Annotated in this window: 161 protein-coding genes, 2 tRNA genes, 1 other RNA gene and 2 pseudogenes (1 of these 166 cut by a window edge); 70 read left to right on the forward strand and 96 right to left on the reverse strand. The window is 59.9% G+C overall.

All coding sequences use genetic code 11. From position 1 onward, the window contains the following. Together V6R85_RS11995 and tlpA are read right to left on the reverse strand one after the other, a co-directional pair. Positions 1-1,086: the 5' portion of an MgtC/SapB family protein gene (locus V6R85_RS11995; RefSeq protein ID WP_087745919.1), read on the reverse strand. 162 nt of this gene lie to the left of the window's left edge; only the first 1,086 of its 1,248 coding nucleotides appear in the window; its start codon is at positions 1,084-1,086; its stop codon lies off the left edge, out of view. 133 nt (positions 1,087-1,219) lie between these two features. Continuing rightward, complete coding sequence (gene tlpA, locus V6R85_RS12000) at positions 1,220-1,888, reverse strand: thiol:disulfide interchange protein TlpA (protein ID WP_087745921.1); 669 nt, start codon at positions 1,886-1,888, stop codon at positions 1,220-1,222. Positions 1,889-1,910: 22 nt separating this feature from the next. Between tlpA and argH the strand changes: the two genes are divergently transcribed. From argH to V6R85_RS12020, 4 genes are all read left to right on the forward strand, one after another. Beyond that, complete coding sequence (gene argH, locus V6R85_RS12005; RefSeq protein WP_087745924.1) at positions 1,911-3,311, forward strand: argininosuccinate lyase; 1,401 nt, start codon at positions 1,911-1,913, stop codon at positions 3,309-3,311. Positions 3,312-3,405: 94 nt separating this feature from the next. Further along, a complete protein-coding gene (lptM, locus tag V6R85_RS12010; RefSeq protein WP_020012158.1) occupies positions 3,406-3,609 on the forward strand; it encodes an LPS translocon maturation chaperone LptM in 204 nt (67 codons plus the stop codon). 13 nt (positions 3,610-3,622) lie between these two features. Further along, positions 3,623-4,891 (forward strand): diaminopimelate decarboxylase, encoded by a 1,269-nt coding sequence (gene lysA, locus V6R85_RS12015; protein ID WP_111833916.1) that lies wholly within the window; start codon positions 3,623-3,625, stop codon positions 4,889-4,891. A gap of 179 nt (positions 4,892-5,070) precedes the next feature. Next, positions 5,071-7,770: a TIGR02302 family protein gene (locus tag V6R85_RS12020; RefSeq protein ID WP_111833917.1), complete on the forward strand. Its 2,700-nt coding sequence runs from the start codon at positions 5,071-5,073 to the stop codon at positions 7,768-7,770. Between the two features lie 264 nt (positions 7,771-8,034). Here the strand turns inward: V6R85_RS12020 and V6R85_RS12025 are convergent, their stop codons facing one another. The 3 genes from V6R85_RS12025 to V6R85_RS12035 form a co-directional block, all read right to left on the reverse strand. Next, a complete protein-coding gene (locus V6R85_RS12025; RefSeq protein ID WP_003509924.1) occupies positions 8,035-8,394 on the reverse strand; it encodes a response regulator in 360 nt (119 codons plus the stop codon). A gap of 142 nt (positions 8,395-8,536) precedes the next feature. Next, positions 8,537-9,079: a hypoxanthine phosphoribosyltransferase gene (gene hpt / locus V6R85_RS12030; RefSeq protein WP_080864771.1), complete on the reverse strand. Its 543-nt coding sequence runs from the start codon at positions 9,077-9,079 to the stop codon at positions 8,537-8,539. Between the two features lie 68 nt (positions 9,080-9,147). After that, positions 9,148-9,819, reverse strand: a complete 672-nt coding sequence (locus V6R85_RS12035; RefSeq protein WP_065695115.1) for a DUF3426 domain-containing protein — start codon at positions 9,817-9,819, stop codon at positions 9,148-9,150. A gap of 199 nt (positions 9,820-10,018) precedes the next feature. Between V6R85_RS12035 and ftsE the strand changes: the two genes are divergently transcribed. From ftsE to V6R85_RS12055, 4 genes are all read left to right on the forward strand, one after another. Further along, the gene (gene ftsE, locus V6R85_RS12040) at positions 10,019-10,678 is read left to right on the forward strand and encodes a cell division ATP-binding protein FtsE (protein WP_003497447.1); all 660 of its coding nucleotides are present in this window, start codon (positions 10,019-10,021) and stop codon (positions 10,676-10,678) included. After that, positions 10,671-11,678 (forward strand): cell division protein FtsX, encoded by a 1,008-nt coding sequence (locus V6R85_RS12045; protein ID WP_003509918.1) that lies wholly within the window; start codon positions 10,671-10,673, stop codon positions 11,676-11,678. Before ftsE ends, V6R85_RS12045 begins: the two co-directional genes overlap by 8 nt. Before the next feature lie 127 nt (positions 11,679-11,805). Continuing rightward, complete coding sequence (locus V6R85_RS12050; RefSeq protein WP_003509916.1) at positions 11,806-12,522, forward strand: YdcF family protein; 717 nt, start codon at positions 11,806-11,808, stop codon at positions 12,520-12,522. A 113-nt stretch (positions 12,523-12,635) separates the two neighbouring features. Then, positions 12,636-13,433, forward strand: coding sequence for a lysophospholipid acyltransferase family protein (locus V6R85_RS12055; RefSeq protein ID WP_003509902.1), 798 nt, complete (start codon positions 12,636-12,638; stop codon positions 13,431-13,433). Here V6R85_RS12055 and V6R85_RS12060 read toward each other — a convergent pair. Continuing rightward, a complete protein-coding gene (locus tag V6R85_RS12060) occupies positions 13,406-13,957 on the reverse strand; it encodes a gamma-glutamylcyclotransferase (protein WP_003509900.1) in 552 nt (183 codons plus the stop codon). The two genes, V6R85_RS12055 and V6R85_RS12060, sit on opposite strands and share 28 nt — an antisense overlap. A 49-nt stretch (positions 13,958-14,006) precedes the next feature. Between V6R85_RS12060 and V6R85_RS12065 the strand changes: the two genes are divergently transcribed. Next, positions 14,007-15,008, forward strand: a complete 1,002-nt coding sequence (locus V6R85_RS12065) for a DUF2125 domain-containing protein (protein WP_080866936.1) — start codon at positions 14,007-14,009, stop codon at positions 15,006-15,008. 171 nt (positions 15,009-15,179) lie between these two features. On the opposite strand, the gene V6R85_RS12070 is transcribed toward V6R85_RS12065, so the two are convergent. From V6R85_RS12070 to V6R85_RS12085, 4 genes are all read right to left on the reverse strand, one after another. Further along, a complete protein-coding gene (locus tag V6R85_RS12070) occupies positions 15,180-16,109 on the reverse strand; it encodes a prephenate/arogenate dehydrogenase family protein (protein WP_111833918.1) in 930 nt (309 codons plus the stop codon). After that, positions 16,109-17,215: a histidinol-phosphate transaminase gene (gene hisC, locus V6R85_RS12075; RefSeq protein ID WP_003509893.1), complete on the reverse strand. Its 1,107-nt coding sequence runs from the start codon at positions 17,213-17,215 to the stop codon at positions 16,109-16,111. Before hisC (V6R85_RS12075) ends, V6R85_RS12070 begins: the two co-directional genes overlap by 1 nt. Positions 17,216-17,364: 149 nt before the next feature. Next, positions 17,365-18,471: a histidinol-phosphate transaminase gene (hisC, locus tag V6R85_RS12080; RefSeq protein WP_111833919.1), complete on the reverse strand. Its 1,107-nt coding sequence runs from the start codon at positions 18,469-18,471 to the stop codon at positions 17,365-17,367. Positions 18,472-18,554: 83 nt separating this feature from the next. Continuing rightward, positions 18,555-19,316 carry a class I SAM-dependent methyltransferase gene (locus tag V6R85_RS12085; protein ID WP_003509892.1) on the reverse strand — a complete coding sequence of 254 codons (762 nt, stop codon included), beginning with the start codon at positions 19,314-19,316 and terminating at the stop codon, positions 18,555-18,557. Between the two features lie 105 nt (positions 19,317-19,421). On the opposite strand from V6R85_RS12085, the gene gloB reads away from it, so the two are divergent. Both gloB and V6R85_RS12095 read left to right on the forward strand, forming a co-directional pair. Then, positions 19,422-20,192, forward strand: coding sequence for a hydroxyacylglutathione hydrolase (gene gloB / locus V6R85_RS12090; protein WP_003509891.1), 771 nt, complete (start codon positions 19,422-19,424; stop codon positions 20,190-20,192). Next, positions 20,192-20,632 (forward strand): cupin domain-containing protein, encoded by a 441-nt coding sequence (locus tag V6R85_RS12095; RefSeq protein ID WP_020012174.1) that lies wholly within the window; start codon positions 20,192-20,194, stop codon positions 20,630-20,632. Before gloB ends, V6R85_RS12095 begins: the two co-directional genes overlap by 1 nt. Before the next feature lie 207 nt (positions 20,633-20,839). Here the strand turns inward: V6R85_RS12095 and V6R85_RS12100 are convergent, their stop codons facing one another. Together V6R85_RS12100 and V6R85_RS12105 are read right to left on the reverse strand one after the other, a co-directional pair. Then, positions 20,840-21,613: a DUF3108 domain-containing protein gene (locus V6R85_RS12100; RefSeq protein ID WP_003509889.1), complete on the reverse strand. Its 774-nt coding sequence runs from the start codon at positions 21,611-21,613 to the stop codon at positions 20,840-20,842. 35 nt (positions 21,614-21,648) lie between these two features. Continuing rightward, on the reverse strand, positions 21,649-21,867 hold the full coding sequence (locus V6R85_RS12105) for a hypothetical protein (protein ID WP_162695482.1): 219 nt from the start codon (positions 21,865-21,867) through the stop codon (positions 21,649-21,651). Between V6R85_RS12105 and rpmB the strand changes: the two genes are divergently transcribed. The 3 genes from rpmB (at position 21,866) to V6R85_RS12120 (ending at position 23,408) form a co-directional block, all read left to right on the forward strand. Further along, positions 21,866-22,156, forward strand: coding sequence for a 50S ribosomal protein L28 (gene rpmB, locus V6R85_RS12110; RefSeq protein ID WP_003509888.1), 291 nt, complete (start codon positions 21,866-21,868; stop codon positions 22,154-22,156). The two genes, V6R85_RS12105 and rpmB, sit on opposite strands and share 2 nt — an antisense overlap. A gap of 164 nt (positions 22,157-22,320) precedes the next feature. Then, positions 22,321-22,959 (forward strand): queuosine precursor transporter, encoded by a 639-nt coding sequence (locus V6R85_RS12115; RefSeq protein ID WP_003509887.1) that lies wholly within the window; start codon positions 22,321-22,323, stop codon positions 22,957-22,959. A 113-nt stretch (positions 22,960-23,072) separates the two neighbouring features. Next, complete coding sequence (locus V6R85_RS12120) at positions 23,073-23,408, forward strand: pentapeptide repeat-containing protein (protein ID WP_020811446.1); 336 nt, start codon at positions 23,073-23,075, stop codon at positions 23,406-23,408. Between the two features lie 3 nt (positions 23,409-23,411). On the opposite strand, the gene V6R85_RS12125 is transcribed toward V6R85_RS12120, so the two are convergent. The 4 genes from V6R85_RS12125 to V6R85_RS12140 all read right to left on the reverse strand — a co-directional run bounded on the left by V6R85_RS12125 (position 23,412) and on the right by V6R85_RS12140 (position 28,131). After that, positions 23,412-24,389, reverse strand: a complete 978-nt coding sequence (locus V6R85_RS12125) for an esterase-like activity of phytase family protein (RefSeq protein WP_031234115.1) — start codon at positions 24,387-24,389, stop codon at positions 23,412-23,414. A gap of 37 nt (positions 24,390-24,426) precedes the next feature. Further along, positions 24,427-26,331, reverse strand: coding sequence for a cobaltochelatase subunit CobT (gene cobT, locus V6R85_RS12130; protein WP_003509876.1), 1,905 nt, complete (start codon positions 26,329-26,331; stop codon positions 24,427-24,429). Positions 26,332-26,437: 106 nt separating this feature from the next. Continuing rightward, positions 26,438-27,427 carry a cobaltochelatase subunit CobS gene (gene cobS, locus V6R85_RS12135; RefSeq protein WP_003509875.1) on the reverse strand — a complete coding sequence of 330 codons (990 nt, stop codon included), beginning with the start codon at positions 27,425-27,427 and terminating at the stop codon, positions 26,438-26,440. Positions 27,428-27,495: 68 nt separating this feature from the next. Further along, the gene (locus tag V6R85_RS12140) at positions 27,496-28,131 is read right to left on the reverse strand and encodes a J domain-containing protein (protein ID WP_020012181.1); all 636 of its coding nucleotides are present in this window, start codon (positions 28,129-28,131) and stop codon (positions 27,496-27,498) included. A gap of 114 nt (positions 28,132-28,245) precedes the next feature. Here V6R85_RS12140 and V6R85_RS12145 point away from each other — a divergent pair, with 114 nt between their 5' ends. Together V6R85_RS12145 and V6R85_RS12150 are read left to right on the forward strand one after the other, a co-directional pair. Next, the gene (locus tag V6R85_RS12145; RefSeq protein ID WP_003509873.1) at positions 28,246-28,527 is read left to right on the forward strand and encodes a BolA family protein; all 282 of its coding nucleotides are present in this window, start codon (positions 28,246-28,248) and stop codon (positions 28,525-28,527) included. A 102-nt stretch (positions 28,528-28,629) separates the two neighbouring features. Continuing rightward, on the forward strand, positions 28,630-29,163 hold the full coding sequence (locus tag V6R85_RS12150; protein ID WP_003509872.1) for a hypothetical protein: 534 nt from the start codon (positions 28,630-28,632) through the stop codon (positions 29,161-29,163). 21 nt (positions 29,164-29,184) lie between these two features. Here V6R85_RS12150 and aroB read toward each other — a convergent pair whose 3' ends face one another. Both aroB and V6R85_RS12160 read right to left on the reverse strand, forming a co-directional pair. Further along, positions 29,185-30,318, reverse strand: a complete 1,134-nt coding sequence (aroB, locus tag V6R85_RS12155; RefSeq protein ID WP_003509871.1) for a 3-dehydroquinate synthase — start codon at positions 30,316-30,318, stop codon at positions 29,185-29,187. A gap of 4 nt (positions 30,319-30,322) precedes the next feature. Next, complete coding sequence (locus tag V6R85_RS12160) at positions 30,323-30,904, reverse strand: shikimate kinase (RefSeq protein WP_003509869.1); 582 nt, start codon at positions 30,902-30,904, stop codon at positions 30,323-30,325. Between the two features lie 188 nt (positions 30,905-31,092). Between V6R85_RS12160 and V6R85_RS12165 the strand changes: the two genes are divergently transcribed. The 5 genes from V6R85_RS12165 to V6R85_RS12185 all read left to right on the forward strand — a co-directional run bounded on the left by V6R85_RS12165 (position 31,093) and on the right by V6R85_RS12185 (position 35,001). After that, positions 31,093-31,266, forward strand: coding sequence for a histidine kinase (locus V6R85_RS12165; protein WP_111833920.1), 174 nt, complete (start codon positions 31,093-31,095; stop codon positions 31,264-31,266). Continuing rightward, a complete protein-coding gene (xerD, locus tag V6R85_RS12170) occupies positions 31,263-32,249 on the forward strand; it encodes a site-specific tyrosine recombinase XerD (RefSeq protein ID WP_111833921.1) in 987 nt (328 codons plus the stop codon). Before V6R85_RS12165 ends, xerD begins: the two co-directional genes overlap by 4 nt. Before the next feature lie 62 nt (positions 32,250-32,311). Beyond that, entirely contained in the window at positions 32,312-33,265 is a 954-nt protein-coding gene (locus tag V6R85_RS12175) for an acetyl-CoA carboxylase carboxyltransferase subunit alpha (protein WP_080864766.1), read from the forward strand. Between the two features lie 192 nt (positions 33,266-33,457). After that, the gene (locus V6R85_RS12180) at positions 33,458-34,756 is read left to right on the forward strand and encodes a L,D-transpeptidase family protein (protein ID WP_111784693.1); all 1,299 of its coding nucleotides are present in this window, start codon (positions 33,458-33,460) and stop codon (positions 34,754-34,756) included. After that, positions 34,753-35,001 carry a sulfurtransferase TusA family protein gene (locus V6R85_RS12185; RefSeq protein ID WP_003509859.1) on the forward strand — a complete coding sequence of 83 codons (249 nt, stop codon included), beginning with the start codon at positions 34,753-34,755 and terminating at the stop codon, positions 34,999-35,001. Before V6R85_RS12180 ends, V6R85_RS12185 begins: the two co-directional genes overlap by 4 nt. Positions 35,002-35,210: 209 nt before the next feature. On the opposite strand, the gene V6R85_RS12190 is transcribed toward V6R85_RS12185, so the two are convergent. Further along, positions 35,211-36,341 carry a CobW family GTP-binding protein gene (locus V6R85_RS12190; protein ID WP_111833922.1) on the reverse strand — a complete coding sequence of 377 codons (1,131 nt, stop codon included), beginning with the start codon at positions 36,339-36,341 and terminating at the stop codon, positions 35,211-35,213. Positions 36,342-36,534: 193 nt separating this feature from the next. After that, a complete protein-coding gene (locus V6R85_RS12195) occupies positions 36,535-37,590 on the reverse strand; it encodes a D-alanyl-D-alanine carboxypeptidase family protein (RefSeq protein WP_162695483.1) in 1,056 nt (351 codons plus the stop codon). 224 nt (positions 37,591-37,814) lie between these two features. Between V6R85_RS12195 and V6R85_RS12200 the strand changes: the two genes are divergently transcribed. Then, positions 37,815-38,978, forward strand: a complete 1,164-nt coding sequence (locus V6R85_RS12200; RefSeq protein WP_111833924.1) for a M20 aminoacylase family protein — start codon at positions 37,815-37,817, stop codon at positions 38,976-38,978. Positions 38,979-39,624: 646 nt separating this feature from the next. After that, entirely contained in the window at positions 39,625-39,924 is a 300-nt protein-coding gene (locus V6R85_RS12205) for a hypothetical protein (protein WP_112356468.1), read from the forward strand. 90 nt (positions 39,925-40,014) lie between these two features. Here V6R85_RS12205 and pbpC read toward each other — a convergent pair whose 3' ends face one another. The 6 genes from pbpC to V6R85_RS12235 all read right to left on the reverse strand — a co-directional run bounded on the left by pbpC (position 40,015) and on the right by V6R85_RS12235 (position 50,135). Continuing rightward, positions 40,015-42,093: a penicillin-binding protein 1C gene (gene pbpC, locus V6R85_RS12210; protein WP_336377057.1), complete on the reverse strand. Its 2,079-nt coding sequence runs from the start codon at positions 42,091-42,093 to the stop codon at positions 40,015-40,017. Further along, positions 42,090-47,546, reverse strand: a complete 5,457-nt coding sequence (locus tag V6R85_RS12215; protein WP_111833925.1) for an alpha-2-macroglobulin family protein — start codon at positions 47,544-47,546, stop codon at positions 42,090-42,092. The genes pbpC and V6R85_RS12215 overlap by 4 nt, the downstream gene beginning before the upstream one ends. 117 nt (positions 47,547-47,663) lie before the next feature. Beyond that, positions 47,664-47,852, reverse strand: a complete 189-nt coding sequence (locus tag V6R85_RS12220; RefSeq protein ID WP_003506270.1) for a Trm112 family protein — start codon at positions 47,850-47,852, stop codon at positions 47,664-47,666. Positions 47,853-47,862: 10 nt separating this feature from the next. Continuing rightward, a complete protein-coding gene (locus V6R85_RS12225) occupies positions 47,863-48,534 on the reverse strand; it encodes an LON peptidase substrate-binding domain-containing protein (RefSeq protein ID WP_003506267.1) in 672 nt (223 codons plus the stop codon). 68 nt (positions 48,535-48,602) lie between these two features. Then, a complete protein-coding gene (gene trxA, locus V6R85_RS12230) occupies positions 48,603-49,571 on the reverse strand; it encodes a thioredoxin (RefSeq protein WP_111781992.1) in 969 nt (322 codons plus the stop codon). Positions 49,572-49,625: 54 nt separating this feature from the next. Beyond that, on the reverse strand, positions 49,626-50,135 hold the full coding sequence (locus V6R85_RS12235; RefSeq protein ID WP_111833926.1) for a prolyl-tRNA synthetase associated domain-containing protein: 510 nt from the start codon (positions 50,133-50,135) through the stop codon (positions 49,626-49,628). A gap of 253 nt (positions 50,136-50,388) precedes the next feature. Between V6R85_RS12235 and V6R85_RS12240 the strand changes: the two genes are divergently transcribed. Continuing rightward, positions 50,389-50,463: transfer RNA gene (locus V6R85_RS12240), tRNA-Gly, on the forward strand. Between the two features lie 507 nt (positions 50,464-50,970). Here V6R85_RS12240 and V6R85_RS12245 read toward each other — a convergent pair. The 25 genes from V6R85_RS12245 to ruvC all read right to left on the reverse strand — a co-directional run bounded on the left by V6R85_RS12245 (position 50,971) and on the right by ruvC (position 75,628). Then, the gene (locus V6R85_RS12245; RefSeq protein WP_111834182.1) at positions 50,971-51,204 is read right to left on the reverse strand and encodes a hypothetical protein; all 234 of its coding nucleotides are present in this window, start codon (positions 51,202-51,204) and stop codon (positions 50,971-50,973) included. 75 nt (positions 51,205-51,279) lie between these two features. Further along, a tRNA-Met gene (locus tag V6R85_RS12250) sits at positions 51,280-51,356 on the reverse strand. 135 nt (positions 51,357-51,491) lie between these two features. Beyond that, positions 51,492-52,688 carry a tRNA 2-thiouridine(34) synthase MnmA gene (gene mnmA, locus V6R85_RS12255; RefSeq protein ID WP_080864759.1) on the reverse strand — a complete coding sequence of 399 codons (1,197 nt, stop codon included), beginning with the start codon at positions 52,686-52,688 and terminating at the stop codon, positions 51,492-51,494. 207 nt (positions 52,689-52,895) lie between these two features. Further along, complete coding sequence (locus V6R85_RS12260; protein WP_003506259.1) at positions 52,896-54,086, reverse strand: OpgC family protein; 1,191 nt, start codon at positions 54,084-54,086, stop codon at positions 52,896-52,898. Between the two features lie 489 nt (positions 54,087-54,575). Next, positions 54,576-55,652, reverse strand: a complete 1,077-nt coding sequence (locus V6R85_RS12265) for a Tim44 domain-containing protein (protein ID WP_003506258.1) — start codon at positions 55,650-55,652, stop codon at positions 54,576-54,578. 222 nt (positions 55,653-55,874) lie between these two features. Further along, positions 55,875-57,470 (reverse strand): phosphoglycerate dehydrogenase, encoded by a 1,596-nt coding sequence (serA, locus tag V6R85_RS12270; RefSeq protein ID WP_003506257.1) that lies wholly within the window; start codon positions 57,468-57,470, stop codon positions 55,875-55,877. 83 nt (positions 57,471-57,553) lie between these two features. Beyond that, the gene (locus V6R85_RS12275; RefSeq protein ID WP_060723156.1) at positions 57,554-58,732 is read right to left on the reverse strand and encodes a phosphoserine transaminase; all 1,179 of its coding nucleotides are present in this window, start codon (positions 58,730-58,732) and stop codon (positions 57,554-57,556) included. A gap of 212 nt (positions 58,733-58,944) precedes the next feature. Next, entirely contained in the window at positions 58,945-59,790 is an 846-nt protein-coding gene (locus tag V6R85_RS12280) for an outer membrane protein (protein ID WP_020810728.1), read from the reverse strand. A 188-nt stretch (positions 59,791-59,978) separates the two neighbouring features. Then, on the reverse strand, positions 59,979-61,331 hold the full coding sequence (glmM, locus tag V6R85_RS12285) for a phosphoglucosamine mutase (RefSeq protein WP_003506251.1): 1,353 nt from the start codon (positions 61,329-61,331) through the stop codon (positions 59,979-59,981). Between the two features lie 189 nt (positions 61,332-61,520). Next, entirely contained in the window at positions 61,521-63,467 is a 1,947-nt protein-coding gene (gene ftsH / locus V6R85_RS12290) for an ATP-dependent zinc metalloprotease FtsH (protein ID WP_003506249.1), read from the reverse strand. A gap of 154 nt (positions 63,468-63,621) precedes the next feature. Continuing rightward, complete coding sequence (tilS, locus tag V6R85_RS12295) at positions 63,622-64,959, reverse strand: tRNA lysidine(34) synthetase TilS (protein ID WP_336377058.1); 1,338 nt, start codon at positions 64,957-64,959, stop codon at positions 63,622-63,624. 27 nt (positions 64,960-64,986) lie between these two features. Then, a complete protein-coding gene (ybgF, locus tag V6R85_RS12300; RefSeq protein ID WP_003506245.1) occupies positions 64,987-66,006 on the reverse strand; it encodes a tol-pal system protein YbgF in 1,020 nt (339 codons plus the stop codon). Between the two features lie 158 nt (positions 66,007-66,164). Then, on the reverse strand, positions 66,165-66,698 hold the full coding sequence (gene pal / locus V6R85_RS12305; protein WP_026364038.1) for a peptidoglycan-associated lipoprotein Pal: 534 nt from the start codon (positions 66,696-66,698) through the stop codon (positions 66,165-66,167). Between the two features lie 210 nt (positions 66,699-66,908). Then, entirely contained in the window at positions 66,909-68,216 is a 1,308-nt protein-coding gene (gene tolB, locus V6R85_RS12310; RefSeq protein ID WP_003506242.1) for a Tol-Pal system beta propeller repeat protein TolB, read from the reverse strand. Between the two features lie 20 nt (positions 68,217-68,236). After that, complete coding sequence (locus V6R85_RS12315; RefSeq protein ID WP_060723155.1) at positions 68,237-69,406, reverse strand: hypothetical protein; 1,170 nt, start codon at positions 69,404-69,406, stop codon at positions 68,237-68,239. 9 nt (positions 69,407-69,415) lie between these two features. Then, positions 69,416-69,877: a protein TolR gene (gene tolR, locus V6R85_RS12320; RefSeq protein ID WP_003506238.1), complete on the reverse strand. Its 462-nt coding sequence runs from the start codon at positions 69,875-69,877 to the stop codon at positions 69,416-69,418. Positions 69,878-69,938: 61 nt separating this feature from the next. Then, the gene (gene tolQ, locus V6R85_RS12325) at positions 69,939-70,658 is read right to left on the reverse strand and encodes a protein TolQ (RefSeq protein WP_003497570.1); all 720 of its coding nucleotides are present in this window, start codon (positions 70,656-70,658) and stop codon (positions 69,939-69,941) included. Between the two features lie 261 nt (positions 70,659-70,919). Further along, complete coding sequence (ybgC, locus tag V6R85_RS12330; protein WP_065656478.1) at positions 70,920-71,360, reverse strand: tol-pal system-associated acyl-CoA thioesterase; 441 nt, start codon at positions 71,358-71,360, stop codon at positions 70,920-70,922. Next, a complete protein-coding gene (locus V6R85_RS12335; RefSeq protein WP_099087326.1) occupies positions 71,357-71,893 on the reverse strand; it encodes an NUDIX hydrolase in 537 nt (178 codons plus the stop codon). The genes ybgC and V6R85_RS12335 overlap by 4 nt, the downstream gene beginning before the upstream one ends. Beyond that, the gene (locus V6R85_RS12340; RefSeq protein ID WP_003506231.1) at positions 71,890-72,414 is read right to left on the reverse strand and encodes an NUDIX hydrolase; all 525 of its coding nucleotides are present in this window, start codon (positions 72,412-72,414) and stop codon (positions 71,890-71,892) included. The genes V6R85_RS12335 and V6R85_RS12340 overlap by 4 nt, the downstream gene beginning before the upstream one ends. Continuing rightward, complete coding sequence (locus V6R85_RS12345) at positions 72,411-72,992, reverse strand: DinB family protein (RefSeq protein ID WP_336377059.1); 582 nt, start codon at positions 72,990-72,992, stop codon at positions 72,411-72,413. The genes V6R85_RS12340 and V6R85_RS12345 overlap by 4 nt, the downstream gene beginning before the upstream one ends. A gap of 36 nt (positions 72,993-73,028) precedes the next feature. Further along, positions 73,029-73,247, reverse strand: a complete 219-nt coding sequence (locus V6R85_RS12350) for a DUF2945 domain-containing protein (protein WP_077998660.1) — start codon at positions 73,245-73,247, stop codon at positions 73,029-73,031. 51 nt (positions 73,248-73,298) lie between these two features. Beyond that, positions 73,299-74,339, reverse strand: coding sequence for a Holliday junction branch migration DNA helicase RuvB (ruvB, locus tag V6R85_RS12355; RefSeq protein ID WP_060723151.1), 1,041 nt, complete (start codon positions 74,337-74,339; stop codon positions 73,299-73,301). A gap of 126 nt (positions 74,340-74,465) precedes the next feature. After that, entirely contained in the window at positions 74,466-75,083 is a 618-nt protein-coding gene (gene ruvA, locus V6R85_RS12360; RefSeq protein WP_003506224.1) for a Holliday junction branch migration protein RuvA, read from the reverse strand. Between the two features lie 32 nt (positions 75,084-75,115). Further along, positions 75,116-75,628 carry a crossover junction endodeoxyribonuclease RuvC gene (gene ruvC, locus V6R85_RS12365; protein WP_003506222.1) on the reverse strand — a complete coding sequence of 171 codons (513 nt, stop codon included), beginning with the start codon at positions 75,626-75,628 and terminating at the stop codon, positions 75,116-75,118. A 247-nt stretch (positions 75,629-75,875) separates the two neighbouring features. Between ruvC and V6R85_RS12370 the strand changes: the two genes are divergently transcribed. Together V6R85_RS12370 and V6R85_RS12375 are read left to right on the forward strand one after the other, a co-directional pair. Further along, on the forward strand, positions 75,876-78,185 hold the full coding sequence (locus V6R85_RS12370) for a methyl-accepting chemotaxis protein (protein WP_175280950.1): 2,310 nt from the start codon (positions 75,876-75,878) through the stop codon (positions 78,183-78,185). A 144-nt stretch (positions 78,186-78,329) separates the two neighbouring features. Beyond that, on the forward strand, positions 78,330-79,331 hold the full coding sequence (locus V6R85_RS12375; RefSeq protein WP_031233679.1) for an LLM class flavin-dependent oxidoreductase: 1,002 nt from the start codon (positions 78,330-78,332) through the stop codon (positions 79,329-79,331). A gap of 52 nt (positions 79,332-79,383) precedes the next feature. On the opposite strand, the gene V6R85_RS12380 is transcribed toward V6R85_RS12375, so the two are convergent. Further along, a complete protein-coding gene (locus V6R85_RS12380) occupies positions 79,384-80,130 on the reverse strand; it encodes a YebC/PmpR family DNA-binding transcriptional regulator (RefSeq protein WP_003497595.1) in 747 nt (248 codons plus the stop codon). A gap of 196 nt (positions 80,131-80,326) precedes the next feature. Here V6R85_RS12380 and V6R85_RS12385 point away from each other — a divergent pair, with 196 nt between their 5' ends. Beyond that, positions 80,327-80,830: a pyridoxamine 5'-phosphate oxidase family protein gene (locus V6R85_RS12385; RefSeq protein ID WP_003506216.1), complete on the forward strand. Its 504-nt coding sequence runs from the start codon at positions 80,327-80,329 to the stop codon at positions 80,828-80,830. A 38-nt stretch (positions 80,831-80,868) separates the two neighbouring features. On the opposite strand, the gene V6R85_RS12390 is transcribed toward V6R85_RS12385, so the two are convergent. The 7 genes from V6R85_RS12390 to V6R85_RS12420 form a co-directional block, all read right to left on the reverse strand. Continuing rightward, the gene (locus V6R85_RS12390) at positions 80,869-81,711 is read right to left on the reverse strand and encodes an MBL fold metallo-hydrolase (protein WP_336377060.1); all 843 of its coding nucleotides are present in this window, start codon (positions 81,709-81,711) and stop codon (positions 80,869-80,871) included. Between the two features lie 114 nt (positions 81,712-81,825). Next, a complete protein-coding gene (locus V6R85_RS12395; RefSeq protein WP_003506212.1) occupies positions 81,826-82,650 on the reverse strand; it encodes a TIGR00282 family metallophosphoesterase in 825 nt (274 codons plus the stop codon). Between the two features lie 72 nt (positions 82,651-82,722). Beyond that, the gene (locus V6R85_RS12400) at positions 82,723-83,340 is read right to left on the reverse strand and encodes a 5-formyltetrahydrofolate cyclo-ligase (protein ID WP_336377061.1); all 618 of its coding nucleotides are present in this window, start codon (positions 83,338-83,340) and stop codon (positions 82,723-82,725) included. Continuing rightward, the gene (locus tag V6R85_RS12405; protein WP_003506208.1) at positions 83,340-84,602 is read right to left on the reverse strand and encodes a hemolysin family protein; all 1,263 of its coding nucleotides are present in this window, start codon (positions 84,600-84,602) and stop codon (positions 83,340-83,342) included. Before V6R85_RS12405 ends, V6R85_RS12400 begins: the two co-directional genes overlap by 1 nt. A gap of 229 nt (positions 84,603-84,831) precedes the next feature. Further along, positions 84,832-84,990, reverse strand: a non-coding RNA gene (gene ssrS, locus V6R85_RS12410) — 6S RNA. A 79-nt stretch (positions 84,991-85,069) separates the two neighbouring features. After that, positions 85,070-85,447 carry a cell division protein ZapA gene (locus V6R85_RS12415; RefSeq protein ID WP_003506206.1) on the reverse strand — a complete coding sequence of 126 codons (378 nt, stop codon included), beginning with the start codon at positions 85,445-85,447 and terminating at the stop codon, positions 85,070-85,072. 10 nt (positions 85,448-85,457) lie between these two features. Beyond that, on the reverse strand, positions 85,458-85,730 hold the full coding sequence (locus tag V6R85_RS12420) for a DUF4164 domain-containing protein (protein WP_003506205.1): 273 nt from the start codon (positions 85,728-85,730) through the stop codon (positions 85,458-85,460). 325 nt (positions 85,731-86,055) lie between these two features. On the opposite strand from V6R85_RS12420, the gene tkt reads away from it, so the two are divergent. Together tkt and gap are read left to right on the forward strand one after the other, a co-directional pair. Continuing rightward, a complete protein-coding gene (gene tkt / locus V6R85_RS12425) occupies positions 86,056-88,038 on the forward strand; it encodes a transketolase (RefSeq protein WP_336377062.1) in 1,983 nt (660 codons plus the stop codon). Positions 88,039-88,101: 63 nt separating this feature from the next. Next, complete coding sequence (gene gap, locus V6R85_RS12430; RefSeq protein ID WP_003506200.1) at positions 88,102-89,112, forward strand: type I glyceraldehyde-3-phosphate dehydrogenase; 1,011 nt, start codon at positions 88,102-88,104, stop codon at positions 89,110-89,112. 181 nt (positions 89,113-89,293) lie between these two features. On the opposite strand, the gene V6R85_RS12435 is transcribed toward gap, so the two are convergent. Further along, positions 89,294-89,470: a hypothetical protein gene (locus tag V6R85_RS12435; RefSeq protein ID WP_020810341.1), complete on the reverse strand. Its 177-nt coding sequence runs from the start codon at positions 89,468-89,470 to the stop codon at positions 89,294-89,296. Positions 89,471-89,945: 475 nt separating this feature from the next. Between V6R85_RS12435 and V6R85_RS12440 the strand changes: the two genes are divergently transcribed. From V6R85_RS12440 to V6R85_RS12450, 3 genes are all read left to right on the forward strand, one after another. Further along, entirely contained in the window at positions 89,946-91,817 is a 1,872-nt protein-coding gene (locus tag V6R85_RS12440; protein ID WP_336377063.1) for a potassium/proton antiporter, read from the forward strand. 67 nt (positions 91,818-91,884) lie between these two features. Then, positions 91,885-93,087: a phosphoglycerate kinase gene (locus V6R85_RS12445; RefSeq protein WP_099087330.1), complete on the forward strand. Its 1,203-nt coding sequence runs from the start codon at positions 91,885-91,887 to the stop codon at positions 93,085-93,087. Positions 93,088-93,278: 191 nt separating this feature from the next. Continuing rightward, complete coding sequence (locus V6R85_RS12450; protein ID WP_003506191.1) at positions 93,279-94,304, forward strand: class I fructose-bisphosphate aldolase; 1,026 nt, start codon at positions 93,279-93,281, stop codon at positions 94,302-94,304. 58 nt (positions 94,305-94,362) lie between these two features. On the opposite strand, the gene V6R85_RS12455 is transcribed toward V6R85_RS12450, so the two are convergent. Continuing rightward, a complete protein-coding gene (locus tag V6R85_RS12455; RefSeq protein WP_003506189.1) occupies positions 94,363-94,518 on the reverse strand; it encodes a hypothetical protein in 156 nt (51 codons plus the stop codon). A gap of 136 nt (positions 94,519-94,654) precedes the next feature. On the opposite strand from V6R85_RS12455, the gene V6R85_RS12460 reads away from it, so the two are divergent. The 3 genes from V6R85_RS12460 (at position 94,655) to rcdA (ending at position 97,052) form a co-directional block, all read left to right on the forward strand. Further along, positions 94,655-95,944 carry an MFS transporter gene (locus V6R85_RS12460; protein ID WP_060723145.1) on the forward strand — a complete coding sequence of 430 codons (1,290 nt, stop codon included), beginning with the start codon at positions 94,655-94,657 and terminating at the stop codon, positions 95,942-95,944. Further along, complete coding sequence (locus V6R85_RS12465; RefSeq protein ID WP_003506186.1) at positions 95,941-96,132, forward strand: DUF1192 domain-containing protein; 192 nt, start codon at positions 95,941-95,943, stop codon at positions 96,130-96,132. The genes V6R85_RS12460 and V6R85_RS12465 overlap by 4 nt, the downstream gene beginning before the upstream one ends. A 404-nt stretch (positions 96,133-96,536) precedes the next feature. Then, positions 96,537-97,052, forward strand: coding sequence for a protease adaptor protein RcdA (gene rcdA, locus V6R85_RS12470; protein ID WP_003506184.1), 516 nt, complete (start codon positions 96,537-96,539; stop codon positions 97,050-97,052). A 154-nt stretch (positions 97,053-97,206) separates the two neighbouring features. Here rcdA and rpmE read toward each other — a convergent pair whose 3' ends face one another. Further along, on the reverse strand, positions 97,207-97,428 hold the full coding sequence (rpmE, locus tag V6R85_RS12475; protein WP_003506183.1) for a 50S ribosomal protein L31: 222 nt from the start codon (positions 97,426-97,428) through the stop codon (positions 97,207-97,209). Between the two features lie 261 nt (positions 97,429-97,689). On the opposite strand from rpmE, the gene V6R85_RS12480 reads away from it, so the two are divergent. Further along, the gene (locus tag V6R85_RS12480; protein ID WP_112293160.1) at positions 97,690-99,489 is read left to right on the forward strand and encodes an ABC transporter transmembrane domain-containing protein; all 1,800 of its coding nucleotides are present in this window, start codon (positions 97,690-97,692) and stop codon (positions 99,487-99,489) included. Positions 99,490-99,554: 65 nt separating this feature from the next. Here V6R85_RS12480 and V6R85_RS12485 read toward each other — a convergent pair. The 6 genes and pseudogenes from V6R85_RS12485 to V6R85_RS12510 all read right to left on the reverse strand — a co-directional run bounded on the left by V6R85_RS12485 (position 99,555) and on the right by V6R85_RS12510 (position 106,208). Then, positions 99,555-101,136: pseudogene (locus V6R85_RS12485) on the reverse strand (FAD-binding dehydrogenase). 89 nt (positions 101,137-101,225) lie between these two features. Beyond that, entirely contained in the window at positions 101,226-102,257 is a 1,032-nt protein-coding gene (locus V6R85_RS12490) for a peptidoglycan -binding protein (protein WP_003506175.1), read from the reverse strand. A gap of 2 nt (positions 102,258-102,259) precedes the next feature. Further along, on the reverse strand, positions 102,260-103,279 hold the full coding sequence (locus V6R85_RS12495) for a hypothetical protein (RefSeq protein ID WP_060726961.1): 1,020 nt from the start codon (positions 103,277-103,279) through the stop codon (positions 102,260-102,262). A 201-nt stretch (positions 103,280-103,480) separates the two neighbouring features. Further along, on the reverse strand, positions 103,481-104,281 hold the full coding sequence (locus V6R85_RS12500; RefSeq protein ID WP_003506172.1) for an inositol monophosphatase family protein: 801 nt from the start codon (positions 104,279-104,281) through the stop codon (positions 103,481-103,483). Between the two features lie 164 nt (positions 104,282-104,445). Beyond that, a complete protein-coding gene (locus V6R85_RS12505; RefSeq protein ID WP_003506169.1) occupies positions 104,446-105,546 on the reverse strand; it encodes a tetratricopeptide repeat protein in 1,101 nt (366 codons plus the stop codon). Positions 105,547-105,554: 8 nt separating this feature from the next. Beyond that, positions 105,555-106,208, reverse strand: coding sequence for a thiamine phosphate synthase (locus V6R85_RS12510; protein ID WP_003506168.1), 654 nt, complete (start codon positions 106,206-106,208; stop codon positions 105,555-105,557). Between the two features lie 104 nt (positions 106,209-106,312). Here V6R85_RS12510 and V6R85_RS12515 point away from each other — a divergent pair, with 104 nt between their 5' ends. Then, positions 106,313-107,077, forward strand: coding sequence for a sulfite exporter TauE/SafE family protein (locus V6R85_RS12515; RefSeq protein WP_003506166.1), 765 nt, complete (start codon positions 106,313-106,315; stop codon positions 107,075-107,077). 99 nt (positions 107,078-107,176) lie between these two features. On the opposite strand, the gene V6R85_RS12520 is transcribed toward V6R85_RS12515, so the two are convergent. Further along, positions 107,177-107,353: a YdcH family protein gene (locus tag V6R85_RS12520; protein ID WP_003506164.1), complete on the reverse strand. Its 177-nt coding sequence runs from the start codon at positions 107,351-107,353 to the stop codon at positions 107,177-107,179. Between the two features lie 235 nt (positions 107,354-107,588). Between V6R85_RS12520 and V6R85_RS12525 the strand changes: the two genes are divergently transcribed. The 5 genes from V6R85_RS12525 (at position 107,589) to V6R85_RS12545 (ending at position 110,382) form a co-directional block, all read left to right on the forward strand. Further along, the gene (locus V6R85_RS12525) at positions 107,589-107,792 is read left to right on the forward strand and encodes a YdcH family protein (RefSeq protein WP_003497661.1); all 204 of its coding nucleotides are present in this window, start codon (positions 107,589-107,591) and stop codon (positions 107,790-107,792) included. Between the two features lie 47 nt (positions 107,793-107,839). Beyond that, on the forward strand, positions 107,840-108,307 hold the full coding sequence (gene purE / locus V6R85_RS12530; protein WP_035212960.1) for a 5-(carboxyamino)imidazole ribonucleotide mutase: 468 nt from the start codon (positions 107,840-107,842) through the stop codon (positions 108,305-108,307). A gap of 11 nt (positions 108,308-108,318) precedes the next feature. Next, entirely contained in the window at positions 108,319-109,395 is a 1,077-nt protein-coding gene (locus V6R85_RS12535; protein WP_175280973.1) for a 5-(carboxyamino)imidazole ribonucleotide synthase, read from the forward strand. A 146-nt stretch (positions 109,396-109,541) separates the two neighbouring features. Then, positions 109,542-109,667, forward strand: a complete 126-nt coding sequence (ykgO, locus tag V6R85_RS12540; protein ID WP_003497670.1) for a type B 50S ribosomal protein L36 — start codon at positions 109,542-109,544, stop codon at positions 109,665-109,667. 94 nt (positions 109,668-109,761) lie between these two features. Next, the gene (locus V6R85_RS12545) at positions 109,762-110,382 is read left to right on the forward strand and encodes a tetratricopeptide repeat protein (RefSeq protein ID WP_060723140.1); all 621 of its coding nucleotides are present in this window, start codon (positions 109,762-109,764) and stop codon (positions 110,380-110,382) included. A gap of 68 nt (positions 110,383-110,450) precedes the next feature. Here the strand turns inward: V6R85_RS12545 and V6R85_RS12550 are convergent, their stop codons facing one another. From V6R85_RS12550 to V6R85_RS12560, 3 genes are all read right to left on the reverse strand, one after another. Next, positions 110,451-110,708: a DUF2312 domain-containing protein gene (locus V6R85_RS12550; RefSeq protein WP_020812069.1), complete on the reverse strand. Its 258-nt coding sequence runs from the start codon at positions 110,706-110,708 to the stop codon at positions 110,451-110,453. Positions 110,709-110,855: 147 nt separating this feature from the next. Then, a complete protein-coding gene (locus tag V6R85_RS12555; protein WP_111792243.1) occupies positions 110,856-111,161 on the reverse strand; it encodes a DUF1244 domain-containing protein in 306 nt (101 codons plus the stop codon). Positions 111,162-111,176: 15 nt separating this feature from the next. Further along, positions 111,177-111,965 carry an N-formylglutamate amidohydrolase gene (locus V6R85_RS12560; RefSeq protein ID WP_111792242.1) on the reverse strand — a complete coding sequence of 263 codons (789 nt, stop codon included), beginning with the start codon at positions 111,963-111,965 and terminating at the stop codon, positions 111,177-111,179. A 291-nt stretch (positions 111,966-112,256) separates the two neighbouring features. On the opposite strand from V6R85_RS12560, the gene V6R85_RS12565 reads away from it, so the two are divergent. Both V6R85_RS12565 and pyk read left to right on the forward strand, forming a co-directional pair. Continuing rightward, entirely contained in the window at positions 112,257-112,643 is a 387-nt protein-coding gene (locus V6R85_RS12565; protein ID WP_020012242.1) for a DUF1036 domain-containing protein, read from the forward strand. Then, a complete protein-coding gene (gene pyk / locus V6R85_RS12570; RefSeq protein ID WP_003506145.1) occupies positions 112,643-114,082 on the forward strand; it encodes a pyruvate kinase in 1,440 nt (479 codons plus the stop codon). The genes V6R85_RS12565 and pyk overlap by 1 nt, the downstream gene beginning before the upstream one ends. 82 nt (positions 114,083-114,164) lie before the next feature. Here pyk and V6R85_RS12575 read toward each other — a convergent pair whose 3' ends face one another. Continuing rightward, positions 114,165-116,069 (reverse strand): DUF882 domain-containing protein, encoded by a 1,905-nt coding sequence (locus V6R85_RS12575; protein WP_336377064.1) that lies wholly within the window; start codon positions 116,067-116,069, stop codon positions 114,165-114,167. Positions 116,070-116,244: 175 nt separating this feature from the next. Further along, the gene (locus V6R85_RS12580) at positions 116,245-117,792 is read right to left on the reverse strand and encodes a sigma-54-dependent transcriptional regulator (protein ID WP_060726963.1); all 1,548 of its coding nucleotides are present in this window, start codon (positions 117,790-117,792) and stop codon (positions 116,245-116,247) included. Between the two features lie 169 nt (positions 117,793-117,961). Between V6R85_RS12580 and V6R85_RS12585 the strand changes: the two genes are divergently transcribed. After that, on the forward strand, positions 117,962-119,812 hold the full coding sequence (locus tag V6R85_RS12585; protein ID WP_175280955.1) for a M3 family oligoendopeptidase: 1,851 nt from the start codon (positions 117,962-117,964) through the stop codon (positions 119,810-119,812). Between the two features lie 100 nt (positions 119,813-119,912). Beyond that, positions 119,913-120,548: an aminotransferase class IV family protein gene (locus tag V6R85_RS12590; protein ID WP_020809348.1), complete on the forward strand. Its 636-nt coding sequence runs from the start codon at positions 119,913-119,915 to the stop codon at positions 120,546-120,548. Here V6R85_RS12590 and V6R85_RS12595 read toward each other — a convergent pair. After that, positions 120,545-121,453, reverse strand: coding sequence for a sensor domain-containing diguanylate cyclase (locus tag V6R85_RS12595; protein ID WP_107676612.1), 909 nt, complete (start codon positions 121,451-121,453; stop codon positions 120,545-120,547). The two genes, V6R85_RS12590 and V6R85_RS12595, sit on opposite strands and share 4 nt — an antisense overlap. Before the next feature lie 259 nt (positions 121,454-121,712). Between V6R85_RS12595 and V6R85_RS12600 the strand changes: the two genes are divergently transcribed. The 6 genes from V6R85_RS12600 to V6R85_RS12625 all read left to right on the forward strand — a co-directional run bounded on the left by V6R85_RS12600 (position 121,713) and on the right by V6R85_RS12625 (position 128,794). Continuing rightward, the gene (locus V6R85_RS12600) at positions 121,713-123,158 is read left to right on the forward strand and encodes a saccharopine dehydrogenase C-terminal domain-containing protein (protein WP_111797603.1); all 1,446 of its coding nucleotides are present in this window, start codon (positions 121,713-121,715) and stop codon (positions 123,156-123,158) included. A gap of 149 nt (positions 123,159-123,307) precedes the next feature. Continuing rightward, positions 123,308-123,682: an outer membrane lipoprotein Omp10 gene (omp10, locus tag V6R85_RS12605; RefSeq protein WP_003506132.1), complete on the forward strand. Its 375-nt coding sequence runs from the start codon at positions 123,308-123,310 to the stop codon at positions 123,680-123,682. Between the two features lie 217 nt (positions 123,683-123,899). Continuing rightward, positions 123,900-125,834, forward strand: a complete 1,935-nt coding sequence (locus tag V6R85_RS12610; protein WP_112278434.1) for a 5'-nucleotidase C-terminal domain-containing protein — start codon at positions 123,900-123,902, stop codon at positions 125,832-125,834. Positions 125,835-126,185: 351 nt separating this feature from the next. Continuing rightward, a complete protein-coding gene (hemH, locus tag V6R85_RS12615) occupies positions 126,186-127,220 on the forward strand; it encodes a ferrochelatase (RefSeq protein WP_336377065.1) in 1,035 nt (344 codons plus the stop codon). Between the two features lie 57 nt (positions 127,221-127,277). Beyond that, complete coding sequence (locus V6R85_RS12620; RefSeq protein ID WP_175280974.1) at positions 127,278-128,327, forward strand: SPFH domain-containing protein; 1,050 nt, start codon at positions 127,278-127,280, stop codon at positions 128,325-128,327. Between the two features lie 2 nt (positions 128,328-128,329). Beyond that, the gene (locus V6R85_RS12625) at positions 128,330-128,794 is read left to right on the forward strand and encodes an NfeD family protein (protein WP_003506125.1); all 465 of its coding nucleotides are present in this window, start codon (positions 128,330-128,332) and stop codon (positions 128,792-128,794) included. Between the two features lie 22 nt (positions 128,795-128,816). Here the strand turns inward: V6R85_RS12625 and V6R85_RS12630 are convergent, their stop codons facing one another. Both V6R85_RS12630 and V6R85_RS12635 read right to left on the reverse strand, forming a co-directional pair. Further along, a complete protein-coding gene (locus V6R85_RS12630) occupies positions 128,817-129,812 on the reverse strand; it encodes a KpsF/GutQ family sugar-phosphate isomerase (RefSeq protein ID WP_003506123.1) in 996 nt (331 codons plus the stop codon). 112 nt (positions 129,813-129,924) lie between these two features. Then, a complete protein-coding gene (locus V6R85_RS12635; RefSeq protein ID WP_020809342.1) occupies positions 129,925-130,290 on the reverse strand; it encodes a PAS domain-containing protein in 366 nt (121 codons plus the stop codon). Between the two features lie 92 nt (positions 130,291-130,382). Between V6R85_RS12635 and V6R85_RS12640 the strand changes: the two genes are divergently transcribed. Together V6R85_RS12640 and uppP are read left to right on the forward strand one after the other, a co-directional pair. Continuing rightward, complete coding sequence (locus V6R85_RS12640; RefSeq protein WP_175280958.1) at positions 130,383-130,703, forward strand: hypothetical protein; 321 nt, start codon at positions 130,383-130,385, stop codon at positions 130,701-130,703. A 6-nt stretch (positions 130,704-130,709) separates the two neighbouring features. Beyond that, entirely contained in the window at positions 130,710-132,203 is a 1,494-nt protein-coding gene (gene uppP, locus V6R85_RS12645) for a polysaccharide biosynthesis protein UppP (protein ID WP_336377066.1), read from the forward strand. A 57-nt stretch (positions 132,204-132,260) separates the two neighbouring features. On the opposite strand, the gene galU is transcribed toward uppP, so the two are convergent. Next, complete coding sequence (gene galU / locus V6R85_RS12650; RefSeq protein WP_003506117.1) at positions 132,261-133,148, reverse strand: UTP--glucose-1-phosphate uridylyltransferase GalU; 888 nt, start codon at positions 133,146-133,148, stop codon at positions 132,261-132,263. Positions 133,149-133,343: 195 nt separating this feature from the next. Here galU and V6R85_RS12655 point away from each other — a divergent pair, with 195 nt between their 5' ends. The 4 genes from V6R85_RS12655 (at position 133,344) to V6R85_RS12670 (ending at position 138,143) form a co-directional block, all read left to right on the forward strand. Next, positions 133,344-134,567 carry a lytic murein transglycosylase gene (locus V6R85_RS12655; RefSeq protein ID WP_003506115.1) on the forward strand — a complete coding sequence of 408 codons (1,224 nt, stop codon included), beginning with the start codon at positions 133,344-133,346 and terminating at the stop codon, positions 134,565-134,567. Positions 134,568-134,630: 63 nt separating this feature from the next. After that, positions 134,631-135,866: an SGNH/GDSL hydrolase family protein gene (locus V6R85_RS12660; RefSeq protein ID WP_111780745.1), complete on the forward strand. Its 1,236-nt coding sequence runs from the start codon at positions 134,631-134,633 to the stop codon at positions 135,864-135,866. A 250-nt stretch (positions 135,867-136,116) separates the two neighbouring features. After that, positions 136,117-136,791, forward strand: a complete 675-nt coding sequence (locus V6R85_RS12665; protein ID WP_003506112.1) for a response regulator transcription factor — start codon at positions 136,117-136,119, stop codon at positions 136,789-136,791. Then, complete coding sequence (locus tag V6R85_RS12670; RefSeq protein ID WP_175280960.1) at positions 136,788-138,143, forward strand: ATP-binding protein; 1,356 nt, start codon at positions 136,788-136,790, stop codon at positions 138,141-138,143. Before V6R85_RS12665 ends, V6R85_RS12670 begins: the two co-directional genes overlap by 4 nt. An 84-nt stretch (positions 138,144-138,227) precedes the next feature. Here the strand turns inward: V6R85_RS12670 and V6R85_RS12675 are convergent, their stop codons facing one another. The 3 genes from V6R85_RS12675 to gltB are packed head-to-tail and all read right to left on the reverse strand — an operon-like array spanning position 138,228 to position 144,610. Then, positions 138,228-139,682, reverse strand: coding sequence for a glutamate synthase subunit beta (locus V6R85_RS12675; RefSeq protein WP_080864730.1), 1,455 nt, complete (start codon positions 139,680-139,682; stop codon positions 138,228-138,230). Positions 139,683-139,697: 15 nt separating this feature from the next. Further along, entirely contained in the window at positions 139,698-139,856 is a 159-nt protein-coding gene (locus V6R85_RS12680; RefSeq protein ID WP_162695503.1) for a hypothetical protein, read from the reverse strand. A gap of 8 nt (positions 139,857-139,864) precedes the next feature. Then, a complete protein-coding gene (gltB, locus tag V6R85_RS12685; protein WP_174054855.1) occupies positions 139,865-144,610 on the reverse strand; it encodes a glutamate synthase large subunit in 4,746 nt (1,581 codons plus the stop codon). Positions 144,611-144,979: 369 nt separating this feature from the next. Here gltB and V6R85_RS12690 point away from each other — a divergent pair, with 369 nt between their 5' ends. Further along, entirely contained in the window at positions 144,980-146,032 is a 1,053-nt protein-coding gene (locus tag V6R85_RS12690) for a threonine aldolase family protein (RefSeq protein ID WP_003506102.1), read from the forward strand. Between the two features lie 31 nt (positions 146,033-146,063). Here the strand turns inward: V6R85_RS12690 and V6R85_RS12695 are convergent, their stop codons facing one another. From V6R85_RS12695 to V6R85_RS12735, 9 genes are all read right to left on the reverse strand, one after another. Next, a complete protein-coding gene (locus V6R85_RS12695) occupies positions 146,064-146,753 on the reverse strand; it encodes a response regulator transcription factor (protein ID WP_107676642.1) in 690 nt (229 codons plus the stop codon). Positions 146,754-146,801: 48 nt separating this feature from the next. Next, positions 146,802-149,504, reverse strand: coding sequence for a sensor histidine kinase KdpD (locus V6R85_RS12700; protein WP_336377067.1), 2,703 nt, complete (start codon positions 149,502-149,504; stop codon positions 146,802-146,804). Between the two features lie 55 nt (positions 149,505-149,559). After that, complete coding sequence (kdpC, locus tag V6R85_RS12705; RefSeq protein ID WP_003506097.1) at positions 149,560-150,126, reverse strand: potassium-transporting ATPase subunit KdpC; 567 nt, start codon at positions 150,124-150,126, stop codon at positions 149,560-149,562. 12 nt (positions 150,127-150,138) lie between these two features. Further along, positions 150,139-152,223: a potassium-transporting ATPase subunit KdpB gene (gene kdpB / locus V6R85_RS12710; protein ID WP_153315090.1), complete on the reverse strand. Its 2,085-nt coding sequence runs from the start codon at positions 152,221-152,223 to the stop codon at positions 150,139-150,141. Next, positions 152,220-152,432, reverse strand: coding sequence for a hypothetical protein (locus tag V6R85_RS12715; protein WP_153315088.1), 213 nt, complete (start codon positions 152,430-152,432; stop codon positions 152,220-152,222). The genes kdpB and V6R85_RS12715 overlap by 4 nt, the downstream gene beginning before the upstream one ends. A gap of 9 nt (positions 152,433-152,441) precedes the next feature. Next, positions 152,442-154,145 carry a potassium-transporting ATPase subunit KdpA gene (kdpA, locus tag V6R85_RS12720; protein ID WP_336377068.1) on the reverse strand — a complete coding sequence of 568 codons (1,704 nt, stop codon included), beginning with the start codon at positions 154,143-154,145 and terminating at the stop codon, positions 152,442-152,444. 33 nt (positions 154,146-154,178) lie between these two features. After that, a complete protein-coding gene (kdpF, locus tag V6R85_RS12725) occupies positions 154,179-154,268 on the reverse strand; it encodes a K(+)-transporting ATPase subunit F (protein ID WP_003506089.1) in 90 nt (29 codons plus the stop codon). Positions 154,269-154,586: 318 nt separating this feature from the next. Further along, entirely contained in the window at positions 154,587-155,540 is a 954-nt protein-coding gene (locus V6R85_RS12730) for an asparaginase (protein WP_003506085.1), read from the reverse strand. Continuing rightward, positions 155,537-156,994 (reverse strand): amino acid permease, encoded by a 1,458-nt coding sequence (locus V6R85_RS12735; RefSeq protein ID WP_003506083.1) that lies wholly within the window; start codon positions 156,992-156,994, stop codon positions 155,537-155,539. Before V6R85_RS12735 ends, V6R85_RS12730 begins: the two co-directional genes overlap by 4 nt. A gap of 270 nt (positions 156,995-157,264) precedes the next feature. On the opposite strand from V6R85_RS12735, the gene V6R85_RS12740 reads away from it, so the two are divergent. Beyond that, positions 157,265-158,692, forward strand: a complete 1,428-nt coding sequence (locus tag V6R85_RS12740; protein WP_223567300.1) for an aspartate ammonia-lyase — start codon at positions 157,265-157,267, stop codon at positions 158,690-158,692. On the opposite strand, the gene V6R85_RS12745 is transcribed toward V6R85_RS12740, so the two are convergent. The 4 genes from V6R85_RS12745 to V6R85_RS12760 form a co-directional block, all read right to left on the reverse strand. Continuing rightward, on the reverse strand, positions 158,661-159,377 hold the full coding sequence (locus V6R85_RS12745) for a FadR/GntR family transcriptional regulator (RefSeq protein ID WP_003506080.1): 717 nt from the start codon (positions 159,375-159,377) through the stop codon (positions 158,661-158,663). The two genes, V6R85_RS12740 and V6R85_RS12745, sit on opposite strands and share 32 nt — an antisense overlap. 197 nt (positions 159,378-159,574) lie before the next feature. Continuing rightward, a complete protein-coding gene (locus V6R85_RS12750; RefSeq protein ID WP_020808555.1) occupies positions 159,575-162,646 on the reverse strand; it encodes an efflux RND transporter permease subunit in 3,072 nt (1,023 codons plus the stop codon). Further along, entirely contained in the window at positions 162,643-163,728 is a 1,086-nt protein-coding gene (locus tag V6R85_RS12755) for an efflux RND transporter periplasmic adaptor subunit (protein WP_087746083.1), read from the reverse strand. Before V6R85_RS12755 ends, V6R85_RS12750 begins: the two co-directional genes overlap by 4 nt. Beyond that, positions 163,728-164,804 (reverse strand): efflux RND transporter periplasmic adaptor subunit, encoded by a 1,077-nt coding sequence (locus V6R85_RS12760; RefSeq protein WP_112293150.1) that lies wholly within the window; start codon positions 164,802-164,804, stop codon positions 163,728-163,730. The genes V6R85_RS12755 and V6R85_RS12760 overlap by 1 nt, the downstream gene beginning before the upstream one ends. 304 nt (positions 164,805-165,108) lie before the next feature. On the opposite strand from V6R85_RS12760, the gene V6R85_RS12765 reads away from it, so the two are divergent. Then, positions 165,109-165,723, forward strand: coding sequence for a TetR/AcrR family transcriptional regulator (locus tag V6R85_RS12765; protein ID WP_003506076.1), 615 nt, complete (start codon positions 165,109-165,111; stop codon positions 165,721-165,723). A 26-nt stretch (positions 165,724-165,749) separates the two neighbouring features. Here V6R85_RS12765 and hutC read toward each other — a convergent pair whose 3' ends face one another. Next, the gene (hutC, locus tag V6R85_RS12770; protein ID WP_020012277.1) at positions 165,750-166,490 is read right to left on the reverse strand and encodes a histidine utilization repressor; all 741 of its coding nucleotides are present in this window, start codon (positions 166,488-166,490) and stop codon (positions 165,750-165,752) included. 130 nt (positions 166,491-166,620) lie between these two features. Between hutC and V6R85_RS12775 the strand changes: the two genes are divergently transcribed. The 5 genes from V6R85_RS12775 (at position 166,621) to V6R85_RS12795 (ending at position 171,368) form a co-directional block, all read left to right on the forward strand. Continuing rightward, entirely contained in the window at positions 166,621-166,962 is a 342-nt protein-coding gene (locus tag V6R85_RS12775) for a hypothetical protein (protein ID WP_262576982.1), read from the forward strand. 91 nt (positions 166,963-167,053) lie between these two features. Continuing rightward, positions 167,054-168,091 (forward strand): ABC transporter substrate-binding protein, encoded by a 1,038-nt coding sequence (locus tag V6R85_RS12780; RefSeq protein ID WP_336377069.1) that lies wholly within the window; start codon positions 167,054-167,056, stop codon positions 168,089-168,091. Between the two features lie 95 nt (positions 168,092-168,186). Then, positions 168,187-169,044: an ABC transporter permease gene (locus V6R85_RS12785; protein ID WP_003506072.1), complete on the forward strand. Its 858-nt coding sequence runs from the start codon at positions 168,187-168,189 to the stop codon at positions 169,042-169,044. Continuing rightward, entirely contained in the window at positions 169,037-169,867 is an 831-nt protein-coding gene (locus tag V6R85_RS12790; protein ID WP_060723118.1) for a quaternary amine ABC transporter ATP-binding protein, read from the forward strand. The genes V6R85_RS12785 and V6R85_RS12790 overlap by 8 nt, the downstream gene beginning before the upstream one ends. After that, the gene (locus V6R85_RS12795; RefSeq protein WP_111792225.1) at positions 169,860-171,368 is read left to right on the forward strand and encodes an HAL/PAL/TAL family ammonia-lyase; all 1,509 of its coding nucleotides are present in this window, start codon (positions 169,860-169,862) and stop codon (positions 171,366-171,368) included. The genes V6R85_RS12790 and V6R85_RS12795 overlap by 8 nt, the downstream gene beginning before the upstream one ends. A gap of 216 nt (positions 171,369-171,584) precedes the next feature. Here the strand turns inward: V6R85_RS12795 and V6R85_RS12800 are convergent, their stop codons facing one another. After that, positions 171,585-172,625, reverse strand: coding sequence for a LacI family DNA-binding transcriptional regulator (locus V6R85_RS12800; RefSeq protein WP_003506068.1), 1,041 nt, complete (start codon positions 172,623-172,625; stop codon positions 171,585-171,587). A 148-nt stretch (positions 172,626-172,773) separates the two neighbouring features. Between V6R85_RS12800 and V6R85_RS12805 the strand changes: the two genes are divergently transcribed. The 4 genes and pseudogenes from V6R85_RS12805 to V6R85_RS12820 form a co-directional block, all read left to right on the forward strand. Further along, a complete protein-coding gene (locus tag V6R85_RS12805) occupies positions 172,774-173,739 on the forward strand; it encodes a substrate-binding domain-containing protein (RefSeq protein WP_111794510.1) in 966 nt (321 codons plus the stop codon). A gap of 104 nt (positions 173,740-173,843) precedes the next feature. Beyond that, positions 173,844-174,848, forward strand: a complete 1,005-nt coding sequence (locus V6R85_RS12810) for an ABC transporter permease (protein ID WP_165000599.1) — start codon at positions 173,844-173,846, stop codon at positions 174,846-174,848. Between the two features lie 9 nt (positions 174,849-174,857). Then, positions 174,858-175,676, forward strand: a complete 819-nt coding sequence (locus V6R85_RS12815) for an ATP-binding cassette domain-containing protein (protein ID WP_111792222.1) — start codon at positions 174,858-174,860, stop codon at positions 175,674-175,676. Positions 175,677-175,699: 23 nt separating this feature from the next. Then, positions 175,700-175,842: pseudogene (locus tag V6R85_RS12820) on the forward strand (sugar phosphate isomerase/epimerase); the annotation flags it as partial.

Raw genomic sequence — 175,842 nt, forward strand, 5'->3', positions numbered from 1 at the left:
AGGCGAAAGATTCTGCGCGTTGGCTCGCAACGCACTGAGAACGGCGACATCGGCATCGAATATGGCCGACAAAGCCGTGAGGGCGATGAAACCACCCGTGCCGATCCAGACGAGAAGAACGGCATTCAGCGTTCGCGTTGCAGCAAAGAGCGCGGCGAAGATGGCAAGGGGCACCAAGTCGAACGGATTTTTTGCGTCGATTTCCTGTCCGGGCTGCGTGTCCTGCAGTCTTATCAGGCCGGCGCCGCTCAATCCGAGAACCAGTGCAGCGGTCAGCGTTGCCGGTGCGATGAGGGAAAACGTCGTCAGCGAGAGGGCGAGGACGATAGCGAGAACCCGAAGCAGCGATACAGCCGCGGCCAGCGCCGCCACACCGGCAAGAGGCCAGACGTTTTCGCCGCTTTTCGCCTTCTGCCCGAAGCTGGCGGTTACGGCGGTCGATGAAACCAGAGCACCCGCCAGCCCGGTCACCAGCAGGCCGCGGGTTGAGCCGAGCAACCGCACGGCAATATAGCCGCAATAGGAAATCGTGGCGCTGAGCACGGTGAACAGCCATATTTCCCAGGGGTTGAAACCGCCCCACGGATCGATTGTCCGGTTTGGAAGGATCGACAGGCCGACGGCGGTCATCACTGCAAGCACCAGTGCGGAGCGCAGCTCGATCCATGTCAGCCGTTTCAGCAGACGGTGGAGAACTTCCCTGCCCGCAAGCAATGCCGCAAGGGCCGCGCCACCAGCAGCCGCCGCCTGATATTGCTCCGTTACCGCAAGCCCGCCGAGGGCAAAGACGCAGAGCGCCGCAACCACGCCGGTGACACTGAAATCATTGTCATGGCGCGCCTCACGCAGCTTGAACCACGAAAAACTGAATGCGAAACCCAAAAAACCCGCCGCAAAGGCGAAGGCATTGCCCTGCTCATCGGCCAAGATGCCGAAGATGCCACCGAGCAAGCCGGCAATGCCATAGGTCCTGATCCCGGCGGTACGGCTGCCCGACGGCGCATCACGCTCCCGCCAGCCGCGCTCAAGGCCGACGAGCAGGCCGATGGCAAGGGCAAGACCAAGCCGGGGGATAAGCAACTCCATGTCGGCACCTATTCCATGGCGGAAGCAGGATCATTATACGGGGCGGACGCTGGCTTGTCTGCACCGGCCCATCCTGGACAGGCCTGTCTTGAGGGCGGTTGCGGCTCTCAACTCATGGATCCAGCCACCGGCATCATTTTCCCGTCGCGGCGGTCACCAGCGCCTTGGCATCCTCGCTGTCCCACGCCGCCGGGCCGTTCATGGCCGCGAGCAGGCAGCCATTTTCATCCAGCAGCAGGGTGGCCGGCAGGCCAAAAGCGAGGCCTTCCTTTTTCAAAACGTTGAAGACGTCCATGGAACTGTCGCGGTAGTGTTTCAGGGCGTCGATCTTGTATTCATCCATGAAGGCTTTCGGTTTTTCATCCGCGCCGACATCGATATTGACGGCAACGACCTCAAAATTCTCGCCGCCCTTTTCCTTCTCCAGCGCGTTCAGAGCCGGCATCTCTTCCCGGCAGGGCACGCACCATGTGGCCCAGAGGTTGAGAAGGACCGCCTTGCCCTTGAGGTCGGCAAGCGTCATGTCCTTAGCCTCCGGTCCCTTGAAGGACAGCGGGATGACGCGCGGCTTGTCCGCCGCCGACATGGCCGCCACCTGCCCTTTCAGAAACGGCTTCAGCGAAGCGATGCGGTTTGCCGCACCTTCACATAAACCGCCCTCGGCCACCGCTGCCCCTTGAACCGGGCTCTCAGACCCAATATGCCTGAACCAGACCGCGCCAGCACCGGCGAGCACACCGGCCACGGCAGCAATTGCAACCAATTTGGCGGAAGGAAGCCTGAACGGCCTTTTTTCTGTCATCGAATACTCCAGGGCACTTAACATGGCTGACGGCACAGATCAGAAATCCTCCAACCAGATGTGGGGCGGACGTTTCGCTTCCGGGCCATCTGCCATCATGGAAGAGATAAATGCCTCCATCGGCTTCGACAAGAAGCTTTACGCCCAGGATATCCGCGGCTCTATGGCGCATGCCGCCATGCTGGCATCTAAAGGCATTATTTCGCCGGAAGATAAAGACAAGATCACCGATGGCCTGAACACGATCCTGTCAGAGATCGAAACCGGCAGCTTCGAGTTTTCGCGCAAGCTCGAAGATATTCATATGAACATCGAAGCGCGGCTCGCAACGCTCATCGGCACGGCAGCCGGCCGCCTGCACACCGCCCGCTCGCGCAACGACCAGGTGGCGCTCGATTTCCGCCTGTGGGTGAAGGAAGAATTGCAGAAGACCGAGGGCATGCTGACCGCGCTCATCGCCGCCTTCCTCGATCGCGCCGAAGAAAATGCCGATACGGTCATGCCCGGCTTCACCCATCTGCAGACAGCCCAGCCCGTCACCTTCGGCCATCATTGCATGGCCTATGTGGAAATGTTCGGCCGTGACCGCGCCCGCGTGCGCCACGCCATCGAGCATCTGGATGAAAGCCCGATCGGTGCTGCCGCTCTTGCCGGCACCGGCTACCCCATTGACCGCCACATGACGGCGAAGGCGCTCGGCTTCCGCGAGCCGACCCGCAACTCCATCGACACCGTCTCCGACCGCGATTTCGCGCTGGAATTCCTGTCGATCGCCTCGATCTGCGCCACGCATCTGTCGCGTCTCGCCGAAGAAATCGTTATCTGGTCGACGCCGCAATTCGGCTTCATCCGCCTGTCGGACGCTTTTTCCACCGGCTCGTCGATCATGCCGCAGAAGAAGAACCCTGACGCAGCCGAACTGGTGCGCGCCAAGACCGGCCGCATTAACGGCTCGCTGGTGGCGCTTCTGACGGTCATGAAGGGCCTGCCGCTCGCCTATTCCAAGGACATGCAGGAAGACAAGGAACAGGTTTTCGATGCTGCCGAAAGCCTGGAACTGGCGATTGCCGCCATGACCGGCATGATCCGCGATCTCGAAGTGCGCAAGGACCGCATGCGCGCGGCCGCCGGTTCGGGATATTCCACCGCCACCGATCTCGCCGACTGGCTGGTGCGCGAGGCGGGCCTGCCCTTCCGCGATGCCCACCATGTGACCGGCAATGCCGTGGCTCTGGCCGAAAAGAAGGGCTGCGATCTGGCCGATCTTTCGCTGGAAGACCTGCAGGCGATCCATCCGGCCATTACCAGCGGCGTTTTCGACGTTCTTTCGGTCGAGGCATCGGTCGCCAGCCGCACCAGTTTCGGCGGCACGGCCCCTTCGGAAGTGCGAAAGCAGATCGCCTGGTGGCGTGGACGCAACTGATAAATCTGCGTTACGCTGCGATCACAAGAAACAGGGTGCACAAGCGCCCTGTTTTTCGTTATCAGAGAGGCACATATTTCCTTTGGACAGGCTCATGCTTTCAAAAACCGCGCGCAAAATCATCGTTCCCATCGGCATGACGCTCGCCGTCAGCCTTGCTCTCAGCGCCTGCGGGCGTAAGGGCGATATCGATCCACCGAGCACGCCGGTCGAAATGCGCAACAAACGCGCCGCCGATGGAAGCGAGCCGAAGCCGGCAACGGCTGAGCGTCCGTTCATTCTCGACAAGCTCCTCTGACGGGTAAAAAGCCGTGAACCATTTTGGCTATATCGACGGCGTGTTGCACGCCGAAAACGTGCCCGTGCCTGAGATCGCCAAGGCGGTGGGCACGCCCTTCTACGTCTATTCGACCGCGACGCTGGAGCGCCACTACAAGGTGTTCTCAGGCGCTTTTGCCGATGTGGACGCCATGGTCTGTTACGCCATGAAGGCCAATTCCAATCAGGCGGTGCTGAAGACGCTGGCGAAGCTCGGCGCGGGCATCGACGTCGTCTCCGGTGGCGAATTGCGCCGCGCGCTTGCAGCCGGCGTGCCGGCAAGCCGCATCATGTTTTCCGGCGTCGGCAAGACCGTGGCGGAAATGGATTACGCGCTGGATGCCGGCATCTACTGCTTCAACATCGAATCCGAGCCGGAGCTGGAAGTCCTCAACCTGCGCGCCGTCAAGGCCGGCAAAAGGGCGCATGTCTCCTTCCGCATCAATCCTGACGTGGATGCGCGCACCCACGCCAAGATTTCCACCGGCAAGAAAGAAAACAAGTTCGGCATCTCCTATGAACGCGCCCGCGCGGTCTATGCCCATGCCGCCACCCTGCCCGGCATCGAAGTCACCGGCATCGACATGCATATCGGCAGCCAGATCACCGAATTGCAGCCTTTCGAGGATGCCTTCCGGCTGCTGCGCGAACTGGTCGAGGCGCTGCGCACCGACGGACACACGATCAGTCATGTCGACATCGGCGGCGGTCTCGGCATTCCCTACCGCGACGACAACAACCCGCCGCCGCTGCCGGATGCCTATGCACATATCGTCAAGAATGAACTGAAGAGCCTCAACTGCAAGATCATCACCGAACCTGGACGCCTGATTGTCGGCAATGCCGGCATTCTGGTGACGGAAGTGATCTATGTGAAGGATGGCGGCGAAAAGACCTTCGTGATCGTCGACGGCGCGATGAACGATCTCATCCGCCCCACGCTTTACGAAGCCTATCACGGCATTCGCCCGGTGGTGCAGCCTGCGCTGGATGCCCCTCGCATCAAGGCCGATATCGTCGGTCCCGTCTGCGAGACGGGTGACTACCTGGCGCTGGACCGCGAGATGGCCGCACCGCAGCCGGGCGATCTCATCGCCGTCAGCTCCGCCGGCGCCTATGGCGCGGTGCAGGCCGGCACGTATAATTCGCGCCTGCTGGTGCCGGAAGTGCTGGTGAAGGGTGACAAGTTCCACGTCATCCGCCCGCGCGGCACCTATGAAGAGCTGATCGCTCTCGATTCCGTACCCGTCTGGCTCGATTGATTTCGCCTGTCGCACCGCGTGACCGATCACAATCAAGCGAAGTTGCCTAAAAAATGGGGGTGAGCATCCGCTTGCCCTCGTCTTCGCCACAAAGAATGTTATCCTTGCGCCTCAGGATACAAGCAGCTCGCCGTTCCGGGAATGGCGTTTGACGTGGCCAGAACCGGGAGAACGGATTGATGACCACAACCGGAGAGGACAGGACAGGCAGAAAGCGCCCGACCGGCGCATTCGCACAGCGGCCGGACCTTGCCCGTCTGGTTGCCGCCAAGCGCTTCTTCGCGAAAATCGTGCTGCTCTGCGAGAAAATCGCACCGAAAACCCTGTGGCCGCTCTCCATCGCCGCCGTGTTTCTGGCGCTCGCCTGGTTCGGCCTTTACCGGCACATGCCGGATTTCCTACGGCTTGGCATCGTTTTTGTGCTGGTTTTCAGTTTTATCGCCACGCTTCTGCCGATCCTCAGGCTGAAATGGCCGACGGATAATGATGCGTCGCGCCTCCTCGAGGATCGGAACGGTCTCGCGCACCAGCCAGTCGGCGTGCAGGAAGACGAACCTGCCTTTGACACACCATTTTCCCGCACACTCTGGAAAGAACACCAGATTCGCATGGCGGAGCGCATCGCCGCGCTCAATGCCGGCCTGCCGAAACCCGATATCGCCCGTTATGACCGACTGGCGCTGCGCGCCATTCCGGCACTGCTTCTGGTCACTGCTTTCGGTTTTTCCTATTCCAACGGCGCGGGCACCGTTGCCGATGCTTTCCGCAGCCGGCCGGTCGTCGGTCCGCTCAATCCGGATATTCGTCTCGATGCCTGGGTCACGCCGCCCGCTTATACCGGCCGCGCACCGATTTTCCTGACCGGGCGTGACGCAACCAACCGCGACGCGGTTTCCGTGCCGCAATCCTCCAAGCTGACGATCCGCATGACCGGCGGCGATGGCGGCGAGGAGGTGACCTTCGAACCGGAAATGGCAGGCGCATTGCAGAAGCTTGCACCGGAAGCGGCGCGCGCCGACAGTGCAAGCGGCGAGGTCGCCGTTCAGGCGCCGGTGCGTTCGGCGGATCAGCCCGTCGCGCCGCGCACCTTCGCTATGGATGTCACCGAAAGCGGCATGATTACCGCCAATGGCGAGCAATGGGTCTTCAACGTCATTCCCGACCAGCCGCCCAGCATCGCCTTCGACAACATGCCGCGCCGGGCCGTCAACGGCGCGCTGGAAGTGGGCTTCACGGCCAAAGACGATTACGGCCTGAAGGAAGCCCATGCGATCATCGAGCCGCTTGGCGTAGCGGAAGGCGCAACCGCACTTTACCCGGCGCCGGAATTCAAGCTCGATCTGCCGCGGCAGAACAATCGCGAAATCAAGGGCCTGACCAGCCGCAACCTGACCGAACATCCGATGGCGGGCAAGCGCGTGCGCATCACGCTGGTGGCGACCGACGGCGCCGGCCAGACCGGCCGCAGCCCCGCGCATGAAATGGTGCTGCCGGGCCGTAACTTCTCCGAACCGCTGGCGGCCTCCATCGCCGAACAGCGGCAGATTTTCTCACTGGACACGCGCCAGATGCCGAAGGCCATCGCCTATAACGAGGCGGTGGGCCTGCGCCCGGAAGAGACCATTCCCAACACCACGCATTATCTCCTGCTGCAATCGGCGCAGACCCGCATGCGGCTCGCCTATAATGAGGAGATGCTGAAGGATACAGCGGATTACCTCTGGGAAATTGCGCTCGGCATCGAGGATGGCGACCTTTCGCAGGCAGAAAAACGCCTGCGCGATGCGCAGACCGCGCTTTCGGAAGCGTTGCAGCGCAATGCCTCCGACGAGGAGGTCGCCAAGCTGATGCAGGAACTGCGGGAAGCGATGCAACAATTCATGAACGAGCTTGCGCAGCGCATGCAGAACGCGCCGCAAGCCAACATGAACCAGCAGGCGCAGAACGTGCTGCGCCAGCGCGATCTGGAAAACATGATGAACCAGATCGAGAACCTCGCCCGCTCCGGCAACCGCGACGCGGCGCAGGAAATGCTTTCGCAGCTGCAGCGCATGATGAACAATCTGCAGGCAGGCAGGCCGCAGCGTCAGGGCCAGCAGGGGCAGCAGCAGAGCAGCAAGATGCGCCAGCAGATCGACAAGCTGGGCGAAATCCTGCAGCAGCAGCAGAAGCTGATGGACGAGACCTTCAAGCTCGATCAGGCGCTGCGCGACCGCATGCAGCGCGGCGACCCGCAGCAGGGCGGCGAAAGCGAAGACGAGCAGCAGATGGGCGAAAACGGCCAGCCGCCGCAACAGGGACAGCAGGGCCAACAGGGCGAAAATGGCCAGCAGGGTGGGCAGCAACAGTCTGACCAGATGACTGCGGAGCAATTGCGCGAAGCACTGAAAAACCTGCGGGCGCAGCAGGATGCACTCGGAAAGCAGCTCGGAGAATTGCAGCAGGGTCTTCGTGATCTCGGCATGGAACCGGGCGAAAACTTCGGCAAGGCGCAGCAGGAAATGCAGGGCGCCGGTGAAGCGCTGGGCAAGGGCCAGGGCGAACAGGCCGTCGAAGGCCAGGGCAATGCGCTGAACGCTCTGCGACAGGGCGCGCAGGACATGATGGGCCAGATCATGCAGGCCATGCGCCAGCAGGGTCAGCAGCCCGGGCAAGGTCAGGAAGGCATGGCCGGACAGGGTGGCCAGAACGGTCGCGACCCGCTCGGCCGTCCGCGCAGCACCACCGGCCCGGATTTCGGCGATCAGGTGAAGGTGCCTGACGAGATCGACGTGCAGCGTGCCCGCGAAATTCTCGAGGCTATCCGTGAAAAGCTCGGCAACAACCCGCCGGGGGAAATCGAGCGGCGTTATCTGGAGCGGTTGCTGGATATCAAGTGAGGCGCATGCCCGGTTTACTCCGTGCGCTCCAGTACAGCCAGTTTTAAAGGGTAAAGTTTCTCGGTCATGCCGGACTTGATCCGGCATCCAGCAGACGCGCGTCTGCGCGGCGAGACGACTCTTTTCAGCCCAAGTCCTTGGGCTGGCTGGATCCCGGCTCAAGGCCGGGATGACGGAAGTGGAAGCGGAAAGACCATCGGGTAAGTCTGGTCAACAAAAAAGGCGGCCCGACGGCCGCCCTTTTTAAATTTCTATGACCTTCGCTCAGGCCGCGAGCGCACGGGCGACAGCCTTGCGGATATCGGGAAGCGCGAAGGGTTTGGAAACCACATCGACAATCTTTTCGGCCAGATCGTCGGCGCGTTCGCGCTGTTCGGCATAACCGGTCATCAACAAAATGCGCATGGCCGGGAAGCTTTCGGCGGCGCGGTGCGCCAGCTCGATGCCATCCATGACCGGCATGCGGATATCCGAAAGAAGAAGATCGAAACTGGTTTCCTGGAGCTTCTCCAGCCCCTGCTCGCCGTCTGCCGCCTCATGGGTCTCGTGACCGTCGAGACGCAGGGCGCGGGCGACAAAAGCCCGCAATGCATCCTCATCTTCGGTAATCAGAATCTTCGCCATCAATCATTGCTCCTGGGCATCATTTCCAGCCGTGAGCAACATCGCAGGCTCCTCTTTTCAAGAGGTAAACACCCAGGCTTTGGCTGGGTGAATGGTTAATGAGGCGTCTCCGCCCTGTGCCGTTCCGGCACGGGAGAAGTAGTCAGGCGTCGCCGGTCACGACGCCGACGAAAGGCAGTTCGCGGAAGGCATAGGCCACGTCCATGCCGTAACCCACGACGAAATAATCTGGACATTCGAAACCGACATAGTCGGCCTCCAGATCTTCCTTGCGCTTCACCTTCTTGTCGAGCAGCACGGCGATGGTGACGTGGCGCGCGCCGCGCTCATAGAGCAGTTCCTTGGCGAAACGCAGCGTGCGGCCGGATTCGAGAATATCGTCGATCAGGAGCACATCACGGTCTTTCACGTCGCTGTCGATATCCTTGACGATCTTCACGCCCTGCGAAACCGTGCCGGTGCCGTAGCTCGACAGCGTGATGAATTCGACTTCGGGCGCAAGGCCGCTGTCATGCAGCGCGCGGATAAGATCGGCCGCGAAAATGAACGATCCCTTGAGCACGGCAATGACCAGCAAATCCTTGGTCGGGCCGCTGGCAATGTGCTTGGCCATGTCGCGATTGCGCTCGGCGATCTGCTCGGCGGTATAAAGCGGCTCGATATTTTTTCCACGGACGACGGGCATTCTTACTCCTGTGCTGCGCCTTGCCGATTTTACCTTTCAGTAAAAATAGAAGACAGGCGTTAGCACAGTCAGCGTTCGGACGCACCCGCCTCGACGAAGGAAAGCTTGATCTCTGGCGTTTTTCCACCGGGATGGCGCAGTTTTGCCGAAAAACCGTGGCTGAAACCGGGCTGCATCTCTTTCACCGGCGGCTCGATGACCATGCTGGCCACCAGCTGCCCCTTGGCGGCGAAGAGATCGGCGCGAAGGGCCGGCACCTCTTCCAGATTGCCGCCATTGTTTTCCACGATGCCGTTGATGAGCAGAATATCCATGCCGCCCGCTTCCTGCGGGGTCACGGTAACATGGGAAATGGCGAGCGGGCTGACCGGGGCCGCGGCGGCCGTCTTTTCCGGTACTACGACCGAGAGACCACCCGAGCATACGAAGACAAAAATAGCGAGGCCGGCCACCAGTGCCGAATAGGCATCCGCCGAAAGGCGCGACAATCTGCGATCCACCCAGCCGATGAAGGCGAGGCCCAGCATGGGGAGGGTAATGGGCGGCTTTACCGCCTGCCGGCGCGCTGCGCCACGATTGTCATTTCCGGGCTGGCGCGCACGGTTTTCCTTGATGGTGACAAATTCAGCGTCTACCACGTCGCGGTCGGGATTTGCCGCCCGCGCCGAACGACGCACCGGCGTTTCCGGCATCAGGAGGTCAAAATCGAATGCCGCTTGCCGGCGAGATGAACGGAACATAGCCATAGAATTCCCCGGTCAGGTTTTCCGGCCCGCAAAACTGGGCATTGCAACGAATCCTGCCAAGTTTTAAATTTAATTGGTTAATGCTTCGCAAAAACGGCTCGCACGGGTCACCGGATCCGGGTTAACCCCCGACACCGAACCCAACGCGCCAGCGGCTTGCGAACCACCACGAAACGAAGAGACTGGAAGTCCGTTGATCCATTTCGAAAATGTCGGGTTGCGTTACGGCATGGGACCCGAGATCCTGAGGGATATGACCTTCGACATTCCCAAGGGGTCATTCCAGTTTCTGACCGGCCCGTCGGGCGCAGGCAAGACGACGCTTCTGCGCCTGCTTTTGATGTCGCTGCAGCCGACGCGCGGCAATATCCGCATGTTCAACCGCGACGTGTCGCGCATTCCGCGCAGCGAACTGCCCATGCTGCGCCGCCGTGTCGGCATCGTGTTTCAGGATTTCCGGCTGCTGGATCATCTGACGACCTATGAGAATGTCGCCCTGCCGCTGCGTGTGCGCGGCAAGGAAGAGAGCGCCTATCGCAACGACGTGATCGAGCTTCTGAAATGGGTCGGGCTCGGCGAGCGCATCAATGTGCTGCCGGCCATTCTTTCCGGCGGGGAAAAGCAGCGCGCCGCCATTGCCCGCGCGCTGATGGACCAGCCGGAAATATTGCTGGCCGACGAACCGACCGGCAACGTCGATCCGCCCATGGCCAAACGCCTGCTCAACCTCTTCCTGGAGCTCAACCGGCTGGGCACGGCCGTCGTCATCGCCACCCATGATTTTGGCCTGATGGACCAGATCGATGCGCGCCGGATGATCCTCACCGAAGGGCGGCTCGATATCTATGAATGAGATCAACCGCAAACAGCTGAAACCGGAAGCCGCGCAGCCGAAGCGCCCGCCCATGCGCATCCGCCCCATGGCGCCCATCCTGCCGCCCTCCAACATTCAGGGCAATGCGCTGATGGTGGTGATCGCCATCATGGCCTTCCTTGCCTGTCTGACGCTCGGCGCGGTCTCCATGGTGCGCGCCACCGCCGCCACCTGGCAGAGCCAGATTTCCCGCGAGATTACCATTCAGATCAAGCCCGAGGACGGGCTGGACATGAATGCGGCACTGAACAAGGCGCGTAATCTGGCGCTCACCTTTGTCGGCACGCGGGATGGCACGATCCTCGACGATGCAGCGACATCGCGCCTGCTGGAACCATGGCTCGGCAGCGGTCTCGACCTTTCCGAACTTCCCATTCCGCGTCTCGTCGTCATCACCATCGATGAAAGCAATCCGCCCGATTTCCAGGCCATGCGGGATATGCTGAAAGCGGAAATCCCGCAGGCTTTTCTCGATGATCACCGCACCTGGGTCGACAGGCTGGTCTCCATGGCCAGAACTACAGTCATGATCGGCGTCGGCGTCCTCATCCTCGTTTTCACGGCCATGGTGCTGACGGTGGTGTTCGCCACGCGCGGCGCGCTTTCCGGCAACCGGCATATTGTCGAGGTGCTGCATTTCGTCGGTGCCGAAAGCAGCTTCGTGGCGCGCGAATTCCAGAAGCACTTCCTGAAGATCAGCCTCAAGGGGGCAGCGGCAGGCAGCGCACTGGCAGCCGCCGTGTTCCTGGTCGCCGGCTTCTGGCAATCGAGCACGGTCGCCACACCGCAAAGCGATCAGGCAAGCGCGCTTTTTGGCTCGTTTTCGGTCGGACTCGGCGGTTATCTCGGCATCGCCATGACGATGATCATCATCGCGCTTCTCACCACCATCACGGCGCGCATGACCGTTATCCGCACCATCGATGATATTGACCGCGTCCGCTCCGATCCATCGAAAAGTGACGGCCTCGCGTCGTGAGGATACCACCGGACTCCTGCGGTAAAACTGAAACGTCACAGGCCGGATGTAACCTGCAGACGGTGGACAAAAATGCCTGTCCCTTGCCTTAATCGGCGAGTATTCAGGAGGAATGTTTGTGAGTCGGATGGACCAGGATCAGACGACGGCGCGGCCGGCCAGAAAGGGCCTGTTGTCGCGGCGTGGTCCTTTGCGCCGTTTTATTCGCGGCTTCATCCTGCTCTGCGTCGTTCTTCTTGGTGTTTTTTCAGGCGGCTTCCTGTGGTTTGCCGATTCCGTCGCCTCCATGCGCCCGCCGGAAGGGGCGAGAGGCGACGCCATCATTGTGCTCACCGGCGGCTATCAGCGTATCGAACAGGCGGTCGGCCTGCTCAGGGACGGCGTGGGCAAGCGGCTTTTGATATCAGGCGTCAACCCCGCCACCACCCGCTCGCAGATTCGCAAGATGACTCAAGGGTCATCCGACATGTTCTCCTGCTGTGTGGATATGGGCTACAAGGCCATCGACACGATCGGCAACGCCAATGAGGCGGCAAGCTGGATACGTGACCACAACTATTCCTCCATCGTCGTCGTCACCAACAATTATCATATGCATCGCAGCCTGCATGAATTGCGCAGCGCCAGCCCGCAGACGGAATTCATCGCCTATCCCGTCATCAGCGCCGATCTCGCCCGCACCAACTGGTTCGTGGAGCCGGATGTGGTGAGAACCATGCTCTACGAATATCTGAAGTTCGTGGCTGCGGCCGGGCGCGACCTCACCGGCTTCGGCAAGGGCGACGGGCTGCGCAAGGCAGCCGCCGACCACTCCACCCCGAAGGTGGCGACCGCTTCGCCCTGACCCGCGAGAACACCCTTGCTGCGGCCCCTTGTTTTCGTGTAGGCGTCTGGCATCGGCATCCGGCATCGAGGCGCTCAAAGTTTCGGAACGGCTGCATCCCGGGAAGGCTGTTGATGCTCAAGCTGCGCTCTTTTCTTTTCAATACGCTGTTTTATCTCAACCTGATTGTCCGCATGATCGTGCTGACGCCGATCTATTTCATCCTGCCCCGCAAGATCGCATTCGAAATTCCCAAGAATTGGGCGCGGTCCAACCATTGGCTGATGAAAACCATCGTCGGCACCACCTTCGAGATCGAGGGGCTGGAGAACATTCCCGAGACCGGCTGCATCTTTGCGCCGAAGCACCAGTCCTTCTGGGATACCTATGCGCTGCTACCCAATCTGCCGGACCCCGTTTACATTCTGAAGCGGGAGTTGATGTGGATTCCGCTGTTCGGCTGGTATGTGATGAAACAGCGCATGATACCGGTCAACCGCGCCGCACGCGGCAAGGTGATGCTGAAGGTCATGGAGCGGGCGAAAGAGGAAATGGCCGCCGGCCGCGAACTCATCATCTATCCCGAAGGCACGCGCCGCCCGCCGGGCGCCGAGCCTGAATACCGTTACGGTATCGCCCGGCTTTACCGCGATCTGCAGGTGCCGGTCATTCCCGTTGCCATGCATCCCGGCCTGTTCTGGCCGCGCCGTTCCACGATGCGCTATCCCGGCCATTTCAAGGTGCGTATCCTGCCGGCCATCGAGCCGGGGCTGGACCCCGATGTGTTCTTCAAGCGTCTGATCGATGTGACGGAAAAGGCGAGCGACGAATTGCTGCTGGAAACCGTGCGCAACAATCCCCACCTGCCGCTGCCGCCGACTGCCGTAAAGCGGATCGCTGAACTTCAGGGCAAGGAAACCACGGCCGGCTGAGCGGCGAGCGTGCCGACATTTTTGGCAATGCTTTCCAGCAGTGAGTCGCGAATGCCCATCTCCTGCAGATGCTGCACGGTGTTGAAGACATAATCCGTATTCGGCCCGGACCGGCCCGTTGCCGCCGCGACGATGGTCGCCGATTCGGCAACGCCGAGACCGCCGATATATTGCTCATGCGCGGGGTCGGCCACATAGGTCACGGCGCTGCCGCGCCTGCCATCTGACAGTGCGATGGAAACCATCCGCTCCTTGTAGACATTGGTCACCAGTTCGCGCTCGCGCAGATAGACCATCACGGGGTCGCGGTCTTGTCCGCGCACGCGGAAGGCGACGCCGAGGCAGGAGCCGCCGCGCTCCAGACCGAGAACGAGACCGGGCTTTTCTTCCGTACCTCTATAGAAGTTGGAACTGATGCAGAGCGAGCGCCGATAACCGTGCAGCCGCGCCTGCTGCCTCTCCTCGAAGGCAAAGCCGGGGTTCCACATCAACGAACCGTAGCCAAAGACCCAAAAATCGTCCATATCCCAAGCCAAATCAAAATTCCCTGAAGTCTGTTCATCGGAGATCAATATGGCAGCGTCAAGCCAATCCGGCACGACCAAAAAATTCCTCTGGCTCGCCATCGCCATTGTGGTGGTCATCGGACTTTACACTGCCGGATGGTTTTATGCCGCCGACAGGCTGAAACAGACGGTGCTGAACGTCATTTCTCCTTCGCAGGCCCGCAGCGTCAGCGGGGAATGCGGCGATATCGCCTTCAAGGGTTATCCCTTCCGCATCGGCCTCTTCTGCTCGAAGGTGACGGTGGATGACAGCCAGAACGGCGTTTCCGCTTCCTTCGGCGAACTTCGCTCGGCGGCGCAGGTCTATAATCCCGGCCATATCGTCTGGGAACTCGATTCGCCCGCGGAAATCCGTTCCGCCCACGGCCTGACGATTTCGGCTGCCTGGAAGAACATGCAGTCCAGCATCGTCACCAAACTGAAGGGCATTGACCGCAGCTCGCTCGTCATCGACGGACTGAAGGCGCAGGCGGTTTCCTCGGTCACCGGCCAGACCATCGATTTTGATGCCGTCAAGACGGAAATGCATCTGCGCCAGAACGGGGCCGATCTCGACGGCGCAATCACGCTCACCGATTCGGCGACCGTCATCAAGGACTGGCCGCAGGTTCTTCCCCGCCTCGATGCCATCGTTGATGTCACGCTCGCGGGCAAGGCAGGCATGGTGGATGGCAGCGACAAGTCGGGTCTCTATGGCGCAAGCGGCGAGCTTCGCCGCCTGGTGGCCGATATTGGCGAGGGCCGCACCATGCGCATCAGCGGCCCCTTCTCTTTCGACAATGAGGGCTATCTCTCCGGCCAGTTCAAGCTTGAGATCGAAAAGCTCGGCTCATGGTCTGATAATGCCAAGCAGGCCTTTCCGCAGCTGCAATCCACCATCGATACGGCCCGCAAGCTGCTCGGCGCGCTCGCCGGAGGTGGTGACCGGGCGTCCGTCGATCTCGTGGTGGACCGCGGCCGCGCCACGGTCAGCGGCTTTATCCCGCTTGGAAAGATTCCGCCGATCTGAGGGATTGATTTATACTCGACGTCATCCTCGGGCTTGACCCGAGGATCCATGCGCGTCGGATCGTGGATCCTCGGGTCAAGCCCGAGGATGACGACGGGGAGGCTTTGGCACTTTGCCGGCGGGCGTTATGGGCCGGATCAAATCCCACCACGACTATAAGCGAAATGCGCCTTACTTCTTCTGATCCAGCGCATGACGCCCGAAGTCCGGCGCATCGACATCCTGACCGGCCTGCACGATAGAGCGGCGGATGGCGCGAGTGCGGGAAAACAACTCGAACAGCTTGTCGCCCTCTCCCCAGCGGATCGCCCTTTGCAGGGAGGCGAGGTCTTCGGAAAACCGCGCCAGCATTTCAAGGATGGCATCCTTGTTGTGCAGGCAGACATCGCGCCACATGGTGGGATCGGAGGCGGCCAGACGGGTGAAGTCACGGAAACCAGAGGCGGAATATTTGATGACTTCCGATTCGGTCACCGTCTCCAGATCATCCGCCGTGCCGACGATATTGTAAGCGATGATGTGCGGCAGATGCGAAACGATCGCCAGAACCTTGTCATGGTGTTCGGCATCCATTTCATCGACACGGGAGCCGAGCGCGCGCCAGAAATCCTTGAGCTTTTCCAGCGCCGCCGCATCCGTGCCCGGCAGCGGCGTGAAGATGCACCAGCGGTCGCGGAAGAGGCCGGCAAAACCGGCATCCGGGCCGGATTTTTCCGTACCCGCCAGCGGGTGGCCGGGAATGAAATGCACGTTATCAGGCATATGCGGAGCCATCTGCGCGATAACCGAGGCCTTGGTGGAGCCGACATCGGTAACGATAGCGCCCGGTTTCAGATGCGGCGCGATCTGCTGCGCCACGCTTTCCGACGCGCCAACCGGCACCGAGACGATGACGAGATCGGCGTCCTTGACCGCCTCCGCCGCCGAAACGCTGTAATCCGTGCCGAGCGCCAGTTCTTCCGCCCGTTTCAGCGTCTCTTCGCTGCGCGTGGAAATCGTCACATGGCGGGCAAGACCCAGTTCCCTGATATCGCGGGCAATAGACGAGCCAATCAGGCCGATGCCAATCAGCGCGATGCGTTCAAACATGATCTCAGCCATCACGCCTGCCCCATGAACTCGGTAAGAGCAGCGATGACGCCGAGATTGGCCTCTTCAGAACCGACGGTCATTCTCAGCGCATTCGGGAAGCCGTAACCGCGCACTGCACGCAGAATATAACCGCGGCGGCTCAGGAACTCGTCGGCATCCGTTGCCCGCTTGCCGTCCTGATCCGGGAAATGGATGAGGATGAAGTTGGTGACGGATGGTGTGACGGTGAGACCAAGGCCGGTAAAGGTCGTGACCAGCTTTTCCATCCACAGCGCGTTATGCGCCACGGCCTTCTCTACGAAGGCCTGATCGCGGATCGCAGCGGCACCGGCAGCAATGGCCGGCGCGCTCATGTTGAATGGGCCGCGCACGCGGTTCAGCGCATCGATGATGGCGGCGGGACCATACATCCAGCCGACGCGCAGGGCGGCGAGACCATAGACCTTCGAGAAGGTGCGGGTCATCACCACGTTGCGGTTGCCGGATACCAGCTCAAGCCCGGCCTCGTAGTCGTTCTTGCGGACATATTCGGCATAGGCCGCATCCAGCACCAGCACGACATGTTTCGGCAGGCTGGCCTGCAGGCGGCGGATTTCCGCAACGGGAACATAGGTGCCGGTGGGATTGCCGGGATTGGCGACGAAAACCATCTTCGTCTTCGGCGTCACGGCGGCGAGGATCGCATCCACGTCCACCGCGCAGTCCTTTTCCTTCACCGTCACCGGGGTCGCGCCCGCGCCCATGATCTGGATCTTGTAGACGAGGAAACCATGTTCGGTGATGATCGCCTCATCGCCCGCGCCCAGATAGACGTGGCAAAGCATGCCGAGCAGCTCGTCCGAACCGTTGCCGCACATGATATTCGCAATGTTGAGACCATGCACGTCGGCAATCGCCTGGCGCAGCGCAATCGCCTGTCCGTCCGGATAGATTTCCAGATGGCTGGCCGCGGTGCCGAAGGCCTCTATGGCTTTCGGGCTGGGCCCAAGCGGCGTTTCATTGGAGGAGAGCTTATAAACCTTCGCAACACCGTCCACATGTTCCTTGCCGGGAACATAAGCAGCGATATCCAGAATACCCGGACGCGGAACAGGTTGGCTAAGCTCTGCACTCATTTGATCGACCTTTGGAAAAACGCCGGAGAACCCGGCAAAAGCAATGCCGGAGGCATTAGACCGGAATGGGTGTTTTGTCGAGGGTCAGAGGCTTTCCCTGTTTCGCGACAATGCCAAACAGTGCGATCCGCTCGAACGGGATCTGTTCGTCAGGCCTGCCCCATGAACTCTGCAAGGGTCGCCATGACGCCGAGATTGGCCTCTTCCGAACCGACGGTCATTCTGAGAGCATTGGGGAAACCGTAGCTGCGCACCGCACGCAGAATATAACCGCGGCGGCTCAGAAACTCATCCGCATCCGCCGCACGCTTGCCGTCCCGGTCGGGGAAATGGATTAGCAGGAAATTGGCGACGGACGGCGTGACGGTCAGGCCGAGCGCGGTGAACGCATGGGTCAGCTTATCGCGCCAGAAAAGATTATGCTCGATGGTCGTTTCCACAAAAGCCTGATCGCGCAAGGCAGCAGTGCCGGCGGCAATCGCGGGTGCATTCAGGTTGAACGGGCCACGCACACGGTTAAGCGCATCAACGATGTCCGCCGGGCCGTACATCCAGCCGATACGCAGTGCGGCAAGACCGTAAGCTTTGGAAAGCGTGCGGGTCATAACGACGTTGGGCCTGTCCGACACCAGCTCAAGGCCGGTTTCATAGTCGTTCTTGCGCACATATTCGGCATAGGCCGCATCGATCACCAGAAGAACATGCTTCGGCAGGCTGGCCTGCAGGCGGCGAATTTCCGCGACAGGAACATAGGTGCCGGTGGGATTGCCTGGATTGGCGACGAACACCATCTTCGTCTTCGGCGTCACCGCCGATAAAATAGCGTCCACGTCGACGGTGCAATCCTTCTCCTTGACCGTAACAGGTGTTGCTCCCGCTGCAATGATCTGGATTTTGTAGAGGAGAAAGCCGTGCTCGGTAACGATCGCCTCGTCACCCGCGCCAAGATAGACCCTGCAAAGCAGTTCCAGCAACTCGCCCGAACCATTGCCGCAGATAATATTGGCGAGGTTGAGACCATGAACCTCAGCGATGGCGCAGCGCAGCGCAGCCGCGTGACCGTCCGGATAAAGTTCCAAATGGGCGGAAGCCGTGCCGAAAGCCTGTATCGCCCTGGGGCTCGGCCCAAACGGCGTTTCGTTGGCGGAAAGCTTATAAACCTTGGCGACGCCATCGACATGTTCCTTTCCGGGAACATAAGCGGCGATATCGAGAATACCCGGACGCGGAACAGGTTGGCTTAGCTCTGCGCTCATTTTTATCGGCCTTAAAAAAAGTCGGAGAACCCGGCAAAAGCAATGCCGGAGGCATTAGACCGGAATGTGCGTTTTGTCGAGGGTTAGCGCGGCTTTCCCTGCTGCACGGCGGCGCGGGTGGTGGGCACCCCCTGCGGCGCCAGAACCGGCACGAAAACCCGACGCGAAGCACGCTGCGTGACAGGCAATCCCTGATAGAGGCGTTTTTGCGCTTCCACCACGATGACACCGGAAAATAGCGGCCACAGCCGGCGACCGGTATGCTCGAGATAACGACGGAATTTCAGCACCGGCCGGCTTGTGGTCGGCGGGAAGAACAGCGCCTCGGCGGAGGCGCCCGGTGTGAAATTGGTTTCTCGCAAAAGAGCCGTCAGCTGCCCGCGCGAATAGGGCCTTCCGGAACCGAAGGGCGTATGTTCCATGCGCGCCCAGACGCCGCGGCGGTTCGGCACCACGATGACGAGGCGGCCACCCGGCGCCAGCACCCGCCACAGTTCCTTGAGGCTTTCGCGCGGATTTTCGGCAAATTCCAGCGCATGCACCATCAGGACACGGTCTATCGACGAATCAGGCAGCGGCAGTTCCTCATCGAACACCAGCGCGGTGGAAGAAAGCTCGCCCGCCGGCCAGTTCACCGCCCCCTGCCCCGCCGGCATGAAGGCGAAGGTGCGCTCCGTATCGTGGCGGAACCGCTCCAGAAACGGCACGGCATAACCCAGCCCGACCAGACGCTCTTCCGGCAAAGGCGGCCAGAGCGTCGAAAGCGCCATGGTGATCGCCTGCTCGGCCGAACGGCCAAGCGGAGAATGATAGAATTCGCGCAGATCGACGATATCGGTATTCATGGCGAGAATGTAGCATCAGGCGGTTGGACTTCAAGGCGTCTGCCCTTACATTGAAGGTCAGGCGGGCGAATGCGCCGGTTTTGGCCGGCAAATGGAGAGGATAAGATGAAACCTTTGGAAATAGACGTCTTTCTTTGCCGCAGCGACAATTTCGGGGTTCTCCTGCATGACCCCGAAAGCGGGGCGACCGCCGCCATCGACGCCCCGGAAGAAAGTCCTATCCTGCATGCTCTCGACGGCCACGGCTGGAAGCTCACGCATATTTTCACCACCCACCACCATCAGGACCACGTGGAAGCCAATCTGGCGCTGAAGGACAAGTTTCAGTGCGAAATTCACGGTCCCTATGATGAGGCTGTTGCAATACCCGGGCTCGACCGCTCGCAGGCCGATGGCGACGAATTCGAATTCGCCGGTCGCCGCGTTCAGATCATCGCCACACCCGGTCATACGGCGGGACATATCTGTTATTATATGCCGGATGACGGGCTGCTGTTTGCCGCCGATACGCTGTTCGCCATGGGCTGCGGTCGCCTGTTCGAACGCCCGGCGGCGGATATGTGGCACTCCTTCCAGAAACTCATTGCCCTGCCGGATGAGACCAAGGTCTATTTCGGCCATGAATATACGCTGACGAATGCCCGTTTCGCCTTGACCGTCGATCCCGACAATACCGTGCTGCGCGACCGCGCGGAGCAGGTGGAAAAGGCGCGGCAGGCGAATGAATTTACCATTCCCACCAGTATCGGGCTCGAAAAACAGACCAATCCCTATATGCGGGTGGCCGATCCCGGCATCCGCAAATATCTTGGCCTGGAAAGCGCCACCGATGCCGACGTCTTCGCGGAAATCCGCACGCGCAAGGACAATTTCTGATGGGAACGGATATATCCGCGCAGGCGATCATTCGTGAACTGGGGCTGGAGCCGCATCCCGAGGGCGGTTTTTACCACCAGACTTTCCGTGACAAGGCCGGCGGCGAGCGCGGCCACTCCACGGCGATCTATTATCTCCTGGAAAAAGGCGACCGCTCGCACTGGCATCGGGTCACCGATGCGGTCGAGGTCTGGCACTATTATGCCGGCGCGCCGATTGCGCTGCATCTTTCGCAGGACGGCCGGGAGGTGCAGACCTTCACGCTCGGCCCCGCCATTCTGGAAGGCGAGCGCCCGCAGGTGATCGTTCCCGCCAATTGCTGGCAATCGGCCGAAAGCCTCGGCGATTTCACCCTCGTCGGCTGCACCGTCTCGCCGGGCTTTGCCTTTTCGAGCTTCGTCATGGCGGAACCCGGCTGGTCGCCGGGTGATGCGGCGTAACCCTGAGAGCAATCAAAAGCCCGGTCGTGCTCCGCTTGTTTCTTCTCCCCGCCGGGGAGAAGTCCGCGGCAGCGGGATGAGGGGGAAACGGTAGCGATATTCGGAGAGGGTGCCCCCTCATCCGACCCTTCGGGCCACCTTCTCCCCGAACGGGGAGAAGAAATACGCGGCAACGCCTGCTTTCAATTGCCCTGCCATCAATCTTGGTCAGCCGCCGTATTTCGTGGCGGTAATATAGACCTGTCCCACCCGCGTCGGAATGATGGCGTAGACCGGCGCATAGACATCCATGTTGTTGGATTTCGCAAACCAGATCTCCATCGAAATGGATTTCAGATATTCGATATCCTTGCGTCCCTGCCGATAGCCCGACTTCGGCACATAACGCGCCTTGCAGACGATGGCGTCGCCATTAAAACCATTGGTCTTGAACGGCTTGGTGCCGCTGGAGCTCAAAACGAGATCCAGCCGCGATTCGCCGTCATAGATCGGCAGGCGAGTCGGGCAGATGCGGCCGCCCGCGGGAATGATGAGACCGGAAATCGGATCGAGAACCGAGCGCAGATCGCGGTCCTTCACGTCAACCCAGTTGTCCGGCCGCGCCTTAGGCTCGGGTTTCACTGTCGTCGATGTGACGTTGCCGTTGCGATAGACGACGTCATAGGTGCGCACCCGCTTGCCGTCCTTGTAGACCAGCGAATATTCATTGGCCTGCAGCCGGTGGCCGCGCTTGGCGCCGGAAACCGTCGTTTTGCCGGAAATATCCTTGAGGATGCTGGCAAGGCCGGCGGCGCTGAAGGAACCGGAGATCGAATAATTCGGCCCATCCATGCGAGTCGAAAAACTTGCCCGCGCAATCGGCAAAATGCCGAGATTGATGCTGTATTCGCTTGTGTGGCGCGCTTCGGCGGCGAGCGAGGGGGAGACACCCGCAAGCGCCATGGTAGCGGCCATGAAAATGCTTTTTCCTCTGGCAATCATTTCGATATCACCTTAAAAGAGGCGCGGAAGCGGCCTTATCGGGCGACCATATACGCTGACTTGTGGCAATAAAAAAGCGGACGACGGTTGAAAACGCCGGAATTTCCTTTGATTTGCTCGCGGGCGGCTTGACTGTTAAGTCCCGTCTGACTATAGAACCGCAACTTTCCAATCATGGCCAGTTGGATTGCCACCCCGGTTTTGCCGGTGGCGAGCCAGTGGTGAAACAGACGAAACGAAATAGGTGTACCCATGTCCCGTGTATGCGAATTGACCGGCAAGGGCGTCCAGACGGGCAACAACGTCAGCCACGCCAACAACAAGACCAAGCGCCGGTTCCTTCCGAACCTCTGCCAGGTCACGTTGATCTCCGATGCTCTCGGCCAGCGCTTCCGCCTGCGTGTTTCCGCAGCCGCTCTGCGCTCCGTTGAACACCGTGGCGGCCTCGATGCCTTCCTTCTGAAGTCCGGCGAAAACGAACTGAGCATGCGCGCTCGTCTCCTGCGCCGCCAGATCGCCAAGAAGACTGCTGAAGCTGCTTAATAGCGGTTTCGATATCATCTGATATTCAGAGGGCTTGAATGGCTTTTGCCGCTCAAGCCTTTTGTTTGTTTTAGATTTTCGTTGCATCGAGTTTTGCGGAAACCGTTTGAGACGTTTCGCGCCGATGCTTGGCTCCAACTGGTGGCATCACCCAGGATAAAAAAATGCCCTATCTGCGCTATACGCTTATCTATGTTCTGCTGATGACGCTCGTCGTCGTCGCGTCCAATATTCTGGTGCAATACCCGCTCTCCGGCTCGCTGTTCGGCGTCAATCTCGGCGACCTCCTGACCTGGGGCGCCTTCACCTATCCGATCGCGTTCCTTGTTACAGACCTGACCAACCGCCAGTTCGGCCCGTCCATCGCGCGTCGCGTCGTGCTTGCGGGCTTCGTCGTCGGCGTCACGCTGTCCTTCTGGACATCCATCCCGCGCATCGCTGTTGCTTCCGGCACCGCCTATCTCATCGGCCAACTGCTGGATATTTCCGTGTTCAACCGCCTGCGCCGCCAGCGCTGGTGGCATGCGCCGCTGGCCGGCTCGATGCTGGGCTCGGTGCTGGATACGGCTCTGTTCTTCTCCATCGCCTTTGCAGCAAGCTTCTCCTTTGTCGGCCCCAATGATGCCTTCGCCATCGAAAACGCGCCGCTGCTCGGCATCTTCGCTCTGGAAGCCCCCCGGTGGATTTCCTGGGCGCTGGGCGATCTTTCGGTGAAGGTCCTTGTCGGCCTCGTCATGCTGCTGCCTTATGGCGCGCTGATGAACACGCTGAAGCCCATGCCAGGCACCGCCAAACCGAGCTGATACTTTCCGTCAGCGAGATTTGAGGCCGGGGGATGCATGATCAGATCACGCTTGCAAACCCACGGGTGGCGTTGCAATCTGCCGTCCGTGGCAAAGCTCGGAGGCGGATCGGCATGCAGATCAAGGACGTTATCGACATTGTGGATGCGACGAGCGCCACGCTTTCGGGCTCCAGCTTCGATAACGTCAATCTGTCGGGGACGGTCTTCAACAATGTCAATCTGGCCGGCACACGCTTCAATGACATCAACTTTTCCGGTGCGTCGTTTACGGACAGCAACATGTCCGGCTGGTCGATCGATGACGTCAATTTTACCGGACTGAAGCTGAGCAACACGAACCTCTCCGGCGCGCAGATAACCGCGTGCCGAATGACCGGCATGAAGATCGACGGCATTCCGGTCGAGGATCTCCTGGCTGCCTACAAGGCGGCACAGGAGCAGGCCTGATATTCACTCCACCAGCTTGAATTCCAGCATCAGATTGCGCTGGAGAAACGAGTGGTTGTCATCGGAAACGATGATGAGGCGCGTGGAACCGTCCGGCCCCTTCACCACATCCATGCCTTCCATATTGTCGATCTGGTAGGCCATGCCCGCTTCCATGAGGATTTCGCCATCCACCACCGCGCCCGGCCGGATATCCGCCCCGCGGATGCGGCGGATGCGCATGCCCACACCTTCGGCGAAGTTGAAGCGCCGCTCGAGAAGCAGCAGATCGCCGTTTGGCAGGAAAGCGCCATCAGTCACGTCGAATGAGGGGTGATGGGTAACGGCAAATGTGCCCTTGAGCGGGCCTTCCAATATGGCGGCAAGAAGATTGCCGTCGGTATCGATGCTCTTTTCGGCCACCACGACGAGAGCGCCGGCGAGCGGCGAATCGGCCGGCGATACAGCAAGCGCCTCCATGCCGCCATTATGGCGCAACTCGTTATTGGGGATGAGATGCGGCAGGCGGTCGAGCGGTTTCGAGGTAGCGAAGCCTGGATCGGGATAGATATCGATCCTGTGACGTTGCTCGTAACTGACCAAAACCTTGCCGTCGCGTAGCGCCAGCCCTTCGGCATCCATCTCCATCTTGCGCGGCGGTTCGCGGCCGCTCATATCCAGCATGGGGGTGATACGGACTTCAGCAAGGCCAGACAGCGCCCCGACAGCGTCACGCGTGACTCTGCCCGTCAGCCAATGGCCGGTATCCAGCACCGCAATAAAATCCTCACCGTTTGGGCGGAAGCGGATGGAGGATATGGCCCCGAACAGTTTTTCCGGCGCGCTCATCACCATGCCGCCGACAAATTCCAGCTTGCCGAAACGTTTCTCGCTGGTGCCGACTTCGAAAGAAGACAGAAGACGCGCACTCACCGGCACATCGATGGTCGAAGCGCCGATGGAAACCGGGAACAGCGATGCGGCCGCCAGAATGGCGGCCATTGAGAGCGTTTTACAGGCGGAGAAAACCCGGCCCCGCTTATCCCGCACGGCGAACCCTGCGGGACGAACCGGAAGCGTTGCTCGTATCCTCGAAGAGCGCTGCGAGCTGCTCGGTCATCGCGCCCGCCAGTTCGTCGGCATCCACGATGGTCACGGCGCGACGATAATAACGTGTCACGTCATGGCCGATACCGATTGCCAGCAGTTCCACCGGCGACCGTGTCTCGATCTGCTCGATGACGGCGCGCAGGTGCCGTTCCAGATAATTGCCCGGATTGACCGACAGGGTCGAATCGTCGACCGGCGCACCGTCCGAGATCATCATCATGATCTTGCGCTGCTCGGGGCGACCGATCAGACGGTTATGCGCCCACATCAACGCCTCACCGTCGATGTTTTCCTTCAGCAGGCCTTCGCGCATCATCAGGCCGAGATTGCGTCGCGCGCGCCGCCACGGGGCATCCGCCGATTTGTAGATGATGTGCCGCAGATCATTGAGACGGCCGGGCGAAGCCGGCTTGCCGCTGGCCAGCCATTGCTCACGCGATTGCCCGCCCTTCCACGCCTTGGTGGTGAAGCCCAGAATTTCCACCTTCACGCCCGAGCGCTCCAGCGTGCGCGCCAGAATATCCGCGCAGGTGGCCGCAACAGTGATGGGCCGGCCGCGCATCGAACCGGAATTGTCGATGACGAGCGACACGACGGTATCGCGGAACTTGGTGTCGCGTTCCTTCTTGAAGGAGAGCGGCTGCATGGGATCGATGATGAGCCTGACGAGGCGAGCCGGATCGAGATAACCCTCTTCCAGATCGAAGTCCCAGGAACGGTTCTGCTGCGCCATCAGGCGGCGCTGAAGCCGGTTCGCTAAGCGCCCGACCGCACCCTGAAGATGGGCGAGCTGCTTGTCGAGGAAGGCGCGCAGACGGTCCAGTTCGGCCTCGTCACACAATTCCTCGGCGTGGATTTCCTCGTCGAATTCCTGCGTGAAGATGCGATAATCGACCTTTTCATTAAAGTCGTCGAAGGGGCTGTTGGGGCGGCGGGTCTCGCCGGGCGTTTCGGAATCCTCGTCGAGATCGTCGGACATTTCTTCGTCCGACATCTCGGCGCCGTCCATCTCGCCTTCTTCCATTTCCTCCTGCGAGGCCTCGTTTTCATCGGCGGGCGTCGCGTCCGAGCCGGCCTCTTCCTCGACCTGCTCTTCTTCCGTCTCGTTGGTGCGCGGCTGGTCCTCGTTGGACTCCGCTTCCTGACTGTCAGGCTCGTTATCCTCGTCGCCGAAATCTTCCGCCATCTGCATGGAGGTCAGCATCTTGCGCACCAGCCGCGAAAACGCCTTCTGGTCGGTGATGACGCTGGAGAGATCCTTGAGGTCGCCGGCGGCCTTGTCCTCGATGAAATCGCGCCACAGATCGACAACCTTGCCGGCGCTTTCCGGCGGCTTTTCGCCCGTCAGCTTCTCGCGCACCAGAAGCGCCACGGCTTCGGCGAGCGGCGCGTCGTCCTTGTTGGTGATGCCGGCGAAGTTGGCCTTGGCGTATTTTTCCGTGTTCATGGCCTGGATGTTGGAGGCCATGCCCGGCATGCGCAGCGCGCCGATCGATTCCACGCGCGCCTGTTCAACCGCGTCGAAGATCAGCCGCGCTTCGGCGCCCTGCGGCGACATCACCGCATGCGTGTCGGCGTCATGGCAGGCGAGGCGCAGCGCCATGGAATCACCGAGGCCGCGGGTGATCGCGATTTCCTGCGCGGTCGGTTTCTTGGAGATTTCCGGCAGGCGCATGCGCTCACCGGCAAGGCCCGGCCGCTCATTGGCGAAAACGACCTCGACTTCGGCATCGCCGGCAACGGATCGCACGCATCCGGCAATCGCCTGACGCAACGGCTCCGTATCAACAGCCGTACCCGGTTTTGCTCTGGAATTGTCGCCGCGCGCTGCCATTGTCTTTCCTGTCATTTGCCGACGCGTGGAGACCGCCCATCGATATGTGCGCGGTCTGCCGGCGTCTTCAAGTCATCGAAATCGTCTCCGGACAAGCCGGGGACGATCAGGCGCTGAGAACGATGTTCGCAGCGCTTTCCTTCAGCTCGACGCCAAAGGCCCGCTGATATTGTTCGGCCACCAGCGTGCGCTCAAGCTCGTCGCACTTGTTGAGGAAGGTCACACGGAAGGCAAAGGCGAGATCGCCGAAGATTTCCGCATTTTCCGCCCAGGTGATGACGGTACGCGGGCTCATGACGGTGGAAAGATCGCCATTGACGAAGGCCGAACGGGTGAGATCGGCCACGCGCACCATCTTGGAAACGGTTTCGCGTCCCTTCGGATTGTCGAGGCTCTTCACCTTGGCGGCGATGATGTTCACTTCCTGCTCATGCGGCAGGTAGTTCAGCGTCGTGACGATGGACCAGCGGTCCATCTGCGCCTGGTTGATCTGCTGCGTGCCGTGGTAAAGACCCGTCGTATCGCCAAGGCCGACCGTGTTGGCGGTCGCGAAAATGCGGAAGGCCGGGTGAGGACGGATGACGCGGCTCTGGTCGAGCAGGGTCAGGCGGCCCGAGGATTCCAGCACGCGCTGGATAACGAACATGACATCCGGACGGCCGGCATCATATTCGTCGAAGACGAGCGCGACATTGTGCTGGTAGGCCCAGGGCAGAATGCCGTCCTTGAATTCGGTAACCTGCTTGCCGTCTTTCAGGACGATGGCGTCTTTGCCGACGAGGTCGATACGGCTGACGTGGCTGTCGAGGTTGACGCGCACGCAGGGCCAATTGAGGCGGGCAGCCACCTGCTCGATATGGGTGGACTTACCGGTGCCGTGGAAACCGGAGACCATGACACGTCGGTTGTGAGCAAAACCGGCAAGGATCGCGAGTGTCGTATCGCGGTCGAACAGATAGTCGGGATCAAGGTCAGGCACATAGGCGTCGCCCTGCGAATAGGCGGGAACCCGCAGATCCGTATCAATGCCGAAAACCTCCCGCACGGACACCGTCGTGTCGGGCAGGTTGGAAATATCAAGGTCGATTTTGCTCATCACGTCTCCAAGGCGGGCGGCAGCCACCCGGCCACATCATCAATCAGGCGGTAAACACGTAAGTTGGCTTAGCAGAAACCTGACTGCTTTAACAATTGATATGCTTGAACAACAGCCCGAAAACGCTCTTCCGAACCACGATCGCCACCATTAGCATCAGGATGATGCTTTTTGACAAGCTCCTTGTAGCGCCTTTTTATGTCTTCCTGCTTTGCGCTGGAAGAAAGACCGAGCGTATCGAAGGCTTTTGCCTCCAGCGTCTTCAATTTGCGGTCCTGCTGCAGGCGGGTGCCGCCTGCCTTTGCGCCGCCCGCAAAACCGCCGGCAAAGCCGAAAGGATCGCGGATACGGGCATTGCCGCTGGCCGTGCCGGAACGCAGCGTGGAATGCAGCGGGCTGTCGCGGGCCGTCTTGTTGACGCCGACCGTCCAGGTGGGGCGATGACCGGTGATCGCTTCCTTCTGGTAGCGGGCAATCTCGCTGTCGGAGAGGCCGGAAAAATAATTATAGCCCTTGTTGTATTCCTTCACGTGCTCAAAACAGAACAGGAAGAATTGCCCCTCGGCATTGCGGCCGACGGGTGCCCGGTGAATGCCCGGTTTATCGCATCCGTCCCACTGGCAGGTGGGGGCCTGAACCTCAGGTTCCCGCTCCCTTTTCCGGCGCGTGCGGATGCGATCGAAATATTTCGAATCCAGTTTCATGATGCCCTGATTATGGGGTGCGAAAAGCTGCACAACAAGAATTGACAAAGCGGAATGTTGCTGGCTTTTAGGTAGCCCCCTTCAAGACCAGCCAACGAGAATGGAGCCCGTCGCATGTCCCTGCGAGAACGCATAGAAACCAAGCTCCGGGAGAGCTTTTCACCCGAGCGCCTGAGGGTCGTCGATGAAAGCCAGATGCATGCGGGCCACCAGCCGGATATGACCGGCACAGGCGAGACGCATATGCGTGTTCAGATAGTATCCGAAAGCTTTTCCGGCAAGTCTCGCGTCGAACGCCACCGGGCGATCAACGCACTTTTGAAGCCGGAACTCGACGCGGGGCTGCATGCGCTGGCGATCGAGGCGGCGGCGCCGGGGGAAGCGGTGCGGTTCTAGTTTTAACCACGCAACATTGCTTTCGTATTTCCGGGCTAAAAATCCAGTTGGTGCAAAGATTCTGCATTTCAAGAGAGAACCTTAACTCGACGGATTACCCAAATGTCGATAGCAGCCAGCCCTTCGCTCCGCATCGCCATCATCGGCAACAGCGGATCCGGCAAAAGCAGTCTCGCCGCAAAAGCCGGTTCGGCGCTGAAATTGCCCTTTTACGATCTCGATCGCCTTCACTGGGAGGAGGATGGCCGCAAACGGGACGAGGCGGAAGCCAGACTTCTGGTGGCCCGGCATGCCAATACCAGCGACTGGATCATCGAAGGGGTCTATGGCTGGCTGGTTGAAACGGCGTTGCCGCGCGCGAAGGTGCTGATATGGCTCGACCTCCCCTGGGCAGAATGCCGCGAGGGCCTGTTGCGGCGCGGAGCGCAGCACGGCGAGACCGAAAGCGATCAGGCGGCACTTCTGGCTTGGGCAGGAGATTATTGGACGCGGACGACGTCATCCTCCTTTGCGGGACATTTGCAGCTTTATGAAACCTTCGGCGGCGGCAAAATCCGATTTCAAAGGCGTGCAGATGTGTCGACGATGCCGCTGCAAACGATAGGACGCCTTGCCAGCGAGACCGGCGCCTTTTGACCGCGTGGCGCCGGGGATAACTTAACCCGGATGCTTCTCCGACAGGAAGGACTGCACCTCGGACGCCGCAACATCGTCAGCCACGAAGGACTGACCAATACCGTGGGTGAGGATGAAGGTGAGCTTGCCGCCCTTGACCTTCTTGTCCTGCCCGATCGCCGTCATCAGCGTTTCGACCGGCGGCAGTTCACCGGGAATATCCTTCATCGTTGTCGGCAGGCCAACTGCCTTCAGATGCGCTTCGACGCGGGCCGCATCATCAGGGCTTGCGAGGTTCAGGCGTGCGGAGAACTGGTGCGCCAGCACCATGCCGATGGCGACGCCTTCGCCGTGAACCAGCCGCTTGCTGTCATAATTGGTCGCCGCTTCCAGCGCATGGCCGAAGGTGTGGCCGAGATTGAGAAGGGCGCGCACGCCGTTTTCTTTCTCGTCGGCCACCACCACATCGGCCTTGGCCTGGCAGCTGGTCGCAATCGCCTGGATGCGGGCAGGGCCGCCGGTGCGGATTTCATCCCAGTTCTTTTCCAGCCAGAAGAAGAAATCCGGCTTGTCGATCAGGCCATATTTGACGACTTCGGCATAACCGGCGCGGAACTCCCGCGGGCTCAGCGTATCGAGCACCGCCGTATCCGCCAGCACCAGATCGGGCTGGTGGAAAACGCCGACGAGGTTCTTGCCGTGGCGGGTGTTGATGCCGGTCTTGCCGCCGACGGAAGAATCGACCTGCGCCAGCAGCGAGGTCGGTATCTGCACGAAGCGCACACCGCGGCGCACGATGCCCGCCGCAAAACCGGCGAGATCGCCGATAACGCCGCCGCCGAGTGCGATCACCGCATCGTTACGCTCCACTCTTGCTGCCAGAACCGCATCGCAGACGGTGACCAGATGCTCGAAGCTCTTGGTCTTTTCGCCAGCCGGCAGGGTGAGCGAAACGGCCTCGATGCCATCAGTCTGCAGGCCATCCATCAGACCTTCGAGATAAAGCGGCGCGACATGTTCATCGGTGATGATCGCCGCGCGCCTGCCCTTCAGCCGCGCCGAAATTTCACCGCCCGCCCGGCCGATCAGGCCAGGCCCGATCAGAATGTCATAGGCGCGCTCGCCGAGCGGCACATGGACGAGACGTTCATCGGCGTGGATTTCGGAAGGCGTCATGGTGTCAGTCTTTCTGTTCGATGCCGGCTATGGCGGTCAACACTTCGGTCACGATGATTTCCTTGCGGACATCACGGGATTCGATGGTCATGTCCGCTTCCGCATAGATCGGGTAGCGCTTCTCCATCAGCGCCGCCAGGGTGGCCTTGGGATTTTCGGTCTTGAGAAGCGGACGGTGGTCGCGCTTGTTGACCCTTTCCCACAACACCTCGAGATCGGCCTTCAGCCAAAATGAAATGCCGCCGCGCGTAATGTGCCGGCGGGTATTGTCATTGATGAAGGCGCCGCCGCCGGTGGAGATGACCTTGGGGCCTCCGCGCAGCAGGCGCTTGATGACCCGCGTTTCCAGCGCCCGGAACTCCTCTTCGCCATAGGTGGCGAAAAGTTCCGATATCGTCATGCGCGATACGCGCTCGATTTCGACATCCGTATCAATGAACGGAACCTTGAGCTGCTGGGCGACCATGCGGCCCACCGCCGACTTTCCAGCCCCCATCAGCCCGACGAAGACGATGTTGCGCCGTCCGAGCTTTGCCCGCGCTTGCTCCCCGAGTGTGGCCGGGACGGATAAATTCGTTTCATTCATAAATTTGAAAGCCCGTTTGGCATGGATATCTGCAAATGTTTACGAAGCGTCAAGCCAAATTGCTGACTGAATTGCGGTGAATCACAATCATCGCCGCATGCGGCACGGGGCGGAGCGGCCATTTTGATCTTGTCGCCGCTTTCGCCGCACCGCATATAGATTTCGACCGCCACCCTTACGGAGCCGCCATGCCCACCCTCTTCCGCTTCACGATGATACTGGCGACCATCGGGGGGCTGATCTATGGCGGCATGGTGCTGCTCGTCATGGTCGTCAAGCCGCGCGACCGCGAGGTGACTGTGCGCATCCCCTCCGAGCGGCTGAACCCGCCGGCGACAGAACCGGCAAGGCGCACCCCATGAACGGGCAACCGACGACAGGGCGCGACGGCGCGCGGCTCGAAAGTTTTCTGGAAATGATGAGCGCCGAGCGCGGCGCCGCCGCCAACACGCTCTCTTCCTATGAGCGCGACCTTGTCGATCTCAGTGAATTTCTCAGCCACCGCGGCCAGTCATTGACCGATGCCGCAACACCAGACCTTTCCGCCTATCTGACCCACCTTTCCACTCAGGGCTTTGCCGCAACCTCGCAGGCAAGACGCCTTTCCTCCATGCGGCAGTTTTATCGCTTTCTTTATTCGGAAGGGCTGCGCGGTGACGACCCGACCGGCATCATCGATGCGCCCAAGAAAGGCCTCGCCCTGCCGAAAACGATGAGCGTCGCCGATGTGAACAGGCTACTTGGGCTCGCGGCGCAAGAGGCTGCAACCGCAGGTCCCGGCCAGCTTGCCCGCATCCGCATGCATCTGCTGCTTGAGTTGCTTTATGCCACCGGCATGCGTGTCAGCGAACTCGTCTCCTTGCCCGTCAAGGTGCTACGCCAGGAAGGCCGCTTCCTGATGATCCGCGGCAAGGGCAACAAGGACCGCATGGTTCTTCTTTCCCGTGCCGCCATCGAGGCGATGGAAAAATACGAGGCAGCCCGAAAGGCGCTCGTACAGGAAAAAGACAAGGCGCCGAAAAAGGCCGCAGCCACGGAGAGCCCATGGCTCTTTCCTTCCAGCAGCAGGCAAGGGCACCTGCCCCGCCAGGTCTTCGCCCGCGACCTCAAGGACATCGCCATTCGCGCGGGTCTGACCCCGTCCGTGATATCGCCGCATGTCCTGCGTCACGCCTTTGCCAGCCACCTCCTGCAGAATGGTGCGGATCTGCGCGCGGTGCAGGAACTGCTCGGCCATTCCGACATTTCAACGACACAAATCTATACACATGTGCTGGAAGAACGCTTGCAAGAGCTGGTACAAACACATCACCCCCTTGCCAAACAGGGCAAAAACCTTGATTAGAGCGACCGGAACCGCCGGATAATCCGGTCAAACCTTGCGCAAAACGATCGGAAACGGATCTCATGCACAATTATCTCGACTTCGAAAAACCTATCTCGGACCTTGAGGGCAAAATCATCGAGCTGAAGAAGCTTGCCGATGAAGACGAGAGCATAGACACCTCGGAGGAGATCAACCGTCTGGAATCGCGCGTCAACGACGCGATGCAGGACATCTATTCCAAGCTGAACGCCTGGCAGAAAACGCAGGTCGCGCGTCATCCGCAGCGCCCCCATTTCGTCGACTACGCCAAAGCGCTGTTCACGGATTTCACGCCGCTCGCCGGTGACCGCAAATTTTCCGAAGACGCCGCCATTCAGGCGGGCCTTGCCCGTTTCAACGGTCAGCCCGTCGCCATCATCGGCCAGGAAAAGGGCAACGACACCAAGAGCCGCCTGAAGCATAATTTCGGCAGCCCGCGCCCGGAAGGTTACCGCAAGGCGATCCGTGTGCTGGAACTGGCCGACCGTTTCTCGCTGCCGGTCATCACCCTCATCGATACGGCTGGCGCTTATCCCGGTGTTGGCGCGGAAGAGCGCGGCCAGGCCGAAGCCATCGCCCGCTCGACGGAAATGTGCCTCAACGTGAAGGTGCCGATCGTCTCCGTCGTCATCGGCGAAGGCGGCTCGGGCGGCGCAATCGCGATCGCCACCGGCAACCGCGTCTACATGCTCGAACATGCGATCTATTCGGTGATCTCGCCGGAAGGTGCCGCCTCCATTCTCTGGCGCGATTCGACCCGCGCCAAGGAAGCCGCGACCAATATGAAGATCACTTCGGAAGATCTGAAGTCGCTCGGCGTCATCGACGGCATCATTCCGGAGCCGATCGGCGGCGCGCATCGCGCCCCGGAAACCGTCATCAATGCAACCGGTGACGTCATCGCCAAGGCTTTGGCCGATCTTTCCCAGCGTTCCGGCACACAGCTGCGCGCCGAACGCCGCCAGAAATTCCTGGATATCGGCCGGAACCTTTAAGCCCGGCCTTATTTTCCTTGAATATCGCCCCAACTCGGCCATAGTCCGGTCACATCAAAAGATGTATCGGTGGCCGCGGGGGCGGATCCGATTTGAGTTAAGAAGATGTAAACGGTTAATACCGTATTTAAAATACACACGGGACGGTGTAGAACTGCCGCCGCTTCGTGCCATCGTCTTTCGGATCAGATCATGCGTTTGACACATTTTGCACTTCTTGCCTGCACCGCGCTCGTTCTTGCCGGCTGCAACGATACGCTCGAAACCGTTGAGCGCGACGTCTCACACGTCAAGAACAAGGTCGATTACCCGCTGTCTCCGTCCATTCTGGCCGAGATCGACAAAAGGGGCATGGACCGTACCTCACCGATTATGATCCGCATCTTCAAGGAAGAAGGTGCCTTGGAAATCTGGAAAGCGAGGCGCGACAACCGTTTCGAGAAGATCGCCGGCTACGAGATTTGCGCATGGTCCGGCAAACTCGGCCCCAAGGTGAAAGAGGGTGACCGGCAGGCGCCGGAAGGTTTCTACAACCTGACGCCCGCGCATCTCAATCCGAACTCCAAATATTATCTCGCCATCAATACCGGCTTTCCGAACCGTTACGATGCCGCTAATGGCCGCAACGGCACCAATCTGATGATCCATGGCGCCTGCTCGTCCTCTGGCTGCTATTCGATGACGGATGCACAGATTCTTGAAATCTACGGTTTCGCGCGCGACGCCTTCAAGGGCGGCCAGAAAACCGTGCAGCTGCAGGCCTTCCCCTTCCGCATGACGGCGGAAAACATGGCTCGCCATCGCCAGAGCGAGCATCTCCAATTCTGGAAGATGCTGAAGGTCGGTTACGACAATTTCGAAGTCACCAAGCGCCCGCCGGAAGTGAATGTCTGCGAGAAGAAATATGTCTTCAACCAGCAGACCGAAGGCGGCAGTTTCAATGCCGCCGCCCAGTGCCCGCCGATGAGCACGCCGCCGGCACTCGCAAGCGCGCTGTCGAGCTACGAAAAGACCTACGATCTCGCCTATGCAACGGCGATGAAGAAATATGACGGCATGGCCTGGTACGACCCGAGCGAGGCGGAGCGCAAGGCGCTGGTGGCCGAAAAGCGCAAGGGCCGCGAACCCGCCTATGCGCCGACCGGCTCGGCGCTGAAAGCTGGCAAGCTGATGAAGGAAACGGAATATGCCGCGCTGATGGAGAAGAAGGCGCAGCAGGTGACGTCGTCCTCACCGGCCACAACCGCAACCGCCTCGGCCCTGCGCGGTCCGCGTCCTTCGGCTGTCCAGCCCGCCACGGCACCGCAATCGAACCCGGCGCCCGCGGCACCGACGATGGTTGCCTCGGCCACCCCGGCCGCAGCCGGTCAGACCGGAGCTGCCGCCCAGAGCGTCCCCGTTCCGGCCATGAACCCGCTTGCCTATTCCGCCGCACCGGCACCGGAAGCGCCGGAAAAGAAGCCGTTCTGGAAGTTTTGGGCCAAGGAATGAGCGAAACGGCCGAGATCGCTTATGATTTGAGGGGGCTTAAATGCCCCCTTCCGGTTTTGAGAAGCCGCAAGAAACTCGCAACCCTGAAGAGGGGCGATGTTCTGACCGTCGAGACGACCGATCCGCTGGCGGTGATCGATATTACCCATATGTGTAATGAAGATGGGCATAGTCTGGTTGAGACCACTGCGCTGGATAAGGGGCATCGGTTTCGAATTGTGAAGGGCGGGGAAACCGACATTTGACGGTGTCGCCGGTGGTTCACCCCCCTCTGCCCTGCCGGGCATCTCCCCCTCAAGGGGGGAGATCAGCAAGATGCGCCGTCGCCACTACATTCGCAACGGTTAAGATGGGCGAGACCTAGCCGCAAGTCGATCTCCCCCTTAAGGGGGAGATGTCCGGCAGGACAGAGGGGGTGAACTACACCCATCGACCTAGGCCATCACGGCGCGACCTAAAACCGCAACCCGGAAACCGCCAACGGATTATCCGTCATCGCCTGCCTGTCCGGCCGGTCAATGCCCGGTGCACTTGTGAAGGCGGCGAACAGGTCTTTTACAAACGCCTCCGGCAAATCCTTCGTAATCAGCACCATGCGCGTACGCTGATCGGCCGGGTCCGGCCATGCCGAAAGGCGCTCGGGCGTGTGGAAAATATTCTGCACCCCATGGAGCACCAGTGGCCGGCCCGGATTATCCGACAGCTTGACGATCGCCTTCATGCGCAGGAGCTTTTCACCATGCGCCGAGCGCAGCAAATCCACGAACATGTCGATCGCCATCGGACTTACCGGCTGGTCGTGGATGATTGAGAAGGACCGGATGGATGCATCGTGCCGGTTCACATCGTGATGATGGTGATGGTCGTCGTGGTCGCCATGATGGTGGTGATGGTCATGGTGGTCGTGATCGTGCGCCGCCTCTTCGCCCAGCCAGCGGCCGACATCGGCATTCTTGCTGCCGGCATCGTAAAGTCCGTTGTCGAGAAGCCCCGCAGCGCTCCAGTCGGTTTTGTCACCATCCTCAATTGTCGCACGCGGATTAATGGCCTGAAGGCGAGCTGTCAGCGCGGAAATCGTGGCGGCATTGGCAAGCGCGCGCTTGGTCATCACCAGACGGTCGGCCACGGCCGCCTGTTTCACCGCCTCCTGATGGTTATCCAGAGTGGAAAGGCCATTCACGGCATCCACCACCGTAATCATGCCGTTCAGCACGAAATTCTGTGCGATAACGGGGTTGCCCATGACCGACTGCATGACGGGGGCGGGATCGGCAAGACCCGTGGTCTCGATGACCACCCGTTTTACCGGCTTCAGCTTGCCTGTCTGGATACCATCCATCAGTTCCGCCAGCGTATCCACCAGCTCGCCACGTACCGTGCAGCAGAGGCAACCCTCCGCCAGTTCGATGATGCCCTCGCCGGCGCTTTCGACCAGCATGTGATCGATGCTGACATCGCCGAATTCATTGATGATTATCGCCGCATCGCTCATCGCGGGATCCTTGAGAAGCCGGTTGAGCAGCGTCGATTTTCCGGCGCCGAGAAATCCGGTGATGATGGAAACCGGGATGCGATCGCGAGACATGACTTGCCTGTATGTTGATGGCCGCTCCGGCAGGTCACTGGACGACGCGAAACCCGGAGCCGCATGGAGCTAAAAGAAATCGCCCGAGGCTGGAAGCCACGAGCGACATTGTAATATCATAACATCATTGGCCTGCGAATACACAAAGTGCATCGCCACCCCGGCACTGGCCCCTCAAGGCCACCACCGACGATCAGAATGTCGGGCGCGGGATCGGGATCGGCACGTTCGCGAGTTCACCCTTGCCAGCTCCCTTGGCGGCATTCACCGCCACCGTCTCGCTGCCCGGAATGAGACCGGCGAAGGAATATTCCGGCGGGCGGGTCATTTCCTGCACGTAGGGCGAATGGATGACCATGCGGCCAGCCTCGTCGCGGCTTTCGCTGCGCACCTTGGCGGCCTTCGGATTGCAGATCTCGGCGCTGACATCATTCACGTCGCCGGTATCGCCATAGGGCGCCAGCGAGGCAAGCGAAACACCCTGGCCGGAAGGCGCAGTCAGCCCCATCTGCAGCAGATCGGCCGACTGGTCGGTGCGCCCGGCAAGGCTGTCCGCACCCAGCACGACCGTGATGACCGAGCGGCCATTGCGCACGGCTGACGATACCTGGTTGAAGCCGGAGGCACAGATGAAACCGGTCTTCATGCCGTCAGCGCCATCAAAGCGGCCAACCAGCATGTTGAAGTTGGCGTAGTTCTTCTTGCCGGTGCTGACGCCCTCCAGCGAGAAATAATGGGCATATTCCGGGAATTCCCGCTTGATGATCAGCGCCAGCAGCGCCAGATCCCGGGCGGTCGTATATTGCCCCTTGCCGGGCAGGCCATTGGCATTGATGTAACGGGTGGAACTCATGCCCAGCCGCTGCGCCTGCGCATTCATCTGCGCCACGAAATTGTCGCTGGTGCCGCCGATGGTCTCGGCGATCGCCACGGCGATGTCATTGGCGGATTTGATGAGCAGCAGCTTCAAGGCGCTGTCCATCGTCAGCTTCTGGCCCGGCTTGAAGTACATTTTCGAGGCCGGCTGGTCGGCGGCCTTCTTGCTCATCACCACTTCCGTCTGCGGGCTGATCTTGCCGGCCTTCATCTGTGAAAAGGCGATATAGGCGGTCATCAGCTTGGTCAGCGAAGCGGGATACCACTTGCGGAAGGCTTCCTGGTGGGAAATCACCTTGCCGGTTTTGACATCGACCACCATTTTCGGATTGGCATTTGCCACGGGCACCACGGCCACGAGGCCCGCGGTCATGATGGCAATAGCTGCGGAGAGCCGCCGGGCGGCGTTTGGCGATTTAAAAGTCTGTGGCAAGGCTAGTCCTCGAATTCCCGTCTTCGGTCGGGGAATGGCAATATTCACCATATATGTCCTAGCAATGGCAAAGTACATTGATTACGTCAATTATGCGGCGCACTATCCACCACGGAGGATAGGATTTTACGACACGCCGTACCGATGAACCCAGGAATGAACGAATGCCGATTTTGAACAGAGCCGCCGAACTCCAGCAGGAAGTCAGCGAATGGCGGCATCACCTGCATGAAAATCCCGAGATTTTATATGATGTCGACAACACCGCAGCCTTCGTTGCGGAGAAGCTGAAATCTTTCGGCGTTGACGAAATCGTGACCGGTCTCGGTCGCACAGGTGTTGTCGGCGTCATCAGGGGCAATCTTCCGGGCAATCGCACCATCGGCTTTCGCGCGGATATGGACGCTCTCCCAATTCTGGAGGAAACCGGCAAGCCCTGGGCCTCCAAAACCGCAGGCGCCATGCATGCCTGCGGCCATGATGGCCACACGGCCATGCTGCTTGGCGCGGCCAAATATCTCACCGAGACCCGCAACTTCGCCGGCTCCATCGCCGTCATCTTCCAGCCGGCGGAAGAAGGAGGTGCCGGCGCGCTTGCCATGGTCGAGGACGGCCTGATGGAGCGTTTCGGCATCAACGAGGTCTATGGCATGCACAACATGCCGGGCATTCCGCTCGGCGCCTTCGCCATCCGCAAGGGCGGCATCATGGCCGCACCCGACAAGTTCTCGATCACGGTCAAGGGCCGCGGTGGCCATGCGGCCCAGCCGCACCGCACCATCGATCCGATTACCATCGGCGCGCAGATCGTCGGCAACCTGCAGATGATCGCCTCCCGCAACGCCGATCCGATCCGTTCCGTCGTCGTCTCCGTCACCCGTTTTCACGCCGGCTCCAGCCACAACATCATCCCCAACGAAGCCTTGATCGCCGGCACGGTGCGGAGCCTGGATGAAACGGTGCGCGATCTGGCGCAGGATCGCATCAAGCAGATGGCGGAAGGCATTGCCCTTGCCAACGGAGCGGAAGCGGAAGTCGTCTACGAGCGTTATTGCCCGGTGACCTTCAATCACGCCACCGAGACCGACCACGCCATCCTTGTTGCCCGCGATGTGGCGGGCGAACCGAATGTCGACGCCGATGTCGATCCTTCCATGGCGGGTGAAGATTTCTCCTTCATGCTGAAAGAAAGACCGGGCTGCTTCATCTTCATCGGCAACGGCGATTCGGCAGGCCTTCACAATCCCGGCTATGATTTCAACGATGAGGCCATCGCCTACGGCATTTCCTATTGGGTGAAACTGGCTGAACAGCGCCTGACGAGCTGATTGCCGGCGAAAGTGAAGAAAGCCGAGGAGGAGATCAGCCGCGATAAAGATCGCGGTTGATCCGCAGGCATCGTCAGGTTAAAGAGCAATTCAGTGTCCACGTAGCTCAGCAGGATAGAGCACAGGATTCCTAAGACAAATTGGGGGTTGCGCCCGGAAACGACGCAATCGATCTGCTCAAAGTCGGGGAAAGCTTCGCTGGTCTTCCAGCATGCCAATCCCGAGCCAAGCTCCGGAGAAATCCGGTGAAGGTGTAGAGACTGGATGGGCAGCACCTAAAGGCCTGACGGCCCATGGTGAAGGGACAGTCCAGACCACGAACGTTTTGCCCGGCAACGGCGGGACGGCGGCGAAAGCCGAAGCGGTATGAATCCTGGGGTCGGAGGTTCGAATCCTCTCGTGGACGCCATTTTTCCTGTAAAATCTTGTAAAAACAACGATGTAGATTGAGCGCAGCCTCACCCGGCGCAGCCGCCGGCCATTTGACACGTCTCTGCCTCGACCGAAGTATCGGCGACATCCTTCACGAACACGGAAAATTCAAAGCTTCAAAAGGGAACGTTGAAAGCCGGCAATTGCTTCCTATTTCCTATCAGTGATGATGAGGCGCCTGTCAGAATTGTTTGCGCTAGAGGAAGGAGATTTGATGATCGACGAATATGGTCCATATGCACAGGTATCTACGCTTGGGGAACAGATGGCTGCCTGCTACCAGACGGATGCAAATCTCGTATTGGAGCCGCATCTGGCGCATTACATGGACGAGGTAGAGGTCAATATCGCCGCCGATAGTTTCAATCACGTTGGATTTCTGAACAGGATCAGAAGCCGGTTACAGATAACGCTGACGGCGACGACCAACCCGAGGCGCCGGGAGTTTCTGCAAGCCGTCGTGGCTGCGCTTCAGGAGCGGATCGACCGCCATTCATTCGATGTGGCGCAATAGGCAAGACGGCGGAAAAGAACTGATGAGACGCTCGCGGCGCTGTACGACGCAAGCACGGGGGGCGACCCTTTGTTGAGTTGGACGTCCCTGCTATTCGACGAAAATCCGTACACTCGAAGCACGGCCATCGGCGTCGATTACCGTGAGTGTGGAAAATCCCTGACCTTCCGGTCGCCATTCGCTGTTGCGGCGGTGGGACGCATCCGGCAAAGGCAAGCCATTGGCAAGCCAGCGGAAGGGTGCGCGCCCGCCCTGCAGCTTGAGCACCAGCGGCGAAATGCCTGACTGGCCGGAGAGCTCCACCCGCGCGCCTTCCGGCGGGTAAACGATACGCGGGGCGCTTTCCCGCCTCGATGCCGCAAGCAGGCCGCTGGTCGTCGTGGTGAAACGCCGCTGGTTGGCGGGTAGGTCGCTCACGGCAACGCGGGCGACACCGGAGGGTGCGGCCGGCATCGGCGTCACCGCCACACCGGATTTTGCGAAAGCCTCGAACAGGATCGGGGCCGCCGTTGCGTATCCGGCAACGCCCGGCACCGCGCCATTGTCAGCACGGCCAACCCAGACGCCGATGACGTGCCGCCCGTCATAGCCCACCGACCATGCGTCGCGATACCCATAACTGGTGCCGGTCTTGTAGGCGATGCCGCGCTGTTTCATGCCGAGCGGGGGCAACACGCCGGAGAGAATATCCGAGACATTCCAGATCGCGGCATCGGAGAATAACCGGTCGCCCTCCAGCCGTTCCGGGGCAGAGCGGACACCATCTCCAAGCCGCACAGGATCACCACCGCCGGCAAGCCCGGCATAGAGCTGCACCAGATCGACCAGCGAAATGCCGGCGCCACCAAGGGCGATGGCAAGCCCCGGCGCTTCGCTGGTGGGCAGCACGAGCCGGACACCCACCCGCCGGAACCGCACCATCAGCGCCGAGGGACTGACCGCATCGAGCAGCTTGACAGCAGGCACGTTGAGCGACAATTGCAGCGCTTGGCGAATGCTGACATCACCCTGGTAATGCATGTCGAAATTGCGTGGCCGGTAGCCGGAAAAATCAGCCGGGCGATCCTCGATGATGGTTTCCTGCCCGATAAGGCCATTTTCGAAGGCGAGGCCATAGATGAACGGCTTGAGGGTGGAGCCCGGCGAACGCACGGCCCGGCTCATCTCCACGAAACCGCGTCTTGCCGTATCGAGATAGTCCGCCGAACCGACCTCCGCCAGAATATCGCCGGTCTGCGCGTCGGCCATGACGATGGCGACGGAGACTTTGTCCTCAAGCTTTTCCGCCGCATGGCGGGCAACATCTTCCAGTTCCCGCTGAATCGGCAGCGTCAGCGTAGAGCGCACTTTGGCGGTATTCGGGAATTTCGCCCGTGCGGCAACGGCCATATGCGGCGCATAGGAGGGAAGATCGCGCCTGCTGGAAGGCACATCTGCAAGAGCCGCCCGCGCCGCCTCCCCGTCGCCCACCACGCGCTCGACGGCAAGCCGTTGCAATACGCGCTCCCGCGCCTGCTTCGCCGCCTCTGGAAAGCGATCCGGGCGGCGTTTTTCCGGCAATTGCGGCAGCGCCACCAGAAGAGCCGCCTCCGCCGTATCCAGCCGGCCCGGCTCCTTGCCGAACCAGGCAAGGCTTGCGGCCCTGACGCCTTCGAGATTGCCGCCATAGGGTGCGATATTCAGATAGAGATCGAGGATATCAGCTTTGCTGAGCCTTCTTTCGATCTGGAGAGCACGCACGGCCTGCAGCAATTTCGCCGAGAATGACCGGTCGGCGCGCGGCTCGATCAGCCGCGCCACCTGCATGGACAACGTCGATGCGCCGGAAACGATCCGGCCGTTGCTGGCCAATTGCCACGCGGAGCGCAGAAGCGCCCAGGGATCGACCCCGTGGTGATCGTAGAAACGCTGATCCTCGTAAGCGACCAGCATGCGCAGTAACTGCGGATCGACCTCGGCCGCCGTGGTTTTGAGCCGCCAGCGGCCATCTGCTGTCGCAAAGGCCCGCAGCAGTTTGCCATCGCGATCCAGCACCTCGAAAGATCGCTGCCGTGCGGCCTCCAGCGGCGGCGGATAGGCCTTGTCCAGCGCATCGAGACCGAAGGCCGCGCCGCCCAGAAGCAACGCGGCCGTCACGATGCCAACGATGATTGCCTTTTTCCGGCTCATGGGGTTGCCGAGCGCACCTCCATGCGGCCGGTTGCCGTGCGGGCGGCAAATTGCGGCCGGTACATATCCTCAACCGAAGCTGCCGGATGATCATAGGTGCCGGGGGTAACAGCACGGACCACATAGGCGAGCGCAATTTCCGAACTGTCACCGGCAGAGCGGTCGAAGGCCGCCACGAAACGGTCGTAACGGAACTCGGTATGGGCCGCTTCCGTTTCCGGCAACCAGTCGAAATTCGACAGTTCCGCCGAATTGACGAGGCTGGGATTGTCGATTTCGAAGCCGGAGGGCAGCAGATCCGTCACCAGAATGCGCGACTGCCAGTTATTCTTCGGTACGATATTCAGCACCACAACATAACGCTCGTTCTGCGTGACCTCGCTCGGGTTCACCTCCTCGCCATCCATGGAATAATAGGTGCGGGTGATGGTGAAGCCTTCGCCGCCGGCAGCGAGCGGCTGGGCCGGGGGCGCCACGGTGGTGACAACAGCCGTGACCGGATCGGCCGAGGCATTGGCGATCTTCAAGGGAGCTGCCAGCAATTCATCGCCGCTCATCCGCTTGCCGAAACCGCCAGTCTGCAAATCACCATTCACATCGAGACGGATATCCTTGTCCTCGCCTTTGACAGCGCGGGCGGCAAGCAGCATCCATGCCTGTTCCTGGGTGCTGGTATAGGGCTTCTTTTCCCATTCCTTGGCCACGGCACCGGCAAGCTGCGGCACGACGGCCGGAACCGGACGGCTTTCGGCCGCAAGCGCCAGTGTCGCCGCACCATCACGCAGGGCCGAGCCATAATCGGCGCGTGCGAAGCTGACATTGGTGGCGCGGCTTGCCATATCGAGCGAAGCGCCGAACACGGTCTTCGAACGGGCCTGATCGCCGTAAAGCGAAAGGGCGGCGGCAACCTGTGCCTTGGCAAGCGGCGTCGGGAAATCGGCGAGCGCCGTATCCGCGTAATATCTGAGATCGTTGATCGCCGCCTTGCGGTTTCGCGCCAGCACATAAAGCGAATAGGCGATCTCGTTGCCGCGATCCTTGACATTGCTGTCATAGGAAAGACCGTTCTGCAGGTTGTTCAGCGCCTGCACCATGGCCGCTTCGGGAACGTCGTAATTCTGCTCGCGCGCCCTTGTCAGAAAGTCGCTGATATAGGCATCCAGCCACAGATCGCCATAACCAGGCGACCAGAGGCCGAAACTGCCCGAACTCGACTGGAAGGACAGCACACGGTAGATCGCTTCCTGCACCCGCTTGCGGGTATCAGGGTCCTCAGCCATGCCGCTGTCCTTCGTCAGTTCCGAGACATAAAGCAGCGGCAAAGCGCGGCTCGTCGTCTGCTCAGCGCAGCCGTAAGGATATTTGTCCAGCATCATCACAAGCGCCGGAATATCGAAGGCGGGCGAGCGCGTGACGTTGACGGCGACCGAGGAGCCGAGCAGCATGCTGTCGGCCAGAAGATCACCATTGATCGTCAGGCTGCTGTTCGGCGCAATCTTGATTTCGCGCCGCGTCGTCACCGGCAGGACAGCCGGACGCACAGGAACGTTCAGAACCTGCTCCAGCGAAACACCCGCGGCATTGGAAACCTTGATGGTGATCGCACCATTGCCGGGCTGTTCACCTGTTAACGGAACCGTCAGCGAAGACTTGCCGCCTTTCTGCAGCGCCAATGTCTGCGACATCTCTCCCTGATCGACGGTCAAGGCCGTGTTGCTGGTCACATCCAGCCGGTAATCGCCGGCCTCGCCATCCGTATTGGCGATATCGAGTCGCAATTGCGAGACATCGCCGGGGGCGAGGAATTTCGGCGCGCTGGCCGTGACTACCACGGGATCGCGGATGATGGCATCGGAGACGGCATGTCCTACGCCTGTCTTCGTCCAGGCCACCGCCATGATGCGGGCCGTACCGTTGAACTGCGGAATATCGAAGCTCACCGTCGCCTTGCCGTTAGCGTCGAGTTCGACCGGACCGGCAAAGAAGGCTACGAGCTTTTCGGTGGGCGGGCTGCCCTGAAGGGCCGCCCCTCCGCCGTCACCGCCGGTGCGCAGCCGGCCGGTGGCGCCAAGCGAACCATCGATCAGCCGGCCATAGAGATCGCGGATTTCCAGCCCCAGCCGGCGCTGGCCAAAATACCATTCATCGGGCTTTGGCGGTTCATAGCGGGTGAGGTTCAATATGCCGACATCGACGGCCGCAACGATGGCATAGGCCTTTTCGCCGACGCCAGTGCCCGCAACCGTGATCGGAATTTCAAGCGGCTGGCGCGGCAGTGTTTTCTGCGGTGCGCCCAGCGTGACGGCAAGCTTGCGCTCAGCCGGATCGACGGCGAGCCATTTGATACCGATGGCGCGCATCGGCATGCGGCTTTCCTGCGCATCGCCGGGGCGGAACAGCGTGGCGGTGACGTAAGCGCCCGCACCCCATTCCTCGGTGACCGGAATGTCGATCTCGCCGCCATCCTCACCGACCTCGGCATTCTGCACGGCAATCAGCTTTTCCGAACCTGATGTCACCATCAACTCACCGGCAAAACGCGAGGATACCTTGAGTTTGGCCGTATCGCCGATCTTGTAGCTCTGTTTGTCGAGGGCAATTTCCAGTGCATCCGGCGTTTCCGTCGAGCTTGCCTCGACGTAGAAGCCGGCATCGAATTCGACGCTGGAAACCGGTGCGCCGTTACCCGCGCCCTCCACTTCCAGCCGGTAGCGGCCCCAGGTGACGGGCACGGAAATCTCGCCGCCATTGGCATCGACGGACAAGGTGCCCGCTTCCTGCTGCTTGGTATATTCCACCGGCTCGTAACGCCAGGAATTGCCCTGACGATACCATTGATAGTTCCGCTCGACCTTGATGAGCTTCCAGTTGAGGCCGTTCATCGCCTGCCTGGCGCCATCGGCGCTGACGCCGATGATATGGAAACGGCCGACGGAATTCTGGGCGAGATCGCCCGAAAACTGCGGCTTGATCCCGATAACAGAGGCTTCCGCCTTGATAGGCAGCGTCAGCGAGCGCTCCACGGCGCGGCCACCGGCTTCGCGCATGCGCACAGTGATGTTGGCGGAAAGAAGTTGAGTGGTGGAGGGCAGATCGGTGAGGTCAACATTGAAACTCGCCTTGCCCTCTTCGTCCAGCACCGGCAGGTCGGCGAGCGCGGTGCGGTTTTCCTCTTCGCTTTCCTCATCCGCCAGACCGAAGAAATAACCTTCGAAATCCGCGCTGGTGCGCGTCGGCTTGATCGCGACCTCGCCTTCCAGCGTCAGACCGGCGGCCGGCGCGCCATAGAGATAACGGCCATCGACGTCGATTGCGGTCTCCGCTCCCGGATCGATCTGTTTCGCCTTGCTCGAGAGGTCGAACTCGGTGCGATCAGGCACGAAATCGTCGACGAGAAAGCTCTTTTCGCTGATCGCAGGCGTTTTCGGGTCGGTATGGATGCGCAATGTCCAGGTGCCGCGCATGGCATTCGCCTGCAGCGACAGATCGACCGCATGGCCACCCAGCGCCTTGCCATCACTGACGAAGCGCCGGTCCTCGACGCCATCCGGGCGCGAGAAGATGAAGGTGAGCGGCAGATCCTCGATTGCCTTGCCGTCGACATCACGGGCAAGCGCTGCGGCATGCACGGTCTCGCCGGCGCGGTAAATGCCGCGCTCGGTCCAGCTGAACACGTCGATCGCGCCCGGCGCTGCACGTCCCGTCACGCCGCGATCCGAGAGATCGAAGCCTGCGCGGGTCATATCGAGGAAAACGTAGTCCTTGTCGCCGTTACGCGCGGTCAGGATGGCAGGCGCCTGCGCCGCAGTGCCGCGCATCAGGCCGGCCGAGAACACCGCGCGGCCGTCCGCATCGGTCTTTGCCGTGCCCAGCACCTCGTTGTTCTTGGCGAGCAGCTGCAAATCCACGTCCGCAAGCGGCTTGGCGCTGCCAAGGGCTCGGACGAACACATTCAGACCGTCGGTTCCGGCATAGGTGGTGATGCCGGTATCGGAGACCAGGAACCATTGCGTGGCCCGGGAATCCCAAGTCTCCGGCGCTGTACCCGGCGGAACGGCAGTCAGCACATAGATGCCGGGCTTGCGCTCGGGCAATGCCTCATCCACCGGGAAGCTCGTCACCACATCCTTATTGAGATTGGGCTGGATATCGATCGAGCCCTGCCAGACGAGTTCGCCGATCTCGTTTTCGATGCGGTCGGCATTGTAGCCGTCCATCTGCGTCAGAAACTGCGAGTTTGCGAGCAGCGAGGTGATGTTGCGGTCGCCGACGCGATAGAGCTTCAGGTCGGCCTTGTCGGCATTAACAGAGACAATGGGGATGCCGCGACGGGCAGTACCCGGCAGCACGAAATTCTCACCCGTGAAGCGCACGCTGGCGGCACGGTCACGCACGTAAATATCGAGATCGACCTGCTTTTCCAGCGGCTCTTCCACCGAGGAAGGCAGACCGGCGCGCAGCGCGATCTTGTAACGTTGGCCATGGGTGAGGCCTTCGACGCAAATCTCGCTGCCCTTCGCTTCGATGGCCTTGGGGGCTGCCCCATCCAGCGTGATGAAGGAGGAATAATCGACACCGTTCTTCACCAGCGGCTCGGAAAACTGCACGCAGGCGCGCGGGCTGACACTATCCGTATCCACGGTATTATTGATGACGCGGAAACCCTGCCGCGTGCGCAGATCGGCATAGGCCGCCTTGGTCTGCGCATTGTCGGTAAGCGCAAGGCTCTCCTTATAGGCATTGAGTGCTGCGCGATAATTCTGGGTTCTTTCGAAAGCCTTCGCCAGCCGGTTCAGGGCCTCGGTGCGGGCGCTGACGGTGCGGCTCAGCTGGTAGGCATTGATGGCGGCGGAAGCGGCCTGCCCGGCAATCGAATAATTATCGGTGACCTGCGCCGCCTTTTCGGAAAGCTCCGCCCAGAGCGCGCCGTCGTCAGGCGTGATAGCAAGCGCCTGTTTATAGGTCGTGACCGCATCGGGAATATTGCCCGCGGTTGCCTGCTGCCGCGCCGTCTGCACGAGGGCTTCCACGCTCTGTCCGCCTTCACCGTCATTCGCCGCAAGGCCGGATTTCAGCCGGCGCGCTTCCTGCTGCAGACTGTCAGTGACGAAGGACAGGCGTTGCGGCGCGCCGATATCGGTTTCCGCTACCACTTCCACGATCTTGCCGGCAACCGCGCCGGGGAAAGCGTTCAGCTGATTGAAATCCGATTTGAGGAAGCACCATTTCACCTTGGGATTGTAGGTGAAGGCCTTGCAGACGGTATCGCCTACGCAAATCTCGCCGCATTGCTCCAGCGAGACATTCTGCTCAGTGCGAAGATCGAAGCCGAAATAATCGCCGTTTTGGGTGGTAACAACCTTGCGGGAGGGCTCCGCCGCCATGGCTGGCGGAAAAATGAGGGCGGCCGAGGCCACAACCAACGAAATCCGGACGAGCGCGCGCAACGACATCAGTATTCTCCCCGCATCAGATATGTCGGGCGGGACTCTGGTCAAATCCACGCATGGTTGTCAACGCATCTTCGTCAATTCGCGACACGCAATGTGTGGAGGTGATAACCGGGGAGGTTAGTCTTCTATCTTGCGCGCTTCCGAAATCAGCATGATCGGCACGCCGTCGCGGATTGGATAAGCAAGTCTGGCGCTTTCGGAAATGAGCTCGTTACGGGCGCGATCATAGGAAAGACGCCCCTTCGTCAAAGGACAGACCAAAAGCTCCAGCAGCTTGGGGTCGACACTGCTCATCCTGTCGTCCATGGCGGCGATCCTATTGCAGCACGTTGCCGCCCTCACCCGATCCTTGCGCAAGAACGATCTCGGTGATGGCGATCAATGTTTCGGCTCGCGTCTTCAGATCAGGCGCTTCCAGCAGCGCCTGTTTTTCGGCGGGTCCAAATGGAGACATCATGGAAAGCGAATTGACGAGAACACGGTTGCCGGCCCTTTCAACGCTTTCCCAGTCGGCTTCCAGCTGGTTGGCATCCAGAAACGAGCGGAATACCCGCAGCAGGTTTTCACGATCCACGGCCTCCTCGTCGTATTCGCCCGAGAGATCGGCGATGAAAGGCGCATGCCGGAAGCTGCGATAGGGCTCGCCCACCCCAACCTCTTCCAGCAGGCGGAAACGGCACACACCGGTGAGCGAGATGATGTAACGGCCATCACCTGTTTCGGAAAAGGAGGTGATGCGGCCGAGGCATCCGACTGCGCTCAGAGGTCCGCCCTCAAGGCCGGACTCAATGACATGAAGGGCCGGCTGCACCATGCCGATGAGCCGGTGGCCCGCCAGTGCCGTGTCGATCATGGCAAGATATCGCGGCTCGAAAATATTGAGCGGGAGATGACCTTCCGGCAGCAGCAGGGCACCGGGAAGTGGAAATACCGGCACGGTTTCCGGCAGGTCGTCGTTCTTTACATATCTCGCATTTCCGACGTGCATGGGATCAAGCCCCCTGTTCACTGCTGCCCGGCCGGCGGAGCAACCGCCCTGGCCGGGATATGCCCGCATTACGAAAACAGTATCGCCGAAAGCTTCCGGCGGCCGGCAACGGTTGCCGGATCCTTGAAACCCCAGGCCTCGAAAAACTCCAGAAGCTGGCGGCGCGCGCCGTCATCGTCAAAGGTGCGGTCCTTGCGCATGATATAAAGCAGATGATCCGCCGCCTCGTCGCGTCGGCCCTGCGCGTTCAGCACCTTGGCAAGCTTCACCCGCACCTCGTGTTGATCGGGATCAAGTGCCAGCTCGCGCTCCAGCGCCACGGGGTCGCCGATCTTGCGGGCTTCCTCATATTGCGCGATCTTTTTCGAAACGAGTTGAATGCCCGCATCGTCATTGAGTTCCTGAGGCAGGGACGAGAGCAGCTCGCTGGCCCGCTCATATTGACCGACCGCGATCATGCATTCGGCGATACCGGCAATCGCTGCGGGATTTTCCGGATCGGCCTGCATGACGGCGCCGAAAAGCTGCGCTGCGCCGTTAAAATCGCCATCTGCCAGAAGCTGCTTCGCGTCGGTCAGAACGGCCTCGATCTCAGCCTTGGGATCGCCCGCGTCAGGTCCGGCAATCTTTTCGATGAACTGCTTGATCTGGCTTTCCGGAACGGCACCCATGAAGCCATCCACGGGCCGGCCGTCGGCAAAGGCGACGATTGCCGGAATCGACTGGATGCCGAGCTGGCCGGGAATGGACGGATGATCGTCAATGTTCAGCTTCACGAGCTTCACACGGCCATTCGCCTCGTTGATGACCTTCTCAAGCACCGGCGTCAGCTGCTTGCACGGGCCGCACCAGGGCGCCCAGAAGTCCACCAGAACCGGCTGGCGACGGGATTCTTCAAGAACGTCCTTGGAGAAGGCAGCCGTCGTCGTGTCCTTGATGTGGCCGGAGGCCGCACCGTTAAGCTCGCCATTGTGATGCGCGCTTGCGGTCATCTGCCCGCTATAGGAACCGCCGTAAGGATTATTGTCGCCGCTCATGCCGGTCTCCCGTAAACTTCTGTCATTTGTCTTATTTGAAGCAAAGATCGTATCTCACTCGCTGACTTTCAAGACAAGCGGCGCATGTCCGGTTGCCTCGAGAAAGCGAATGAGATCTTTGGACGCGATCGTTGTCGTCTGGTCATTGGAAAGCGGATGGCCGTTTACCAGCTCGTTTTCCAGAAGATCGCTGTCGAGCACGAAGGTGACCTGCCTGTCCGTGTCGTTGATGGCTCCGAACACCGTGACCGAACCCGGCACGACGCCCAGATATTCCAACATTTTTTCCGGCCTGCCGAAGGACACGCGGCTTGCCGCCCCGATGGTCTTGTGAACGCTTTTCAGGTCCACGGCCGCATTTTCCTCAACCGTCAGCACGAAATACTGATCCTTCTTGTCCTTTACAAAGAGGTTCTTTGTATGACCGCCCTGAATGAGGTCGCGCAGCGACTGGGATTCGGCGACGGTGAACACCGGCTCATGCTGTTTCGTGGTGTGGGAAATGCCAAGCCCGTCGAGAAACTCGAACAGTTCCGTTGCCGTCTTCTGGGAATTTTCCGCCATATCCTGCCGCCTGCCTCTGTCGATTCCGTTTTCCTTGTTTCCTGATTAAGGGGGCAACTGACGCTTGGCAACGCAGGAAAAAACAGCGAAATGAAAAATTCTCAATCATTTCCGCCGCTTGTCGCATTTCTCAAAGAAATTTTCGCGTTTTTGTCATTTCCCTGTTGCATTCCAGAATCGATTGAGCGATATAGCGCCCGTCGCCGCTTGGCGGCCCACGGTTCAGCGTACTACCCCGGACCGGTGGATTTGAGCGGGTGTAGCTCAGGGGTAGAGCACAACCTTGCCAAGGTTGGGGTCGAGGGTTCAAATCCCTTCGCCCGCTCCAAATTTCCCTAAAGATTGAATCCTCAGGAAGCACCATTGTTTCCGCACGCCGAATCTTTCCGGGCGATGCGGCCTCGAATACCTTGCCTTCACAGCTGTCCTGTCGGCACGACGCTGCGGAAATTATCCTGCAAGCGGAACTTATGCTGAAGATGTCCGTTTCAGACGCGAGGCTCCTAACCTCAGTTCCCCTCTGATTGCCCGCCTTGAGCGGGCATCTTTTTTTGCCGCCGCCGCCACCCGCGAAAATATCAGCATCAACCCTGGAACGGCTCATATGCGCCGGACGTTCTCCTGCGTTGATAAACCGGGGAAGAGCCATGTCCGCATATTTGAGAAGAATTCTTTTGACTGCCGCATTCGCCGTCCTGTCGATACCAACCACCTCGCTTGCCGCAGACATGATCGTTTATGGCCGCGAACAGGTTTCACCGCACAAGACACATTACCAACCGCGGGCCGTTGAAAAAATGGGCTGCACCGAAAACCTGGTGTCCTACCGCTCCCCTTACCAACGGCGCACGGAACTGGTTACGCTTTGCCATCCACCAATAAACTGGAGAACAGGGCCCTCCACCGCAACAATATGGTCGCCTTGATCTTGCCATAATTCATTCAATGTGCTTTTGTGCAGCCGCCCTTGTGGGAGGGGGTAGAGGTTGAGACCCGCTGGCTGCATTTTTGCAGTAAGCGGGTTTCCCTTTTTTGGGCGAAACTTGCCGGCAAACACCAAATGATCCATCGTTTTTCCCGCTCGGAAAAGCAACGAAACACGGGCGCAGAACGACGCGGTTTGAATTTTTCATATGAAGGAAAGTGGTAGCGGGAGAGGGACTTGAACCCCCGACACGCGGATTATGATTCCGCTGCTCTAACCACCTGAGCTACCCCGCCACAGTGGAAACGTGACAGTCATGTGACCGGCCGTTCCATCAGGATGAGCGGCTTATAAGGTGCGGCTCCCCAAAGTGTCAAGCGCAAGATGCGCAAAAAATTCGCTTTCCGCATCGCTGCAAAAAGCGAATGGTTTCAGGCGGCAACCGGCTTTTCCAGAAGCGCCTTGAGCGATGCCTCGGCTTCAACCGAGCGTTCCGACCGTTCGATGAAACCGCCGCCGTAAACGCGGGCATCGGCACCCGGCGCGGAATAAAGCACGCAGGCCTGCCCGGGCGCGACACCGGCCTCACCGGTCATCAGATCCACATAGATACCGTTTTCGTCCGCATGCAGCATCGCTTCGGTTGGTGGGCGGGTGGAGCGCACCTTGGCGAAACAGGCAAAGCCCTGCCCTGCGTCACTCGCCAGCTCGCCGTCGCCCAGCCAATTCATGTCGCGTAGATAGACACGACGGGTTTCCAGCGCCTCGCGCGGGCCGACGATGACCCGGCGGCCCCGCGCATCGAGATGCACGACATAGAGCGGCTCCCCGGTCGCCACACCGATACCACGGCGCTGGCCGATCGTATAATGCACGATGCCATCGTGGCGGCCGAGCACGCGGCCGTCGAGATGGACGATGTCGCCCGCCAATGCCGCATTCGGCTTCAGCTTGTTGATGATATCGGTATATTTGCCCTGCGGCACGAAACAGATGTCCTGGCTGTCGGCCTTCTTGGCGACGACAAGCCCCATCTCTTCCGCCAGCGCCCGCGTTTCGGCCTTGGAGAGGCCGCCGAGCGGAAAGCGCAGATAATCGATCTGCTCCTGCGTTGTTGCGAACAGGAACCAACTCTGGTCACGGTCGCTGTCGATCGGCCGATAGAGCGCACGCCGCCCCGGCTGGCCGGCAACGGGATTGGGGCGCGACCGGATATAATGGCCGGTCGCCAGGGCATCCGCGCCCAGTTCCTGCGCGGTGGCAAGCAGATCGGCGAATTTCACCGTCTGGTTGCAGGCCACGCAGGGGATCGGCGTTTCGCCCATCGCATAAGCTTCGGCAAAGGGGTTGATCACGGTTTCACGGAATCGCGCTTCGTAATCCAGCACGTAGTGGGGGATACCGAGCGTTTCGCAGACCCTGCGTGCATCGTCGATATCCTGCCCGGCGCAACAGGAGCCGGCGCGGTGCACGGCGGCGCCGTGGTCGTAAAGCTGGAGGGTAATGCCGAGGACATCATAGCCCTCGCGCTTGAGGATACCGGCCACCACGGAAGAATCGACGCCACCGGACATGGCGACAACGATCCGGGTATCTTCCGGCCTCTTGTCAAAATCGAGCGTATTCACGTTTTTTCCCATCGTCAGTCATAACGGGGGTAAAGGCCCCGCCGCCTGTCGGTCATCCGCTGCGAGAAGCCATGGCCATCAACCGGGCCGTCCTGTCTCGCCGATCTGCGGATTTAAGGGCTGCATATAGAAAGGAATGGCCGCGCACGCAAGTACGGGGCGGAAAACCGCCCCGCAAAGCAATCAGATTCGGTCCGCGACGGGCTGTTAAGCGCCGGCAGTCTTCTGGCCGCTGCTGCCGAACCACTTGTCGCGCTCCCGCCACAGGGCCGGCAAGGCCAGCAATCCGATGGCCGTAAAAGCGATCAGCGTCTTGTTGAGCTGCGACAGTTCCGCCGTGCGGCCGTCGAGATAATAGACGCCGTAGACGATCGCCACATGCCAGACATAGACCTGCAGCGAATGGCGGCCGAGGAGTTGCAGGAACTTCAACGACAGCACCCAGATGACGCCTTCGGCGATGGAACGCACGAGCGGACGGTGGTGGTGCGGACCGGCAATCACCAGCCAGGTCAGGCCGACGCCAACCGCCAGGAAGTTGATGAGGTAAACCGGGCCGAAATCGGCGCGGATTTCCATGGTGGAGAACTTGCCCATCATGAATTCCGGCATCAGGCCCCAGGCGGTGGCGATGCGCAGCGGCATGAAGAACAGGCAGATGACAAGCGCTGCCTTTGGAAGCCATGTGTGCTGCGGCGAGAAGATCGCCTTCCACGGAATGCGGTTCTGCGCCGTCATCGCGCCCATCACCAGCGCCGAATAGAAAACGAGCTGCCAGCCAAGCAGGTTGAAGCTGACGCGGATACCCTGCTCGTCCGCACCCTTGACGAGTTCGTTGAGCGGCGTCGTCACGATCTGCTGAAGACCAAGCTGGCCCGCCATCCAGACCAGCAGGGAACCGGCCATGACATAGGCCCACTTGCCGTCAAGGCAGAGCTTAACGAGTACCGGCGCAAACAGCATGTAGACGATATACTGCGGCAGAATATCCATGAAGGTCGGCTGGAAAAGGAATGTCGCAATCGCCGCCAGACGCAGCGGATCGTCGAACGTCGTCATGCCCAGCCAGTTGTACCAGATATAGGGCGCATGCGGGATGACCATGCGGAAGAACAGCACGGCGATGACGAGACCCATCGCATAACGATAGAGCTCCATCGCTCGGTTCCAGATCATCTGTTTGCCGGCATCATAGCCATATTTCATCATCTTGCGCGCATAGACCATGCCGATCAGCAGGCCGGACAGGAAGACGAAGCCCTGCGCGTCCTCGACAAAGGCAAACTGCCGGTGATTGATTTCCACCAGCCAGAAGCCGCCGGCAAACACCAGATGGTTGATCAGCATGAAGACGAGGAAGTAACCACGCATCCCGTCGATCAGGTCGAAGCGTTTCATCTCGATAGCTCTCCGTTCTCGCAGGGCCTGCATTGCCCGGCCACCCAGCCCGGCTTGCGGGAGGCGGGCCGGGAATTGGATTGTCAACGCTGTTTTGCGCCTGTGGTTCCCTTCCCAAAGCGGTTTAGAACCGGCGCGAAAAGTCACATTGACGTGTATGCTTTCTGGTTAGGATGCAGGGACTGAATGCCGGATGAATGAAAAAAGGCAATTCCGTGAAGCGGTCGAGCCATGCACCGGCGACATGCCACGACAAACAGGGATCAAAGCCCTGCATAGCAGGGTGAAGCGGAAATTGCAGCCAATGATCGGCGGAGATATCACCCGTTAGATTTATCAATCGTTTTTTTGCCCTGCCGCGTCTGCCCAGGGCAAGGAGTATCCGGGACGAATTTCAGGACGGTCGACGTCTTTGCGTCCTGATAAACAAAAGCCCGGAGGTTCGTGAGCCTCCGGGCCATTTCGTTCGATAAAACTCGGGCTGTTGCCTCAGGCGGCGGCCTGAATGGCGGCGACCTGCCAGTTATCGTTGCCGGGGCGACGGACGAAGGTCCACATCTCGACCGCTTCGGACGGATGCTGTTCATCGCCTTCGACTACCTTGCCGGACGTGCGGTCACGCATCACGTCGATGGCGGAGTAACGCATCGCAACCGTTGCGTAATCCTGCCCTTCTTCGTGCCAGGCTTCGGCGACATCGCCCTGCAGCAGCGTCACGTCGCGCACGTCGTTTTTCACACCGCTGGTCGCGTTGTCGCTCAGTTCTTCCGCGAGATAGGACATGGCTTCCGGCGTCGTCAGCTTGCGCAGCGTGCCGTAATCCTCGGCCGCATAGGCAGCCTGCACATCTTCCAGCATTTTCTGGAAGGTTTCGAGGTCACCCTGCGTGATACCGATTTCATCGCCTTCCGAGATGGCATTGGCGTGGGGCACGGGCTTTGCCGTTGCCGCAGTAGCAGCCGCAGCACCACCCGCAGCACCGGCCAGAGCACCAATCTTCGGAATCTTGAACGAGGATGCGGAAGGACCCGCCTGCGAACCGCCATTATAGGAGGAACTTGAATGATCCGTGCGCTGCGAACCGCCGGCCGAGCCATAAGCGGGCTGACCCTGACGGCGCGATGCGAAGAAACGCATGGCGAGCATAACGAGGAGGCCGATCAGCGCCACCTGCAGCAGCATGCCGAAGAAACCGGCCATGCCACCAAAGCCACCGCCGAGAAGCATGCCGAACAGGCCGCCCATCAACAGGCCGCCCATCAAACCACCCATCATGCCGCCGAACAGGCCGCGATTTTGCTGCGGCGCCTGCGCACCGGGACGGGCCGGCTGAGCAGCGCTCGGTGCTGCCTGATTAGTATTGGGCGTCATGCTGCGGTTGATCGGCGCGGTCTGGCCGGGTGCCGTGCTGGTCGAAGGCGGAGCCGAATAGGTGCGCGTGCCGCGGCTGCCGAAACCACCGCTGGCGCGGCGTGCTTCTGCCATATCAACAGCTACGAAAGACACCGCGATACCAAGCGCGGCGACTGCGAACAAACCCTTGAAGCGCCGAAAGGCAGCAAACATCGTTATCTCCTGTTGGCCGCCCTCCCATGAGCGGCATCTCAGCAGGCGATATAGCAACTCATGATCATCATTTTTAGACCACTCGGCTTAAATTTTTTGTGATATGCAACCGAGGCGCGAGACCGGCGCGGATTGCCATAAAATGGGCAACTGGAGAAACAAAAACCGGCGCAGGGTTGCCCCTGCACCGGTCCTTATTGTCCCCTTGGGAGGAACGATAGATCAGTCGACGTTAAACGTCAGCGGCTTGACCTGGCGGATGGCCGGGTTGGCGCGCAGCTTGTCCAGCACCTCTTCGGAAACCGGGCCGTCAACATAGAGCAGCGCGATGGCGTCGCCGCCTTCCTTTTCACGGCCGAGCTGGAAGTTGGCGATGTTAACGCCAGCTTCGCCGAGCGTGGTGCCCATGAAGCCGATCATGCCGGGAACGTCGGTGTTGGTGATGTAGATCATGTGCGATCCGACATCCGCATCCATGTTGATGTTCTTGATCTGGATGAAGCGCGGCTTGCCATCCGAGAACACCGTGCCGGCAACCGAGCGTATCTGGTTTTCGGTCTTGACCGTCAGCTTGATGTAACCGTCGTAAACACCGGTCTTGTCGCGCTTGACTTCAGAAAGGATGATGCCCTTTTCCTTGATCATGACCGGGGCCGAAACCATGTTCACATCCGCAACCTGGCTGCGGATCAGGCCGGCCAGAAGGGCGCTGGTCAGCGCCTTGGTGTTCATGTTGGCGGTTGCGCCATCATAAAGGATTTCGATTTCCTTGGTGGCGCTTTCCTGCACCTGACCGACGAAGGAGCCGAGAACATCCGCCAGACGGATGAAAGGCTTCAGGCGCGGTGCTTCCTCAGCCGTGATCGACGGCATGTTGATGGCGTTGGAGACGGCACCCTTGACCAGATAATCCGACATCTGCTCGGCAACCTGAAGAGCGACGTTTTCCTGTGCTTCCGTGGTCGAAGCGCCGAGATGCGGCGTGCAGACGACGTTTGGCAGGCCGAAAAGCGGGCTTTCGGTGGCGGGTTCGACTTCGAACACGTCAAAACCGGCGCCGGCGACATGGCCGGACTTGATGGCTTCGGCAAGAGCCGCTTCATCCACCAGACCGCCACGGGCGCAGTTGACGATACGCACGCCCTTCTTGGTCTTGGCAAGGTTTTCGGCATTGAGGATGCCGCGCGTCTTGTCAGTCATCGGCACATGCAGGGTGATGAAATCGGCCTGCGCCAGCAGTTCGTCGAGCTCAACCTTGGTGACGCCCATTTCCTGCGCGCGCTCCGGCGACAGGAAGGGGTCGTAGGCCAGAACATGCATCTTGAGACCAAGCGCACGCGAGCAGACGATGGAGCCGATATTGCCGGCGCCGATGACGCCGAGCGTCTTGCCGGTGATTTCGACACCCATGAATTTCGACTTTTCCCACTTGCCGGCCTGCGTAGAGCTGTCGGCGGCCGGAAGCTGGCGCGCAACGGCAAACATCAGCGCGATGGCATGTTCCGCAGTCGTGATGGAGTTGCCGAACGGCGTGTTCATGACGATGATACCGCGGCGCGAGGCGGCCGGAATATCGACATTGTCGACGCCGATGCCGGCGCGGCCGATGACCTTGAGGTTGGTTGCCGCCTCGATCAGCTTTTCGGTCGCCTTGGTGGCGGAACGAATGGCCAGACCATCGTAATTGCCGATGATTTCGGCAAGTTTGTCCTTGTCCTTGCCGAGCTTCGGCTGGAAATCGACTTCGACGCCACGATCACGGAAAATCTGGACGGCGGTTTCCGACAGTTCGTCGGATACGAGTACGCGAGGTGCCATGGTTCACGGGCTCCTTGAAAAGCGGTGCAGTTTTGAAAACGGGGAATGTGCGGCCCTGCATCAGCGCAGGGCCGGTATCAAAATCAGGCGGCAGCCTTGGAAAGTGCTGCCTTCTGCGTCTGGTAAGCCCAGGCGAGCCAGGGCATGACGGCTTCCATATCGGCCGTCTCGATGGTCGCGCCGGCCCAGATGCGCAGACCGGACGGTGCGTCGCGGTAAGCGCCGATATCGAGGGCGACATTTTCCTTTTCGAGCAGGGCGACGACGCCCTTGGCGAAATCGGCCTGTGCGGCGGCATCCAGCGCCTGCACCTCGGGATCAACGATCTTCAGGCAGACGGAGGTGTTGGAGCGGGTTTCCGGCTTGACGGCCAGGTTGGCGATCCAGTTGTTCTTCTCAATGAAGTCGTAGATGACCTTGGCATTGGCGTCGGCACGGCCGATCAGCGCCTTCAGGCCACCGAGGTTCTTCGCCCACAGCAGAGCGTCGATATAGTCCTCAACGCAGAGCATGGACGGCGTGTTGATGGTTTCGCCGGTGAATATGCCTTCGATGAGCTTGCCGCCGGAGACCATGCGGAAGATTTTCGGAAGCGGCCATGCCGGCGCGTAGCTCAGCAGGCGCTCGACGGCGCGGGGCGAAAGAATGATGACGCCATGGCCGCCCTCGCCGCCCAGAACCTTCTGCCAGGAGAAGGTGACGACGTCGAGTTTAGTAAAGTCCATGTCCTGCGCGAAGGCCGCCGAGGTGGCGTCGCAGATGGTCAGGCCCTTACGGTCGGCAGGGATGAAGTCGGCATTGGGAACGCGAACGCCAGAGGTGGTGCCGTTCCAGGTGAAGACGACGTCACGGTCGAAATCGACTTCGGCGAGATTCGGCAGCAGACCGTAATCGGCCTCGAACTTGCGCACGTCCTTCAGCTTAAGCTGCTTGATGACGTCGGTAACCCAGCCAGCGCCGAAGCTTTCCCAGGCGAGCATGTCAACGCCGCGTTCGCCCAGCAGCGACCAGAGCGCCATTTCAACAGCGCCGGTGTCGGATGCGGGAACAATGCCGATACGATAATCGGCAGGAACATCAAGAATTTCACGGGTGAGATCAATGGCCTGCTTCAGCTTGGCTTTGCCAACCTTGGCGCGATGCGAGCGACCGAGCGGCGCATCGGAGAGAGCATCTAGCGACCAACCGGGACGCTTCGAGCAGGGACCAGAGGAAAAATGCGTATTGCCCGGACGCACGTCCGGCTTCACTATATCTGTCATTTAACTACCCTTTCAGATAGGCGCCTCTCGTTAGGGAGAGGTGTCCTGACGCCGTTGCTATTCCTGTCGCCGATCCCAGTCAAGCGGAATATGTCGCTGCGCAGAAGAATTTTGGTCCATATGCGTCATGCGCGGTGTCCGATGCCGGTAAAACAAAACCGCCCGCACCCGGAGGATGCGGACGGTCTGAAAGTACCAGCGGTGCGTGACGTTTATTTATAAACGGCAGGCTGCAGCGGAATATCAGCGGGCGGCATGTATTGCGCAGTGTCGCAGCCATTGAAGACATAACGGCCGCCGACGCGCACTTCATGCGAATAGAGGCCCTTGTCACGGCCCGGACCGCCGCCATTCTCATAAGCGAACATATCGCCCTTGTTGATGTGGCGGAAACGGTAGCCGATATCGGCCTTCAGGTTACAGGTGACGTCAATGGACGCACCGGCCATCAGAGCGTAGGCAAAGCGCCACTTGCCCTTGCCGCCATGTTCGGTGGTCGGGTCGCAGTAGCCGGATCCGTCCGTTGCACAGGACGTGTTACGCAGCTTATCCCATTTCACATAGGATGCGCCGATACCGCCACCCACGTAAGGCGTGACGCGGCCATAAGTGCCAAGATCGACATAGGCATTTGCCATCAGCGTGTAGGCCCTCAGCGCACTCAGGTCCGTCGAGACGCAGTCAGCACCGTTGCCGCAATAGCCACGAGTAGAGCCACGGAAATCCGACTTGCCCATGTAGTCGAAGGTTAAGTCGCTACGGAAATAGTTGTTGAACTGATAACCGACGCCGGCGCCGATGATGTAGCTGTCCTTGATCTTCGCGGTTTCGAAATCCGCGAGATAGCCACCCGGGCCACCCTGATAATAATGGGCGCCGCGCAGCTTGTTGAAGGAATAACCGACATCGCCGCGCAGATACCAGCCACTCGCCTGGGTGATCGCGACCTCGGGGGCCTCGACATAGGCCGGCGCGGGCTCGGCTTGATAAAGATCGGCAGCGATAGCGCTGGTACCGGTCAGCAGGACGGCCAGAAATCCGGCCAGGGCGTTTTTCATGACTTCCACTCCAGAAGAGGCACGTGCGGTTTCGGCAGCAGATGCCAGTGAACTGTTCAGTCATGGAGATTGACATAAAATGGTTAAGTCCCGATTAACCACGATCATTCACTATATTTATTAGCATACAGTCAAAGAAAAAGCCGGCTGGGCAGCCGGCTTTGTTAGGACATTACTGACGCCTCGGCTCACGCGGCCGAGCGAGCATTGGCAATGACGCCGACGAGATCGTTGACGATCTGCTCCACCTGCGCGCTGTCATCGCCTTCCGCCATGACGCGGATCAGCGGCTCGGTGCCGGAGGGGCGGATGACGAGGCGGCCATTATTGGCCAATGCGCTTTCCGCATCCGCAATCGCCTGCTGCACAACAGGATTTTCCAGCGGCTTGCCGCCGGAGATACGCACGTTCTTCAAAAGCTGCGGCACCGGCTCAAACTTGCGGCAGACTTCGCTGACCGTGAGGCCGGAGCGCTTGACCTTGGCGAGAACCTGCAATGCCGCGACGAGGCCATCGCCCGTCGTGCCATAGTCCGACAGCACGATATGGCCGGACTGTTCACCGCCGACGTTGAAATTGTGGTTGCGCATGTGCTCGACGACATAACGGTCGCCCACCTTGGTGCGGGCAAGAGTGAGGCCCTTGTCGCCGAGGAAGCGTTCCAGCCCGAGATTGGACATGACAGTCGCGACGATGCCGCCGCCGCGCAGCGTGTTGTCGGCAGCCCAGCTATCAGCGATGACAGCCATCAGCTGGTCACCATCGACGATCTCGCCGCGCTCATCGACGATGATGACACGGTCCGCATCGCCGTCGAGAGCAATGCCGATATCAGCCCGTACTTCATGCACCTTCTTCTGCAGAGCTTCCGGATGGGTGGAGCCACATTCGAGATTGATGTTGATGCCGTTCGGCTCATTGCCGATCGTGACGACTTCCGCACCGAGTTCCCAGAGCGCAGCGGGTGCGACCTTGTAGGCAGCACCATTGGCGCAGTCGATCGCGATCCGAAGCCCGCTCAGCGTCACATCGCGCGGCAGGGTGCGTTTGACGAATTCGATATAACGATAGATGTCACCATCCACGCGCTTGGCGCGGCCGATCTCGCTCGGCTTGGCGAGCTGGGCGTAGATATCCTTGTCGAGAAGGTCCTCGATCTCCAGCTCCAGCTCGTCGGAGAGCTTGTATCCGTCAGGTCCGAAAAGCTTGATGCCGTTATCGGAGAAGGGATTGTGCGAAGCCGAGATCATCACGCCGATATCGGCGCGCAGCGACCGGGTCAGCATGGCAACGGCGGGCGTCGGGATGGGGCCGAGCAGGAAGACATCAAGGCCGGCGGCGGTGAAACCGGCAACCAGTGCGTTCTCCAGCATATAGCCGGAAAGCCGCGTATCCTTGCCGATGACCACGCGATGACGATGATGGCCCCGGCGGAAGATCGTTCCAACGGCAATGCCCACACGCATCGCCAGATCAGGCGTCATGGGGAATACGTTCGATTGTCCGCGGATACCATCGGTTCCGAAATAACGGCGTGCCATTTGAACTCCAAATCTTTCGGGCATTCCGGCAAAAGCTGAAAACAGCCGGAAGCGTTTTTGGCTAGATGCCACAAACCACGATAAACAGCACGTAAATTACCGCAAAAATGGCTTATATCTTGTTACCAAAATGAAAAGGCCACCCGGAAACCCGGATGGCCTTTTACAATTTCTAACATGCGCGGACGATCAATGCGGCTGCGGCTCCATGCCGCCTTCGGCCTCACCGTCACCCTTTGCTTCGCTCGGGCCGTCCTTCTTGGCGCCGGCTTTCGGCACCGCCGAACCACGGCTGCCCGGAGAATCGTCACCCAGATCGCGCGCCGGCTTCTCACCCCTCAGCAGCGCCTTGATCTCGTCGCCCGTCAGGGTTTCGTATTCGAGAAGACCCTCGGCAATTGCGACAAAGCCATCGTGGTTATCCGTGAGGATACGCCGTGCCTCGGTATAGGCCTCGTCGATCAGACGTCGGACTTCGGTGTCGATCGTCTGCGCTGTCGCCTCGGAGACGTTCTTCGACTGAGAGACGGAATGGCCAAGGAACACTTCCTGCTGGTTTTCACCATAGGCCACCTGGCCGAGAGCGTCGGAGAAGCCCCATTGCGTGACCATGGCGCGGGCAAGCTTGGTGGCCTGCTCGATATCCGAAGACGCGCCTGACGTGATGTTCTCCTTGCCGAAGGTCAATTCCTCGGCAACGCGGCCACCCATCATGATGACCAGGCGCGACACCATCCACTTGTAGCTCATGGAATAGCGGTCGCCTTCCGGCAGCTGCATAACCATACCCAGTGCACGGCCGCGCGGAATGATCGTCGCCTTGTGCAACGGATCGGCCACGGCAACCTTCAGCGCGGTGATGGCATGGCCGGCTTCGTGATAGGCCGTCAGCTTCTTTTCGGCCTCGGTCATGGCGGAGGAGCGGCGCTCCGCGCCCATCATGATCTTGTCCTTGGCGTCCTCGAATTCCTGCATGGTGACCACTCGCTTGTTGCGGCGGGCAGCCATCAGGGCGGCTTCGTTGACGAGGTTCATGAGGTCCGCACCGGAAAAACCGGGAGTGCCGCGGGCCAGAATCTTGAGATCGACATTCGGCGCCAGCGGCACGTTGCGGATATGCACCTTGAGGATGCGCTCGCGGCCGACGATATCAGGGTTCGGCACGACGACCTGACGGTCGAAACGGCCTGGACGCAGAAGTGCGGGGTCAAGAACATCGGGACGGTTGGTGGCAGCGATGAGGATGATGCCTTCATTCGCCTCGAAACCGTCCATCTCGACCAGCAGCTGGTTCAGTGTCTGCTCGCGCTCGTCGTTACCGCCGCCAAGACCGGCGCCGCGATGGCGGCCGACAGCGTCGATTTCGTCGATGAAGATGATGCAGGGTGCATTCTTCTTAGCCTGCTCGAACATGTCACGCACGCGGCTTGCGCCGACGCCGACGAACATTTCCACGAAGTCCGAACCGGAAATGGTGAAGAACGGCACATTGGCTTCGCCGGCGACGGAACGCGCCAGAAGCGTCTTACCGGTACCCGGAGGGCCAACAAGCAGCACGCCGCGCGGAATCTTGCCGCCGAGGCGCTGGAACTTCTGCGGATCGCGCAGGAATTCCACGATTTCCTCGAGGTCCTGCTTGGCTTCGTCCACACCTGCGACGTCATCAAACGTCACGCGGCCATGCGCTTCCGTCAGAAGCTTGGCCTTGGACTTGCCAAAGCCCATCGCGCCACGGGAACCGCCCTGCATCTGCCGCATGAAGAACAGCCAGACGCCGAGAATGAGGAACATCGGCAGAAGCGTGCCGAGATAGCTCAGAAAACCGGAGGAACCATCGCTTTCGGGACGCGCGACGATGGTGACGTTCTTGCTCTGCAAGCGCTCCATCAGGCTGTCGTCGATGACGGGGGAGTAGGTCTGAAAGGCCGTGCCGTTTTCGGTATAGGTTCCGAGAACCCGGTTACCGGTGACGGTCACGTCGCGAACTCGCCCGGAATCCACATCGCGAAGAAACTGGGAGTACGGGATTTCCCGCGAGCCCGTTTGCGTCGGCGAGGTCTGGAACATGCTGAACAGCGCGATCAGCAAGAGGGCGATCACGGCCCACAAGGCGAAATTTCTGAAATTTGGGTTCATCGAACTCCCCGAACTCACACGGGCATATCTGCTGCCCGCTATTATGTGCCCCTAACATAAGGACGACATCCGCCGTTGCCAAGGCAAAGCGCGTTATCTGATGCGTTTTGGTGTAAAAACTCTTCCATGGCAATTCACGAAAAAGAGGCCGGATTTAAACCGGTGGCTGTGGATAGGCCGTCCGTCCGAATAAATTGGCGATTGCATTTGCCAACTCAAGGTCGAAGCGCGGCAGGAAAAGATCGAAAGGTGCAAGCCTCGGCGTGATGGTGACGGCCTGCGGCATGGAAACCTCCCCTTCGGACGCTGCGGCAATTTGCGGCAGACCCACCATCGCCGGTTTTGTCACCCCTGATGGCACCGACGGAAAATGCGCGGCCATTTCCACGGCATCACCAACCCTGCCCGCTTTGACAAGGATTGGAAAAGCCGATCCATTCTTCACAAGGAAACGATCGTCCCACAGCCCTTGCTGATGCGCGCCGACATGAAGCTCCGGCAGGTTTCGCTGCTCGCGCAACAAATAAAGGCCATCCCGCCGCCGATCGAGAAGAACACGGCCGACTGTCATTCGCCCGTTTTCACCCGTTTTGAGAAACCGCAAAACGCGCTCCATGCTGCTTGCGGCCGGAAAATATGCCCTTCCGCCAAGGGTGGCGATCAGCGCCGCCAACCCGTGCCGGAACTCGGGAAGATCGGGATTGACGGCATCGTCGGCCAGTCTGGCGAGAGCAGCATGGAAAATCTGCGTGTGATCGCGCAGGAAAACGGCTGTTTTGTCGGAAAGCGCCCGTCTTTTGAAAGAGACCTCCGCATCGATCAACGCGGGGGAGACGGGAAGCACCTGCCGAACACGCACCCGCTCATATCTGATATTTTCATTGCTCGGATCGTCAAGCCACCCGCGCTCGCGGGACGATACATAGTCACGGATCGCCTGCCTCTCACACATCAGGAACGGCCGCATGACCCAGTAGCGGCTATCGTATAAAACCGCGTCCGCCATGCCGGATAGACCGAGATTATTACTGCCGCCGTTGCGGGCGGCGCGCATCGCCACGGTTTCACGCTGGTCGCCGATTGTATGCCCCGTCACGACAAGATCGGCGCCAGTCTCAAGGGCGACCTCGGCAATCAGGCGGTAGCGGGCAAGTCGGGAGGCTTCGGAAAGGCCGGAGGCCGGTTTGGCACCATCCCACCGGCGGGTAACGTGGGGGATGCCAAGTTCGGCGCAGAGCATGGCGACCTTGCACGCCTCATCGGCGGATTCCGCTCTCAGCGCATGGTCGACCGTGACGGCGGAAAGCCGCAAGCGGTCCTTACCCACTCCCGCCGTTGCCTCATGCAATGCCAGCAACAGGCCGGTGGAATCACTGCCGCCGGAGATTGCGACGAGGATATGGGCGGGGTTTTGTAGATTTCCGACAAAAAACTGTGCCGCCGCGAGCGGCGCAACTGTCTTTTCATTCGGAGTGCGGGCATCAACCGGCATGGAAATACCCGCAATGGCAGGGGAAAATCAGCAGCTCAGCCGTTTCTGTTCGCTGGCGACCTTGGTCAGCACGGTCTTCGAAGCATTGGGATAGCGCTTCGGCACCTCGCGCAGCGTGGCGCAGGCTGTTTCGGTATTGTCGAGAGCGGCGAGTGACATGCCGAGCTTCATCAGCATTTCCGGCGCTTTCGGAGACTTGCCATAGGCCTGATGGCCGTTCAGGAAGGTCTTGGCGGCCTCGTTGAACTTGCCCTGGGAATATTGCGCCTCGCCCAGCCAGAAGCTCGCATCGGCGGCCTTGGTGCCTTTGGGATAACCCTGCAGATATTGCTGGAAACCCTGTTCCGCCAGCTTGTAGTCACCGGAAAGGACATGGCCGTAGGCGGCCTGATAGATGTCGCCTTCGCTGGTCAGCGCCGCCGTGTTGACAGGATCGGTCTTGCGGGCGCTGTTGCCGGTGGTCACACCGGGAAGGTTGCCGGAGGAATTACTGGCGCCGGAATTGAGCGTGCCGCCAATCGGCATTCCCTTGGAATCAAGCTCGATCGAGCCGAGCGTCGTCTCTCCCGGTGCGCCTGTCGGAGCACTGGAGGGAGCAGAGGGAGAAACGGAAGCGCCACCCTCGGGTGGCGTTTCGATGATCGTTGCAACGTCGTCGGTCGGCGGCGAGGCCGGATTGACCGGACTGGCTTCCGCCTTCTTTTTCGGTGCAGCGGTCGGGCTTGCACCCTTGCCGCCGGCATTGCCGCCTTCCAGTTCCTGGAAGCGGAACTCGTTGTCTTCCTGCGCCTTGCGGATCGTTTCCTGCATCTGCAGAAGCTGGAAGCTCATTTCTTCGATACGGCCATTGAGCTGCCGGATCTGTTCTTCAAGCTGCTGAACCCGATAGGCTTCATTGGCCTGAACCCGGACGACCGGGAGCTGCTGTTGAGAGTTGATCGTGCCGAAGCTACCCCCCGCACCGAACAGCGGACCCGAAACGGCTGCGCCGCTCAAGCCGGTGCAGGCTGCAAGCCCCAGCATTCCCGCCACGACAAGTTTCTTCATCTCATTCGTCCTGCCTTAACTGATTTGCACCGGAATGGCGCAAGCCGGATTTTTTCCATATCAACCGAAAAAGCAACTTAACTTCGGCCAAACTATGAAAAAAACAAAAGGCGGCCCGAAGACCGCCTCCCATTCAAGATCACAATAACGTCAGGCAATCACATGCCCGCGCCACCGAGAACCGTCACGGCGCGGCGGTTCTGCGACCAGCAGGAAATGTCGTCGCAAACCGCGACCGGCTTTTCCTTGCCGTAGGAGATCGTCTTCATGCGGTTTGCCGGAACGCCCTGGGAAGCCAGGAAGTCGCGGGTTGCAGCCGCACGACGGGCGCCGAGCGCAAGGTTGTATTCACGCGTACCGCGTTCGTCGGCATGGCCTTCAACGGTGATGGCGTAGTTCGGATAACGGGCGAGCCACTGGGCCTGGCGCTGCAGGGTCTGCTGGGCGTCGGCGCGGATCGAGGTGGAGTCGGTGTCGAAGAAGATGCGGTCGCCGACGTTGACCGTGAAGTCCTGCTGGGAGCCCGGCGTTGCGGAGCCCGCGCCACCAAGGCCGAGTTCACCGGCGCTGTTCGGCATGTTCTTCTTGTTCGCGCAGCCTGCGAGAGCAAGCGCGAGCGTCATGGCGATGACAGCCGGGTTACGGGCCAGTTTCTGCATGGGGCTGAGTGCCGAAGTGTGTGTACGGCTCATCGCCGGTCTCTCCTTAGGATTTCAATAACGTTTCCGGACACTAACTGATCGCGGTTAATAGCCGGCAAACGCTTATGGTTAACAGAAAGGAAATGTCCCAGTTTTTTGCTCCCTCACAACACTTTGCGGCAAGAAAGAGGCACACTTCCCCATGGTATCAAGTAAAACATGATGGCGCCGGTTCATGCCGGCGCCATCATGACAGTCATATCAGTCCAGAAGCGGCGACCATGCCGGATCCGAAGCGAAGGTCGGCGTCTTGATGAGCTGTTCGTTATAGCCCGTCAGGTCGATCGAATAGAGCTGCGGACCACCGGCACCGGCGTTCTGGCGGAAGAACATCAGCACGCGGCCGTTCGGCGCCCAGGTCGGGCCTTCATTGTGGAACCCGCTGGTCAGAATGCGCTCGCCCGAACCGTCGGTCTTCATCACGCCGATCGAGAACTTGCCGCCCGACTGCTTGGTGAAGGCGATCAGATCGCCGCGCGGGGACCAGACCGGCGTGGAATAGGAACCATCACCGAAGGAGACGCGCTGCTGGCCGGAACCATCGGCATTCATGACGTAGATCTGCTGGCGGCCGCCGCGGTCGCTTTCGAAGGCGACACGCTGACCATCAGGCGAATAGGACGGCGCCGTATCGATCGCCGACGTATTGGTCAGCCGCGTCGTGGTGCGCGAGCGCAGGTCCATGGTGTAGATATTGGCATTGCCATCCTGCTGCAGGCTCATGATGACCTTCTGGCCATCAGGAGAGAAGCGCGGCGAGAACGTCATGCCGGGGAAGTTGCCGACCACTTCGCGCTGTCCGGTTTCCAGCTGCAGCAGGTAAACGCGCGGCTGCTGGCCTTCGAAGGACATGTAGGTCACTTCCTGACGGTTCGGCGAAAAACGCGGCGTCAGAACGATGTCGTTCGAGTTGGTAAGATTACGGACGTTGAAGCCGTCCTGATCCATGATCGAGAGCTGGCGCTTGCGGGCGGTTTTCGGGCCGCTTTCGGAGACGAAAACGACGCGGGTGTCGAAGTAACCCTTTTCACCGGTGACACGCTCATAGATCGCGTCGGCGATGATGTGGGCGACACGGCGCCAGTTTTCTGGCTGCGTGAAGAACTGCTGGCCGGTCATCTGCTGGCCTGCGAAAGTATCCCACAGGCGGAACTCGGCGCGCAGGCGGCCATCGCTTTCACGCGTGACACGGCCGGTCACGAGCGCCTGGGCGTTGATGACCTTCCAGTCCTCGAAACGCGGCTGCTGATCCGGATTGCTGATCTTTTCGATGAAGGCGTTCTTGTTGACCGGCGCGAAGAGACCGGAACGCTGCAGGTCGGCAGCGATGACCGCGGAAACCTGCGCACCGATACCATCGCTCGACATGAAGTCGGTGATGGCGATAGGCAGCGGCTCGACATTGCCCTTGTTGATGTTGATTTCCACCCGCGCAAAAGCCGGTGCGGAGAAAACCGACATGAGGGCCGCGACAGCGAGCACCAGCCGGATCGGCGAAAATATCTTCATGTTGCCAGGCCTTTCAGCATTCATAGCAATTCACTGGGATCGAAGTTCACGACGACTTCGTTCCATGCGTCATATTTATCGGCAGGAAGGTTCGTGAACGGAGCAGAACGCATGATGGCGCGATAGGCTCCGCCTGAAAGAGCGCGGCGCGTTCCTTCCGAACCGCCGGTTGCCTCGATCTCGGGCCGACCGATGATGGTTCCATCACGGTCAAGCTTCATGGTGACCCGGACGCGAACGTCCGAGGCATCCGCCATGCCGGGAATGATCTGCCAGTTTTTCTGGATTGCGCCGCGCAGCGCATCCATTTCCGTCTGGCTGAGTGTAGAGCCGCCGGTCGATTTCTTGCCGCCAAGGGCTGCCTGCTGGGTGGAGCGCTTGGCGCCGCCGCCCGAAGGCGCCTGCTTGTTCAAAAGCGCTGCAACATCGTCAGCGTTGAAATCGCTTTCCTTCGAAGAGGCGGATTTTGCAGTCTCCTGCTTCTTCTCACCCGGCTTCTTGTCGGAAGGCTTGTCGGTGGATTTCGCCTGATCCGGCTTGGTCTCGGCCGGTTTTTCCGCGGGCTTCTGCTCGGCGGGCTTGGTCTCGGCCTGCTTCGGCTCCTCCGGCTTCGGCGGCTCCGGGCGGGAATTCGGACGCGGCACGTTCTGCGGCACGGGAATTTCGGCCGGCTCCTGCGTTGCCGGCGGCGGCTCTTCGGCCTTGGTTTCCTGCGGCGGCGGTTCCGTCTTCGGCTGCGGCGCGATTTCAGGCTTGGTCTGCGGCAAGGCGGCCATTTCCTGCGGCTTGGGAGCCGAGGTTTCTTCCTTGACGATTTCCTTCACCTCGTTCGCCTTGGTATCGACGACCGGCTGCGGCTTCTCCTGCTTGGGCGGAGCCGCCGCGCTAATATTGTCGTTAGGCTTGGTGGTAGGCGTCGGGGGCGCGTCAAGATCGGCCGTGTTGTTGCCGACATTCTGGGCGTTCTCGATGATGTCAGGACGTGTGGTCGGAACAGGAGCGGACTTTTCGGCCTTCGGTGCCTTCTTGTCACCCTGCTGGATCTGGGTCAATTCCTCGATCGGCACCAGCTCGACAGGCAGGGCCTCGGCCTGCGACACGTCAAGCGGTTCCGGCGAGCCCAGGGAAACGAGGGCGAAAGCCAGAAGCGACGCGTGCACGATCGCGGATGTGGTAAGGCTGCCCTTCATCGTTTTACGTCAATTGTCCTGTTTCTGCTGGGTCACGAGGCCGATATTCTTGAAGCCTGCCGCCTGGATACGCGCCATCACGTCGGCAACGACGCCATAGGCGGCAACGGAATCCGCACGCACGAAGATGCGTTCGTTATAACCAGTCGTGGCGATCGCCTGCAGCTTGTCGGCCACTTCGGCCGCCTGAATTTCCGTTTCCTGCAGATGGATCTGGCCATTGGCATTAACGGAAATGGTGATCGGCTGCGTGTCCGAGTTCAACGCATTGGCGGAGGTCTGCGGCAAGTCGATCGGCACGCCGACAGTCATCATCGGCGCCGCCACCATGAAGATGATGAGCAGCACGAGCATGACGTCGACCAGCGGCGTGACGTTGATCTCGCTGATCGCGCCGCCTTTGCGTCGTCCGCCGCGCCCACCCCGGCGTCCACCGGAACCGCCGCCGCTGCCACCTGCTGACATACCCATATCATCTACTCCATTTTGCCTTGCGGCAAATTACTGCACAGCATGCACATCGTGCGGCCGCTTACTGGGCGGCCTGCCGCGTCTGAAGTTTTTCATCGATCTGGCGCGACAGGATCGCGGAGAACTCGTCGGCAAAACCTTCCATGCGGGCGGAAAGCTTGTGCGCGTCGGCCGTGAACTTGTTGTAGGCGATAACTGCCGGAATAGCCGCAACAAGGCCGATGGCCGTTGCCAGAAGCGCTTCAGCGATACCCGGCGCCACGACCGCAAGGTTGGTGGACTTCGAACCGGCAATCGCCTGGAACGAGGTCATGATACCAACAACCGTACCGAAGAGACCGATGAAGGGACCAGCCGAACCGATGGTGGCGAGCGAACCAAGGCGCGCCTCGTATTGTTCGCCTTCACGCGCGATCGTCACATCCATCGCCCGGTCGATACGCATCTGCAGACCGATGGGCGAACGCGCGCCGCGCTCGAATGATTTTTTCCATTCCCGCATGGCGGAAACGAAAATTGCCGCGAGACCGCCATTCTGGCGTTCCGCCAGCGTGCGATAAAGCTCCTCGAGCGACTGGCCCGACCAGAAGACCTGTTCGAACTGGTCGAACTGGCGCTTTGCCTTGCCGAAGCTCACATATTTGTCGAAGACGATCGCCCACGTCCAGACCGAGGCGGCGATAAGTCCGATCATCACGAGCTTCACGATGAGGCCCGCCTGCATAAACAGCGCCCAGAGACTTACATCGTGCGTCGCCGCTGCCAAACCTGCCTGTTCCATAAATATCCAATCCCCGAATCCAAACGCCCGGTACGGGACCGGGCGATTCAAACGCGTGTTAACGCTCGAAGTCGTGCGGCCGCAGCCGTTAACCCCTTTGCCATACCCCGATACTTGCCAGTAAGCCTTACTTGCCAATAAATTTGGTGAAAGGAAGGCGTGTGCCGCACAAATGCCAGTTGCTAAAGTAAGACACCATTATGGTTAAAGGAGTGTTACAGCCGGGCCACGCCGGATGGATTTACTGGACGGAGCCGTCAATTACTTCAGGAATTTTTCGGCAACCGTCTCCGGAAGACGCCTCGGGCGGCCATTGGCGTTGATGACGGCGATGATGACCTTGGCGGCGACCAGCAGGGTTTCGCCCCGCCGGATTTCCTGATTGAGCACCATTTTCGCACCGCCGGCCTTTTCGGTGATGGTCGTGATCGTCAACACGTCATCCATCCGCGCCGGGCTTTTGAAATCGATCTCCATGCGATGCACGACAAAGACCAGCCCCTCCTCATCGGCGGTCAGAAGCGCGCTTTGTTCGCAGCCGAGGCACCGCAGGTAATCGGTGCGTCCGCGCTCGAGAAAATGCAGATAACGGGCGTGATAAACGAGGCCGGAGAAATCCGTATCCTCATAATAGACCCGTTGCGTCAGGCGGTGGCCATGTTCGATCAGTTCACCCGAAAGCGAAACCACAAGCTCGCTCATACTATCTCCTTGAGAATTTCGGCAGCATCGGAACGACCTTCGCGAATGATAAGATGCTCATGCCGTTGAGGCAGCGCCTCGATACGCTCCGCGATGAAACGGGGCCTCAGATCGCTCTTCAAAAGCGCTGATGGCTGCGCGGGCAGCCAGCGGAACTCCACCTCGACGCCATCCAGCACCCGATGCACGATATCGCTTTCATGGAACGGCAGAGGCTGGCGAAGCGAAATAAGATAATAAAATCCCAGTTCATGCGCCGCATAATCGTCATAGGCGAAAAAATTTTCGGCCGACCAGAGGAGACGCTCGACCGAACAATCCCGGCCAAGCTCCTCGCCGATCTCGCGGATGATGGTTTCCTGCGAGCTTTCGCCGATTTCGGCACGGCCGCCGGGCAAGGCCCAGTAACTGTCCTTCGTGCCGCGCTGGACCAGAAGATGCTCGTTCTGCAAGATCAGCGCCGCAACCCGCATGCTGAAAAGCTGCGGTTTCCGGTCCAGCCGGATCATGTGGCGTTCAGGCGCAGAGGTCATTTATCGTCCAGATCGCCGTCATGCCAGACGAGGTGTCGTGTGGTCTTCGGCAGGTGTTCTATTTCGTCGGCGATGAAATAGGGCGGAATATCAAGCTCCGTCAATGCCTGCCGGGTTGCCGCAACCCAGCGGAACTCCAGTTCGTTATCTCCGTCCTGAACGCGGTGAATGATGTCAGTCGGATGGAAGGCCAGCGTTTCCGGCAGGTCCATCAGGTAATAAAACCCGAGTTCGTGCCAGTCCTTGCCCTCGTAGTGGAAAAAATTCTCGACCGCCCAGAGAAGGCGTCCCACCTTGGCTTCGACGCCAAGCTCCTCGACCATTTCACGCGCCAGCGTTTCTTCGGAGCGTTCGCCCATTTCGGCACGGCCACCCGGAAAGGTCCAGAATTTTTCATGCGACGCCCGGTGCACCAGCACATGGCCATCACGAAACGCCAGTCCCGCGACACGCATCTGGAAAATGCGCTTCGGCTTGAACTTGATGCGGATGCGGGTGTCCTGCTTGGTATCGTGTGTCATGGTGCTGGCCTGCGGGCTGGAAACATCAAATCGGTTTCCGTCCACCCTAACGCATCCATCTCGTCTTTGCTCGTCTTTGCATCATCTCCCACAATGAATTCATCCAGTTGCGGCGGCTTGACCGTGGTCCCTGATAACATCGCATGCGCCTGCCCGCGATGATGCGTCTGGTGCTGGAAGAGATGGGACAGAACATCGTCGCAGCGATCCCGCTGGATACGCCTGCCGCGGTGAATATTGACGTCGGCCGCAAGGCCGTCTTCGTCCAAACCATCGACAAATGCGATCAGCGCCTCGTCAAGCTCCATCTGAGCGGCTCGCAGATCCGACATGGTGGCGAAGGGCTCCTCTTCGGCAAAAGCGGCAAGGCCGAGCGTGCCGCCCTGGAGGGCATCGATATAAAACCGGTCGACGGTGTAGATGTGGTTCAGCGTCGCCCTGAGCGTGGGAAAGAAACTGACACGGGAAGCGACAAACGCCTCCTGCGAAAGCTGAAGACAGGCCTGATGCAGCCGGAAATTGGCCAGCCGGTTGTTGCGCGCGAGTTTGCGGAAGACCCGCAGCGGATCATAAGGCATCGGCATCCCTCCCTTGACGCCAGAGGACGGCGTCGTTCAATCGACGTGTTCCAGCTCCGATCTGCTTTTCAGAACCTTCGCACCGTCTTCCTGTTCGATCAGATAGGCAGGCTCCTGCCTGCTCGCTTTCCGTTTTATTCTGGAGCCGGCAATGGTGCGTTCGACATCGTCAGTGAAAGTCTCGACGATTTTACCTTCACCGGTGCCACTGCCCCAGTTCCACCGGACCTTGGTACCCTTTCGATATCCAGACATGACCATCTCCGTGCCAAAGACGATCAAAGCCGGCAAGCCGGGATTGTTCCCTCAATCATCCTCAAGCGTCAGCCGGAACTGCGCCGCCTCGAGATCCTTGGGCGGCTGCATGCCCAGATGTTTCCAGGCTGTGCCCGTCAAAATGCGCCCGCGCGGTGTGCGCTGGATGAAACCCTGCTGGATCATATAGGGCTCGATGATATCCTCGATCGCATCGCGCGGCTCCGAGAGGCCGGCGGCGATGGTTTCGATGCCAACCGGGCCGCCGCCGAAATTGACGGCGATCATGGTGAGATAACGCATGTCGAGCTGGTCGAGACCCATTTTGTCGACCAGCAGCCGCGTCAAAGCCTCGTCGGCGATCTCGCGGGTAACGGCTTCCGCCCGCGCCACCTCGGCGAAATCGCGCACGCGGCGCAACAGCCGCCCGGCGATGCGCGGCGTGCCACGCGCCCGCCTTGCCACCTCGCGCGCGCCCTCATCGGTCATATTCAGCCCCATCAGCCGTGCTCCGCGCCGGACGATCAGTTCCAGCTCGTCAACGGTGTAGAAAGCCAGCCGGACGGGAATGCCGAAACGATCACGCAGCGGCGTTGTCAAGAGGCCGAGGCGGGTGGTGGCGGCAACGAGGGTGAATTTGGAAAGATCGATCTTCACCGAGCGCGCCGCCGGCCCCTCGCCGATGATGAGATCGAGCTGGAAATCCTCCATGGCAGGATAAAGGATTTCTTCCACCGCCGGATTGAGGCGGTGGATTTCATCGATGAAGAGCACATCGCGTTCTTCCAGATTGGTGAGAAGTGCGGCGAGATCACCCGCCTTGGCGATGACAGGCCCCGAGGTGGATTTGAAATTGACGCCAAGTTCCTTGGCCATGATCTGCGCCAGCGTGGTCTTGCCGAGGCCGGGCGGGCCGACGAACAGCACATGATCCAGCGCCTCGCCACGGTTCTTGGCGGCCTCGATGAACACCTTGAGATTGGCACGGGCCTCCGCCTGGCCGGTAAAATCATCCAGCGACTGCGGGCGCAGCGTGGTGTCGATATCCTCGCCACGCTTTTCCGGGGTAATCAGTCTCTCCGCATCGCTCATTCAGGGCATTCCATTGTTCTAACCGAATTCATCAGGTGGTCGCCGCCCCTATATCACGACTATCGCATCAACGCGCTTCACGAAATTCAGGATAACCGGGGCTCCACGTCCGCATGCCAGGCGTCCTTACCGCGAAAGCTCCTTCAGCCCGAGGCGGATAAGCTTGGCGCTGTCGCCGCCCTCCCCGCCATTCTTCAGCGCGGCAGCAACCGCATTGGCGGCCTGGTCGCGCGAATAGCCGAGATTGGTGAGCGCGGAAACGGCATCCGCCACCGGCGCGGACGCAACGCCTTCACCAAGCTCCTGCTTGAGCCCGATCGAGGCGGAAGCCTCTCCCGCAAAGGCAGGCGCCTTGTTGCGAAGTTCGGTCACAAGACGCACCGCCACCTTCGGCCCAACGCCTGGTGCACGCGAAATCATCACCTTGTCCTGAAGCGCGATGGCATTGGCGAGTTCGGAGGGCGAGAGCGTGGAAAGGACGGCCAAGGCCACTTTCGAACCCACGCCCTGCACGCTCTGCAGCAGGTTAAACCATTCCCGCTCCAGTGCCGAGAGAAAGCCGAAGAGCTTCAGCTGGTCTTCACGCACATAGGTTTCGATGAACAGCACCACCGCCTCCCCGACGGAGCCGATTTTCGACAGCGTGCGCGCCGAACAATAGGCGACGTAACAGACGCCGTGCACATCCACCAGCACATAGTCCGCGCCGATTTCCTCGATGCTGCCCTTCAGTTTTCCGATCATGATGCCGCCCGCTGCAATGAGACTTTAAATATTCAACCGGCCGCCAAAAGCCGCGCCATCCTGTCGCCGCCGCGATTATGCGCGTGGCAGATTGCGATGGCGAGAGCGTCCGCCGCATCGTTACCCTTGAATTCGGCCTTCGGCATCAGGATTTTCAGCATCATGTGAATTTGCTGCTTTTCGCCGTGCCCGACGCCGATGACGGCTTTTTTCACCGCATTCGGCGCATATTCAAACACCGGCAGTCCTGCCCGCGCCGGAACCAGCATGGCGATGCCGCGCGCCTGACCAAGTTTCAATGTTGCAACCGCATCCTTGTTCACGAAAGTCTGCTCCACCGCCGCCTCGTCGGGCTGGTAGCTGTGCACGACGTCAGCCAGCCCGTCATGCAACTGGCACAGCCGGGAGGCGAGATCCATATCGCCATCCGATGTCACGGTACCGGAGGCGACGAACCGAAGGCTGTTGCCAAGGGTTTCGATGACACCCCATCCGGTGCGCCGCAATCCGGGGTCAATGCCGATGATTCGAATCGTCTTTTGCATGAGGCACCTTATCTTTCCGGCTGCGACCCTGCCAGCGATAAGTGAACAAAACGACAACATTGATCAAATTTGCAGTGCAGCATTTACCTCTGCTTAAACCGCGTACCGCATTGTTCTCCACAAAATCAAAAAAGGGGAGCTGCGGACATGATGATCCGCAGCACAATATGTTCGCCATATCAGCCGTCCAATGGCGCCATCCATGCATGGCGCGGGAACTGATCCGGCATTGAGGGCTGCATCGGCCATGCTGAACCGTTTTCATTCCATATCCACCAAAGTGCTCGCGATTTTCCTGGCGCTGATGGCGATCTCGACCGGGGCTCTGACACTTCTCGGCTATCAAAGCAGCAGCGGCGTTCTTGAGGAGCAGGCGTCGAGATCCATGGAGAGCATTCTGGTTTTCCGCGGCGACATGCTTCAGGAACGCCTTGAGCAGCTGAAAACACAGGCGGATTCCATTGCCAAGATCGAATCCCTGCAGATGGCTGTTGTCTCCATGCGCAGCGGCTGGGCCACCGTGCAGAAAAACGCAGGCGACGCGAAGGCGGAACTGCAGCGCGTCTTCGTCAAGGAAAACCCCTTCGGCGAAAAGGAAAAGCTGATCAAGCCGGAAAGCCCCAGCGGCTTTTATTACTCCACCCATGAGAAGACCCAGACGGATATCGGCGCTTATATCAAGGGAACGCCGTTCAGCGATGTTCTCTTCATCGACCCCGCCGGTACGGTCTATTATTCCTATCTGAAGGGACCGGCCTTCGGGGAAACCGTCAAGGGCGGCGCCTGGGCGGAAAGCGGCCTTGGTACGGCCTTCGCGCGCGGCGCGGCGAACGCCGAAAAGGCGGTCAACGACGTGGCGCAGACCAGTTTCTCCGGCCTGCGGATCGATGCGGCTACGAAAGAGGCTGGTATTTATTTCGGCGTTCCGGTTGTCAAATTCGGCGCGTTCAAGGGCATCGTCCTCTTCCAGGTCAAGGAAGGCGTTTTCAGCCAGATTCTGACGAAAGGCATCGCGGCGGGCAGTTCGGAACAATCCGCAATCATATCAGCCGATGGCAAGGTTATCGGTGTTGAGGGCGACAGGCTGGTCAGCCTTGACCCAGCCATCTACGATTTCCACGGCGAGGCCCTGAACGCGGCGGGCATGACCATTGCCAAGATCGACCGCGCGGATGGCGAAGCCAATGCCTATGCCCGCCCCTTCTCTTTCGCCGACGAAAAATATCTCGCGGTGGAAAGCATGCTGCGCAGCGAGTTGAACGCTGGCTCCATCTCGATTGCCGGCACGCTTGCCGTGATCGGCCTTTGCGTTCTGGCCGCCATGTGTGCAGCGACGGCCTTTTTCGCGCGGCGTCTCTTCGCCCCGCTGGAAAAGCTTGCCGGACTGACCGGCGAAGTGGCCGCAGGCCGTCTCGATGCGGAAATCGGCAATCAGGATCGAAAGGACGAGATCGGCCGCATGGCGCGTGCGCTCGGCAGTTTCCGTGAAAAACTTATCCTGCAGCGGGACATGGAAGAGACCGCATCACGCACACGGGAAGAAGCCGAAACAGCCCGGCGCGCGCATCTTGCGGAACGGGAGGCCGAGGCAGGCACCCTGCAAATGGTCGTGCAATCTCTGGATGAGGGGCTCGACCGGCTGGCGAATGGCAACCTCGCCTATCGTATCGAGACCGCTTTCCCCGACGATCTCGAAAGCCTGCGCCATAATTTCAACACGGCGCTTGCCCGGCTCAGCGAAACCATGCAGGCCATCGGCGGCAATTCCGCTGCCATTCGTGGCGGTTCCGAGGAAATGCGGGTGGGGGCCGACCAGCTCGCCGAACGTACCGAACGGCAGGCAGCCTCCATCACCGAAACGGCAAGCGCCATCAAGGCGATCACCGAAGCCGTCCGCGACCAGATCGAACGCGCCGAACAGGCAACGCGGATCGCCCGCGACGCCAGCACGGAGGCAACGGCATCCAGCCGCGTCATGGAGCAGACAATCGCCGCCATGGAGGCGATCCAGACCTCATCACGCCAGATCAACCAGATCATCGGCGTCATCGACGAAATCGCCTTCCAGACCAACCTTCTGGCGCTGAATGCCGGCGTGGAGGCGGCGCGAGCAGGCGACGCAGGCAAGGGTTTTGCGGTCGTGGCCCAGGAAGTGCGCGAACTGGCGCAGCGCTCGGCCGCCGCCGCAAAGGAAATCACCAGCCTGCTGAAGCGCTCCACCGACGAGGTATCCTCGGGCGTGGTGCTGGTGGAAAAGGCAGGTGCTTCGCTGACCGGCATCGGCAAACACGTGCAGACCATCAGCACGCGTATCGAAGAGATCATGGAGTCTACCCGCGAGGAGGCGCACACGCTTTCGGAAATCAACAGTACCGTCTCCAGCCTCGACACCATGACCCAGCAGAACGCCGCCATGGTGGAAGAGACGACGGCCGCCATTCACAATCTCGCTTCCGAAGCGGGTGAAATGGACGGCAGGCTCGGACAGTTCGTATTGGCTCCGGAGAACGAGGCCGCGGGGCATCGCGAGGACAGGCAATTCAGGCGGGTGGGTTGAGACAGGCCAGCCGGCGAAATACCGGGGCCTCTTCGGAGGCCCCAATTTTTTTGAACCATCCTTCAATTCTGCGCGACTTCACTGGTAAATCGGGACACGCGCCTTACATCCGCAGCAAAGATTTAAATTTCGCAGGAGCGTCGGATGATACCTTTTTCCATTCTCGACCTTTCGCCGATCGGCGAAGGCGAGAGCGTCAGTGAGGCGCTCGAAAATTCCCGCCGAATGGCGATCAAGGCCGAAGAACACGGCTATAACCGCATCTGGCTGGCGGAACACCACGGCATGCCCGGCATTGCCAGCGCGGCAACGTCGCTCGTCATCGCCCATGTGGGCGCGGCCACGAAACATATTCGCGTCGGTTCGGGCGGCATCATGTTGCCCAACCATTCCCCGCTCGTTATCGCCGAGCAGTTCGGCACGCTTGCAGCGCTCCTTCCCGGCCGCGTTGATCTCGGTCTAGGCCGCGCTCCGGGAACTGATATGCGCACAGCGCGAGCCCTGCGCCGCAATCTCGATGCCGGCGCGGAAAACTTCCCGCACGATATCGTCGAACTCCAGCGTTATCTTGGTCCGCCGCAGCCGGATCAAGCAATCCTTGCCGTACCGGGCATGAATTCCAACGTGCCGCTCTGGCTGCTCGGCTCCAGCACCTACAGCGCGCATCTCGCCGCAGCGCTTGGCCTGCCCTATTCCTTCGCTTCGCATTTCGCGCCCGATATGCTGATGGAAGCGATCCATATTTATCGCGAGCGGTTCCAGCCTTCTGAAGTGCTGGACAAGCCCTATGTGATGGTGGGTGTAATGGGTGTCGGCGCAGATACGGACGAGGAGGCGCAGCATCTCTTCACCTCGTCGCAGCAGCAATTTGTCAACCTGCGCCGCAATGTGCGCACGCAGTTTCCGAAACCGGTGCACAGCATGGACGATTACTGGAACGAGATGGAGCGTTTCTCTGTCGAACACACGCTGCGTTTCGCCGCCGTCGGTTCGCCTGAGACGATCGAACGCCATCTCGATGGCTTCCTGGCGGAAACGCAGGCGGATGAGCTGATTGTCTCGATGCCGATCCATGACATCGAAAAGCGGTTGCGGTCGGTCGAGATTTTTGCCGATGTGCGAACCTCCATAAAGAAGGCCGCGTAAACAAAAGGCCCCGGAGCGGATCGCTGCCGGGGCTTTTTTGAAACATGAAACGTCAGGCGGAAAGCTTGGCGAGAATTTCTTCGGAAACCTCGAAGTTGGAATAGACGCTCTGCACGTCGTCATCGTCTTCGAGATTGTCGATGAGCTTCATCAGCGACTGCGCCTTTTCTTCATCCACCGGCACCGTATTCTGCGGCTTCCAGATGGCCTTGACGCTTTCGGCTTCGCCTAGCACGCCTTCCAGCGCCTTGGAAACCTCGTTCATCGCTTCGAAACCGCAGATGATGGTGTGGCCGTCTTCGGAAGATTCGACATCGTCAGCGCCCGCTTCGATGGCCGCTTCCATGACCTTGTCGGCGTCGCCCACTTCCGCCTTGTAGGTGATTTCGCCTACGCGGTCGAAGGAGAAGGAGACCGAGCCGGTTTCGCCGAGTGCACCACCAGCCTTGGTGAAGATGGAGCGTACGTTTGAGGCGGTGCGGTTGCGGTTGTCGGTCAGGGCCTCGACGACGACGGCGACGCCACCCGGGCCGTAACCCTCGTAACGGACCTCATCGTAGTTTTCGCTGTCTGCACCGGAAGCTTTTTTGATGGCGCGCTCAATATTGTCCTTCGGCATGGACTGGGCCTTGGCGTTCTGGATCGCCAGACGCAGGCGCGCGTTCATGTTCGGGTCGGGCATGCCCGCCTTTGCCGCAACGGTGATTTCACGCGCAAGCTTGGAAAACATTTTGGACCGTACGGAGTCCTGCTTGCCCTTGCGGTGCATGATGTTCTTGAACTGTGAATGACCAGCCATGGAAAACCTGATTGTCTTAATTTGGAGATTGCGGGCCTTATAAGTGCGATACGCCCGCCGTTCAACCCCGCAAGCGCTTTCTCTTGCCGCAACAACAGAAGGAACTGATTTATCCGCTCTTCGTTCTGATCATGAACGCGACGGAAGGGCACATGATTTCTCTCCATCGCAGCATCAGACCGGAAGGAGAAAACAAATGGTCAGCCTGACTGAAGCAAGAGAAGCCCCGGCCCGTCAGCTCTGGGACGAGATCAACTCCGTCCACGCCGGCATGCTCGGTCTTGAAGGCCTGCATAATCACATGCAGCCCATGGCGCCTCACGCTGATCCCAAGACCAACACGATCTGGTTCTTCTCCAAAAAAGACACCGATCTGGTGAAGTCGCTGAAATCCGGTTCCCGGGCGCATTTCTGCGTCGTGGGGAAGGACCATGACTACCATGCCTGCCTTTCAGGCATTCTTGAAGTGCGCGACGACAAAACCAAGATCGAGGAATATTGGAATTCCGTCACGGCCGCCTGGTATGAACATGGCAAGAGCGATCCACAGCTGACAATGCTGGCGTTGCATGTCGACGATGCCGATATCTGGGCTTCGACGGACAGCACGCTTAAATTCGGCTGGGAAATCGCCAAGGCGAACATGTCGGATGACAAGACGCCAGATGTAGGCGTTCGCCAGCATCTCAACTTTGCCTGATCAACATCTCCTATGGCCTTTCCTCGCCCACCGCCATGTTACATGCCTTTCGGCACGAGTATCTGCGGCTGGCGGGGAAGATTTCTCATCGAAACCCGGATCACCGGGTCGGTCGCATAGGCAATGCGAAAACTTTCGCCAAACATTGTCAGAAACTGCTCCAGCGGCGGGCCGGTGCGGTGCATCGGCAGGATCAGCGCCGAGCGCAGGCGCTTGACCACCCGGCTCATGCTGTCAGCGCCCATGGTCAAGCCGCCATCCACCGGCACCATCAGCACATCCAGACGGCCGATCTCTGCATAATGCGTATCCGTCAACTCATGATGCAGATGGCCGAGATGACCGATGCACAGGCCCGCAACTTCGAAGATGAAGATGGAATTGCCGTTTTCCTGAAAGGATTCGTAATCGCCCCAGCGGTTGCGGATATCGGTTGCGACATTGCGAATATAGACATCGCCTACCAGAACCTTGTGTTCGGCCTTTTCTCCCGGCGTATCGCTCCAGCCATGCAGCACATATTGAATGGCAGGGTCCGGACTAAGGGTGAAGTGGGTCGAATGCGCCCGGTTCATCGTTACTACCGTTGGCACGACCGGCGGGCGATAGACGCCGTTATAGTCCGTGGCGATCGTTACCCCGCCTGGGCTTTCGATCAGATAGGTGGAATGGCCGATGAAGCTGATCTTCACCTCTTCCTTCGCCGCCGCCTGAGCCAGCTGAACACTCGGCGGACTGAAGCTCGCAAACATGACGCCGGGAATTTTGCTGGCGATCGCCTGGCATTGACTGACGGGCGGGCGGCTTTCCGTCTGGGAGAAGGCCGCTCCCGATGAGGCGATCAGCCCCGATATTGCAAGCATTAGCACGCGCAGCATCATGCCACTCCCTGAACTTGCGAAGGTTGGGAGGATGGGGCAGGTTTTGCGGAGCGTCCAGTTACAAGAGTGCCGGAAGGCTCACACTCTCGTCATTGTGAACGCTTCAGGGAGAGATTACGCCCAGAAGGACGGCAGGGTTTCCGAGAGCCGGGGACCGATGCGCAGCGGCGCGATCTTTTCTGCAAGCCCGGTGCGGTCGGAGATTTCGACGCCGACGCCGCAGATCGTCGCCGGTCCGCTGGCAGCCTCAAAACGGCCCTTCGGCATCTTGGAAATGAAGCGGTTGATCGGCTCTTCCTTTTCCATTCCAAGCGAACTGTCATAATCGCCGCACATGCCGGCATCCGACATATAGGCCGTGCCGCCATTAAGGATCTGCGCATCCGCCGTCGGGACATGGGTGTGGGTGCCGACAACGAAGCTCGCGCGGCCATCCACAAAATGGCCGAAACACTGTTTTTCACTCGTCGCTTCCGCATGGAAATCGAAGATGATGGCGTCGGCCTGTTCCTTCAGCGGGCAGGCGGCAAGAATGTTTTCCGCAGACTTGAAGGGATCGTCCAGTTCCGGATGCATGAAGACCCGCCCCATGATGTTGGCGACCAATATGCGTGCGCCGTTGCGGGCATAAAAAAGGCCCGAGCCCTTGCCCGGCGTACCGTCAGGATAATTGGCGGGCCGCAGGAACTGGTCGTGGCGCTCGCAGAAGGAAACCGCTTCCTTCTGGTCCCAGACATGGTTGCCGGTCGTGACAACATCGGCGCCGGCATTGATGGTCTCGAGATAGATATCTTCGGTGATGCCGAAGCCGCCGGCGGCGTTTTCACCGTTGACGATCACAAAATCGAGCTTCAGATCGGAAATCAGCCCCGGCAATCGTTCCCAGACAGCAGTGCGTCCGGTCTTGCCAACCATATCTCCGAGAAAAAGAAGCCTCATTCACCCGCCCCGATCTTGCGCATGTTTCTATATTTCGTCCCCTCTAGCGGGTAATCCATCTTTTAAAAAGTGCTAAAGCGCCTTTTGCCCACTATCGGAGATCGACAACGGAGCGGAAAACCAGCGCAGGCCGCTTTCCGTCAGAATGGCGTGAAGCGACATATCATGCGGCTCCGCCGGTACGAATGGCACTTCCTGACAATCAAAGGCGACGCCGATGAGAACTGGCTGTTTGCCCATCGCGTGTAACCGCGCAATGGCGCGGTCATAATGGCCCGCGCCATAACCGACCCGCTGCCCGCGCCCATCGAAGACCGAGAGAGGCACGAGCAGAATATCCGGATCGACAACCTCCGCATCCTCGCCCGGGCCAGTCGTGCCGAAGCCGGTCTTCACCAGCGGCGTATCCGCCTCGAAGCGACGGAAGACGATGGTTTCACGATCCAGCACAACGGGAAGAACGAGACGCCCGCCCCTTGTCCGCAATGCTTCCATCAGCGGCCGTGTATCGGCCTCGGAGCGGATAGGCATGAAGCCGGAAATCACGGTGCCACGCGCAAAGGCAATGTCGGAGGCGCCATGGGCCGTTATAGACTGGCTCTTCTGCTGCCGCTCCGTCAGCGTCAGCGCATCGCGCGCGGCGAGCCTTTCGCCGCGCAGCTTCGCTTTTTCGGCAACATCGCCGGGCATCAGGCAGCCCGGCTCACGAGAACCTTGTCGATGCGGTGGCCGTCGAGGTCGATGACTTCAAAACGCCAGCCGTTGCGGGTCACATGTTCGCCCAGTTCCGGCAGGCGACGGAACTCGTCCAGAACCAGACCGGCAACGGTTTCGAACTCGGCATCCTCGTCGATCTTGAAGCCCATGCGATAAGCGAACTCATCGGCGGGCATCCAGCCGGCGACGAGGAACGAACCGTCCTCGCGCTCGACTATGGCCGGCTCCTCGTCATTATCTTCCTGGAAGGCGCCGGTGATGGCCTCCAGAACGTCGCCAGAGCTGACGATACCTTCGAAATGGCCATATTCGTCGTAGACCAGTACCATGTGTACGGTGGAGCGACGCAGCGACTGGATGACGTCCACAGCGCTCGTCAGATCCGACACGACAGGAACTTCGCGCAGAAGCTCGCGAATGTTGAGCTCCTTGCCGGAGGCCAGCGCATCGAAGGCATCCTTGGCGAAAAGCACGCCGAGAATTTCATCCGAAGCGCCGTTGCGTACCGGAAGGCGCGAACGCTGCGTCTGGCGAAGCTGCTCTCGGATTTCCTCGGCGCTGTCTTCGATATCGACCACTTCGACATCACGACGCGGCGTCATCAGGCCACGCGCATTGCGGTCGGCAAGGCGCATGACGCTGGTGATCATCGCCGATTCCTCGGTCTCGATCACACCGGCGCTATGGGCTTCGGCCAGAACCGTGCGGATTTCATCATCGGTGACCGATGCGTTGGACTCGCCGCTGTGGCCGAGAAGGGCAAGAACCGTCTTGCCCGACTTGTCGAGCAGCCATACCAGCGGCGCGCCGACCTTGGACAGCAGCATCATGGTGGGTGCGACGCGGGCAGCGACCTTTTCGGGATCGCGCAGCGCAATCTGCTTGGGCACAAGTTCGCCGACGATCAGCGACAGATAGGTAATGGCGACGACCACCGAGCCGACGCCAAGCGCATCGGCGGCACGGTCGGGAACACCCTGTTCCAGAAGCCACGCCGTAAAGCGGGCACCGAGCGTGGCACCGGAAAAAGCGCCGGAAAGGACGCCGACCAGCGTGATGCCGATCTGCACTGTGGAAAGAAAGCGTCCGGGATTTTCGGAAAGGCCGAGCGCCATGGTGGCGCCCTTGCTGCCTTGCGCGGCAAGCACCTTGAGCCTCGCCGGTCTGGAGGAGACAACGGCAAGCTCGGACATGGCAAGCACACCGTTCAATACGGTGAGCAGGACCACGATCATAATTTCAGTAAACAAGTTTAGCTCTTTGGGCTGTTGAACGGCACGTCGCGGTTTTGGCCGCAGCGCCCTTTTTTAAAGGGCATGACAGACATACCAATCCGAATAATAGGGAATTGTTCCGCCATTGCAATGACGGCAATATAAAAAAGCCGCGTCCGGCAGTTATGAAAAATCACTGTCGAATATATCAAGGATATGGTGAAGCATCGGGGTTGATCCGAAACTTCAAGCGCGATCCACGGCGACCGATGGAGATTTACGATCCTGGGTGCCTACAAAAGTAGGTGGGCGCCGTGTGTCCAGTCCCACGGGACTGGCCAGGGACAGCTCCCTTTGGATCGAGTATGGCCCCAGGGATTGTGGTTCCTGTCGGGAAGCGCAGAACGCTTCCAAGATATAGGACGGATCGGGGGAAACCACCAGAGGGCACCGAGCGAAATTTTGCCGCCTCAGAACTCTTTGCGCAGTCAATGCGCCGCGGGCTTCGGCCGCGCCAGCAGTTTTTCGGTAATGCCGTTCAACCGGTCGGCCAGATCGCCGATGGCGAGCGCCACCACTTCATCCGATTTCGCCCTGTGCTCGGCCATGCCGTCACGGTTGCGGGAAAGGGATGCGACCTCTCCTTCCAGCTTCTCGATCTTGCGGTTGAGTTCGGAAAGCTCGTCCATCACCATGATGCCGGCCATGACGGTCAGGCGAAGGTCGCCTATTTCACCGAACTGGCTCTTGAGGTGCCCGACATACCGGTCGAACCTGGTTGCGAGATCAGTCAGATGGTCTTCCTGCCCTGCCTCGCACGCCATGCGATAGGCCTTGCCGTCGATCATAACTGTGACTTGCGCCATGAACCCGCTCCTATCGATCCAGCACCGCGCGGATCGTCTCCATGGCCGTTACCAGCCGGCGGGAAACCTCGCGGTTGACTTCTTCAAGACGATTGGCGCGAAATTCGGCCTGATCTAGCTCATGTGCGAGCCTTGCGCGGTCGACATGGACCCGCTTGACCTCATTATCGATCTCGCCCGTCTCCCTTTGCCGTTCGATACGCATATCGATGGCATTTTCGAGATTTGTGATGGCAGCATTCAGCTCCGTCAGCGCAGATTGTACGGTCTTCTCAGCCGACATCGTTTTTTCCAACTTGCACGCCACCGGCCGAATCGTCCGGTTTCAGGCCTTTTCAACAATCACGAGGTTATTACCCGATTTACCATCCCGTCAATCAAACCAGTGCATTGAGGCGTTTTGCTCTGTGGATGAACGAAGAGGCGGCGACACATATCGCACGGATTTTGTCAGGACACCCGATTTTCTAAACGATTTTTTCTCCCTAAGGGAACCGCAAACGCCCGTGGATTTATTGACTTGCCTGCCTCACCTGCTATGGATCAACCCGCTTTTTGGATAGTTGCGTAAAACTATCTCCTTTCACCCGGAAACAGACGGAAAAGCCATGATTTCTCGCGACAAACACAACCGGATGGCAAACGCGATCCGCTTTCTTGCCATGGATGCAGTGGAGAAGGCCAATTCAGGCCACCCCGGTCTGCCGATGGGCGCCGCTGATGTCGCCACCGTTCTTTTCACCCGTTACCTGAAATTCGATCCCAAGGCGCCGCTCTGGGCTGACCGCGACCGCTTCGTGCTGTCGGCAGGCCATGGTTCGATGCTGCTTTACTCGCTGCTCTATCTGACGGGCTACGAGGACATGACGATCGACGAGATCAAGCGTTTCCGTCAGTTCGGCTCCAAGACCGCCGGCCATCCCGAATATGGCCATGCGACCGGCATCGAAACGACCACCGGCCCGCTCGGCCAGGGCATCGCCAACGCCGTCGGCATGGCTATTGCCGAACGCAAGCTGGAAGAGGAATTCGGCTCCGACCTGCAGAGCCACTTCACCTATGTGCTGTGCGGCGACGGCTGCCTCATGGAAGGCATCAGCCACGAAGCCATCGCGCTTGCCGGCCACCTGAAGCTCAACAAGCTCGTTCTGTTCTGGGATGACAACAACATCACCATCGACGGTGAAGTTGGCCTCTCCGACAGCACCGACCAGATCGCCCGCTTCAATGCCGTTCATTGGAACACCATCCGCGTCGATGGCCATGATCCGGATGCGATTGCAGCTGCCATCGAGGCCGCGCAGAAATCCGACCGCCCGACCTTCATCGCCTGCAAGACCGTCATCGGTTTCGGCGCGCCCAACAAGCAGGGCACCCACAAGGTGCACGGCAACCCGCTCGGCGCCGAAGAAATCGCAGCAGCCCGCAAGAGCCTCAACTGGGAAGCCGAAGCTTTCGTCATTCCGGAAGACGTGCTCGATGCATGGCGTCTCGCAGGCCTGCGCTCCACCAAGACCCGCCAGGACTGGGAAGCCCGTCTCGAAGCGACCGAAGCCGGCAAGAAGGCCGAGTTCAAGCGCCGCTTCGCCGGCGATCTGCCCGGTAACTTCGACAGCTCGATCGATGCCTTCAAGAAGAAGATCATCGAGAACAACCCGACCGTCGCCACCCGCAAGGCTTCTGAAGACTCGCTCGAAGTCATCAACGGCATCCTGCCGGAAATGGTCGGCGGCTCGGCTGACCTGACGCCGTCCAACAACACCAAGACCAGCCAGATGAAGTCCATCACCCCGACGGATTTCTCCGGCCGTTATCTGCATTACGGCATCCGCGAGCACGGCATGGCGGCCGCGATGAACGGCATCGCGCTCCATGGCGGTCTCATACCCTACGCCGGCGGCTTCCTGATCTTCTCGGACTATTGCCGTCCGTCGATCCGCCTTGCCGCGCTCATGGGCATCCGCGTCGTCCACGTTCTGACGCATGATTCCATCGGCGTCGGCGAAGACGGCCCGACCCACCAGCCGGTGGAGCAGATTGCAGCGCTGCGCGCCATTCCGAACCTCCTCCTTTTCCGCCCGGCGGATGAAACCGAGACGGCGGAATGCTGGCAGCTGGCGCTTGAGCAGAAGCATCGTCCGTCTGCCCTGGCACTCACCCGCCAGAACCTTGCACCCTCGCGCAAGGAATATGAAGAGAAGAACCTTTCCGCTTACGGCGCTTACGAACTCGTATCCGCCAGCGACGCCAAGGTTTCGATCTTCGCATCCGGTTCGGAAGTCGAAGTGGCGCTCAAGGCCGCTGCAACGCTGAAGGACAACGGCGTTTCCGTCCGCGTCGTTTCCGTTCCCTGCTTCGAGCTCTTCAAGGAACAGCCGGAAACCTATCGCAACGCCATCATCGGCAAGGCTCCGGTCAAAATCGCGGTCGAAGCCGCCATTCGTCAGGGCTGGGACTATTTCATCGGTAACGATGGCGCTTTCGTCGGCATGCATTCCTTCGGAGCATCTGCCCCGGCGAAGGATCTCTTCAAGCACTTCGGCATCACGGCGGAAGCCGTCGTCGCCGCAGTCGAGGCAAAACTTGCGTGAGGGCTTCCCAAGCCCTCACATTTCCGCAAAGACCAAGCACATATCTTGTTCGGGAGACTGTAAATGACTGTAAAAGTTGCCATTAACGGCTTCGGCCGCATCGGCCGCAACGTCCTGCGCGCCATCGTCGAATCCGGCCGTACCGATATCGAAGTTGTTGCCATCAACGACCTCGGCCCGGTTGAAACCAACGCCCATCTGCTTCGCTACGATTCGATCCACGGCAAGTTCCCTGCCGACGTAAAGGTCGAAGGCGACACGATCATCGTTGGCGGCGGCAAGCCGATCAAGGTGACGGCCGTTCGCGATCCGGCAACGCTGCCGCACAAGGAACTCGGCGTCGATATCGCGCTCGAATGCACCGGCATCTTCACCGCCCGCGACAAGGCCGCTGCTCACCTGACGGCAGGCGCCAAGCGCGTCATCGTTTCGGCACCGGCTGACGGCGCAGACCTCACCGTCGTCTTCGGCGTGAACGACGACCAGCTGACGAAGGACCATCTGGTCATTTCCAACGCGTCCTGCACCACCAATTGCCTCGTGCCGGTCGTTAAGGTTCTTGATGACGTCGTTGGCATCGATCATGGCTTCATGACGACGATCCACTCCTACACCGGCGACCAGCCGACGCTCGACACCATGCACAAGGATCTGTACCGCGCCCGCGCCGCAGCCCTGTCCATGATCCCGACCTCGACGGGTGCAGCCAAGGCCGTTGGCCTCGTTCTGCCGCACCTCAAAGGCAAGCTGGACGGCACGTCGATCCGCGTTCCTACCCCGAACGTTTCGGTCGTCGACTTCAAGTTCATCGCCAAGCGCGACACGACGGTTGAGGAAATCAACGAAGCGATCAAGTCCGCCGCCAATGGCAAGCTGAAGGGTATCCTCGGCTACACCGAAGAGCCGCTGGTGTCCCGCGACTTCAACCATGACAGCCATTCCTCGATCTTCGCGATCGACCAGACGAAAGTCATGGAAGGCAAGTTCGTGCGCGTTCTGTCCTGGTACGACAACGAGTGGGGCTTCTCCAACCGCATGTCGGACACGGCCGTCGCATTCGCGAAGACCATCTAAGCGGAACTCAGTTCGATCAAAAAGCCGGCAGGAGCAATCCTGCCGGCTTTTTATTTGTAAAAATGCCGACGGGAACGAGGAAACCCGTCGGCATCGATCCGGAAGCAAGGCGGGGCGCTTCGGATCGAAACCATCGTTGGGCAAGAGGGGCCAACCCGCTGCCAGCGCCGGCGCGCAACCGTCACCTTCTGTTGTTGATGATGATTGGGTCCCGCGAGCCGGCATTGCTCCAGATCGTATCGAAAGTCTGCTGCCTCAACTCGCTTTGCTGCATGGAAAGCTTCATCATGCAGTCGGCAGCATCCCGCGAGCCTTCGGGGTAACCAAAGGAGCGGCAGCGCTCGCGTTGCGCGGCCATGTTTTCAGCCGTCTGTTCCGTGCTCGAGCAGCCCGAAACAATCGAGCCCGCCGCCAATACTATAATAAGTCCAGTAATATTTATCCGCTTCATCCGATCGCTCCGGTAATGTTGAAAAGCAATTCGGACGAGAGAACTAACGCAGCTGCATTGTCTCTATGTTACGTTGAGACGCCGGAAGATGAATTGTTTCTGCGGGGGTATCTGCCGCTCTCCTTGCCATCCATTTTTTCGCCCGCGAGCCGAAAAAATTCCCATTTCCTGCCTTTGTCTGGTCCACTTTGAGACGGACAAGAGACACAGGGATAACGGTCGTGCGCAATGCACTTCGGCCCTGCCGTATCATTCGATACACCCGCCTTGCGTCGCCTTTCAACGCCACCCGAAACAGCGCTGACAGACCGCAACCCGTGGCGCATTGACTGCAGACGCGCAGAGCATTCATTGCAGCGGTCAACGCGGTTTGAATGAGGCGATGGACGTGGAATCATTTTATCTTCTGTTGCTGGTGGCAACTGTTCTCGTTCTCGTCGCAGCCTTTTCGAGCCTCATCGCCTTCCGCTTCGGCGCGCCCCTCCTGCTGCTTTTCCTTGTTATCGGCCTGGCGGCGGGGGTGGATGGCCTTGGCATCGAGTTCACCAATAATCCGCTCGCTTATATGCTCGGCTCGCTCGTGCTCGCCGTCATCCTTTTCGATTCCGGTTTCGGCACGTCGATACAATCCTTCCGGCTTTCGGCAGCACCTGCCGTGGCGCTCGCCACCGGCGGCGTCATCCTGACCTCCGTGTTCTTCGCGGGTGCAGCCGCCCTGCTGCTCGGGCTCTCGTGGCTGGAGGGGTTGCTGCTCGGCGCCATCGTCGCCTCCACGGATGCGGCGGCCGTCTTTTTCCTGCTGCGCATCGGCGGCATTCATATCCGCGATCAGGTCCGCTCGACGCTGGAGGTCGAGTCCGGCACCAACGATCCGATGGCCATCTTCCTCACCGTCGCGCTGGTCGAGATCATTGCCAAGGGTCAGGGGCTGGCCGGTATCGATAGCGGTTTCCTACTGCTCTTCGTCGAAGAAATGGGCCTCGGCCTGATTTTCGGCCTGCTTGGCGGCGTCATGATCGCCACCGTCGTCAACCGTTTCGCCGCCGACCGCGGGCTTGCCCCGATATTCGTGCTGGCGCTGGCGCTGCTCGTCTTCTCTTTCACCGGCACACTTGGCGGCAGCGGTTTTCTGGCGGTCTATGTGGCGGGCATCGTTGCCGGCAACCGCAGGATTTTCGCCAAGGAAACCATCCGCCGCTTCCACGAAGGGCTGACCTGGCTTGCCCAGATCATCATGTTCCTGATGCTCGGCCTGCTCGCCACGCCGTCGCAATTTCCGGCAATCGCCATTCCCGCCGTCCTGCTTGCGCTGTTCCTGATTTTCGTCGCCCGCCCGCTCGCGGTATGGCTGAGCCTCATGCCCTTCAACTATACCCAGCAGGAAACATCCTTCGTGGCGTGGGTGGGCCTGCGTGGCGCGGTCTCCATCCTGCTGGCCATCATGCCCATTCTCGGCGGGCTTGATAATGCGCAGATCTATTTCAACGCCGCCTTCATCATCGTTCTGGTCTCACTGCTTGTGCAGGGCTGGACCATCAAGCCTGTGGCAACAAGGCTCGGGCTGATCGTGCCGCCGCGCATGGGCGAGGTGGACAAGCTCGAGGTGGACCTTCCCGGCACCGCCAATCATGAACTGATTTCCTACCGGGTCGCCAAGGGCAGCGCCATCATGCAGGGTGAACGTATTCCCCGCTGGGCCATGCCCTCGCTGGTGGTGCGTGACGGCAAGTCGATCCGCTACCAATATGCCGGGCGGCTGCGTGAAAACGATCTCGTCTATCTCTTCATCGCACCGGGCTATTCCCGCCTGATCGACCGGCTGTTCGCCAGCGCCCTGCCGGTTGCCGATGACGACGCCGATTTCTTCGGCACCTTCGCGATCTCACCCGCCCGCCCGGCGAAGGAACTGGACGCGGCCTATGGCCCCGACCTGCTTTCGCCCGCCGAACAGGCGATGAGCGTCGCCGAACTCATCGAGGCGCGCCTTGCCGGAAAGGCCGATTATGCCGACCGTGTGCGCCTCGGCTCCATCGTCCTGATCGTCCGCACACTGGACGAGCATGAGGAAATCACCGGCGTCGGAATCTCGCTCGAACCGGTGGAGCCGGCCACCAGCCTGCCGATATTCATCAGCTTTTCGGAAATCCTCAACCGTGTGCGAGATTATCTGGCGCAGAAGCGTCAGCCACGCCTCGCCGGCGTTGAAGAAAGCGCCCCCGCCCCGGCCAATACAGTGAGAGAAAATGAGGCCTGACCGGCTTGCGTCGTCAATCAGGCATAGTATGGTCCGTGCCGAACTCGCAACAAATCAGGATCGACCTATGCCCGCTTTCAAGACCCTCGACAACCTCAACGACATTGCCGGAAAGCGCGTTCTCGTTCGCGTTGATCTCAACGTGCCGGTCGCGGATGGCAAGGTGACGGACGCAACCCGTATCGAACGTGTTGCGCCGACCATTCTGGAATTGTCCTCAAAGGGCGCGAAAGTCATCCTGCTCGCACATTTCGGCCGCCCGAAGGGCGAACCGGTCGCCGACATGTCGCTTTCCCAGATCGTGCCCGCCGTCGAGGAAGTGCTGGATCACGCCGTTTCCTTCGCGACCGACTGCGTCGGTGCGCCTGCGGCGGATGCCGTCGCGAAACTGAACGACGGCGATATCCTGCTTCTGGAAAACACCCGCTTCCACAAGGGCGAAGAAAAGAACGATCCCGCCTTCGTCGAGGCTCTGGCGGCCAACGGCGATATCTATGTGAATGACGCTTTCTCCGCCGCCCACCGCGCCCACGCCTCCACCGAAGGTCTTGCGCGCCACCTGCCCGCCTATGCCGGCCGCACCATGCAGGCCGAGCTTGAGGCGCTGGAAAAGGGCCTCGGCCAGCCGGTCCGTCCGGTGGTCGCCATCGTCGGCGGCGCCAAGGTTTCGAGCAAGATCGATCTCTTGATGAACCTCGTCAAGAAGGTCGATGCCCTCGTCATCGGCGGCGGCATGGCCAACACCTTCCTTGCCGCACGCGGCGCACAAGTCGGCAAATCGCTCTGCGAACACGATCTTGCCGAGACCGCAAAGCAGATCATGATCGAGGCCGCGACATCCGGCTGTGCGATTGTTCTGCCGGAAGACGGCGTGGTCGCCCGCGAATTCAAGGCCGGTGCGGCCAATGAAACCGTCGATATCAACGCCATTCCCGCCGACGCCATGGTTCTCGACGTCGGCCCGAAATCGGTTGAAAGCATCAAGGCCTGGATTTCCCGCGCGGAAACGCTGGTCTGGAACGGCCCGCTCGGCGCTTTCGAAATCGAGCCCTTCGACGCGGCGACTGTGGCTGCTGCAAAACACGCAGCGGAATGCACGAAGGCCGGCAAGCTCGTCTCCGTCGCCGGCGGCGGTGATACCGTGGCCGCACTCAACCATGCCGGCGTTTCGGACGATTTCACCTACATCTCGACGGCAGGCGGCGCCTTCCTCGAATGGATGGAAGGCAAGGAATTGCCGGGCGTTGCCATCCTGACCGCCGCCAAGTAAACTTACCCGACTTGCCTGACACAAGGCCGGACAAGCCATGCTTGTCCGGCCTTGTCTTTTGGTAAGCGGCACCTTGAGGAAAAGTTTCAAACGATTGAAATGATTTCAATCGTTTCAATGAGTTAGCGTGCCATTTCCCTGCCCTGGAACTTCTGTTATCGGAAATTTATTGTGCCTTGGGAGAATAGCAAATGACCGAACGTCTCGAAGACATCGCCATCAAAATGGTTGCCGACGGCAAGGGCCTGCTCGCAGCCGACGAATCCACAGGAACGATCAAGAAGCGTTTCGACAGCATCAATCTGGAGTCCACCGAGACCGCCCGTCGCGACTACCGCGAAATGCTGTTCCGCTCCGACGACGCCATGAAGAAATACATCTCCGGCGTCATCCTTTATGAAGAGACCCTGTTCCAGAAGGCAGCCGATGGCACGCCTTTCGTTGATATCATCAAGGCGGCCGGCAGCCTGCCCGGCATCAAGGTGGATATCGGCGCGAAGCCGATGGCTTTCCACCCGCACGAATTCATCACCGAAGGCCTCGACGGTCTTTACGAGCGCCTGCGCAAATATCATGACGCCGGTGCCCGCTTCGCCAAGTGGCGCGGCGTCATCACCATCGGTGAACAGCGTCCGAGCTGGGGTTCTATCAAGGCAAACTCCCAGTCGCTCGCCCGTTACGCCGCTCTCTGCCAGCAGGCGGATATCGTGCCGATCGTGGAACCCGAAGTGCTGATGGACGGCGAACCGGGCACGCATGACATCGACCGCTGTGCGGAAGTCACGCAATGGGTTCTCCAGACCGTTTTCGCGGATCTGTTCGACGCCCGCGTGAACCTTGAAGGCATGATCCTCAAACCGAACATGATTATCGACGGCAAGAATGCCCGCAAGGCTTCGGTCGAGGAAGTGGCGGAAAAGACCGTGAAGGTTCTGAAGGCGACCGTGCCGTCAGCCGTTCCGGGCATTGCCTTCCTTTCCGGCGGCCAGTCCTCCGAAGAGGCAACCGCGCATCTTTCCGCCATGAATGCCGGCTACGACCTGCCCTGGTCACTGACCTATTCCTACGGCCGCGCGCTTCAGGATACGGCCCTCAAGACCTGGGGCGGCAAGCAGGAAAATGTCGCCGCCGGCCAGCGCGCCTTCACGCACCGCGCCGCGATGAACAGCCTCGCCGCCAAGGGTAACTGGAAGCAGGAACTCGAAAAGGCAGCCTGAGGCCCTCACCGGCAGGCATTTAGTCAAACAAAAGCCGCCCTCTGGGGCGGCTTTTTCGTTACGGACGCAGAAGCAGCGTCGCCGACCAGATGACAAAGGCGGCAACCGCGATCTTCCAGCAATCGCCTCTTTTCTTCAGGCCCGGCAGACCGAGCGGCCGGATGATCTGGATCGCCATGGCCAGCAGTAAAAAAAGGCCGATCGCCTTCGTCATTTATTGAGCCTTTTCTTTATTTCTGCATCGTCACAGGCTGGACATTTTTACCGTTCACCAGAAGAGTGCAACTCATTCGGGTAACGCCCGTCTATGGCCTGTCCGACCGTCCGTCCGAACGCATGAGAGTGTTTTCATGAGCAGAAATCTTCTACCCGTATTCGCTCTTTTATCCAGCACTCTGTTTCTTTTTCTCGGCAACGGCCTTCAGGGTCTCATCCTGCCCGTTCGTGGTTCGGCGGAAGGTTACTCCAATGAAATTCTGGGCTTTCTGGGCACTTCGTGGGCGGCGGGCTTCGTCGTCGGCTGCTTTGTCGCGCCTGCCATCGTGCGCCGTGCGGGGCATGTGCGGGCATTCGGCTCCTTCGTGGCGCTGGTGTGCCTGACGGTGCTGATGACCGGCCTTATCATCGACGACACGTCGTGGATTGCACTGCGCGCGCTTACCGGCTTCTGCACGGCCGGCACCTCGATGATCATTGAAAGCTGGCTGAACGAGCGCGCCACCAATGAAAGCCGTGGCATGATCTTCTCGCTCTATATCGCCATCACGCTGCTCGGGGTCGTGGCGGGGCAGATGATCGTGCCGATGGGCGATATCAGCAATACGTCGCTGTTCATGATCTGCGGCATCATCTATTGCATCGCCATTCTGCCGGCCACGCTTTCGAAAGCGGCCAGTCCGCAGCCGTTACAGAAGGTGAAGCTGGATCTGCCGGCCCTTTACCGCAACTCGCCGGTCTCCTTCGTCGGCATCCTGATGATCGGCATTGCCAACGGCGCTTACGGTACGCTCGGCGCCGTCTTCGGCGCGCGCGCAGGTCTGGACCCGACCATGATCGCCATCATGGTTTCGGTCACGATTTTCGTCGGTGCGCTGGCGCAATTTCCGGCGGGAAGGCTTTCAGACCGGATAGACCGCCGATACGTGCTGGCGGGACTTGCCGGGGTTGGCGCGGTCGCGGGCCTCGCTGTCGCGGTGGTGCAACCGCATGACGTCTATGTGCTGATTTTCATGATCGCCATTTACGGCGCCGCCGCCAACGCGCTTTATCCCATCGCCGTGGCGCATGCCAATGACTTCGCCGCCTCGGAAGACTTCGTCAAGGTCTCGGGTGGCCTGCTTTTGCTTTACGGCATCGGCACCATCATCGGCCCGACGCTCGGCGGCGCGATCATGACCCATTTCGGCCCCTATGCGCTGTTTCTGGTGACGGCTGTGGCGCATCTGCTCATCACCGCCTATGCCATCATCAGAAGCCGCCAGCGCGCAGCACTTTCGACCGAGGAAAAAGACAATTTCTCGACCATGATGCCGACGACGCCCTCAACGCTCGTCACGCCGGAAAGTATTGCGCTTGACCCGCGCGCGCAGCAATATCCCGGGGACGATGGCGACTATGTGGAAAAAGGAGCAGGCATATGAGCCTCTTTGACGATGACCGTCCGCAAAAACCGGCAGCGCACGAGATCGGCGGCGATCTCAGCCTTCTTTCGGTGGACGAACTGAGCAGCCGTATCGATCTTCTGCAAGCCGAAATCACCCGGCTGGAAGAGGAGAGGACACGGAAATCCGCCGGCAGGCAGGCGGCGGAGAATCTCTTCCGGTCCTGACGCGCAGTTGAGAATAGACATGGGACTGCACTTCCAATGCCTAGAGCTGCGGCTCAGGCGGTATCTGGAAATGAATATTCCGGGGCAGTCTTTCGTTTACCATTAACCAAAAATTAAGCTTTCTGAGAGATTACTATACATGTCCAGTTCTTCTGGACCTCAGGCATCTTCTCCATACGGCGAATTGGTCTGATTTTTCTCCCTGTTTTACCTTGAGAGCCGCTTTCGCGGCTCTTTTTTTGCCGCTTGCCGGATTCCGTAAAACTGTGGGTATTAACCCTTCTTTAATAATTGCCTTGCGCATTTCAGGTAAAGATACCATCCTGAAAACACTAAAGGCCGGAACAAAATATCCGGGTCGTCGTTGCCTGACAGTGTGGTGCGTGAGCAGGGATTTAAAGAAAATGTCGGAACAGGTTTTAAATACCATAAGCTTTGCGGGTCGCGCGGCTGCTTCCAACCAGTTCAAGACCCTCTATACCGAAGGCATGACCTTGGTTGAGGAAACGGCAAGTTATCTCGATGGCGCCGGCCGCGCCGCCTCCAAGGTGCTGCCGCGCATGGCCTCGGTACTTTATGCGGCGGAATCGATGCGCCTCACCACCCGCCTGATGCAGATGGCCTCCTGGCTGCTTCTGCAGCGCGCCGTCAACAATGGCGAAATGACGCGCGATCAGGTTCTGAGCGAAAAGAACAAGGTGCGGCTCGACAGCTTTAATGTCGACCGTAACGCGCCCGGCTGGAACGACCTGCCCGAATCCTTCCGCGACCTCATCGAGCGCTCGCTGCGTCTCCAGAACCGCATCGCCCTGCTCGACCGCGAAATCTATCGCCCGTCCGAAGCCGCCAAGGTGCCGGACAATGAAAACAGCGTGCAGGCGCAGCTCAATCTTCTGCGCACAGCTTTCTCGATCAACTGAGAAAAGACGACCTTATCCGGACAATTTGAAAAGCAGGCTGAAAAGCCTGCTTTTTTGTTTTGGTCGTTACACCCATACGTACAGCCGCGAAAAGCAGACAACAAAAAAGCCCGGAAAAACCGGGCTTTTTTTAAACAATCCGTCCGCAAGTGGATCAGAGGCCGAGGCCGCCGAAACGCTTGTTGAACTTGGAAACGCGACCACCGCGGTCCATAAGCTGCTGGTTGCCGCCCGTCCATGCCGGATGGGACTTGGGGTCGATTTCAAGGTTCATGACTGCGCCTTCCGAACCCCAGGTAGAGCGGGTTTCGTATTCGGTGCCATCGGTCATGACGACCTTGATCGTGTGATAAGCGGGATGGATATCAGCCTTCATGACAATCTTCCTGGTTAAGTGACGTGCGGTCCATTTGCCGCAATTGCGTCAACTGAGCCATTTCAATAAATGAAGCCATAGACCAGATGGGCTATGGCTTCCCAATTCGATGCGGAGCCTATACATGAAGGTCGCCCAGATAACAAGAGCCTGCTATCCCCTTGTGAAAGGAGATGGCCGCAGGGGCTGGAATTTTACCGCGCGCCGGAAATTCACCCGCAAAAGGCCCAAAAACGGCATTGAACAAGGAGCATAGAGGACGTGGCAGATATTGACGAGCAGAAAGCTGCGAAACAGAGGAGCCTGAAGCCGCTTCTTGGCCTCTTCCCCTATCTGAGCCGTTATCGCGGCCTGATGGCGGCAGCTCTTTTCGCGCTTGTGCTTTCCTCCGCCACGACATTGGCCCTGCCGCTTGCCGTTCGCCGCATCATCGACCACGGTTTCCAGACGCCGGATGGCGGCATGATCAACAGCTATTTCGCCGTGCTTCTGGCGATTGCCGTGCTCCTCGCGCTTGCCAGCGCCATGCGCTATTATTACGTCATGACCATTGGTGAAAGGGTCGTTGCCGATCTGCGCCGCGATGTCTTCGCCCATCTCACCACCCTGTCGCAGCAGTTTTTCGATAGCAATCGATCCGGCGAACTGACCTCGCGACTGACCGCCGATACGGTGCAGATCCGCTCGGCATTCGGGTCGTCCGCCTCCGTGGCTTTGCGCAACATCATCATGTGCTGTGGTGCCGTGGCGATGATGATCTATACCAGCCCCGGTCTTTCCGGCCTTGCGCTGCTTGCCATTCCCTTCATCGTTTTTCCGTTGATCGCCTTCGGGCGCTCGGTTCGCGCCCGCTCCCGCACCACGCAGGATACATTGGCCAATTCCGCCGCCTATGCTTCCGAGACGATTGCTGCGAGCCGCACCGTGCAGTCCTTTAACGCCGAGGTGCTGGCAAATGCCCGTTATGGCGCTTCCGTGGAAGCCGCCTATCAGGGCGCTCGGGCAGCGATCGGCGCACGCTCCATTCTCACCGCCGTCGCCATCGCGCTGGTCTTCGGCAGCGTCGTCGGCATTCTCTGGTATGGCGCGCAAAGCGTCCTGTCTGGTGGCATGACGGCAGGCACGCTCGGTCAGTTCGTGCTTTATTCGGTCATCGCGGCAAGCGGTCTCGGCCAGCTCTCGGAAGTCTGGGGTGAACTGGCGCAGGCGGGTGGTGCGGCCGAACGGCTTTCCGAACTGCTGAACGAGCGCTCGCCCGTCGCAGAACCCGCAACCCCTGTCGCCATGCCGCAGCCGCCGCGCGGCGAAGCCGAATTCGAAAATGTCGATTTTGTCTACCCGCTCGCGACAGGGCGGCCGATCGTCTCCGGCCTCTCCTTCAAGGTCAGCGCCGGCGAAACCGTCGCAATCGTCGGGCCTTCAGGTGCGGGCAAGAGCACGGTCTTTTCGCTGCTGATGCGCTTTTACGATCCGCAACAGGGCCGCATCACCGTCGATGGCACGGATATCCGCGACGTCACCCTCGCCGATCTGCGCGCGCGCCTGTCCATCGTTCCGCAGGATGTGGCGATATTCGCCTCCTCCATCCACGACAATATCGCCTTTGGCCGACCTGACGCGACACGCGAGGAGGTGCGCGCCGCCGCCATCGCCGCACAGGCCGACAGCTTCATCGAACGTCTCACCGATGGATATGATACCCAGGTGGGTGAACGCGGCGTGACGCTTTCCGGCGGCCAGCGCCAGCGCATCGCCATTGCCCGCGCCATCCTGCGCAATGCGCCGATCCTGCTGCTCGACGAAGCGACTTCGGCACTCGATGCGGAAAGCGAAACGCTGGTTCAAAAGGCGCTTGATGAGCTGATGAAAACCCGCACCACCATCGTCATCGCTCACCGTCTTGCCACCGTGCTGAAGGCCGACCGTATTCTGGTGATGGATGAAGGCCGCATCATCGAGGAAGGCACACATCAGAGCCTCATTCGCCAGAACGGCCTTTATGCGCGGCTTGCCCGGCTGCAATTCCAGACCGGACCGGACGAATTGCGCGTCCAGGCTTAGTTCACGCGATCGGAGCGGAATTTCAGGCAAAACCGCTGGCGTTTCGCCATTCCGCTCTCAACGGCTCACGCCAGCACGCTGCGTCCGGCAATGCGGCCCGAAAACAGGCAGCCGCCAAGGAATGTGCCCTCCAGCGCGTTGTAGCCATGCATGCCACCGCCACCGAAACCCGCCACTTCGCCGGCGGCATAAAGCCCCGGCACCGGCTCACCGGCAGCATCCAGCACCCGGGCTTCAAGATCGGTATGAAGGCCGCCAAGCGTCTTGCGCGTCAGCACATGCAGCCGCACGGCAATCAACGGTCCCATCCACGGGTCGAGCAGCCGGTGCGGTTTTGCCGTCCGCATCAGCCGGTCGCCAAGATAACGACGTGCGCCATGGATGGCCGTTACCTGGGCATCCTTGCTGAAACCATTTTCGATTTCGCGGTCGCGCGCTTCGATCTGCCGGCGGATATGGTCTATATGCAGCCGGTTATCGCCACTGATGGCATTCATCGCCGCCACGAGTTCTTCCAGCGTATCTCGAACCGCGAAATCTTCGCCGCGCTCCATGAAAGCACGCACTGGTCCCGGCGGCTCCTTGCCCAACCTTTTGAGCAGCAGCGGTATATCCTTGCCGGTCAGATCAGGATTCTGCTCCGAGCCTGAAAGCGCAAATTCCTTCTTGATGATCACCTTGGTCAGAATGAACCAGCTATGGCCGCTGCCGCGTTCGCCCAGCATTTTAAGCGTGCCGAGCGTATCGAAACCCGGCATGGCGGGGGCGGCGAGGCGGTTTCCATCCGCATCGCACCAGAAGGGCGAGGGACCGGGCAGAATGCGGATCCCGTGACCCGGCCAGATCGGATCATGGTTTTTCACGCCCTCGGTATAATGCCACATGCGCGGGAACACCGCAGACCATGCTTGCGGGAGGCGCGCCCAACCGTTCCACCGGCCAGTTGCGCCGCACCAGTTCCTGATTGCCGCCGATGCCGCCGGAACTGACGATGACCGTCGCAGCGGAGAAGGTAAAATCGCCCTGCTCTTCCCGGCTGCTCTCCTGCCCGCGTTGCACGGGGTCGGCTACAAGAACAGCGCCTGAAATGCCGGTCACCCGGCCGTCGACGACCTCCAGACGATCAACCTGGTGGCGAAAACGGAAGGTCAGCCGGCCGGTTGCCGCCATGGCCTTCGCCTTTTTAACGAAGGGTGCGAGTACGCCCGGACCCGTGCCCCATGTGACATGGAAACGCGGAACGGAATTGCCATGACCATGAGCGAGGCTGCCGCCACGCTCGGCCCAGCCGACCACAGGAAACCAGCGCATGCCCATACGGTGCAGCCATTCGCGTTTTTCACCGGCAGCGAAATCGAGATAGGCCTCCGCCCAACGGCGCGGCCAATAATCCTCCGGACGGTCGAAACCGGCTGAGCCGAACCAGTCTTGCCGCGCAAGATCGAGACTGTCTCGCACCCGCATCCGGCGCTGCTCGGGACTATCGACGAAAAACAGACCACCCAGCGACCAGAAGGCCTGGCCGCCAAGGTTCTGCTCGCCCTCCTGATCCACGACACAGACGCTGAAACCTCGCTCAGCAGCCTCGGTTGCCGCCACCAGCCCGGCAAGCCCCGCGCCGACAACGATCACATCATAGCGTTCCATCAGCCCCTCCCAGATATGACGGAATTACTTTTACGCGAACGTAAATTTACTTTCGCCGGAAGGCAACCGCGCTGATGCGGTCCGCGATTTCAGCGCTCGGTGAGCTTGAGTTCGATACGGCGGTTCTGCTGCCGTGCTTCCGGGGTATCGCCTTCGGCAATCGGCTGATATTCACCGAAACCAGCGGCAACCAGCCGGTTTGCCGGGACGCCCTTGGAGATCAGGAATTTCACCACCGAGGTGGCACGGGCCGAGGAGAGTTCCCAATTGTCCCGGTAACGTCCGGAACCGGAAAGCTGGACATTATCCGTGTGGCCATCCACGCGCAGGACCCAGTTGATTTCCGCCGGAATTTCCTTGGCGAGATCGAGCAGCGCGACCGCCAGCTTCTCCATCTCCGTCTGCCCTTCCGGATTGAGTTCATTGCCGCCGGAAGGGAAGAGCACTTCGGACTGGAAGACGAACCGGTCACCGACGATGCGGATGTTTTCGCGGTCCGACAGGATTTCACGCAGCCGCCCGAAGAAATCAGACCGATAGCGGTTCAGTTCCTGCACCCGCTGCGCCAGCGCGACATTGAGGCGACGGCCGAGATCGGCGATCTTGACCTGAGACGAGGTATCCTTGGCTTCCGAAGCCTGCAGGGCGGCTTCCACCGAAGCGATCTGCGCTCTCAGCGCCGCAATCTGCTGGTTCAGCAATTCGATCTGCGCGGAGGCGCGGGAATTGGCCTGCCGCTGGTCGTCCAGCTCGCCGGTCAGGCTGCCAATCCGGGCATTGGCGTTCGCATTGTTGCCCGATCCCGCATCGAGAAGCGCCTGCAGTCGGGAACGCTCGTTTTCTGAAGCTGCGAGCGTCGATTGCAGGCTTGCGAGCGCGTCCTCAATATCCTGCTTGTTGCCTTTTTCCATGGCCAGAAGTTCGGTCAGTTCGGCAATCTGGCTGTTGAGGCGCGTCAGCACTTCGTCCTTGCCGGTAATTTCGCGCGACAGTACGAATTGCGCCAGCACGAAGACCGTCAGCAAAAACATGATGGCCATCAGCAGCGTCGAAAGCGCATCGACGAAACCCGGCCAATAATCCACACCCCTGTCGCGGCGGCGGTTGCGCGCAAGCGCCATGGCTACTCGCTCCCGTTATCGTGCCGGGTGCGTCCGGATGATTTCGTGTCGCTATCGATCCGCGCCGACAGCCGGTCGAGCGTGCGGCGGAGTGATTTCGATTCCTCCTGCTGCGCCTCGATCCAGTCACGCAGCATCTGCTGTTCGCTGCGCATGTTCTTGACCAGACCCTGAATGCCCTCGGCAAGGCTGGTCATGGCCGCAAGCGAACGCTCGGTGCTGACCATGGCGCCCGGCTCGGCCTTGAACTCCCTCGGCCCTTCCGCCGAGGTGTCAGTTACCGATGACAGCCAGTTTTCGAGTTGGGTGTAAAAACGGTTCTGCGCGCGACCGGCCTGAAGATCGAGAAAACCGAGGATCAGCGAACCTGAAAGACCGAGCAGCGACGAGGAGAAGGCCGTTCCCATGCCGGCCAGCGGCGCGGTGAGACCGGCCTTGAGCGAGCTCAGAATATCGTTGCTGTCACCGGCGCTCGGATCGAGCGACTGGATGACATTGCTGATGGCGCCGATGGTGCCGATCAGGCCCCAGAAGGTGCCGAGCAGACCGAGAAACACCAGCAGGCCGACGAGATAACGCGAGGTATCACGCGATTCGTCGAGTCGTGTTGCGATGGAATCGAGGATGGTCCGCTGCGTGACCGTGGAAAGCCGGACTTCGCCGCGCTTGCCGATCAGCGTGCTCATCGGCGCAAGCAGTTTTGGCGCACGGCCGACCTTTTCGACGCTGCCGGCAGCACGAAAGGCATTGAACCAGCGGACTTCCGAGCGCAGGCTCATCGTCTGCGTAAACACCAGAATGATGCCGATGGCCAACACGCCGAGAATGAAGCCGTTGAGCCCCGGATTGGTCATGAAGGCGGTGTGCGCCTGCCGATAGAGAATGGCCGCCAGAAAGCCGACGAGGATCAGAAACAGAACCATCGTCCAGAGAAACGGTGTGGGGCTGGACAGCTTGTGGCTGTATTGCCGTGTGGTCACCGGTTTCTCGACGCCAAGATCGAGCAGCTCCGAATCCGCCATAACGTTCGCATTCCCTCTGGTCAGGTATCCAGCGGAAGCTATTTGAAAATTGCGACGATTTGAAGCGAAAAGCCGGTCTTTCGTCACAGGCGTTTTAGGAAAATGTGTGAGCACCCGGCAATGGAAAACAAAAACACCCGCCGAACATTCGCCGGGCGTCTAAAACTTGTAGAAAACGACAGGTTTTCCGCCGAAAACCGATCAGCGGCCCGGGATGGGACGGTTGGCGACCTCAACGAGCGCCTTGTGGATATATTCATTTCCGGCAGCAACGGTGCCGCTGCCGAAGATATCCGTGCCGCCCTTGATGTCGGATGCGAAGCCGCCGGCTTCACGAATCAGCACCAGACCGGCCGCCATATCCCATGGCGAAAGATCGGCTTCCCAGTAACCGTCGAGACGGCCCGCGGCGACATAAGCCAGATCGAGCGAAGCCGCGCCCATGCGACGGATGCCGGCAGCCTCACCCATGACATGGCGAAGCTCGACCAGGAACTTGCCGTGATTGCCGCGACCGAGATGCGGCACGCCGCAGCCGATGACGCAATCGGTCAGCGCCTTGCGCGCGGCAACACGGATGCGGCGATCATTGAGGAACGCGCCGCCGCCACGCTCGGCGGTGTAGAGTTCGTCGGTGGCCGGATTGAAGATCACGCCGGCAACGACTTCACCGTTACGCTCCAGCGCGATGGAAACCGCAAAATGCGGAATGCCGTGCAGGAAGTTAGTGGTGCCATCAAGCGGATCCACGATCCAGCGATGCGCGCCATCGCTACCCTTTTCCTCGCCACCTTCTTCACCCAGGAAGTCATAGGTCGGGCGGGCCTTCATCAATTCATCGCGCACGATCTTTTCGGCTTTCAGATCCGCCTGCGAGACGAAATCGCTCGGTCCCTTGACCGAGACCTGAAGGTTCTGCACTTCACCGAAGTCACGCGACAAAGACTTACCCGCCTTGATGGCGGCCTGAACCATGACATTGAGAAGGGCTGAACGGGCCATCGAATTTGTTTCCTGGAAAGCTTGCGAACCGCCCGGAAGTTCACCGGGCAGGCACGTCATTATTTTCTTGAATTGAAAGTTTGCGGTTCAAGACCACAAAACGCGCGGAAATTCAAGGCAAAAAGCCCATGGGGCTGCGCCGGCGTGGTTAGGCCCGTCTGCCATCACGTCGGGCGGAAACGATTTGCGGCCTCAATCGCCTTCTTCTGCTGCTCGTCGGTGATCCCGAGATAAAAGTCCTCGAGGGAGGGATCCTTCAGCCCGGCGCGACGGGAAAGCACATACCATTTGGCCGCTTCGACCGCATCGGGCCGGGTGCCAAGCGCCTGAATATAAAGATGCGCCACCTTGTTCTGCGCCACGACATTACCACGCTGTGCCGCACCGTATAGCCAGCGGAAGCCCTCATCCAGATTGCGCTCGCCGCCGAAACCATTCACCAGCCAGATGCCCAGATCGACCTGCGCGGTGTCGTAACCCGCCTTTGCGGCCCGCATCAGCCAGTCCCGCGCCTTGGCCTTCTTTTCGGCCGGCACGTCCTTCACCGACCAGTAAATCTGCGACACCGCATATTGCGCATCTGCAATGCCCTGGTCAGCGGATTTTTCGTAGAAAGGCAAAGCCATCAGCAGGCCCTTGGCGCCGGGATTTTCCGAAACCAGTATCTGGCCCCAGTTGAACTGAGCAGAGGCATTACCGGCTTCCGCGGCGCGGCGCATGAAATCGTCAGCTTTCGCCTTGTCGCGGGTGACGAATTTGCCTTCCATCAGGATCAGGGCGAATTTGAACATGGCAACGGGATCGCCACCCTGTGCAGCCTGCTGATACCAGAAAGCCGCGGTTTTTTCGTCACGGGCAATGCCCAGACCACGCGACATCATTTCCGCCACCAGCGTCTGGGCGGATGCGTCACCGTTCTGCGCACGGTTCAGCGCCTTGTCGAGCGCCTGCACATATTCACCGCGCTGGAAATGCCCATAGGCTTCGTCCACCCGGCCCTTGAATTCCTTTTCAGGCGGCAGGGCGGGCAGCTCCGCACCCATGCGCTGATAGACATTGACGCCTGCGGACGGCTGCAAGTCCTTCTGCTCTTCGGATTGCACCCTGCCCTGACGGGTCGGCTGAGCCTCATTTTCCAGCTGGCGGGAAAGCGCATTGCTTTCGCTCTGCGGCCCGGATTGAGCAAAAGCGACACCCGCCGGCGCGCCGAAAGCAAGCGTCAGCAGCGAAACGGAAAAGCAGAGGTGAACCGAGCGCATGATCATCGCCTGTATCAACCGCCAAACCGTGGCGCTTTTTCGTCAAGCAGGGCGTTGATTTCAGAAACCGCCTGGGCAGCGCCACCGGCATTGTCAAAGACGCCGCTGCGCATCGCCACGAACTCCACGCCGGTTTCAGCTACGGCAACAACCGAAGACACATCCGTGCCACCCATGACGATGGCCGGAATTTCGATCATCGACGCCCACCACTCACCGAGAGCCAGGTTTTTGGGGTGCGCCTCAGGCTTGATGTCGCCTTCCAGCTTTCCGAAAAACACATAATCCGGATTGGACTCGCCCTGCTCCAGAGCCTTGTGACGGTCATCCGCATTGCCGCCGCCGACGATCAGCTTCGGCGTGAACTTTTCCACGGCCTCGGCAAGCGCCTCGGCATTGCCAGCCACATGAAGGCCATCCGCCTTCACGCGACCGGCAACGCGGCTGTCTCCGGCAATGAGCGCCGCCGCACCGGCCTTTTGCACGACAGGCACGATCAATTCGGCGCGTTTCTGGAAAGCGGCGTCATCCAGACCATATTGCGGAATGATGACGGAAGCGACATCGCCGCCCCGCAATGCTTCTTCCACTTCTGTTGCCTGCTTTTGCGCGTCGTCCGATTCCGGAACGATCAGGACAAGGCGGCAACGATCTTCAACTAGGGTCATCGGTTCGTCCATTTCAGACAGAAGACGCTTGCCGCGCAATCTGCACTCGTTTTCATATGACAAATCCGATAAACCGGACCGGCGAAAGGATCAACTGTCCATCCATGCTGACCGATTTTCATTTTTATCTCGTCGCCATCCCCGCAGTCGTGCTCGTCGGCCTTTCCAAGGGCGGGCTGGGCGGCGCACTGGCCCTAATGGGCGTGCCGCTGATGGCGCTTGCCGTATCGCCTGTGCAGGCCGCCGCGATCTTTCTGCCGATCCTGATCGTGATGGATCTCGTGGCGCTTTGGGCCTGGCGGCACCACAACCACCGGGAAACGCTCCTCATCATGCTGCCCGGCGCAATCGCCGGCATCACGCTCGGCTGGGCGACCTCAAGCCTCATCTCCGCTGACGCCATGCGTCTCGTCGTCGCCTCGGTGACGATCCTGTTCGTGCTGCGTTATTTTCAGGAGAGTTTCAAAAGCCGTAAGGGACAGGAAATTCCGGCCAAACCGCAAAGACCGGCTGCTGCCACGCTCTGGTCCAGCCTTTCCGGTTATGCGAGCTTCGTGGCCCATGCGGGTGGACCGCCCTTTCAGATCTATGTTCTGCCGCTGAAGCTCGATCCGAAGACCTATACCGGCATGAGCGTACGCTTCTTCGCCATCATGAATGCGATCAAGCTCATTCCCTATTTCGCGCTCGGCGCGCTTGATGCCACCAACCTCAAAACCTCGGCCAGCTTACTGCCGGTGGCGATGCTGGCGACGCTTGCCGGTGCAAGGGTGGTGAAATATCTGAAACCATCAGTGTTTTACCCGCTGATGTATTCCATGGCGCTGATTGCCGCGCTGAAACTGCTTTGGGACGGGTTGCCTTTCTAGGCTCAGGCAGCCACTAAAAGGCCCTGGCAGCACGCAGGTGCCGTCAGGGCCGAAAAGGAATCCGTCAGTCCTTCATTGAAGGCTGCGGTTTGGCATCAATTAGTGCCTTGTGGAGGCTTTAAGCCTCTGCAGTTCATCCTTCAGGCGCAGTTTACGGCGTTTGAGGTCGGCGATCTCTCTATCGTCAGAGGACGGGGAAGCAAGAATACTTTCGAGCTCCTCCTCCAGAGCACCGTGTTTCTTTTCGAGCGATGCAATATGAGCCTGAATGGTCATGCGGCACGTCCTTCCATTTTTAAGCCTACCTCCAGCTCTCCATCGCTGGAGTTTCAGGTTTGCGACGACAATGTGACACGGATCGCTGGTCTTGTCGAAGGCGAAATGAAGGCAATAAGTGGGCAATTTGGTCGCAAGGGATAACTTCCCGTTACCGCGATTTGATGATAGAGGCTCGTGAACGATCACAGACGCGCCGGAGCCGATCCGGCTAGCATAAAATGGGGATGACGAGATGCCCGATCAGGACCAGGCGGACATCAGGCTCACGCTGGCGCGGCTGCGCCAGGAGCATGAGGATTATGACGCGGCGATCAACGCGATGATCCAGACCAGCTGCGATGCGCTGAGAATACAGCGCATGAAAAAGAAGAAGCTGGCCGTCAAGGACAAGATGACCCAGCTCGAAGACCAGGTCATTCCCGATATCATCGCCTGAGCCGGAGAGATTACGTGACAGCAGAAACGCCCCCCGTCGCCATCATCATGGGCAGCCAGTCCGACTGGGAGACCATGAAGAACGCCGCCGATACGCTGGATGCGCTCGACATCGAATACGAAGCCCGCATCATTTCCGCCCACCGCACCCCGGACCGGCTTTATGACTTCGCCAATGGCGCGAAGGACGAAGGCTTCAAGGTCATTATCGCGGGCGCCGGCGGCGCTGCCCATCTGCCCGGCATGACGGCCTCAATGACGCCGCTTCCGGTGTTCGGCGTTCCGGTTCAGTCAAAGACCATGTCCGGTCAGGACAGCCTCTATTCCATCGTGCAGATGCCCGCCGGCATCCCCGTCGGCACGCTTGCCATCGGCAAGGCCGGCGCGATCAATGCGGCCCTTCTCGCCGCTGCGGTTCTGGCGCTGAGCGACGAGGACCTCGCTGACCGGCTGGATGCCTGGCGTGCGCGCCAGTCGGCAGCCGTCGCCGAATATCCCATGGACAGCGCCCAGTGACGACCGAAGTGATGGCAAAGACGACCAACCTGACCATCGGCATCATCGGCGGCGGGCAGCTCGGGCGCATGCTGGCGATGGCCGCTGCCCGTCTCAACCACCGAACCATCGTGCTGGAACCGCAGGCCGATTGCCCGGCTGCGCAGGTCTGCAACGACCAGATCGTCGCGGAATATGATGACGAAAAAGCGCTTGCGGAACTCGCAAACCGCTGCGATGTCGTGACCTACGAATTTGAAAACGTGCCTGTCGCGGCCGCCGAAAAGCTTAGCCTCTCCGTTCCCGTCTATCCGCCGCCGCAGGCGCTCAGCGCCTCGCAGGACCGGTTGACGGAAAAACGCTTCCTCAATGGTTGCGGCATCCCGACCGCCGATTTTCGCGCCGTGGACAGCCAGGAAGAGCTGGAAGCCGCGTTGGTCGCCTTTGGCGGCAAGGGCGTGCTGAAGACTCGTCGCATGGGTTATGACGGCAAGGGCCAGCGTCTCTTCCGGGGCGGCGAAGACCTCGCGGGTGCCTTTGCAGCGCTCGGCGGCGTGCCGCTCATCCTTGAGAGTTTTGTCGCCTTCGAGCGAGAGATTTCGATCATCGCCGCCCGTTTCCAGGACGGGACCGTCACCTGTTATGATCCCGCCGAGAATGTCCATCTGAACGGCATTCTGCACACGTCCACTGTTCCGGCAGCGCTCTCCGGTGCCGCGAAGGCGGTTGCCGTGGAGTCAGCAGAGAAGCTTCTGGCCGCGCTCGAATATGTCGGCGTCATCGGCATCGAATTCTTCGTCCTGCCGGATGGTTCGCTGGTCGCCAATGAAATGGCGCCACGCGTTCACAATACCGGCCACTGGACGGAAGCGGCCTGCGTAATCTCGCAGTTTGAACAGCATATCCGGGCCGTGTCGGGCCTCGCCCCCGGCAGCACGGAGCGCCACTCCGATTGCGTCATGACCAACCTGATCGGCGACGACATCGACGATGTGCCGGCATGGCTGTCGAAAAAAGACTGTCTCGTGCATCTCTACGGCAAGACGGAAGCACGGCCGGGCCGCAAGATGGGCCATGTGACCGAGCTTCTGCACACAGGAAAAGCCTAGTCTTTTAAGGCAAAGGCACGGCCAAGTGTTGACAGGCAGGGCTCAAACGGGTATCTGCCTGCCAACCGAAAAGAGCGCGCCCCGTTGCGCGCTTTTGATTGTTTGAATAGCACGGCAAAATCCGTGCAAAACTGCGGACCAGTAAAATGAAGATCAAGAATTCGCTTAAAGCGCTTAAGGCCCGTCATCGCGATAACCGCCTGGTTCGCCGCAAGGGCCGCGTCTACATCATCAACAAGCAGAACCCGCGCTTCAAGGCTCGTCAGGGCTGATTGACTGCGGTTCGCGATGGTTTCGCGGATCACTTTGTTGACAGTGCAGAAGTTTGCATTTGATATTGGGCGCAGCCGGGTTAAGCTTTAACCCATGCGCCCAAATCGTTTTTGCACGGCTATCATTCTCGCTCAGGGCTTCCTGTTTTCAAGCCTCCCGTTTCCGGGAATGGCTGCGATTGCCCATGCGGCGGACGGGCAGGCACCTGCTGTTGCGGAATCCGCGCCTTCACCCGCCAAAACCATCGACACTCTTTTTGCATCGCTGAAAAAAGAACGGAATGCGGTCAAGGCACGTAGCATTGCCAACCAGATCGCCTCCGAATGGAATGATTCCGGCAGCGCGACAATCAATCTCCTGATGCAATGGGCGGGCGAAGCCGCCGACGAAAAGCGCAACGCCGCCGCTTACGATTTTCTCGACCAGATTGTTTTGCTCGATCCTGACTATGTGCAGGCGCCGTATCGCCGCGCCATGGTCCATTTCGCCGATGGTGATACCCGCAAGGCGATGGCGGATATCAATCTGACGCTGGAAAGGGAGCCGCGCTATTTCCCGGCACTCGCAAGCCTTGCCAACATCCTCGAAGCCTCGGGCCGCGACGAGTTGGCGCTGAAGGCCTGGGAGCGTTATCTGGCGCTTTATCCTGCGGACAAGGACGCCCGCAAGGAAGCTGCCGACCTTTCGGAAAAGCTCGCCGGCACGCGCGGCTGAATTGGGCAGAGGCCCAAACAAAAATCGCCGCAGAAGCGGCGATTTTTCATTGAGACGTTCTCAACCGATCATTCCATACCGAGCGCGGCCATATAGGTCTGGAGAATCGTTTCTTCTTCGATGCGCTCATTGGCATCCTTCTTGCGCAGACGGATGATGGTGCGGATCGCCTTGGTGTCGTAACCACGACCCTTGGCCTCGCCCATGACATCCTTGATATCGCCCTGAATGGCGGCCTTTTCCTCTTCGAGGCGCTCAACGCGCTCGATGAACTGACGCAGTTCTGCGGCGGCGACGGTTTCGGTGGTGCTGGTATCGTCCATCATATCATCCTTTATTGGCGGCCCGCATGCGAGCCTTGTTCATCATTCCGGGCGAAGCCTTCGCCGGCCGCTGCCAGTGGGCAGCAAAATTCAGGCCTGTGAACTGCCCACTGAAAGGCGTCCCGTCAAGTCGTTTCCGTCGATCAGAGGTTATTCCCTCGACCGGTTCTGTTCAAAGGCGGCTTTCTGGGTATCACTCGCCTCCGCCTGATATTTCTCTTTCCAATCCTCATATGGCATGCCGTAGACGATTTCGCGGGATTCATCCTTGCTGAGCGGAACGCCAGCCTCTTCGGCCGCTTCCCGATACCAGTTGGAAAGGCAGTTGCGGCAAAAGCCCGCGAGATTCATCAGGTCGATATTCTGCACGTCGTGACGTTCGCGAAGGTGCTTCACGAGGCGGCGGAAGGCCGCCGCTTCAAACTCGATCTGCCTGTTGTCGTTCTCTTTCGTCATGGCGAAACTCCAGGCTCAATAGGGGCCGGTACGGGAGGCGAAAAGCTGATATTCATGCAAGACGGGATCGTCATTCATTGCGGCGAAAATGGGAGCGAGCCGATCCGACCATTCGGCGATCCCCTTCTCATCCGCGATCAGGTCCTGCCGAACCTCGAGAAGCGCATGCGGCAGGCCCTTCATCATGCAATGACGATACATGGTGTCGCCCTTCAGCGCCCCGTCATAGGGTTCGTTGTCACCCACAAGGATATCGCCGGTGGCACGCAGATGCGCCAGAAGCGGATCGACCGCACGATGATCGGTATCCCACAGAACCGCCGCATGCCATGGCCGCGGCGTTTCCTTCCAGAACGGCGTGTAGGAATGCAGCGACAGGACGAGCGGCGCTTCTTCCGAGGCCTCGGCCACGCCGGTCAGCACACGGTCCACGGCATTGTGATAGGGCCGGTGAAAAATCTCGATTCGCCTTTGCCATTCCTCGTCCGAAATCGGATGGTTACCGGGGATGATCGCCCCGTCCGAGATCTTCATGATGAGCGTGGGATCATCCTCGCCGCGATTCGGATCGATCAGGAGCCGCGAAAACCGCCCGAGCACCGCCGGTACGCCCAGGCGCGCGGCAAGCGAGCGCGTTAGCCCCTCTATACCGATATCAAATGCGATGTGGCGATGAAAAGCGGTTTGCGGAAGGCCAAGTTTGCCGTAGTGTGCCGGCAGGAGGTTCATGGCATGGTCCGCCAGAAGAACCATGCCTTTGTCATATTCGCCTTCTATGATTTCATAGGGTATGAAGTCGTTCATCGATGATTTTCTGGGGCAGGATTGAGGAGAGAAGCTTGATGGCATGGCTTGAGGCCGGGCGCAAGTTACGGCGAAAGAACAGCCATCTACCTTATCGCACTCATGATCCCACGAACAATATAATCGATTAAACTCGCGTTGACTTTCTTGGGCGGCCACGCCAAGAAGTGTGTTCATTATAACCATGGAATCCGGATGGAAGCCGTGACTCAGTCATCTCTCGCTCTTCCTCGCCACTTCAGGCATATCGCCCGTCTTTTTTCCGCAGCGGCATTGTTTTTGACCCCGTTCATGATCGCGGCACCCGCGCATGCGGATTTTCGCGTGTGCAACAGCACGCAGAACCTCGTGGGGGTCGCAATCGGCTACCGGGCACAGGAGGGCTGGGTCAGCGAAGGCTGGTGGCAGGTCCCCTCTTCGACCTGCGCGACGCTGATCGAGGGCGAGCTGCAGTCACGTTATTATTATCTCTATGCCGAAGATGCCGCTCATGGCGGCCGCTGGACCGGTGACGTCAACATGTGCGTGGCGGAGAACGAGTTCAAGATCAACGGCGTGGACGATTGTTTTGCCCGCAGCTTCCAGAGAATGGGTTTCAAGGAATATGACACGGGCAGACAGGGCAGCTGGATGGTCCAGCTTTCCGATACGCCAGGCACACAGGGAAATCAAAACTGATGAAGCGTAACCGCAAAGTCAAAATTCTTGCAACTCTCGGCCCGGCCTCTTCCGAAGAGGCCATGATCGAGAAGCTGCATCTTGCTGGCGCTGATCTTTTCCGGATCAACATGAGCCATGCGAGCCACGACGTGATGCGGACGCTCATTCAGCGCATCCGCTCCGTCGAGAGCCGTACCGGTCGTCCCATCGGCATTCTGGCCGACCTGCAGGGTCCCAAGCTGCGCGTCGGAAAATTCGCCGAGACGAAGGTCGATCTGGTTCCGGGCCAGACCTTCACGCTTGATAACAACGACACCCCCGGCGACAACACCCGTGTTTTCCTGCCGCACCCTGAAATTCTTGAAGCGGTCAAGCCCGGCCACCGCCTGCTGATCGATGATGGCAAGCTGCATCTGCGCGCTGAAAAGAGCGACGGCAAGAGCATCGTCACGACAGTCATTTCCGGCACCCGCATTTCCGACCGCAAGGGCATCAGCCTGCCGGATACGCTGCTCGGCGTTGGCGTTCTGACCGACAAGGACCGCGTCGACCTTGATGCAGTCCTCGAAACCGGTGAAGTCGACTGGGTGGCGCTTTCCTTCGTCCAGCGTCCGGAAGACCTGGCCGAAGTGCGTAAGATCGCACGTGGCCGCGTCGGCCTGATGTCCAAGATCGAAAAGCCCCAGGCTGTCGAGCGTATCGAAGAAATCATCGAGCTTTCCGATGCATTGATGGTTGCCCGTGGCGATCTGGGTGTCGAAATGCCGCTGGAAGCCGTTCCCGGCATCCAGAAGCAGTTGACCCGCGCCTGCCGCCGCGCCGGCAAGCCGGTCGTGGTCGCCACACAGATGCTGGAATCGATGATCACCGCGCCTGTACCGACACGCGCCGAAGTCTCCGACGTCGCGACCGCCGTCTTCGAAGGCGCTGATGCCATCATGCTGTCGGCTGAATCCGCCTCCGGCGACTACCCGGTCGAAGCGGTTTCCACCATGGCCTCCATCGCCAGCACGGTGGAGCAAGACCCCTATTATTCCAATATCATCTATGCGCAGCGCGCCCAGCCGGAACCGACAGGTGCCGACGCCATTTCGCTTGCCGCCCGCCAGATCGCCGAAACGCTGAAGCTTGCGGCGATCGTCACCTATACGTCCTCGGGCACGACCGGCCTGCGCGCCGCGCGCGAACGGCCGCAGGTTCCGATCATTGCGCTGTCGCCGATCATCCAGACCGCACGCCGCCTGTCGGTCGTCTGGGGCCTGCACTGCGTCGTCACCGGTGATGCCAGCGATCTCGACGACATGGTGAACCGCGCTTGTCGCATCGTGGTTTCCGAAGGCTTCGGCAAGCCGGGCGATCGCATCATCATCTCCGCAGGTGTGCCGCTCGGCACCCCCGGCGCGACCAATATGGTGCGCATTGCCTATATCGGCTCGGACGGCCAGAGCGGCGTCTGACGCCGCGCAATATACAGCATGAAAAAACCCGCCGTCGCCGGCGGGTTTTTTATTGGCCTTTCGGCCATCTGATAGAACTGGCTCAGTGCATCTTCACCGGCGTGCTGAAGCGGCTGGATTCGATGGCCACGGCACCCGGCTTGAAGCTCGCCGAAGTGGCGGAAGCCGACATGTCGTTGCTGAGCATACGGTTGGCGACAACACGCGGTGCCTTTACCGAGCGTCCGGTCGCGCCCTTGTTCTGGTTGAGCGCCCAGTCCGAAATAAGGTCCTGCGTCAGGCGTCCACCACCCACCATGGCCTGCTGGGAAACGGCGGCATCCTGCCTGCTTGGACGCGAACCCTTGGTCGGCATGCCGGCGCTGAGGCCGCCATTGATGGCGGGCTTCAGGTCAAAAGCATCACCGAAGCCAGCCTGCGGTTCGGCCTTGGCCGTTTCGGCGGGTGCGACGGTAACCTTGTGGTTGACGGCAGCCGGGAATGGCGCGGCTGTCGGCATGGCAGCCGACTGGACCTGCGACCGGGCAGCCTGACCGCTCTGTTCAAGAGCGGCAACCACCGTCGGCGAAAGCGTATCCTGCTGCGCCTCGGCGAGATCGTCTTCACCTTCCGGATCGGCATTTGCAGCCGCGAGCAGGGCTTCTGCCACGGCCGGACGGTTGGCGGGAACCGGAACGGAAGCAAGCTCGCCGGTCGCAGCCGGTGTCGCACCGTCGGCGGAAGCCGTCAGGATAGACCCTTCCGCATCACCCTTCATGCCACGCGGGCCGAGAAGTGTGGGCACGGGCACGGAAACCTCAGCGAGATCGGCAAATTGCTGGCGCTCGGCCGGAGCTGACGTCGGCGTCGGCGTGGTCGCTGCCTGCAGAGCATCCTGCGCAGCATTGCGGGCCGGAGAATAAAGGGCCGTCGCAAGGCCGGTATTGGCAGGCGGCTGGTTGCCGAATGCGGGACGAGCCGTCGGCAGCGGCGCATCATTCACGCCGGGAAGTGCCTGTGCCGAAGCAACTGCAATGGTGGGTTCAGGCTCGGGAGCTGCCTGCTGCGGAGCCGCCGGGCGAGCGACAGCCGGGCGTTCTGCGGGCTCCGGCGCTGCGATGCTATCGGGATCTTCATCCTCGTCGCCACCGCCAAAGAGGGCCTGCAACAGGGTCTTGCGCTTGCCGCCGCCGGAAGAGGCAGGGCCGGCACCGGCGCTGGAAGCAACCTGAACGGAGGAGGAGTTGACGCGCTTCTTGTAATCGGCGAGCGCCTGCTCATAACCGGGAAGCGGCTTGCCGTCGGACGGAAGGTGCAGCGTATTGCCGTTCGGGAAGATGCGGACGAGTTCCTGGCGGCTCATGCGCGGCCAGGCGCGAACGCCACCGACATCCATGTGCACGAAGGGAGATCCCGAGGTCGGATAGAAGCCGACGCCGCCGATCTGCATCTGCATGCCGATTTCACGAAGGCGGGAAAGCTTCACGCCGGGGATATAAAAGTCCATTGCCTTGCCGAGCATATGCTGGCTTTTTTCGGCGACGCCCTTGGTGCGCGTCCGCAGGAGACCGTTGGTCTCCGGCGAGCGGAAGGCCGAAACGACGTTGATGTAATCGGTCGCGCCACTGCGGCGATAAACTTCCCAGACGAGATCGAAAAGGCGCGGGTCCATGCGTGTCGGCTGGTTGCGACGCCAGTCGCGCAGGAATCGATTCAGCTCCTGCAGGCCCTTCTGGTCATATTTTCCATTGCGCTTGAAGGTGATGACCGCCTTCTCGCGTGTATGGATATAATACAGTTTGAGGCTGCGCGTCTCGGCGGCGGCTTCCGTCGCCGAAACACCTACGAAGGGCATTGCGGCGAGCATCAGGCAGGCAAAGGTGACAGCGCGCGCCGACAGCTTCGTGCATATATCCTTGATCAAGCCGCGCGCGATCCTGTTCGAAAGCGCGTTATTCCGATGCAGATATGGCAATTCGATCCCCGCCTGGAAGACAATTTCTGTCACATTGCCTCAAATGAACGTCAAATACGGTGACACGATGGCAAAATTGCCACACACATACAACCTTCCTCTACATAGTGAATCAGCCACTAACAAGAGGTTTATAGACGGTAAGCGGATATCCTTGCTCAGAAGTTAACGAATTTGCGATCTGCCTTCGAATACGCGGTCTCTGCCTTCAGGCTGCATCTCGAAGGGGATCGTCGGGATCAATGCCATAATCCTTCAGCTTGCGATAAAGCGTCGAGCGGCCGATGCCGAGCTTTCTGGCGACCTGGCTCATCTGCCCGCGATAGAAGCGCAAAGCGAAACGGATGAGTTCTTCCTCGATTTCTGCCAGTTTGCGGATATTGCCCGACTCATCCATGCTGGAGATCAGGTTTCCGCCCCGATAGATGGTGGTGGAAATATCCGACGGCTCCTCGATGACGGCATGGCTTTCGGCAGCCGCCGCGGAGGGCGGTGAATAGGCCGCTAGCTTCAGCGACGCTCCTGAAGGCGCACGGATGAGATCATCCGCATCATCGCCGGTCGAAAATTCCGGCAGCTGCAGCGCGATCTGCGGAAAATCGGAATCTGACAGTTCCTCGCCCTGCGACAACACCACGGCGCGGAAAACGGCGTTTTCAAGCTGGCGGATATTGCCCGGCCAGTCATAGGCCGTCAGCAACGCCAGCGCGCTGGCATTGAGGCCGACGGGATTGGGCAGTTTCTGCTCCGCCGAAAAGCGCTCGGCGAAAACCCGCGCCAGATGGGGAATGTCTTCCTTGCGGCGACGCAGCGCCGGAATAGTGATCGGAAAGACGTTGAGGCGATAATAAAGGTCCTCGCGGAAGCGGCCTTCCTTCACCTCCTCGATGAGGTTCTTGTTGGTGGCGGAGATCAGCCGGACATTCACCTTCTGCACCCGTGCGGAGCCGACGGTTTCGATTTCGCCCTGCTGGACCGCGCGGAGCAGCTTTACCTGCACGTCGAGCGGCAGGTCGCCAATTTCATCGAGGAACAGCGTGCCGCCATCCGCCTCCATGAACTTGCCTACATGTTTTTCCGTAGCACCCGTGAAGGCTCCCTTCTCATGGCCGAAGAGAATGCTTTCCACCAGATTATGGGGAATGGCGCCGCAATTGACTGTTATGAAGGGCTTGTTCGCCCTGTCGCCGGCCGACTGGATGGCCCGGGCGACCATTTCCTTGCCCACGCCGGATTCACCTTCCAGCACCACGGGGATGCTCGACTGGGCGGCACGCTGCGCGAGCTCAATGACCCTCAGCATTGCGGGGCTTGCGGAAACGATATCGGTAAAATTCACTGCATTGCTCCGTCCGCGCCTTCCCGTGCGGGCTTTTGCCTCTCTCCTGTCGAGCTTGAGCGCATTGGAGATGGCGGCGCCGATCCTTTCCGGCGAGACCGGCTTCACAACGAAATCGAAGGCGCCGGCGCGCATGGCCTGCACGACGGTATCGATGCCGCCCTGCCCCGTCTGTACAATGACGGGAACGTCTGTGCCGAGTTCGCCGACGGCTTTGAGAAAGGTAAGCCCGTCCATTTCCGGCATCATCAGATCAAGGACGACGACATTGATCTCGCCACTATATTGCTTGAGCAGTTCCAGCCCCGCCTTGCCGTTTTCGGCAAGCAAGGCGAGATGCCCATAACGTTCCACCGCATTTTTGAGCAGGCGGCGCTGGACGGGATCATCGTCTATCACGAGAACATGCGCGGTCATTTTTAGCTCCGGTTTCCGGTTTATGGACCTGCTTCATGCGGTCCCTTATTCCGCACTCTGGCATGGGAGACTTGAACATCCAGTTTTGAGAATTGCTTGCATTTTATCCATTGCCGCGGGAAACAAGGTCCCCATATGCTTCGCACGCATAATCAGAAGGACACGTTGGATGACCCTCAACCGCGCTACCCCGCAACCCGTATTCTCCCTTGCCGAAACCTCCGGCCCGGCGCTTGGCGATCTGCCCGGCTGGAAGCTCTCGGATCTCTATCCGTCGGGGGATTCACCGGAATATAAGGGTGATCTCGAGAAGGCGGCATCGATGGCGGCGGCTTTCGAGGAGAAGTGGAAGGGAAAGCTCGAAGCCGCCGCGAAGGCCACGGGCGAAAAGGGCATCGGGGCCGCGCTGAAGGAATATGAAGCGCTGGACGATCTCATCGGCCGCATCGGCTCCTTTGCCGGGCTCACTTATTTTTCCGATACGTCGAACCCGGCAAACGGCAAGCTTTACGGCGACGCCCAGGCAAAGCTGACGGATATTTCCGCGCATCTCCTGTTTTTCACGCTTGAACTCAATCGCATCGACGACGCCACGATGGACGCCTGCATGGCCAATGATGCCGCGGCAGGCCATTACCGTCCCTGGCTGGTGGATTTGCGCAAGGACAAGCCGCACCAGCTCGACGACCAGCTGGAGCAGCTGTTCCTCGAAAAATCGATGACCAGCGCGGCGGCCTTCAACCGCCTGTTCGATGAGACGATGGCCGATCTGCGTTTCGATATAGACGGTGCGAGCCTTCCGCTGGAAGTGACGCTAAACATGCTGCAGGAGCCGGAGCCGGAAACCCGAAAGAAAGCGGCGGAAGCGCTGAGCACCACTTTCAAGGACAATCTGCGGGTCTTCACCCTCATCACCAACACGCTTGCCAAAGACAAGGATATTTCCGACCGCTGGCGCAAGTTCGAGGATATTGCCGATAGCCGCCATCTGGCGAACCGCGTCGAGCGCGACGTAGTCGATGCCTTGGCGGCAGCGGTCAAAAAGGCCTATCCGCGCCTTTCGCACCGATATTACGCCATGAAGGCGAAATGGCTCGGCATGGAGCAGATGAATTATTGGGACCGCAATGCGCCGCTTCCCGATACGTCGAACACGATCATCCCCTGGGATGAGGCCAAGGATACCGTGCTTTCCGCGTATGGCAATTTTGCCCCCGAGATGGCCGATATTGCCCGCCGTTTCTTCGATGAAGAGTGGATCGACGCGCCGGCCCGTCCCGGCAAGGCGCCGGGCGCATTCGCGCATCCAACCGTACCCTCGGCTCATCCTTATGTGCTCGTCAACTATCTCGGCAAACCGCGCGACGTGATGACACTTGCTCATGAGCTTGGTCATGGCGTTCATCAGGTTCTGGCTGGCGAACAGGGCGCCCTGATGTGCGCCACGCCGTTGACGCTGGCCGAGACAGCCTCCGTTTTCGGGGAAATGTTGACCTTCCGCAAGCTGCTTGATGACACCAAGGATATCAGGGAACGCAAGGCCATGCTCGCCCGCAAGGTCGAGGATATGATCAATACGGTCGTGCGCCAGATCGCTTTCTACGAATTCGAGCGAAAGCTGCACACCGCCCGCAAACAGGGAGAACTGACCTCCGAACAGATCGGCGAATTGTGGCTTTCCGTTCAGGCCGAGAGCCTGGGTCCGGCGATCCGGATTTCCGAGGGCTATGAGACCTGGTGGACCTATATCCCCCATTTCATCCATTCGCCCTTCTACGTATATGCCTATGCCTTCGGCGATTGCCTGGTGAACTCGCTTTATGCGGTCTACCAGAAGGCCGAGACCGGCTTTCAGGAGAAATATTTCGAGCTTCTGAAGGCGGGCGGCACCAAGCACCATTCGGAGCTTCTCAAACCCTTCGGCCTCGATGCGACCGATCCCTCCTTCTGGGACAAGGGACTTTCGATGATCGAAGGACTGATCGACGAGTTGGAAGCGCTGGATAACAAACAGGCTTAATCTCTTCCGCCGACAGGGCTATCCTATTTCGGACAAGCTTTGCCGGTTGATATTGCCGGCAGAAGACACCGGTTGACAATTCAGGCGACGAGCAAAGGCAATGAAACGCAAACCCGCCGATCTGACCTTGAGGGAAACCCTGCGCTGGGAGCCGCAGACCGGCTTTCAGCGCATCGACCAGCATATGCGCCGATTGTTGCGCTCCGCCGACGCGCTCGGTTTTCGCGCGCCGGTCAACGCAGTGCAGGTGCTGGAAAAGAAGGTGGGCGGCGAAAATCCGCTCTGCGTCAGGCTGGTGATGAACTACAAGGGCGAACTCGATATCGAAACGGCCGATTTCCAGCCCTTGCAGCAGGATGCGGTCTGGCGGGTTCGCATCGCCCGGCAGACCAAGCTCGATTCCTCCGACACCTTCTATCGCCACAAGTCCTCCCGCCGGGAGCCCTATGATGCCGCCCGAGCCGAATTTTCAGCCGGGGAGGCAGACGAGGTGCTGCTGCTCAACGAGCGTGGCGAATTGTGCGAAGGCTCATCGACCAGCATTTTCGTCGAAATGCCGGATGGGCAATTGCTGACGCCGCCGCTCGACAGCGGCATCCTGCCGGGTGTGCTGCGCGCCGATCTGATCCGCGAACGCAGGGCGCGCGGACAGGCGCTGAAACCGGAAGACATCGCCGGCCGGAAGCTGTTCGTCGGTAATTCGCTGCATGGGCTGATTGCGGCAGAGCTTGTTTAAACCGTCACCGCCAGAAGCCGGTCCCGTCCTCTCTCCTTGGCCGCATAAAGGGCCTGATCGGCACGCAGGAAAACATCGTCGGCGCTTTCCGCCACCTGATAGGCGGTCATGCCCGCCGAGCAGCTATAGGAAAAATCCGGGAATTCGGAAAGAGGTCTGGAAAGGCGCACTTTCTGCAGCAGCCGCTCAACAATCTCCTGGCCTTCGGCAACCGAACTGCGCGGCAAAATCAGCATGAATTCTTCACCGCCTATCCTGCCGAAACAATCCACTCGCCGGATGACGGAGTGGGCGATGGCGACAAAATCGCGCAATACCGCATCACCACATTTGTGACCGAAACGATCGTTGATCTGCTTGAAAAAATCGATGTCGAGCGTGCAAAGGCAAAAGGACGCCTCAAGCCCCTTGGTGACCTGCTCCACCTGCAGAGCGAGCTTGGCGAAGACGAAACGGCGGTTTGCTGTTCCCGTCAATTCATCCGTCTGCGAGGCGCGTACCGCCAGATCCCTGTCCTGCCGCAGGGTTCTATAACCCTGGCGCAGTTCAGTGACGTCGCTTGCGACGCACAGCATCCAACCATCCTGCTGCACCGTCTCGGTCATCCAGAACCAGCGGCCGTCATACAGGTCCATCTCAAAGGCGCGATAGGGCAGCTTGCCGCGCCGGGACTGCGCCGAGAGCAGCCATCCCTCGAAATCATTGTTGCGGATGACGACACCGGTGCGCAGCCGATGGTTCAGCCGCATGATATCCGCCCAGGTTGGCAAATCACCGGCGGCAAGCTGAAAGCTTTCCCGAAACGACGGATTGGCATGGCGCAACCGGTCCTCGGAATCGTAAAGGGCAATAAGGACGGGGGTGGCACTCTGAAGAGCTGCGACACGCTCTAAAAGATCATTCAACAGGCAACTCCCCTGCGATGGCGAAAAACTCCCCTGTCGTCATCCGGCCAAAGCCCCCACGCCTCTGGACGCACAAAACGAAAAGAAGAATTTAATTATAAACGCACTCTCTAAAATGCGAAGAGGCAGAAATGGTGGAAACAATGCGTTCGCCCGTCTCGCCGTCATTATCGTCATATGTCCGTCATCCACCTGCCCTTTATTGTGGCACGCTTTTATGATCTAGCTTACTTATTGGCTGAAAAAGGAAAATTGACGAATGACGGACGCAAACCACCCGATTTACGGCGATATTGACGGCCCCATCATCATGATCGGCTTCGGCTCCATCGGGCGCGGCACTCTTCCGTTGATCGAACGTCATTTCAATTTCGACAGGACCCGGCTCGTCGTCATCGACCCGCGCGAGGATATCACCGCCTTTCTGGCCGAGAGAAACATCCGCCACGTCCAGAAACATCTGACCAAGGAGAACTATAAGGAAGTTCTCAAGCCGCTTCTCAAAGGCGTGCAGGGCCAGGGCTTCTGCGTCAATCTTTCGGTTGATGCCGCCTCCGTCGACCTGATGCGGATCTGTCGCAAGCACGGCATGCTTTACATCGACACCGTGGTGGAACCGTGGCCCGGTTTTTATTTCGATGCCGATGCCGACAATGCGGCCAGAACCAATTATTCGCTGCGCGAAACCATGCTGAAGGAAAGAGCGCGCAGGCCCGGCGGCACGACCGCGGTTTCCACCTGCGGCGCCAATCCCGGCATGGTGTCCTGGTTCGTGAAGCAGGCGCTCGTCAATCTCGCCAAGGATACCGGTCTCGACATCGAGGAGCCGCAATCACATGACCGGGAAGGCTGGGCGAAGCTGATGAAGCAGCTTGGCGTCAAGGGCGTGCATGTGGCCGAGCGCGATACCCAGCGGGCGAAAGAGCCGAAGCCCTTCGGGGCTTTCTGGAACACATGGTCCGTGGAAGGTTTTATCGCCGAAGGTTTCCAACCCGCCGAACTCGGCTGGGGAACGCATGAAAACTGGATGCCGAAAAACGCGAAAAAGCAGAAAAAGGGAAGCAAGTCGGCGATCTATCTCGATCAGCCCGGTGCCAATACGCGGGTGCGCACCTGGTGCCCGGGGCTCGGACCGCAATATGGATTTCTCGTCACCCACAATGAGGCGATTTCGATTTCGGACTATTTCACCGTCCGCAACGATGATGGCGATGTGACCTATCGGCCCACCTGCCATTACGCCTACCACCCCTGCAACGACGCCATTTTGTCCCTGCATGAGCTGTTCGGCAATGGCGGCAACCCTCAGCCGATCCAGCATGTGCTCGGTGAAGACGAGCTTGTCGACGGCGCCGACGAGCTTGGTGTCCTGCTTTATGGTCATGACAAGAACGCTTATTGGTATGGTTCGCGTCTCACCCTGCAGGAGGCGCGTTCGCTTGCCCCCAGCCAGAATGCCACCGGATTGCAGGTCAGTTCCGCGGTATTGGCCGGCATGGTCTGGGCGATTGAAAATCCGCAGGCCGGCATCGTCGAGGCGGACGAGGTGGATTACCGCCGCTGCCTCGAGGTGCAACGCCCCTATCTCGGACCCGTCGAGGGACATTATACCGACTGGACGCCGCTCGACGGTCGCCCGGGACTGTTCCCCGACAATATCGACACGTCCGATCCCTGGCAGTTCCGCAACATCCTTGTGCGCTGACGCGGCAGAGTCTCATATTTGCCACGCCGGGGCTTTCCTGAACGACGTCAGGAACCGGGGAGAGCGAACAACGTTGCCTTGAAATAAAGAACGCTTCACGGCATGGTCGAAGCACAGAAGGTTTCATCGAATCGCAGGAGAACAGGCTCATGAACTTCAAGACAAGCGCTGCTTTGCTTTCAGCCGCCATCGCGGTGTCTTCATGCGTCGCGCCGGGCCCCTCCCAGCAGACCTCGATGGCGCCTTCGCTTTCCCGCGGCCCGGCAGTCGACGGCCGCTGGATCGACCGCAACGGCATCGTATCCACGTTCCAGAACGGCGCTTTCTCCACGCGTTCGACAGACACCAACACGCTTCTGGCCTCCGGCACCTACGTGACGATTTCGCCGACGCTTTATGAAATCAACATGACGTCGTTGGTGCGCAACACGCAGTCACGCGTCAACTGCGCCCTGGTCTCCCCGTCACAATTGAACTGCACGACCGACACGAACAGCCAGTTCTCGCTGACGCGCCAGGGCTGATAATATCGCCTTTTCAATAGGATGACCTTCTGAAACGCACGCCTTCGGCGTGCGTTTTTCTTTATTGAGCACCTGTCATAATTTCGCTTGCGGCGGCTGCCGCTAAATGGAAACATCCGGTTTTCGAAAGACTGAGATGTTTTCGGATTAAAGAATGAGCTCGGTCGGGGAATGATCAGCCGACCTGGACTTCCGCTTTGAACAGGAGAGAGGGACCATGAAGAAAATTTTGGGACTGGGCATGCTGAGCGTTTCGGCAATAACGCTTTCAGCTGGAGCGGCTCTGGCCGATTACGAGCTCAACATTCTTCACATCAACGATTTTCACTCCCGTATCGAATCGATCAACAAATTCGACTCGACCTGCTCGGCGGAAGAAGAAGGCAAGAACGAATGCTTCGGCGGCGCCGCGCGCCTGCTGACCGCAATCAACCAGACCCGTGATGCGCTGAAGGCGGAAGGGAAAAATGTCCTGCTGCTGAATGCCGGCGACAATTTCCAGGGATCGCTGTTCTACACCACCTATAAAGGCACGGTGGAAGCGGAAGTGCTGAACGCCATGAAGTTCGACGCCATGACCGTCGGCAATCATGAATTCGACGATAGCGAAGACGGCCTTGCCGGCTTCCTCGACAAGGTGCAGTTCCCGGTCGTAACCGCCAATGTGGTGGCCACCGCCGCCTCGAAAATCGGCGACCGCGTCAAGCCGTCCATCGTGCTCGAAGTCGGCGGACAGAAAATCGGCATCGTCGGCGCCGTTGCCAACGATACGGCGGAACTGGCAACGCCCGGTCCCAATATCACCATCGCCGAAGATGTCGCAAAAATCAGCGAACAGGTGCAGAAGCTGAAGCAGGACGGCGTCAACAAGATCATCGCGCTGACGCATGTCGGATATCCGCGCGATCTCGAATTCATCGCCAAAATTCCTGATGTCGACGTCGTGGTTGGCGGCCATACCCATACACTGCTGTCCAACACCGACCAGAAGGCCGAAGGCCCTTATCCGACCCTCGTCGACAATCCCGGCGGCTACAAGGTTCCGGTGGTGCAGGCCGGCCAGTACAGCAAATATCTCGGCGACCTCAAAGTGGTCTTCGACGACAGCGGCGTCGTGAAGGAAAGCAAGGGCGACCCGATCCTTATCGATTCCTCCTTCAAGCCCGATGAAGCCACGCTGAAGCGCATTGATGAGCTGAAGGCGCCGATCGAAGCGCTGAAATCCAAGGTCGTCGGCACTTCGGAAGGCCCGATCGAAGGCGACCGCAAGGTTTGCCGCGTGAAGGAATGCTCCATGGGCAATCTGGTGGCCGATGCGACACTGGCCCGCGTCAAGGATCAGGGTGTTACCATCGCTTTTGCAAACAGCGGCGGCCTGCGTTCCTCCATCGATGGCGGCGATGTCTCCATGGGTGAAGTGCTGACGGTTCTGCCGTTCCAGAACACCGTTGCAACCTTCCAGCTCAAGGGCGAGGATATTCGCGCCGCCCTCGAAAACGGCGTCAGCCAGATTGACGACGGCGCGGGCCGCTTCATGCAGGTTTCCGGCATGAAATATTCCTTCGACCGTTCCAAGCCGGCCGGTAGCCGCATCGTTTCGGTCGACGTCAAGGAAGGCGACGCCTTCGTGCCTCTCGACCCCGCCAAGACCTATATCGTCGCGGCCAATAATTACGTGCGCACCGGCGGTGATGGCTTCAAGGTTTTCGCGACCAAGGCGATCAATGCCTATGACTTCGGCCCTAACCTTGAAGAGGCAGTTGCGGCTTATATCACCGCCAACAGCCCCTATAAGCCCTATACCGACGGCCGCATCAGCGAAGTGACGCCTGCCGGTTATGTCGCTCCGGCAAAGCCTGCGGCACCGACACCAGCCGCAACCGCGCCTGCCCCGGCTGCTGCTCCAGCACCTGCGGCACCCGCGGCCACCGCACCCGCTGCACCCGCTACAACTGCGCCGGCATCCCCGGCACCTGCTGCGGCCGCTGCCGCCGTCAGCAAATACGTCGTCGAAAAGGGCGATTCGCTCTGGAAGATCGCAGCGGAGAAATATGGCGACGGCGCTCTCTGGCACAGAATTGCCAAGGCAAACACGCTGAAGCAGCCGAACCACATTGAAATCGGCGAGGAGCTGGAACTGCCGGCCCAATAAGCCGGGCGGGAACGAACAGGGCAATTTGCCGCAGACACAGAGCCGGCCCCGGGACATCGGGGCCGGCTTCTTATTTTCTATTTAAAAACAAAGCGCTACGGATGAAATTTTGCCAAGGGCGAGCCTGCGCCTCCCCTCACCCCGGAAATTGCCGCCGCCGATGGTTCAATCCTGAAGAATTTCGTCTAGAACACGATGAACAAAATGACGGCCAGAGCGTATAGCTCGGGCATTCCGGCCAAACCTCATCGGTTTGCGTTCGGGCAGATAAACAGAAGATGGAGCGTTTCCGGCCTTTATCTGCGGCGGGCCGCTCCTTATACAACCAGTCCGAGTTTCAGGGTATCATTCATGGCGACAGAACTATCCCCACTCCCCACAAACCATCCCCGTGTAATTTTTGGCAAGGTGGGCGTCCTGCTCGTCAATCTCGGCACGCCTGACGGCACTGACTATTGGCCGATGCGCCGTTATCTGGCGGAGTTTCTGAGCGACAAGCGCGTGATCGAGTGGTCGCGCCTCTACTGGTATCCGATCCTTTATGGCATCGTCCTCAACAAGCGCCCGCAGAAGGTCGGCAAGGCCTATGAGGAAATCTGGAACCACGAGCGCAATGAAAGCTACCTGCGCACCTATACACGCAGCCAGGGCGAGTTGATGGCGACAGCGTTGAAGGATCTGCCCAACGTCGTGGTCGACTGGGGCATGCGCTACGGCCAGCCCTCAATCGCCTCGAAGATCGACGCCCTGAAGGAACAGGGCTGCGAAAAAATCCTGCTTTTCCCGCTTTATCCGCAATATGCCGCATCGACCACTGCGACCGTGAACGACAAGGCTTTCGAGCATCTGATGAAGCTGCGCTGGCAGCCCGCCATCCGCACCGTGCCGCCCTATCATGACGATCCCGCCTATATCGAGGCGCTCGCGGCCTCCGTCAGAAATCATCTGGCCACGCTGGACTGGGAGCCAGAGATGTTGATCACCTCCTTCCACGGCATTCCGCAATCCTATTTCAAAAAGGGCGACCCCTATTATTGTCATTGCCAGAAAACCGCCCGCCTGCTGCGGGAAGCGCTGGGGCGGACCGAAAAGAACTTCATGATCACCTTCCAGTCGCGTTTCGGGCCGGAAGAATGGCTGCAGCCCTATACCGACAAGACCGTGGAAAAACTGGCTTCCGAGGGCGTGAAGCGCATCGCCGTCATGAATCCCGGCTTCGTTTCGGATTGTCTTGAAACACTGGAAGAAATTGCCGGTGAAGCCGGGGAGATATTCCTGCATAATGGCGGTGAGAAATTTACCCATATTCCGTGTCTCAACGACAGCGTCGAGGGCATGAATGTTCTCGAAACGGTTGTAAGACGGGAGTTGCAAGGCTGGGTGTAATATTGCCATAAGGTTGTTGGGATAAATCCCCGATAGTTCCGATTTGGAGGGAAAGTGATGATTGCATTGGGCGGTTTCGACATCGTCGTCATAGCGGCGGTTGTTCTGGTTATTCTGGTGCTGTTTGCCGGCATCAAGACCGTGCCGCAGGGGCATCGTTACACCGTTGAGCGGTTCGGGCGTTATACCCGCACGCTCGAACCGGGCCTGAACCTCATCGTGCCGTTCTTCGAAAGAATCGGTTCGAAAATGAATGTGATGGAGCAGGTGCTCCACATACCGACGCAGGAAGTCATTACCCGCGACAATGCGAGTGTTTCTGCCGATGCCGTCACCTTCTATCAGGTGTTGAACGCCGCACAGGCGGCTTACCAGATCGCCAACCTTGAAATGGCGATCGAAAACCTCACCATGACCAATATCCGCTCGGTGATGGGCTCGATGGACCTCGACGAGCTGCTGTCGAACCGCGACGCCATCAATGACCGCCTGCTGCGCGTTGTCGATGAGGCGGTAGGGCCCTGGGGCATCAAGGTGACCCGTATCGAAATCAAGGATATCGCGCCGCCGAAGGACCTCGTCGATTCCATGGCGCGGCAGATGAAGGCGGAGCGCGAAAAGCGCGCGCAGGTGCTGGAAGCCGAAGGCGCCCGCAACGCCCAGATCCTTCGCGCGGAAGGCGCCAAACAATCCGCCATTCTGGAGGCGGAAGGTCAGCGCGAAGCGGCGTTCCGCGATGCCGAAGCACGCGAACGTCTGGCCGAGGCCGAAGCCAACGCCACCCGCATGGTGTCGGAAGCCATTGCCTCCGGCAACGTCCACGCCATCAACTATTTCGTCGCCCAGAAATACACCGAAGCGCTTGCCGAAATCGGCACGGCCAAGAATTCCAAGATCGTGCTGATGCCGATGGAAGCCTCAGCGCTGATCGGCTCCCTCGGTGGCATCGGCACGATTGCACGGGAGGTATTCGGCGACAAGGGCGATGCACCGAGCGCGCCCGCCGCCCCCACGTCATCCCGCTCCGTGCCGCCGACCCGGCCCTCCGGCCAAAGCATCAATGTTACCATCCCGGGTAATCCCTTCGGTTCTTCATCGGAGAAGTGACGATGTTGCAACGGCTTGCCACTGAGCTGGGACCCTGGAGCTGGTGGATCGTCGGCTTCGTGCTGCTCGCCGCAGAACTCATCGCGCCCGGCGTCTTCCTGATCTGGATCGGCATTGCTGCGCTGGTCATCGGCGTCTTTTCGCTGTTCTTATGGGATGCCGCAATCTGGGCCTGGCAATTGCAGCTGGTGCTGTTTGCCGCGCTCTCCGTCGTCTTCGCCCTGCTCGGCCGTAAATATTTCGGCCGAAACCGCGGCGCAAGCGACGAGCCATTCCTTAATCAGCGGGAGGCAAGCCTTGTCGGCCGCACCGCGACCCTTCAGGAACCGATTGTCGAAGGGCGTGGCCGGATCAGGCTGGACGATACATGGTGGCCGGTAAACGGCGAAGACATGCCGGCCGGAACACGCGTGAGGATCGCTTCTGCGCGCGGACGCACGCTGACAGTCGAGCCGATTGACCGATAGGTTTTCAGGATCGGCGGTAGCGTCAAGCCACGCCGATCCTCAAGAGATCGTGGAAATGCACCAACCCGATCGGTCGATTGTCGTCATCAATGACAATCAGCGCGCCGATGTGGAATTTTTCCAGCGTCGCCAGTGCGCTGGTTGCCAGCACCGATTTTTTGACGGTCTTCGGCGAGCGGGTCATGATGTCGTCGACCGTCATTTCGGCGAGGTTGCGCGACAGGTTGCGCGCCATGTCACCCTCGGTGACGATGCCGCACAGACGGCCATCCTCATCCAGAATGCCAACACAGCCGAAATGCTTGCGCGAGAGAACACCAACCGCTTCCGGCATGGCCGTTCCCTTATTGACCAGCGGCACGCGATCACCGGTATGCATGATATCGCTGACCAGTGTCAGGCTAGCCCCCAGCTTGCCGCCGGGATGAAACACCTTGAAATCGCCCGCTGTGAAATTGCGCGCCTCGAGAAGCGCAACGGCAAGGGCATCGCCCAGCGCCAGCTGCATCAATGTGGAGGTCGTCGGTGCAAGTCCGAGCGGGCAGGCTTCCTGCTCATTGGGAACCAGCAGCACAATATCTGAAGCCTGGGCCAGCGATGAATTTTCCGAGCAGGTGAGCGCGATCAGCGGAATGGAAAAACGGCGCGAATAATTGATGATGCTGCGCAATTCCGCGCTTTCGCCGCCTTTGGAGATCGCCAGCACCACGTCGTCGCCGCCGATCATGCCGAGATCGCCATGGTTGGCTTCCGCCGCATGCACAAAAAAGGCAGGCGTGCCGGTGGAGGCGAAGGTGGCCGCAAGCTTCGCGCCTATGTGGCCGCTTTTGCCGACCCCGGTGATGATGAGGCGGCCGTTCGACTGGCCGATGGTCTCGATCGCCTTGCAGAAGGGCTCGGAAAGACCGTTCTGGAGAGCGTCCTCAAGGGCGGCAAGGCCAGCCCGCTCCATCGAAATCGTCCGCACGGCGGATTCGATGGCATTGTCTTCGACCAGTTTGACGGCGCGCGTAATCATGGCCGACTGTTACTCTTTCAGCCGGAATAAGTCCACTCTTCAGCCGGCAAGCACCGAGTTTTAGTAGATGCCACCCGAAAATATTCAGCGGTTTCGGTATGACGGCATGTCGTTAATGACGCCGGTCCGGTGGAGAAATCTCCTCGATCGTTCCAAGCCGCTTGAAAGGGATGTTTTCCTCATCGACCAGATATCGCCCAAGCGTCCTTACCCATGAGACCGAGCCGTCGCTACGGCGTACGGCATATTCCTGATTATAAAAACTCGCGGCCTTCAGGGTGATCAACGCCGTTTCGATCACACGATTTCGATGATCCAGATCCACTTTTTCGAGCATCTGAAAAATGCTGATGCCCTGCATCGCCTGTCTTAGTGGAATCCCGAAGAGATCAGCACATACTTCATCTAAATAGAAACGGTCATTGGTAATATCCCAACAATAAAAGCCAACCTGCTTGATGTTCAAAACGGGATTCATGAAACGACGCTGTCACACAAAATAAATTTAATACGGCTTGCTGAGCAATAGAAGATCAGCCCTGTTAGATCATAGGGCGATTCCGTGCCAAATTGAAACGTTTTAATCTTCTCATATTAGAATTTTTTTGCATTTATGACTATTTATCTCCAGTCATCGGAGCGGACGAAATCGAGCCGCTGGATTCGGTGATGGATGCCGCTGCTTTTCCGCCGCCCGCCATAACGCTGAAATACCGGCGATCTTTATCAACTGTTAACCATAAAAAACCTATTGTTAAAGCGATGTTAAAACTTGCGTCGCCTGTCTGGTCCCTGGTTTCTTCATGTCATTTCATCGGCCTGTCACTCATCGGGTCCGAGGAGATGCCCTGGCGGGCCTTCGATCCGGCATCGGCCAAACTCGCCGGGTGAAAAGGAATGAATGTGAAGGGCACCGCCACACGTCTGCCGACGTCGCGGAAAGCAGCAACCCTGCTGCTCGCCTGTACGATTTTTTGCCCGCAGGGAAGCGCTTTCGCGCAGACTGCAACGACAGCCACGCCCGTATTGCCGGGCGCCGCTTCTGCCGGAGACGGAACGGCCTTACCCACACCGGCTACGGAAGGTGGGGTGAGCACAGGCACGGTTCAGGCCACGGCTACGCCCGCACCACAACTCTGGCGTCCGTCCAACAATCCCGGTGACCCGATTTACGAACAGCAGGACGACGCGGGCCAACCCTATGCCGACGCCGAAAACCCCTATGAGCCGACGATGGACGGCGGCGAAAATCCACGGATAGCGACCCAGCCCGGACAGACGCCCGGCATCCGGCTCGGTACATTCCTGCTGCGGCCTTCGATCAGCCAGACGATCAATACGGAAAAACAAACGAATACCGGCGGCCCTTCCAGACGCAACTATCTGACGACGGGCATACGCGGCACGCTCACCAGCGACTGGTCCCGCCACGCTTTGACGGTGACAGGCGACGGTGCCTGGGAGAGAAACTTCGGCAGCGACAAGGATGGCGAAGAGCCCCGGGCAAGAATAGAGGCCGATCTGCGCCTTGATCTCGGCGAAGAAACGACAGCCAATCTCAAGGCCGGTTACGAATTCAGCCGTGAGGACACGACGGACCCCAACGCTCTGACTGGCGCTGCCGTACAGGGCGGCGAACACCGCTTCACCACGAGCGCGTCGATAGAGCGGGATTTCGGCAAGCTGCGCGGCCTGGCGGCGCTCGATCTCTCGCGCACGGTCTATACGGATGCAAAAGGCATAGACGGACGGCCGATCAGCCTCAGCGACCGCGACCAGAACGGCGCCAACCTGCGCGGACGCATCGGCTACGAATTGTCGCCGGCGCTCATCCCCTTCCTCGAGCTGAACGCCGGGACGACCAAATATGACAGGCGGCTCGACAATTCGGGCTATGCCCGTTCCTCCAATGCCTATGGGGCAAAGATCGGCGCGGAAGTCGATCTTGGCGAGAAGACACGCGGCGAGGCCGCCATCGGTTATCTGCGCAAGCAATATGATGACGATCGTCTCGCCTCGATCGGCGCATTGACACTGGATGGCGAACTCAACTGGTCACCCCAGCGCGGCACGAATGTCAATCTCGGCCTGCGCACAACGATAGAGGACTTTGCCGGCGGGCCGCAGGGTGGCTGGATTTCCTACAGGCTGGATGCCGGCCTGACCCACGAATTGCGCAGCAACCTTGTCGCCCGCCTGACGGGACAGATCGTGCACCGCACGTTCCCCTCTTCCGACACAGAAAATGCCGTGGAATATACCGCGGGCGCCGGCCTGACCTGGGGCCTCAACCGCTATCTCGACCTGACCGCGGACGTCAGCTACCAGTGGACGCCGGTTTATGACAGCAGCGAGTTGCGGGTCGGCGCAGGACTTGTCCTGAAGCGATAATGGCCACAAACGAAAATCCCGGCGCGAAGGCCGGGATTTCCTTATGTGCTCGGTCGATTATTTCAGACCGTCGATCAGAGCCTTGATCGGCTCTTCGATCGCAGGGCGAATATCGCCACGCTCGAGCGCGAATGCGACGTTGGCAAGAATGAAACCATCCTTGGCGCCGCAATCGAAGGTCTGGCCACGGAAATGATAGCCGGCGAACTGCTGCGACTTGGCAAGCGACAGCATGCCGTCCGTCAGCTGGATTTCATTGCCGGCGCCACGCTCCTGATTTTCGAGAATGTCGAAAATCTCGGGCTGAAGAATATAACGGCCGTTGATGTAGAAATTCGACGGCGCCGTACCCTTGGCAGGCTTTTCGACCATTTCAGTGATCTTGAAACCTTCGCCGACGGCGTCGCCCACACCGACGATGCCATATTTATGCGTCTGATCAGGGGCGCATTCCTGCACCGCGATGACATTGCCCTGGGTCTGGTCGTAAAGTTCGACCATGCCCTTAAGGCAGCTTTTCTGCGAATGCATGATCATGTCGGGCAAGAGCACGGCGAAAGGCTCGTCGCCGACGATATCACGTGCGCACCAGACCGCATGGCCAAGACCAAGCGGCACCTGCTGGCGCGTGAAACTTGCCGTGCCCGCCTTGGGCAGAAGGCCGGCCAGCAATGTCAGCTCGGCATTCTTGTTGCGCTCGCGCAGCATCTGTTCGAGTTCAAATTGAATATCAAAATAATCTTCAATCACAGCCTTGCCGCGGCCGGTGACAAATACAAAATGCTCAATGCCCGCTTCCGCCGCCTCATCAACGACGTATTGAATGACAGGCTTGTCGACGACGGTGAGCATTTCTTTCGGAACCGCCTTGGTGGCGGGCAGGAAACGCGTACCGAGACCTGCGACCGGAAATACAGCCTTCCGAATTTTCTTCTGTTCTACCACATATCCCTCCTGAGAGATAAAACTTGATCACAATCCCCGCACGCTGTTGTTATTTCAAAAATAACAACGTTTTGTAAAGGGTGACGCTACCATCTATTAATGGTAAAGAATTTGTTGACGTTCTTTTGTTATCCATGACGACGCCCGATGCGTTTTCGCAATCGAAATGACATTCGAGAGAACGAAAGACTGACGATGACAAAGATGATCCTTTCAGGTGTCCGCAAATTCGGCTGCATGATGGTTGCAGGTTTGGCAATCTCGCTGGCGCCCGTTTCTGCTCACGCAGATGCGGGGTTCAGACAGTGGATCAACCAGTTCTACGCAACAGCCGCGAAAGAAGGCATTAGCAAGGCGACCTATCAGAAGGCCTTTTCCGGTGTCAGCGAGCCGGACCCGGATGCGCTGCGCAAGGCCACCTTCCAGCCGGAATTCACCACGCAGATCTGGGATTATCTCGATTCCCGCGTCAATCCGTACACGGTGCGGATCGGCCGCGAAATGAAGATGAAGCACGCGACGACCCTCAACTGGATCGAGCGTAACTTCAATGTCGACAAGCACATCATTCTCGCCATCTGGTCGATGGAATCGAATTACGGCGCGGTTCTCGAAAAGCCGGAGCGGCTGCACAATATTCCGCAGGCGCTGGCAACGCTCGCCTACTCCGATCCCAAGCGCGCCAAATTCGCGCGCACGCAACTGATCGCCGCTTTGAAGATTCTTCAGGCGGGCGACGTGACACCGAAACAGCTGACGGGTTCCTGGGCGGGCGCGATGGGTCACACCCAGTTCATCCCCACCAGCTACCTGCTTTATGCCGTCGATGCGGATGGCAACGGCAAGCGCGATATCTGGCATTCCGTTCCCGACGCCCTGGCAACCGCTGCCAATCTTCTTTCCAAGAACGGCTGGGAGCCCGGCCGCACCTGGGGTTACGAAACCGCCGTTCCGCGTGGCGGCGCCCGTTATGAAGGGCAGACGAAGACCATTGCGGAATGGGCAAAGCTTGGCTTCACCCGTCCGAACGGCAAGAACTTTACCCGCGGTTCCGATCGCGCCATGCTGAAATTGCAGGGTGGCGCAAACGGCCCCGGTTTCCTGGTGATGAAGAACTTCTTCACCATCAAGAAATACAACGCTTCCGACAGCTATGCGCTGGCTGTCGGCCTGCTTGCGGATGAGATTGCCGGTTATGGCGGCATGCAACAGAAATGGCCGCGTCCCGACGGGACGCTGGATATTCGTGAAAAATTCGAACTCCAGACCCGCATGAAGGAACTCGGCTATTATGATGGCGAGGTTGACGGGAACTTCGGCTCCGGTTCGAAAGCCGCCATCAGCGCCATCCAGTCGCGCATGGGTATGGAAACCGACGGTCAGCCGTCGCAGCGGTTGCTGAGAGCCCTGCGCAATTGATAATGTGCCGGCGAATTCGGCGGCGTCATGGGCGCCGTCGATGCATCCGGAAAGGTTGATGTCATGAGTAGGAAACCTGCGGCGAAAAACGGAAGAACCGGCTGGCGTTTCTGCGCCGTCCTTCTTTCCGCTGTGCTTACACTGCCGCTCGTTCCTTCCGAAAGCTTCGCACAGGAGCAACGGCGCACCCTGTTTGAAATGCTCTTTGGCAAACCTGTGGGCCGCGATGGCGGATCCGGCCGCGAATACCAGCCCCGCAACCGCCGGGATTTTCCCTCTGCTCCGCGTGAACGATCGGTCACCCGCCCGCAACCCGCCAGAAAAGCGCCCTCGGTGGTGCAGATGCGGACCGCAAAACCGGAACCGGCAGCCAAGCTTGAAAATGCAAGGCGCGTTCTGGTCATCGGCGATTTTCTCGCCGGCGGCATGGGGGAAGAGTTGGTCAATGCCTTTGCCAGCTCGCCGGCAATCACCGTCGATGTGCGTGCCAACGGCTCTTCCGGCCTCGTCCGCACCGATTATTACGACTGGTTCAAAAACCTGCCGCAATTCATCAGCGAGACCAATCCGGCCACCATCGTCATCATGATGGGATCGAATGATCGCCAGCAGATGCAGATCGGCGATATCAGGGAGAAATTCGGCACGGAGGCCTGGTTCAAGGAATATGAACGGCGGATCGACGAACTTTTGACCCTTGCCGGACGCCAGAAGGTGCCGCTGCTCTGGGTTGGCGTTCCGGCCTTCCAGTCGCCATCGCTTTCGGCCGATCTCGTCGGCTTCAACCGGCTTTATCGCAGCCATGTCGAAAAATATGGCGGTGAATTCGTGGATGTCTGGGACGGTTTCGTCGATGAGGCGGGAAAATTTGTCATAACCGGCTACGACATGAACGGCCAGCAGGCCCGTCTGCGTGAGGCAGATGGCATCGGCATGACACAGGCCGGCAAGCGCAAGCTTGCATTTTACGTCGAAAAATTCGTGCGCCGGCACCTTGATAGCGCCGGACCGGACCTCGTGAAACTGGACGGCAGCAATCTGCCGGCGCTCACCTCCCTGCCCGCACTTGGCATCGATGCGGGGCAGGTACGCACCCAGCCGATCAGCCTGACCGATCCCAATCTCGATGGCGGCGACAAGCTGCTGGGCGACGCCCCTTTGACCGCCGGACCGACACGCGTATCCGTTGTGGAATCGCCGCGTGAAAGGCTGACCAAGCGCGGCGAGATGGCCGATGCACCGGCAGGCCGCATCGATGATTATCGTGTGGCGCCGGATACCACACAGGCCAAACAATAAGCACTTTCGCAGCGGCCTGACCGCCCCGCAGCGGGCGTAATGTTTAGGCAATCCGCGCATGACAGGATAGGTACAGCTTTGCAGGAATGCGGGGTTGGCCATCCACCACCCCCGGTCCCCCTTTTGCATGGCGATGTTTATTTGACGGCGACGCCTCGCTTGTCCGTAGCGTCAGCGGCGCCGTCTTTTTTGCCTTTCGCCCGTCCCCCTTCCTGCCGGAAGGTACGCCGGACAATGCCGAGATGAATTCATGCGCCTGCTGCTTGTTGAAGACGAACGCGAAATGGCAGCAGCCCTGTCCGCCGCGCTCCACCGGTTCGATATTATCGTGGATACCGTCGGCACGCTCGATCTTGCCCGTCACGCCATCATGGATGGTGTTCACGACCTCGTTGTGCTTGATCGGCAATTGCCTGATGGCGATGGCATCCAGCTGATTGAAGATTTGCGCCTCCTGCCCGTCACCCCGCCCGTCATCGTGCTGACGGCGCAGGGTTCACTTGCGGATCGGGTCAATGGCCTCAATCTCGGTGCGGACGATTATCTGGCCAAGCCATTCGCCGTCGAGGAATTGCTTGCCCGCATCCGGGCCCTGATGCGCCGGCCGGCGGGTGCGGTCACGATGACAGCAAAGCTCGGCAGGCTGGAATTCTGCTTCGAAACCCGCGAAGTGCGCATCATGGGTGAATTTCTCCCACTGACAAGACGGGAACTGCTGATCCTCGAAGCCCTGTTGCGGCGGCAGGGCAGAACGGTGTTGCGCTCATTGCTCGAGGACGCTGTCTATAATTTCGATGATGAGATCCAGTCCAATGCGCTCGATTCCCATATTTCCCGCTTGCGCCGCAAACTGGCAGCCGCAAATGCGGGTCTCGAAGTCCACGGCATTCGTGGCGTCGGTTATCTGCTGAGGGCGACCGCATGAAGCCGGCCAAAAGAAAATCCCTCAAACGTCGCCTCACCATTCAATTGCTGCTGTTCCAGATCGGCAGCCTTTTCATCGTTACCGCGGCCATCATCACCTATATGTCGAGTGGCGGTGCGGGCAGCGCACTGCTCAGCCCTGAGGCAGCCCAGATAACCGCCAATGCGATCGTGCGGGATAAGGATAATCGGCTGGTTCTCAGGGAAACACCTGAGTTCATCGACCTGCGCAACGGCGCCTCTGATTTCTGGTTTGTCGCCGTCAGCGAAAAAGGCGAGATCGTTCAGGGCGGGCAGGTGCCTGAGGCCTTCAGCAACATGGATCAACAGCTTAGCGACGTCAGGATCTCGGACGTACGCGACGCAGCGCTTTCCTATTCCTATCTTGCCGTGGTGCGCATCGCCGTCGTTCGTCGCGCCTCCGGCCCAGCGGGAGAATTCGTCATGATCGGCAAGGGCGGCCCGTTCAGCATGACTTTCCCCGTCCTGCTGTTCTCAAACATACTGATCATGCCGGTCCTCATTCTCATGTCCATTGTGACGATCGTCGCCATTCCCTGGCTCATCCGCAGGGAATTTCGCGCCCTTTCCGCCATTGCCCGCACAGCGGAAACCATAGATATCGACAGACGTGGATATCGATTGCCGGATGGCGATATTCCACGAGAGGTGCAACCGCTCGTGCATGCCGTCAACGGCGCGCTGAAACGGCTGGATGACGGCTACGAACGGCACAAGCGCTTCATTCTCGATGCCGCCCATGAATTGCGGACCCCCGTCGCCATTCTCCAGACCCGCGTTGAAACGCTGCTGGACGGCCCGGCCCGAAACAGAATTTTGGCGGATGCCAGCCGCATTGCCGTGCTGGCCGAACAATTGCTGGATCTACAACGTCTCGGCGGGCAGAAGGCACCTCTGGTGCCGCTTGATCTTGTCGGCCTTTGTAGATCGGTCGTCGCCGATATGGCTCCGCTCGCCATATCACAGGGATATGCGCTCTCCTTTGAGCCGGAGGAAGAGCCGATCCTCGCCCTTGCCGACGACGCCTCGTTGCAGCGCGCCCTGATGAACATCGTGCAGAATGCCATCGAACATGGCGGCAATCGCGGAACGATCACGATGAGGGTCGCGGCGAACCGGGTGATCGAGATAGCTGACGAAGGCAATGGCATTCCCGAAGAGGAACGGGAGCTGATTTTCGAGGCCTTCCACCGCCTGCGGCCTAAAGATCGCGGCACCGGGCTCGGGCTCAACCTCGTGCAGGAAATCATGCGCTATCATGGCGGAGAGATTACCATCAGCGATGCTTCCGCCGGTGGCGCCTGCTTCCGTATCACCCTTCCCTATTGCTGAAGAAGAAGCCCTCATTTTCGAAGACAAAAGAAAAGGCCTGTTGCAGACGCAACAGGCCTTTTCCGTTCGTACTACCTTCGGTGCTTAGCGCGGAAGAACGGTCGCCCCCATCAGCGCCTCATCGATCGCGCGTGCGGCCTGACGGCCCTCGCGGATGGCCCAGACCACCAGCGACTGGCCGCGGCGCACGTCACCCGCCGCCCACAGCTTGTCGACCGAGGTCCTGTAATCCGTTTCGTTGGCGACCACGTTGGTGGAGCCACGGCGATCGGTATTCAGCGTCAGCTGGCCTTCCATTTCCTTCAGCACGCTATCGGTGAAGGGACCGGAGAAGCCGATGGCGATGAAGGCGAGATCGGCCTTGATGATGAATTCCGTCCCGGCGATGGGCTTGCGACGATCATCCACCTGACAGCACTTTACGCCAGTCAGAACGCCATCTTCGCCAACGAATTCAAGCGTGGCGACCTGGAACTCGCGAACGGCACCTTCGGCCTGCGAGGACGAGGTGCGCATCTTGGTTGCCCAGAAGGGCCAGACCGCGAGCTTGTCTTCCTTTTCCGGCGGCATCGGGCGGATGTCGAGCTGTGTGACTTTCACTGCACCCTGACGGAAAGCCGTGCCGACGCAGTCAGAGGCCGTATCACCACCGCCAACGACGACGACATGCTTGCCGCCGGCGAGGATCGGATCGGCCGGCCAGCCGATGCTGTCGATGTTTTCGCGGCCAACGCGGCGGTTCTGCTGCACGAGATAGGGCATGGCGTCGTAAACGCCATTGAAATCGGCGCCACCGATGCCGGCCGGGCGCGGGGTTTCCGAACCGCCGCAATAAAGAACCGCATCGTGATCAGCCAGAAGCGCTTCGACCGTTACATCCACGCCGACGTTGACGCCGCAATGGAAGGTAACACCTTCACCCTTGATCTGCTCGACACGGCGGTCGATGAAGTTCTTCTCCATCTTGAAATCCGGAATACCGTAACGCAGCAAACCGCCGGGCTTCGATTCACGCTCGTAAACGTGGACCTCATGACCGGCGCGGCCAAGCTGCTGCGCTGCCGCCATGCCGGAAGGACCGGAACCGATGATGGCGACCTTCTTGCCGGTGTGGATCGTCGCCGGCTTCGGCACGATAAAGCCCAGCTCGTAAGCCTTGTCGGCAATCGCCTGCTCGACGGTCTTGATGGCGACCGGCGCATCCTCGAGGTTCAGCGTGCAGGCTTCCTCGCAGGGTGCCGGACAGACGCGGCCGGTGAATTCCGGGAAGTTGTTGGTGGAATGGAGGTTGCGGATCGCCTCTTCCCAATTGTTGTTATAAACCAGATCGTTCCAGTCGGGGATCTGGTTATGCACGGGACAGCCCGTCGGGCCGTGACAGTAGGGAATGCCGCAATCCATGCAGCGCGCCGCCTGCTTCTGCACCTCGGCATCCGACATCGGAATGGTGAATTCGCGGAAATGGCGGATACGGTCCGATGCGGGCTGATACTTGCCCACCTGCCGGTCGATCTCAAGAAAACCTGTAACCTTGCCCACGTTTATGTCCTCACATCAAAGCGGAGCGCCTGTTGGGCCCCAGTACCAGTAAGCGAAACCGAAAGCCGCCCCCAATACGATGAATTCAAATCCGGTCTCGCCGCTTGTCCAATAGATCACCATGAGAACGGCGACCGCGATCATCAGCGAGACCAGTTGGTGTAGTATCCTCACGCGGCGGATTATTCCGCCGCCACGCCCATGCGCATGCGCTCCATTTCCTCAAGCGCACGACGGTATTCGACCGGCATGACCTTTCGGAATTTCGGACGGAACTCGCTCCAGCGGTCGAGTATATCCTTGGCGCGTGCAGAGTTGGTGTAGTGGAAGTGATTGGAAATCAGCTGGTAGAGCCGCTCCTCGTCGTGACGCGTCATGTCCTCGGATACGTCAACGCGTCCCTTGTGCATGAGGTCGCCACCGTGATGGTGCAGCTTCTCGAGCATGTCGTCCTCTTCCGGAACCGGCTCCAGCTCGACCATGGCCATGTTGCAGCGGGTGGCGAAATCGCCCTTCTCGTCGAGAACGTACGCCACGCCACCGGACATGCCGGCCGCGAAGTTGCGGCCCGTCTCGCCGAGCACCACGACAATACCGCCCGTCATATATTCGCAACCGTGGTCGCCGACACCTTCGACAACCGCGACCGCGCCGGAGTTGCGCACTGCAAAGCGCTCACCCGCAACACCGCGGAAATAGCACTCGCCGGTGATGGCGCCGTAAAGAACGGTGTTTCCGACAATGATCGAGTTTTCCGCGACGATACGGGTGTTTTCCGGCGGGCGCACGATGATGCGGCCACCCGAAAGACCCTTGCCGACATAGTCGTTGCCGTCACCCACCAGATCGAAGGTGATGCCGCGAGCGAGAAACGCGCCGAAGGACTGACCGGCCGTGCCGCGCAGCGTCACGTGGATCGTATCGTCCTTCAGACCCTTATGGCCCCAGCGCTTGGCAAGCGCGCCTGACAGCATGGCACCGGCGGAACGGTCGACGTTCTTGATCGGGACTTCGAAAACGACAGGCTCGCGGTTTTCCAGCGACGGTAGCGACTTCTCGATCAGCTTGCGATCGAGAATATCGTCGATCGGGTGCTTCTGACGCTCGGTCCAGAAGGTTGCCTCCTTGGGAGCCTCTACCTTGTGGAAGATGCGGCTGAAATCCAGACCTTTGGCCTTCCAGTGCGCCAGCATCTCATCCTTTTCGAGGAGTTCGGAAGCGCCGATGATCTCGTCCAGTTTGGTAACGCCAAGCGAGGCGAGGATTTCGCGCACTTCTTCAGCCACGAAGAAGAAGTAGTTGATGACGTGTTCCGGCGTGCCCTTGAAGCGCTTGCGCAGAACAGGATCCTGCGTTGCGACGCCGACGGGGCAGGTGTTCAGATGGCACTTGCGCATCATGATGCAGCCCGCAGCAATCAGCGGCGCGGTGGCAAAGCCGAATTCATCCGCACCAAGCAGCGCGCCGATGATGACGTCGCGGCCGGTCTTCAGACCACCATCCACCTGCAGCGCGATGCGCGAACGAAGGCCGTTCAGCACCAGCGTCTGCTGGGTTTCGGCAAGGCCGATTTCCCAGGGCGAACCGGCATGCTTCAGCGACGTCAGCGGCGAAGCACCGGTGCCGCCATCGAAACCGGCGATGGTGATATGGTCGGCGCGCGCCTTGGCGACACCCGCCGCAACCGTGCCAACGCCCACTTCCGACACCAGCTTCACAGAAACATCTGCTTCCGGGTTGACGTTCTTCAGGTCGTAGATCAGCTGCGCCAGATCTTCGATGGAGTAGATATCGTGGTGTGGCGGCGGCGAAATGAGGCCGACGCCCGGCGTGGAATGACGGGTCTTTGCAACCGTCGCATCCACCTTGTGGCCGGGCAGCTGGCCGCCTTCGCCTGGCTTGGCACCCTGCGCGACCTTGATCTGCAACATGTCGGCATTGACGAGATATTCCGTCGTCACACCAAAGCGGCCGGATGCGATCTGCTTGATGGCGGAACGCTCGGGGTTCGGCTTGCCATTCAGAAGCGGCATGTAACGGTCGGATTCTTCGCCGCCTTCGCCGGTGTTGGACTTGCCGCCGATGCGGTTCATCGCAATCGCAAGCGTGGTATGCGCCTCGCGGCTGATCGAGCCGAAGGACATGGCGCCCGTCGAGAACCGCTTGACGATATCGACCGCCGGTTCGACGTCGTCGATGGAAACCGGCTTGCGGCCGAGCGCTTCCGCCGATTTGACCTTGAACAGGCCGCGAATGGTGTTCATGCGCAGCGCCGTCTCATTCACCATGTCGGCAAATTCACGGTAGCGCTCCTGGCTGTTGCCGCGCACGGCGTGTTGCAGCGAGGCGACGGCATCCGGCGTCCAGGCGTGGCTTTCGCCGCGCATGCGATAGGCATATTCGCCGCCGATATCGAGCGTGTTGGCAAGGATCGGATCCTTGCCGAAAGCCGCCGTGTGGCGCGTTACGGTTTCCTCGGCGATCTCGGTCAGACCCACGCCCTCGATGGAGGTGGCGGTGCCGAAGAAATACTTCTCGACGAATTCCGACGACAGGCCGATGGCGTCGAAAATCTGCGCGCCGCAATAGGACTGGTAGGTGGAAATGCCCATCTTGGACATGACCTTGAGGATGCCCTTACCCACCGCCTTGATGTAGCGATAGACGACTTCGTCGTCCGACACTTCCTTCGGGAAGGCGCCGTGCTTGTGCATGTCGAGCAGCGTGTCGAAGGCGAGGTAGGGGTTGATCGCCTCCGCGCCATAGCCAGCGAGCAGACAGAAATGATGGATTTCGCGCGGTTCACCGGTTTCAACGACGAGGCCGACCGAGGTACGCAGACCCTTGCGGATCAGGTGGTGATGCACGGCAGCCGTCGCCAGCAGCGCGGGGATCGCAATGCGATCCGGGCCGAGCTGGCGGTCGGACAGAACGATGATGTTGTAACCACCGCGAACAGCGGATTCAGCCCGCTCGCACAGGCGGTCGAGCATGTCAGGCATGCCTTCGGCGCCGCGCTCCACATCATAGGTAAAGTCGAGCGTCTTGGTATCGAAACGGTCTTCGGTGTGGCCGATGGAGCGGATCTTTTCCAGATCGCCATTGGTGAGGATCGGCTGGCGCACTTCCAGACGCTTGGCACGGGCCGCACCCTCGTGATCGAGAAGGTTCGGGCGTGGGCCAATGAACGAAACGAGGCTCATCACCAGTTCTTCGCGGATCGGATCGATCGGCGGGTTGGTCACCTGCGCGAAGTTCTGCTTGAAATAGGTGTAAAGCAGCTTGGACTTGTCCGACATGGCCGAAATCGGCGTATCGGTACCCATCGAGCCGATGGCTTCCTGGCCCGTTGTTGCCATCGGCGACATCAGGAGCTTGGTATCTTCGCTGGTGTAACCGAAGGCCTGCTGGCGATCGAGCAACGACACGTCACGCCGCAGCGCCCGGGGCTCCACCGGCTTCAGATCCTCAAGAATGAGCTGGGTACGGTCTAGCCAGGTGCGATAGGGGTGCTTGGCAGCAAGCTCGTGCTTCACATCCTCGTCGGAAATGATCGAGCCCTTTTCCATGTCGATCAGCAGCATCTTGCCCGGCTGCAAGCGCCACTTCTTGATGATGCGTTCCTCCGGCACCGGCAGCGTACCGGCTTCGGATGCCATGATGACGCGGTCGTCGTCGGTGACGAGATAGCGCGCCGGGCGCAAACCGTTACGGTCGAGGGTTGCGCCGATCTGCTTGCCGTCGGTGAAGGCAACGGCGGCCGGGCCGTCCCACGGCTCCATAAGCGCGGCATGATATTCGTAGAAAGCCTTGCGTTCAGCCGACATGGACAGGTTGCCCGACCAGGCTTCCGGGATCAGCATCATCACGGCGTGGGCCATGGAGTAACCGCCGCGCACGAGGAATTCGAGCGCGTTGTCGAAGCAGGCGGTGTCCGACTGGCCTTCATAGGAAATCGGCCAGAGCTTGGAGATATCGTCACCGAACAGCGCCGACGAAACAGACGCCTGACGCGCCGCCATCCAGTTGACGTTGCCGCGCAGCGTGTTGATCTCGCCGTTATGGGCGACCATGCGATAGGGATGCGCGAGCTTCCAGGACGGGAAGGTGTTGGTGGAGAAACGCTGGTGCACCAGCGCAACCGCGGATTCGAAACGCGGGTCCGCCAGATCCTTGTAATAGGCGCCAACCTGATAGGCGAGGAACATGCCCTTGTAGACGATAGTCGAGGAGGAGAGCGACACGGGATAGAAATCCTGCGTTTCCTTGCCGCCGCCCTCATCATAGATGCGGTTGGAGAGAACCTTGCGGATCAGGAACAGCTTGCGCTCGAAATCAGCATTGGTGGCAGCGTCGCGCCCGGCACCAATGAAGACCTGAACATGGTGCGGTTCGGTCGCTGCGATATCCGGCGCCTTGGAGAGCGAGGAATTATCGACAGGCACATCACGGAAGCCAAGGAACTGCTGCTCCTCCTCACCGATGACGTCAACGATCACCTTCTTGTAGTGCTCGATGCGGGAAGGATCGCGCGGCATGAAGATGTGACCGACAGCATATTCGCCAGCCTTTGGCAACGTCACGCCCTGCCCGGCCATTTCCTCGCGGAAGAAACGATCGGGAATCTGCACTAGAATGCCCGCACCATCGCCCATCAGCGGGTCGGCACCGACGGCACCACGATGCGTCAGGTTTTCGAGAATGAACAGGCCGTCCTTGACGATCTGGTGCGACTTGACGCCCTTCATATGGGCAACGAAGCCGACGCCGCAGGCATCATGTTCATTGGCGGGATCGTAAAGACCCTGCCTTTCCGGCAAGCCGCCCGCGAAACGCGCTTTCGCAGAAACGGGTGCGGCCGCAGCCGCGGTGGGACAGTCTGTGGTCAGGGTTGCGGCGGCGATGTCGGCCTGCGGCTTGTTCGTCATTTTTGTCCCTCCTGCAAAATTACTTGCATGGTTTCATGCGAAGATCCGGCTCGACACGAATTTTCGCTTCCCGCAAAACCCGTATTCAACCCGGCTCGATCAAATTTAGGACAGCAAAGCTGTCTCAATTCACGAGGATTTTGACAGAAACGGGCGAATTTTGCAAGGGTGCGAATCCAATTAGTGAAAGCCCCATTTTGCAGCGAAGTTTCGATACTGACCTATTGTGCGAAACTTTCTTGTCGCAAAGCAGCCCGGCCCGTTGCTTTCATTACCGGATTTGCCAATCTCAATGTTCCGACCTAGAACTTTCCCGTTATCGCTTCGAACAGCCCGAACAGAACCTCAGCTATCGGAAAGCCTTCAGAGATGTTTTTTGCTTCAGACAATTGGGCTGGCGCCCATCCGGCCGTCAACGAACGGCTTTCGCGGGAATCCACACGCTTTGCCGCAGCTTATGGCACCAGCGAACTCGATCTCTCCATCGAAAAACGCTTCAACGAGATTTTCGAACGCGAAGTCGCGGTATTTTTCGTCGCGACCGGCACGGCGGCCAATTCGCTTTCGCTGGCCAGCATTGCCCGCGCTGGCGGCCTGACCTTCTGTCATTCCGAAGCGCATGTGATCGAGGACGAGTGCGGCGCGCCAGATTTCTTTTCCGGCATGCGCATGGTGGCAGTCGAGGGACCGAACGGCAAGATGCTGCCGGAAAACCTGATCGAACGCATTGCCCGTTATCCGCAGGATGCCGTGCACCACGGCCGCGCCGCGGCCATCACCATGACGCAGGCAACCGAAGCCGGCACCGTCTATACGCTCGATGAAATCGACGCCATCGCCAAAATCGCAAAAGACAACGGCCTGCCGCTACACATGGACGGCGCGCGTTTCGCCAATGCGCTTTCCGCACTCGGCACCACGCCCGCCGAAATGACGTGGAAACGCGGCGTCGACGTCCTGTCTTTCGGCGGCACGAAAAACGGCTGCTGGTGCGCGGAGGCAATCGTCTTCTTCGATCCCTCGCTCGCCCGAGACTTTTCCTTCCTGCGCAAACGCACCGCCCAGCTTTTTTCGAAATCACGCTTCATTGCCGCACAATTCGAGGCCTATCTGCAGGACGACCTGTGGCTCGGTCTCGCCGGCCACGCCAATGCCATGGCCAACCGGCTCCGCGCCGGTTTCGCTTCGCTAAACAGCGCCCGCCTTGCCTGGCCGACCACGGCGAACGAAGTTTTCGCTATTCTGCCGAAGGCCGCCGCCGAAGCTGCCACGGCAAAGGGTGCGAAGTTCTATGACTGGCTGGAACCGCGCGACATGCCGGAAGAAGTCGGCAAGGACGAGGTGCTCATCCGCATGGTCACCAGCTTCGCGACAACTGAGGCCGATGTGGACGAATTCCTGTCGATCTGCGCTGCCGTCTGACAAATATCGGAGGGCGCTCATAACCGCGCCCTCACACCTCCTGTAACCGGTAACCGACACCGGTTTCCGTCAGGATATAACGCGGCTGATCCGGAATTTTTTCGATCTTCTGGCGAAGCTGGCGCACATAAACCCGCAAATATTGCACGTCGGTCAGTTCGTCCCACACATGCTCCAGCAGGAAACGGTGGGTCAGAACCTTGCCGGCATGCTGCACGAGAACCCGCAGGATGTCATATTCCTTCGGCGAGAGCTTCACCTCCCGGTCCTCCACCCGGACGATGCGTCTGACCAGATCGACGGAGAGGTCGCCGGTCTGAAACACCGGCCTCTCTCCCTGGCTTTGCAGACGATGGCGCAGAGCGACGCGGATACGGGCGACGAGTTCGTTCATGCCGAAAGGCTTGGTGATATAGTCATCCGCCCCCAGTTCCAGCGCCTTGACGATACCCGCCTCATCCGTGCGGCTGGAGAGAATGATAACCGGCAGCGTCAGGCCCTCGCCGCGCCATTTCGCCAAGAGATCATGCCCCGACATGTCCGGTAGGCCGAGATCGAGAACGACGAGATCGGGCTTGTCCTCACTGACCAGCTCCATGGCGACCTTCGCATTCATCGCTTCGCTCACCGAATATCCCTGAGTCGACAGCCCCACGCGCAAAAGCTTGCGGATCGGCGGTTCGTCGTCGATGATCAGAATACGAACGGCGGAATTGGTCATTCCCGATCTCCTTCAGCGGCATAGCCGCTTGTCGCCGGCAATCGTGCCTTAATCATGATCTATCACAGGCGCATCGGCAGGAACCGGCAGACTGACGGTAAACTGCGCACCGGTGCGACCCGGCCTGTTTTCCGCGCGGATCGACCCGCCCATGGCCTCGATAAACCCCTTGCAGATGGACAGTCCGAGACCCGTTCCGGCCTGCACATGGTCCGCCTTGCGCACCCGGTAGAAACTGTCAAACACCCGCTCGGTATCATCGGGTGGAATACCCGGCCCCGCATCAGCAACGGACAGGAAGATATTCTTGCCATGTCGCCAGCCGCGAATCTCGATGGTCGTATGTTCGGGAGCGTATTTGGCGGCATTGTCGATGAGATTGAACAGAACCTGTTCGAAAAGCACGGGATCGACCTTCAGCATCGGCAGGTCGGATGGAATATCCAGAACGATCTCATGCCTGACGACGATTTTAGCTGCGCGCGACAGCGCTGTTCCAACCATATCGCCCAGGAAATGCAGACCATAGTTCGGCTCCATCGCGCCCGAACCGATCCGCGTCATATCAAGAAGATTAGAGATGAAACGGTTCAGCCGCTCGGATTCCTCGACAATCGTTGAAAGCAGTTCGGCACGCGCATCCGGCGGGATGTCCTCGGCGAAATCCTTCAGTGTTCCGGCCGAACCCAGGATGGCCGCAAGCGGCGTCTTGAGATCATGGGAAATGGATGTCAGCAGCGCGGTGCGCAGCCGGTCGGTTTCCGCAGCAAGCCTTGCCCGGTCGACGTCAGAGACGAGCTGAATCCGCTCGATGGCGAGTGCCGCCTGATCGGCCAATGCGTCAAACAGCCGTTGCTGCTCCGGCGTCAGAAGCGGGCCGAGCCGGTCATCGTCCAGCCCCACCACGCCGACGGCGCCACTGCCAGTGCGCAAGGGCAGATAAAGACGTTTGGCGCCGGGAAGCGTATCTGCGCCCCTGCCCGCAGCCTTGTTGTGTTCCCAGGCCCACTGGGCTGCAGCAATATCGGCATCGACAAGCGTATCATCAGGCGGATATCCCGCCTTGACCGCTATCGTATTGTTTTCCGGCAGAAGCAGAACGATCCGAACCTTCAGCATCGAGGCCATCTGGAAAGCGGCTGCCCACAACACGTCGTCCAGCGTTCCGGTCACCGAAAGCTTCTTGGAGAACAGATACAAATCTTCCGTCGTTCGCGCCCTTGCCCGCGCGGAGGCCGCCTGCCGCTGCACCGCGACGGTGAGGTTGGAGGCGACGAGCGCCACGCCGAAATAAAACAAAAGAGCGACAAGGCTGTCTGGAGAACTGACCGTCAGCGTGTAACGGGGCTCCAGAAAGAAGAAGTTGAAGGCGACCGCGCCAAGCAGCGAAGCATAAAGCGCCGGGCCCAAACCGCCGCGCACGGCGGCCGCCAGAACGGCCATCAGGAAAACAAGCGCGAGGTTCTGCACATCGAGCGTCTGATCGAGCACGATGCCGACCACGATCGCCAGCCCGACAAACAGGGTGCTGTTGAGATAGGACCGGAAGGACTGGCGTGACCGCGCCGGTGCGGGCTTTACGGCTTGACCCTGCTTTTCTTCCCTCTTGTCGCCGGAAATGACATGCACGCTGATATCGCCCGCGTGGTCGATCAGATCATGCGTTAGCGAACGCTGGAAAATTCGCTGCCACCAGGATTTTCGCGAGCGGCCGATGATGATGTGCGTGAAATTATTGGCATTGGCGTAGGAGATGATCTCACGGGTCAGGTCCAGTGCCGGCAGGGTCACCGTCTCGCCGCCAAGCTGCTGCGCGAGCCGCATCGTGCCCGCCAGCCGGTCTTTTTCCGCCTCCGACAATTGTTGCGAACGCGGCGTATCGAGATGCAGCGCCGTCCAGGGTGCACGCAGGCGATCCGCCTGTCGGCGGGCGTAACGCACCAGCCCCGGACCATTGCCGCCATGGTCGAGACAGACCAGAACCCTGTCTCCCGCCGCCCAGGGGCCGGAAATGGCATGGGACTGCATGTGGTTGAGCAATTGCTCATCCACCCGTTGGGCAGTGCGCCGGAGGGCAAGCTCTCGCAGGGCCGTCAGGTTACCGCGCGAAAAATAATTCTCGATGGCGCGCCGGGCGGTGCGGGGCAGGTACACCTTGCCATCCTGCAGGCGTTTGATCAGATCGTCAGGGGTAATATCGATGATTTCGACATCGTCGGCCCGGTCGATGATGCTGTCAGGCACCGTTTCACGAACACGGATGCGGGTGATCTGCGCAACGATGTCGTTCAGGCTTTCGACATGCTGGATATTCAGCGTCGTATAGACGTTGATGCCCTGCGCCAGAATCTCCTGAACATCCATGTAACGCTTGGGATGGCGGCTGCCGGTGGCATTGGTGTGAGCCAGTTCATCGACCAGAACCAGAGCGGGACGACGGGCCAGAATAGCATCGAGATCCATCTCCTCCAGCACCTGACCCCGATAATCGATGCGACGGCGGTGGATGATCTCGAAACCCTGCACCAGCGTTTCGGTTTCCCGGCGGCCATGGGTTTCAACGACGCCGATGACGGCATCCACACCATCCGCCAGCTTCGCCCGGCCGGACATCAGCATTTCATAGGTCTTGCCGACGCCGGGCGCTGCGCCCAGAAAAATCTTCAACCGGCCCCGCGCCTCGCGCCGGGCGTTTTCCAGCAGCGCATCGGGCGATGGTCGGCTCGGCATATCACGATTGTCGTCAGGCATTTAACCCACCAGTGGTCGAGGCTATGGCTTGCGAACAAGCCATAGCCATTTCAATTCATGAGCCGGCTGCGTCAAGGGCCATGTTGAGTGCCAGCACATTCACGACAGGCTCTCCCATGAAGCCGAGTTCCGGTCCTTCGACATGGCGCTCGATGATGCTACGCAGGGACGCCTCATCCATGCCCCTCGCCTTGGCCACGCGGGGAACCTGAAAATAGGCGGATTCAGGCGAAACATGTGGATCAAGGCCGCTGCCCGAAGCCGTTACCAGATCGGCGGGAACCTCGGCCTCCGGATTTTCGGCTTTTGCGGCCTCGTAATCCTGTTTCACCCGGTCGATGAGCTTGGCGCTCGTCGGCCCGAGATTGGAGCCGGAAGACGAAGCGGCATTATAACCATCGCCGGCAGCGGACGGCCTTCCGTGGAAATATTTCTCACCGGTGAAGGCCTGCCCTATCAATTGCGAACCCACCACGGCACCACCTTTTTCTACCAGGCTGCCATTTGCCTGAAAGGGGAAGATCGCCTGCGCGAGACCTGTCATGCCCAAGGGATAGGCAAGGCCGGTGATGGCGGTGGTGGCGAGGATGAGCACCAGTGCGGGACGAAGCTGTTTAAACATTGTCTTTACTCCTCAGGCGAGACCGAGCGCCGTAATAGCGAGGTCAATGGCCTTGATGCCGATGAAGGGAACGATGATGCCGCCGAGGCCATAGATGACCAGATTGCGCGACAGCAGCGCGCCGGCGCCAATCGGACGATATTTAACGCCCTTCAGCGACAGGGGGATCAGCGCGATGATGATGAGCGCGTTGAAGATGATGGCTGACAGGATGGCGCTCTGGGGTGTCGAAAGCCCCATCACGTTCAGAACGCCAAGCTGCGGATAGAGCGCCAGGAACATTGCCGGGATGATGGCGAAATATTTGGCGATGTCGTTGGCAATGGAGAACGTCGTCAGCGCACCGCGCGTCATCAGCAATTGCTTGCCGATTTCGACGATCTCTATGAGCTTGGTCGGATCGCTGTCGAGATCGACCATATTGCCGGCCTCACGGGCCGCAACCGTGCCGGTGTTCATGGCAACGCCGACATCGGCCTGGGCCAGCGCGGGAGCGTCATTGGTGCCGTCGCCGCACATCGCGACAAGCTTGCCCTTAGCCTGTTCCTCGCGGATCAGATCCAGCTTGTTTTCCGGTGTCGCCTGGGCGAGGAAATCATCGACGCCTGCTTCCGCCGCTATTGCCGCGGCCGTCATGGGATTATCGCCGGTGATCATGACGGTGCGGATGCCCATGCGACGAAGCTCCGCAAAACGCTCGCGAATGCCGCCCTTGACGATGTCCTTCAGCTGCACAACGCCGAGCAGTTTGCCATCGCGAACGACGGCGAGCGGCGTGCCGCCGGTCTTGGCGATCTCTTCGGCAATTGTCCGGATGCCGCGCGTGGCGTCCGTTTCAGTTTTAACGGCAAGCGCCACATTGCCCTGTTGCGGAGCGCCGCCATCAACATAGGCAAGAACGGCGTCGACCGCGCCCTTGCGAATGGAAGCACCTTCGAAATCGACACCGCTCATGCGGGTCTGGGCGGTGAAAGGTACGAAATTCGCATGGAGTTTCTGCATGTCGCGGGCGCGGATACCGTATTTTTCCTTGGCCAGAACCACGATCGAGCGGCCTTCCGGCGTTTCGTCGGCAAGGGAGGCAAGCTGCGCCGCATCGGCCAGTTCCTGCTCGGAAACGCCGGCAACGGGACGAAACTCGGTCGCCTGACGGTTGCCAAGGGTGATGGTGCCGGTCTTGTCGAGCAGCAGCGTATCCACATCGCCGGCCGCCTCGACGGCGCGGCCGGACATGGCCAGCACATTGAAACGCACCAGCCTGTCCATGCCGGCGATGCCGATGGCGGACAGAAGCGCACCGATGGTGGTCGGGATGAGCGTCACGAACAGTGCCACCAGCACGATAATCGGGATCGAACCTCCGGCATAGGCCGCGAAACTCGGAATGGTGGCTGTGGCCAGAACGAAGATCAGCGTCATGCCGGCCAGCAGGATATTGAGCGCGATCTCGTTCGGCGTCTTCTGGCGTTCCGCGCCTTCGACGAGCGAAATCATCCGGTCGAGAAAGGTGGAACCGGCAGCGGCAGTGATGCGAACCCTGATCCAGTCCGACAGCACCTGCGTGCCGCCGGTAACCGCCGAGCGGTCGCCACCGGATTCGCGGATGACGGGGGCGGATTCGCCAGTGATGGCCGCCTCGTTGACGGAGGCGACACCTTCGATGACCTCACCGTCGGAGGGGATGATATCGCCCGCCTCGACGAGAACGATATCGTTCACCTTCAGGCTGGTGCCCGCCACCATTTTATATTGGCTGCGGTCATCGCCGGTCAGCAGTTTCGCCTGGGTCTCCGTGCGGGTCCGGCGCAACGAATCCGCCTGCGCCTTGCCGCGCCCTTCGGCGACGGCTTCCGCGAAATTGGCGAACAACACGGTGAACCAGAGCCAGAGATTGATCTGGAAGGAAAAGCCGAGATTGGCGCCACCGGTGATGAGATCGCGGATGAACAGCACTGTCGTCAGCACCGACACTGTCGCCACCACGAACATGACCGGGTTGCGCGCCAATGTGCGCGGGTTGAGCTTTTTGAATGCGGCGGCAATGGCCGGCACGAGAATGCGAGAATCAAGGATGCTCGCTTGTTTGGACTGGCTCATGAAGAGGCTCCAGCGTTTGAAACAGGGCGACCGATAAGGATCGATAAGCCCGTGATAACTTCGAGAGCGACGACGGCGGCGAACAGAGCCGCCATCATCGCAAGAATGAGATTGGAGGCGCACCAGCCGCCGGGCGTGGCGCTCCCCTTGCCGGGAGCGCCCTTGCGGGCGGAGACGATGCGGTTACTTCGGGACTTTTCGTCATTCATGGCATCACCTCAGAAGAGCTGGCCCGCCGCCATGACAAGATGTTCAGCAACGGGGCCGAGCGCGAGCGCTGGCAGGAAGGTGAGACCACCGACAATCAGGATCGTGCCGGCAAGCAGGCCGACGAAGAGCGGACCATCCGTCGGGAAGGTGCCGGCTGAGGCCGGGACGGTCTTCTTGGCGACCAGCGAACCGGCAATGGCAAGCGCCGGAATGATCACCAGAAAACGACCCATCAGCATGCCAAGGCCAAGCGTGATGTTGTACCAGGTGGTATTGCCCGTCAGCCCGCCGAAGGCGGAGCCGTTATTGGCGGCCGCGGAGGTATAGGCATAGAGGATTTCGGAGAAGCCGTGCGGTCCCGCCGTACCGATCGACGCCACGGCCGAGGGAAGGACGGTGGCCGTTGCCGTGAAAGCCAGCATGGCGAGCGGCAGGCAGAGAATGGCCAGAACCGCCATTTTCATTTCCTTGGCCTCGATCTTCTTGCCGAGATATTCCGGCGTGCGTCCGACCATCAGACCCGCCACGAAGATGGCGATGACGATGAAGAGCAGGATGCCGTAAAAGCCCGCGCCGACACCGCCGACGATCACCTCACCCAACTGCATGTTGATGAGGGGAACAAGACCGCCCAGCGCCGTGAAGCTGCCATGCATGGCATTGACCGCGCCGCAGGACGCAGCGGTGGTGATGACCGCGAAGAGCGACGAGAGCGCCACGCCGAAACGGACTTCCTTGCCTTCCATATTGCCGCCAGCAAGGCCGAAGCTGTGCATCAGCGGATTTCCGGCCGCTTCCGCCCAATAGGTAACGGCGACGCCGGCGATGAACAGAACGCCCATGGCGGCGAGGATCGCCCAGCCCTGGCGCTGGTTGCCAACCATGCGGCCGAAAACATTGGTGAAGGCGGCGCCGATCGCGAAGATCGACACCATCTGGATCATGTTGGAAATGGCGTCGGGGTTTTCAAAGGGATGCGCGGAATTGGCGTTGAAGAAACCACCGCCATTGGTGCCCAGCATCTTGATCGCCAGCTGCGACGCCACGGGACCGACGGCAATCGTCTGCTGCACGCCTTCCAGCGTCTGCGCATTCACATAGGCGCCAAGGGTCTGCGGCACGCCGAGCCACACATAGATGAGGGTCAGCACGATGCAGAGGGGCAAAAGCACGTAGAGCGTTGAGCGGACCATATCCACCCAGAAATTGCCGATCGCCTTGCCGGAGGCGCGTGAAAAAGCGCGGATGAGGCCGATGGCGATTGCCATGCCTGTCGCCGCGGAAACGAAGTTCTGCACGGTGAGACCGGCCATCTGGGTCAGATAGGACAGCGTGCTTTCGCCGCCATAATTCTGCCAGTTGGTGTTGGTGACGAAGCTGACCGCCGTATTGAAGGAGAGTTCCGGCCCAACCGCCGCCATTCCCTGCGGATTATAAAGCAGCACGGCCTGAAAACGCATCAGGGCATAGAGCAGGGCAAAACCGAGGAGGTTGAAGAGAAGCATGGAGAAGGCATAGGTCGTCCAGTGCTGCTCCTCGCGCTCGCTTGTCCCGGCAAGGGCATAAAGGCCGCGCTCGACGGGTGCGAGAACCGGCGACAACAGGGTGCGTTCGCCATTAAAAACACGCGCCATATAGAAGCCGAGCGGCTTCACCAGCGCAAAAATGATCCCGCAGAAAAGCAGGACCTGAAACCATCCATTGAGGGTCATGGTATTGAACTTTCAATAGCCGTCGTTTCCCGATCAGAAACGTTCGGGGCGAATGAGAGCATAGGTGAGATAGGCGGCGATAAAGACCGTGACGGCGCCGCTCAAGATATAGTCGAATGTCATCGCAGCCTCCCGTCTAAAGCCGGTCGCAGGCGCGCGTATAGGCAAAGCAGAGGGCGAAAAACACCGTGGCTGCACCGATCAGAACAACATCCATCATCGATGGGACTCCTTTTTATTCGAGGAGCCGGACAGGAAGAAAAGCGCCGTCATGTGGGACGTCGCTTTTCAATCTTTCTGGCTGAGAAGGGAACACCATCCCTTCCCGCACAGAAGAATGCACCCGAACCGCATAAAGGTTCGAGACGGCCACAGAGGCAATAAAATAGGAATCCTATAGGAATTTCGACGCCCGCCGGTCGCGGACATCGCTGCCGCTACTTAAGAGAGCGGGCTGTCGCTGAAAGCGGACATGATGGTTTCCGCCGGACTTTTATCGGCCAGCAGCGCGGCCAGCAAAATGCGGGCCTGTCCCGGACGAAGCGTGGATGAATGTACGGCGCCCGCCGCGACAAGATCATGCCCGCCGCCGCCGCCGCCGTAACTTGCCACGAGCCGCCCTTCGGGCACGCGGCTGGAAACGATGACGGGAACGTTGCGTTCGGCGCAGCGCTTCACGGCTTCGGCGATACGCGGATTGGCGTTGCCGGAACCAAGCGCCGCAAGAACGATACCTTTCGCGCCCGCCTGCAGGCTTGCATCAATATGGGTGGCATCACAGCCGGGATGAATGGCGACGATATCGACGCGCTGATCGGTTACCGGGGCGGCAAGCCGCAGCGTTGCGGCAGCAGCCAGCGGCCGGGCCGAGCGGAAGGCGTCCGCCTCGTCCGCGCTCAGCTTGTAAAGCCCCCAGGCAGGCAGACAGCGGCCGCCGAAGGAGAGAAGCACGCCCTTCCCGGCATTCGCCTGATCGAGCGCTGTTTCTATGGCCCGGGCCAGATTGGCCGGCCCGTCCGCGTCCTTATGGTCTGCCGTAAACTGCGCGCCGGTGAAGACCACCGGCTTTGTGATGGCCTGCTGCAAATGCACGAGCAGCGAGGATTCTTCCATGGCGTCGGTGCCATGCAGAACCACGATGCCGGCAACGGCGGGATCATCAAGCTCTGCCCCCACCGCATCGCTGATGCGCTGCATGTCTGCCAATGTCAGGCTGGAGGAATCCTTCGCCATCAGATCGACCGGCTTCAGCCGGGCGCTGATTTGCGGAACCAGCGTCAGCAGGTCCTCACCCGAAAGGCTGGGCGTGCTGACGCCATCGGCGCTACGCCGGCTGGCGATGGTGCCGCCGGTGGCGATGACCGCCACCAGAGGCGTTGCGCCCTGCCCGCTCAATGCGACGCTCCTGCACCGGCACGCTCGGCCGCCAGACGGTGGATGCGCTCACGCAAGAGATACCAGCCAATGACGAGCGCCGGGATGATGACGAGCAGCGAGGCGATGGTCCAGGAGCCGACGGGATAGTCGAAGGCCATCAGAACCAGCACGCCGAACAGGAAGATGAGCGTGAGAATGCCGGTGTAGGGCGCGCCGAACATGCGGAAATCCGGACGTGCAAGCTCGCCACGCCTGGAAAGCTGCCAGAGCTTCAGCTGGCAAAGCACGATGACCGCCCATGCGCAGATGATGCCGAGCGCCGACAGGTTGAGCGCGATTTCGAAAGCGGCGGAGGGAACGACCGCATTCAGGGCCACGCCGAGAACGGTGACGACGGCCGTGACCGCAATGCCGCCATAGGGCACGCCATTCTTGTTCATCTTCGCCAGCGCCGCCGGAGCAGAGCCGGAAACCGCCATGGAATGCAGGATGCGGCCGGTGGAATAAAGACCGGCATTGAGCGAGGACAGCACGGCGGTCAGAACGACGAGGTTCATGATCACATCGGCACCCTCAACGCCGATGGAACCGAAGAAGGTGACGAACGGGCTCTCGCCGGCCTTGTAAGCGGTGTAGGGCAAAAGCAGCGTGAACAGCAGTACCGAGCCGACATAAAACACGACGAGACGCAGGACCACGGCGCGGATGGCGCGCGGCATGACCTTGCGCGGGTCCTCAGTTTCGCCCGCCGCCGTGCCGATCAGCTCAATCGAGGCATAGGCGAACACCACGCCCTGTATGATGACGAAGGCTGGAAGAATGCCATTCGGGAAGAAGCCGCCATTATCCGTAATGAGGCTGAAGCCGGTAACGTGGCCTTCGATGGGTGTGCCGAAAATGACGAAATAGACGCCAACGACGAGGAAAATGGCAAGCGCGAGCACCTTGATCAGGCTGAACCAGAATTCCAGCTCGCCGAAGACCTTCACCGACAGCATGTTCATCGCCAGCACGACGACCAGTGCCGTCATCGCGAACACCCACTGATCGATACCCGCCAGCCACGGCACGTATTGCTTGAAGAAATTCATGTAGAGGGCGACGGCGGTCACATCGGCCACAGAGGTCATGGCCCAGTTCAGCCAATACATCCAGCCGGCCGCGAAGGCCATCTTCTCGCCGTAGAACTCGCGGGCGTAGGAGACGAAGGAACCGGAACTCGGGCGATGCATGATAAGCTCGCCTAGCGCGCGCAGCACCAGAAATGCAAAGAAACCGCAGAGCGCGTAAACGAAAACCAGCGCCGGACCGGCCTGCGCTAGACGCCCGCCCGCACCCAGAAAGAGGCCCGTGCCGATAGCGCCGCCGATGGCGATCATCTGGATCTGGCGCGGCTTCAAGGCCTTATGGTAACCGAGGTCCTCTTCGATGAAGACCTCACGTTCGGCGGGTGCCGTTTTTCCAGAATGCATGGATTTATCCTCCCGATAAAACGCTTGTAATCGGCAATAAGCCGGAAATCAAAGTGGAACTGGCGTCGTCCCCAAGGCTGGAAATATGGCCAGCGAATGCGCGCATGCTGTAAAGCTGCATGACAGATTTTTGCCCTCTTAATTGCAGAGACTGGCTTTCGTCAAGAGCCACCGGGCAATATTGACCTTCCCCCTCCTTGGGAATATGGTCATCAAATCTGTAAGACAGCTTTACAGATTTTGCAACGCTTAAAGCCAGTGGAGGACACAGTGAGCGTGACGCGCAGGGAGCATGATTTGCTCGGAACGAAGGAAATTCCCGCGGATGTCTATTGGGGCGTGCACACCGCGCGCGCTGTGGAAAACTTCAAGATCACCGGGGTGACCATTGGCCACAACCCCTATCTCGTCCGGGGACTGGCCTATGTGAAGGAGGCGGCGGCACGCGCAAATCACGAGCTCGGCCTGCTCGACACCGAACGAATGGAAGCCATCGCCGAGGCCTGCCGCGAAATCCGCGCCGGCGCGTTGCATGAGCAATTCGTGGTGGATGAAATTCAGGGCGGAGCCGGCACCTCCACCAACATGAATGCCAATGAGGTCATCGCCAACCGCGCGTTGGAACTGCTTGGCCACGAAAAAGGCGACTATGCCCGCCTTCACCCGAATGATCATGTCAATCTCAGCCAATCGACCAACGACGCCTATCCGACCGCAATCAATGTCGGACTGATCGAGGCGATCGACGATCTGGCGGCTTCCATGGGCGTTCTGAAGGACGCTTTCGACCGCAAGGCGCAGGAATTTGCCGGCTTCATCAAGATCGGACGCACGCAATTGCAGGATGCCGTGCCGATGACGCTCGGCCAGGAGTTCCGCACTTTCGTGGTGATGCTCGGCGAAGATCAGGCGCGCCTGATCGAATCCGCGGCATTGCTGCACGAGATCAATCTCGGCGCCACCGCCATCGGCACCGGGCTGAATGCACCGCGCGGTTATGCGGCGCTCGCCTGCCAGCATCTGGCGGAACTGACCGGACGACCGCTGGTAACGGCCGCCGACCTGATCGAGGCCACACAGGACCCCGGCGCCTTCGTGCATCTCTCCGGCGTGCTGAAGCGCGTCGCCGTGAAGCTGTCGAAAACCTGCAACGACCTTCGCCTGCTCTCTTCCGGCCCGCGCGCCGGGATCGGCGAAATCACCCTGCCCTCGGTTCAGGCGGGTTCCAGCATCATGCCGGGCAAGATCAACCCGGTCATTCCCGAAGTGGTCAACCAGGTGGCCTATGCGGTGATCGGCAACGACATCACCATCACCATGGCCGCCGAAGCCGGGCAGCTGCAGCTCAACGCCTTCGAGCCGATCATCGTGCGCGCGCTTTCACAGAGCATCAGCCAGCTCAGCGCCGCCTGCCGCACCTTGGCGGAACGCTGCGTCGACGGCATCGTGGCCAATCCGGCCATCATGGCGCAGCGCGTGGAAGAATCGATCGGTCTCGCCACCGCGCTCAACCCGCTGATCGGTTATTATGCGGCAACGGAAGTAGCCAAGGAAGCGCTTGCCAGCGGCCGCACGGTGCCACAGGTGGTTCTGGAGCGCGGTTATCTCACCGATGCGCAATTGCAGCAGGCGCTGAGCCCGCGACACCTTGCCAACCTGCCTGCCGTCACGGCTGGCGAAGCCGATCTTCGCCAATGATCGTCGTCACCACCTGCTTCACCTGCCCAAGGTGAAGCTCCATCGCCTCCCGCGCCTCTGGCGCTGAACCCCGCCGGATCGCCTCGACGATCCGGCGGTGCTCGAAATTCGACGCGACGCGGCGGCCGGCCATCAGGTTCACCATCTCGGATTGCTGGGATAGGGCTTCGCGCGCATCGGCCACCACCTTGGCGAACAGCCTGTTGGCCGAGGCTTCCGCAATGGCGCAATGAAACTGCCCATCCAGCAGCACCCAGGGATGCGGCCTTTCTTCGGCTTCCATCCGATCACAGAGGTCAAGCAAGACCTCCAGCTGGGCATCGGTCCGCCTCAACGCCGCCCAACCGGCTGCCGGCACCTCGATGAAGGGGCGGGCCTCGATCAGATCGCGGGCGGAATAGGCGCCGTAATTTAATTCGGAAGGTGGCGTCGGCGTCATCACATAGGTGCCGCTTCCAGTGCGGGTCTGCGTCAACCCCAGGGTCTGGAGCGAGCGCAGCGCCTCGCGAATGATCGGCCGGCTGACGCCATATCGCGCTGCCAGATGGGCTTCCGAAGGCAGCCGGATGCCGACCGCAAGCTGCCCCGAGGTGATGGCGGAACGGATATCATCGAACACCGCTTCTGCGGCATTCTTGCGATTGATCGGCTGCCCATCCGCAAGCCAATCCGACAACCCGCCCATCTTTAAACCCTCCGCACTCTCAATATGTCCGCAATATCAACGCAAAACCAGACAACCGTCCAAACGCAAAAGGACGGCCGCCGCTCTCGCAGCTAAGCCGACCTTCCTAACATTATCCTGACCGCGGGAACAACGACGGTGGATATTTTTGTTGGAGCGAGGGGACAACGACGCCGTACCCTCGCCCCGCACCGATGTCACGCCTTGATTTCTGTTCCCTCCGGCTTGTCATCCTCACGCGGAATGCGGAACCAAGCGACATAGAGCGCGGGGAGGAAAAGCAGCGTGAGCGCCGTACCCACCACGATGCCGCCCATCATCGCATAGGCCATCGGACCCCAGAATATCTCCCGGGAGATGGGGATGAGGGCAAGGGTGGCGGCCGCCGCCGTCAGCATGATCGGCCGCATGCGGTGCTCGGTCGCCTCGATGACGGCATGCCATGCCGAGACCCCTTCGCTTCTCAGATGCTCGATCTGCACCACCAGAATGACCGAGTTGCGGATCAGGATACCGATCAGCGCCAGCACGCCGAGAATGGCAACGAAGCCCATCGGCGCATTGGAGAAGAGCAGCGCCACCACGACGCCGATCAAGGCCGTCGGCGCGACGGCGAAGACCAGGAACAGCCGGCTGAAGCTTTGCAGCTGAACCATCAGGATCGTCGCCATCGCAAACAGCATCAAGGGCACCACGGCAACGATCGGAGCCTGCGAATCCGCGCTGGATTCCACGGAGCCACCGACTTCCATCTTGTAACCGACGGGAAGCGTTTTCTCGAAAGCCTCGAGTTTCGGCTTCAGCTGCTCCACGATCGTGGCTGGCTGTGTTGGGCCGATAATCGCGGCCTTGACGGTGACTGTCGGGATCCTGTCACGACGCCAGATGGTCGGCTGCTCCAGTTCGTAGCGGAAATTGGCAATCGCCGAGAGCGGCACGGCCTTGCCGTTTGTCGCCGGCAGTTGCAGGTTCTGTAATGTCTCGATGGACCCCCGCTCTGCCAGTTGCGCGCGCGCCACCACGTTGACGAGGTAAATATCGTCCCTGACCTGGGTCACGGTAGAACCCTCGACAATGCTGTTCATGGCATTGGCGATATCTTCCGAGGAGACGCCGAGCTGCCGGGCCTTGTCCTGGATGACATCGACCTTCACCACGCGCGTCGGCTCGTTCCAGTCCATCACGAGGTTCGAGAGCAGCTGATGTTCACCGACGATACCGGACAATTGCTGACCGAGTTCGCGGACCTTCTGGATATCAGGACCGCTCAGGCGATATTGGACCGGTTTCCCGACGGGAGGACCGATATCGAGCAATTTCACGAAGGCGTCGGTGCCGATGAATGTCCGGTCCAGATAATCCTGCAGCTCGGCACGCACCTTGTCGCGCACATCCAGCCCCTTGGTGACGATGACCGTCTGGCCGAAGGTGACGTCAGGTGTCTGCACGTCGAAGGACAGGATGAAACGCGGTGCGCCTTCGCCGACATAGGTCGTCCAATGGTCGATATCCGTATTTTTCGCCAACATTTCCTGCTCGAACTGCGCCATCTGCCGGTTGGTTTCGGCAATCGAGCTGTTCTGCGGCAGGTTCCAGTCGACGATCAACTCCACACGGTCGGATGACGGGAAGAACTGCTGCTGCACGAGGCTCATGCCGCCGACGGAAAGGCCGAAGAGGGCAATGGTGAGGATGATCGTCACCCAGCGCCAGCGCAGCGCCCGCCCGAGGAGCCAGGAAAAGGCGGAGGCGAACCGGCCCTTCTTTTCATGGTGCGATTTCATCGTCTTCGGCAGGATCGTGACGCCGAGAAGCGGCGTGAAAAGGACGGCGACGATCCACGATACGATGAGCGAAACGGCGATCACCACAAAAAGCGTGAAGGTGAATTCACCCGCCGCGGAGTTGTTGAGACCGACCGGAATGAAGCCTGCCACGGTGACCAGCGTGCCCGTCAGCATCGGGAAAGCGGTGGAGGTGTAAACATAGGTCGCCGCTTTTCTGAGATCGTCTCCGACCTCGAGCCGCGCGACCATCATCTCGACGGCAATCATCGCATCGTCGACGAGAAGCCCGAGCGCAATGATAAGGGCGCCGAGCGAGATACGTTGCAGCGAAATGCCTGTGTATTCCATGTAGACGAAGGTGATCGCCAGCACGAGCGGAATGGAAACGGCAACCACCATGCCGGCTCTGAGGCCAAGGCTGATGAAGCTTATGACGAGAACGATTGCAATCGCCTCGAACAGCGCCGAGGTGAAGCCGGAGACCGCTTCATCGACCACGGCCGGCTGATCGGACACACGATGCACATCGACACCAACAGGCAGATCCGCCACCACACGCTTCATCTGTGCATCCAGCGCCTCGCCGAAATGCAGCAGGTTCGCGCCGGTTTTCATGCCGATCGCAAGGCCGATAGCCGGCTGGCCGTTAAAACGGAACAGCGATGACGGCGGATCGACATAACCGCGCCTGATCGTCGCCACTTCCGTCAGCGGGAAGAACCGGTTGTTGACCCGCAGATTGATGGACCGCAGGCTGTCTTCAGAGGTGAACTGGCCGCTGACGCGCAGCGCCACACGCTCAGGCCCGGCATTAACGAAGCCGGATTGCGTGACGGCGTTCTGGGATTGCAGCGTCTTGATGATCGACTGTTGATCGATGCCGAGGGCTGCGATCTGCCGCGTGGAGAACTCCAGATAGATCGTCTCGTCCTGCGCGCCGATGACATCGACCTTGCCGATATTGTCGACGGTCAGCACCTTTGCACGGGCATCCTCCACCAGGTCGCGCAATTGCCGCTGGCTGAGACCATCGCTGGTGAAGGCGTAGATATTGCCATAGACATCTCCGAAACGGTCATTGAAGAAGGGGCCGACCACGCCGGAGGGAAACTCCCCTTTGATGTCGCCGATCATGTTGCGCACCCGCACCCAGGTCGGTTCGACATTGCGTGCCTTGGTTTCCGGCACCAGTTCCACGAAGATTGTGGTGCGGCCAGCCACCGTCTGGCTGCGCAGATGGTCGAGATTGTCGAGCTCCTCGAGCTTCTTCTCGATCCGGTCGGTCACCTGCCGGGCCACTTCCTCCGCGGAAGCGCCGGGCCATTGCGCGCTGATCACCATCGTCTTGATGGTGAAGTTCGGATCTTCCTCACGGCCGAGGTTGAGATAGGAGAAAACGCCGGCGAGAACGAAGACCAGCATGAAGTACCAGACGAGCGAACGGTGTTCGAGCGCCCAGTCGGAGAGATTGAATTTCTTCACTGACGGACCTCCTGATCGATCCTGATGGCCTGTCCATCCTTGAGCTTGTGAACACCGGCGCTAGCGACGCGCTCGCCGGGCTTGACGCCGTCGGTGATACGCACGCTGCCGCCCTCAGTCGGCTCACCTTCTATCGTGACAGGGCGCAACGTCACCGTTGCCTTGTCGGCATTGACGATCCAGACACCCCACCCATTATCTGTTTTCAGCAGGGCTGATGCGGGAAGCATGATCTGCGGTTCGGATGCGGCAAGCACCGAGGCCGTGACGACGGAACCCAGCCTGAATGCCGGCGGCGCATCCTGCAGGCTGATCTTCGTGCGGCGCGTGCGCGTTGCCGTTTCGGCTTCCGGAGCGATCTCGCGCACCACGCCGGTGGTGCGGATTTTCGGGTCAAGCTGCAGGGCGATCTCGAAGGCGGAACCGATCTCGAGCCGCTGCGCCGCAAATTGCGGAACATCGACCACCACATCGCGCACTTCCGGCCGGGCAATCGTCACGACCGTTTGGCCGGCCGAAACAACCTGACCGATTTCGCCTGAGGTTGCCGTCACCACGCCGTCAAATTCCGCATGCAGCTGCGCATAACCCAGCTGCTCCTCGGCCTTGTCCAGATTGGCGCGGGCCTTGGCGACGGCGGCGTTGGCGGTGCGTGTTGCCTGTTCGGCTTCTTCCAGTGCGGCTTCCGTGCCGCTGCGGGCTTCAGCCAGCACGCGCTGACGCTGTTCCGTCGTGACCGCGTTGGCCAGCTGCGCTTCCGCATTGGAAAGATCGGATTGCGCACTCTTCACCGCAAGCTCGAGCGCCAGCGGATCGATCGACGCGACCACGTCGCCTTTCTTGACCAGATCGGCCACATCGACATTGCGGGCGATGATCCGACCGAGAACACGAAAACCGAGATCGGTCTGAATACGCGATTCCACCGTGCCGGTCAGCCGCAGCGCATCGGCGGGCTTCTCTTCCACGACGACGGAAAGCACCGGACGCGGCGCCTCGGCGGCGGCTTCCTGCTTCTCCTCGCAGGAGGAGACCGCAATCGCCACAGCCACCAAAAACAAGCTTCTGTATATACTGGACATTATTGTGCCTGCCCCTTTTCATAGGCGACTTTTTCACCGGTGCGGAGAAATTTGGTCCCGACGGTGACAACGAGATCGCCGGGATTAAGTCCTTGCGCGATGACGAACTGACCGGTCTCGTAGTCAGCGACCTCGACGCGCCGCATGGCGATTTCCGAGGATTGCGGATCGACCACCCAGACGGCGGGAAAGCCGTCCTGCGACGTCATCGCCGACCACGGAAGCTCAATCGCATCGACCTGCTTGAAGCGGAAATGGCCGGATACAGGCGCCCCGAGCGGCATGGTCAGATCACCGTTCAGACCCACCTTGACCCTGATCGTTCCATTGTCGGGGTCGATCGTCGGAGAAATCTCCCGCAATGGCGCCGCAACGCTGCGGGTGGGATCCGACAGGAGGCTGACATTGACGAGATTGTCGATGTCGCGCTCGAGAAACAGGGATTCATAGACATCGAAGACCGCATCGCGCGGCCCGTCATGCGCCAGTGTGAAGACAAGCTGGGCGGCCTGCGCCACCTGGCCGACTTCGACATTGCGCGCCGTGATCACGCCGTCCGCATCGGCCCTGAGTTCGGTGTAGGACAGGGCATCCCGCGCCGTGTCGAGCTGCGCCTGCGCCGATCTCACCGCGCCCTGCGTGGTGAGCAGGGTTTCCTGGGCCTTGTCGACCGCTGAACGCGAGGTCACCTGCGTCCTGAACAGGCTTTGCTGACGGTCGAACGTCAATTGCGCCTGCGTCTGCTGCGCTTCTGCGGATTGCAGGTTGGCGAGCGCAACATCGAGATCGGCCTTTTGCTCTTCAGGATCCATGCGGGCAAGCAATTGCCCGGTCTTGACCCGTGTACCCACATCCACCAGCCGCTCGGTGATCTTGCCGCTGACCCGGAAAGACAGGTCCGTCTGGACCCTTGCTCTCACTTCACCCGTTATGACGCTGCCGCGATCGACGGGCTTCTTCTCAGCCGTGACCACGCCGACGGTGCGCAGCGGCTTTTCGGCAGGCGGCTCTTCATTGCTACAGGACGACAGGGCGAAAATGCCGCCAAGCGCCGCCGCGATAAGGATGGTTTTCATGGTGACCTCTTGATCTTCGCCTCATCCTATAATATTTGACTGACTGAATAGTCAATGAAATTCTTATGCCGCCGATCGGGGATCTGTCCGGAACATCAGGCCAACCTCCCGAATGATCATTCCACTTCGTCCGGCATATCCTTGCGGGCGCATCGGCAATGTTCCGGCATATTGAAGCATGCGCGCGCCTTCACAAAAATCCATTCCGGTTTTTGCGACGGTGCTATAGGCAAACCATCTCTCATTTCCGCCTATCGCGACGGACAGAAGGGCACGCGCCGAAAAAACAAAGGGATCCGGGGCCATGGCGAAAGCAAAACTGACACGTGCTGAACAGAAGATACAACGTCCGTTGCAAATTCTCGATGCCGCATTCGAGGAATTCACCAAAAGGGGATTTACCGCGACACGGGTAGAAGACATCGCGGAACGGGTGGGTGTGACGAAAGGAACGGTCTACGTCTATTTCGAAACCAAGGAGGCGCTCTTCGAGGCAATGGTCAAGCACGCCTCCCAGCCATTCCAGGAAGCGTTCAAGGCCTATGCGCATACATCCGACGACCCCGTCGAGGAGCTGCGCCTGTTACTGGAATTCATGTTCGACGCACTCGTCGACAACAAGAAAATGCGGGAACTGTTCCGCCTCATCCTTGCGGAAGGCGCAAAATTCCCCGATCTCATCGACCAGCATCATGACACGTTGATGGCGCCGGTCTTCGAGCGCATCAATACGATCCTCGAGGAAGGCGTGGCGAAAAAAAGGTTCAGGGCCAATCCCCCCGAACTCGCCAAGGTCGTGATGTCGCCCATGGTCGGAACATTGGTGTTTCGGCTGATTTTCAACGACCGGCGCATTTTAGACAGGCAGGCCGTTCTGAAGATTCATCTCGAACTGATCATGCGCGGGCTGCTGGCATAGGCATCACTGCACGCGGCTGCAGACCTCTATTCCTGACTTTCAAGCCGGTATCGGGAACCGGGATAGAGCAGCCGCACGGACGTGACGGCACGGCTCGACGACCAGGTTCTGCGGCGCACGAGAAGGCAGGGCTCGTTTCGGCTGATGGCCATCAGCTTGCATTCCCAGGGCTGGGGCGACGCCGCCTCGATGAACTGCTCGGTCCGGGAAATAGGTGCCGCCGCCGTCAGATAGGCATTCGGCGTGAGCGTATTGAAATCCTGCATCAGATAATCCGGAGCGATCTCCGCATTGACGAAGCGATCTTCGAGCTGGATCGGCACGTCATCTTCATGGTGCACGATGATGGAGTGGAAAACTTTCGCTCCCACGGCGATCTCGAGCGCCGTTGCGAGATCCGGACCGCAAACTTCCGTCTGGGCGAGGATCAGGCTTGGCCGATGGGTTGAACCGCGCTCCTTGATCTCGTCGGCGATGTTACGCACGCCCATCATGCCGGCGCTTCGCTTTTTAGGAGCAACGAAAGACCCGCGCCCCTGCACGCGAACAATCACCCCCTCGGTTGCCAGCTCCCGCAAGGCGCGGTTTGCCGTCATGCGGCTGACACCCAGCATGTCGACCATCTCGTTTTCTGAGGGTATCCTGTGGTTCGTCAACCACTCTCCGCTGGCGATCTTTTCCTTGATCTGTTCTTTCACCCGCTCATACAGCGGCAGGGAGGAGCGATCGCCCGAGACAGAAAACTCGCTTTCGATGACGGGCAGCATTAAAACTCCTAAAAATCGGGCGACTGCACAAAACGCAGCCAGAATCCGCGCAAGCACAAAATTATCACATCCTATCTTGCTTGTCTTTCGCAAATGTGTGAAGTTACATATACAACTTGAGGGGAAAATAATGGCGAGCGAAGACTCGATCTCTGGCAGCCGCAAGTCTCCCGCCGACGGTCGGGGCGATATTCAAATGCCCGCTCAGCGCAAGGGCAGCAGCTGCCATGCTGGAGTTAAAGCTGTATTTGAAGGCTCGCTTGGGCAATATGCGCTGAAAGCTCATCCTTTTCAGAACCGGCCAGCCGCAGGCGCGTTCGACCCAAAGTCGCCGATACGCGCACCCCATGCGAATTTCCCAAAGTTGTATAGTGAACTTCCGGCACGCCGCTTCGAGGTGAACATCGAATTCCATATTGATTCGACGAGCGCCCGGCCGCCGATTTTGACGGGATATGAAATGCATCAATGACCACCGGGCTCAGGGGCAAACACCTGCCCAGGGCGCGCCCGGTTCACGCATGCCAGCAAATTGCCAATCATCAAACCAAAAGGGGAATGCAATGCTGAATTCAAAACTGAAAATCGCGCTGGCCACCACCGCGCTCATCATGGGAGCGTCCGCAGGCGCGGCCAAGGCGGAAGGCTATTGCAGCGCAGGAAAGACCATCACCTTCGCCGGCATCGACTGGGAAAGCGGCGCTTTCATCACCGAAGTCATGAAGGAAATCCTTTCCAAGGGCTATGATTGCAAGGTCGATTCCATTCCCGGCAACTCCGTGACGCTGGAACAGGCAACCGCCAATAATGACGTGCAGATCTTCGCTGAAGAATGGATCGGCCGCTCCGACGTCTGGAACAAGGCTGCGGAAGCAGGCCAGGTCACGTCAGTTGGCAAGACCTTCGTCGGCGCCGCCGAAGGCTGGTTCGTGCCGGAATATCTGATCAAGGGCGACCCCGCAAAAGGCATCGAAGCCAAAGCTCCGGACCTGAAGAGCGTCGACCGGCTTTCCGATCCGAAGATCGTCGAACTGTTCAAGGACCCGGAAGAGCCTACCAAGGGCCGCTTCCTCAATTGCCCGTCGGGCTGGACCTGCGAAGGCGTCAACACCGCCAAGCTGCAGGCATACAAGCTGGAAGCAAACTATGTGAACTTCCGCCCGGGCACCGGCACTGCGCTCGATGCCGCAATTGCCGCCGCCTATCTCCAGGGCGAGCCGATGCTGTTCTACTACTGGAGCCCCACGGCAATCATGGGCAAATACAAGCTCGTCCAGCTGCAGGAGCCGGCCTATAGCGACGCCTGCTGGAAGGAACTGACAAGCGCGGATGGAAAGCGCGACGCCGGTTGCGCCTTCCCCTCCGTCGAGGTGGCCTATGGCGTGAACAGCACCTTTGCCAAGGAAGCGCCTGAGATCATCGCTATCCTTGAAAAGGCAACCTTCCCGCTGACGGAAATCAACGCCAGCCTCGCCTACATGACGGACAAGCAGGTCGATGCGACAGCCGCCGCCAAGACCTTCCTTCAGACCAAGGCCGATATCTGGAGCAGCTGGGTTTCTGCGGATGCCAAGGCGCGTATCGAAGCCGCCGTTAAGTAAACATCGCAGGCGCGCCGGACTTCCGGCGCGCATTTTCCCGTCAGGACAGGGGCCGGCTCCCGGAAATGGGGTCGGCAGGCGCGAGGACTACACCAATGTTTCCTGAAGTTTTCCATATTTCCATCCGCGGCCCGATCAATGAGATCGTGCGTTCGCTGGTGGTGAACTACGGCTACCTTTTCAAGGCGATCTCACAGACGATCCTGCAGGCGATCCTCTTCGTGGAATGGGCGCTGCGCGGTCTGCCGTGGTGGGTCATTTTTCTGGTCTTTCTGGTGCTCGCCTGGTTCGCGGCGAAAAAGATTTCGCTCGTCATCATGGTGGCGGTGATGCTTTTCATCGTCGGTGCGCTCGGCCTCTGGGATCTGACGATGCAGACGCTGGCGCTGATGCTGATTGCCAGCCTCATCTCCATCGTCATCGGCGTGCCAATGGGTATCCTGCTTGCCAAAAGCGAATGGGCCCGGCGTATCACCCTGCCGATCCTCGATGTGATGCAGACCATGCCGAGCTTCGTGTATCTCATCCCCGCCATCATGCTGTTCGGCCTCGGCAAGGTTCCGGCCGTACTTGCCACCATCGTTTATGCCGTGCCGCCGTTGATCCGCCTGACCGATCTCGGCATCCGGCAGGTGGACCGGGAAGTGGTGGAGGCGGCGACCGCCTTTGGCGGCAGCCCTAGACAGATTCTTTTCGGCGTCGAATTGCCGCTTGCCACACCTACGATCATGGCCGGTCTCAACCAGACGATCATGATGGCGCTCTCCATGGTCGTCGTCGCCTCGATGATCGGCGCGCGCGGCCTTGGCGAGCAGGTGCTGAACGGTATCCAGACGCTTGATGTCGGCAAGGGCCTCGAAGCAGGTCTCGGCATCGTTATTCTCGCAATCGTGCTCGATCGTATCACCCAGGGTTTTGGCCGATCCAGCCGGAAGGAAATGGGCAATGACTGACATCCATATCCGCAACGTGTCCAAGATCTTCGGCGGCAACTGGAAGGCTGCGCTCGCCATGGCGCAGCAGGGCGCGGAAAAGAGCGAAATCCTGGCGAAGACGGGATGCAGCGTCGGCCTCGACAATGTCAGCCTCGATATAGCGGGCGGCCGCATTTTCGTGATCATGGGCCTCTCCGGCTCCGGCAAGTCGACGCTGGTGCGCCACATCAACCGTCTTATCGAGCCGACGAGCGGCGAGATTCTCGTCGGAGACGACAATGTTCTCGCCCTCAGGGCGAAGGAGCTGCGGGATTTCCGCAACCGGCGCGTCAGCATGGTGTTCCAGAATTTCGGCCTGATGCCGCACCGCACCGTCTTGCAGAACGTCGTTTATGGCCAGCGCGTGCGCGGGCTGACCAAGGCCGACGCACGGCCCATCGGCATGAAGTGGATCGAGACTGTCGGCCTTTCAGGCTACGAGGACAAGTTTCCCCACCAGCTTTCCGGCGGCATGAAACAGCGTGTGGGTCTCGCCCGCGCGCTGGCGGCCGATACCGATGTCATCCTGATGGACGAGGCCTTTTCAGCGCTCGACCCGCTGATACGCGCCGACATGCAGGACCAGTTGCTCCAGCTCGAAAAGAACCTACACAAGACCATCGTCTTCATCACCCACGATCTTGACGAGGCGCTCCGCATCGGTGCGCAGATCGCGATTCTGAAGGACGGAAAATTGGTGCAGGTGGGAACACCGGACCAGATCCTCAACAGCCCCGCAAACGACTATGTCGCCCGTTTCGTGGAGCGCCGCGCAGGTGCGGGGGAAGCCCAGCATGGCTGATACGATCACCATCGATCGTCCCCTTACCTGGCAAGAGATCGCCGCTGTCGCAAAGGGTGCGACGCTTTCCCTGTCGGATGCGGCGTGGCAGCGTATTGCCAAGGCGCGCGCCATCGTCGATGCACTCGTCGAAAAACGCGTGCGCGGTTACGGCATCAACACGGGTGTCGGTGCGCTCTGCGATGTGATCGTGGATATTCCGCAACAGCAGGCCCTCTCCCGAAACATCCTGCTCAGCCATTCCTGCGGCGTCGGAGAACCGCTCGGGCGCGAAGAAACGCGCGCCATCATGGCTGCCCAGATCAACAACTTCGCGCATGGTTACTCCGGCGTGCAGGTCAAAACGGTTGAAGCGCTGCTGGCCCTGCTGAATGGCGATATTCTTCCCGTCATTCCCTCGAAGGGGTCGGTGGGTTACCTCACCCATGCCGCGGCCATAGGCCTCCTGCTGATCGGCGAGGGCGAGGCCCGCCACGGGAGCGAATTGATCAGCGGCAGACAAGGGCTGGAAAAGCTCGGCCTCGAACCCATGGTCCTGCAGGCAAAGGAAGGGCTAAGCCTCGTCAACGGCACACCCTGCGCCACCGGTCTCGCCAGCCTCGCACTTGCCCGCACCACTTCCCTTATCGACTGGGCCGATGCGGCAGCTGCTATGAGCTATGAAAATCTAGGCGCACAGGCGGACCCCTTCGCCGCAGAGCCGCTTGCGCTACGCGCCTCGCCCGGCATCCAGACCGTCGGTAAAAACCTGCGCCAACTCCTGGCCGGAAGCCCGCTTCTTGCCCGGTCGGCCGGATCGCGCACGCAGGATCCGCTCAGCCTGCGCGCCGTGCCGCAGGTGCATGGCGCCGTTCGGGATAGCGTCGCGCAGATCGCCGACGTCGTGAACCGCGAGCTTGCGAGCGTCACGGATAATCCTGTTGTCACCGGCACGCCGCAGGCGCCCGAGGTCCATTCCCAGGCCCATGCAGTTGGCGCGGCACTCGGGCTTGCCATGGATGGGCTGGCAACGGCCGCAGCCGAACTTGCCGCGATTTCCGAGCGCCGTATCGACCGGCTCGTCAACCCGCTTGTCAGCGGGCTGCCTGCCTTTCTGGCAGAAAGTGACGGTGTCTGTTCCGGTTTCATGATCATCCAGTACACGGCCGCAGCGCTTGCCGCAGAAAATCGCCGCCTTGCCGTTCCCGCCAGCCTCGATGGCGGCATCACCTCCGCTCTGCAGGAGGACATACTCACTCATGCCACCGCCGCTGCCGACAAGACACTTTCGATCATCGGCAATCTGGAAACCATTCTGGCGATCGAGATCATGAGCGCGGCGCAGGCTTACGACATGCAGCCAGACAAAGCCGGCCGTGCACCCGGCACCGATACGCTCCACCAGCGTATCCGGACGACAGTGCCCTTTTACCGTGACGACCGGCCGCTCAACAACTTGGTGGCTGCTGCGCGGGAAATACTGCAGACCACGCATGCAGGGATACGCGCCGACGCGGGTTGACTGCTGCGGTAGAAATCTGGCTGAACAGGATGTGGAAGAGGTTACTCTCTGCCGGTCTTGTGGGCGATGAGAACGGTTTCCGCAATCGCGCTGGCGACATGGTGCGGAGCCGCCTCGAGGCGACGCTCCGTCCAGTCATCATGCTGTGCGCTTTTGCCGAAAGCCCGTGGACGATCTTGCCCGGATGAGCCTCCAAATTCCGGTGAGCATGCCGAGCTAGGTCCAGATGCTTTCGGGTGTCAGGATTTCGAAGGGCACAATCCGCTGTTCGACGGAGGACGAACCACCGTTTTCGATGCGCCGTAACATTACGTCGATCAACTGCTGCGGCATCCTGTCGAGGGGAAGCGGCAGCGATGCGGTGATCAGCCCTTCGTTGAGGCCCTTGCGCGTTTCCGGGCCGATATCGTTACAGATGATTTTTATGCCGCGCTGCCGCTCGACAGGCAGTTCTCGAAGTGCGCGCAGAACACCAGATATGCCGCCGCCATTGACATAAATCCCCCTGAGCCCGTGTTCGGCAGCAATCATGTCCCGAACGATGACATAGGCATTTTCCGGCTCCTCGTGGGTCAGCAGCGTTTCCGCGACCTGAAGCTCGGGGGTGTTCTCCCGCATATAGGAGCGAAAACTCGCATCAGAAACATCCTGACACTGGTAACGATTGCTGCCAATCAGCGGCACGACCGTTCCCTCGCCCTTCACCGTCTGGCTAAGGAACCACGCCGCCGTGCGGCCGCGTTTCCAGCTATCGGTCCCGACAAAGCCCGCCCGGCTCGCCGCGGACAGATCGGACACATAAGTCACCACGGGAACGCCCCTGCCCCGCAGTTCGTCGATCGCCTGGCTGACAAGCGGGTGGTCGGCCGTCACCACCGCGATTGCGCTGCAGGATTGCCCCATCTTCAGGAGATTGGCGGAGACGGCCTCCGGCGAAAGATCGTCCTCGAAAACAACGTCCGGCTCGATAATGCTATCCGGCCGCTGGCGTGCGGCGGCAATGATCCCTTCCGCCCAAAGCCGATAGAGCGGCCGGTGGGATTGCTGCATCAGAAAGCCGAGCCTGTGGTGAGGCATAGCCTCGCGACGACGGTCCTTGATGGTGCCGAGACCATAAAAACCGATTTCCTCCGCCGCCTTGAGAATCTGGTCGATCGTATCCTGTCGCACGGCGGTCGAACCGTGCAGCAGCCGGTTCACCGTGGAGATGCTGACGCCCGCGGCCTTCGCAAGATCGGTGATGGTCGGTCGGTTCATGGCGCCTCACAATCCTATCATTGCTGAATGACATATAATGATACGAAATGCAACATTAAATGAAATATAAATTCCATTCTTATGAAAATGAAAGATATAAATCATCCCATCATGAGAGCCCGTTGGGAGAATGGGCAGGGAGGAAACAATGGCATTTTTCAGGAAATTTCTGGTCGCGGGCGCTGCGTCGCTTGTGATGGCATCCGGTGCGTTTGCGGCCAATATCGCCGTTGTCGGCGGCAAGAATGACGATGCGTTCTGGAACCTCATCAAAAAAGGTGTCGACGACGCACGCCTCGTGGTCGAGGCGAATGGTGGCAAGGTCAACTATCTCCGCCTGCAAACCTACGACAACTTTGCACCCGATGTGGTGCAGCTGATCCAGACCGCCATCAGTCAGAAGGTCGACGGCCTCGTCATTCCGAACTGGGTTCCGGAAGGCGAGGACCCAGCGATCCGGGAAGCCATCAATGCCGGCATCAAGGTCATTCTCATGAATGCCGGGGGGCACGAGAAGGCCAGGGAACTTGGCGCGATCAATTATGTCGGCTCCGATGAATATCTGGCCGGTGTGGCCGGCGGCGAATATTTCGCCAGGCAGGGCAAAAAGAACGTTATCTGTGTCAACACCGTTCCTGGCGCCGCCAATCTCGAAGCACGATGCAAAGGGGTCCTTGACGGCATCACCAAGGCCGGCGGCACCGGCAAGCAGCTGCCGCTTCCCGCCACCAGCTTCGGCGATGCCACCGCCGTCGCCGAAGCGATCAAGGCCACGCTGCTTCAGGACGGCAAGATCGACGGCGTCCTTACCATTTCGGCAGGTGACGCGGATTCGGCCGCCATCGGCGTCATGCAGGCCGGCAAAACCGAAACCGCCCTGCTCGGCACTTTCGATCTCAACCAGTCCGGCCTCGACCGGATCAAGGACGGAACGCAGGGTTTCGCAATCGACCAGCAGCCCTACCTGCAATCGCTGCTGGCGGTGACGCTTCTGGCCTCGGCCATCGATTTCGGCACCGATCTGCCGACCGCCCCGCTGCTGACCGGACCGAGCATCGTCGACAAATCCAACATCGAAGCCACGCTTGCCGGCGTCGCCAAGGGTGTGCGCTGAGCGGTGAGACACGCCCTGCCCCGACCCCCGCCGTACCGGGGATCGGGACCTGACGGGCAAAGGACACCGCCTCGAAACCTTTGACTAATAATGGAGTGAACGACGTGAAAAATCTCTCGTTGGGCGACCTTTTGCGCCGTCCGGAATCGGGCGCCTTTCTCGGCCTTGTTTTTGTTCTTGCCTTCTTTGTTGTCTTCGGCAGCATCGAATTTCTGAAACCCGCCGGCGCCGCAAGCTGGCTGAATGTCGCTGCCAATCTTGGTATCGTCGCCATTCCCGTCGGGTTGCTGATGATTTCCGGCGAGCTGGATATTTCCATCGGCGCAATGATCCCGGCCGGCGCGCTGACGGTCGCCATTATCTCCGGTTATTACGGCATGCCGATCTGGCTCGGCATCATCGGCGCGCTTTGCCTTGGTGTACTTGTCGGGCTGATCAATGGCTTTCTGGTCATAAGAACCGTGGTGCCATCCTTGATCGTGACGCTCGGCACGCTCTTTGCCGTGCAGGGTCTGATCCTCGGTTTTTCGGTGCTGCTGACTGGAACGACCAGTGTGGCGCTAAGTCCGGCCCAATCCGGCCCAATCGCCAAATTCCTGTTCGGACAGTTCATCGGCGGCAGTTTTCAGGTCAGTATCATCTGGTGGCTGCTGCTGACGGCAATCTATATCTTCTACGTCCACTATTCGCCTTTCGGAAACTGGATTTTCGCCATGGGCGGAGACCGGGTGAGCGCTCGCAACGCCGGCATTCCCACCGACAAGTTGACGGTGACGCTTTTCGTCCTTTCCTCTGTCAGCGCCTCCTTCGTCGGTGTCTGTCAGGCCATATTGTTCAATGTCGCCCAAGTCTCGGCGGGCATGACCTTCATCTTCAACTCCATCATCGCGGTCGTCGTGGGCGGGGTGTTGCTGACCGGCGGCTTCGGTTCGGTGATTGGCATTTTTCTCGGCACCATCACCTTCGCCATCGTCAATCAGGGCATTTATTTCACCGCCTTCGACCGCAACTGGTCAAGCCTCATCATCGGCGTCATGCTGCTCTTGGCGGTGCTGATGAACAACACCTTCCGCGTCATGGCGCTCACCTATTCACCGAAGAAGAAGTGAGGACGGACGATGACGACACCCATTCTCGAACTTAAGAGTGTCAATAAATCCTTCGGCCCCATCGATGTTCTGCACGATATCTCGCTGAAGGTGCGCGCGGGCGAGGTGCTGTGCCTGCTGGGAGACAATGGCGCTGGAAAATCCACGCTGATCAAGACGCTGGCTGGCGTATACCAGCCCAGCTCAGGCGAATTGTTGATGGATGGAAAGCCGATCAATTTCGACGGGCCGCGCGACGCACAGCGCATGGGGATTTCCACTGTTCATCAGTTCGGCGGAACCTTTCCGTTGATGAGCATCGGCCGCTCCTTCTTCGTTGGCGCCGAACCGACCAAAGGTTTCTGGCCCTTCCGGATTTACGACCGCAAGAAAGCCAATGAAATCGCCGTCAAGGCCGTGCAGGAATTCGGTATCACCCGCATCGATGACGGCGACCGCCTAATCGGCGGGCTCTCCGGCGGCGAACGGCAATCGCTCGCCATCGCCCGCGCGGTGCATTTTGGCGCACGTGTTCTCATCCTTGACGAGCCGACGGCAGCGCTGGGCGTGAAACAGGCGTCCCACGTTCTGCGCATTGTGCTGGCAGCGCGCAAGCGCGGGATAGCGGTGATCTTCATCACCCATCAGGTCACCCATGCCATCGCCGTCGGCGACCATTTCGCCGTGCTTATCCGTGGCGCGGTCGCCGCCAACTTCCGCAAGGGCGAGAAATCCCGCGAGGAAATCACTGATCTGATGGCCGGTGGTGAAGCGCTCGCCGATCTAAGCGCAGAGGTGGAAAATTACATGGCCGGTCATGACGACCATCCGCCGCCGCCATCCAATTGAAACATTGAGAAGGATCAAGACCGATGAAAATCGCCATCGACCCCCACATGCACCGTTTTAGCAGCCTCGAAGCCCTCCCGGCCAAAGTGAAGGAACTCGGCTTCGACTGGATCGAGCTCAGCCCGCGCGCCGATTTCCTCGAATGGTTCAAGGCGCCGCGTGTGTT

The organism is Agrobacterium sp. CCNWLW32, from assembly GCF_037083425.1.
Lineage (GTDB): Bacteria > Pseudomonadota > Alphaproteobacteria > Rhizobiales > Rhizobiaceae > Agrobacterium > Agrobacterium radiobacter.

Excerpts from the sequence above, each read along its gene's own strand:
- tlpA (WP_087745921.1), bottom strand. The coding sequence starts at position 1,888 with ATGACAGAAAAAAGGCCGTTCAGGCTTCCTTCCGCCAAATTGGTTGCA.
- argH (WP_087745924.1), top strand. The coding sequence starts at position 1,911 with ATGGCTGACGGCACAGATCAGAAATCCTCCAACCAGATGTGGGGCGGA.
- lptM (WP_020012158.1), top strand. The coding sequence starts at position 3,406 with ATGCTTTCAAAAACCGCGCGCAAAATCATCGTTCCCATCGGCATGACG.
- V6R85_RS12020 (WP_111833917.1), top strand. The coding sequence starts at position 5,071 with ATGACCACAACCGGAGAGGACAGGACAGGCAGAAAGCGCCCGACCGGC.
- V6R85_RS12025 (WP_003509924.1), bottom strand. The coding sequence starts at position 8,394 with ATGGCGAAGATTCTGATTACCGAAGATGAGGATGCATTGCGGGCTTTT.
- hpt (WP_080864771.1), bottom strand. The coding sequence starts at position 9,079 with ATGCCCGTCGTCCGTGGAAAAAATATCGAGCCGCTTTATACCGCCGAG.
- V6R85_RS12035 (WP_065695115.1), bottom strand. The coding sequence starts at position 9,819 with ATGTTCCGTTCATCTCGCCGGCAAGCGGCATTCGATTTTGACCTCCTG.
- V6R85_RS12045 (WP_003509918.1), top strand. The coding sequence starts at position 10,671 with ATGAATGAGATCAACCGCAAACAGCTGAAACCGGAAGCCGCGCAGCCG.
- V6R85_RS12050 (WP_003509916.1), top strand. The coding sequence starts at position 11,806 with ATGGACCAGGATCAGACGACGGCGCGGCCGGCCAGAAAGGGCCTGTTG.
- V6R85_RS12055 (WP_003509902.1), top strand. The coding sequence starts at position 12,636 with ATGCTCAAGCTGCGCTCTTTTCTTTTCAATACGCTGTTTTATCTCAAC.
- V6R85_RS12060 (WP_003509900.1), bottom strand. The coding sequence starts at position 13,957 with ATGGACGATTTTTGGGTCTTTGGCTACGGTTCGTTGATGTGGAACCCC.
- V6R85_RS12065 (WP_080866936.1), top strand. The coding sequence starts at position 14,007 with ATGGCAGCGTCAAGCCAATCCGGCACGACCAAAAAATTCCTCTGGCTC.
- V6R85_RS12070 (WP_111833918.1), bottom strand. The coding sequence starts at position 16,109 with ATGGCTGAGATCATGTTTGAACGCATCGCGCTGATTGGCATCGGCCTG.
- hisC (WP_003509893.1), bottom strand. The coding sequence starts at position 17,215 with ATGAGTGCAGAGCTTAGCCAACCTGTTCCGCGTCCGGGTATTCTGGAT.
- hisC (WP_111833919.1), bottom strand. The coding sequence starts at position 18,471 with ATGAGCGCAGAGCTAAGCCAACCTGTTCCGCGTCCGGGTATTCTCGAT.
- V6R85_RS12085 (WP_003509892.1), bottom strand. The coding sequence starts at position 19,316 with ATGAATACCGATATCGTCGATCTGCGCGAATTCTATCATTCTCCGCTT.
- gloB (WP_003509891.1), top strand. The coding sequence starts at position 19,422 with ATGAAACCTTTGGAAATAGACGTCTTTCTTTGCCGCAGCGACAATTTC.
- V6R85_RS12095 (WP_020012174.1), top strand. The coding sequence starts at position 20,192 with ATGGGAACGGATATATCCGCGCAGGCGATCATTCGTGAACTGGGGCTG.
- V6R85_RS12100 (WP_003509889.1), bottom strand. The coding sequence starts at position 21,613 with ATGATTGCCAGAGGAAAAAGCATTTTCATGGCCGCTACCATGGCGCTT.
- rpmB (WP_003509888.1), top strand. The coding sequence starts at position 21,866 with ATGTCCCGTGTATGCGAATTGACCGGCAAGGGCGTCCAGACGGGCAAC.
- V6R85_RS12105 (WP_162695482.1), bottom strand. The coding sequence starts at position 21,867 with ATGGGTACACCTATTTCGTTTCGTCTGTTTCACCACTGGCTCGCCACC.
- V6R85_RS12115 (WP_003509887.1), top strand. The coding sequence starts at position 22,321 with ATGCCCTATCTGCGCTATACGCTTATCTATGTTCTGCTGATGACGCTC.
- V6R85_RS12120 (WP_020811446.1), top strand. The coding sequence starts at position 23,073 with ATGCAGATCAAGGACGTTATCGACATTGTGGATGCGACGAGCGCCACG.
- V6R85_RS12125 (WP_031234115.1), bottom strand. The coding sequence starts at position 24,389 with ATGGCCGCCATTCTGGCGGCCGCATCGCTGTTCCCGGTTTCCATCGGC.
- cobT (WP_003509876.1), bottom strand. The coding sequence starts at position 26,331 with ATGGCAGCGCGCGGCGACAATTCCAGAGCAAAACCGGGTACGGCTGTT.
- cobS (WP_003509875.1), bottom strand. The coding sequence starts at position 27,427 with ATGAGCAAAATCGACCTTGATATTTCCAACCTGCCCGACACGACGGTG.
- V6R85_RS12140 (WP_020012181.1), bottom strand. The coding sequence starts at position 28,131 with ATGAAACTGGATTCGAAATATTTCGATCGCATCCGCACGCGCCGGAAA.
- V6R85_RS12145 (WP_003509873.1), top strand. The coding sequence starts at position 28,246 with ATGTCCCTGCGAGAACGCATAGAAACCAAGCTCCGGGAGAGCTTTTCA.
- V6R85_RS12150 (WP_003509872.1), top strand. The coding sequence starts at position 28,630 with ATGTCGATAGCAGCCAGCCCTTCGCTCCGCATCGCCATCATCGGCAAC.
- aroB (WP_003509871.1), bottom strand. The coding sequence starts at position 30,318 with ATGACGCCTTCCGAAATCCACGCCGATGAACGTCTCGTCCATGTGCCG.
- V6R85_RS12160 (WP_003509869.1), bottom strand. The coding sequence starts at position 30,904 with ATGAATGAAACGAATTTATCCGTCCCGGCCACACTCGGGGAGCAAGCG.
- V6R85_RS12165 (WP_111833920.1), top strand. The coding sequence starts at position 31,093 with ATGCCCACCCTCTTCCGCTTCACGATGATACTGGCGACCATCGGGGGG.
- xerD (WP_111833921.1), top strand. The coding sequence starts at position 31,263 with ATGAACGGGCAACCGACGACAGGGCGCGACGGCGCGCGGCTCGAAAGT.
- V6R85_RS12175 (WP_080864766.1), top strand. The coding sequence starts at position 32,312 with ATGCACAATTATCTCGACTTCGAAAAACCTATCTCGGACCTTGAGGGC.
- V6R85_RS12180 (WP_111784693.1), top strand. The coding sequence starts at position 33,458 with ATGCGTTTGACACATTTTGCACTTCTTGCCTGCACCGCGCTCGTTCTT.
- V6R85_RS12185 (WP_003509859.1), top strand. The coding sequence starts at position 34,753 with ATGAGCGAAACGGCCGAGATCGCTTATGATTTGAGGGGGCTTAAATGC.
- V6R85_RS12190 (WP_111833922.1), bottom strand. The coding sequence starts at position 36,341 with ATGTCTCGCGATCGCATCCCGGTTTCCATCATCACCGGATTTCTCGGC.
- V6R85_RS12195 (WP_162695483.1), bottom strand. The coding sequence starts at position 37,590 with ATGACCGCGGGCCTCGTGGCCGTGGTGCCCGTGGCAAATGCCAATCCG.
- V6R85_RS12200 (WP_111833924.1), top strand. The coding sequence starts at position 37,815 with ATGCCGATTTTGAACAGAGCCGCCGAACTCCAGCAGGAAGTCAGCGAA.
- V6R85_RS12205 (WP_112356468.1), top strand. The coding sequence starts at position 39,625 with ATGATCGACGAATATGGTCCATATGCACAGGTATCTACGCTTGGGGAA.
- pbpC (WP_336377057.1), bottom strand. The coding sequence starts at position 42,093 with ATGAGCCGGAAAAAGGCAATCATCGTTGGCATCGTGACGGCCGCGTTG.
- V6R85_RS12215 (WP_111833925.1), bottom strand. The coding sequence starts at position 47,546 with ATGTCGTTGCGCGCGCTCGTCCGGATTTCGTTGGTTGTGGCCTCGGCC.
- V6R85_RS12220 (WP_003506270.1), bottom strand. The coding sequence starts at position 47,852 with ATGGACGACAGGATGAGCAGTGTCGACCCCAAGCTGCTGGAGCTTTTG.
- V6R85_RS12225 (WP_003506267.1), bottom strand. The coding sequence starts at position 48,534 with ATGCACGTCGGAAATGCGAGATATGTAAAGAACGACGACCTGCCGGAA.
- trxA (WP_111781992.1), bottom strand. The coding sequence starts at position 49,571 with ATGAGCGGCGACAATAATCCTTACGGCGGTTCCTATAGCGGGCAGATG.
- V6R85_RS12235 (WP_111833926.1), bottom strand. The coding sequence starts at position 50,135 with ATGGCGGAAAATTCCCAGAAGACGGCAACGGAACTGTTCGAGTTTCTC.
- V6R85_RS12245 (WP_111834182.1), bottom strand. The coding sequence starts at position 51,204 with ATGGATCATTTGGTGTTTGCCGGCAAGTTTCGCCCAAAAAAGGGAAAC.
- V6R85_RS12260 (WP_003506259.1), bottom strand. The coding sequence starts at position 54,086 with ATGAAACGCTTCGACCTGATCGACGGGATGCGTGGTTACTTCCTCGTC.
- V6R85_RS12265 (WP_003506258.1), bottom strand. The coding sequence starts at position 55,652 with ATGTTTGCTGCCTTTCGGCGCTTCAAGGGTTTGTTCGCAGTCGCCGCG.
- serA (WP_003506257.1), bottom strand. The coding sequence starts at position 57,470 with ATGGCACCTCGCGTACTCGTATCCGACGAACTGTCGGAAACCGCCGTC.
- V6R85_RS12275 (WP_060723156.1), bottom strand. The coding sequence starts at position 58,732 with ATGACAGATATAGTGAAGCCGGACGTGCGTCCGGGCAATACGCATTTT.
- V6R85_RS12280 (WP_020810728.1), bottom strand. The coding sequence starts at position 59,790 with ATGAAAAACGCCCTGGCCGGATTTCTGGCCGTCCTGCTGACCGGTACC.
- glmM (WP_003506251.1), bottom strand. The coding sequence starts at position 61,331 with ATGGCACGCCGTTATTTCGGAACCGATGGTATCCGCGGACAATCGAAC.
- ftsH (WP_003506249.1), bottom strand. The coding sequence starts at position 63,467 with ATGAACCCAAATTTCAGAAATTTCGCCTTGTGGGCCGTGATCGCCCTC.
- tilS (WP_336377058.1), bottom strand. The coding sequence starts at position 64,959 with ATGCCGGTTGATGCCCGCACTCCGAATGAAAAGACAGTTGCGCCGCTC.
- ybgF (WP_003506245.1), bottom strand. The coding sequence starts at position 66,006 with ATGAAGAAACTTGTCGTGGCGGGAATGCTGGGGCTTGCAGCCTGCACC.
- pal (WP_026364038.1), bottom strand. The coding sequence starts at position 66,698 with ATGAGCCGTACACACACTTCGGCACTCAGCCCCATGCAGAAACTGGCC.
- tolB (WP_003506242.1), bottom strand. The coding sequence starts at position 68,216 with ATGAAGATATTTTCGCCGATCCGGCTGGTGCTCGCTGTCGCGGCCCTC.
- V6R85_RS12315 (WP_060723155.1), bottom strand. The coding sequence starts at position 69,406 with ATGAAGGGCAGCCTTACCACATCCGCGATCGTGCACGCGTCGCTTCTG.
- tolR (WP_003506238.1), bottom strand. The coding sequence starts at position 69,877 with ATGGGTATGTCAGCAGGTGGCAGCGGCGGCGGTTCCGGTGGACGCCGG.
- tolQ (WP_003497570.1), bottom strand. The coding sequence starts at position 70,658 with ATGGAACAGGCAGGTTTGGCAGCGGCGACGCACGATGTAAGTCTCTGG.
- ybgC (WP_065656478.1), bottom strand. The coding sequence starts at position 71,360 with ATGAGCGAGCTTGTGGTTTCGCTTTCGGGTGAACTGATCGAACATGGC.
- V6R85_RS12335 (WP_099087326.1), bottom strand. The coding sequence starts at position 71,893 with ATGACCTCTGCGCCTGAACGCCACATGATCCGGCTGGACCGGAAACCG.
- V6R85_RS12340 (WP_003506231.1), bottom strand. The coding sequence starts at position 72,414 with ATGACACACGATACCAAGCAGGACACCCGCATCCGCATCAAGTTCAAG.
- V6R85_RS12345 (WP_336377059.1), bottom strand. The coding sequence starts at position 72,992 with ATGCCTTATGATCCGCTGCGGGTCTTCCGCAAACTCGCGCGCAACAAC.
- V6R85_RS12350 (WP_077998660.1), bottom strand. The coding sequence starts at position 73,247 with ATGTCTGGATATCGAAAGGGTACCAAGGTCCGGTGGAACTGGGGCAGT.
- ruvB (WP_060723151.1), bottom strand. The coding sequence starts at position 74,339 with ATGAGCGATGCGGAGAGACTGATTACCCCGGAAAAGCGTGGCGAGGAT.
- ruvA (WP_003506224.1), bottom strand. The coding sequence starts at position 75,083 with ATGATCGGAAAACTGAAGGGCAGCATCGAGGAAATCGGCGCGGACTAT.
- ruvC (WP_003506222.1), bottom strand. The coding sequence starts at position 75,628 with ATGCAAAAGACGATTCGAATCATCGGCATTGACCCCGGATTGCGGCGC.
- V6R85_RS12370 (WP_175280950.1), top strand. The coding sequence starts at position 75,876 with ATGCTGAACCGTTTTCATTCCATATCCACCAAAGTGCTCGCGATTTTC.
- V6R85_RS12375 (WP_031233679.1), top strand. The coding sequence starts at position 78,330 with ATGATACCTTTTTCCATTCTCGACCTTTCGCCGATCGGCGAAGGCGAG.
- V6R85_RS12380 (WP_003497595.1), bottom strand. The coding sequence starts at position 80,130 with ATGGCTGGTCATTCACAGTTCAAGAACATCATGCACCGCAAGGGCAAG.
- V6R85_RS12385 (WP_003506216.1), top strand. The coding sequence starts at position 80,327 with ATGGTCAGCCTGACTGAAGCAAGAGAAGCCCCGGCCCGTCAGCTCTGG.
- V6R85_RS12390 (WP_336377060.1), bottom strand. The coding sequence starts at position 81,711 with ATGATGCTGCGCGTGCTAATGCTTGCAATATCGGGGCTGATCGCCTCA.
- V6R85_RS12395 (WP_003506212.1), bottom strand. The coding sequence starts at position 82,650 with ATGAGGCTTCTTTTTCTCGGAGATATGGTTGGCAAGACCGGACGCACT.
- V6R85_RS12400 (WP_336377061.1), bottom strand. The coding sequence starts at position 83,340 with ATGCCCGGCGATGTTGCCGAAAAAGCGAAGCTGCGCGGCGAAAGGCTC.
- V6R85_RS12405 (WP_003506208.1), bottom strand. The coding sequence starts at position 84,602 with ATGATCGTGGTCCTGCTCACCGTATTGAACGGTGTGCTTGCCATGTCC.
- V6R85_RS12415 (WP_003506206.1), bottom strand. The coding sequence starts at position 85,447 with ATGGCGCAAGTCACAGTTATGATCGACGGCAAGGCCTATCGCATGGCG.
- V6R85_RS12420 (WP_003506205.1), bottom strand. The coding sequence starts at position 85,730 with ATGTCGGCTGAGAAGACCGTACAATCTGCGCTGACGGAGCTGAATGCT.
- tkt (WP_336377062.1), top strand. The coding sequence starts at position 86,056 with ATGATTTCTCGCGACAAACACAACCGGATGGCAAACGCGATCCGCTTT.
- gap (WP_003506200.1), top strand. The coding sequence starts at position 88,102 with ATGACTGTAAAAGTTGCCATTAACGGCTTCGGCCGCATCGGCCGCAAC.
- V6R85_RS12435 (WP_020810341.1), bottom strand. The coding sequence starts at position 89,470 with ATGGCCGCGCAACGCGAGCGCTGCCGCTCCTTTGGTTACCCCGAAGGC.
- V6R85_RS12440 (WP_336377063.1), top strand. The coding sequence starts at position 89,946 with ATGGACGTGGAATCATTTTATCTTCTGTTGCTGGTGGCAACTGTTCTC.
- V6R85_RS12445 (WP_099087330.1), top strand. The coding sequence starts at position 91,885 with ATGCCCGCTTTCAAGACCCTCGACAACCTCAACGACATTGCCGGAAAG.
- V6R85_RS12450 (WP_003506191.1), top strand. The coding sequence starts at position 93,279 with ATGACCGAACGTCTCGAAGACATCGCCATCAAAATGGTTGCCGACGGC.
- V6R85_RS12455 (WP_003506189.1), bottom strand. The coding sequence starts at position 94,518 with ATGACGAAGGCGATCGGCCTTTTTTTACTGCTGGCCATGGCGATCCAG.
- V6R85_RS12460 (WP_060723145.1), top strand. The coding sequence starts at position 94,655 with ATGAGCAGAAATCTTCTACCCGTATTCGCTCTTTTATCCAGCACTCTG.
- V6R85_RS12465 (WP_003506186.1), top strand. The coding sequence starts at position 95,941 with ATGAGCCTCTTTGACGATGACCGTCCGCAAAAACCGGCAGCGCACGAG.
- rcdA (WP_003506184.1), top strand. The coding sequence starts at position 96,537 with ATGTCGGAACAGGTTTTAAATACCATAAGCTTTGCGGGTCGCGCGGCT.
- rpmE (WP_003506183.1), bottom strand. The coding sequence starts at position 97,428 with ATGAAGGCTGATATCCATCCCGCTTATCACACGATCAAGGTCGTCATG.
- V6R85_RS12490 (WP_003506175.1), bottom strand. The coding sequence starts at position 102,257 with ATGGCGCTTGCGCGCAACCGCCGCCGCGACAGGGGTGTGGATTATTGG.
- V6R85_RS12495 (WP_060726961.1), bottom strand. The coding sequence starts at position 103,279 with ATGGCGGATTCGGAGCTGCTCGATCTTGGCGTCGAGAAACCGGTGACC.
- V6R85_RS12500 (WP_003506172.1), bottom strand. The coding sequence starts at position 104,281 with ATGGCCCGTTCAGCCCTTCTCAATGTCATGGTTCAGGCCGCCATCAAG.
- V6R85_RS12505 (WP_003506169.1), bottom strand. The coding sequence starts at position 105,546 with ATGATCATGCGCTCGGTTCACCTCTGCTTTTCCGTTTCGCTGCTGACG.
- V6R85_RS12510 (WP_003506168.1), bottom strand. The coding sequence starts at position 106,208 with ATGACCCTAGTTGAAGATCGTTGCCGCCTTGTCCTGATCGTTCCGGAA.
- V6R85_RS12515 (WP_003506166.1), top strand. The coding sequence starts at position 106,313 with ATGCTGACCGATTTTCATTTTTATCTCGTCGCCATCCCCGCAGTCGTG.
- V6R85_RS12520 (WP_003506164.1), bottom strand. The coding sequence starts at position 107,353 with ATGACCATTCAGGCTCATATTGCATCGCTCGAAAAGAAACACGGTGCT.
- V6R85_RS12525 (WP_003497661.1), top strand. The coding sequence starts at position 107,589 with ATGCCCGATCAGGACCAGGCGGACATCAGGCTCACGCTGGCGCGGCTG.
- purE (WP_035212960.1), top strand. The coding sequence starts at position 107,840 with ATGGGCAGCCAGTCCGACTGGGAGACCATGAAGAACGCCGCCGATACG.
- V6R85_RS12535 (WP_175280973.1), top strand. The coding sequence starts at position 108,319 with ATGGCAAAGACGACCAACCTGACCATCGGCATCATCGGCGGCGGGCAG.
- ykgO (WP_003497670.1), top strand. The coding sequence starts at position 109,542 with ATGAAGATCAAGAATTCGCTTAAAGCGCTTAAGGCCCGTCATCGCGAT.
- V6R85_RS12545 (WP_060723140.1), top strand. The coding sequence starts at position 109,762 with ATGCGCCCAAATCGTTTTTGCACGGCTATCATTCTCGCTCAGGGCTTC.
- V6R85_RS12550 (WP_020812069.1), bottom strand. The coding sequence starts at position 110,708 with ATGATGGACGATACCAGCACCACCGAAACCGTCGCCGCCGCAGAACTG.
- V6R85_RS12555 (WP_111792243.1), bottom strand. The coding sequence starts at position 111,161 with ATGACGAAAGAGAACGACAACAGGCAGATCGAGTTTGAAGCGGCGGCC.
- V6R85_RS12560 (WP_111792242.1), bottom strand. The coding sequence starts at position 111,965 with ATGAACGACTTCATACCCTATGAAATCATAGAAGGCGAATATGACAAA.
- V6R85_RS12565 (WP_020012242.1), top strand. The coding sequence starts at position 112,257 with ATGATCGCGGCACCCGCGCATGCGGATTTTCGCGTGTGCAACAGCACG.
- pyk (WP_003506145.1), top strand. The coding sequence starts at position 112,643 with ATGAAGCGTAACCGCAAAGTCAAAATTCTTGCAACTCTCGGCCCGGCC.
- V6R85_RS12580 (WP_060726963.1), bottom strand. The coding sequence starts at position 117,792 with ATGACCGCGCATGTTCTCGTGATAGACGATGATCCCGTCCAGCGCCGC.
- V6R85_RS12585 (WP_175280955.1), top strand. The coding sequence starts at position 117,962 with ATGACCCTCAACCGCGCTACCCCGCAACCCGTATTCTCCCTTGCCGAA.
- V6R85_RS12590 (WP_020809348.1), top strand. The coding sequence starts at position 119,913 with ATGAAACGCAAACCCGCCGATCTGACCTTGAGGGAAACCCTGCGCTGG.
- V6R85_RS12600 (WP_111797603.1), top strand. The coding sequence starts at position 121,713 with ATGACGGACGCAAACCACCCGATTTACGGCGATATTGACGGCCCCATC.
- omp10 (WP_003506132.1), top strand. The coding sequence starts at position 123,308 with ATGAACTTCAAGACAAGCGCTGCTTTGCTTTCAGCCGCCATCGCGGTG.
- V6R85_RS12610 (WP_112278434.1), top strand. The coding sequence starts at position 123,900 with ATGAAGAAAATTTTGGGACTGGGCATGCTGAGCGTTTCGGCAATAACG.
- hemH (WP_336377065.1), top strand. The coding sequence starts at position 126,186 with ATGGCGACAGAACTATCCCCACTCCCCACAAACCATCCCCGTGTAATT.
- V6R85_RS12620 (WP_175280974.1), top strand. The coding sequence starts at position 127,278 with ATGATTGCATTGGGCGGTTTCGACATCGTCGTCATAGCGGCGGTTGTT.
- V6R85_RS12625 (WP_003506125.1), top strand. The coding sequence starts at position 128,330 with ATGTTGCAACGGCTTGCCACTGAGCTGGGACCCTGGAGCTGGTGGATC.
- V6R85_RS12630 (WP_003506123.1), bottom strand. The coding sequence starts at position 129,812 with ATGATTACGCGCGCCGTCAAACTGGTCGAAGACAATGCCATCGAATCC.
- V6R85_RS12635 (WP_020809342.1), bottom strand. The coding sequence starts at position 130,290 with ATGAATCCCGTTTTGAACATCAAGCAGGTTGGCTTTTATTGTTGGGAT.
- uppP (WP_336377066.1), top strand. The coding sequence starts at position 130,710 with ATGAATGTGAAGGGCACCGCCACACGTCTGCCGACGTCGCGGAAAGCA.
- V6R85_RS12655 (WP_003506115.1), top strand. The coding sequence starts at position 133,344 with ATGACAAAGATGATCCTTTCAGGTGTCCGCAAATTCGGCTGCATGATG.
- V6R85_RS12660 (WP_111780745.1), top strand. The coding sequence starts at position 134,631 with ATGAGTAGGAAACCTGCGGCGAAAAACGGAAGAACCGGCTGGCGTTTC.
- V6R85_RS12665 (WP_003506112.1), top strand. The coding sequence starts at position 136,117 with ATGCGCCTGCTGCTTGTTGAAGACGAACGCGAAATGGCAGCAGCCCTG.
- V6R85_RS12670 (WP_175280960.1), top strand. The coding sequence starts at position 136,788 with ATGAAGCCGGCCAAAAGAAAATCCCTCAAACGTCGCCTCACCATTCAA.
- gltB (WP_174054855.1), bottom strand. The coding sequence starts at position 144,610 with ATGACGAACAAGCCGCAGGCCGACATCGCCGCCGCAACCCTGACCACA.
- V6R85_RS12690 (WP_003506102.1), top strand. The coding sequence starts at position 144,980 with ATGTTTTTTGCTTCAGACAATTGGGCTGGCGCCCATCCGGCCGTCAAC.
- V6R85_RS12695 (WP_107676642.1), bottom strand. The coding sequence starts at position 146,753 with ATGACCAATTCCGCCGTTCGTATTCTGATCATCGACGACGAACCGCCG.
- V6R85_RS12700 (WP_336377067.1), bottom strand. The coding sequence starts at position 149,504 with ATGCCTGACGACAATCGTGATATGCCGAGCCGACCATCGCCCGATGCG.
- kdpC (WP_003506097.1), bottom strand. The coding sequence starts at position 150,126 with ATGTTTAAACAGCTTCGTCCCGCACTGGTGCTCATCCTCGCCACCACC.
- kdpB (WP_153315090.1), bottom strand. The coding sequence starts at position 152,223 with ATGAGCCAGTCCAAACAAGCGAGCATCCTTGATTCTCGCATTCTCGTG.
- V6R85_RS12715 (WP_153315088.1), bottom strand. The coding sequence starts at position 152,432 with ATGAATGACGAAAAGTCCCGAAGTAACCGCATCGTCTCCGCCCGCAAG.
- kdpA (WP_336377068.1), bottom strand. The coding sequence starts at position 154,145 with ATGACCCTCAATGGATGGTTTCAGGTCCTGCTTTTCTGCGGGATCATT.
- kdpF (WP_003506089.1), bottom strand. The coding sequence starts at position 154,268 with ATGACATTCGACTATATCTTGAGCGGCGCCGTCACGGTCTTTATCGCC.
- V6R85_RS12735 (WP_003506083.1), bottom strand. The coding sequence starts at position 156,994 with ATGCATTCTGGAAAAACGGCACCCGCCGAACGTGAGGTCTTCATCGAA.
- V6R85_RS12745 (WP_003506080.1), bottom strand. The coding sequence starts at position 159,377 with ATGGGCGGGTTGTCGGATTGGCTTGCGGATGGGCAGCCGATCAATCGC.
- V6R85_RS12755 (WP_087746083.1), bottom strand. The coding sequence starts at position 163,728 with ATGTCCAGTATATACAGAAGCTTGTTTTTGGTGGCTGTGGCGATTGCG.
- V6R85_RS12760 (WP_112293150.1), bottom strand. The coding sequence starts at position 164,804 with ATGAAAACCATCCTTATCGCGGCGGCGCTTGGCGGCATTTTCGCCCTG.
- V6R85_RS12765 (WP_003506076.1), top strand. The coding sequence starts at position 165,109 with ATGGCGAAAGCAAAACTGACACGTGCTGAACAGAAGATACAACGTCCG.
- hutC (WP_020012277.1), bottom strand. The coding sequence starts at position 166,490 with ATGCTGCCCGTCATCGAAAGCGAGTTTTCTGTCTCGGGCGATCGCTCC.
- V6R85_RS12775 (WP_262576982.1), top strand. The coding sequence starts at position 166,621 with ATGGCGAGCGAAGACTCGATCTCTGGCAGCCGCAAGTCTCCCGCCGAC.
- V6R85_RS12780 (WP_336377069.1), top strand. The coding sequence starts at position 167,054 with ATGCTGAATTCAAAACTGAAAATCGCGCTGGCCACCACCGCGCTCATC.
- V6R85_RS12785 (WP_003506072.1), top strand. The coding sequence starts at position 168,187 with ATGTTTCCTGAAGTTTTCCATATTTCCATCCGCGGCCCGATCAATGAG.
- V6R85_RS12790 (WP_060723118.1), top strand. The coding sequence starts at position 169,037 with ATGACTGACATCCATATCCGCAACGTGTCCAAGATCTTCGGCGGCAAC.
- V6R85_RS12795 (WP_111792225.1), top strand. The coding sequence starts at position 169,860 with ATGGCTGATACGATCACCATCGATCGTCCCCTTACCTGGCAAGAGATC.
- V6R85_RS12800 (WP_003506068.1), bottom strand. The coding sequence starts at position 172,625 with ATGAACCGACCGACCATCACCGATCTTGCGAAGGCCGCGGGCGTCAGC.
- V6R85_RS12805 (WP_111794510.1), top strand. The coding sequence starts at position 172,774 with ATGGCATTTTTCAGGAAATTTCTGGTCGCGGGCGCTGCGTCGCTTGTG.
- V6R85_RS12815 (WP_111792222.1), top strand. The coding sequence starts at position 174,858 with ATGACGACACCCATTCTCGAACTTAAGAGTGTCAATAAATCCTTCGGC.